Genomic DNA, 230,686 nt, shown 5'->3' with positions numbered 1-230,686 from the left:
TCAATGGTATTGCCGCCTTTATCTTCAATCATCATGGTAAAGCCACCAACGGTGCCAATACCTGGTAAGGAAGGAGCATTAAAGGAAACAACCCTAGCTTCAGGAATATGAGAACCATTCATCAAAACCTTCATAACCTGTTGCTCTACCCCTAATCCTGGAGCGGTTCTTTCATCCCAATCAGCAAGTTTCGTAAAAATAATCGCTGAATTTGCTTTTTGAGCACCAGCTAAAATATCATAACCTTGCACTACAATTGTATCCGCTACCCCCGGTTGAGCACGCATATCTTCGGCTATTTTACTAGCAACAGTAGCGGTACGACTCGCGCTTGCCGCCTCTGGTAAGGTAATACTTGAAATAAAGTACCCTTGATCTTCACTAGGAACAAAGGAAGATGGAACGAGTTGAAATAGTTTACCAGTGACTAATAAAAGTACCACTAAGAATACAACACCCAAAGCGGCTCTTTTGATTAATTTAGCCAAACCTTTACCATATCGCTCTACGGTAGCCTCAAACACATCATTAAATTTGTTAAAAAATCTTTCTAGGAGCCCAGAGTGGGCATTCGGATCATGAGGCTTAAGTATTAACGCACAAAGGGCCGGTGTTAAAGATAAAGCCACGATGGCGGACAAGGCCATGGAAACTGCGATTGTTAAGGCGAACTGTTTGTATAAAACACCTGTTGTCCCGCCAAAAAAGGCAACGGGAATAAATACAGATGCTAACACAAAGGCAATCGCAACAACAGGACCAGATACTTCACTCATGGCCAATTTAGTTGCGTCTTTAGGGCTCATACCATTATATCTCATATGATGCTCAACTGCTTCAATTACAATAATTGCATCATCTACTACGAGCCCTATGGCCAGTACCATAGCAAAAAGAGTGAGCGTATTAATCGAAAAGCCCATTACCATAAATGCACCAAAGGTTCCAATCAAGGAAACTGGAATTGCGAGCATTGGAATGAGTGTTGCACGCCAGCTTTGCAAAAACAAAAATACTACTAACAGCACTAACAGCAGTGCTTCTGCAAAAGTTTTCGCAACTTCCTTCATGGATTCGCGTACAAATTTTGTATTATCTACAACCGAATAGTAGGCAACATCCGAAGGAAACTTCTTAGATGCTTCTTCTAATTTTGCTTGAACCTGCGTAATGGTTTCTAATGCGTTTGCATCAGTCGTAAGTTGGACAGCAAAAGCTACTGCGTCATGTCCATTAAGAAAAGCCTGGAAGCCATAATCTTTGCCTCCCATTTCAACTTTGGCTATATCTTTTATACGAGTAAGGTTGCCATTCTGAGAACTAACAATAATATTTTCAAATTCTTTTGGCTCAGTCAAACGCCCTTGTACTCTTGCCGTAAATTGAAATTCTTGCTGAGAAGACGTTGGTCTTTGACCAATGGTTCCCGCTGGTGCCTGGACATTCTGAGTACTAATCGCACTGGCGATATCACTACCCGTCAGTTTTAACTGCGCCATTTTATCAGGCTGCAGCCAAATTCTCATGCCATAATCGGCACCATATTCCATAATATTCCCTACACCCTTGATTCTTTTCAAATCTTCGACAAGGTAAATACTGCCAAAGTTTTTTAAGAAAGTACTATCATAGCTTCCCTTAGGAGACCATAATGTAAAGATGAGAGAATTATCGGGAGAAACCTTACGGGTTGTAAGACCTGCCGTTGTTACTTCCGCAGGAAGCGACGCATTGGCTTGGGCTACCCGATTTTGGGTTTGTACAGTTGCCATATCCGGATTCTTACTCAAATCAAATTTTGCCGTCAAGGAGTAAGAACCAGAATCGGAACTAGTGGATTGCATAGAAACCATATCTTCTGTCCCATTGACCTGTAATTCAATCAACTGGGCCATCGTTTGTTCTACAACTTCAGCATTTGCCCCTGTATAACTACCACTAACACTAACCTGTGGTGGTGTAATTTGCGGATATTGAGCGATCGGCAAATTAAAGGCTGAAATTGAACCAATTAAAACAATAACAATCGATAATACGATCGCAAAAATGGGACGATCAATAAAAAACTTTGCCACCAGATTACCTCCTATTGCTTCGCCGGAGCGTTTAAATCATCCGGGCCAATCATTATTACCGTTACAGGTGTTCCTGGCGGAGTCTTCGCAAACCCTTCTACAACAATACGGTCATTTTCTGTTACACCTTCATCTACTACCCACATATTGCCGACTTTTGTGCCCATTTTAACTGCCCTTGTTTCTGTTTTCTCGCCTTCGCCAATAACAGTAACCAGAGTTTTATCTAACATCTGTTGTACAGCCCTTTGTGGAATTAATAAAGCTCCTTGGCGAACCTCGCTTTGGACTGCAACACGAGCAAACATACCTGGTACTAGAAGCTTATTAGGGTTGCCAAAAGCTGCTTTAAAACTGAGTGTACCTGTACCAGTCGCTAACCCCTTATCAACCTGTTCTATCTGACCCGCTAAAGGATATGTAGAACCATCGCTAAGAATGAGCTTTAAGTCCCGCCCCCATTCTGTTGGAGACGCACCCTTACCATTTTTAGCAAACTGTAAGTATTCATTTTCACTCATACTAAACTTCACCATAACTGGATCAACAGAAGAAATAGTAGCCATAGTTGTTGACCCTGCCGTAACAAAACTGCCAATACTTAAGTCATTCACATCAATACGACCATCTAAAGGAGAGACAATGAGAGTATCTTCAATATCTTCCTGTGCCTGCTGCACCTTAGCCCAGTTGGCTTTAACTGCTGCTGCATTTTGTTGTTCTTCTGATAAAGCATTATCTAAGGTCTGCTGGGAAATTGCACCTTGAGATGCAAGCTGATTATACCTTCCTACATCTTGGCGAGTCCTCGCTAAAACAGCTTCCGACTGTGCTGCTGTCGCTTGGTTTGTTAATAATGCAGAATTGTACTGACGGCTGTCAATGCGAAATAAAGGCTGCCCTTTAGAAACCACTGCTCCACCTGTCACCATTTTCTCCACTATATTCCCAGAAACTTTGGCTCTGACTTGAACCTCATTCTTGGCCTCAACTGTGCCAACGAATTCATATGCGATCGGAGTATCTTTCCGAACTACCTGCATAACCTTTACCTCTGGAGCCTGGGGTGCTGGCGCTCCCTGCTTACTGCAACCACTTACAAGCACCATACTAAGAATGATTAATACCATATAATTGCGCCATCTTACTTTTGAACTTATATGAACCAATGCACTTACCTCCTTAACTCTACTGAAATTAACCCTAACCTCGACCTATTGTGACCTTGTATTCTCGTACCACAACTTTTTTATGGAACATACCTTAGAAAAGGTATAGAATCATGCTCACACTTATCCAAATCACTCCTTTATCCAATGACTAACTAGTCAAGTTAAACCATTTCGACAAACTTATTACAAATCCTTCCTCCAAGAAAAGAATTTTCAACTTTATTTTATATGCTAATATTTTTATAAAAATATCACTTATTTGAATTTAGAGAAATAAGAAAAGACTTGGCTTAGGCCAAGTCCCCAGACGCAGGCAGAAGCCTTAGTCGTTCTTTATCATTATTTTTCAGTTATAATTTTCTCATGTATTTTGAGTATCATTTGTCCATATGTATTCCCAGGAACAGCCCATTTCCCATTTAGATTTGTCCAAGTAAGAGACTGTCCAAATTTTTCCGATCGTTTTACCAGTTCATAGCGAGGATCAACAACTGACATCACAGGTGGGCGCGTTGCTGTATAAGCTAGCAAATGTTGAATTTGTGCCCTTACACCAATTTCTGCCGATGGGAACCAAGCACCTTTGACACCGTTACCAGTAGTCCCTAATCCGGAATAATTATTTTGCATAGGACTCACATCTCCGCCGTAACGGAAGTTGCCCGTCTCATGTAATGCTTGTGCAAATGCCAGATCTGGTCGAATCCCCTCAATGCCCCCTTCTAAGTAGTAATAGTCAACCAACTGTTTCGGAGTTGTCGTGATTAGAGGAAAGGGATTATGCCGGAGCAAATAACTAACACATTGCTCCTTCGTGGCGATTGGATCCCCCATGATCGTTAGATCAAATACCATTCCCGATTTTAACAAATCTTTATTTACAACTGTAGGCTTTTGGGTAAGCATTGGATTAAAATTACCACCAAAAGCAAATGTACTAGAAACTTGCAACACAAAAAACATTATCACTAAAATACTAATTCTAAAAAAAATGAACTTCTTCAACTTTACCTCCCAAAAGTACAATACTTGTATTATACGACGACATTACTCAATCTACCAATTCCTTCGATTTCAACAGTTACAGTATCACCTGCTTGCATCGGGCCCACCCCAGAAGGAGTACCTGTCAAAATTACATCACCTGGATACAAGGTCATGACTTCCGAAACACGAGCCACGATTTCAGGAACTTTGAAGATTAAATCACTTGTATTCGAGCTTTGCTTTAATTGGTCATTTAAGTATAGTTTAATATTTATATTACTAGCATCGATTTCCGTTTCAATACACGGCCCCAAAGGCAAAAAGGTATCGAATGATTTCGCCCTTGTCCATTGTCCATCCATTTTTTGAATATCTCTAGCCGTTACATCATTTGCGCAAGTATATCCCAAAATATACTTCTCAGCTTCCTCTGCCTTAACCTTCTTTGCTAATTTTTTAATCACGATAGCAAGTTCAGCTTCATAATGTACATCTTGACTAATGGAAGGATACTCAATATTTCCTCCTGGATGATTTAAAGCAGAAGAAGGTTTTAAAAAGAATAAGGGCTGAGCTGGAAGTTCTAAATTCATTTCTTTAGCATGTCCATGATAATTAAGACCTACACAAACAGCCTTAGAAATAACGCAAGGGCTCAGCAGTTTCACATTTGCTAACGAAAGTATTTCCTTTGTAATTTGGTACTCGCTAAAAACATCACCATTTAGTACATTAATATGCTTACCCTGCAATACACCAAACTTAATGTTCCCCTCATGTTCGTACCTAACGATTTTCATTTTTCTCCTCCATTCGCTTCATGCTATGGTCTATATAACTTATTTAGAAACTATTTTACAAAAATTCCTAAAGTCCTGCCATGTTTACCTTTTTTCCATTCATTTCTAGAAATAGATCGGTTCACGACTCCCTACTTCGAATCACCAAGGAATCGTGTTCTATATCTTGGGCCCGTTTCCCCATGATGGAAAAAGCCCATTGGATGGAGGGCCCAAGAGTAAATGCGATAATGATTGTACCGATCCCCACTGGTCCCCCTAGAAAATAGCCAAGTGCAGCTACACTCGTTTCTATAACTGTTCTTACCTTCCACACAGGCCAACCTGTTTTCTCAATGGAACCAACCATAAAACTATCCCTTGGACCTGCCCCAAAAGCAGCGGAAAGGTAAAAGAAACTTGCCCAACCGATAATCCAAATACCAACTAATAACATTCCTAATTGGGATAACCAAGAGGTAGGAACGAAAAGCCAAGAACTTGCCATGAAATAATCTATAAAAATACCAATGAAATACATATTCGCAACCGTTCCCCAACCAGGTTTAATTCCCAAAAAGTAACTGATTAGGATAACAAGAATTCCTGTTAATTGGGATACCTGCCCTAAAGTCAAAGGAAAGTAAAGAATTAATCCTAGATGAAAAGCATCCCAAGGTGCCGCCCCCAAGTTACTCTTAATCGTCAGTACAATGCCAAGACCAAAAAGTAGTAACCCCCAAAATAAATAAAAGATTCTTTTTACCATCTACCCATTTCCTCCCACTAAAACTAAAATGAATCCATGTTACCCTATTTGCTTATCTTACTTCATAGCTTATTTCATATCAAGAAAATAGTTCTTACACTTGTTTGAATAATAAATATTAATTACTAGGTAATTTCATGAAGGAATTCCTGTCTATCTGTCGAAGTAATTTAGAAAATAACATAACCCTGATTTGACTAATAAAATAAGGAGTGAGTACCTTGACTAAACATGATGTTTTCCAACTAGAAATCGGCAATACAGAGCGAAGTATTGAAGAAATTATCGGCAGTATTCGTAAATCCGATTTACCGTTTGTCCATATTAAGCAAGTCTCTGCTTCTTCTAATAAAACAGGCAGCACAGCTACGATTGCTATCGAAACAGCCGCCGAAACAATCAGCGCAGCAGAGTTAAAGCAGCAATTGAACGAATATGGCGGTTGTATGTACCAAGTTGTATCGATTGTTAAATCCTAGAATACATATACATAACGTAACCTGCGTCTAAGAAAAACGGCTACCCCTTGTGGAGTAGCCGTTTTTTAAACAAGCAGATCACTATTCTACCTAAAATGCAAAATCGCCATTTTTAAATACAGCAATTTCTTTTCCTTCTGCTGTAATTCCGATGATTTCAAGATCCTTTGTCCCTATCATAAAATCTACATGCGTTAAAGAATCATTTACACCTAAGGCTTTTAGTTCTTCATTACTCATATTTTCTCCGTCTTTGATACATACAGGATAGGCTTTGCCTATGGCTAAATGACAAGAAGCATTTTCATCAAAGAGAGTATTGTAATATAGTATATTTGAATTTGAAATTGGCGAGTTGTAAGGTACTAATGCCACCTCACCAAGAAAATGAGACCCCTCGTCAGTCTCAACCAGTCCTTTTAAAATTTCGTAGCCTTGTTTCGCTGTAAAATCAACAACTTTTCCTTCCTTAAAAGTAAGAGAAAAATCATCAATTAGATTCCCATTGTAGTTAAGCGGTTTTGAGCTGAATACCGTTCCATTCGCCCCAGTCTTCTTTGGCATAGTAAAAACTTCTTCTGTAGGCATATTCGCAAGAAACTCTAAGCCCTCTGGAGTAAACTCTGAGCCGCCAAGCCATACATGATTTTTTGGAAGCTCAATTCTTAAATCCGTACCTAAGGAATTTTTGTACTGAAGGAATTGAAATTGATGCGTATTTAAAAACTCTGCATGTTTTTTCAAATTTCGTTTATGTTCTTCCCAGGCAGCGACAGGATCTGTGGTATCTACTCTTACCGTCTTTAAAATCGCTTCCCATAAGGCTTCAACCGCTTGTTCCTCTGATAGTTTTGGGAACACCTTTTTAGCCCAAGCCGTTGTTGGAATAGACACAACACACCAAGAGTTTTTATTACTCATGATTCTTTCCCGATATTCCTTAAGTGCCGTATTACTAGCCTTTTGGACTTTAACTAATCTGCCAGGATTGACATCCTTAAATAATTCTGGATCCGATGCTGCAATACTGACAAAAGCAGCTCCTTGTTTTACATAGGATAAATAAAATTCCTTTTGCCATTCAGGAAATTCTTCAAATACTTCTTCGGGAGCCTGCATGAAGCGAATTTTTGCCAATAATTCATCTTTCCAATTTAGAACAACATCCCTTGCGCCTTCTTCGTAGGCAAACTGCGCTACCATTCTAGCAAAAGAGGCACATTCAATCGGAGACGTAATCACCATTGTCTGCCCCTTTTGAATATTTACCCCTGTTTTTACAATTAGACGTGCATATTTTTCTAACATTTTAGTATCCATTTTTATCCCTAGTCAATTTCTATCCGCTGATAGAAATCACTACGTTTCACTCCTCTCGTATTTACTATTGCCATTAAGTGTATTCATACCAATGCTATATTTTACCCTATAGGAAAATTTTTCTTTTTCTCTTTCCTTATTGTAACATTCAATATAAAATGCTACAACTATTCCCTTAAAGGAGCTTAATCGATCCTATCAAAATCCTTTTCCTCATAAGGAGGCAGCTCTAACAATTCGGGAATTGTAACAAAACTGTAGCCTTGTTTTTTCAATTCATCAATTATCACAGGTAAAGCTTCCACACTTCCCCCTAAATGAGGATTGACTCCATCATGCTGTAACACAATGTAGCCATTTTTCATCTTTGGGATTACTCGATCTTTCACAGTTGCCGAATCGAACCCCTTCCAATCGTCTGTATCTACTGACCAAAGAATAATAAACTGGTTTTTGGAATAAATAACAGAGTCCACATTCTCATTATGAAAACCAAAAGGGGGCCTAACTAATTTGGGCGTCTTTCCTGTTATGCTATGTATTATGGATGAACATTCTTCTAATTCTTTTGCGATTGCCTGTTTATCCAGCGTGATTAAACTAGTATGATCTAAGGTGTGGTTGCCAATCACATGCCCTTCGGCATCAATTTTCTGTAACATTTCGGGATATGCTTGCGCTTGTTTACCAATAACAAAAAAAGTAGCTTTTACATTTTTTTCTTTTAATATCGCCAGAATTTTAGGAGTCCAATGATCCTCTGGACCATCATCGAAAGTTAACGCAACTTTTTTATCCTCAGCACTACCAGCCCAATATAGTTTCCCTGGAATGTTCTGGCCTCTTTTGTATTTATCATGTATTGGCGAGGGTACATCTTCTTTAGGCGACGGATCTACCGAATTCTCCGGCTTCTTTAGTGGAGAACAAGCAGTGACTAATAAAATTAGGATAAGCAAACTATATAGAATAGTAACATGATTTCTTTTCATATCATTCCCCCTCGATTAGCTTAACACTTGATTAACTCTTTTATACGCCACAATTCACAAGCACGCTGTAAGAACACTGAATAAGAAAACCTTTTTAAACCACAAAGACACAAAGGTCACAAAGGGGTTCTATCTATTTCATTCCCATCTTCTTTGTGTGCCGCGATAGCGGCATTGTGTCTTTGTGGTTCAATCTTTTTAACTAGAAACTTATAAATTCTGATACCATAAAAAAGGAAGCGGCATCTAAAGATGCCGCTTCCTTTTTGACTACACTAACCCTAACCATTTCCAATAAGTCGCTCCAAGAATTAGAATCAAAGCGTAAGCAATGATTGTTAATGGAATGCCTGTTTTTATAAAGTCTTTTACTTCAAAAGTATCCGTACCATAGGCTACCATGTTTTGCGGCGCATTTACTGGTAAAATAAAACCAAAGCTAACTACATATTGCAGAATCATGGTCATGCCTACTACATTAACGCCAGGAGTCTGCACTCCTTGCAGCATGGATATTATAATTGGTATCATCGCTGCTGCCAATGCAGTAGCACTGGCAAAACCAAGATGAATAATAATGAGAAATGCTGCAAGAATAGCGAGAACCATTAGTATCGGCATCGTCTGCAAGCCAAAAGCAGAAACAATCATCTTTGCAAGCCAGGTAGCAGCCTTTGTTGATAGAAGAGCCGAACCAAGGCTAATACCCACACCAAATAAGAGCAATGTCCCCCAAGGTATCTTAGCTTGTGCTTCCTTCCATGTCATAATACCAATACCAGGTAATAACATAATTGCAATTGCAGCAATGGTAGTCGAAGAGGTATCAAAAGGATGAACAATCTTTTCCGTAGCCCACAAAAAGAGTAGTATTACTGATAGTATCATTAACTTTTTCTCATTTGTTTTCATAGGGCCAAGTTCGATCAGTGCCTTAGCAACCGCTTCTTTCCCACCAGAAATTTCATCTGTTTCTGGAGGCATAAGCTTCATTAATACATAGTACAAAGCTACAGACATAAACACTGCAAAGGGCACTGCAGCGATGAACCAATCAAGCCAGCTAATATAAATGCCAAGTTGTTTCTCAATAAAACCTAAAGCAATCATATTTTGCGCAGCTGCTGTTTTAATCCCTACATTCCAAATGCTATCTGCTTGTGCAACCGCAATCATCATCATACCCGCGAACTTACTTTTAAAATCTACACCAAAGGCCCCGATAATCCCCATAACAATAGGTACCATACAAGACACACGAGCTGTAGTACTTGGAACAAAAAAGCTAAGGATAAATCCTACCAAAATTACGCCAATTAATACTCGATTGGTTTTTGCACCGATTTTTGATAGGACAACCAAAGCAATCCGTTTATCTAACCCCGTTTGCATCATAGCAGCGGCAATAAAAAGTGCCCCACCGACTAGGGCCAATGCGGTATTACTAAAACCGTCTAAGGCCATAGTTAAGCCCTTTGTTGTTCCAATAACTGTTTTCGCATCGGCCACATTTGGTGAGGTGCCAATCAAAAATGCCATTAATGCCATAATGACAGCAGCGCTGGCTGGATAGGAAATAGTATCTGTCATCCAAACAATAACGGAAAATACTAATATAGCGAGCATTCGCTGCCCTGCTATCGGTAGCCCTTCAGGAGTCGGCATGAGTACAATACCAAGCAATATCAATACACCTATAATCAAACCAAAACGTTTAAAAAAGGATTGTTCTACAGGCTGAATACCCAACTTAGTTACTGTCTGCATACTAAAGCCTCCTTGTTATTGACTAACTAAGGATATACCAAGTTGAAGAGCACGTTTATTGATATCTTCTGTTCCTTTAGGAACCCTATGAAGAATCGCTGCTGTTATGGATTCAACACTTACTGCTTTTGTTGTTGCAACAATCGCGCCCAAAGCAACGATATTGGCAAATAATGATTTTCCCAATTCTTCTGTTACTTTTTCCGTGATTGGCAGCTGGTACACATTTTTTAAATGCTCCGGTACCGTCTTTACAAAAGTAGTATCAATCATCAATATTCCATCCGCAGGCAAATCCTTCGAATATTTGTCAACAGCTTCCTGTGTCATTGCTAATACAAGATTTGGATTTGTTACTTTTGGATAGTGAATGGCTTTATCAGAAATAATGACTTCTGACTTACTAGCACCACCTCTAGCTTCTGGGCCGTAAGATTGGGATTGGATCGCCATCTTACCATCAAGCAATGCTGCTTCTGCTAAAATTATGCCTGCCAAAATTAATCCTTGTCCGCCAGAGCCAGATAAACGCATCTCAATCATATTATTTAGCTCCTTTCTGTGCTCTATCGATTACACCTTGGTATTGTTTTGTATATTCTGGCGCCTCACTCTTATGTAATACACCAATAGTAAACTTGCCTTCCAACTGCTCAGCACTTAATTTCTTAGCAGCTTCGACAGTCACTGCATTGTCACGTTGTGTTTTAAGCATAGTAGAAGCATCACCCTTCTTGTTTTGGCGACCATAATAAATTGGACATTGGGTCACTGCTTCAATCAAGGAGAATCCATCATGGCTAATACCTTGGGCGATTACATCCACTAACATCTGGCTATGAAAAGCAGTTCCACGTCCGACAAATGTAGCGCCTGCTGCTTTTGCTAATTCAGCAACGTCAAAAGCACGTTCTAAAGTACCGTAAGGAGCTGTCGTAGCTTTACTATCCGTCGGTGTTAGTGGTGAATATTGACCACCTGTCATGCCATAAATATTGTTATTAAATAATATGACAGTTAGATTAATATTGCGGCGTGCTGTATGAATGAAATGATTACCACCGATAGCAGTACCATCTCCATCACCCGTTATAACAATAACATTTAAATCAGGATCAGCTAATTTTATCCCTGTAGCCAAAGGCAGTGCACGACCATGAAGAGAATGAACCGTATCAAAATCAAGGTAGCCTGAGGCTCTTGAGGAACAGCCAATTCCTGAAACAATGACAGTTTTGTCTTGATCAAGACCTAATTTATCAATGGCTTTTATAATGGAGCTGGTAACAATCCCGTTACCACAGCCCGGACACCAAATATGTGGCAAACGAGGACGATAATACTTTTTAATTAATTTTTCCATCTATTGTACCCCCCTAAATTAAAGATTTTTCACAAACTCTAGTAATTCTTTTGGTGAGATAGGTTCAGAGTCATATTTAGACATTGGCTTCACTGGAACTTTTCCTGCTACTGATTTCTTAACTTCACCAACCATTTGGCCATAGTTAAGTTCTGGAACAACAATTACTTTCACTTTTTCAGCCAATTTTGCAATTTCTTTTTCAGGGAATGGCCATACTGAAATCAGTCGGAACATCCCGACTTTAATGCCTTGTTCACGGGCCATATCAATCGCGGCATAGGCAGAACGTGCTGTTCCACCATAAGTTACAATGGCAATATCAGCATCTTCTAACTTATATTCTTCATACATAGTAATTTCATCAATTGCATTGTCTACTTTATCATGCAGCCTCTTGATTAAGGTTTCTGTCGCTTTAGGCGATCCATTCGGGAAGCCGGTTTCATCATGAACCAAACCTGTTACATGACAGCGGTAACCTTTACCAAAATCAGCCATAGGTGGTACACCATCGCTATCAGCTTGATATGGTTTAAACTCACTAGGTGCTACCCTTGGTCCTTTGCGAACTGGTTTTGCAACCGTATCGTAATCAGGAACTTCAATTTTTTCACGCATATGCCCAATAATCTCATCTAGCATTAATAGAACTGGCATACGAAACTTTTCGGAAAGTTCATAGGCTTTAATCGTTAATGTAAAGCATTCAGGTACACTCGCTGGCGTTAAGGCGATTACAGGATGATCACCATGGGTTCCCCATCTTGCTTGCATCATATCTCCTTGCGCAGGAGATGTCGGTTGCCCTGTACTTGGACCCACACGTTGTACATTCGCTATAACAATGGGTACTTCTGCAATCGTAGCGTACCCAATAAATTCCTGTTTCAATGAAAAACCAGGCCCACTTGTGGCCGTCAACACTTTTTTACCTGTTAAAGAAGCTCCAATGACCGCTCCAATTCCAGCGATCTCATCTTCCATTTGAATAAACTTTCCACCAACCTCTGGTAGACGTTTTGCCATTATTTCAGCAATTTCCGTTGATGGTGTAATTGGATAACCTGCAAAAAATGTAACACCTGCAGCTATCGCACCTTCAGCGCAAGCTTGATTACCTTGCAAGAGCAGTACTTTTCCCACTATTAAATCACTCCTCTATTTTTCTACAAATATTGCATAATCAGGACAACGTGTTTCACATTGTTTACACTTAATACATTTGCTCTCGTCATTAATAGCAATTTTACCAAGAGCATCTAACCCCAGTACTTGTTTAGGACAGAATGTAACACAAACTCCACAGCCTTTACAATGTTTTCCTATTGTTTTAATAGCCATGCCTTTCACCTCCATTATCCTTCCCATATTCTATGTACTTTTCTATATGTAATTATATATGGTATAAGAGATAATATAATATAAATACACAAAACTGTAAAGGAAAGCAGCCTTTAAAAAAGCGAATGTCTTTATCCAATTTGCAAATTATTACCATATATTAAAGAGATTCGCCTGTTCCCTTTATAAGGAACCTACTATCCCTCATCCGCTGGAAACCGAAGACCAATCTGCCTTCTGCACTCATCCATAATTTCAATTACATCTAACGATAGTTGAAAAGAATTAATTGTTGATTCAAATTTATTATTTTTAATTAAACTAATAAATTCTTGTACTTCATAAAACATAAAATCATTTGATTGGTCTTGCTGTAATTCTTCACTCGAGCCATCTCTATAAATAATTTTTACCTGTTTAGGCGTTGACATTTTATTAATGACAATGACTCCCGTTTCCCCCTGTATTTCATTGATCGCTGCTGAGTTTGTTATTTTCGAATGAGATATGATGACTTCCATTTCAGAATAATGAAGAATAATGCTACCTGCACCATCAATTCCAGAATCAAGCATAATTGCATTTGCCGAGACCCTTTCAGGCTTGCCAAAAAGATAAACTGCTGGATAAATACAGTAAACACCAATATCCATAATAGAACCATTGGATAAAGCCGGATTAAAGGCATTCAGTATTTTACCCGCCTTATACTCATCATATCGAGAGGAATATTGACAAAAGTTCGAAAAGAACTTCCTCACTGTTCCTATTTTGTGGATGTTTTGTTTTATAGCTTGAAAATTAGGCAAAAAAGTCGTCTTTAATGCTTCCATCAATAATACTTGATATTTTTTAGCAGCTTCTACCATAAGGGAAACTTCTTTTAAATTGGATGCCAACGGTTTCTCACAAAGTACATGCTTGCCATGAGACATAAATAATATTGCTTGGCTGGCGTGCAGGGAATTGGGACTAGCAATATAGATGGCATCAATAAGATTGCTTTGAGCCATCTCCTCTAGATTGGTAAAAACATTCTTGGCCCCATGCTTATCAGCAAAAACTCTTCCCTGGTCTTCTGTTCTAGAATAAACTGCTTGTAAAAAGAATTCGCCATGTAAACTAGCACATCGAATAAATTCCTCGGTAATCGAACTCGTACCTATAACACCAAAACGAATCATAATCTCCCCCCTAAAAATAATATTTTTTATTTATATAATGGATAAGAAACACGCTAATAAAACCACACACCAAGGTGGAGCCTTCCAATACTGTAATAAACCAAAGCAAAGTAATCCAATGGCAAAATCTTTAGAATTCCCTATAGAGTTTATCCAAACTGGATTGTATAAGGCGGCAAGTAATATACCAACAACAGCAGCATTAACAGCCCACAATATCTTTTGAAATTGGCTCTGCTTACGAATTTGATTCCAAAATGGCATTACGCCCCAAACCAACAGGAAAGAAGGTAGAAAAATAGCTATGGTTGCTACCATTGCACCCATCCAGCCATGAATTACAGCACCCAGGTAAGCAGCAAAAGTAAATAAGGGACCCGGCACTGCTTGAGCAAGACCGTAACCCACAAGAAATTGACTGCTATCAACCCAGCCCGTAGGTACCATCTCTTTTTCAAGCATAGGCAGTACCACATGCCCACCACCAAATACTAAGGAACCAATACGAAAAAAAACGTCAATTACCTGAATCCACTTGCCGCCAAAAGTTTGGCGCAGTATTGGTAAGCCTAATAATAAAATAAATAGCAATAAAAGTAACCACATGCCAACCTGACGTTTTACCGAAAATGCTACCGCCTGGCCTTGACTTATCTTTACCGAATCTGCAAAAAACAATCCTAGGATTCCTGCTGCTACTATCACTATAATCTGAATATAAGCAGCAGGCCATAATAAAGTAACCATAGCCGCAGCCAAGGCAATGGTCGCACGTTTCTTGTCAGGAGCTAATTTTCTTCCCATGCCCCATACCGCTTGCGAAATAACCGCAACAGCCACAATTTTTAGACCATGTATAAAGGTTATTTGCCCCTCTCCTATTTCTCGCAAACCATAATAGGCATAAACAATAAGCAACACGGAGGGTAACGTAAAACCAATCCAAGCTAAAATCCCGCCAAGATAACCACCCCGATAAGTTCCAATCGCAATTCCAATTTGGCTGCTGGCTGGGCCAGGAAGGAATTGGCATAAAGCTACAATATCCGCATAAAGAGCTTCATCAATCCATTTTCTCTTCTTCACGTACTCCTTATGAAAATATCCTACGTGCGCTAAAGGCCCGCCGAAAGAAACCACACCAAGATAGGTAGCTACTGCGAGGATTTCCCATAAGCGCCTTACATGAGACTCTTCTTTGTATTGCATTATCTCCCCCCTGGAAACAAAATATCGTTATGAATAAAGCATTCTTCTTCTACTTGTAATCCCCTGCATATCTATTAAAAGATCGCACAATAAAATACAAATACAAAGGGAATTGCATCTTTATTTGCCACTATAAATAATTGTCCAAAATTAGTAATGCATAAATTACTAGTAAAAGGTCAATCTATATCTTAAGGAATATAAAACTGTGCATAAATACGTAAAAAAGTTTTGCTACGACAAAAGGAGGCTCTTATGAAGACCACACATAACCAAAAATGGCTCAGTATTTTCCTCGGATTAGCATTGACAGCAATGTTACTACTAGGTGGATGTACAAATATTACCCCTACGGATCCTACTCCCACCCCCAGTCCAACTTCCCCTTCATCTCCTACTTCCCCTTCTCCCACTTCTCCAGCTAAACCAGTAACGGATGTAACAGATGTTCGAGTTACCTATAGTTATGGTGCTACAGACAAAGTCCAGCTCTCTAACAATAATCTTGTCTTAAAAGTTGGACAAACATTAATTTTAGAGCCTGCACCAGGCCTTACTACAAATACACGTTTCACCTCTTCAGGGGAAAACTTCTTTGGTAATGTTATGAAACAAGATACAACTGGACAAGATAACACCAAAGCAAGCTTTACCGCAATTGCTCCAGGGAAAGGTAAACTTACCATCATTCCAAATACTAATGATACCGCTAGGGCCACCGACCTTTGGGTCACTGTTCAATAAGAAAAACAAAGCCGCTCTAAGACTTCTCTTTTAAAAAGAGAGCCCTTAGAGCGGTTTCATCATGTAACTTTATAAAATTAGTTATTTTTCTTGGTAATACGCTGGTTAGTCCTTAGGCTCCATTGCTTTAAATACTTATTTGTACTATATCAATTAGGATTGTTTTGTCACATATATTATGACATCACTCCCTGATCCCAAAACCATTGTTGCTGTGTAATATCCACTAATTTTGTTTCATTCTTTTCATTATTTAAAGTCTTTTCTTCCGAAATTTCCCCTTCATTCTTATCAGCTACTCCCTGATCTAGAACGTTAGTATACCCGCTCATGAATGACTCCTCCTAATCTTTCTTTGTCTACTTTAATCTACTTATAACCTTTACTATTGCCTTAATTGTATATCTCTTATAAATTTAAGTGAAATATCAATTCAGTATATATCGCATTTAGATTATGAATAAGTAGATTAAAAATAGCCAAAAGGGCATAGGATTTGTGCTAATCTATATGTATACGCTTTTAAAATATATTTATTGCTAAAACATAAATAATACTTTTTTTATGAAGGCGTAGCATTATCCCAAAACCATTGGTTCTGTGTAATATCAAACTCTTTATTATTGAAATCCATCCTAGTTTTTACAAATTGCAGCCATTCTTCAGTCGCATGAGAAATATACCTCTCTTTTTTCCATGCCATGGCTAACTGCAAATATACTTGAGGGTTGCCCATAGGGATAGAAATTAACGCCTTACAATCTAGGTGCTGACAAACCGTACTTGGCAAAAGAGCTATGCCAAAATGATCAGCTACAAGTTGTGTCATAAGTTCAAGCTGCAACGTTTCGAAAATAACTTTAGGACGAAACCCTGCCTGCATGCACCGCTCAATAATTACATCATTTAGACTAAAATCACTGCTATAAAGCACAAAGGATTCATTAATAAGGCTAGCATAATCAATAACTTCGCATTTAGCGAAAGGGTGTCCAGGATACACTACAAGTCGTAGTGGATCTTGGATACTGCAAATCATTTCATAAAGTTCTTTCTCTCTAGGGGGAATACATATTATACCTACATCGAGTGTCCCATCTAGTATACCGATTTCAATTTTTTTAGATCCAAACTCAAACAAATCCAAGTGGATGTTCGGATATGCCTTTCTAAAAGGTCCAAATAAACGAGCAAAGGTTGTAAGGCCAGTAATCGGCGGAATACCGATCCTTATCTTTCCTGACTTTAATTTTGATCCCCCAATTAGATTAACATTTATATTTTGAAAAGATGAAACGATTTTAACTGCCTGTTCTAAAATGATTCCACCTGCATCAGTCAATTCAACATACTTTGTGCTACGGTAAAAAAGAGTAACGCCAAACTGATTTTCAATATCTTTGATTACTTTACTGATAGATGGTTGAGAAATATGCATTTCTTCAGCCGCCTTACTGAAACTCTTTTGTCGTGCTACTTCTATGAAATATTCCAAATGCCGTATCTCCATGTCGACCTCCTTTCAGACAACGGTGATAACATTTATCCGTCCATTTTATACTATCAAGGCAATTATATTTAAAATTCAATTTAATTACAACTATAGAAAAATTTAACATCATTATTCTACAATAGAAGTTTCCGCTCAAAGAAAGTTAAAGCAAAACCTCAGCCTTAACTGAAAAAAGAAAAAAGTAGGAGTGTTTATCTCCTACTTTTTTTCTACGCTTATCTCTTTTTCTTACTGTAATTCAAATATAGTAACATGATATCATTTATTTTTTATTTAACATGATTTTACAATTCGAGCCATACAAAAATGCTATAGATAATTATTTCTCCACATCCGCCTCGCTTAAATGCTCATCAATATGCTCTTCGACAAGATGTAATATATTAAATAGTGCTTTCCGCTGCTCTTGGGTCAGACTTTGAAGTTCCCTTGTAACGTCCTGTGACAGTTTTTCAAAATGCGCTTCTTTTTCATTAAAAATAGTAATACCTACTGCAGTTAATGACAAGAGTACTTCTTTCTCGTTTTCTTGTGTTCTCGACTTTTTTACTAAATTTTTTTGCACTAGTTTCTTAACCATTTTAGAAACAGCACCCTTAGTCGCACCATATTTTAATGCCAATTCGGTAACATTTATATTCTCAAAGTCTCCAATTAAAGTCATCAGACTTAGCTCTGAAAAACTGAGTTTACCAATTGATGTTATGTCACTAGCATGCCTGCCCAGCTCTCCCATCTTAATCGTAAGGCGTTTTAACGTATTCAAAAAATCTTTCATATCATTTTTTTTCATAATCTTATTATTCACTAAATTCTTTATAAAATCAAGCAGATTTAGCCTTGACTACTTTGTTTACTTGTATTATAGTTTCCTTAGTAAACAAAATCAAGGAGTGATATTCATGTTAATCGATTTAACTCTTCCTATTGATGAACAAGACAAAAACAATCCCTTTTTCAACGATAAAACCGGCGTAAGCGTGGCTCGCTTGGGACATCTAGGTACTCATCTCGATATCATGGACGTAGAAAATTTAGAACTAGACAGATTTATCAGCCCAGCTAAAATTGTTCATGTAGAGAATATGTTCAATCACCAAGTTGAACCTTCTGATTTCGTAAACAAAGTTGATATTCAAAAAGGTGATTTTGTAATCTTCAAAACAGACTGGTTCAAAACCTATTACAGAACAGATTTCTATTTAGGACATCCTGAAATAGGTCATCCCGAATTATCCGATAAAACCCTTGAATTATTAATACAAAAAGAAGTCAATTTCATTGGTATAGACGCAGCTGGTGTGAAAAGAAAAGAGGATCATCGTAAAGCAGATCAATTCTGCGCAGACCACAATATTTTTGTCATCGAAAATATTGTCAACCTTGAAAAACTAAAGCAAGATGACTTCAGAATTTATTGTTTCCCCCTTCATTTAAAAAACTCCAGCGGCTTACCCGTCCGCCTCATTGCTGAAATTTGATTCATTAGCAGGTAAATTTAAGAGAAACATCTATATTGAGGGAATACCGACAATGTCCAAAAGCTCTCTTGGATGACTTAACTTTATCTTCGCATTTAAATTCGGATCTTTTGTTCCCCATAATGCAAGTGCAAAATCAACACTTGCATTATGGGCACTTAGCATATCATAACTAGTATCACCGATGTAAATCGCTTCAGCTGGAGATACTTTAGCAATTTCTAGACATTTTAATATCGGCTCTGGATCAGGCTTATGTTTAATGGTGTCATCAGCACAAACTATATAATCAAAATAATCATGTAAGCCAAAAGGGTAAAAATCGTCAGTTAGTTCTTGCTTTGTTTTTGATGTTACAATACCTGTTTTAATCTTTAATTGATGCAAATGCTTTATGATTTCTTCTAAATCGGGGAAAACTCGTATAGAGTTGTAAAATTCCTTTAAATACTCATTCCATTTTTCACATGCTTTTTCAGTATCTTGAATGTTTAACTGCTTTAATGCATCCACTCCCGGAATGCCTAATACGAAAGACAATTCATCCGATGGGTAATCAATGCCCGTCTCTACTTTTAATAATTTTTGTAATGAACTGATAACCGCTTTTTCTGTATCAATAATTGTTCCATCGATATCAAATATCAGATATTTGTACATGATTTATCCTCCATCCAATTATTAGCTTTGTAAATAGCCTAATACTAGATGATTTACCTTTATGAGACAAAACCCCTGCCTGCAAGTTAAATTTTAAGTGAGATATCATTTTGGGTACTAGATATTCAATAAAAAAGACCGGGATTCCTTGTTATAAGGTGCCCCGGTCTTTCTACAATAAATTACACATGAGCCTAGACTGCAAAAAACTAATTACCTTTGCTTCAACTACTTGGTCTCATTTGTAAATTGCTTTTGCTTATCTTTGCCATATTCAACGATTTGATTCGCTTCTACCCACTTAACTGGCACGGGGTAGTTATCTTGTATTTTTTCTTTTTTAATAATTTTGTCCATTACATCAATAATTGTTTTGCCGATAGCATAGGAATCTTGGTCAACGATACCTGTAATTAGTCCTTCTTTAATTCCATTCTCCCAAGTAGGGGTATAATCGAAACCAAAATGATATATTTTACCAGATTTTCCCTGGGATTTGATTGCTTCCATAACCCCAGTGTCAGGCCCCTCTGAACCTAGAGAGAATACCGCAATCATATCTGGATTTGAAGTTATTTGCCCTTCCATTTGTCTTTTAGATTCAGAAGCTTGATCATTATCTTGAATTGGCTCTAACCAGGTGAAACCTTGGGCATCCGCTCCCATGACACTCTCAAAACCTTTCTTTATGCCATCCTGTCGATATGTCATAGTTGTTTGCGTAAGATTTACAGCTGCTAAAGCGATTTTGCCGTTTTTAATTCCTTTTCCTTTTAAATATTCTGCAGCTTTTTTCCCCAATTCTTCACCAGCCAGTTTATTATCAGTACCCACATAAGCGGCTCTGTTTTCCTTTGTTTTAACATCTGCATCAAAAGTAACAATTGGCAATCCTGCATCCTTTGCTTCTTTAACCTTACGATCAAACATATCTGGATCCATCGGTGCAATCGCAATCCCTACAGCACCACTCGATATCGCTTCCTGGAGAAAGCCAATATGTTTTTCGTTCTTTTGTGATTCACTAGGAGGTGAAGTTTTAAATACTAAATTATAGCCAAGTTCCTTAGCTCGCTCCTCTGCCGCTTTTTTCATCGGCGACCAGTACGCGCCCGTATCCACTATCGGAATAAAATATAATGTTTTTTTATCTGAGCTGGATGTATTATTTGTAGCCTTAGAATCGGAGCCCGTACAACCAGTCACTAACCCAATCACAATTCCAATGAGTAGTAATGCTAGTATTTTCTTTTTCATCCATATCTCCCCCAACATTTTACTTATGATAAACCACCCTCCCCCTGCTGTTCGAAAAAACTTTGCTAGCACTTACACCTCCTACTGAATTTGATTGTAGTTATATGTTATCTTTATCTAGTGCGGCGATAGTAGTCTACAACAACTGCGATAACAATAATACCACCGGTAACAGCCTGCTGGATAAACGAATTCAAACCTAAAATCGCGAGTCCATTGCGGAATACTTCAAGAGTAAAAATACCGACAACTGCTCCGGGGATATTGCCAACACCACCACTGAAAGCGGCCCCCCCAATAATTGCCGCAGCCATTGCAAATAGGCCAACACCAGCAGCTTCGCTTGGCGCTCCAACATTAAGATTAGACATTAGTAATACTCCCGCTAAGGCCGCGAGAGCGCCTTCCAGCATAAATACTTTAATTAGGTGCTTTTGAATATTAATCCCAGATAATCTCGCAGCTTCCTGGTTAGATCCTACCGCATAGCAATAGCGTCCAAACCGAGTATGTTTCATAACATAGGTTAAAGCCACTACCACAAATGCAAAAATCAAGGTATTTGTAAAAATAAAGTTAACACCCACTTTAGTGTTGGATAACGAATAGAACCAATCCGGAACACCTTTCACATAGATACCATTGGTTAAAAATAAAATGATGCCACGGATCATATAATCAGTACCTAACGTCAAGATAAAAGAGTCTAACTTAAATTTCACAATAAAAAAACCGTTGATAAACCCCCAAAATACTCCTATGCCAATCGCTGCTAACATAACCACAGGAGGGGAAAAACCTTTTATCGCTAGAAAAACTGCAGCCGTTCCTGCAAAAGCAGCGATACTCCCTGCTGACAAATCAACTCTTCCAGTTATCAGCAGCATTGTTATCCCAACAGTCGCAATTCCAACAGTGGGGACTTGCCGAAAAAAATTGCCGATATTAGCTTGGCTTAAAAAGAGTGGACTAATCAGTGAAAAAACAATCACCAGAACTACCAAAACAATATACACCGAATATTTCAGAAATAAATCTTTACTATCTATTTTTCTAGACATGGCTGAGTTTTCACTGAGCCTTGGGTTCAACATGATGCCCCCCCTACGGTTGCAAACGCCATGATTTTCCCTTGCGTTGCATCCTGTTTCGGTATTTCTCCCGTTAACCTGCCTTCGCACATTACATAAATTCTATCTGCCATCCCCAAAAGTTCGGGAAGTTCAGAGGATATCATAATTACCGTCTTTTCCTCTTTTACTAATTGATTCATCATCTGATATATTTCCGCCTTAGCGCCCACATCAATACCTTTTGTAGGCTCATCAAAAATGAAAATTTCTGAGGCGGTATTCAGCCATTTAGCTAAAACTACCTTTTGCTGATTTCCGCCTGACAAATTACCAACTGGCGTGTCTACAGATGCCGTTTTAATTCGCAGGTTTTCCCTAAATTTTTCAGCAATTGCCCTTAGCTTGTTATGCTTTAAAATAGCATCTTGCAAATTGGTCATACTGATGTTTTCCGTTACAGACATAATCAATGATAACCCTTGATTCTTTCTATCTTCTGTAAGTAAACAAATCCCTTGGTTTATCGCATCTTTAGGCGTATTTATCGTAACCTTTTTTCCTCTTACTTTGACAATCCCTTGAGACATGGGGTCTGCACCAAATAACATGCGAACGATCTCCGTTCTGCCTGATCCCACCAAACCTGCAAAACCGACAATCTCACCACGCTTCGCATAGAAAGATACATTTTTGACCTTTCCTGCATAATCTGATAACTCTTGTATCTCCAGTATGGTTTCCCCAATTTGTCCATATTCCTTAGGAAATAATTCTGTGATATCACGACCAATCATCATGGAGATTAAGGTATTCTGCGAAACATTTTCCACATCCACTGTACCAATATACTGACCGTCTCTCAGTACCGTAGCACGATCGCATATCTCAAATATTTCTTTCAATCGATGTGATATATAAATGATCGCAACACCATCTTGTTTCAGAGTATTAATAATTTTAAACAGAGCAGCTACGTCATCATTCCCCAAAGAAGTAGTAGGCTCATCAAATATTACAATTTGCGCATCTAAGCTAATCGCCCTACCAATCTCTAACAGTTGTTTTTGTGCTGTGGGCAGATTTTCTACTATATCCGTAGGTTTTACTTTGGAACCAAGCTTATTTAAAATTTCTTCCGTTCGTTGGTACAACGTCTGATAGTCAATAATTCCTAGCAGCTTATTTTTGTAAGGCAGCCTTCCCATAAATATATTCTCAGCTACATTCAAGGCTTCCGCAAGATTCAGCTCTTGATGGACAAAACCTACTCCTAGTGTTTGTGCTCCTTCTGGAGACATAGCGGTACAATCAACACCATTAACGAATATCGCACCTTTATCCTGAGGATAGATTCCACCTAAAATTTTCATAAGTGTTGACTTTCCTGCACCATTTTCACCTAACAGTCCGTGTACCTCTCCAGCATTAACTTCAAGATTTACACCCTTCAGAGCATATACACCTGGAAAACGTTTTTCAATGTCAGTCATTTTTAGGATCTCTTTCATTCAACGTTATCCCCCTTATTCCTCTGTATCCCTATTGAGGTTAAGGATTTTTCAAAAGAACTACTGATTAATACTCCAATTCTATCGCTTCGCCGATAACCTCTAATGTTATTTTTTCCATCACCTTGCCAGTCAATAACTGAAGACTCCTAGTATCAGGCTGACATCCGCCCACGTATATTTCAAATTCACCAGGCTCTAATATACACTTACCTTCATAATTAATCAGCGCTAACTGTCTTGGAGTTAAGGAAAAGGTTACTCTTTTTATTATTCCTGGCAGTAAATGGACCTTTTTTATGCCTCGCAATTCCCAGATAGGGACTTCTACGCTTGCTTTAACATCTTTTATATACAGCTGCACTGTCTCATCCGATGCAAAAAGTCCCGTATTTTTTACGAGTATAGAACATTCAACGTTTTCCCCAACAGAAATTTTTTTATTCGTTAATGTTAATTGGTGATATGTAAAGGTAGTATAACTAAGTCCATAACCAAAGGGGTATAAAGCTTCATTTTTCATATATCGGTAGGTTCGATTTCTCATGGAATAATCCGTAAACTCAGGTAGTTCCTCAGTGGTTCGATAAAAGGTAATTGGTAACTTTCCTACGGGACTACATTCACCAAAAATTACCGAAGCCAAAGCTTTGCCCCCTTCTGCTCCCGGATACCAAGCCTGAATGATGCCAGGTATTTTTTCTGCCGCCCAGGTCACAGCCAAAGCACTTCCCGAAAGAAGTATCAGAATAATTGGTTTCCCTGTCTTATAAATAACTTCAAGTAACTCTTGCTGCAAACCTGGTAACTGTAAGCCTAATTTATCCCCACTCGCGTATTCATTGGAAACATCGCCCTCTTCCCCTTCGATACTCGCGTCCAACCCCATACACATGATGACAACATCCGCTCTTTCTGCCGTAGAAACGGCTTCAGCAAATCGATCTTGCACCTCTCCCAAATTTTCCACCTTTTCTCTATACAAATGGCAGCCTTGGGCGTAAGAGACCGCCATATTATTTCCTACTGCTCCGCGGATTCCTTCCAGTACTGTAACGTAGTTAGAAGCTGTACCGAAATAATTGCCACTTAGTGCCTCCCTGCTGTTAGCATTGGGCCCGATAACCGCAATGGATCTTATTGTATTACGATCCAAAGGCAGTAAATTATTTTCATTTTTCAAAAGCACCAGTGTTTTCTTTGCTACTTCCAAGGCGAAATCCCGATGCTCTTGACAATCATTTTGCTCAAAACCAATCGTCGTATAAGGAACCTTTTCAGCAGCATCAAACAAACCTAGTTTCATTCTTGTAATCATTAATCTTGTTACCGCAGTGTCTATGTCTTCCTCGGAAACTAAACCTTCTTGGTACGCAATCAATAAATTAAGATACATATTGCCGCAGTTTAAGTCACAACCATTATTTAGAGCCAAGGCTACTGATTCGGGAGCACTACTAGTCACTCTATGGTTCTCATGAAAATCTTTTATTGCCCAACAATCAGATACCACATGCCCAGTAAATCCCCATTCTTGTCGTAGTGTCTCGTGCAAAAGCATTTTACTGCCACAACAGGGCTCACCGTTAACTCTGTTATACGCCCCCATTACCGCTTCCACTTTCGCTTCCTTGACACATTCTTTAAATGCAGGTAAATAGGTTTCCCGCAAGTCTTTTGGTGAAACCACAGCATCAAAACTATGCCTCTCACCTTCTGGACCACTATGGACGGCAAAATGCTTTGCACAGGCGGCAGTTCTTAAATACTTTGCATCTTGCCCTTGTAGCCCTTTGACAAAGGACACACCAAGCCGCCCTGTCAAATATGGGTCTTCCCCAAAAGTCTCGTGCCCACGTCCCCATCTAGGGTCTCTAAAAATATTGATATTGGGAGACCAGAATGTCAAACCCTTATATATCCCATGATCTCCTTTTTTTTGAAATTCGTGAAATTTAGCTCTTGCTTCAATTGAGATAACTTCAGCCACATCGTAAATCAACTTCTCATCAAAAGTAGCTGCCAGACCGATTGCCTGTGGAAATACGGTAGCAACACCTGCCCGCGCCACACCATGTAGCGCCTCACTCCACCAATTGTAAGCTGGGACGCCCAATCGGGGAATCGCTGGTGAATTGTATACCATTTGGGTTACTTTTTCTTCTAAGGTCATCTTTGCGACTAAATCTTGGGCTCGTTTTTCAAAACTCAATGTTTCATTTCGATAATCAATCTTTTCCATTTACATCATCCTTTATCAGCCATTCCTTCGACAACCAAACCATTCCGTAATTCACATCATCATCCAAAAAATAATAATTCGCCGATATATAATTAAATGCTCACTTATGGAAACTTTTAGTTTATAATCTAATTATAAGACCTGGACTTTTTTTAATATTCTCATTTCTTGCTACAACATCATCAATTCTTGCTTGATGTTGTTTTTTAAAAAAGGAGTGCATATATGTTCATAGAAGGCATTCATGAAAAAGATATCTATACGGAGGCATACCCCTTTCGGATTGAACTAAATACATTCGAGAACTTTGATTGGCCTCTACATTGGCATCATGCTGCAGAATTGGTATATCCAATTGAAAACGGCTATCATACTACAGTAAATGGCCAAGAATATGTGATGTGTGAAAAAGATATTTTATTTATCGCCGGTGGCGATACCCACAGTTTTAATACCCGCAACAATAAAGGCAATCGTTTTTTTATTCAATTTGATATCTCCACGATGGATGTTTTTGGTCAAGCCCATCAGCTCACTCCTTTTTTATCAATAACTAAACTTATTTCTGCCAAAGATGACCCCCTCCTACATACAGAATTAGAGCGAAATATTGTTGGACTAATTCATGAATACCAACATCGGGCATTAGGATACACTTTATTTTTAAATGCTCGTATATTTGATATTCTGGTTTTGTTATCCCGCAGTGTTTACAGCAATGTAGATTTTGAAAGTTCCAGCTGTAATAGCAAGAAATTCCATATTTTAGAAAAACTCAATTTAGCATTTCAATATATTGAAGAACAATATCAAAATGACATCTCTTTAAAAGATGTATCTTTTGCCGCAGGTTTTAGCGAATATCATTTTTCAAGACTCTTTAAAGAAATAACCGGAAAACATTTTTTGAGCTATTTAAATGAACGCCGTATAAAAAAAGCAATTCAATTATTAATTGCTCATAATATGTCCATTACTGAGGTTGCCCTCTCCTCTGGTTTTAACAGCATCGCTACCTTTAACCGCACTTTTAAGAAACTCAAAGGCTGTACACCTGTTGAGTACAAAAAAATGCAGTTTTAAATTTACTCAAAAAAACTCCCACGTTCTAGAACGTGGGAGTTCTTCTCTATATGGATATTTAGCGCAATCCACACTCTTTAATACATTCTTGATAAGCATCATATGCAGCTTGCTTTTGTTCAGGAGTATTGGCAGTTTGCAAAGCCCGATCGTATAACATTTTACATCGATCTAGACATATATTTACCTGTACATATATAGCTTGACTATACGGGAATGACAATAATCGTTTTAATGTATCGTAGTGGTAATAAAATTCATCCATAGTTAATGCAAATTGATGGTCATACAATCGATTTATACTGTCTGTCTTATCATAATTCCGCATTAAAAAACACTCCTTTTATCACTTTGTAACATCTTATGAAAAATAGCAGTACGATGTTCTAGGATACTATAACGGTACTTACCAAAGGTCCGTAGGAGATGTATTTAGCTGATGGCAGTATCATAAGAAAAACGTTAACACGCCTTGTGCCTAAAAAGCATTTAAAACGAAGACATGAAGAAAACATTGGATACGGAGGGCGTAAAGGATTTGAACCACAGAGGCGCAGAGGACGCAGAGAAGGGGAGGTGTTTTTATAGCAAACCTATTATGCTACTCTGCGCCCTCTGTGGTGCTCTGTGTTCTCTGTGGTTCGTTTACCAAATCAGCAAGAAAACTCTACGTGTCCTTTTTGAACTACAAAGACACAAAGGGTTCTACCCATTTCATTCCCATCCTCTTTGTGTGCCGCGATAGCGGCATTGTGTCTTTGTGGTTCAATTTTTTAACTAGAAACTTATAAATTCTGATACCACAAAAAAGAAGTATTTGCCTTAAGCAAATACTTCTTTTTACTATATTAGTCTGCCTTAGTATTTTTCGTGCCTTTCTAAAACTATTCTAATTCAACAGTTACTTGAACGGTAGCTCCGATGGTTACTTTACCGGCTTGAATATTCGGTGCAGCTCCGTCCATACTTGCTGCTTTTAGCATTCTGCTTTCCATCATGACTGGGTGATAAAACACACCAGACTCATTCACAAGGGTGACTCTAGCAACTCTTTTATTCAACGTATTAGCAATTATTTCGGCTTTTTTCATCGCATCTGCAACAGCATCTTTTAATGCTTCGTTTTTACTGTCTGTTTCATTTGCTGTTTCAAAACGAATCGAATTTATCTCATTAGCACCTGCGTTAGTAACTTCATTAACTAAAATTCCTACTTTATCAATAGAAGTACGGATTTCTAGCCCATTAGTTACACGGTACCCTTCCAGCTTAGGTAACTTATCTTTTTCATAGTTGTAAATTGGATCCACCTGGTATGTATTTGTTTTGATTTGTTCGTTTGTTACTCCCTGATCATTTAGACTTGCAAATATGCGATTTACGATTTGAGTATTTTCATTCTTTGCTTTGTCTAGACTGGCATTAACCGAGTTCACGGAAAGCGTAATTTTGGCTACGTCAGGAATAACTTCCTTTTGACTATTTCCAGTTACCTGTACCACTGTTTTCGGAGCCTCACTCGCAAAGGCTGGAACAGCTAACAGCAAACTCATGGCCACTAATAGAATTGTTTTCTTAAACATTTTATATACCTCCAAATGATTTGATTTTGAACTAACAACATTGTTTGTTGTACCCTTCTACTCCTTTAAACGTTTGCTTTTGAAAAAGGTAACGGCTTATTAACTTTTTTTCCAGCAAATTTTTAGGGAAGGACAGGAAGTAACCTGTCCTTCTACTCTTCTATTCTAAATCAAGTAGTATTATCCCTTAATTGTTAGCTTATTTTTACTTAACACCTTGCCCTTTTGATCCACAAAAGTAATATTCATAGTGCCACGTTCCCGCAGGATACTGGAATCAATCGTAACATAGTCATCAGGATAAATGATATTCATTGTAATGATTTCATCCGGTCGTGGACTTTTGGTATGAACATATACTGTCATATTATTGCCATGTAAAGTTACTTTTTCAATACCAATATCCGATTGAGCAGAAGAAGCTCCCATATTTGCAAACAGGATTAGTTTATTATTAAACTCTGGTCTTTTGAACTTATTGATTGTATTTTCTGAAACACGATTGTCATAGGCTAATTCTCCATCAGAATTAACGATAGTAGCAAAAAGCATATCTTGAGGATACTCGGATTTATAGAATTTCCAATCTTCATACTTACTTGTCTCAAACAATATTTTCGTTTTCGCTGGTTGCTCAGGTACATTATCGATTAATTGTGCTTTATAGGTTGTCCAAATTGCATCTGGACCGCCAAAAGGTTTAACTAAGATCATTGTATATTTTTTCCCCTGATGAATTACCTCAAAATCGATTTGTCCATGACGAGAAATGGCACTGCTGCTTTGCTTTTTGACGATCGTAAAAGTATCTAGCTCGGTAAAGCCATAATTTTCCCCTTCAATTTTCGCAACTTGCATAGGGTCAAGGCGCCAAAGTTCTCTGCCTTCATCTACATTTTGTTGCCACCTGATTACTTTATCATAATTAAGACCCTCCACCCCTAATCCTACGTCTGGTCCATGATGAGTATGAGTAGCCGTTGCTCTAACCTCTCGAATGGATACAATCTGCCAAATTTTATTACCAGATGATCCTGTTGGCTGCATTAATTCTACTACATAATATTTTGTGCCGTGACTTACAAGTACCTTTTTTCTGCCTGCAGTTTGTTCCAATGGTGATACCAGAGTAATGGAGTCATTCTGTGCATCAAAGCCGTATTTTTCTGCATCATTGCGTACTACTTCTACTGGATCTAATAACCAAGTTTGCTCCCCAGCATCCACAGCTTGTTGCCTTTTTGCCACTAATTCTTTATCAACAGCAACAGCTACTGCCTTTTCATTTTCTTTCTCTTCTATAATGATTCTTTTGGATTCTCCATCTTTGTTAAGTAATGCAACTCCACCAACTGTTTCCTCCTCTATAGGAGTTGTTATCTCTACATCATTAGAAATATCGTTTGTTTCTACCTTTGTTTCGGTAGGAACAGAAGGTCTCAAATTAACCCATTTTGCTGCTGCAGCAACCCGCTCTGGCATGAACACTGGCATTGTAGCTGCTGTCAATATCGCTGCGCCTGCTGCGAAGGATGCGATTTTTTTCATCTTACTGTTCATCTTATCTTTCTTCCTTTCATTGACTGATTAGTCATTCATAGTGATAAACGTAATACAATCCAAAAAGTAACGGATTGTATTACGTTTTTTTTACTTACTGCTCCATATCTTTTTCAACCAACGATTCTGTTATATGTTTCAGATCTTCCGATGTTTTTGCACCTTCGATTGTAATATCATACTTGTTAACCTTCGTAGTTAACCTGTTCATTGTCTCTTTTGTCTTTTCTGTCTCTTTTGCATTTTTAGCGAGAGGTCCTATTACTGTACTTTTAACTCCCCTCTGCTCTTTCTCTGATTTAAAAGCTTGCCTACTCTTCACGTTACTCTCATCTTGTAGTTTTTGAGTAATAATGATTTCATCGTGATTACCCAAACTATAAACCTGCCTGATTATCCCGGTAGTATTATCAATGGTTGTCGATGTTGCTGTTTGGTTAGGCATTGCCATGATCTTAGTAGATTTTCTTTCGGGTTGAATCGTTCTTTCTTCTTGCTCGGAATTAGTGAATGTTTTCGCCATAGATACATTCTTTCGCATAGTTATATCCTTAGGCGTTTCTTCTTGAAGTAAAGCTACTGATTTTTGCTCTATTTCTGGTGATTCAGCCACATTTACGATTTCAGCAAGTACCTTAGAAACAGATGCAGTATCTTTTTCTTCAACTGGTACAACCGCAGGTGGAGTTTCTGTCTTATCCTTAGATTGTACCTGCCGAGTCACTACAGTATCCATTGCGTTTTTACTATTTGTTTCATCAGATTGTTTTACATTAGCTACCATTTTAGGTGCTTCTATAGTACCATCCATTTGCTGGGCAATATTTTGATCAACTGACTGAGGCAATACAAATTGGACAAATGCCGCAATTACTACAGCGGCAGCTGTTCCTAGAAAGCCGCCATACATCCAATGTGTACGACGTTTCTGTTTTTTTGCCTGCAATTCAGCTGCGATATTATCAACGACTTCATCAATCAAAACACGTGGTAGTTCCTCCTGACCATAAGACTGATTAATCAAAACAGCTAGGTCAGTTAATTGTTTTAGTTCTTCATCCTCCACACTAGGATGCCTGCCTGCATTTATGCTATCCAAATACTGATTTAGTTCTTCTGCCTCGAACTCTTTTTTGCTCATCTCCCCCACCTCCTATCTCAATATGCCTACATCAAGACACATTTTACGTAAATTCTTTAATGCTCGCTGCTGAAGCATCTTGATTGCAGACTCCGTTTTATTCATCTGCATGGCAACATCGCGAATCGATAAACCTAAAATTACTCTTAATTTTACTGTTTCACGCTGCTCCTCAGGTAAACTTTCTACTAAATTAGCGATTTGTTCTTGCCCTTCAAGGCGAAGAGTATGTTCTTCTGGGTTTTCCCTTTTATCAAGAATTGATTCCTGATATTCGGTAATATTGACACTCTGTGGTGTGCGGCCTTTCTTCCGCCAAAAATCCGTCACTGAATTTATGGCGATTCGCCCTAAATAACTTTTAAATGATACATCTTGAATTTTATATTGTGGTAGTGAACGAAATGCCTTCATAAAAGTGTCCTGAGTAATTTCCTTCGCATCATCTTCATTACCAAGTTTGCTATAAATAAACCGATAAATCGGTTGCCAATAACTGGAAACCAAGGTATCCAGTGCTTCCCTATCTCCCTCTTGCGCTTTTGTAATAAGTATTTTTTCATCAGTCACCGCCCTGGTCACCCACCTTCTATCAGAAAACATCTGACATCTATTATAAACGCTACACATTGAAAAAAGTAACGTTATCTTCTACTTTATTTATCAATATTACTTTTTAAATAAAAAAACTCGTTTTCTCCGCAATAGAGAGATGTAATATACCTTTAATCAATGTAACCAAGTTACATTTAAATAACATTTACGTGCTTTCCAATTTGACAAAAGTGTTAATAAAATAGTACAATCATTTTTATGGTAATATTTTGGTTAAAATAAATCAGAATATCCTAATGAAGAAGCAAAATATGTACTAGAAGTTACACTATTAAGGAGGGTCTATATTGAGTATTTTAAAAGATTGGAAAATTCATGTTGCTGCTTTCATCATTGTTGTTATCTGCGAGTTAATTGGAGCACATAAAGTGCAGATGGGTCCTGGTGTATTGTTATTTTTACCTATGTTATACGCCATGGTATTAGGGGGCATCGTAAGCTGGCCAAGGCTTAAGATTATTAATCTGCAAGAAATGAATACTGCTTCCACTGTCTTGAGTTTGACTACCTTTATTTTAGTTGCCAAATTAGGATTAATTATCGGTCCATCCCTGGTTAAAGTGGTTCAATCTGGCTTAGCTCTATCACTGCAAGAGTTAGGACATTTCTTGGGTACTGTAATTTTAGGCTTACCTTTGGCAATCTTCCTAGGACTGGGTCGTGAAGCGATCGGAGCAACTTTCTCCATTGACCGTGAACCGAACATTGCTATTATTGCTGAAAAGTACGGAATGGATTCACCAGAAGGACGAGGTGTTATGTCCGTATATATTTGTGGCACCTTGTTTGGTGCCGTGTGGCTTGGATTATTAGCAGGATATTTAGCAGCTCTCAATCTGTTTCATCCTTACGCATTAGCCATGGGGGCAGGGGTTGGCTCGGGAAGTATGATGGCGGCTGCATCAGGTGCTATCATAGCGGTATTCCCTGAGAATAAAAACGAAATCTTAATGTATGCTGGGGCAAGTAATTTGTTAACAACAATTATCGGAATTTATTTCTGTTTATTTGTTTCATTACCTCTAACCGAACGGTTATATAAGATTCTTACACCAATTATTGGTAAGAGTCAAGTTAAGGGAGGTGTGGCAAAATGAAAACTGGTGAAACAGTCTTAGTCTTACTACTTATGGGAGTTATGATCGTTGTGGGCAATACCATTGGCTATCATTACCCAATCACAGATGCGATTATCGGTTATTTAATGATCATGGTCGTTACACTTCTAGGTATGGGCTTTGCTAAAATTATGCCCATTAAATTACCAATGGTATTTTGGATTTCCCTTATTGCGTTGTTAGCAACATCACCTATATCGCCCTATGCTGGATTGATTACCGCTTATACCAATAAGGTTGATTTCTTGGCATTGATTACACCCATATTGGCTTATGCCGGTCTATCCGTTGGTAAAGATTTAGTTATGTTTAAGAAAATGTCTTGGCGTATTGTCATCGTAGCATTGACCGTATATACAGGAACATTTGTATGCGCAACTGCCATCGCTCAACTAATGTTAAAATTAGAAGGTATCATATAATACACCTACATAGTACTAAAAGCAAGCAAAATACTCTTTGCTTGCTTTATTTATATAGCACAGTCGTTCTTCTAACAATTAAATTTTTTATCTCTTTCTCTAATTATTGCTATAGTTTCAGGTTAAACTAACTGTAAATATTGGAGGTGTTTTACTTGGAAAATTCCATTACGAATGATATTCTCACTGCCTATAATAAAGAGCAATCGGAAAATGAACCTCAATATATGACAGCGCAAAATGGTGTTCAAGAAAATCCCGATGCACCACCTCAGCAGAAAGAAATGCATACCATAGAACCGCCCAAAGTTACTACGCAACATTACTAGAATGAGACCTAAATAATATTTTCATAGAATGTGTCTTAATTAGAAATTGCAAAAAAAAGTATTTGCATCAGACAAATACTTTTTTTATTTTCTGCAAAGAAAATAAAACACATTGAAGGCTTTTGGATCATTAAAAAACCTAAATTCTAAGATAACTGATGGGCATCATTACCATTTATTATAAATTCTAAGACAGTTCTACGAACACTTTTTCAAACATAAAAATCCCTGTAAGAGGTGCTTATATTTCATTTCATTAACCAGCTATCTTTCTACGCAAATCATCTAAGGCACATTTACTGAAAACTGGATACATAATTACTTCATCAAGAAGGAGTGCACCATGAAATTATGTAAGGGATTGTTATGCGCATTTATTTTTTCTTTAATAATTTCCATGAAGGTTGAAGACCATTTAGTCGATATATCTCCAGTTATTTCCCGAGTTTCTACTTCTCAAAAAGTAGTCGCCTTAACTTTTGATGATGGTCCTCTAGGCGAAAGTACAGCCGAAATTCTAGGCATTTTAAGAGAAAAAAATGCGAAGGCCACTTTTTTTGTCGTTGGGGAACAAGTTGAAAAGTATCCAAAGCTTGTAGAGCAAGAGATTGCAGAAGGACATGAAGTTGGTAACCACAGCTATAGTCATCCAGAATTAACCAAACTGCGCAAAGGTAAAATTAAAGAAGAACTGGTTAAAGCAGAAAAAGCGATTTTGAAAGTAGCCCCTAAACCTACTCTTTTTCGCCCACCGGGCGGTTTCTATAATGATACAATCTTAAAGCTGAATAGAGACAATGAGTACATTACAATTTTATGGTCAATTGATCCCTTCGATTGGCGATCTCCTTCTGTCGGAGAAATCGTCGATACAATTTTAAAAGATATTAAACCAGGAAGTATTATTCTTTTACATGATGGAAAATACCCATCAGCGACACCCGAAGCAGTCGAATTCATTATTGATAGTCTTCAATCACGTGGTTATCAATTCGTTACAGTTAGCGAATTATTACAATATTACGAAAAAAAACCTTAAATCTAGATCCTCCCAGCATCTAGCTATAAAAAAACGCGCAACCCTTTTAAAGGGATACGCGTAATTGCTTGCTACAATATGTAATTGTATAAAGAGAGCCCGTAATGATCTACGCTACAGCCAATACCGATCATTACATACCTATACGCAATCTTTCGACTACCCACAAGCATTACACAACCGATACTGACCTTTGCTCGACTGCCACAGATACCTACCGAACCGGTCGCAATCTCCCGACAACGGCCGACCCCTATATCTTCAGCACCCATGACAGTCTTAGCTCGACCGTTATACATCCCTTTTGACCACACGACAACAGTTGGGCTGCCGTACAGCCTTACAAGACATATAACGATCTGCCCGCCGACTACTGCCGAACCTTTCGACCCGACAATAATCTTTGGCCGACCAATACCGAACCCTATTAAGATCCGGCACCAGTCTTGGCTCAACCATTACGAACCCTCTACATTAAATAGTATGGCTATTAAACAGAACTCAATACCTGGTAAATTTCTCTTATTCGTTCTTAATGCAATGGAATAGGAAAACAACTTGCTAAAGAAAGTACTGGAAAATTATATAAAGGATTTTTCTTTATTTCATGGAAGTTATATCCTAAATGATGAAAAATAGAAGAAGGTGTCGCAATATGCAAATAGGGCAACAAGCTGGACAACCTATACAAGCTATTTCCCCACTTGCTCGGAATAGATGGGGCATCTGGTGGAAACTACTTCGACCACACACGCTAACAGCATCCTTTATCCCAGTGGCAATCGGTACAGTTTTAGCATTGCCTTCTCAGCATTTTCGTCTCGATTTATTTATTATTATGCTTTTAGCTAGTATTTTGATTCAAGTTGCTACGAATATCTTCAATGAGTATTATGACTACAAACGCGGTTTGGATCATGAACATTCTGTTGGGATTGGGGGGGCCATTGTTCGGTATGGCGTTCCCCCCAGCAAGATATTATCAGTTGCCCAATATACCACGGCTACCGCTATCCTATTAGGTCTATACCTTTGCCATGAGAGTACTTGGTATCTGCTGCCGATTGGTCTTTCCTGCGCTGCTGTAGGCTATCTCTATTCCGGCGGCCCTTTTCCCATTTCTGCAACACCTTTTGGTGAGTTAGTTTCAGGGCTTTGTATGGGCCTTGTAATTATTGTTATTTCCTTCTTTCTTCAAACTGGTACTGTTACGAATATAGCTATTATGGGTTCTATATCTACCTCTGTTCTTATTGGTGCCATCTTAATGTCTAACAATTTGCGTGATTTAGAAGACGATAAAAGCCATGGTCGACAAACTCTCGCGATTCTCTTAAAACGATCTAAAGCAACCTACTGTTTAATGGGAATGTTTATTTTTTCCTACCTATGGATTATCTTCTTGGCGGCAATCAATATATTACCTTATTGGTCTCTTTTATCTTTTATCAGTATACCTAAAGCGATCCAAGCTTCTCGAGGGTTTCAAAAAAATAGTACGCCAGAATCCCTAGCACCTGCCATGGTGGCAACAGCGCAAACCAACACTCTTTTTGGTTTCTCCTTGATTCTCGGCTTACTTTTTCATTATTGGTAAAAACAATAGAAAGTATGAAACAGCAACAAAGTTCTATATCAGCAATATAGACTTTATTGCTGTCTTTTTACTTATTACTCCCCTAATCACTAATTTGTGCATATTATGTATTGATATTCGGAAAAAGGGGGTAAGCCAATATGATCAAGAAATCCGATTGGGACGAATCCTTTACCTGTGAAGATGACTATGACGATATGGATTCTTATCAAGAGTGCTTTAGTAAAGCGGAGATTGATTTAAGAGATTGTATGCGTCTGCTTTGGGAACAACATGTGTATTGGACAAGAATGACAATCATAAGCATTGTAAATGAATTACCTGATGAAGAAGCAACTACCAAGCGGCTCCTGCGTAATGCCAAGGATTTTGGAATGGTTTTTAAGCACTTTTATGGTCATAGAGCAGCCTATGAATTTTGTAGTTTAATTACGGACCATCTGGTTATCGCGGCTGAACTCGTCAAAGCTGCTAAAGCGGGTCAAAGCCAAGCAGCAGAAGATGCCGAGAAACGATGGTATGCCAATGCTGATAACATTGTTTGCTTTCTAGCTCACATCAATCCCTATTGGACTAAGAAATGTATGAGACAAATGTGGTATAAACATTTGTCATTAACCAAATCAGAAGCCGTTGCAATGATTGACAAAGATTATACAAAGAGTATCGCAATCTTTGATCAAATTGAAGAAGAGGCTTTACTTATGGCAGACATCTTCGCCAATGGCATTGTAAAACAATTCCCGGATCGATTTTTATAAAGAAAACTAAGATTTAGGTGGAGCGAAATTCTACCTAAATCTTAGTTTTTATTTTACGAAATCAGAAAGTATACACTTTCTTGATTCCAAGTAAGAACGACTAAAGCTTCTGCTTGCGTCCGAGGACTTGGCACAAGCCAAGTCTTTTCTTATCTTTTTTTAAAAGAGCCGAAGGCTCTCACAATTTTTTTATTTATTACGTACAAAATGTAGTATGGAGCATTTTGAATCACTTTTCCTTTCGGATGGATCATTAGAACCAACTACTACAAGACCACATTTAGAACATCGAGTAAAAAATCGTTTGTCCTCCATGCCAAATGGCGTAATATCTACCGTCTCAAAGATAGTACTACCACAACGGCACTTACTTTTACTCATAGTAATACCCTCCTTATATTTAAGCGCTAGCCCGCAAAGAAACTAGCGTAAATCCATTATTTTTACATCTTTAATTTGGGAGTCAAGCTCCAGTGACGTTTCAATAATCAATTTCAAATTTCCATTTTGTGTATTAATCGTTAACTCAGGATATGCCGTTATTAATGCCTTATGCACCGATTCTTTGCTTGGTTTACCTTCTACTGTAATCGTCATTTTATCGCCAAGCCCTTCTTTAGCCACTGTCAATTTAATTCGACCAGTAGCATCAGAGACCTTACTTATCGCATCAGCGATTACACGTCCATAAAGGTTCATATCGCCTGCAACTATCATGTCGTCAGTACGTCCTTTAATCTTAATAGCCCTAAGCGGCAGCCAGCATTTACATTCCGCCCAGCTTGCCTTATCTCCAGATCGATAACGAATTAATGGCATACCCTCCCTGCGGATGGTGGTAAACACTAATTCCCCTTCCTCCGCGGGTAAACCAGTGATCGGATCAATTATTTCTGTGATAAGATGCAGATCATTCAGGTGAAAGGCACTGCATTCTGGCAGAGCAATGGTTTGGGCACTGCCAATTTCCGTCGAACCGTAACTATCAAAAACAGCTGCACCCCAATATCCAGTAAATAATTCTTTATGCGCTGAAGTCAATAATTCACCAACGAGTATAATTTTATCAAGGGGGTAGTGATAACCTATTTCTTGCGCCTCACGAGTCAAGGCTGTCATATAGGACGGAGAAGAAAAAATAAAGTTAGGTGAAAAGCGCTGCATCCATTTAATGGTTTCCTTCGGGTTGTCAGCACCAACATTTAATGGTAACCCACCTGCACGTTCCACCGCACGCTGTACACTGGCACCGCCAATCCACAGACCATGCCCGATAGGCAGAGCAATCAAAGCAACAAGTCTTCCTGTATGCACAACACGAATTGCCGCGCCATAAAGATTGGATAATGTCTGCATTTCACGGTAGGTATAATACATTCTTTTTGGTTCACCGGTTGTACCTGAAGTAGTAAACACAGCAGACATTTTTTCTTCTGGCACACAAAGAAAATCCTGCCATTGCCTTATATCATTTGCAGTGGTAAAGGCAAGCTTATGTAAATCACCAGCTGTCCTTATATCTTCAGGACGTACCTTACATTGTTTAAACATACGCTGATAAAAGGGTGAATGTGCATACACATATTCTATAACATTGCGCAGTCGCCGCTCTTGAATGGCAACAATTAACTCTGGCTTTAGTCCATGTTCCATCATATTACGCAAAAAATTACCGGCCCTTTTGACCACTGCCGGCTGACAGTTACGTTCTTCAAAACGCCGTAGTGTTTTGTCAATAACTTCTGCAATCATAAATCTTCTCCTAATTATAGCCTGGATAAAATCTCATTTTATCGTCTTTTTTTCATTATGTCCGAACCGTTAGCCCTTATGCATTCTAAAAGTATATCTGCAAGGCTTTTTGCCGACACTGATAGTAGATTATTTTATAGGAGAAGGTATATGAATTCTATTCTTCTTATTAAATGTATCATTAGTGGTTTTCTACTTGCCGCTCCTATTGGACCGGTCAATTTAATTTGCATCCGCTACACCTTAAATGAAGGGCGTATATCTGGACTTGCTATCGGAATGGGAGCCGCATTAGCCGATGTAGTATATGGTTCTGCTGCGGCGGCAGGACTCAGTGTTCTAACTGCCTTTATTCATCAGTACGATGTAGCCTTTCGCTGGGGAGGAGGACTATTCATTATTTACCTTGGATTTCTAACATTTCGTGCTGCCCCCACGCCTGACGACAAAAATAAGAGATGCAATCGTAACCTTTACAATCAATTTGCAGCAGCTTACCTCCTTACACTAACCAATCCTGTTACTATCTTTACTTTTATCGCTGCTTTTTCATCCTTTGGCATTGCAGTTCTTGTGACAGATCTATTTACAACATTTCTAGCGGCTTTAGGGGTTTTTATTGGCTCATCTCTTTGGTGGATTGCTCTCACTAGTATTGTATGTCATTTTCGCAGCAAAGTAACCCCACCCATCATAGTCCTCATTAACAAATCAGCAGGTATTATTATAGCCTTACTGGGCATGGCTTCTATCATAGGATTATAATTTTAACAAACTACTTTTTAAGTGGCAAACATTGAATCTTTTCTTTATAAATGGAATGGTACACCCATAAAGCATTTATCAAAAATAATGCACCTGTAAAGAAAAATACATACCGAATGCCAAAAGCGGCAGCTATTTGACCACCGAGAATGGAACCTAAAAACATACCTAAAAACTGGGCAGACTGGTTATAGCCAAAAGCGCGACCAGCAATTGCATCTGATGTACTTTGTTTAATAAGACTATTAATGGAGGGCAACAGCCCTGCTGTAGCGATTCCTAGCAAAAACCGCAGTATCCCCAGCTGCCAAGAGTACTGTACAAACGCTTGCGGGATAAAAAGTATTCCCGCCATAATCAATGCTGCTAATAGTACCTTTTGCGGTCCAATTTTATCCGAAAGTTTTCCCAACCTGGAAGCCGCTAGTATACTCGCAAGTCCTGAAGCAGCAAAGACTGCGCCTGAAATAAGAGCAATATGAGACATATCTGAAGTTAACTGGGTAATATAAACGGTTATAATCGGTTGTATTGACATAAGGCCTAACTGCAACACAAGGGTGGTTATGAACAAACATATCATTACTTTCGGATTAGGAAGGCAGTTCCAAACTTGATTGAAATTCAGGACTTCTTGCTTTTCAATCGATTTTTCTTCTTTAACCAAGAAGAAAGATGCAATAAAGGCAATCAAGCACATTACCCCTATGAATATAAATTCTTCTCGAAACCCAATTACCTCTGCTAAGTATCCTCCGAATAATGGTCCTAGCAAAGTACCACCCACTTGTCCACTGAAAATAACGCCCAAAGCCCATCCAACTCGTTCTTTTGGCGTTTGCGTAGCAACTAGAGTAACAACTGCCGATTGAAAACCGGAAAGGGCACCTTGCAGCATACGCAATCCTGTCAGTTGATATACATTTTCCGCAAATCCCATACTTGTCATGATAATGGATAACCAAAGACTCGCTCGTAGAATCATAGATTTTCGTCCATACTTATCTGCGAATTTCCCCCAAATAGGAGAAAATATAGCTAAACTAATAAAATTACTGCCATAAACAATTCCGGACCACTTGGCAATTGACGCCGCATCATGGATACCAAGGTGATCAATATAAAGAGGCAATATGGGGGCCATCTGGCTCATTCCCGATGACACAATAAAGACGGCAAACCAACAAGCCCATAAATTTTTTCTCCAAATTTCCATGTAACACCTGCATATCTTTAATTTTCTTCTATCCTAACTCACAACAAATTAATATTACATATGCCCATTTCATTATAGTATCACCATTCGTAGACTGTGACAAATAGAACCTAACACCCTATATGATTTTCTTTAGCAATGCTCCTATCTCACCAACTATATCGAACTTTTAAAACAGCTAAAAATATACCCGCCTTGTTAGCAAGACGGGTATATTTTTAGCTGTTTTAAGCGTAAGACTTAGTCGCTCAAGACTCCTATCTTCTAATCGTCTGTTAACCCTATACCACTCTTACTAACGTCATCCAGCTATGATGTTAGTAAGAGTTCGTCTTAAAGGTAACTATAAACATTGTTCCGATTCCTTCCCTCGATTCGACTGTTATTTCACCCTGATGCCGTTCTATTATACTTTTACAAACAGAAAGCCCTAGTCCCGTTGCGTTATCTTTAGTAGTAAAAAAAGGGTCAAAAATATTTTCTAAATGCTCTTTACATATGCCACTGCCAGTATCAGAAATATACAGTTGAACCTTTTCTAATTGGCTAACTGTTGTAATTGTAACAATGCCATTACAGCCCATGGATTGTATGGCATTTTGCATAAGATTGAATATGAGTTGCTTTATTTCTTTTTGATCCAAGGTAAGCTCTGGTAATTTTCGATCTAATTTCAAATTTATATTTATTCCTTTTATGAATGCTATAGGGTTAATCAGCAAAAGGCTGTCGTGTATTATATCATTGAGTTGGACTACCTCTTTTTCCACTCGCTTATCACGAGCTAAAAATAAAAAATCCGTTATTAGCTTATTTATATGATCGAGCTCCTCTAATAGTACAGAAAATTGATCTTTCTTTTTTTCTTCGGCTTTTGAAGACATAAATTGTAAATAGCCCATAACAACCTGTAGTGGGTTACGGATTTCATGTGCCACTCCACACGCTATCTTCGAGATCAGATTAAGACGCTCTAATCTGATATTTTTTTCTTTAATTTTTTCATTTTCCCATAAATTCCTTGCTTCTTTTTCTCTTAATTCGTCTATGATTTTAATTATTGGTATTAATCGAGGAAAATTGCGAAGTTTTTGCGGGTTACTTTCTCCTGCTTCAATTTGTTCTACTAGTATTTTCAATCCACTATCCATTTTTATAAAAACCCACTTCATTATCCCTGCTACAATTATAAAAAAAAGTAATACAACAACTACGCTTTTAAAAACAGAAACTATAATTTCTGTTTCAATATCCTCGGCCTTAGCATTTGCCCAAACATGGCCTATTAATTCTTTGTCATAAAAAAGCGGATAGCATACTGATAACATAGAATTACTACTATCATAAAAGTCAATTACCATCTCTTTTGTATTATACAACGTTAATGCCTTAGCATTTGCTTCTTTACCTAATGATTCAGAATTAAAGGGATGTAGCGCAATTATATTTAAATCCGGCGAATAGTAACCTATACTATATCCTGGATATTGTTGGGCAACCTCATCAATAACTGGCTGAAGATATTGATTTAATATTCTTCTTTTTTCTTCCGCTGTTGCGCCTAGAGCATTCTTGCTTTTTAATATTTTTTCATAAGACAAGGGCAACTTTTGTTCCAATACAGTTGTTATTGTCAGTAATTTCAATTTTTCCTTGCTTATTAATGTATTTTTAGTGTTTGAAGCAACAAAGTATGCAAAGAGGACTGTAACTATAGAACCTATAATAATAAAAATTAGATAAAGCCGCTTAATCATTGTTGTCGGTAACAATCTAATCATTGTTGTCGGTAACAATTTATTTCCCCCTCAAACAGCCCTTAGTAGCCGTCAATTATCTATTTTTACAAATTGTGCGGAAAACCTTCTTTTTTTTTATAAATTATGCTTGTTTATTCACACGGAAATTCTTTGAAATTAATCCTTATTATTCAAAAAATCTGTACCTCCGTATAGCGCGTGGCTTTCAATGCACAAAAAAACCTAAAACTATAACTAGTTTTAGGTTTAATATTTAAATCAACGTAAAGAGCCCGTAATGATCTACGCTACAGCCAATACCGATCATTACATACCTATACGCAATCTTTCGACTACCCACAAGCATTACACAACCGATACTGACCTTTGCTCGACTGCCACAGATACCTACCGAACCGGTCGCAATCTCTCGACAACGGCCGCCCCCTATAGCTTCAGCACCCATGACAGTCTTAGCTCGACCGTTATACATCTCTTTTGACCATACGACAACAGTTGGGCTGCCGCACAGCCTTACAAGACATATAACGATCTGCCCGCCGACTACTGCCGAACCTTTCGACCCGACAATAATCTTTGGCCGACCAATACCGAACCTTGTAAGATCCGGCACCAGTCTTGGCTCAACCATTACGAACCCTCTACAATAAATAGTATGGCCTGAATGCAAAATGCAATGCGTGGTAAATTTTAGATAGTTCTAATCTATCATTTCCTTAACTTTTGACGTTAACCCTGCCTCACCTTGAGTGACAAGCACTTGATAAGACCGCATAGCCGAAAATTGAGAAAACACATAATTACGAAAGTAATTAAATTTTTTACTGTTTAACTCTTGGTCACTCATTTTATATTCCTGCTTCGCAATATTTTTTAAAGCTGGTAATGTCCATTTAACGGCTGGTCCACTCAAAACCCAGTCATGGTCACCTAGATGGGTAACGAAATTCTCTTGGCGACGAGGAATCGGTAATGTGCTACCATCTGCTGACAAAAGACCTTCTCGTATAGGATCTTTATCGGCGATTATACTAGCCGCTTTGATCCACTCAACTACTTCTGCCTCGTCTTTATCTGAACCAGGATGATTGTGGGCACAAGCTTGGGCTACAACTACTTCTGGTGAAAAACCGCGATAAATAGACTCCGCAATGCCTAATACGTGGTGAGCCCCCTGTCCAGCAAGGGTAATCTCCTTTAGACAAGTTCCATCCTCCTGCCATTGAAAGACCCATGGCTTATGCAAATCATGCAGAGCTTGGGCTGCAATAACAATATCTCGATCAAGTTTATAGTCAAAAGTTTCAAAATATGCTTGATACACATTAAGAGACGATCGTATGTTGAATGCAGTGTGTGTTGCCAAGCCACCTGGATAGGCATGATGGCTCATATATCCGCTCCCAGGAGCAGCAAAAAAAGGTTGAGAAGCTTTTTTGATATTTTCACTAGGTGGTAAAAAATCCGTTACTCCAATCGTATCACTTACATAATTAGCAGCAACCAATTTTCCCCACAACATCCTTCGTGCATCACTAGTAGTATATCTTTCCATAAATGTAGGGGCAGGATTATGAATGACTTGTAATACTTGATCATGTAATGCCTGTTTTTTTATTTCGCCACAAATTCCAGTAATATAACTATAAGCAGATTGAACCAAATTCGATTTTTTAGCCATTTCTAACGGAGTTAGATTCAAACATTGATCAAGACCAACCTTTTCCGTTTTTAAAACTTGGGCCCAGGAAAGATTAGGTAGTGTAGCAACCATCATCGCCGTTGCTGTGCCCGCAGAAACTTGCAAAAATCTGCGCCTTGAAAGACCAGCCTTGTCATTAAACTCTAGTCCCATAACATACACCTCCCATTAATTATCTAACCTAATTCTAATATGTTCCTTTCCTCCTATTGTTACTTATTGGTAAAGATTTCGTTAACTCTCAGATACTAAAAATGTCCTGCAGGGTTCTAACACCCTGCAGGACTTAATCCTGTTTATTTACTTTAAACTAATTTTTGGTCCTAAGCTTACCTACCAGCAATACTATAGCTGTAATTACAAGAGGAACTATGAAGTTAGTCAACTCAGAAAGATGTCTTAGATAAGTCCCAACAATCTGATCATTCATGATCATCCCTCCCGCTGTCCAAGCTAGAATAGCGGCTCCAGCGTAGACAAGTATAGGGTAGGTCACCATCCAGGCCGAAATCCATTTACTACCCCAAATTACAATGGGAACACTAATTAATAATCCGAGTATGACCAAAAGCATGTTGCCATGGGATGCACCGGCAACAGCAATCACATTATCAATCCCCATAATTGCATCTGCTACAATAATTGTCTGAATCGCCCCTGCAAGGCTGGTAGAAGCACTGATATTCTCATGGGAATCCTCTTGCTTAACTAGTTTAATTGCTACAGGAATCAATAAAATACCACCAAGGGCTTGTAAATAGGGAATACGAAGCAACCATAAGGCAACTATCGTCATTAGTGCACGAATGATAATGGCACCGAAAGTCCCCCAGTAAATTGCTTTGTTTCGCTGCTCCTCTGGCAATTTCCGCGATGCTAGCGCAATTACGACTGCATTATCACCAGCTAATACAATATCAATGGCTATAATTGACAAAAGAGCAGTAAAAAACTCAGCTCCAAACATATTAGTAAACATTATAAAGACCTCCTCTAAAACTATATACAAAACAGACCTTGTCTCCTAAGAGACAAGGTCTTGCATCAATAATATTATTGACAGTACAGCCGGAGATAATACCCGTAATGACGACATGTACCGTAAAGCTACTCCCCTTGCAGGAAATAAGAAATATTTTGTTATAGTTCATTATAACACAAAAGATTAACTTGGCAAATCTTTATCGTCTGTGCCTCCAAAGAAAGAATATTTATTCTTTAAATTTTCCAATACTAATATTACCTTCTTTGTTATACTATTCCTAATTCTAAAGAAAGTCTACTCTCTTCTGAAAATATTTTATAGATCTATAACTAACAGTCTCCAAGAATACATCAAATTTATAAAATGTTTACGCAAAACTTTCTCTGCCTAGGCCCATCAAACTCACAAAAATAGATTCCCTGCCAAGTGCCCAAGTACAAAGTTCCATTCATAATAGGGATACTGACGGATGATCCAATTAGAGAAGCTTTCACATGGGCTGGCGAATTTCCTTCACCATGCTGATAAGCTAGATCTGGAACCATGTGATTTAGAGCAAGCAACATATCCTTTACCACATCTGGATCAGCATTTTCATTTATCGTTACCCCGGCTGTTGTATGAGGAACAAACACATGACATAGACTTTTCTCTCCATGACACTGCTCTACAATCTGGGCCACCTGCTTAGTAATAGTAACAAAACCTTCAGAAGGAGTTTGGATGCTAAACTCTTTCAACATAACTAGCCTCCTATAAATAAGAATTCCCTACTAGCCTGCTCCGTTCTTTATTATTACAACTCAATCGTAGTTTGAAAAAGAATGACTGCTCTGCCGCCAATTTTAACCTCTACTGGTTCGCCGTCTTTCATCTTTACCTGGACTTCTACGATTCCACTACGACCAATTGCCGTGCCTTGTTCCCCTTTAAACGAAAAAGAACGATGATTATGCTTTACCAAATCATGCTTTATTAGGTATGCCCCAAGAGGTCCGTTAGCGTTACCCGTCACAGGATCTTCAACAATACCAATTGCTGGAGCAAACATTCTTCCATGAGTTAAAACATCTGGCATTTGGGTATCTAAGGTAAAAACAAAATATCCATTGCAGCCAATTAATGCACTTAGCTTGCTTAATGAAGCCATATCTGGTACTAAGGAATCTAATTTTTTTCTTGAGTTAATCCCAATCATAACTTTAGAGTGCCCCGTCGATACAATTTGGATGGGGCAGCGCTGGTCAAGATCTTCTTGCGTTAATCCTAAAGCTGCCACTATATCCTTCTTCTCTTGTCCCACTATAGGCTCAGAAAATTCAATCTTGCCTTGCGTCATTACGATTAAATACCCCTGGTCTTCCTTAATAATTTCAACTGGCAATATACCAATACCTATTTTGTGAGATATCATTGAAGAAGCAATCTGATTTACAGTAGCACGAACAAAGTGAGCAGCAATCGTAGCATGCCCACAAACTGGCACCTCCGTCGTGGGGGTAAAGTATCGAATTTTAAGATCATGGTCTGAAGCGTCTGGCGAGAAAATAAATGCAGTCTCTGAATTGTTCAGCTCCCGAGCAATTGCTAGCATTTGTTTTTCAGAAAGCCCATCTGCATTTAATACAACTCCAGCAGGATTTCCTGTAAATTTTTCCCTAGTGAATGAGTCAACCTGATAGACTTGATATGTTTTCATACTATATCCTTCCCTCCATAAACATATAATAGTTATGTATTCATGCACTAATTCTTCTTAATCAACAAGTATTTTATTATTATTTATTTACCATTCCATTACAAACTCCTGCAAATCTCTTTATTATATATACAAACTCCAGCAAGTAATTCTTGCTGGAGTTTGTGTGTTTTCTTTGCAGTAGTAAAATAATTTTTACCAATAAAGGTATTGACATTTTCTCAACAAGTTAGTATTATATGTAAGTGATTAAAAGTAATAATTATTAACAAGGAGAGATTATCAATGAAGAAATTTATCTGTGCAATCTGTGGTTATGCTCACGAAGGAGAGAATGCTCCAGCGTCCTGTCCTCAGTGTAAGGCTCCTGCTGAAAAATTTATTGAAAAATCAACTGCTGGTTTAAACTGGGCAGATGAACATAGAATTGGCGTCGCTGTTGGTGTTGATCCTGAAATCGTTGAAGGTCTTAGAATGAACTTCGTAGGTGAATGTACAGAAATTGGTATGTATTTAGCAATGAGCCGCCAAGCTGACAGAGAAGGCTTTCCTGAAGTAGCGGAAGCTTACAAAAGAATTGCCTTTGAAGAAGCCGAACATGCTGCAAAATTTGCAGAACTGCTAGGTGAAGTCGTACATCCTTCCACTAAGAAAAATCTTGAACTTCGCGTTGAAGCTGAATATGGTGCTTGCGAAGGAAAATTAGGCTTAGCAAAAAAAGCGAAACAATTGAACCTAGATGCGATCCATGACACTGTACATGAAATGTGTAAGGATGAAGCTCGTCATGGCGCTGCTTTTAAAGGTCTTTTAGACAGATACTTCAGTAAATAAGAAAAACGCTACGCGTCCTTTAAAACATATAAAACAGAATCGGAACCACAGATGCGCAGAGAACACAGAGAAAAGATAGATCGGATAAAAACACTCTCTCAGTGCACTCTGTGTTCTCTGTGGTTCAACGTTCTCCTTAAAAAACTTATACTTTCTGATATAGTAAAATAAAAAAAAGCATTGGATTTTTCCAGTGCTTTTTTTGTTGAAACTCGTATCCTAAAAATAAATAGGTTACTATTATCATAAATATATTCTTACATTTATTGGTACTTGCATATACTATATCATCACACTCCCCAGTCACTCGTAATAGGAGGTAAGCAAAAATGTTCGATTTAAGAAACGTATTTTCCTTAGGCATGAATCATACCGTACAAAAATTGGTTAATGAATCAGACACCGCTACGCATTATGGCAGAGGTTCACTGGGAACATTAATTGCAACTCCCGCATTTGTATCCTTAATGATCGATGCATCAATCGCGACAGTGGAAAATCGTCTACCAGAAGGCTATGTAACAGTAGGAACCTCCTTTGAATTTACTCATGATGCTCCTACGTGCATGGGTATGACATTACGATTAAAATCAACTCTCGTTGAAGTCAATGGTGAAAACCTCATTTTTGATATTGTCGCCTCTGACGATTATGGTGATGTTGGTCGCGGACGGCACCAACGTGCCGTTGTCAATCGTCAGCGTCTATTTGAAAAAGCAGATCAGCGGATTAGTAACTCTTAACCTCGCTATTGATACTAGTTATTACGTAAAAAATCCGTCTCTGAGCAATAAGCTTGGAGGCGGATTTTCTCTTGCGTTATTATGGTTACCTTGCTTCATATTATTTAATAGAGAGTATTGGTTGTCCGGTTTGAACTGATTCATTTACTTTAACAAATAATTTACTTATCATACCATCAGAAGCTGCAAGAATCGGATTATGCATTTTCATAGCCTCCATAATTACTAGTTCCTGTCCTTTTTTAACGCCATCACCCACTCGCACCCTAATTTCAATGATTTTGCCGGGCATCGGCGCTGCCACGTCCTCACCCCCGCCCCCTGCTTTCGAAACGGATTTAATGATAGGCATAGGTGCAGGTGCAGATACTGGAGCTGCATTGGTAGTATTCCCTGTATTTACCTTCTTTTTTTCTACAAAAACATCGTAGGATTTTCCATTTACAATAACAGTATAGTTTGTCATAATAGACCTCCTTATCTTATATGCTTCTTCTATTTAAGTAAATTTTGCCGCCCAATGAGTGTCCAATTTTGGGCATGCTGTTTGATTTGAACTACTTCAAAATCTCCACTTCCCGTAAACTCCTGAATAGCGGCAGTAATCACCGCAATTAGATACTCCTCTTCGGAACCATCTATTAGTAGCGGTACCAAGGGAGCGTATTCGGATTCGTCACCTTCTTCTATACTTAAATTCTCACTGGATCTTTTTTTTACCACTACAAGTAAGCAGATGACACCAAGTACCAAGAATAGCCACATCATACCTATCGCCTCTTCCCCTATTTATCATTTTTAGCTTTCCACTTACGGGTGGAAAAGAAATAATATACAAGAGTCACCACCAATGCACATACAAATGCGGTCGTATTCATTGCTTTCACCTACCTTTATTAATCAACCTACAACAAATTACACTTTATTTAACTCCGATAAGCGCTAACATGATACCACCTGATATAGCGGTACCAAAAACACCTGCAAGATTAGGGCCCATAGCATGCATAATCAAAAAATTATAAGGATTCTCTTTCAAACCTACCACGTGAGAAACGCGTGCTGCAATCGGCACAGATGCAATCCCAGCTGAGCCAATTAATGGATTAATTTTTCCACCGCTAATCCAGTTCATTACCTTAGCACCAATCACGCCTGAAGCAGTTCCGCCGATAAAGGCAATCAATCCAAGAAGGATAATTTGTAATGTTTTTATGTTGAGAAATTGATCGGCTCCCATGGTTGAGCCAACAGCTACCGTTAAAGTGATGGTAATTACGTTCATCAAGTCATTCGCTGCCGTACTTGCCAAGCGGTCAACCATTAACACTTCTCTTAGCATATTGCCAAGCATCAGCATAGTAATCAAAGGAGCAACTGGTGGCAGCAAAAGATTTACAATGATGGCAATTACGAAAGGAAAACAAATTTTTTCTAGACGGCTAACTGTCCGACCTTGTTTCATAACTATTTTTCGTTCTGCAGGAGAAGTCAAAAGTTTCATGATTGGCGGCTGAATCAAGGGCATCAAAGCCATATAAGAGTATGCTGCCACCGCAATCTGCGGCAATAAATGAGGGGCAAGTTTCATCGTAACAAATATAGCCATTGGTCCATCAGCCCCGCCAATAATACCAATTGCACCAGCCTCAGCTAATGTAAATCCTAGTGCTTTGGCCCCGATAAGTGCAATAAATATACCTAAATGAGCTGCCGCACCAAGGATCATCAAACTAGGGTTGGCTATCATCGGACCAAAATCTGTCATAGCGCCCACTCCTAAAAAGATGAGGGGTGGAATAATAACCATTTCAACTCCCTTATAGGCGTAGTAGAAAAGTCCACCTGGTTGGGTAAGGTCAGATCCTGGTACATTGGCAACAATACAGGAAAATCCAATACCAAGCAGCAAAAAGGGCTCATATCTGCGGGATAATGCAAGATACACAAGCACTGCCCCTACGAATATCATAAAAATATTGCCCCACCATATTTGAGCCAGTCCAGTTTGTTCTGCAAGACTTACCATAAGAGATGATATTTGCTCGAACATTTGCTTTCCTCCTAATGTTACATTTATAAAGAAGACTTGATTTAGATGAGTTTTAACTCCATCAGAATCTCAGTCGCACTTATTCAGAGACTTCGCCGCTCTTAACTCCCACTTATATTAGTGAGCCTTGGATTCGAAAATCCTTAGAGCGAACTTACTTCGAGTTTTACAGGCTGTTAACGAGATGAAACTGGGAGTCTTAGAGCAGTTTAGTCATCGGATAATTCCTTTTAGTGTCCACCTCTTAACTGACTGTCGTCAAGATGTCCAAGTTTGTTCAAGTAAGGAAAGATGTATAACACGAGACTAATACCCCAAATAATGACAAAACTCAAGAAGAAATCAATTACACTAAGAACATAAGCACCTTCCATAGTATCTGGTATTGTCATGAACATTCACTCCTTTCTATAAGTAATGGTTGCTAACATACAACGGCATTTGTTCGCTTAATAATACTACTTACAAATATAGGAAAATATGATTAGTAATTACTATTTTTAAGCCCAAATTATTCCTTTCTGTAAATAAGAAAAGACTTGGCTTGTGCCAAGTCATCAGACGCAGGCAGAAGCCTTAGTCGTTCTTACTTGGAATCAAGAAAGTGTTATACTTTCTGATTCCGCAAAAAAAACTATCCACGATAAACGTGAATAGTTTTTTATTATGTGTTGTCTTTGTTGACTCCTGAATTATTGCACCAATCTAAACTTATGGGATTGTGGATGCCATCCACTATCACTAATATAGATTTCCCTACGAGGAATAGGATGACCATCTACAAATAGATCAAAATCAATAAAACTAGCATCTTCAACTCGGAAGTTTATCCCATCTGATCCACCAGTAGTAGCGAATCTAAACTGAATCTTATCATTTTCGGAGTTTATTTCACGTCCACCGAATAGGAAATGCCGACCTCTCTCATCTGAGGATCCAACCCAAGCTCTTCCTTCCTCGTCTGATACTCTAAAAGCATCTCCTCTTTCTAAGCTTTGCGGCCTAACGTGATGAAACTTTCCATTTGTTCGAATGACCCCAGTGAAAGTATGCTCTTCACTGCGAGTTGTTGTCCAAAGATGAAAACCATATTCGTCTTGCCAAATATAATATCCCTTTGCACCGCTCAATTGAAATTGATCTGGTTTACCTTCTATGTTTGCAGACCCCGACCATGCAAAAGCACTTCCTGTAAAGGACATCATTAGCACCAATGTCATTACCAACCATTTTTTCATATCAATCTACCTCCCTTTATGAACGATGAAACCATGAAAAGTAAAAGGAATCATGATTTTCATAGCTTTCATGATTTTCTCGGAAATTAATAAATACACCATCAGCCATATAACCAACACTCACTATTTCATCATTTGTATTAAAGAAGAATACTGCATCTTTTACGTAATGCCCATGATGCCAGAATCCTTCATGACCTGACCATCTATAAGCACGTAATCCAGGGAATCTATCATCCATGTCTCGATCATAAACCCGTTCAAGGTGATGATTTCCTCTTATTGAATCGTAATGTTCATGCCATGCAAAAGGTAGATCTCTCTCAGCTTCCACGTCATTATGGTGGGTACGATGCCATCTATTATCATGATTTCCCCAGTCCTTAGGCCCATGAGCTGCACTTGCCGTAACAGACATCATCATAAGAACGGATATGGTTAAAATAAGCGTTACTATTCTTTTCATTTTAATAGCCCCCTCTTGTCTTGTGTAATCTCATAAAACAATCTTTTAGCTTAACAATGTGTTCCTATCACACCCTTTCCAGACTAATCAGTCATACGTGATGAAAAAAAACTACAACGAGCTCAACTTCTATTGCTATAAACAAGCACTAGACATTATTTTCATCTAATCTCTCATATTGGAGTTATTTCTATTATGAGGAAAATGTATGACAAACATGTGACAACATCACACCTCTAAACCTGGAAATTGTATCCAATTTTTTCTCATCACTATTCCCCTAACCGTTCACAGGGACGGTTCTTTTTAGTGGTTTTCATTTTTTCATATTCTATCGGCTCAAAATAAAGATCCTGCAATGTTTACTCACATGCAGGACCTTATTGCTATAGCTTATTAATAATAATCATCGATTATTATACAAAAAACAATCTTTAAATAATTCTAACCTTACTACAGTCTTATTCTGGACCACGTTCAGCCAACAGTAATGGTAACTCCCCTCGCATTGCCAATATGAGACGGTTTTCAACCTCACACCAATTAATTAAACATAACCATTTTTTAACATATTGCTCACGATCGTATTGATAATCAAGATAGTATGCATGCTCCCAAACATCAATTACCAATATAGGAATTGTTCCCCACTGGGTAAGATTTTGGTGTTTCTCTGCAGTCAGAATCTCCAAATGCATAAAAGCTGGATTCCAGACAAGTATCCCCCAGCCAGACGCTTCTACTTTTATAGTCGCCGACACAAGCTGATCAAGAAATGCATCAAAACTACCAAAGTATTTATTAATTTCTCTCATTGTACATCGACCAGGCTCACTGTCAAATTCTACGGGTGCCATAATTGTCCAATAAATACTATGCAGTATATGCCCTGACCCATTAAACGCTAATTCATTTTCCCAATATTTTATGAAGGTAAAATTATTTTGCCGCCTAGCTTCTACTAGTGCTAACTCAGCCTTATTTAACCCCTCCACATAAGACTTATGGTGATGATCGTGATGAAACCTAAGGGTGTCAGAGCTAATAATTGGTTCAAGTGCATCATAAGGATAAGGCAATGGCGGTAATCTATGTCTACCTGGTGGAATATAATCACTGATTACGTTGTTAGCCAATCTTGTTAACCTCCTTTTTTTTATTTAAATGCTTCTATTTTTTATTATATTTCATCAGTAAATGAGTGGTGACAAAATAAGAAAAGCCTTAGTCGTTCTTACTTGGAATCAAGAAAGTGTTATACTTTCTGATTCCGTAAAAAAGACATAAGAAAAGACTTGGCTTAGGCCAAGTCCTCAGACGCAGGCAGAAGCCTTAGTCGTTCTTACTTGAAATCAAGGAAGTGTTATACTTTCTGATTCCGTAAATGAAGGCCTATTCTTAGAACCTTCTTTCATGTCTTTTTACCTATTAATATGCTGTATCTTTATGATTAAACTCTGCTGCTTCTACCCAATCATTCACATGGTTCAACATGTCAATAATATTATCAATCACTTCTACATGTTTTTCCTCTTCATGCATAAGTTTTTCAAAAACTGCTTTCTCCTCTGGCCTCTTGGAATTTTCCTGTAGTCTTTTATATAGCTCCACACTCTCTTTTTCTTTTACTAGTGCTGCCCTATATACATCAAATTGTTCGTCTTTTAGTTTAGCAATAAACTCGTTATCCTCCGGAAGAAACTCTTTATATTTATTAAGAGCAAAAACATTTTGCATTTTGCTTAAAGACGGATCAGCCTCAATATGATGCAAAGTTTGATTTTGCGCTAATTGGATAATTTTATAGTGTCGTTGCTCATCTTCTGCAAGACCCTCTAAGACTTTTTTTAGATCATCATGTGTTACTTTTTCAGCGAGATCTCTATAATATTTCTCACCATCTAACTCCATTTTCAAAGCAAATTCAAAAACATTCATAAAGAGAAACCTCCTACTTTTATGTTTATCAACTACATTATAGTCCTACCAGATTTTTAGATCAATAAAATCTAACTAATCGACAGATATATAACAAAAAGACAAATCAATAAAAGCTATTCGAACTCACTCAATTGCTTAAGGGAGCAAAGGTTAAAGTAAAGCGTTACTTAATATTATAAAGTGCTTTTTGGTTTACTTTAACTGAATTTCATTTGTACCACTTCATAATACTTGAAGCCCAGGTTAATCCTCCTCCAAAACCGACTAATGCAATAATATCACCTGGCTTAATTACTCCCGATTTTACAGCTTCATCAAGGGCTATGGGGACAGAAGCCGCCGATGTATTCCCATATTTATCAACGTTTACCACAACTTTTTCCATTGGTAATCCCAGCCTTTTCGCTGCTGATTTAATAATACGAATATTAGCTTGATGAGGCACAAGATAGGTTACGTCAACAGGAGTAAGATTTGCATTCTGCAAAGCTTTGCTTGTAGTTTCTCCCATTATCTTAACTGCAAACTTAAATACCTCGTTGCCATCCATCTGAATATAATGTTGCCTTTGTAATACAGTTTCAGCCGTCGCAGGGTTACGCGAACCGCCAGCCGGCACCTTCAGAAGCTCTGCACCACTACCATTTGACCCTAGATCCACTCCTAAAATCCCATAACCCTCCGGTGTTTCACCTAAAACAGCAGCTCCAGCGCCATCACCAAATAACATTCCAGTCTTACGATCACTCCAATCTGTAATTCTCGAAAGGGTCTCTGCTCCGATTACTAATACTTTACGATAAACTCCTGCTTTGATAAATTGACTACCGGTTACAAGGGCGTAGATAAACCCGGAGCAAGCTGCAGAAACATCAAAAGCAGCGGCATTTATTGCTTTTAGGTTATCTTGCACTAAACATGCTGTTGCAGGGAATGCCATATCGGCGGTACCTGTTGCAACAATAATCAAATCTATTTCTGCAGCAGTAATATTAGCATCTTCTAATGCCTTTTGAGCCGCTTTAGTGGCTAAGTCTGACGTAGCTTCATTTTCTGCTGCGACATGCCGTTCGCGAATACCCGTACGCTCAACAATCCATTCATCAGAGGTATCCATTACTTGTTCTAGGTCCTTATTCGTCATAATCTTCTCAGGCACATAAGCCCCTAACCCAATAATACCAACGTATTTATTATTCACGCTATAGCCCTCCCCTGTTTATGTCCGTTAATTATTTCAACATTACTAGTATTTTTATTATATCACCTGGTACTAATACCAGGCAATAAAACTTTAGTATAATCCAAACATTTCCGCAAATTAGAGTAACTCTTCTTCAAAAAAAAGCGAAGAAATCGTTTTACGACTTCTCCGCTTTTTTTAATTCAGATTCTTTTCTTTTTCTTGTCATTCAGAAGCACTATGTCAACGATTATCTAAAGACCTAATAATTCAAGATTCTTTTGATCCACTATGCCAGTGCTCTTGATCCCATTGTCATATTGGAACCGCTTCACGGCCTCTTCTGTATCTTTGTTAAAAAAACCATCCGCTCTGCCTTCCAAATAACCTAACTTTTTCAACTTAGCTTGTAGTAGAACCACATCTGCACCAATCGTCTCAATCTTAAGCACACGTTGTATAGGAAATTTCTTGCCCTCAATACGTACAGGTGTACCTACTGGTACCCATTCAAAAAGCTCTTCAATGTCTTGGTTGCGTAGGCGAATACAACCCTGACTGATAAAATGACCGACACTCCACGGCCGGTTGGTGCCGTGAATACCATAGCCACCCCACGGTACGTCAATGCCTAGAAAGCGTGTTCCTAGGATATCAGCTGACCGATAGGCTTTCCAAGTTACTATCCACTCACCAATCGGTGTTGGCGTACTACTTTTACCAACCGCTATACGATACTTTTTATGCAATTGCCCATCACTATATACTTCCAGAATGCGTTCTGAGATTTTCACAACAATAGTTACTTTTCCTGTAGGTGCTGTCGATGTTTGATTAGAAATAGATGCTAATTCCTGTTCATCCCAGTATTCAATTCCTAGTATACCCACAAACAAACTAAATAGCAGCAACGAAGCAATCGTGAAATAGGTGCGGCGCCAATTACCTTTTATCGAATATAAATTAACCATATCATTCCTCCTGACAGCTATCATTACAATGTATATGCAGAAGGCAGGAATATAATCATTTAAATTAATGGGATAAATCTCTACCATATTTTACATGCCTGTAAAGCCTTTCTATTAAGACAACTCTACCAGCATTAATTTCCTATAATTTTTCTAACAACCATCTCTTTGCAAGAACATATGTTCTGTATTATAATAAAGATAAATAAGGAGCTGATTTTACGTGGATGTTTTTGAGAAGCTGAAGATTTTGACCGATGCAGCTAAATATGATGTGGCCTGCACTTCCAGCGGCGTGAATAAAAAGACTGCCCCCGGAGGAATTGGCAGTGCAGCCGCAGCCGGTATCTGTCACAGCTTCGCAGGGGACGGACGGTGTATTTCACTACTAAAAGTGTTGATGACTAATGTTTGCGCCTATGACTGTAAGTACTGCGTTAATCGTAAATCAAACGATACACCCCGGGCCTCCTTCACGCCACGTGAACTAGCAGAATTGACCATTAATTTTTATCGACGCAATTACATTGAAGGCCTTTTCTTGAGCTCCGGTGTACTGAAAAACCCGGACTATACAACAGAGCAAATGATTGAGGCATTGCGTATCTTACGAGAAGAATATCGCTTCTCCGGATACATCCATGCCAAAGCCATTCCTGGAACAGACAGTACTCTCATTTCCCACCTTGGCATGCTGGCAGACCGTATGAGTGTAAATATTGAGCTGCCCTCTCAGAGCAGCTTGCAAACATTAGCACCAGATAAGTCAAAACATTCTATTTTGGCACCTATGGGATACATTAAAAATCGGATACAAGAAAACTCTACAGATATCATAAAGTATCGGCATGCACCTAAGTTTGTTCCTGCTGGGCAGAGCACGCAGATGATTATCGGTGCTACGCCAGATACTGATTTTCAAATTTTAAATTTAACGGAAGGCCTTTATAAAAAATATAAGCTAAAACGCGTCTTTTTTTCTGCCTATATGCCTGTGGCCGAAAATACTCTGCTTCCTACTATAGATACAAAACCACCACTTTGGCGTGAGCATAGGCTTTACCAGGCCGACTGGTTACTTCGGTTTTACGGCTTCGCAGCAAACGAGCTACTCGATCAAAATCACCAAAGTTTTAATCCTTATGTAGACCCAAAATGCAATTGGGCTCTCAATCATATGGAATTTTTTCCTATGAATGTAAACCGTGCACCTTATAGTGACTTACTACGGGTGCCCGGCATCGGTGTAAATAGCGCAATGCGAATTGTTAAGGCCCGGCGCACGGCTACCCTCAACTTTGATGGTCTTAAGAAACTGGGAGTTGTACTTAAAAGGGCCCAATATTTTATCACTTGCGGCGGTAAAGCCCTAGAAGGTTTAAAAATCACACAAGATGCCGTATTACGCTCTTTAATGTCGGAAAAAACGTATCTTGAAAATTTTCCTCACCAGCCTAAGTCAGAGCAGTTATCTCTTTTTGAACAGCCACCGACAATCCAGTCTTCATTAACACAGGAGGACATACTAAAATGTTTGACCAGTCCAACTTGATATATCGCTATGATGGAAGCTTTGACGGGCTGCTATGCTGCGTGTTTGAAAGCTATGATCAAAAAGAAATTCCTGTAGATATTGTGCTGCCAGTCTCGCCCGAAACCATGCTTTTTTCTATGAAAGAAATAAGGACTGATTCCCCAAAAGCAAATCGCGTACTAGCTTCCATTCCGAAGAAAATGGGCATCGATGCCCTTGATTTTGTACGGCGGGCCTTTTTAACCTGCCTGCCTAAAAAGGAGCTATACATCCTTTTATTCCTGCGTTTAGGCTATCAACATGGCCCATCCGTGATGAATATGCTAACTGACGACGTAGTAGATAAGCTGGTTAAAGCCGTTAAACATTTGGATAAAGAAAGTCACCTATTAAAAGGCTTCCTCCGCTTTTCTATTTTTAGCAATGTCCTCGTGGGTGAAATAGAACCAAAAAATTACGTACTCCCTCTAATGTCCCAGCATTTCTCTGAACGCTATCCTGAAGAGCGATTTTTAATCTACGATAAAACCCATGGTATGGCACTGGTATATCAGCCTTACCAATCTGCTGTTATTCCCATTGAAGATCTTGAGCTGCCGGAGCCAGATGAAACGGAACAATCTTATCGAGAACTGTGGCGCCTTTTCTATGATACGATCGAAGTAGAGGGTCGCCATAATCCGAAATGCCGAATGAGTCAAATGCCGAAGCGTTATTGGAAATATATGACGGAGTTCGGCAGTTCGCAAAAAACTTTTCCATTAAAACTAGAAAATACCACCAAACTCCTTATACCATGACTTTGGCCTTCCAGGCACCGCTTTTCCAACGCCATAACATACATAACCCACGAAGCCACTCATCTACCAGCATAAGAGCCCAAATAGCTGGCAAACCAAATCCTAGAACTACCCCTAGATAATATCCTAGTCCAATGGTAACAGACCACATGGAAAGTATAGCAATGATAACAGGAAAATTGACATCTCCTGCTCCCCTTAAACCATAAATAAAGACAATGTTAAAAGTTCTCCCTGGTTCTAATAAAGCATCAATTGCAAAAATCATCGTGCCAAGGGTAATAATCGCAGTATCTTTCGTAAAGATCCCGATAAATTGATACCTAAATAAAAACAACAGTAAACCAATTACCCAGGCAGAGCCAAAAGCGATCAAGAAATTATGCATCCCAGCTTTTTCTGCCTCTGCAAACTTTTTGGCACCTACTAATTGTCCGATCATGATAACATTAGCCTGTCCTATAGCTAAGGAAAATAAAAAAGCCATTTTAATAATAGACCATGCATAAGTTCGCGTTATATAAGCATCTGCGCCCAAATGAACAATAATAATTGTCATTAGCACTGTTTGACTCATATTGTAAGACATGTTCTCCATAGCAGAAGGGAAACCGATCTTTAACAGTTGTTTCAATTGTGCCTTAGGAAATTGAAGTAAATGACGCAGAATATCAAATTTGAGGAGTTTGTCAAACAAGTATACCAATGCAGAACATACAGCAATCCCCTTACTTACTACAGCCGCAATAGCAACGCCTTGAACTCCCATCGCTGGAATCCCTGCTACTCCGAGGCCCAGTACTACAGATAGTATCAAGTTTAAAACATTCATAAACGACGTAATGGCAAGGCATTGCCTCGTTTTGCCAAATCCCTTGAGAATTGCATCAACCGACGATAACAATGCATCAAAAAAAATAAAACCACCTGCCAAGCGCAGATAGGTATGAGCGTAAGATAATAAATTATCAGCGATCCCCATAAACATCAAGATCTTTTTCCCACCAAATAATAGGGTCATACTGGCCACCATACCCAAGATCGCAGTAAAAAATAGGGATACGGCTGCTACCTTATCAATTTCTTCTGGCCTTTTAGCGCCTACATTCTGTGCCACTAACACCGAGGTTCCTATAGAAATAATTGCAAATACCAAAAGGAAATTCCATAAAATTTGAATGGTCGCTTCCACAGCGGCCGCCGCAACGCTGTCATACTTGCTTAATATAAATACATTGACAAACCCCACCAATGTAATCAGAAACAATTCTAAAAATATTGGCCAGGCTAGTTTAAATAACGACAATTGGTTCAAAGTCATCTCCCCCAAATTCCCAGAAAAACCATGTAAGGTATAATTTATTTATCCTATCAAGAAATGATGATATTGTCAAAGATAATTAAATTGTTTAATCAAGACCATTCAAAGTTTATAGTTCTGTTATTAGTACTTTTCATTGAAAATTATATGTGATTATGTGATATTGTTCTATGAGATCGGTAACTATAATCGTTAAAGACCCAGTAAGAATATAAGGGGTGCTATAATGATTACCGAGAATGATAAAATTGCAGACGTATTAACTAAGTATCCTCACTTGAAAGAAAAGCTGATACAACGATCACCTAAATTCTCCAACCTAAGCAATCCCATTGTCTTTAAAGTAGTAGGTAAATTTGCTCAGATTAAAGATGTAGCCAAAAATACAGGCGAAGATTTAGAGGAACTATTATCTTTCTTGAATCAGCATCGAAGTGAATAATGGTCAAGTAGCAAATTGCAAAGTCCTGCAAATCCTCTTTCGAGTTCTCGCAGGACTTTTTCTATTAATCCCACCATAATCTAATTGTGCGTTAACCAATTTATTTTATATGGTTGACTACATGATCAGATTAATTTATACTTTTTCTTAGTTATTGTGAATTTTAACACGAAAAATATTATTTGCTGTAGTATGGAGGAAAATAATGACTAAAAGAAATCAAGTAACTGACTATGTTTATGCAGCACTTTTCGCAGCTTTAATCGCTGTGCTTGGACTGGTTGCCATCCCACTACCAATCAGCCCTGTTCCCATAACAGGCCAATCGTTGGCAATTATGCTGACAGGCAGCATCTTAAACGCTAGACAAGCCGCTTTTAGTGTCCTGACCTTTCTACTAATAGGTGCTGTAGGAGTACCTGTTTTTGCAGGTATGACAGGAGGCATTGGAATCCTTGTTGGCCCTAGAGGTGGTTATTTGCTTGGATATTTGGTAGGTGCGGTTGTCATTGCCTTACTAAAAAAAGAAAATAGCAAATGGCGGCTGGCTTTAGCTAATGTAGTCGGCGGCATTCTTGTTGTTTATGCTTTCGGTGTCCCCTGGCTGCATTTTGTTACAGGTATGGGATTAGAAAAAGCATTTATGGTCGGTGCCCTTCCTTTTATACCAGGAGATTTATTCAAAGCATTTGCAGCTACCCTCATCGCAGTTGCCGTAAATAGACAATTACAGAAAACCAGGCTACGCTAATGAGCCAAGTATATATGATCGGCGGTCTGAGAACACCAATCGGGAAAACTGGTGGATTTTTGAAGGATATACTGCCTGAACAGCTAGCTGCTTCTGTATTAAATGAAGTACTCGACAAATACAAATTATTACCGAATCATATCGACCAAGTTATACTGGGAAATGCGGTAGGCCCTGGTGGCAATATTGCCCGGGTTTCTGTACTGGAGGCTGGTTGGCCTTACAGCACCCCGGCATTAACCGTAGATACGCAATGCGGTTCAGGGTTAAGTGCTGTCAACTTAGCCTACGGTCAAATTTTGTCAGGCCAAGCAGAATTGCTTCTTGCAGGAGGCGTGGAAAGTACCAGCATGTCTCCTAGGCGCCAGTTCAATCCTGCTGACCCTCGTTTTCAAGGAGAAAATGTATACTACGAAAGAGCCCCTTTTTCTACCCCTGCAGTGGGAGATCCTGATATCGGTGAAACAGCAGAATATCTAGCTAAGAATATGGCTATCACTAGAGAAGCAATGGATTTATTAGCCCTTGAAAGTCATAAACGAGCAACTCTCACCCAAGAACAAGGGCTTTTTAACGATATCATTACCCCTGTCAAAGCAGCAGGTAAAATAATCAGCTCCGATGAATGTATTAGAAGCCGTATAACCCTTAAACTACTAGAAAGAATGAAACCAGTTTTTGTAGATGGAGGCAAAATCACAGCAGGAAATACCTGTTTGAAACATGATGGGGCTGCGGTCGTTTTACTTGCCTCTCCTACTGCTGTAAAAAAATATAATTTGAAACCACAAGCCATGATTACAGGAGCATCAACCTGCGGTTGTGACCCCAATGTCTTTCCTTTAGGGCCTGTTCCTTCCATTCAAAAACTATTGTTACAAAGCAATCTTAACATGGATGATGTGGATGCTCTTGAAATAAACGAGGCCTTTGCCGTTAAGATATTGGCTTGTTGTGAACAGCTAGGATTTAGCCTGCAGAAGACAAATATTCTAGGAGGCGCATTAGCCTATGGACATCCTTATGGCGCCTCGGGAGCCATCATCTTATTGCATTTATTGAAAGCATTGCAACAAGTGAATGGCAGAAGAGGTATCGCTGCCATCGGAGCAGTAGGAGGCCAGGGAATTGCAACGCTAATCGAAAGGTGTTGAACAATGTGCTGATTCAAAACTCTATCAATGAAAGCTTTGGAAATAAAATTTGCCTTATACAAGGCAATGTACAGCTTACCTACCAGGAATTCACACAACAAATAAATGACCTAGCTTATCGTCTGGCAACCCAGTTAAAAAAAGGTGACAAGGTCTTACTTAAGCTTTCAAACCCTCTCGACCAGCTGCTCTATTTCTTTGGAATCTTAAAAGCAGGAGCTTCCTGCGTCTTCGTAGATTCAGCGACTCCAGAGGAAATTTGTAAGAATCTAATGGCTACCCATAACATCAACATATATATGGATAAGAACTTTCCACTTCCGAGTTCCAAAGTGTCTTCTCTGCCTGAGTGTAACGAAGAGGACCTCTTTTTAGGAGCGTTAAGTTCAGGAAGCACCGGCACCCCTAAGTTGATATGGCGCAATCACGAAAGCTGGGTTCGAGCCTTTCCTAGCCAAAGTATCATTTTTCACCTATCAAATGCAGATACTTTGTATTTAGTAAGTTCCCTTTCTTATACAGCGAATCTAAATGCTTGCCTGCATATTCTTTACGAAGGCGGTACCGTAATCTTTTCAGCGAATAGCATGCCCCGCACCTGGATACAAGAGATCATCGACAACCAGGTAACTGCCATCTTTATGGTTCCCGCTAACTACAAGATTTTGCTTAAGAATAGTAAGGCACCTCTTGCCCAGGTAACATCACTTGTAACTTGTGGCGCAAAAATGGATTTACCTACAGTTAAGGCTCTAGTAGAGTACTTTCCTGTTGCAGAAATCTGTGAATATTATGGAGCCAGCGAACTTGGACACGTGAGTTACTCCATGAGGGAAGACCTTTTAGAGCGGCCTAATTCTGTAGGTAGAGCCTTCCCCCATGTAACTATCTCGATTGAGGATGAAACAATATGGGTAGAGAGCCCCTATTTAGCCCCAAGTTATAGACCCAAAGCAACAGTCGGGGATTTGGGGAAATTAGATACGAAAGGTTATTTGTATTTATTGGGACGAAAACATGGTATGATTAATACAAGTGGTGTGAAAGTCATCCCTGAACAGGTAGAGACAGTTCTACTTCAGTGTCCTGGCATCATTGAAGCTGTTGTGGGCGGCATCGACGACCCCATCAGGGGACAAAAGGTATGTGCATGGATTGTTAAGAGCAAGGCTGCTTTAACTGCTGCAGACATCTACGATTTTTGTAAAACAAAAATGCGTCCCCATCATTGTCCCCAAAAAATTATTTTTATTGACGAAATTCCATTGAATCAAAATGGAAAGATTGATAGAATCAAATTAAAAGATTCCATAATCAAGAAGACTTGATTTAAGAAAAGACTTGGCTTGTGCCAAGTCTTCAGACGCAGGCAGAAGCCTTAGTCGTTCTTACTTAGAATCAAGAAAGTGTTATACTTTCTGATTCGCAAAAAAGGCCAGACTCTCTAATGCTTGAGAATCTGGCCTTTTGCTCCTTTGGAGCCCGTTCGCCTTATAATCCATTATTATGATCGGAGGTTTCTTAAGTGACAGATATTGAAACACTACTTCCCCAACGATATCCCTTTTTATTTGTTGATAAAATTATTTCAGCTGATATGGACGAGATAATCGGGACAAAAACCTATGAAACATCTTTTTTGTATCTCCAAGAGCATGGAGAGCATCAAAAAATCGTCCCTAGTACAATACTGATTGAATCTATCGTACAATGCGGTGGTGCAGGAATCAACAAAATAGGTCTCTGCAGAAAGTCTTTATGGGGATTAGCTTCTATTGAAAATGTACGTATTTTGGGTTTTGTCCAACCTAACACAATGGTTAAAATGATTGTGAAAAACTGTAAAGTATCCAACAAAATACTAAAGCAAACGGGAACAGCTTACTGTAAAGGCAAGGCCGTTCTAGAAGCAACTTGGATGTGTCTAACGCTATAGGTTCAATGGGCCCTTTTCCAGCAGCCTATATATCATATGTGCCACGCCCATTTCATCATTCGAAAGGGACACATATTTAGATACTTTCTTTACTTCTTCTTCCGCATTCCCTACTGCTACACTCACGCCGACTTTTTTAAGCATAGAAATGTCATTATAGTTATCACCAAATGCCATTACATCTTGCAAGGAAACGTCCAAATGTGCAATCAAGTGTTCCAATGCATTGCCTTTTGAAACGGAGGGATGAATCATTTCAAAAATATTATTACCTGCTATAGTCATGGACATCCCCTCATAACTACTGAAATACTCTCGTCCCAAACTTAATTTATCATGATCAAGGGTAATCGCTGAAATATTGCCAAAGGTGAGATCTTGCTCCAGAATTTCATTAAAGTCGTTGATAAACACTGCACTATCTAATTTTAGAAATATATCAATTCCTTCTTTAAGCTCTTCTGGCGTCATTTTCCTAACATGGTTTGTCGCATTATCATAATCACTAGTAAGGATTTCATTTGCATTATCCGGCATGTAAACAACATGATCCGTACACAAGGTGTAGAAATAGTTGCGATATGCCAGCCAATCAAGAGCACCCTTTATATAGCTTTTTTCTAAGCCAATCCCTTTGATCAATTTACCATCCTTGTTATAAACAAAGGCACCATTGTTTGATATTACATGAGGTTTTAGCCCCGCACGCAAGCACAAGGCCAAAACGTTACCATAATTGCGCCCTGTTGCAATTGCAATTTCCATTCCTTTATCTTGAGCTGCTTTAAGAGCTTTTACATTTTCTTCAATGACTTCGTGCTTCGAATTCAAAAAGGTACCATCCAAATCAGATATGATAAGTTTCATAATACTTTACCTCACAAAAAAATAAATCATTAACTAGCTGATCTCCCCTTCTGAAGCCTCTTCCATTACCGTACTTTCTAAACTATCAATTTGCCGACGCCAGAAATGTAATGAAGCTTGCATAATAGGACCCACTAGAAATACAGCGATGAATGTTCCCATAGAAATGGGCCCGCCAGCAATCCAACCACAAAATAATGCAGTTACTTCCAGAAACGTACGTACTAAACGCACAGATTTCCCCGACATAGTAGCTAATACCAAAGTCAAGCCATCCCTTGGTCCGGCACCAAGCTCAGTAGCCACATACATACCTGATCCCCAGCCCATCAAAGAGACGCCGCCTAAGAGCAGTAGAATGCTCTTCCATAACGCATTTGCCGCAGGCAGTATATGACTGCCTAATATCCAATTGAGAGAAAAACCGATCAAAAGAATATTGACCGCACTACCAACTTGAGGCTGCTTACGTTCTAAAAGTGCTGTTAATAAAACCATGCCTATACCAATGATTTGCACCCAGGTCCCAATCGATAGTACCCCCTGTTTTGCGAGTCCAATATGCAGAACGTCCCAAGATGCCACGCCTAAATTCGCCGTAATTAACGCGGCCGCTCCCAATGTCAGAAAAAATATACCTAAAATAAATATAACTACCTTTGCAGTCAATAGGATAATATTTGACCGTAGGGAGGTTTTTTCCGTGTTATCCTCTTGTTTCATTTTCTTCCTTCTTTACCTTTACTATTCATTTATTCTTGAAGATTGTCCTTCATTTGCTGTAACACCCGAGTAAACACTTCTAAATCTGCCTTATCGATAGAAGTAAGAGCTTTGATTTCCAATTGATCTGAGATCTGATCCCAAAGGGAAAACTGCTCATAAGCACGAGGTGACAAACGCACTTTGCGTTCTCGTCGATCGCTGCCTTCCTCCTTGATAACCCAGCCAGCCTCTTCCATACGGGCTAAGGTTCTTGTGACAGTCGGCGGTTCAATGCTTAGATATTCACTTAATTCCTTCTGTGTACTGGAACCTTTTTCATACAAATATAAAATAAAGCCCCATTGGGAACTAAAAAGCCCCGTGTTCACCAAATCCTCATTAAATCGCTTCATGAACAACCGGGCTAACTGATTGACTCTATGACCATATAAAAACATAGCTTACCTTCCACCCTCAGCAATTAATTACCTAGGTAATTATACGACAGAGATAATATTACGTCAACCTCCCAAAGCACCATAAGGATGTAATCATGAGAATCACGGGGACGGTTCCAGTGAGTCAAGGCAAACGCCTGCAAAATCTCATTTGATTTTTGCAGGCGTTTCCTTTTGAAATCGTGTTATTTTTTTATATTGTTAGGCACTTATAAAAATTTCTTCTGTACTTACTTCAATCCCACTTTCCTTGAGAAGCTTCGAAAAGACGCCCTCTCCTTGCACTAATTTCCCGGAAAATGTTCCATCATAAATCCGTCCGCATCCACAGGTAGGTGAATTTGATTTCAAAATAGCCTTCTTGCAGTGACTTAATAATGCGATCTCTAGTCCTATTTTTGCTCCTGCTATATAATCTTCCGTCTGATCTTCCCCAGCTTCCGAAACAATTTTCCCACTCACTTGTTCCACTGGTGGACGTGGTGTTGGTAAGCCTGCAAGTACTTCTGGACAAATTGGGATAGCTTCTCCCTTTATCACCAGATCTACCACTTTAGGAATGGTAGCGGAAGATCCATTATATCTGCACTCTACTCCAGCTAAACAAGCACTTACTATGATCATAACACTCAGCCCTTTCATTGTTACTGCCTTTTCACTTATCCATTTACTTAATAAGTAGAACATCTCATTACAACACTATTTTACACCATGAAAATGTAAAACTCCTGCAAAGGCTTTTCCAAGAACTTATTATACTATGAAAAATACCTTGCTTTCTTTTACCATATGATGTAACTTTAACATATGGCATTTCATAAACCAAGTTTATTATAATAAACCAAAAAGGAATTAATACGTTATGGAGCAAAAATATTGGGTTCCTGCTCTCGAACGCGGGACAGCTATCCTAACCTTAATTGGCGAGAAGCCTGGTCAACTTAGGCTAATTGATATCTCAAAAACATTGGATATTAATAAAAGCTCATTATTTTCTTTACTAAATACCTTATCTTGCTTAGGTTTGATTTGTAAAAACAAAAGCGATACCTACTCCCTTGGTGCAAAGTTAGGTTCTTTAGGTACTTTGTATTTTAGACAGTTTGATCTCCTAGAGCAATTCAATATAGAATCCCAATCGTCAGTAGATAAAATTAATGAAACCATCCAGCTTTCCATTTTAGACGGCACTGACATTATCTACTTAGGCAGAAGGGATGCGAATAAACCGATACGCATTTCCACCTTTCCTGGAACACGTTTTTCCGCCCATACAACTGCCATGGGAAAAATCCTCTTATCCCAGTTTTCCTACGAACAACTTCGTGTTTTATTTCCTGAAGCTCAACTAGAGTCCAAAACACCTTACACTGTCAAAACCCTTGCTGATTTGTGGCAGCAAATCCAGTTCATTCATCAAACAGGGTATATTATGGAATACCAAGAATCTACGATGGGCTTTTCTTGCGTAGCAGCCCCTATTTATAATAGGGAACGAAAAATCATTGCTGCTATTTCTGCAACCTTACTCGAAAGCCACCAAACCGAAAACCATGAAAAAGCACTTACTGAAGTTTTACATTTAAGCCACCGTTTATCAGCACTCGCTGGATACATTGGGTGAATTAAATAAATTCAACTTACAGAGGAAAAGAAAGTCATATTACGAGAAATATTACAGCGTAGTCAGGTCATTAATTAATATATTTAGTTATGAAAAGACAAACTACTGAAAGGTTTACTTCCAGGGTATTTGTCTTTTCATTTTTTATTTCTAAATGGGATTAAATTCACGTATTCATAATACATGGTTTTCTAACCCCAAAACCTATTGCCTAAGACTAACTTATTCTCATATAATGAAAAAAACTGGAAGGAGCGATACATAGAATGGATTTTAAAATTATGAATGATACAACCTTGCAAGAATACTATTCCTCATTGTCCAATCGATACGAGGACTTCCGAGCTCAAAAATTAAATTTAGATATGTCACGAGGCAAACCCTGTACAGATCAACTAGATCTTTCTAGTGATCTTTTGGAGAGCCTTAGCAAAACTGACTACAAAACTGCAGCAGGCGTTGACTGTCGAAACTATGGCGGCGTGGATGGTATTCCAGAAGCAAAAGAACTATTTTCCTGGATGTTAGATGCTAACCCCCAAGAAATTATGATTGGGGGAAATTCGAGCTTAACCATGATGCATGATCTTCTTTCTCGTGCTATGCTGCACGGTTTTTTAGAAAGCGAAACACCTTGGGCCAAATTACCAACCGTTAAATTTCTCTGCCCAAGTCCAGGCTATGATCGGCATTTTGCCATTTGCGAGCACTTGGGAATTGAAATGATACCTGTTGATTATCAAGCAGATGGACCAGATATGGAACAAGTGGAAAAACTAGTTGCAGCAGACCCAGCGATTAAAGGAATTTGGTGTGTGCCCAAATATAGTAATCCTACTGGCGTTACCTACTCTGATTCAGTCGTAAGGCGATTGGCCGCAATGCCGACGAAAGCACCTGATTTTCGGATTTTCTGGGATAATGCCTATTCCGTACACCATCTTACAAACACTCCCGATCAATTACTAGATATTTTAAAGACTTGTACACAAGCAGGTCACCCAGATCGGGTCTTCGAATTTGCCTCCACCTCCAAAATTAGCTTTCCTGGTGCCGGTATTGCGATGCTCGTTAGCAGCGCTAATAATATCAATTGGCTTAAAAAGCATCTCAATATTCAAACCATTGGACCTGATAAACTAAATCAGTTGCGCCATGTTCGCTTCTTTAAAGATCAAGCAGGAATAGAAACACATATGCACAAGCATGCAGCAATCATTAAACCTAAATTTGATATCGTGCTGGAGATTTTAGAATCTGAGTTAGGCGATAAAAATCTCGCTTCTTGGAGTAAGCCACAAGGTGGATACTTTATCAGTTTAGATACATTGCCAGGATGTGCTCAAAAGATAGTTGCAACGGCCGCCGCTGCTGGAGTGCTGCTCACACCTGCGGGAGCTACCTTTCCCTATGGCAATGACCCTGAAGATAAAAACATTCGTCTCTCTCCTACCTTTCCCCCAATATCAGAGCTAAAACAAGCGATGGAGCTTGTCGTTCTGTGTGTTCAACTAGTAAGTGCCGAGCAAGAATTGGCAAAAAGAAAATTACTCTCCTAGAATTATTAAAAAATAACTATTATTTATTAGGAAAAGTGGTATAATATAGGTAATAAATTAAAACTATGGATGAGGTGTTGATAATGTCCAAAGATTTTTACTCAGCTTTACAAGGAAGACGTTCGGTATATGGTCTTAGCAAAGAATCAGTTATCTCCGATGAAAAAATACAGGAAGTAATTGAAGCTGCTGTTAAACATACTCCCTCTGCCTTCAACTCACAAAGTGGGAGAGTGCTTCTTTTATTAGGAGGACAACATGATAAATTGTGGGATATTACAAAAGAAGCCCTCCGAAAGATCGTTCCCGCAGATGCTTTTGCCCCTACTGAAGAAAAAATAAATTCCTTTAAGAGCGGCTATGGAACCGTATTATTCTTTGAGGATGAAACTGTTATAAAAGAACTACAGAGCAAATTCGCTCTCTATAAAGATAATTTCCCCATTTGGTCACATCACGCTTCTGGAATGTTACAGTTTGTTGTTTGGACAGGATTAGAAGCAGAAGGATTGGGTGCCTCCTTACAACATTATGGGGCTCTCATCGAGGATCAAGTCAGCCAGCAGTGGAATGTTCCATCTACTTGGAAACTGATTGCTCAAATGCCTTTTGGCAAAACGACTGCCCAACCTGGTGATAAGGAATTTAAACCACTAGAAGAACGAATTAAAGTTTTTAAATAAGTAACTCAAAAAGCAGCTCCAAACCAATTGGTTTGGAACTGCTTTTCCTTATTTGAATACACTAAGTATGTAATCCCCCATTAAACATCTATTCAATTACGAAAGAACATTGGAGGTGTTTCAGAATACAAGTTCATATGATTTTGGCCTTTGTTGCCCTACTATGGGGCATCAATCCACCGGCAATGAAGATTGGTCTCTTATACGTAGATCCCATGGCCTATAATGCCACACGTATGTTGGTGGCATTAGTTATTGGTTGGGTAGTATTAAAACGCATGGGAAACTGGCATCCTCTGAGGCGAGAAGACTGGAAAGTATTACTGATTTCTAGTTTAGGTTTTTTCTTCTTTCAAATTTTCTTTACCGCCGGTGTACAAATTACAACCGCAGGGAATGCATCCCTCATTCTTGGCTGTTTACCAGTAAGTGTGGCTATTATTAATCACTTTCATCGACTGGAGAGGATTCATTCAGCAGCAATCATCGGTATTTTTGTTTCACTTACAGGGGTAGCTATTATGGTCGCTGGGACTGGCAAAGAAATCAGCCTTACAGGCGAGCACCTTATTGGGGCCATTATGCTGCTTGCCGCCCAAATGAGCTATGGTTATTATACCGTTTTTTCTAAGAGACTCCTCAGTACCTATTCAGCTTATCAAGTCACCGCTTATATCCTCTTATATTCTACAATACTTTTCCTACTAGTATCACTGCCTTCTATGCTCAAAATGGATTGGCAGTCTGTGCCTTGGCCTGGCTGGGCCAGCATCTTCTATTCTGGACTTTTTCCCCTTTGTTTAGGCAATTGCCTCTGGATTTGGGGAACGGGAATCTTAGGCAGTACAACAGCATCCTTGTATAATAATCTGCCCCCCGTCTTTGCCGTCACAATTGGTTATCTATTTCTTGGCGAAAGTTTTGGTTGGCTGCAATTTACTGGTGCCGCCACTATATTTGCCGGTTTGTATATCACGAAAGGCATTAGAGTAAAACCAGTTAGAGAAGTTATTCCTAGTAAAGAACTATAGTAACCTAGATCAACTAATAAATACCCAAAAGGACGCAATCTCTGCGTCCTTTTGGGTATTTATTAATAATTCATTTTAAATTTCTAAAATAAGTCCTTAGAAGCTATGAGTGAATGTTGCTTCCACTTTCGTATTATGCTGTCCATTACTGATTTGTTTTTGGTCTTTGTAAACAAGCTCTAGTTCTTGGTTTTCACTTAACTTATGGGTTACACCATAGTAAAAACCTTTGTTGTCATTATCAAAATCACTCTGTCCGCCCATATCGCCATTAGTTTCTACCCTAAAGTTAGTGATATAGGCTGCCGTTTTATCATTGAAGCCATAGTTGAAGCTTGCTGCGTAGGCTTTGTTATCTACATTGCTGCTTGATTTTGCAAACTCTGCCGTTACGCTGTTTTTCCCAAATTTATAGGTTCCATCAGCTGCCCAATGATTAGTGCTTTCGCCACCATTATATTGGTATCGTCCTAATGTAACTCCCCAGCTTAGATCTTCGTTTGCCTTAAAGCCAGTCCGAATTGCATATATTTTATTGTCCTCTGACCCTATGTTATCTTCCTTGGCAAAAAGGGCTGATACATCAACAACACCCACTTTACCAGAAGCACTCAAGCCATCAACAAAAACATTTTTGCCAATATTAGAATCCGATCTACTATATAAAAGAGCCATTGCCCCCACTGTTGCATCTTGGCGCCCAAGCTTGTAGACAACTTGGTCTTTCTTATAATTCACCCCAAATTGATCAAAGGCAATCACGCCTTTCTTTTCTGCTCCATATGTATCTCCATTAAAATCTCCAAGGGAAGGTTTCGATGCGTATTGGCCACCAAGACGTCCATACAATGACCAACCAGCCCCTAAATCGGTTTCTCCTTTCAGCTTGAAAGTATAGATACCACCAGAAATATTAGGACTGCCTTCCGCTGTCTCCCTCGCTAGTTTAACTGATACATCACCAGATAACTCAGCTGGCGCGGCAAAAGCCACTGAAGTTAAAGATACGCTTAAACTAGCTAACGTCACTGCTATAACTTTTTTCATTTCATCCACCCTTTGTGATATTTTATGATATTGATAATCATTATCATTTTATATAATAAATTAATCCTCTTAGATTGTCAACCTAAGAGGATTAATTTTAGTACTGTAAATCTTTTTCACTACAATAAGGACTCTTTTTGAAAACGATCTAACATGCTAATCGTATTAATTAGGTGATTATTAAAAATTTGACGTGCTATTTTTAATAATTCTTCTATCATTGGATCTTGCAGGGAATAAAGTACTCTTGTTCCTTCTTTCCGAGTTGTAACAATATTTTTATTGCGTAGAATCGCCAATTGCTGGGAAACCGCTGCTCCCTCGACTCCGCATAATGACTGTAGTTCATTGACATTCTTATCTCCATCGCACAAAAACTCTAAGATTCTAACGCGCAATGGATGAGATAATGCTTTAAAAAAGTCAGCCTTAAACTGTTGAACCTCTCTATTCATAAACTTCTCCTTTGTTATCCCAACGCATATCCTACATATTCAAATATAGGGATATAACATTATTTGAATATATAGTACTATGTATTAATGAAAATATCAATATATTATTATTGCACATTTTTTTTATATGGGTGTATAATAATGGTCTATCAGTTGTTGTTAAAGAGAAAGGGGACTTTACCATGACACGCGCTATTAGAATACCACTAAAGCGTTATTTTACTAGTTTTTTCAAAAAGGATCTACTAGCAGGTCTTACTGTTGGCGTCATTTCACTACCACTTGCCATGGCCTTTGCCATTGCCTCTGGTGCAAATCCCGAAAACGGAATCTACACTACCATTATTGCAGCTTGCATTGTCGCTCTTTTTGGTGGCAGCAAATATCAGGTAGCTGGCCCTACTGGTGCCTTTATTCCTATCCTACTATCTATCGTATTGACATACGGGTATGAAAACCTGCTCATTGCTGGATTCTTGTCTGGAATACTCCTTATTATTATGGGACTCTTCGATATGGGCTCACTGATTAAATTTATCCCTCGTTCAGTAACCATAGGCTTTACAGCGGGCATTGCCGTCAACATCTTTACAGGGCAAATCGCTAATTTTCTTGGTCTTACAGGCCTAGAACGCCATGAGAGCTTTCTTGCTACTATGGAGGATATTCTTAACCACCTTAATACAATAAATCCTTATAGCACGCTTACGGCTGTCATCTGTTTGGCAATTATTTTAATTACACCTCGATTTTTACCTAAGGTCCCCGGTTCTCTTCTCGGACTTATCACTTCAACAGTCATCTCTTCCGTATTTTTCCCCAATGATGTCACTACCATAGCTTCTGCTTTCGGTGGAATCCCTGGAAATTTACCCCATATGAGGTTTCCTGATTTTACCCTAGATAAATTACAGTTACTTCTGCAACCAGCTCTTACCATTGCATTATTAGGCGCCATTGAATCCTTACTGTCCGCTGTTGTTGCAGATGGTATGACAGGCACCAAACATAATAGTAATAAAGAATTAATGGGACAAGGTTTGGCGAATATGATTATTCCATTGTTCGGAGGCATTCCTGCAACTGGTGCTATCGCCCGCACTGCGACCAATATCAAATCAGGAGCTGCTACTCGTTATTCCATCGTCATCTCCGCCCTTTTTGTCTTAGTGGCCATGTTAGTTCTTGCACCCTATGCCGGTCTGATCCCCCTTGCGAGTATGGCCCCAGTACTGATGATTGTTGCTTACAACATGAGTCAACATCAAGCTTTTGTTGGTATCCTAAAAGTCCGAACTTTTAGTGCTGGCGTATTACTGATTACATTTTTTCTCACCGTCCTGACTAATTTAACAATTGCAGTTGAAATCGGCTTGCTACTAGCCATGGTACTTTTTGTTAAACGAATGAGTCAGGCTATGGTAGTAACGCAAGTTATCCCTGACCAGGAACACAACCTAGTCGAAGTTTTGGATCAAGACATGCCCAACTCCCAGGATTGCTCACAAATTAGTATTTACAGTATTGAAGGTCCATTATTTTTCGGAGCAGCGCAAATGTTTTCGGAAAGCATCATGAATACCATTCACTATGATCCTAAAATTGTTATTCTACGTATGAGTAAAGTTCCTTTGATTGATATTACAGGTGAAAATCATTTGCGCACCATTGTTGAAACTCTGCAAAAGAAAGGTACTATGGTATTAGTGTGCGGCTTAAATCAACAACCGGAGAAAAAGTTGAAAAGCACAGGACTTTATAAAAGAATTGGCGCGCACCATTTCTTCCCTCATACAAATCATGCAATAACTTACGCGCTAGAAAATGTCAATCAAAGTTACTGCCGAAACTGCCAGGGGGATGTTTTCAAGCAATGTGTATTGGTTCGAGAGCAGACTTCCTAATAAAACTCTGGCAAAGTTCTGGAACAGAACCTTCTTTGCAGGATTTTGCCGTTGTTTTATGACAGTGTTAATCATAAGAAAAGACTTGGCTTGTATACTTTCTGCTTCCGCAAAAAAGAGACTTGATACAATTGTATCAAGTCTCTTTTGCCTTTTTATCCATTAGACAAGGTAATAACTCCTGCCTGCACGTTAAGTTTTACAGTGCTGCCTTCCATAACTTCTCCCCGGACAATTTTTTTACTCAATTCCGTTTCAATTGCCCTGCTAATTTGCCTACGAAGTGGTCGAGCACCAAATGCTGGATCATAACCATCTTTCGCCAAGAGTGCTAATACGGACTGGTCCCAATCTAAGGTAATATTCATCTGTTTTTGTAAACGTTTGTTTAGCCCTTTCAATAGGATGTCAGCTATGTTGCCTACTTGTTCTTTTGTCAGAGCACTAAAGACAATGACATCATCGATACGATTTAAAAATTCCGGTCTAAAGTGTGTTTTCAGCATACTAAGTACTCTTTCTTTTGCCACTTCAAACTCATGCTGCAAGATTTCAGCTGAACCAAGATTGGATGTCATGATAACAACTGTATTTTTAAAGTTTACGGTCCGCCCCTTCCCATCTGTCAGACGACCATCATCTAACACCTGCAACAAAATATTAAATACATCACTATGGGCTTTTTCAATTTCATCTAGCAAGATCACACTGTAAGGACGACGACGTACTGCTTCCGTCAACTGCCCACCTTCATCATGACCTATATACCCAGGAGGTGCACCAACCAAACGCGCTACTGTATGTTTTTCCATATATTCGCTCATGTCCAAACGAATCATGCTGCGTTCATCATCAAACAATACTTCCGCCAATGTTTTCGCTAATTCTGTTTTACCAACCCCTGTTGGACCAAGAAAAATGAAGGAACCAATCGGACGGTTTGGATCTTTAATCCCTGCTCTTGCCCTAATGATAGCCTCACTTACGGCCTGCACAGCATCATCTTGTCCAATTACCCGCTCATGGAGAATGGTTTCTAAATTCGCCAATTTTTCTCGTTCGCCAGCTAACATACGACTGACAGGTATCCCTGTCCAACGGCTAACAATCTTAGCAATATCATCTTCGCCTACTTCTTCTTTTAACATAACCTTATGATCATGTTTTTGATTCAAAAGCTCGTCTTCCTTCTTCAGACGCTCTTCCAATGCTGGTAACTTACCGTACTTTAGCTCCGCTAAATGATTGAGATCATAAGCTCGCTCTGCCATCTCCATTTCTTTCTTGACGGCTTCAATTTCCTTTTTAAGACTTCGCAAACGTAAAATCGCTTGTTTTTCCCCTTCCCACTGGGCTTTTAAGACATCAGTTTCCTGACGATGTTTTTTCAATTCTTCCTCAATACCAGCCAATTTTTCAACGGAAGAAGCATCACTTTCTTTTTTAAGGGCTTGTTCTTCAATTTCCAGCTGCATTACTCGTCGCAAAATTTCATCCAATTCGCTAGGCATAGAATCAATTTCAGTACGCAGCTTAGCAGCTGCTTCATCCATTAAATCGATTGCCTTATCAGGTAAAAACCGGTCAGAGATATAACGATCAGATAATACAGCTGCAGCAACAAGTGCCGAATCTTTAATTCGAACGCCATGATGAATCTCATAACGTTCTTTCAAACCGCGTAAAATAGAAATCGTATCTTCAACTGTCGGCTGATCAACAATAACTGGCTGAAAACGCCGTTCTAAGGCAGCATCTTTTTCAATGTATTTGCGATATTCATTTAAGGTCGTAGCACCGATGCAGCGCAGTTCCCCTCTAGCCAGCATAGGTTTTAAGATATTGCCAGCATCCATCGAACCCTCAGAAGCTCCAGCACCCACTACGGTATGAAGTTCATCAATAAACAGTAGGATTTTCCCTTCCGATTTAACAATTTCATTTAAGACATTTTTTAGACGTTCTTCAAATTCTCCTCTGTATTTGGCGCCAGCTACCAAGGAACTAAGATCCAAGGAATATAAACTTTTATTCTTCAGAGTTTCTGGTACATCTCCAGCTACAATACGACGAGCTAATCCTTCGGCAATCGCTGTTTTCCCCACACCAGGCTCACCAATGAGCACTGGATTGTTCTTGGTACGGCGAGACAAAATTTCTACCGTCCTGCGAATTTCCTCATCCCGCCCAATGACCGGATCTAGTTTTCCCTGTTTAGCCATCTCTGTCAAATCCCGTCCATATTTGGACAAGGCCTGGTAACCCTCTTCTGGGTTGTCACTCGTTATCCGTTGCCCCTTACGGTAGTTTGCTATAATCTGCTGAATACGGCTGCGATGCAGTCCAAATTCCCGGCAAACCTCCACTACATCACTATCACCATCATCCACAACAGCCAGTAATAAATGTTCAGTGCTGACATATTCGTCCTTCATACTAGCAGCTATTTTCTCAGCTAACCCTAATACCCGGATCATAGCTGTATTCATCCGCAGACCACCTTCTTGTCCACGGACAGAAGGCTGATTGCTGATGATTTTTTCTAATTTAGCTTTGAGAAGTTTTTCATCAATCTTGCATTCGGCAAGAATCTGCCCAATCATCCCGTCCTCTTCTTTTACTAATGCCAACAATAAATGACGTGTAGTCATCTCTTGGTGATAATGTAAAGCAGTTAACTGCTGTGCCTCTGAAATAGCAGCCATTGCCCTTTGTGTATATTTTTCTTGTCCCATAATAAATCCCCTCCAATAATCTTTCTATATAAGTGATAAATATCGATAAGGCCAATCGCCAGGAATGGGATATGCCCTATATCCCATTTCTGGCAGACTAACAATAAGTGATTCTATATAAGCCCTACTTGATCTTATTTTTGCCTTAATGCAGAGATCTTTTTATAAAGTTCAATTTCCTCAGGAGTTTGATTACCTGGTATATCGATATAAACCTTTATATACAAATCACCTAAGGTACCATCCTTCCCTTTAAACCCTCTATCTTTAAGGCGCAGTTTTTGACCGGAACGAATTCCTGGTTGTATCTTTATTTCTAGAGTGCCATCAGGTGTAGGTATGGATACAGTGTCCCCTAAAACGGCTTGTTCAGGATAGATAAACAACTCACCTTCCATACTAATCTGATCTACGATTTGCCATTTTGGATGAGACTTAGCCTGCACATGAAGATACAAGTCACCTGTCAGTCCTCCTCTGAGTCCCTTCCCGCCTAGGCCTTTTAAGCGTAATACAGTACCGGGATAGGTCTTGTTCGGAATCTTGACCTTTAATTTTTTAGTTTCTTCAATCACTCCCATGCCGCCGCAAGCAGGGCATATGCCATTTCCAGCAAAACGACGGCCTTCGCAGGTACTACAGACAGTTGGTAAACCAACCTGAATCTCTTTCTCAATTCCTGCAATCAACTCTTCTATCGTTAGGCTAATTTCGACTTCCACATCTTCCCCTTGCTGTTGTCCTGGCTGCCTTGTCTGGTATCTGCCAGCATTTCCTGCCCGCTGCTGGGAAAACCCTTGCCCAAAAATAGAAGAAAAGAAATCGCTAAAGCCAAAGTCGTCCATTCCATCCATATGATACGTCTGATAGCTAGTTCCGCCAGGTGGTGGTTGAAACTCCTGACCACCCCGCCAATTCTGCCCTAACATATCATATTTTTTGCGGTTTTCACTATCGCCTAATACCTCATAAGCTTCGTTTATCTTTTTAAACTTCTCTTCCGCCTCTTTCCGATCGCCGCCTTGATGCAAATCAGGATGATGCTGCCGAGCTAATTTACGATATGCGTTTTTTATTTCTTTATCAGTAGCGCTTTTGGTTACACCTAGCACTTCATAATAGTCAATAAACTTCATGTCCTTCACCCACTTTCAAAGTAGTCATAATGAAAGAAAGTATCTTTGAACTCATTCCAATTAACCCCTACATCTAGTTTACCAAAATTCCGCATTAATAGTCAATGTTTTTAATTTGACTATTTGACTTTTAATTTCAAAAAAAAAGAACGACCAGGTTCTTTAAAGCTTTTATTTTCACCAAACATTATGATTACCTAACGCTAAAAGCATCCAACTCTTTGAATTGACTTATTCGTTTCTTCATTACTAGTATATTATCGAGTATTAAAATGGTCACACCCCCAGCGAAAAAAGGCAATAAAAGTCCTAGATAATAAAAATGTAATATTAAGGGTGTAAAAAGTAGTGAACCACGTCCAATTTAAATACTCAATTAGATCGGTATATAATTCAAGAGGATATTCGATGGCCGTAATACCCGCACTAAATAATACCGAGTAACCAATGATTGGCCAAAAGCCCCGTTCCCTGGTAACTTGGTTATATAACACACACAAAGTAGGAAATACCCAAATTTCAAATAGTATGCTGGTATTATAGAATTCAGGTAGTAACCTAATGGGGTAATCTAACATCTTCAGATTTACAACAGGACTCCCCCAAAGAAAGTCAAGACAAGATTTAAATAAAAATACGACGATCCAATCGCGAAAATACCGCCAATCTACCACAAAGATCAATAATAATAACGTAATCACAATGGATACTATCGTAATAATAGTTTCTAAACTCAAATTCATTTTTTCCTCCAAACGAGGTTTATTGCTTATTTAACTATTATTTTGCACCAAACTATATGATTTATTCTGCATTTTAAAATTACCTAAATGATTTATTATTCACCAGTACTGAATAGTTTCTCTTTATTTAGTAATAATTGTATAATTAAAATTCTTGAATAAAAATTACCTCCGATTGTAGAGTCTATCCACAATCGGAGGTAATCTTTACTCAAGAAACTTCGTTAATGCTTCTGAGGTAATGTCTGCGGAAAACCAAGGCAAGAGGACTATATTTCCTCGGGCTATATCATACACCTTATTGATCCAAACCTTTTCAGATTTAGCTTTTGCTTGTAGCAACTTATTTTCTGTATTCACAATGCTGAAACTAGAGTTAATAATCCACCAGTTTGTGTAGATACCAGCTCTTGTAAGATCTTCTTCTAACCTTTTGGCTTCAAAGACTGGAGTGGCTTCCGGTAATGTGATAATTACTACTTCAGTTTCTTCTGCATTTCTAAGTCTAGGCAGCAGTTTTATAACGGATTCAGGCATAATACCTTGTACTCTTTCAATTTCTTTATGATAATTTTCCGTAGCATCTAACAATAAAAGTGTATGACCTGTTGGCGCTGTATCAATGACTACTACCTCTTCGTCACACTTATCTACGATGCTCGCAAACACATGAAAAATCGCAATCTCTTGGGTGCAAGGAGACCGCAAATCTTCTTCAATATAAGCCAAATCTTCTTCACTCATTGTTTTTTTTGCTTTACTTAGGATTTCTTCTTTGTATTTTTCTAAAGCTTCTTCTGGATTAATGCTACTCAAAGTGTATCCGTCCATGGAAGTTGCTAACAAACTTAAGTGATTAGCAGGATCCGTTGTTGTAAGATGCACCTTTTTCCCTTTCTTCACTAAACCTAATGCAATGCTGGCAGCTAACGTGGTTTTTCCTACCCCACCCTTTCCCATGGTGAATATAACTTTTTTATTGTTATCTGCTAAGTATGCTACTAATTCACTCAGCTTATGATATCCCTTCATCTCGGCAACTTCTTCGTTCGAAAGAGCAGCTTTTGAGGTAAGCATTCGCCTGATACTTTCTATACCCGTAACGTTATAATCACGCAGAGGAATCTTATAGATTGGCAGATTGCCAATTCCCTTTGGGATATTTTCAAGAGCCTTTGTTTGCTTTGCTAGAAGACTGCTCGATATATCACAGGAACTAACATCCCCTTCAAAGATGCCATTGATAATCAGTAGCTGGTTATCAATTCCCAGTTCTCTTAGTTCAAGGGAGGTCTTATCGGCTTCGATAAGTGGGGAGTATTCTGGTCTAGCAACCAGCACTAAGGTAGTTAACCGGGCATCTGCCAGGGTATTCACTGCATTTTTGTACATATCTTTCTTATCTTCAAGTCCTGCTAGTTGTCCTAAACAGCTAGCACCATGCTCATTTTTATTAATAAAGTTAGACCAAGCCGATGGCAATTGCAACATTCTTAGTGTATGCCCTGTAGGTGCTGTATCGAAAATAATATAGTCATACTTTACTTCTAATTCCTTATTCGTAAGGAAATTAGAAAACTCATTAAATGCAGCAATTTCTACAGTACAGGCCCCTGATAATTGTTCTTCCATATTTTTAATAACTGATTCAGGTAATTTCCCTTTATAAGGCCCTACTACTGATTCTTTGTACTCTTGAGCAGCTTCTATGGGATCTAAGTTTAAAACTATCAAATTAGGGACATCTTTAATGAGTACCCCTTTATTATCGAGCTTAGTTTCAAAAACATCTTGCAAATTAGATGCTGGATCTGTACTAATGAGAAGTACTTTACTGCCAAGATCCGCAAGTGTTACCGCAGTGGCACAGGCGGCAGAAGTCTTGCCAACGCCACCTTTACCAGTGAAGAATAGGTATTTTTTCAAGTCCAGTGCGGTAGGGTCATATAGTGGTAACATGATTCCTTCACCTCTTATCATTCTTTGCAGCAGCACTCATCTTCCTCAGAGCAACTCCCGTCTATCGGGCAGCTCTGATCGATGGGGCAACATTCTGAGGAATCACAGCAACAACAATTACTACCTGCTGCTGCTTCATAAGGTAAATCAAGTCCACTCCAATCTGCTAATTCACTATTGGAAGGATAGCTTCCCGTTTTAGCAACTTCTCCATCTACTAATGTAATCGGAAGAATACTTTCCCCTTCTTTCATCAGTAGTTCATTAACAACTCTATTTTTAATATACATTTCAGGATCACTGTTTAAATTGTATCGTACAGCCTTTCCTCCATCGGCATTTATTTTATTAACTACAGCCGTTATTCTGAGTAAATCCTCATTGACAACTGGGCCACAAACACCAGTAGAGCAGCATAGTGCTACCTCAAACACTTCAATTTTTTTCATTATAAAAAATCCTCTCCCTTTCTTTGATTATATATAACTATATACTCATGTAATCATATTCCACATTACAATATATTATCCATACTTCTTATTTGTGATGATTTGGGAATTTTTTTACTTTCTATTAGACTTTTCACCCTAAGCTTAGTATTATATAAAAATAGATTTATCTAGGGACTGGGTTCTTTGTTGTCCTTATCAAATTAGTTAGGATGTGACATTATGAATTGGGATAATCTTCCCTTATTAGTCATTTTAGTTTTATCGGTTATTGGCAATAACCATTCCGTATCCATAGCCGCCCTACTACTACTGTTGATAAAAATGTTAGGTTTCGAAACTTGGTTTCCTTACATAGAAAACAATGGCATAACAGTGGGTATTACCATTCTAACCTTAGCTGTGCTAACCCCCATAGCCCAAGGTCGCATATCGATGGAGGGTATCTTTGAATCCTTCAAGACACCAATTGGTCTAGTGGCCGTTTTTATCGGTATTCTCGTCGCTTGGGTTGCGGCCCAAGGTGTGTTCTTTATGAAAGGATCACCGGAAGCAGTAACGTCTTTGGTCGTTGGTACGATAATTGGTGTCTGTTTCTTCCACGGGTTAGCCGTTGGCCCCCTCATTGCGGGTGGTATGGTATCTTTAATCGTAAGCGCGATGGGAATATTCAAAGGTTAATACGAAAAGGATTTTTAACCACAGAGACACAGAGGACGCAGAGAGGATTATTTCCCCCTTTGCGTCCTCTGTGTTCTCTGTGTCCTCTGCGGTTAAAATCCCCAAATCTCCCCCATAATCTGAATCTACATCTCTTTTGCGGGAACTGGCCCACGAGAAACGGCAATTCGTCCTGTACGAACAATCTCAATAATCCCAAAGTCTACTAATACCTCGCATAGAGCATCAATCTTAGCTTCTTCACCCGTAAGTTCAATGACTAGTGTTTCCCGATTTACATCAACAATCTTGGCGCGAAAAATCTCTACAATATCAACAAGATCGGATCGATTTGCTTTATTGGCTCGAACCTTAATCAGTGCCAACTCTCGTTGAATTGAATCTACGTAAGTAAGGTTAATAATTTTTATCACGTTAATTAGTTTTGACAGCTGATTTACCACCTGATCTAATTCAAATTCATCCTCAACCTCTACACCAATCGTAATTCTTGTTGTATCCGCTTCCTCGGTAGGCCCAGCTGCAATACTTTCAATATTAAAAGCCCGACGGCTAATCAATCCCGATATATGTGTCAGTACACCTGGTCGATTCTCTACTAAAACAGCTAATGTATATTTCATTAGAAGACCCCTCCCAATACCATTTGATCTAGACGGCCACCTGGAGGAACCATAGGCAATACATCCTCTGTTGCCGGCAAGAGTACCTCAACGAGAACCGGCCCTTCCATTTTCAATGCTTTTTCTAATATGGCATCTAGCTTTTCTGGTTCTGTCACACATAGACCTGTAACTCCCATAGCCTCAGCAAGTTTTACAAAATCCGTACAGCCCTTAGTACTGGAATGAGAGTAACGCTTACCATAGAACATTCTTTGCCACTGATTGACCATACCTAGAACCTGATTATTCATAACAATAATCTTTACTGGCAGCCCATTATCAGCCATGGTCGCAAGCTCTTGACAGTTCATCATAATACTACCGTCACCAGTAAATAATACGACGGTTTTTTCTGGCAAGGTGATCTGTGCGCCAATTGCCGCTGGCAAGCCATAACCCATCGTTCCTAAACCACCAGACGTTAAGAAAGATCGTTGCTTTTTAAAAGTGTAAGATTGTGCCGTCCACATTTGATGCTGTCCAACATCTGTTACAATAATGGCATCACCCTTGGTAAGTTCACTAACTTTTTCAATAACGGCTTGTGGTTTAATTCCTGCGGCTTCTAATTCAGAGGCTGGAGGTTTTTCCTTTTTCCATTCCTGCACCAATTTGTTCCATTCCCCAGTTTCCTGCTGCCATTTCTGAAGTCCTTGCATGGAAGCTTTCTCAGCTAGGAGAGGCAAAGACCATCTTAAATCCCCAATCACTCTAAAATCGGAGCGGACATTTTTATTGACCTCTGCTGGATCAATGTCAAAGTGGACTATTTTTGCTTTTGGGGCAAAGTTTTTCACCAAACTGGTTACACGGTCATCAAATCGGACTCCTACTCCTAGTAAAAGATCACATTCCATCGTTGCCATATTCGCAGCGTAGGTGCCGTGCATACCAACCATTCCTAAATGCTGGGCTGAGTCACAAGGAATGCAGCCTAGCCCCATTAAACTAGTAATGACTGGTATTCCCGTACTCTCTACGAACTTTCTTAGCTCCTCGGAAGTTCCTGAAATATTAACCCCGCCACCGATAAATAGTAATGGTTTTTTCGCTTTTTCTAACTCAGTAACAACCAAATCGATCTTGGATGCATCACCAGAAAATATCGGTTTATAGCCCCGAAGTTCCACAGAATCAGGATACTCAAAATCCAATGTATCATTAAAAACATCTTTTGAAATATCAATAACTACAGGTCCTGGTCTTCCCGTACGTGCAATATAAAAAGCTTCTTTGATTACTCGGGGCAAATCTTGCACTTTTTTTACTAAATAATTGTGTTTGGTAATGGGGGTCGTAATACCACAGATGTCTGCTTCTTGAAAAGAGTCTTTGCCGATCAAGGAGACTCCTACTTGACCTGTAATGGCTACCAAGGGGATTGAATCCATATAAGCAGTAGCAATTCCCGTAACTAGATTTGTTCCTCCTGGACCTGATGTAGCAAAACAAACACCTGTTTTTCCTGTTGCCCGTGCATAGCCGTCGGCGGCATGAACGGCACCTTGTTCATGTCGAGTTAACACATGAGGGAAATTTGTTTTAAACAAGGCATCATAAAGGGTTAACACCGCACCTCCTGGATAACCAAAAACAATTTCAACCTCTTCCGCCTTTAAACATTCAATTACCGCCTCAGCTCCCAGCATTCTCAAGTCAATCGCCTCCTCTTCCTTTTCCCAGCATTTTAACAAACAATTGTGACGTAAAAAAAGATCATAATAAGAAAAACACTTTGGGTCCTTTTAGTCTGCGGATCAAGCGACGGGTCCATGTTATTATAAGCGTAAGTCAAGTAACACGGTGAAGCGTTAATAATATGGACTCGAAGCGACCTACAAACAACAACAAAACTTATAAATTCTGATACTAAAATAAAGACCTCCGTCCCTTGTATTAAGGGACGGAGGTTAATCCGCGATACCACCCAACTTACTATGGTTACAGGCCATAGCATCTCATAGGTACGAAGCAAAATGCTCTATACCTCACCGCAATAACGGGCGGCATTTCCTCAAAGAGGCCCGGCGCAGCTTACTAAAACTTCAGCCCGCAACTCGTGGATGATTTTCATTATGCTCCCTATTACTGGCTCACACCATACCCAGCTCGCTGTAAATAGTAGAAAAATAATTACTCTTCCATTCATCGTCTTTATAGTATTCCTTTTGCTTATAATACTGAAAATTCCACTCTCTGTCAACAACATTCTTTGTCAAATAGACAGACATTACAACATAGGCAAGGTATCTCACCTTGCCTATGTGTTTTATTATGGAATTGGAAAGCAAATTTTATCCGATGACTAAGTCGCTCTAAGGATTTTCGAATCCAAGGCTCACTTATATAAGTGGGAGTTAATAGCGGCTAAGTCCCTGGATAAGTATGACTAAGATTCAGATGGAGTTAAAACTCCATCTGAATCAAGTCTTCTTTATAACATTTGTTCGTGCTCATATACTTTTCGCAAGAAAGTGAGAGGCATATTTCCGGATTTTAGATACAGTTCGTGAAATACTTTATCCAAGGCCAATCCCTCTAGTTTGCCTTTTTGAGCCTTAGCCATATTTTCTTTTAATTCCCAGACCAACTTATTGCCTGTTAAATAACAAAGAGGATAGGATCGTTCCTGGGAATACCAATTAAGCTCTGCTTGCACCCTGCCAGCTACGAAACCTGTGACCTTTTGAAGTAACTTACCCGCATTGACAAAAGGATCTTCCGATGTCAACTCCACATCAATACCTACATCTAGATATTTTTTATCTCCTGTCATGAAATATAAATCAATTGCTACCCGGGCACCAATTCTTGAAATATCCCGTTTGGCACAAAACCGTGCTTCCTCGACCAAATCTCCCATATAACCAATATCCAGCATATAATCTTCTAACATGGTCGTCCAACCTTCTGCATGTTCCATAGCATCAAAATGCCGCCGAACAACAGAAGGATGAGTACAAGCAGTTGCCAGTTGCAAATGATGCCCCGGAATCCCCTCATGAATCATCATAGAAGGAATGGAAAGTTCAGTATGCTCATCTAATAATTCTTCACTTAATGTAAGATAAACCATACTTGTTTTTACTCCCTCTCTAAAGGGTGGCGGTGAGACCATCGCGCCAGCAGGGATGGAAGGAGCCATAAAAGCGGGGGTTTGGATAATCTGCATATCTTGCTCTTTGAAAATAGGAAATAGGTCATTTTCGAGTAAATATTGGGTAATTTTATCTCTTTCTTTTTTATAGCGAACAATAACACTAGATAGCGAATTAGCAGGATCTAATTTGACTTTATATTTTTGATTTAAGAAATCGTGTAATTCTTCCAATGTCATAGCAGATGATACCTTATACTTATCTACTAACTTAACCCGTAATGTTTCAAGTTCTTCTGCTGTTTCCTGCAAAAAGTCAGCCGCCATCTTATGTAGTTCTTCTATGGATTTATCAATCCCACGCAGCCTAATAAACTCTTTTGCCTGCTCCTTACCAATAAAAAACTGTTCTGTAGTAGGCATAGCTTTGATTTGTTCTATATACTGATCTAGAGCTGCTTCTGCTTCTTTTTTCGCCTTTGCCAATCTTTCTAGCTGGGGATATTTCTCATCTTTTGCCCAACTATAGAGATTGGCAAAAAAGTCAGGTAAACCCTCTACCTTTTCTATATCCATACTCACCCACCGTTTTACAGGTGTGTCCAAACGTTTAATCAATTGTTCTAAGTACTGAGGTACTTTTTCTAATCGCGCCGTGATATTATCTAGTCGTTCCTTAGCCGGACGAGGATCATTCACAAACATCAAAAATAGTCCATTACTGATGTCATCACCAGCAGTCGGTTTTTGTTCTAACTCTGTCTTTTCATTAAAGGTATAGCTATGTTTAAATACTGCAAACTCTACGGCCAAAGCAGCTAAATCCAAATCTAGAATATGTTCAAAATCTAAAACTCCACGAGGAAAACTCGCAATATCTGCCAACAATTTTTGTCCGTCATCCACTATTGACTTACTACTCTCCAAACTAGGGTCAGGTAAATTATCTAAGTTTTTATCGACCCCCAGACTTACACAAGCATTCGCATCTTGTGTAAAATAGTCATGAAATTTTTCAATTAAGAGTTCATATTCTTTCATTACAATTCGCCCCCTACTTATCAAATCTAACTATATCCGATGACTAAACCGCTCTAAAACTCAGCTTCTATAAGGAGTTAAGAGCGGCTAAGTCCCTGGATAAGTGCGACTAAGATTCAGATGGAGTTAAAACTCCATCTGAATCAAGTCTTCTTTATCCCTAACTTACAACCTGAGTATCTTTACCTTATGCAAAAAATAGGAACAATATCCACTTTATATTAAAAACTATTACTATATCAGCTTTCCCCAGTAAAGAAAAGAATCCTGCATACTGCCCTAAAAATAAAAACACGCACCTCACTTGTAAGTGAAGTACGTGTTTTACCTAAATACCACGCTCGCAGCAATTATTTTCTAGTTGCCACTGTTTCCAAATATTCATCATACGTCATGCGTTTATCAATAATGCCATCTTCTGTAATCTCGATAATACGATTCGCAATGGTTTGTACGAATTCATGATCGTGAGCAACAAATAACATAGTACCTTCAAAGCTAATCAACCCATTATTCAATGAAGTGATTGACTCCAAATCCAAGTGATTGGTAGGCTCATCAAAGATCAGTACATTGGCACCGCTGAGCATCATTTTGGACAGCATACAACGTACTTTTTCACCACCGGATAGTACATTGGCTTCCTTCTGACTTTCCTCGCCGGAGAACAGCATGCGACCTAAGAATCCGCGAACAAAAGTTTCATCCGGATCTTTTGAGAACTGTCTAAGCCAATCGACAAGATTAAGGTTCGTGTCAAAATACTCCGCATTATCTCTAGGGAAATAGGCTTGTGAAGTGGTTACACCCCATTTAAATTCCCCACTATCTGCTTCCATTTCACCCATTAAAATTTTAAAGAGTGTAGTTTTAGCCAAGCTGCTCGCACCAACAAAAGCAATCTTATCTGCTTTTGTCACTACAAAACTAACATTGTTTAATACCTTTTCACCATCGATGGTTTTGCAAAGGTTTTCAACAGTCAACAGTTGATCCCCAGCTTCTCGATCTGGTTTAAAAGCAATATAAGGATATTTACGGGAAGATGGTTTAATATCTTCTAATGTCAACTTATCCAACTGTTTCCTACGAGATGTTGCTTGCTTCGATTTGGAAGCATTGGCACTAAATCGTTGAATAAAAGTTTGTAAGTCTTTCATTTTTTCTTCTGTCTTCTTATTAGCTTCCTTAGCCATTTTTAAGGCCAATTCACTAGACTGCTGCCAAAAATCATAGTTACCGACAAACAGTTTAATTTGACTAAAATCAATGTCTGCTATATGAGTACAAACTTTATTCAAGAAATGACGGTCATGGGATACAACAATAACCGTATTATCAAAATTGTATAAGAACTCTTCCAACCAGCGAATGGATTCCACGTCAAGATGATTTGTCGGTTCATCCAAAAGTAAGATATCAGGGCTGCCAAATAAAGCTTGCGCTAATAGTACTCTGACCTTTTCATTACCGCTTAGATCTTTCATTAATTTATAATGAAACTCTTCGCCAATTCCTAAACCAGTTAACATTCTAGCAGCTTCAGTTTCCGCATCCCAACCATTTAGTTCAGCAAATTCGCCTTCTAGTTCACCGACTTTAATACCATCTTCATCTGTAAAATCAGCTTTTGCATACAATTCTTCTTTTGCTTCCATAATCTCAAACAGTCTTGCATGTCCCATGATAACTGTCTTTAAAACATCAAACTCATCAAATTCATAATGATTTTGTTTTAATACAGCTAAGCGTTCACCTGCTGAAATAATAACTTCACCAGAATTTGGCTCAATTTCACCAGATAAGATTTTTAAGAAAGTCGATTTTCCTGTACCATTCGCACCAATTAGGCCATAACAATTACCTGGAGTGAATTTTATATTGACATCCTCAAATAATGCCCTTTTTCCATACCGCAACGTTAAACCACTTGTACTAATCATGTTTTTATCAGCCTTCCTTTTTTAAAATGGCACATAGAATTTGCTTGATCCTTAAATTAACAGAAATAAAGAGCCCAAAAGGCTCTTTATTTACTTACTATATGCAAGTGAAAAGTTATGTGCTAACTTTTCATAGTCTTCTAAGACATTTACTAGCTTAAGCTTGTCAGCATTGTTTGCTGCGTCTATATTACTGCTTCCAATAGCAAATTGCATAATGCTTTTCACCTGGAAAGGGTAATAGCCTAAGTTCAGCAACTTCTTGCAAAGTTGTTGAATACGTTGTTCCATTTTCATCTTGAAATCCTCCTACTAACCTATAATTGATAGCGGTAATTAATATACAACACACCTTGTAAATTTCACACACTATGTACTTAATCAACATTACCACCACTCTATAGGATATGCAGAGACAGGATTTATGATTACTCTTTTTTAAAGAACAACTCTAATCTACCAATCATTCACTTACAATTGACTCTTTGTATTGTTCAGCCACCAACATGCTGAGTAACTATTGTAATTCTACCATATAAATATAGGCCGTCAAATATGACGGCCTTTAGCTTTCGATATTGATCTCTGTCATTATAGCACTATATTATGGATGTGTCAACGTTTTGTTACGAAATTATTTTCTAACTACTTAATATTATACTTTTGCAACTTTTGATAAAAACCAGATCGATGAATACCTAAGATTTTAGCTGCTTTGCTCTTATTGCCACCAGCTTCCTCTAATGCCTTTAAAATTGCTTGTTTTTCTGTATCACCTAACATGTCCGCTAAATTATCGGCATTCTCCATTTGCTCTTTCACTTTACCAATTTTCTTGACGATAGGTGGCAAATGCTCTGGTTTAATCAAAATCTCATCTTCATCGATTAAATTTACTGCTCGCTCTAGAATGTTTTCCAACTCCCGAACATTACCCGGCCATCTATAATCCATTAGCAATCCTAAAGCTGCCTCAGAAACTCCCTCAACGCAATGCTGTACTTGCTTATTGATTTTTTTGAGCAGCAAATCACATAACGCTGGTATATCTCCCACTCTTTCCCTTAGAGGAGGAATGGCTAAAGATATAATATCTAAGCGATAGTACAAATCCTGACGGAAAGCACCTTGCTCAATCATCTTCGTCAAATCCCGATTGGTGGCAGCGATCACTCGTAGGTCTAAGGAAATTGTTTTCGTCCCTCCGACCCGTTCGAATTCTCTTTCCTGCAATACCCTAAGCAGCTTAACCTGCATAGAAATTGGCATATCACCAATCTCATCAAGAAAAATAGTACCTCCATTTGCCAATTCGAATTTCCCAGGTTTCCCGCCCTTTTTAGCTCCCGTAAAGGCACCTTCATCATAACCAAACAATTCTGTTTCTAGAAGGTTTTCTGGTAAGGCAGCACAATTCACCTTAATAAAAGCACCTTTATTTCTTCTGCTTTCATTGTGAATGGCCTGAGCAAATACCTCTTTACCAGTGCCGCTTTCCCCTAAAATGAGTACCGTGGAATTGCCTTTTGCTGCTTTTACTGCGATGGATTTAAGCCACTGCATCTTTTCGTTTTCACCAATAATGCTTTCAAAAGTGTATTTCCCACCGTACACTTTTCGTAACTCTTCCTTATAATACTCTACCTCAAGTTCTAACTTATTTAATTTATTCGATAATATTTTAAGATCCTTAACATCTTTAAAAACAACTTTCCCTACTGCCCCGACTGTTTCACCATCTTTTACAATAGGAATACGGGTAACAACACAATTATGCTGGTTGATGCGTTGAATATCCGTAATTTCAGCCTTACCATCTTGGGCAACAACGTGCATACGAGTATTAGGGATAATATCGACAACTGGTTTTCCAATTACTTTTGCCCGGTCAACACCTAAAAAATCACAATAGGCTTGATTAATCATTGTGATTTTACCAGTGCGATTGACGATTACAATTCCCTCAAAAATACTTTCAATAGCAGATTCTAATGTACTTTTTAAACTTTTAACATTTTCTAGTTCCGCAGCTACGTTTTGCAGTTCCGTTATATCTTGAAACACGGCTACAGATCCAATCACCTTGTTATGACTGAGAATCGGAGACCGGTTGGTAATTATTTTACAGTTACCGATATTTTGCTGCTGATTGATTTCCGCTAAACGAGTCTCTAAAACCCTGCTAAGACCTGTATTGGGTAATACATCATCAACATGATGCCCAATGACAACCTCTGCATTTAGCCCTGTAATGGTTTCCGCAGCGGCATTAAATAAGGTAACAATTCCTTCGGAATTAACAGCCGTTACTCCATTATAAAGAGAGTCGACAATGGCATGCAGCTCTTCTGCCAAAAATTGTGACTGCTCTGATAAATAGGTAACTACATCTGTCCGCCACAAGATTCCTAATGGACGATTCAGTGCATCAACGACTGGAAATGAGTTGCACTGATGCACCGAAAACTGTTCTTCCAAATCATTATTTATACGCCTAGTAGGGGACAAGGAAACAACATTATTGGTTATAATATCCTGGACAGACTTCTTCATTGTATCCCTATTCGCTAACGCCTTGATAAATCCCATCTGGTTAATTAAACCAACGAATTGCCCTTCATTATTCACAACAAAGGCCTGATCTGCACCAGCAGCGCTAAGAACAACTGCAGCTTGGTGTAATGTCATCGTAGGTAACACCGTTACTATATGTTTTTTCATTAATTCTTTTACGCGCATACCCACCTCCAGAAATCCTCTTAATAAGCTCATTAGACATTTGTTCTATTATTCCTGCTATTTTATGTACTCATTCATAGACATAATTAATAAAGCAACACTTTTTTACGATACAATCTATGCTACAGGATTCTCTATACTGCAAATTTCAGAGATTCCAAAGGATAATGTATTGTTTTTAAGTTTGCCTTTTTTTTAATGTATGTCTCTTTTTTTATACATATTGTCTATCTTTATGTACATTTATATATTTGAATTCTTCTTATTATTAGCAATTCAGAGTAATTTTCGCCATAATTTGAATTGGCATAAAATTTGCATATATCTAATTATAACGAAAGGAGGCTTATCTATATAGCTAACTTTTAAAAATTAGAGCAAAATAATTGAGGAGGTCATTGTTGTGGAAGTAGTAGGTATTATCTTAAGTTTATTTCTATTAATGTTTTTTGCGTATAGAGGTTTTTCCGTTATCCTATTTGCTCCTGTATTTGCATTATTAGCAGCATCTCTATCTGGACTACCATTAATGCCAGCTTATACGGAACTATTTATGGCAAAAGCAGTCACGTATATTAAATCCTTTTTCCCGGTTTTCTTATTAGGTGCCGTTTTCGGTAAAATTATGGAAGACACGGGCCTTGCAAAAGGGATTGCTCACTCAATTATGAAAACCTTAGGAAAAGAACGAGCTATCTTAGCCGTTGTTCTTGCTGGAGCAGCACTTACTTACGGCGGCGTAAGCTTATTCGTAGTAGTATTCGCAGTATATCCTTTTGCTTCTGCATTATTCAAAGAAGCTGATATTCCGAAAAGATTATTGCCAGCTACCATTGCCTTAGGAGCATTTACTGCAACTATGGACTGCATACCTGGTACCCCACAAATTCAAAATCTAATCCCAACTAACTTTTTTGGTACTAACATTTATGCAGCACCAATCTTAGGTCTTATCGGCGGTTCCCTGATCTTTGCTTTGGGCGTTACATGGCTTGAGCGTCGTCGCAAACAAGCTGCAGACCGTGGTGAAGGATATGGCGCACATACCTTAAACGAGCCTGAAGTATCAGCTTCGTCTAAATTACCATCCTTACAAATTGCCATTCTGCCTTTGTTAACAGTACTCGTTGTAAACTATGTTATGACACAAATCTTCACATGGGATCCTAATATGCTTGCACCTTTCCAAGCAATGAAACTTCCTTTAACTGCACCAGCGATTAAAAATGTTATTAGTATCTGGTCACTCATTATTGCCCTAGTGTCTGGTATCTTATTAGCAATTGCTCTTGGTTGGAACAACTTGGGTAAAGGCATTTTAGCAAAATCTTTAAATGCTGGAGCAATCGGTTCCTTGTTAGCAATTATGAACACTGCATCCGAAGTTGGTTATGGCAACGTAATTTCTTCCCTTTCCGGTTTCAAAAACATTTCCAGCGCTTTAATGAGTATTAAAGTAGGCGGCTCACCTTTAGTATCAGAAGCAGTAACGGTAAATATTTTGGCAGGTGTTACTGGTTCCGCCTCTGGTGGTATGTCCATCGCTTTAGACTTAATGGCTAAAGATTGGTTAGCTTGGGCAAACTCCATTGGTATGTCTCCTGAGATTCTGCACAGAGTAGCTTCCATGGCCTCTGGCGGTATGGATACATTACCTCATAATGGTGCAGTAATCACATTGCTTGCTGTTTGCGGAATGACTCATAAAGACTCCTATGGCGATATTTTTGTACTGACTATGTTAAAAACTTTCATGGTATTTGTGATCATCTTACTTCACACTACCACGGGAATCCTATAAAAAAAATAAGAGAGGGTGTTTTCCATGATACAAGATGTAAAGTTTGTAGATATTCAAGTTGGCGACAAAGCCAGCATGTCTAAAACCGTATCGGAGTATGATGTATATACTTTCGCTGGTCTTACTGGAGATTTCAATCCTGTGCACGTGAATGCAGAATTTGCTAAAAGTAGCATGTTTAAAGAGCGTATTGCCCATGGTATGTTATCTGCAGGCTTTATATCCGCTGTACTTGGTACTACCCTACCTGGCGCAAATACAATTTACATGGGACAAGAACTCGCTTTCAAAGCTCCTGTAAAAATCGGTGATACAGTAACTGCTACCGTTGAAGTGATTGAAAAAATCGAAGCAAAAAATCGCTTGATTCTCAGAACCTTCGTTACCAATCAAGATGGAACCATCGTGATTGACGGTAAAGCGACTGTCATGAAGAAATAAAGACTTATATGATTAGAAAAGGACCTCTACTATCCAAGGATGGTAAGAGGTCCTTTATTATTCTACTATCTAGATTTTAAACTTATATGCTGCCGCTTGGAGTTCTTCAGCCATCGTAGTAAGACTACGGCTAGTGGCTGCAATCTCTTCCATAGAAGCCGTCTGCTCTTGAGTGGCTGCAGAAACGGTTTGGGTTTGAGCCCCAGTATCCTGTGTTACTTCATGGATACCCCGGACGGCGCCAACAATATTCTGACTATCCGCTAATACTTGTTCCCCAGCGTGGGATATTTCCGTCACCTGTACCGAAACATCTTTTACTAGTTTAATAATATTTTGAAAGGCAATTCCCGCATCACCTACTACACTGGCACCTAATTTTACTTCCTCGGTACCGTTCTGCATCGATATCACTGCTTGCTGTGTTTCTGACTGAATTTCACCAATTAATAAGGCAATTTGTTTTGCTGCCTCTTCCGATTGCTCAGCCAGCTTTCGTACTTCTTCTGCAACTACCGCAAAACCTCTCCCTTGGTCTCCAGCACGAGCCGCTTCAATCGCCGCATTCAAGGCAAGAAGATTTGTTTGACCAGCGATTCCTGTAATCGTATCGACAATCTGGCCAATATACTTAGAGCGCTCACCTAACTTACTTACTACGCTAGCCGAACTGCCTACCGTGTTTTCGATACTAGACATTTGCTGCTGAGCGGAGTTAATCAGTTTTTCCCCTTCAACGGCTGCTAGTGTGGCGCTATTCGATGTATCCAAAGCCTGTTTCGCATTGCTGGCTACAAATCGAAGGTCTTTTGATGTTTTTTCAACTACTGATAAGGTTATCTCCACTGATTTTGCCTGTTTCTCTGTACCTGAAACCACATTCATAATCGAATCAGCAACCTGCATCGATGCTTGCGCTGATTGTTCAGCACTCGTATGTAGTTCCTCCGAATAATTTGAAAGTGACCTAGTTTTCTCTTGAACATTAAAAATAAGGCCTTTCAAATTTCCTTTCATTGTGGAAATAGCAGTTGCAACATGTCCAAATTCATCCGTCTTTCCATTGAGAACTGGATCTTCTTTCCCTGTAAAATCACCTTCTGCCATTTTATCTATCTCTAAAGTAATCTTACGAACGGGTGAAGTCACTTGCTTGGTTAAGTAGATGCTAAGAATTACACCAAAAACAAGGGCAACTAGACTCAATAGTATTGCTGTCGATACAGTACTAGCTACTTTATTATTAACCTTGTTCACTTCCAAAATCGCTATATTGGAGTTCTCATCAACACTTGTATGCAGCGTTTTTTGTATTGACTGGGCAAAAGGAGTGAGTTCACGAGTAATAGCACCACTCGTTTGGGCATATTGATTGGCTTTTTCTTGATTACCCGCTGTCTTTTCCTTATATTGTTCACGCAATACGGGGATTAACCTTGAAACTACGCCACTTTTATATTTTTCCGTATCATCCAGAAGCTTTTCTACCTCTTCCCGTTTATCCTGTGGGGTTATGGCAATCAGCTGCTTTTCCAGTTCAATGACTGAATCTAATTTATCAGCGAAATTTTTACTATACTTTTCATCCCCATCGGCTATATAACGCCTAATCTCTAACACCGCACCTGTGTATTCATTTTCCGCCTTAGCGGAAATAATGGCTTTGGCATTACTGGACTGAATATCATCTACACCATTTTTAATGTTTTGAGCTGACCAGAAGGAATAGGCACCCATAATTAGTATGAAAATCAACATTACAGACAATGATAAAGAAATCTTTTTACCTATTTTCATATTTCCCCTCCTACCCTTATACAAATACCTCTTTAAGTAAAACTACATGAATTTTTCCCCATGTAACGAACTTAAAGAGGTTTTTTTCTTTTTTTTAAAAAGGACTAAGGCTTATACCGCACTTTTAAAAGCATAGTATAAGCCTACTTTCATTTTATTTTAAGCTAAGCTGTAGTCATAAAAACCTTTACCAGATTTACGTCCCAAATAACCTGCTTGCACCATCTTTTTGAGTAAAGGACATGGACGATACTTAGGGTCACCATACCCCTCATGCAAGACTTCCATGATATAAAGTACCGTATCATTACCAATTAAATCGGAAAGGGCTAATGGTCCCATGGGATGATTAAAGCCCATTTTCGCTACATTATCAATGTCTTCGGCACTGGCTACCCCTTCCATTAAAGCAAATATAGCTTCATTAATCATCGGAATCACGATCCGGTTGCCAATGAAACCAGGGAAATCAGCAACCTTTACTGGGGTTTTTCCTAATTGTTCGGCAAGAGCCTTAACCGCAGCAAAGGTTGCTTCACTCGTCGCCAAACCATTAATGACTTCTACTAATTTCATGACAGGCGCTGGATTAAAGAAATGCATACCAATTACTTTATCCGCACGTTTCGTGGTGGCACCGACAGCGGTAACAGGTAATGAGGAAGTATTCGTTCCTAAAATAGTATGAGCTGGACACAAACGATCTAATGTCTGAAATATATCCCGTTTAATATCCATATTTTCTACTGCCGCTTCAATGACAAGATCTACATTACAAGACGCTTCGTCTAGATCCACAACCCCACAAATACGCTTTAAAATTGCATCTTTATCTTCAACCGTCAGTTTGTTTTTTTCAACGGCTCTCGTTAAGTTTTTTTCGATACCCTTAATGCCTTTTTGTACAAATTCTTCTTTAATATCCCGTAATATAACGTCCAAACCACCTTGCGCCATAACCTGCGCAATACCGCTTCCCATTTGCCCTGCCCCAATGACTAATACACGTTTAATTTCCATCAGAAAAACCTCCTTTGATTAAATACAATAAATATAATAAATATACCCTATCTGCTCCTTGGGATATAGAATTTTGAACCGCAGAGACGCAGAGGACGCTAAGAGGCAATTAAAATCCCCTCTGTGTTCTCTGCGCCTCTGCGGTTCAATCACTTTTCAAACCAAGTCTCGTTGACAATCTAACCAGCTGCTTTACTCTTTTTGATTTCGTCAATTAGGGCAGGAATGACTTCCATTACGTCACCAACAATACCGTAATTCGCTATTTTGAAAATCGGTGCTTCTGGATCTTTATTAATTGCAATGACAATATCAGAAGATGACATTCCAGCTACGTGCTGGATAGCACCAGAAATACCACAGGCAAAATACACTTTAGGACCTACTGTTTTCCCAGTTTGCCCAACCTGGTGTAGTGCAGGCTTCCAACCAGCATCAACGACTGCCCGAGAAGCACCAACAGCGCCGCCTAATACATGGGCTAACTCTTCAATTAAAGCAAAGCTTTCAGGTTTCGTCATGCCTCGGCCACCTGAAACGATAATTTCAGCTTCTTCCAGATTGGCTGACTCTGTTCCCACACGGATGATATCAAGTAACTTCGTACGGATATCCGTATCTTTTACCTTACTGGCTACCTTGATGATCTCACCTAAGCGAGAGTAATCTGGCTCTGCCCGTTTAAAGACGTTAGGACGTATCGTACCCATCTGTGGACGATGATCAGGACATAAAATCGTTGCCATAATATTACCGCCAAAAGCAGGACGAGTCCAAGCTACCAAACCGCTGGCTTCATCAATCCCAAGATTTGTACAGTCAGCAGTCAAACCAGTGCCTACCCTGCAAGCTACTCTTGGACCTAAATCTCTCCCATCATTGGTTGCCCCCATGAGGATAACAGCAGGCTTATAGGTATGAATGAGATCCGTAAGGGTAATCGTATAAGCATCTGTACTATAATGGGCAAATTCTTTGCCTTCTACCAAATAAACCTTGTCAGCACCGCGAGCAAATACTTCTTTCGTAAGTCCCGCTACATTGCCACCAATAAGAACTGCCGCTACCTCTTGCCCCATAGCGTCTGCAAGCTTACGCGCCTCATTTAGTAATTCATAGCCTACATTTCGCGCCTGTCCGTCCACTTGCTCAATATAAACCCAAACACCCTTAAATTCATCCTTATTCATCGCAACGTTTTTCTCTTCTACTTCACGATGAATGGCCCCAACTGGACAAACATCAAGACAAGCTCCGCAGGCAGTACAAGCATCCGTAATCAAGGCTTTACCGTCTTCCATTACAATGGCCCCGAATGGGCAAGTACTTACGCAAACACTACAACCAATGCATTCTTCTTGCGTTACTTTTACAGCCATTTCTTTCACCTCTGCCTATATAATCTTTATCCCGACGAGTCGTTTAACAAGAGTAGCAGCTGCTTCTCTCGCTGAATCTGCCTGAATGATCTCACCCTGCACACGACGCTCAGGAGTAAAAATACGACGTACTTGTGTCGGCGAACCTTTAAGCCCAAGAGCATTGTGATCCACTTCTACATCCTGTACCGTCCATATAGTTATTTCTTTACGGTTGGCTTTCATCGTACCTTTTACTGTAGGGTAGCGTGGTTCATTAATCGACTTAACAACAGTTAGTAATACTGGCATTTGTGCCTCGATGACTTCATAACCCTCTTCATGTTCCCGCTCTACGTTTATCTTTTGCTCATCTAGGTCATTGATCTTTGATACGTAGGTCACTTGGTTGATGCCTAAATGTTCTGCAATTTCGGGCCCAACCTGAGCAGTATCGCCATCAATGGCTTGTTTACCACAGAGAATGATATCCACCTTACCCATTTTTCGAATGCCAGATGCCAAAGCATGGCTGGTAGCTAAGGTATCAGAACCGCCAAAGGCGCGATCACTCATGAGAATCGCTTCATCAGCCCCCATGGCCAAACACTCTTTTAGCGCTTCCTTAGCCTGTGGGGGGCCCATAGAAAGAACAGTAACCTTACCCCCATGTTTTTCTTTCAGCTGCAACGCCGCTTCTAATGCATTCTTATCAAATGGATTTACAATACTTGGTACACCTTGGCGAATCAGTGTATTTGTCTCTGGGTCAATCCTTACTTCCGTAGTATCAGGCACTTGCTTTACACAAACTACTATTTCCATAATGTAAGTCCCCCTGTTTTATCCACTTATTACCGTAAAATAGCTCCAGAAATAACCATGCGCTGCACTTGGTTTGTACCTTCATAGATTTGTGTAATCTTTGCATTACGCATTAAACGTTCTACTGGATATTCTCGGCTGTATCCATACCCACCAAAAACCTGTACTGCATCCGTAGTCACTTCCATAGCGATATCCGATGCATATAATTTTGCCATGGCAGCTTCCTTGGAATAAGGTAACCCTTGGTCTTTTAGATAGGCTGCGCGATAGACCAATAAACGAGCCGCATCAATTTTAGTAGCCATATCAGCCATCATAAATGCCAATGCTTGATTTTGAGCAATGGGTTTGCCAAACTGCACTCTTTCTTTTGAATATTTAATAGCGTGATCAAGAGCGCCTTGGGCAATGCCTAAAGCCTGAGCTGCAACGCCGATACGACCGCCATCTAGGGTACTCATGGCAATCTTAAAACCTTCCCCTATTTTGCCTAGCATATTTTCTTTTGGTAAACGTACATTTTGAAATACCAATTCATTTGTTAAAGAAGTATGAATCCCCATTTTGTGTTCTTTTTTACCGAAACTAAAACCTGGCATTCCCTTCTCAACGATAAACGCAGTAATCCCTTTTGTACCTTTGGATTTATCCGTCATGGCGAATACTACATAGGTTTCTGCTTCGCCGCCATTGGTTATAAATATTTTGCTGCCATTTAAGATATAGTCATCCCCATCAGCCACTGCCACTGTCTGCTGAGCAGCAGCGTCAGTTCCAGCGTTCGGCTCTGTTAAACCAAAGGCACCTAGTTTTTCACCCTCTACTAATGGCACCAAGTATTTTTGTTTTTGCTCTTCCGTACCGTAGGCATAAATAGGCCATGCGCACAAGGATACAGTAGCAGACAAGGTAATACCTATGCCGTCATCAACCTTTGATAACTCTTCCACTGCTAATATATAACTTAAAACATCGCCTTCGGCTCCGCCGTAGCTTTCTGGAAAACAAATGCTAGTTAAGCCCATTGCTCCCATTTCATCAAACAATTCACGAGAAAATTCTTCCTTGGCATCACGTTCTGCTACAGTTGGTGCTAGTTTTTTTTCGGCAAAATCCCGGGCCAATTTTTGTACCATTTTCTGATCTTCTGTAAGTTGAAATTGCATAATAATAAGCCTCCCCTATTTTTGTGAAAAACATCACTTATATCATCAAATATAGGTCAGTAGCTTATCTACTGACTCTATATTGGGACACAATTTTAAAGGGTATTAAATACGTTCAACAATCGTTGCTACACCTTGTCCGCCGCCGATACACAAGGTAGCCAGGCCAACCTTAGCATCTCTTGCTTCCATCGCATGCAATAAGGTAACGAGAATTCTTGCGCCGCTTGCACCGATTGGGTGGCCGATGGCAATAGCGCCACCATTCACGTTTACTTTTTCTTGATCAAAACCAAGTTCTTTGCCTACTGCCAAGAATTGTGATGCAAAAGCTTCATTAGCTTCAATAAGATCAAGGTCAGCAACTGTCAAGCCAGCTTTAGCCAATGCCTTTTGCGCCGCCGCTACTGGACCAATACCCATGATACTTGGGTCAACACCTGCTGCAGCATAACTGCGAATACGAGCCATCGGTTTAAGTCCTAATTCTTTTGCTTTGTCAGCAGACATTAATACGAGAGCAGCTGCCCCGTCATTAATACCAGAAGCATTACCTGCAGTAACTGTACCATCCTTTTTGAAGGCAGTGCGAAGTCCTTGTAATTTTTCAAGCATCGCATCGCTTTTTGGATATTCATCTGTAGCAAAAATAGTATCCCCTTTTCTGCCTTTGATGGTAACTGGCAATATTTCTTTCTTAAATGCGCCGCTTTCAATGGCTGCGATTGCTTTTTGCTGAGAAGAGAAAGCAAGTCTATCTTGTTCATCACGAGTAATTCCGAATTGCTCTGCAACATTTTCTGCTGTAATACCCATATGGTAATCATTAAATGCACACCACAAACCATCTTGGATCATAACGTCTTTTACTTCAGAATGTCCCATACGTAAACCTTGACGTACTTTGCTATCTAAAACGTAAGGAGCATTTGTCATGCTTTCCATACCACCAGCAATTACGATCTCAGCATCACCAGCCATAATGGCTTGGGCTGCTAAGTTCACTGTCTTTAAGCCTGAACCACATACTTTATTTACAGTATAAGAAGGCACTTCCTGAGGAACACCCGCTTTTACTGCCGCTTGTCGAGCTGGATTTTGTCCTAAGCCTGCTTGCAGTACGTTACCAAAAATAACTTCATCAATATTTTCTTTTTCTACGCCAGCTCTAGCGATGGCTTCTTTAATTACCATGCTGCCTAATTCTACTGCGGAAAAAGGGGATAAGGATCCATTAAAACTACCTACTGCGGTTCTTACTGCACTTACGATTACTACTTCTTTCATTAAAAAACACCATCCTCAATTTTTGAATAAATTATTTTAAACCCATCAATTCTTTATGAAAAATACGCTCATCCATCATTCTAAGATTTGGCGAAATAATTGGCGTGAAATCCATTAAAGCCAAAATATCCTTTTCCAAATCAACGCCTGGTGCGATTTCCGTCAACATCATGCCTTCATTCGTCAACTTAAATACGGCACGTTCTGTAATATACATAACAGGTTGTTTTACCTCTTGGGCATATTGGCCACTAAAGGTGATTTGCTCTACGTGATCAATGAATTTTTTAGCTCTTCCTTCATTGACAATCGTTAATTTTCCATCGGCCACCGCTACTTTTAAACCACCAGCTGTAAATGTGCCGCAAAAAATGACTTGCTTCGCATTTTGTGTAATGTTAATAAAACCGCCACAACCAGCTACCCGGCCTTTAAATTTACTGACATTAATATTGCCGTGTTTATCTGTCTCTGCCAGACCAAGGTACGCTAAATCCAGGCCACCACCGTCGTAAAAGTCAAACTGATAAGGTTGATCTAAAATAGCCTCGGCATTTGTTGCGGCGCCAAAACTTAACCCGCCTGCAGGTACACCACCTATTGGGCCCGCTTCAACGGTTAAGGTCATTTTATTACCAATTCCCTCTTCGTTCGCTACAAGAGCTACCCCCTCAGGAACGCCAATACCAAGATTAACTTTCGAATCCGATGTCAATTCCATCACTGCCCGGCGTGCAATAATTTTGCGCTCATCAAGGTTCATAGGAGCAAGGGCTGACAAAGATACGCGAATTTCACCAGAATAAGCAGGATTATATTGCTCACCAAAAGTTTGCTTATGCTGCGTTATATCTTCCGCCACGACAACGTAATCCACAACAATGCCTGGAATCTTCACACTCATCGGAGGCATGCTGCCATTGGCTACCAGTCTTTCCACCTGTACGATAACAATACCGCCAGACGCTTTCGCGGCCTGAGCCAAGGATAATATTTCTAAAGAAACTGCCTCATGCTCAATTGTGATATTGCCTCGCTCATCAGCACTCGTACCACGTAATAGAGCTACAGTAATAGGAAAAGGCTTATACCATAACCACTCTTCACCACCAAGCTCTATGACTTCTACTAATTCTTCCTTAGTAACATCATTAATTTTGCCACCTTCAACCCGCGGATCTACGAAAGTGTGCAAACCAACTTTTGTGATTACACCAGGTTTTCTGCCTGCTATATTACGAGCTAACTGGGCTAACGTACCTTGGGGGAAATTATAGGCTTCTATTTTATTTTCTACAGCTAACTTACCTAGCTTCGGTGCTAAATTCCAATGACCGCCAACGGCTCGTTTCACCATACCTTCATTACCAAAGTGATTAAGACCAAGATCTTTACCATCTCCCTGGCCAGCACAGTAAAACAAGGTTAAATCCCGGGGAGCACTCTCTGCTAAAAAACGTTCTTCCATCGCAGCACTTAAGGCTTCGGGATGCCCGTTACCAACAAATCCACTAACGCCAATCGTATCACCATTTTTTATTAGCTTTGCAGCTTCTAATGCACTTATTACCTTGGCCATAAAATCCCACTCTCCTCAGTAAGCTATCTTTAACTTACTGATAATGCAATTACTATGCCAAGAGATAAGAAGACAGCATTCTCTGCAAAAGAGTCCCGTAAACACTGCATTTTCAATTTTCAGATAGACAGTTTATTAAGAAAAATCCGTCTATGTACCTATACATAGTTGTCTAAAAATATATACACATTTTCATAGACCCTATTCATCTAGTAACGTCATTGCAAAATCCTCACTTAGACATAGAAAAAGCAGCCTTCCCTACTGGGAAGGCTGCCGACCTCTAGCTCCTTGTTAACTTTTCACTTCTATTTCTAGAATAACACCGTTTAGATCGTCCAACTTTTTCTCTACACTCTTTACTTTCTGATCCATATTCGTAATGACAACCGGTGTAATCAGGTCTTTGCCTTGCTTAGTAATATACTCTCGATCAAAACTAATTAGTTTGTCGCCCTTAGTGATTGTATCCCCTACATCAACATGAGCAGTGAATCCTTCTCCCCCTAAGGTTACCGTGTCCATACCAATATGAATTAGGATTTCTACCCCTTGAGCCTCAATTGCTACAGCATGTAAGGTCTTGGCTACCAAAATCACTTTGCCATCACATGGCGCGGTGATAACATTGCCTGCCGGTTCAATTCCGACACCATCGCCCATCATCTTACCAGCAAAAACACTGTCAGGAACGGCAGTAATATCAATTACTTTTCCCTGTACTGGTGCAAAAATAGTGAGTTTCTCTTTTTTTCGACTCCAAAAATTAAACATGCTCTTACCACCCTAAATTATATTCCTGTTCTTTGTAAATCCTGCAGTTTCGGTTTTAACAGCTTGGCTGCACTTTCTTCCACAATCACCGTAACATCCTGATGAAGCTGCAAGATAGAAGCTGGTACCTCTGGTGTTATGCCATTAAAGAGAGCCTGATGAATGACTTCTGCTTTATTCTCCCCACTTGCCAGTAATAATATTTTTTTCGCATGCATAATGGTCTTGATCCCCATGCTAATAGCAAATCTCGGTACTTCTTCCATGGTGTTAAAAAAGCGGGAATTCGCCTGAATGGTCTCTTCATCAAGCTTTACCTTATGAGTCGTAGCTTCAAATTTAATATCCGGTTCATTAAAGCCAATATGTCCATTATTGCCAATTCCTAAGACCTGTAAGTCAATGCCGCCCTTTTTCTGAATCTGGCGATCATAAGATTTGCATTCTAATTCAATATCCTTGGTCATGCCATCTGGGATATAGATATTCTCTTTTTTTATATTAATCTGATTAAAAAAATGATGAAACATATAGTAATTATAACTTTGCTCATCTTCTTTTGGTAATCCTAAATACTCGTCTAAATTAAAGGTTGTGACCTCCGTAAAGTCTAAACCGACTTCCTGATGTACCCTGATTAGCTCTTTATACAGCATGAGCGGAGTACTGCCTGTCGCCATTCCTAGTACACTATTCGGTTTCAAATAAATTTGACCAGCTACTATTCTAGCTGCCCTTGCACTCATATCTTCATAATCTTTTGCTATTACGATACGCACATCATTACCCCCTGTATAATAGGCTACCTCCCACAAAGGTAGCAAAAATATTTAATTCATCATCAAAAACTACTAAATCTGCGTCTTTTCCGACTTCGATACTGCCCTTACGATCCAGGACACCGAGCTCTCTGGCAGGATTGAGGGTGACCAATGAAATAGCACTCACCAAATCAATGCCTGTGTTTTCCATGAAATTTCGCACCCCGCGATTGAGAGTTAATACACTTCCCGCTATCACACCATCCTCTAACCGGGCTTCCCCTTGTTTCACAATGACATTCTGACCACCCAAATCATATTGCCCTTCGCCTAAAAGACTAGCCCGCATGGCATCGGTAATTAAGATGATATTCTTAAGGCCTTTCACTTTTAACAAGACGCGCTGCATGGCTGGATGTACATGGAGATTATCAACAATCAATTCACATACAATATCACTATCCATTGCCGCTCCTATAGCACCAGGAAAACGATGATGCAGCGGTGGTAATGCATTGAAGATATGAGTCATGTGTGATACTCCTGCATCAATGGCTTTCATCGTTTGTTCATAAGTAGCACTACTATGCCCAATTGACACAACCAACCCCCGTTTAGTGCAAGCTTCGATAAAATCACCACTCTCTCCGATTTCTGGAGCAATGGTAATAATCTTAATACAATCCAAATAGGATTCGATTTTCTCAATATCAGGTGCCAAAATAAACCGTTTATCTTGGGCTCCCTTATAATTCTCATTAATGAAAGGACCTTCCATATGGCAGCCTAGCACCTGGGCACCCGAGCTTTCTTTCATTGCCTGCCGGATACGCTCCATCGACTGCTCGATTCTTGCAAAGGGCATCGTCATCGTTGTTGGCATAAAGGAGGTAACTCCCGTTTGTAAAACTCCTTTACTAATGGCGGCTAAGGCTTTCTCCTCCTCATCCATGGTATCAAAACCATTACAGCCATGTACATGAACATCAATAAACCCAGGGGATACATACCTGCCACCTGCATCTAACAGTTCATCAATTGTATATTGACTTAACTGCTCTTCGGGAACAATGCCAATAATTTTCTCCTCAAAGATGACTACCTGATTATGCAAGATTCCTTGCAGTGTGATGATTTTCCCATTTCTAATTGCTTTCAAAATGAATCATCCTTTACTGCTTTTTTTAAATATCCATTATGCTTTTTGAGTAATGCATAGGCGACTGTCGCATTTAGATTCATCACCAACATAAGAATGGCAACTTTCACATTGCCTTTTGCCTTCTCTAGTGCCTGAGTGGCAAACTTCTCACCTTTGCCCGTTGCAAGGGTAATGATATCGATTACCCGTTTTTTTAGTTTCGCATTAATTGGCCTTACATCTACCATTAAATTATTATAAGTCTTGCCCATCTTAATCATGGAACAAGAAGATAACATATTGAGAACCATCTTTTGGGCAGTGCCTGCTTTAAGACGGGTAGAGCCCATAATAACCTCTGGTCCTACATCAATGACAATGCATAAATCGGTGATACTTTCCAGGTTTCCTGACAAAGAACAACAGAGCCCGATTGTCTTACTATTTAGTGTTTTGGCGTAACGCACAGCGGATAAGACATAAGGAGTGTTGCCGCTGGCACTAATGGCGACTAGCACATCACGAGAGCCAAAATTTCTCTTCTTTAAATCCTGTAACGCCAATTCCTCATCATCTTCTGTATCTTCCCGCCAGCCTGATATAGCTTCATCGCCTCCAGATATCAGGCCAATGACGATATTATCATCCGTACCAAAAGTAGGTGGACATTCTGTAGCATCAAGTACCCCTAGCTTCCCACCTGTACCGCTGCCGATATAAAAAAGACGCCCCCCGGCTTGTAAACCTTCCACAATCATCTCAATGGCTGCACTAATTTCTCCCTGACATCTTCCCACAGCAGTCGCCACTTTTTGATCTTCTCGGTTAAACATTTGTACCATTTCAAGGGTAGATACCTCATCAATCAAAATGGTATCCTTATTCCATTGCTCCATCAGAAACCTCCTAAAAAAGGAATTGAAAACCGGAGACAGGGAACCCTCCACCATCTCCAACTTTCAATTCCACCTTCAAATTAATTTTTTAAACGTGAGGCGCCGACGTATTATTGTTATCTGTTCTAGCTGTTGTTCCCTGTAATAGGATTTTCTTCATTTCATCGGCAATTATTTCAGCCTTTGTACCAACAATAACTTGCACACTATTCCCCTTCTGGATAACACCAGCTGCGCCCAATGCCTTGATTTCATTTTCTTTAACCAGGGCAGTATTACGAATTGTTAAACGTAAGCGAGTAATACAAGAGTCTACTGCTTCAATATTTTGGTTTCCGCCAAGTTTTTCTACCATACTAAGAGAAAATACACTAATATCGGCAGTATCTAACCTTGCATTATCTCCTTCGTCATCAAAACGGCCAGGAGTAGGAATGTCGAATTTTTTGATTGCCCAGACAAATACTACATAATACAAAGCAGCAAATCCTAAGCCTAGTGGAATCAACATACCTGGTTTCGTTGCTAATCCCCAGTTTAATAAGTAATCGATTAGACCAGCGGAGAAACCAAAACCGTGTAAAATTCCCATCGAACTTGCAAGGGCCAATGCGAGCCCAGTCATAATTGCATGTAAGAGATATAACATAGGAGCTAAGAACATAAACATAAACTCAAGTGGCTCTGTAATACCTGTTAAGAAAGCAGTAAATGCTACTGATAACAAGGCACCGCCAATTTTCTTACGATTTTCTGGTTTGGCACAAGTGTAAATCGCCAGTGCCGCACCTGGTAAAGCAAACATAAAGATCAAGTAGAAGCCAGCCATGAAACCACCTGCGGTAGGATCTCCAGCAAAGAAGCGGTTCAAATCACCAGTTACCACTTTACCCGTTGCATCCGTATAATTGCCAAAGACAAACCAAACAAAGCTATTCAAAATATGATGAAGACCAAAAGGAATTAAGAGTCGATTGAATATCCCAAAGATAAATAAACCAAACGCGCCTGCGCCAATAATCCACTCACCAATCATATGAATACCGCTTTGGATTGGCCCCCAAATTACTCCAAAGATCCCTGCCATCACAATCGCAGATGCTGCCGTTGCAATGGGGACAAAACGTCTCCCGGCAAAGAATCCTAAAAAGTCGGGAAGTTTAACATTATAAAATTTATTATACATATACCCAGCGACTAGTCCACTTAAGATACCGCCTAATACACTCATGTTCAAATCTGGATTGATGGTTTTGAGACCATTCGTTAACACTAAGTACCCAACAGCTCCTGATAATCCAGATGCACCGCCATTATCGTGAGATATACCAATGGCGATACCCATTGCAAATAATAATGCCAAGTTGTCAAAAATCGCCGCACCAGCCTTCATAACAAAAGGAATGTTAAGAACATCTGGAGCACCAAACCGCAGCAACAAAGCCGCAGCTGGTAATACTGCCACTGGCAGCATGAGTGCCTTGCCTATCTTTTGTAATTTTCCAAACCAATTTCCCATAGTTAGAACCTCCTATTCGTTTTTTATATCTTACAAACTAGAAAATGACCTGATATAACGTCCCGCCTCGCTGCAATAAATAAAAGAGTGCTTTCTAATAGAAATAAATCAAATCTGTCATTTTAAAATTTGTACCATATACATATACTGATTCGTAACAATTATCGATTCAAAGTAATTTCAAATTTATATCGATCGCTCCGATAAATGGACTTGGTCACTTCAATAGGAATGTTCTTTTTGGCATAAGTCAACCGTGAAAACATTAATGCCAAGGTTTTCTGCTTTACCTGTAACATTTGGCTCTCATAATCATTGACCAATACAGGCTCAATGGTTTGATTGGCATATTCCACTTGTAAACCAAATTCCTTCTCCAAGATGGTATACAAAGAGTTGTTTTCCAGTAATTCAGCCGTCAAGCCTTCGCAAAGCATGGTTGGCAAATGAGCCGTTTCAATGGCATAGGGTTCCTCATTGACAGATCGTAGCCTAGTGATTTCAAACACTTCCTGCTGTTCACCGATTTGTAAATCGTGCTGCAGTTTTTTGGTCGCTGGCTTACGTTGAAAGGAAATGATCTTGGTACTAATGCTCATACCACGTCGTTGCATATCTTCCGTAAAACCTAACAAGTTATGCAAAGGATGTTTTTCCTTGTTCTTGACAACAAAGGTCCCTTTACCTCGTTCTCGATACAGAAGTCCTTCGTTGACCAAACTTGCGATTGCCTTATTGGCCGTCATGCGGCTAATGCCGTGGGTTTCACATAACTCCCTTTCTGTTGGCACCACTTCATCTGCTTTTAATTCTTCATTTTCTATCATTTCAGAAATGATATTTTTCAATTGATAATATAATGGTATTGGCGAATCCTTATCAACTTTCTTCATAGTTTCCCACCTTTTGCTGCCACTATTTGAAACGTCACCTAGTTGACATGTTGTATATACATCTATACCTGTATTATACCATCCTCTTGAAATGTTGCAAGAGATTTTATTTACCAACTAAAAAGACGAACCTTTGTCAGGTTCGTCCAAACACTCTATTCGAATAATACAACGGAGCCTTGCCGTAAGCTCTCTTGCACATCAATAACACGCTGATTAGCTGATCCCTTGAACACTAAATCGTAACTCTTCAATGCCAAATCAAACTTACCATCAATCAATACATCAATGTACTGCAAAAATTGTAAACAGTCTGGTTTCTTGATTAATTCCTCAAAGGTAAAGCCAGTATAACACCAGATATTGACACCTCTCACTTTTAACTGTTCTGCCACTGCGGCGCAGCTAGCTGGCTGCATCATAGGCTCGCCACCGGAGAAGGTGACCCCTGATTGGAGCTGTACCTTGACAATCGACTCAACCAATTCATCGACCTCTTGCTCAAAACCACTCGTAAAATTCTGGGTATCAGGATTATGGCAGCCTTCGCAGTTATGTGGACATCCCTGACACCAAATGACCGTTCTCAAACCCTTGCCATCCACAACCGAATCTATGGTTATGGGCGACGCCAATCGAATTTTCATTGTTATTACCTCGATTCAACCCTATAAATTCTTAGTTATATAAGTATAAAGCCTTCTTCTTACTACTCATTTTACAATAGTTCTTTCAACTTCGCCATTTCTTCTTTGGACAAGGTAATGCCTTTCCCCATTTTTTCATGATCGGGTGACCACTCCCGAAGATCATATTTGGGTGGTTTGTCATTCCAACTTACAAGGTTCAGTTCCTTCGTCCAGCCCTTAGCTGATTCCGATAACACTCCGATGTGTTCCGTGATTTCAAACTTAATTTCTGCCATGAAAATTCCTCCTACCGATTCTTTCCCGATTCGATTTTCTATTGTACCCCTATTTACGTTTTTTCCTATATTCGCTTGCCCCTATCGTAATTCCAATCGAAATGATCCAAAATAATATGCTCCACGGCGAATTCATCAACTCCGTAGTTTCTCTTGGCATCCACATGTTAGGACCTCCAAAAAGCTTACTTTTACTTTATTTAGTTCCCTTACAATGCAAAAAGTCCTGCTACATTCATACAGAATGTAGCAGGACTTTTGCTAGTGTTACCTGAGTTTGCGCATCAGGCGCATGCCGTTTAGGGTTACCAGTATGGAAGAACCCATATCGGCAAATACGGCAAGCCATAGGTTGACATACCCGGCAAAAGTGAGGATGACGAAGACAATTTTGATTAAGATGGCAAAGCTAATGTTTTGCTTAATAATCCCTACTGTCTTGCGGCTCAGTTTGATAAGATAAGCAAGTTTTCCAAGGTCATCCGACATGAGGGCAATATCGGCTGTCTCAAGGGCAGTATCCGAACCTGCCACCCCCATGGCAATCCCAATATTGGCTACAGCTAAAGCAGGGGCGTCGTTGACGCCATCACCGACCATGGCTACACTGCCATACTCACTAATGATCTTTTTGACTGCCGTTACTTTATCTTCTGGCAGAAGTTCACTGTAGAAGGAGTCAAGATTTAACTTTTCGGCGATAGAACCAGCTACATTCTTGTTATCGCCTGTCAGCATAGCAACATGTTTAATTCCCGCTTTGCGCAATTCGCTAATGGCATTGGCACTATTATCCCGCAGCGTATCGGCAACAGCGATCATACCTAGGATCCCTTCCTTGGTTCCCATCAGCATCACTGTTTTACCTTCTTGCTGAAGCGCTATGACAGCTTGTTCATACTGGGATTGTTCTAAACCTAATTCTTCAAACAAACGCTGGTTCCCAATATACACCGTTTTTCCATCCACATCCGCTTGTGCGCCAAGACCAACTAATGCCGTGAAATTCGCAATTGGCTTTAAGGTAAGACCTTTTGCCTTTTCTACGATAGCGGCTGCTAAAGGATGTTCCGACAATTTTTCAATCGAGGCAGCGGTAGCTAAGAAGTCGTCCTCGGTAATGCCATCTGCTGGCATAATCTCAGTGACAACCGGGCGTCCATAGGTTAACGTACCCGTCTTATCAAAAGCGATGGACTGAATCGCACCCATCTCCTCAAGATAGGCCCCCCCTTTAATCAATACACCGTTTCTGGATGAATTCCCAATGGCGGACACGATAGAAACAGGGGTTGAAATAACCAAAGCACAAGGGCAAGAAATGACGAGAAGAACAAGCCCTTTATAAAACCAGGGAGCAAATGCCTGACTAAAGAACAGCCAAGGAATCACCATAATCCCGACAGCAACAATCAGAACGATAGGCGTGTAATATTTGGAGAAAACATCAATGAATTGCTGGGATGGAGCTTTCTGAGCCTGTGCCTCTTCCACCAAGTGCATGATTTTGGCAAGGGTAGAATCGGAGGCTATTTTCGTAACTTCAATTTCTAGCGCTCCATGCTCATTGACAGTACCTGCATATACGGTGTCGCCAGCCGTTTTCTCAACAGGTATGGATTCCCCCGTAATGGTAGCTTGGTTTACTGCCGAAATCCCTTCTCGAACAATACCATCCATCGGGATTCTTTCACCAGGTTTTACAATACAAAGATCACCGACCACAATCTCCTCAATGGGTAACCTTAGCTCTTCATTGTCCCTAAGAACGATCGCTTCCGGTGGAGCCAGTTCCATCAAAGCACGAATGGACTGACGAGTTTTATCCATGGTATAGGTTTGCAGCGTATTACCAAAGGAGAACAGAAAGGCTACTGTAGCACCTTCGGCCCATTCACCAATCACCGATGCACCGATGATCGCTACCGTCATTAGAAAATTCATATCAAATGTCAACGAACGGAGACCATAAAAACCACTTTTCGCTGTATGATAACCACCAATGATGGCTGTCACAATATACAAAGGAACAATTACACTATCATTGACACCAAACCATTCCATCACTGTCGCTGCTACAAGGAATATACCAGATACAACCGTTGTTTGGGTCCGCCTGTTGGTCCACCAGGTAGCCTTATTGTCTAGGGATTGATTCCCCTTACCTTCCCGCTTTGCACTATACCCTGCTTGCTCAACGGTCTTAATAATCTCTGCTTCACTGATTGTATGTTCTATGATAAGTTTGCTCGTGGCAAAATTAATCTGTGCAGAATGAACCCCTGACAGTGAAAGAAGTCTTTTTTCTAAGGTTGCGGCACAGTCGGCGCAATCAAGACCCGATACGATAAAGACCGTCTTACGAACTCCTGATCCTGCCGCAGCAAGTGTTGCCGAATAGCCAAACCCACTAACGGCTTTCGTGATTTTATCTGTATCCACCAGACTGCCATCATAGGTAACTTTCATTTTGGCAGATGCAAAAATCACTTGGACATTGACTACACCCTTGATTTTCTTAATACCCTTCTCCAGTTTGGCAGCGCAATCTCCGCAGTCGAGCCCCTCAATCGCATAATTGTTCGTTACCATATTCCCGCCCTCTACAGAGGAGCAACAATTACAACCTTCATCAGTCTCGTTTTTTGCTTGTGGTAAGCTCTCATCATTAGTACAACAACCACAACTAGTTGCTGCAATTTGTTCAACCGTTTCCGTCTTTTCCGTACAGCATCCGCAACTAGGAGCTGCAACGGATTCTATCACTTCATCAGAGCAGCACCCACTCTGACAACCACTTTCTTTCTTCGCCATCACACGGCCTCCTATCTATGCTTAATATGTTCAATACATTGAGAGAGTAATAGGCCAATATGCCCATCATCCAGGGAATACCAAGCCATCTTGCCCTCTTTACGATACTTTACTAGACGGGCACTTCTTAATAAACGCAGTTGATGAGAAACAGCAGACTGCCCCATTTCAACAACCGCCGCTAAGTCGCAGACACAAAGTTCTCTTTTGGACAATGCATGCAGCATCTTCACTCTCGTTGTATCTCCTAGTAATTTAAAAGATTCAGCGACCTGCTGAGCTTCTGTATCTGGAATTGCATCCTTCTTTGCTAAGCATATTACTTGCGGATGTTCACATAGTTGTTCACACGTATCCATCGTACAATTAGCATCAGACATTAGATTATACCTCCAACATATGAATATCTGTTCATATGTTATTATATGTCATGTTGCTTAAAAAGTACATAGTAAATATTTTATCTTTTCCGAGATAAATTCTAACGCTACTCTACATGTGCATCGAGCGGAACCTCCCGCTGTTTGCTACGTATACCTAGAGAAATATCCTCTGGTGCCAAATCACAAATTTCCATTGTGCGTAAGCCGGTGTGAAACACGAAAAAGCACCTCACTATGAGATGCTTTTTGCTTTATATATGTTGTTGTTCTTGTGGACAGTGTTCATCGGTAATATTAATTGTTAAATAAGAAACTCTTTAGGAAATTCCACAACACCTTCAACTTTAGATAATGAATTATCGGTAAGTTGATATGCCATAAACGCCTCATCTGGAACCTCAATTGGTAAAGTTATGCCAAAGTTACTTGCCCGGATGTAGCCAAAGCGAGGGTAATATCCTGGGTGTCCGACCAAAATCACCGATGTAAAACCTAATGCTTGCGCAATTTTATGCCCTGCTAAAATTAGTTTCTCACCAATATTTTTACCCTGCATTTCTGGCAAAACTGAAACGGGAGCAAGCATAAGAGAAGTAAACGTCTCTTTCCCAGCTTTGATTACTATTTTTGTAAACATTATATGCCCGACAATTTTACCATCAACTACTGCTACAAGAGATAACTCTGGAACAAAAACTGTACTATTTCTAAGCCTTACCACTAAATTCTGTTCATCATGGTTTGTATGTGCTGCATTTAGAAAAGCTGCCTCAACTACTTTATACACACTATCGAAATCTGCGCCGGTTTCTTGTCTGATTATAATCTCCATACTAATAACCTCGCCTTCTTTTATTTTTCTCTTTGATAAACTCTCGTGCATTTTTCATCCCGCCCATTCCCGCGAACATAGCAGTAATCTTTTCAGTCTCAATCTGCTTTGCATTTAAACCCTCATACTTAGCTTCTTTTTTCAGCTTTAAATAATTGGCAAGCCGATCCGTAGACAGCACGCCATCGTTGATAGCTTTTTGTACTGCACAGTTTGGCTCACTAGTATGAGTGCAATCATGAAATTTGCACTTTGTTGATAGTTCATCAATATCGGCAAAGGCTTTTGTAAGGTCAGCGCTTTCGATCCCGAGTTCCCTCATTCCTGGAGTATCAATAACAACGCCGCCACTCGGAATAACAATTAGCTCTCGCCTGGTCGTAGTATGCCTACCTCTATCATCGTTTCTTATATCGTTGGTTTGAAGAGCGTTTTTACCGATGAGTGTATTTATCAAGGTCGACTTACCAACGCCAGATGAACCGATAAATGCGACAGTTTTACCACTACCAAGATATCTTTGGACAGATACGCATCCATTCGCAGTCAAACTCGAAGTAACAAGCACATCAACCCCACAGGCGACAGTATCAAGTTCTAACAACTTTTGAGGAAGCTTATCGCATAAGTCAGCTTTCGTAAGCACGAGAACTGGAACGGCCCCACTATCCCAGGCAATTCCAAGATAACGTTCTACTCTGCGAAGATTATAATCGTTATTAAGCGACATACAGATAAACACCGTGTCAATGTTTGAAGCTACAACCTGTTCATCATTCGATGTTCCCGCCGCCTTTCTAATAAAGGCACTTTTCCTTGTCAGAACATGATGAATGATTGCATTTCCACCGGTATCCTCATTTCGGTCAAGCATAACGAAGTCGCCCGCTGCCGGATAATCAGATAAAGTTTTTGCATCGAAACGGAACTTTCCGGAAATTTCTGCTGTTAATTCGCCATTCTCTGTTACCACCTTGTATAGGTCTTTGTATTGGGAAATAACACGCCCGATATAAAAACTCGAATATAAAGTAGACTCAGTAATAAATCTTTGGCTGAGTCCTATATTTTCCATATCTATTTTACTCAATTTTATATCCTCCAAAAGTTTTTAAAGGTAACTTCTGGGAGGTATATACATTAATTTATTTTGTATGCACCTCCCGTATTGCTACAATCCCCACTGTACTATTATTAAACATAAAACAACAACTCCTTTTCAATGCCAGATTATATATTACGGTTTGATTATATCACAAAAAACATTGAATCTTAAACATCAGTACCCCTTTCAAATCATATAAAAAATCACCACAGAGTTTCTCTTTGTATCTGCCAGCATCCCTATTTATGTACTATGCCTTTTGTCAACACTACCATCTAAAACTCTGATTCAATTGCTCCTACTGGACACATTGCAGCACAGGGCCCTATTCCTACACATATTTCGGCATTGATTTCATATTGGGTATCTCCTTCAAAAACCGCATTGTAAGGGCAAACCTTTGCACATTTACCACACTTGACACATTTGTCATTAATCTTACGAGCAACAGGTAGCCCCGCTAGTTTTCTTTTTACGCTTTTCCAGCCATCTCCATATTCCATTAATTCGGAAACTTTGAAAAATGCTTCTTTTCCAGACAACTTATAAACAATGTATAATGCTGCATCAATCCCAGCTGATACCCCTGCAGCCGTAATAATGCTACCATTATCAATAAATCGCTCCTCCTTATTTAAATGAATAGAAGGATCGATGGCAAGCAGTTCTGAAAAACACATATGATGCGTTGTTGCAGACAACCCGCTCAGTAATCCAGCTTTGGCGACAAACATCGATCCATTGCAAACAGAGAAAACGATCGCTGCATTCTTATGTTGTGACTGTATCCAATGAATTACATTGGAATTTTCCAAAAGCTCCGGTGTGATTCTCCCACCAGGGATGACTATCATGTCGGCCTGTGGGCAATCATTGAAATCATAGTCTGCTTTTACAACTAAACCAGCAGAAGATTTCACGTCAGCTTTATTTTCACTAACTGTAAACACTTCATACTTGACATGAGGCTCACCAAAATTTACAGCAGAAAACACCTCATATGGGCCGACGAAATCCAAGGGCTCCACAGCATTAAACAACAACACTGCTACTTTTTGTGGTAATTTGGTATTATTCATTTCTTGAATCCTCCACTAGTTATATACACCCGTGCACGAGATAGCTATATTACATCATATAAACTGCTATTGAAAAAGTGCCAGATTTCAAAGAGTGAACGATACCAGTTTACCAATCTTGTTGCTAAGCTCTACAATTTAGAATTGACCTTCCTATCGCCCACAAAATAAGGCACATAGAACCATTTCGGTTCTAGGAGATAAAAGAAAAAATCACCACAGAGCTACTACTCCATAGTGATTCAAGGCTTCTATACACTTAGTACTTCCCTAGCTCTTTTCCAAAATATCTTGCACAAAATCATACAAGTTGCCACCAGAAAACAGATAGCCGGGTATCCCAGCTCCCTTGGCTGCGTCAAGATCCCGCTGCATATCACCAATCAGAAAAGATGCACTAAGATCAACAGGCCATTCCTGGCAAGCTTGCCCAATGAGTCCTGGTAAAGGCTTACGGCAATTGCAAACTGTAGAGAACTCTTCTACAATCCCTTCTGGATGATGAGGGCAAAAGTAAAAAGAATGAATGACAGCATCCTGGTTTTCCACTTCTTCTTCCATAAGGCTATGGAGTTCATACACATCTTCTTCCTTAAAATAGCCTCTGGCAATACCGCTTTGATTGGTAACGACAAAGACATAATAGCCCTTATCATTCAGCAGCTTGATAGCTTCTATCGCCCCAGGCATCCATATTAATTCTGCCCGTTTCGAAATAGGCCCTTTGTCGACATTCAGTACCCCATCACGATCAAAAAATACGGCTGGCTGTTTCTTCACACCCTCACCCTCCCATTCTTAAAACTGGATATTTTTAGCAATATATCAATTCTAATTCAGTAATTTGCTAGTTAAACCCTGCAAATTGAAACATTGCACATAGCGATCAATGGAGTTTTTGATCTTATCTAAAACGTAACGATTGCCATCAATTCCTAAAACTGCCATGTTCGCATATAGTATTGTTATTTCTCGTTTCACATCTTTATGCTCATAAGTGTAATGACCACAGATTTCACATACCTTATCTCTCAGCTTGGCATCCTCTAGAATGTCTGTTACCGACAGGTGAATATTCTCGCCAACCAGCCATTTTTTCCACCGACCACTATTCGCGGCTTCTCGAGACATAACAGCCTTTAGGTTAGACTTGTCCTTCAATCTGCCATTATCATATTCCTTTTCTTCTAAGCGAACCAGTTCTAAATAGGCTTTCGTCTCAATATAGCCAAACTCTGGGGCCACGTTCATGGCAGTAATACTTAAAGATGGATGATCAAGGATAATATAGTCCTCTAAATAATCCCCGTTATGCTCTTTCAAACCAACGCCATATTTCTTGGCCGTATCCGCCAGCATTTTTGAGCTATGATAGCTAAACTCACCTACATTTTCCGTCAATCTGGTTAAGGTCCCTGTCTGCCCCACGATGAATACGGGTATGGGAAGTCCTTTTACTAGCAGTTCCTTGGTTAACTGCTGAATGAAGATTTCATAACTCTCTTGGCTGGTTAGCCCTCCATTGGTTTCTTCCGTACCCACTTCATAACCAATCTCCGGTAAGTTACGCCACTTTCTTTCCATTTCCACATATTCAATCAGCTGGATGGTCCTCTGAATGACAACTTCCATGTCAATGGATTTTCCCATGATATAAGGATCTTTGGTAGGATCAATGTGCAATAAGTCAAAGTGATTGACCAAATCTTCAATATAGGACCGTTTCGCCAATTCCATGGCAATGGCTTCGGGTAAATGACTACTCCGCTCGTTATCCCGCTGCCAAGGCCCTCCATGATCACGGCAGAGATAATATAGACCTGTAAAATCAACCTCTTTGGCAATCTGAGCAATATCCTCTTGAAACCCTCGCTGATCCCAGTTGCATACATAACCGCCACCCAACTCTTTGGCATCCACTTGGTTGCGGCTGGCGATAAATAGGATGGGAAAATCCTTTTCCTTCGCCAATTCTAAGGAAGCGATAATCAGATTCTTAGACATGGGTCCGATACCAAGTAAGGTTGTCTGGAAACCTGTCTTTTCTAATATAAACATTTTATCAATGACTTCTCGCAGATTCATTTTTTGCATTCTATAAAATTCTCCTCTACATTAACAGTATATAACTACATAATATGTTGCTAAGGGAAAAGAAGTTCTCTCTCCCTCTACTGGGCAATCTTTACCCGTTTCTCTGACTCCTTAACAATGTCTACTTTTAATAAATTCACTAGGAGCGCTGTGACGACGGTACCAACAACAATCCCCAATATATAAGATACAGGATTATCCACCACTGGCAATACAATCGGCCCACCATGAGGAGCATGATCCCCGACCCGCCCTAAGGCTCCAATAACCGCACCAACAGCAGATCCCGTCATGATGGAAGGTAATACCCGCAAAGGATCCGCAGCCGCAAAGGGAATCGCGCCTTCCGTGATGCCAATCATGCCCATGGCTAAGGCTGCTTTGCCTGCTTCAATTTCCTCCTCACTGTATTTTCGCCTTGCTAGTAAAGTCGCCAGCCCCATCCCTAAGGGAGGCGTACATATGGCAATGCCGATAGGTCCCATAACCGTATATACCCCTTCCGCCATCAGTCCAAAGGCAAACATGCAAGCGGTTTTGTTGACAGGTCCACCCATATCAAAAGCAATCATCAGACCAGTAATAATGGCGATCACCACAGCCCCTTGCTGGCTGATACTTTTTAAACCATCCGTAATCCCGCCCATCACAGAGGCAATGGGTTGTCCCAGTAAATAAATATAAGTAAGACCAACAACTAAGGAACTCAAAATAGGAATGACAAAGATAGGCATGACAGGACGTAAGTAACTGGGAACCTTCCAGCCTTTGATCCATTTTACGATATACCCGGCAAACAGCCCCATAACCAAGGCACCGAGAAAACCTGCTTTATAGGGACTATCAGCAATGGGCTGGTTTGCCAGATACCCACCAATCATGCCAGGAACAACCCCTGGCTTGCCTGCAAGACTGTAGGCAATATAACCCGCTAAGATGGGAATCATTAATGTAAAACCTGCTACACCAATGTTCAAGATATGATTGGCTAAAGCACTATGTATCTCCATCCCTTTGGCTCCCGGTGTCCCTGTTGCCAAAGCGCCAGCAATACAAATACCCCCCACTACTACGGAGGGAATCATATAGGAAACTCCTGTCATTAGATGGTTTTTCACTTTTTTAAACTCTTCCATCAATACTTCACTCATAACACTGCCCCCTTACTTTCTGCCTTTTCAATGACACCAAATGGATTCTCAATGGCTTTGCCCACTTCCACCGTGATATATGGTTTCCCAGCAAACCGTTCTTCCCCCTCCACATTGACGCCCACAGCAAAGATGACAACAGCAGCATCCCCAATCTCCCTAGCCGATAGCTCATTCTCAATCCCCATGGCTCCTTGGGTTTCAATCTTGATCTCATGTCCCCTTGCCTTTGCCGCTTTCTCCAAAGCAGCCTGGGCCATATAGGTATGAGCAATCCCCGTCGGACACGCACATACAGCAATGATTTTCAAAGTACTCCCTCCTTTTTACTAATTCCCCTCTTGAGATATGTGAGACTCGAAACAGTATTTTTTGTTTCGTTAGTCGAACTATGCAGAGCTGGGTGCCCGCAGGCGGGGTGTGTCGTCCCCCCATACCTACAACCCCATTTCCCCGAATATTGCGACTATTTCAGCTACACTTGTAGCTTGTAACAGCCTTTCCCGATAAGAGTCATTCATCAACCCTCTACTAATATTGGCTAGGATCTTTAAGTGTAGATCACTAGCTTGCTCTTCTGGTACGCCAATCAGAAAGATAAGACTAACCCTATGCTCCGATCTAGTATCCCAGAGAAATTCTTCTTGGCTTCTAGCAAAGGCAATAAAGGGAACCTCTACAAAGCTGCTTTTACCATGAGGAATGGCGATACCATAGCCAATAGCAGTAGAAAATAACTCTTCCCGGGCAAACACGGCCTGCATATACCCTTTCACACTACGAATTCGACCAAGCTTCCTCGCCTTTCGGGCTAAGGCTTCAATGATTTCGACCTTGTTTGTCGACGGTAAGTTTAATGCGATAAGTGACTCATGAATGATCATGCTTCCTATCCCCAGTCATCTTATTTCTTCTAATACAATGGTGTAAGAAGATCTATAAAGATTGTCTACAAAAATGGATTTCGTGTTTTCTTTTCGATATACTATAGGTAACCAACCTAGGGCGTAAAATTTACTTATACACTCCTTTCACTTGCAAGATTACTCCTGCAAATAAAATTTTATATTTCTTTAAGTTCTCCTAGACTAATTTGGTTGAATTGTAAGGATTGTCTATTGGAAATTCTTCATCACCTCTTTAAGTTGTTTTTGGCTTTTCCTTGTCATTACGCGCTCGTAAATCAGTAACTAAAAAAAATAGATCATTAAACTTTAAACCCGGAAAGGCTGTTAACGCACCTGCTATAAATTCTCCCCCTGGGTCATTATGACGTGGATCATCATCCGGTAACCGCACTCGCCATATTTGAGTTGTTGAAACCCCCATTTTTATTGCTAGCTCTCCATCACTCCATTTTTCCTGTTTAACTACCTCATTAAACTTAGCAAGTTTCAATTTAATTTTATTAGCCAATTCTATCACCCTCTTTACGCCCTCGTAAATATAGTAACACACTTATTACGAGCTTGCAATAGATTCTTGATAATATTTACGTTCTCGTAATATTACGTAGACGCAATATTATTGTTATAATAAAAAGGGAGGTGTATCATGTCTGAAATTGGAAAAACAATTGACAAACTTCGCTTAGAAGCTGGATATGAAAGTTTAGGACAACTATACAAAGCCTCAGGCGTGACTATTGCCACTCTATCTAGAATAATTAATAACATTCAAAAACCAGGACCAGCGACATTGAAGAAGCTTGCCCCCTGTCTCGGTGTCTCACATGAATTTCTCTTAAATATAGCTGGACATATAGAATCCAATTCCCAGTTCACTCAACCACAAGAAGAAAAAATACCTAAAGATTTAATTAACTTCCTTGAACAATCTGAAGTCCTATTTGATGGTATACTGCTGACTAAAGAAGATAAAGCAAAAATCAAAGCAGCACTCGAAATTATCTTTTGGGATGCGAAGCAAGAAAAGAAGCGGGAAAAATCGTAAAACGATTTTTTTCGCTTCTTTATTACTAAATAAAACCAAATTGTTTTAAAAATTAAACTAAAGTGGACGATTTTATGGAAAAGACACAGCACTATCCCTAATGTGCAGGCTTTGTCTTTTTCTTTATAAGTATATAGGAATGCTAGATTCCATGCTTCATTTAGATAATTTAGTAAAAGGTTTCTTTAGTCACGTTCAGTTAACAAAATTCATTCATCTTTATATTTTGTTGAATGAATTTTGTTAATGATTATTTAAAACCTTTTACATAGTACTTTCAGCCATCCCCTCAGTTAACATTAGTCGGCTTTTTAAAGCACCACTCACATGAAAATCCTTTTTTAAATCTATAGTCATACGTAAATTACCACAGTAATATTCCCAGTTTGCATTTATTTTTTGACCTACAATAGAATTATAGAATAGGAATGTCAGTGTGTCTTCAATTTTAGTTTTATCTGAACCCGGGAAAACCTCACAATAAGCTTTTGCAAAAGAGGCATAGTTGAAATTTTGGTAACCAATATTTTGCAGAACTGAGAGGAGACCTCTTATTTCAGGTTTTTGGCTCGACCATTCATCAATTAATTCATTATACATGCTTATAGAGAAATCTTTTTCAGCTGAATATAAATCATCTGAAGAAAAAAGCCCAGACTTAGTTTTGGTATGAATTTCAGTAACTTTATTCATATAAACAATGATGTCTCTAGGACGCAAAAAGGATCTTCGGATCATATGTTTTAATGGCGTCGCACCGTGACGAACAAAATTAATTTCAAAAACACAGCCTGTTTTCTTAGAATAATCTAATGATACATCTGCTGGATTATATTTTTTGATACGTTCAAAGAACATATCATCTAGCGTAGCTTCATCCCAATGTATTTCAGTAGCACTATCTTGATAAATTTTGTTTTTATCATTGAAAACAAGTGTTTCATAAATATCTGTCCGTATAAATGGAACAACTTTTAGCTTATTTACATATTTATTTGTTGTATTTATATCTCGACAAACATTTATTAAATTAATTAAAATCTTGCTATATTCAGGAATCTCCGAAGGTAGCCAAGACTCATCTAGTTGATCTAGAATTATAAGTATTTTTTCATTTTGCATATTGTTAATTAAAACTTTTTCCAAGTAGTCTAATAGATTAAAAGCATTAGACTTTAACTTATTTTTTAATGTAATATCTTCAGCCACCTGTTCGAAGGAAATTTCCCCTAAAGATGCACCTAAATCTAAAGTTTCTATATCAATACCTGGAAGGCTTAACCCGGAGATCCTTGCAATTTTCGATTTTATTACCTCCATTGCAGTAGGTGATGGTGTGCCATATATATAATTTAATAATTTTTCTACTTTCTCCAATTCTGAGCTCAAAGTTCCAGTAGTTTTTTTTATAGAAATTAACTTAGAAATCGCTTGGATAATAAATAAGTAATGCCAACTCTTCTGATATGCAGTAAGTTCACTTTCCATTTTTTCTTTATAGAGCCCATGAATGGGCCAAGGATAATCTTTAAAATTTAGGGTTATTGTATAATATCCATTTGCATCGCTGGGAATAACATTTTTTAAGTATTCAAATATTGCCGTTTTCCCAGTACCTTTTCTACCTAATAGCAACCATCTATCTGAGCCTATTATTGCGTTTACATATTCAGTTTTTACAAAATACCCCATAAGATCTCTATCTGATTCTGCTGAAACTTTAAAAACGGGCAGCCATTCTTTAATATCCTTAATATCCTTATTTTCCAATGCTACATCATTCCTTTCATTCATTTAGAAACAAAAATTACTTATAATAATCTAGATTCTGACAATAATTCAATTCCCCTGCTATTTCCAAATTCAATACCTACATTTTGCAAAACTATAGGGAAATATGAGTAAGTTAATGCTCATTTAGGATCTGAGGATCTGAAATCTTCCATGTTTTTGTAATAATGTCAAGGGGACAGGTCCCTTGACACTTGCACCTTTCTTACCATTTCACGGTTTAGTTCCAATTTCTCCGCAATCCCTCTTAGGGACAAGTTGGATTTTTCCATCAGAAGCTTTATCAGTTCCTCTCTTAGCGATTTATTTCCTACACTTTTCAAATCATTGATTCCTATTCCTTTTTCAGCCAAATACCTATTTACAGATTCGCGGGGACGGTTCTTTTGATTCACTCCATCTTCTTGTCTCATATATATTATACGTAAATAGAAGCTTTTCTTTGAAACCATATCCCATAGTTCTATCCTATTTACCATTAAAATACAAAACTCCTGCAAGGCTAGGCTGCTTTGAAGGAGTTTGTCGTAAATATTATTTTTTTGATTAGCTCTAACTATTGTCTATTGTCTTTACTCATTGTATGGACAGGATTCACATCATTCTCTTGCTTGTCGCGGCACTCGCTCTCACCTCATGCACTAAACAACCCCTTCTCTTGACATCAAGTGAAATCTTCCCCCTCTTGAAAAATTAACCAAAACATCCGATGAATGATGATATAATGTAGATATTACTTTATGGTGAATTTTATTATTCTAGAATAACTTTAGACTAAACAGTTAATTTCTTCGATGTTCAGAAGTGATAGTATTGGAAGCAATGCATCTTTTCTAAAATCAAGAGGGAATATATTTGGAGGTTATTTTGATGGAATCTAACATTCAAGCAGTAGAGAAATTACCCTATTGGCGTAAACTTCTAGGTTTTAGAACTAAAACATGGTGGAAAATGATTCTAGCTACACTAACTTATGTAAGTATGTTGGCTTTGGCTCTAATTGTATTTAAAGTAACTATAGTAGCACCGCTTATATATATCATTATAAGAGTAATAAAATCGTCTATACATACTCACTAGCGGAACTCAATGGGACGGTTCTTTTGAGTCATCCCTTCTTTTTGTCTCATGTCAGAAAACTCAAAGGGACGGTTCTTTTGAGTCATCCCTTCTTTTTGTCTCATGTCAGAAAACTCAAAGGGACGGTTCTTTTGAGTCACTCACATTTTTTCATCTCACATCATCAATATATAATCATAAGCTTTTCTTTGAAAAGCAGTATCCCCTATTTCTACTCTATTTACCATTAAAATACAAAACTCCTGCAAGGCTAAGCCGCTTTGCAGGAGTTTGCCGTATAGTGGGTGTCAAGGGGACGGGGTTATCGACACCTTTTTCAGAGTAGAAATAGTGACAGAGGGGACGTTCCTTTTTGTCAACAAAAAATCAAAGGAACGGTTTTACTAAGCAAATTTTGTTTCCCATATAATTAAAAGCTTCTCTTCGAAAAACAGTATCCCATATTAGATAAATGTTCATTAAAGTTTAAAGCATCTTTCATCCTTTGTCTTTATGAATTCGTTTCCCTCCAAAAGCATGAATTGTTCTCGTTCCCGCAATACACTTTCCCCCTTGTACTGTTCCTTTCGGAATAAAGAGTTCATCACCTGCATTTAGAACAAATTCTTGTCCATTCATAGTAACAGTATATTGTCCACAAACACAAACCATATACTCATCAAATTCATGTTTATGTTCTTTAGAGATTTTATCAGAATAGCATGTCCAGAAAGCCATTTGACTACCATCTTCACCTTCAAAAAAATACCCGTCAATATCCTTTGTATTTTGTTGATTACTACTAATATGATTTTTCTCATTTTTCATAAACTCTGGGAAATCTTTCATTGCTACTACCTCCTATCTCTTTCTATGAAAATTTATCTACGGATCTCTCCGTTAATCACAGTATGGGACAAGGAGACAGGTTCCCTGGCCCACTATATGATTCAAAACAACTCCAAACCATGAATAGCAACGACAGAATGTCAAGGGGACAGGCCCTTTGACTGTTTTAGTTAGTTATTTATCATATCAAAAAAATTCAAAAGACTTAGTTATTCTAAAAGAATACCTGCTCCGGTGTAGTAATAAGAGGAAGCCCTCTCTAATGAAAGTCTATTATCATCTTCAACAACAAAATTTTCCCAGACTACTTGATTCATACCGAAAGAATCAATAAATTTAAATGTAGTATGATCCATGTTATAGAGTGAATCCAATAATTTAAATGTGTTACTCTCATATTTGACCAGCATATAATGGATGGCTTGTGTCAAATATCCTACCGTACATATAATAATCGCGTATTTATTATCACCAGTCTTTATTTTATCAAGAACATTTATATTCTCTGTAGATATATTAAGGGCTTTTGCAAGTGACATAAGCGCGCTATTGGTTGACATACAAGCATAGGCATGTGAATCCCAATTGTTACTTAATTCATTAGACATTTTTTCTGGACTTGAATAAATTTCAGGAATGCCTATGTTATTTGCTCCAACTTGTATTTTTTTATGTATATTATCAACAAAGGCTTTATCATTTAGAGAATGCGCTTTATTGGTTTCCCATAAATAATACGCAATAGAAAATGCACCACAATTATTACTTGCTATTGGATTTTGAGAAATATATGATTTCATAGGAATATCCCCCCCTTTAATTATCCCGATATCACTTACTAATATTTGCCAGTAAAATGATAGCATAAACAGTAAAATATCTCAATTGAATACATACAATTTTTCAAAAACTCGAGGGGACGGTTCTTTTGAGTCACTCCCCTCTTTTTCTCTCATGTCATAAATATATGATCATAATCTTCTCTTCGAAAAGCAGTATCCCATATTTCTATCCTATTTACCATTAAAATACAAAACTCCTGCAAGGCTAGGCCGCTTTGCAGGAGTTTGTCATTATATATTGTTTTTTTGATCAGCTCTTCTTATTCGGAGTCTACAACGGCTCATTATCAAGACAAAGGAACCGTCAGATCCTTTATTATCGAGCTTTATATTAACAATTGCGATTATCCATCTCTAAACAAATATTAGTTCCATGACATGCCATCAATGGCATTAAAAAAAAATGTTTGTACCTTTTAAAAGGATCAATACAACCAAATCAAGCTTAGACAACTATATCGGAGGTTCCCTACTGTCAATATTGGGCGTCATATCACTTGGTTTTACAGCGGATTCCTAGTAAAATGGTTATAACTTTCGCAAACATATTTTTTGAACGGAATGCTCATCCCCCTTCTTAATAATCAAACGCGCACGTCGCATCGTCGGATGAATATTTTCCTCTAAATTAACTCCATTTATTTCATCCCATATTTTTTCTGCCAATAATTCTGTCTCTTTCTCTGACATCTGAGCATAACGATGAAAATATGAAGTTTTATCTTGAAAGGCAGTACGACGCAATATCTGAAATCGTTCAATATACCATTGCTTAATATTTTTTGAATCTGCATGAACGTAAATGGAAAAATCAAGAAAATCAGAAATATATAAATGGGATTTAGAAATCATATAATCTACCTTGGGTGTCTGTAAAACGTTTAGTCCTTCAATAATTAAGATGTCTGGAGTACTTATGCCTTTAAATTTGTTAGGAATAATGTCATAAAATGAATGAGAATATATCGGAACTTTAACATCTGAGCAACCTGATTTGACATCTCTTAAAAAATCCATTAATTGCTGAACATCATAACTTTCTGGAAACCCTTTTTTCTTCATAATACCTCGGTCTTCCAATACTGAGTTAGGATATAAAAAACTATCTGTTGTAACTAAATCAACTCTTGGCTTGGTTGGCCAACTTTTCAATAACTCTTGAATTATACGCCCCGTTGTACTTTTCCCAACAGCAACACTACCAGCAATACCAATGATGTACGGAACTTTTTTTGCTAAAGTACCAAGAAATGTATTAGTTACATTATAAAGCTTATGTGTATCTAATACATATAAATTTAAAAGTCTAGATATTGGAAGATAAACTTGTGATATTTCGTCTAGAGAAATTTTCTCATTAATTCCATGAATTCGAATTAAATCATCTTCGGATAATGGGAGCGGCGTAGCCATTCGTAAATTTTCCCATTCCGTGCGGTTAAAAAACATATAAGGAGAATTAATTGATTTATCCATTAGTAGAGCCTCTCTTCAGTATCCTAAAGTACATAATAATATTTTTTATTAATAAAACTATTTATCATATTCCTCAAAAAAGTACAGAACCCTGCCAAATAAGGAATTATTTAATACAAATAATTCCATCCAAAAGCTTTTAAAAATCGGCAAGCAATTAAAACAAGACGCGGGGACGGTGGTTCTGTCTTATTAACTACTTTCAAAAATCCCTTTATTTGCTCCAGTTACCCTAATTATCGGACTGTCAAGGGGACAGGTCCTTTGACACTTCAGATTGAGGCTTTTCACCGTATTTGATTAAAGATTCTACCAAAGCATTATTATTGTTCCTTCATACATTCACTATATTTTCTCAGTATACTTTTGGGCGCATTCTTATCTGAAGATGAATAAAAGCTTTGTAATTAACAATTTCAATCAAGATTTAGTCGTATTGTCAGCTAAATCTTGATTGTTTAGTTTTTGATTCTCTTGTTTCCAATTTTTTATGAAAAGAAGTTTGTCTTTTGAAAGCTGTAATACTTTGTATGATTCAATCAGTTGCGCAGTATTTTTACTATATGAATTCAATTTGTCTATAGCGATAAAAATTTGCTTTTTACTCCTGCTATAAATATCTACAATGTTTTCTAGCGCAGAATTTTCGATATTTTTAAGTAGCGGAAGATCATGAGCAATTGCTGGCAAACAAGTTAATTCTAACAACGATAGATCAAAAGTGAGTAAATTAGCAAAAGCAGTGCCGGTTCCAGTATCTCCATAAGTATTAAAAGTATATTTATTACCATGAATATTCAGTGTGGGTGCACGTCGTCCATCAATATAGATTTGCTTATTGAGCTCATACATCTTGATATTAATTTGACTACACATTTCATCGAGAACTTTTTCTTTTAAAGCATCCATATTTTCAATTGCGCTTTTAATAGAATCATCTAAATTTTCCTTCTTAGTAAAATATCCATTTTCATCACTTAACTGTTTAATTTGCGCTGCTAACTCAACAATTTTATCAACAGCAAATTTAGGTGCATTTTTTATTGTCAATTTAGAATTGATCGTATCATCCAAGCTTAGAATTTGTTCTTCAATCTCTAAGATTTGAGCCTTAACTTCTTTTTCTGCTCCTAGCAATTCTTCTTTAAGAATCTTAGTAAGAGATGCATGAAATGCATCTACCCTTTCTATTTGTTCAACATTAAAATTTGGAAAATAGTTAAGCAATTGTTCAAGTTCAGGTTGAATATTGATATTCTTATTTTTGAGATTGGTCTGAGTGCGAATTAATCTACTTCTTAGCACATTTTCCCGAATAAGTAATGTACTTTTCTCTTTCCGAAGAGATAATACTTCTTTTGATATAAGAGCTTCAATGTTAGCGGATACGCTAACGATATCAACCTTTAAGGATTCTAATTGCTGATTTAATTCCTCTATCTTTTTTTCGTTTTTATTAAAAAGAGTTTTTGTTACTCGCGGAATGAATTCTTTTTTTGCTGCATTTACTAAGAAATTACGTTCATCAATTAACTTTTTAATTTGTTCCTCAAACACTTTTATAATTCTAAATTTATCAAAGAGTTTGAGTAGTGCAATAATTGACTCTGCCGCTTTTTCTTTCTCAAAATATTGTATTGGCTTTCGTTCATTGAGATTTTCTTTCCCATATACTCTGAAATATCGACCAACCATATTACGGAAAGATAAATCCTCAAGTTGACATGCATACTTTTCTTGTAAAAAACTAGTAAATTCTCCAACTTTAATACTTTCTTGTATTTCAAAAGTTTCATTGCAAACAGCTACAGATTTATATTCATTGGTATTTCTTATAAAATAGAATTTTTCTTCACTGAATTCAAATAAAAACTTGAATTCATGCTGACCTAAATGATCGATTGCATCATGATTTTTCTTTATATAATCGTCTCCACCAAAGACGAAATCAATAATCATCAATATCGTTGATTTGCCAATAGAATTTGATGCATTATCATCGCCTACAATGGCGTTTAACCCGTTGTGAAATATTATCTCTTTTTGAACAAATTTATCACAAATTATCTTTAGTAACATATGTAAGTACCTGCGCTTTTTCATCAATTTTTATTTTCTCAAGGGCAAAAAGCACATCTAATGCTAAAATGTACTGATTTAAATCTTCGAAATTATTATTCACTTTATCATAAAGACTATTAATACTCTGATGCTCTAAGCTCACTTCATCAAGGATACAAACGGTTTTTGCAATAATACTATCTTGAAATCGTATCAACTTATTAGGTAATATCATGAGAACACCTCACAATTCTGGATGAAATAGGCAACAATAATTTCACATGCTTTTCTGGAGTAGGATGCAGTCTTTTCATTAATCCAATCAATCAGTGAATTATATACATATTCTTGATTTTGATTTATCTGCATACATTTGCAGTAAAATCCTTTGATTTGGGCCGCCAATGTATCAAATTTATATGGGGTTATCTTATCTATCTCGATGAACAGTCTTCTAATGTAATCAAAGTAGTCAACTACATCCCTCTTTATTGCTCGTTTAACAGCATAAGGAAGAGTATCATTTGCTTTCTGATCGACTTTTAATGAATCATAACTCAGCTGAACCAACTCTGATTCAAGCGATTGCGTGTTAAGCTTTTCCAATACCACTCTGATTTCAGCTTCAATATTGAAAATTGTATAAGTGTTTTTAACTTCTGCATCTTGAGTCAATTTTTGTTTGAGCCGAAACCATCTCTGATATTCTTCAATAGTACGTGGAGTGTCAAAAATCTTATGACATTTGCGACATACAGCGAGTACATTTTTAAAATCATTTACATCAGAGCTTAATCGTTGTTCCTTAACCAACAGCATGACCTCTTCTGGGCGAGGGTTAGCTGGGTAAATATGAGCTACTTCAAATGTCTTATGAATTTGATTATTCTTTTTTCTATGTGTTAAAACATCCCCACAAATGGGGCATCTGCCGTTCACTTCGTTATAAAGAAGCATTTTTTCATTATCTGAAAATTCTCTTCGATTATCTTGCATAATTTCCCCCCACATTCCCAATCTTAAGACTCACTAAGGACGTTGTCACTTCAGACTATATTATGCGATTTTTAAACTATAATTTCCCCACAAAGCACAAAACTCCTGCCAAATTCATACAAATTTTAGCAGGAGTTTCCTATTATTTTAAAATATAGAAAAATTTACGGGGACGGTTCTTTTGAGTCACTTCACTCTTCTTGGCGTGCCGTACATTTTTTTTGCTCTGACGCTCAGGCTCTAACATGTTTGGTTTTATTAAAACTTTATCTCCAGGCTTAATAAAGCTCTCGATTCCGCCCAAGAGTTCAAGAACTTCATTAATAGCCTTTTCTACATCTCCATAGTTATAATCAAAACTACCGACCTTGGCGACTGCTACTTTTGTCATAAGTATGTCCTCACAATCTATCTACTACCAAGACTTTTCCATAACTCTTTAACTGAGTGAGCTGTTACGACCTTATCTTTTAATACATCCTCTGCCAATGAAATCTCTGATTTATCATAAAAGTAGAAATTGATCGAAAGAAGCAAAGGGACGGTTCTTCTGCTTCCAATATTATATATGCGTTAACGCCTCAGAATGTCAAGGGGACAGGTCCTTTGACATTACTGCGGTTTTAACAAAAAAAATGTCATATGTGAGTCAGGTGACGGTTTTAAGTCTATAAACTTCCTCCAATAGTAACACCATTGTTGACGTCAGATTAGGGTACATAAGACAAGGGGACGGTGGTTCTGTCTTAAAGTTTCTTTCAACAATTCCCCTTTTCGTCAGACACTACCTCCGTCCCCTTGTCCTTCATCTTATTAAAACAGCGGGGCAGGTGTGATGTTTTTAAACGTCACACCTGTCCCGCTATTTTTCTCGATGAATCAAATGATAGGGTAACGCTTTGAAGGGTTCATTTTGAGCGTTCGATGTGCATGGATACGGATCGCGAGAAATGCGAAAAGCATAACTCCTTTTGTCTGGTTAGAATTTTATAAGCACTTAAGATTCACCATAGTCACTTTGACAATAGCGTATTTCAATTACATAGAGAATAAAAGATATTATCAACGCTATAATTGTCCACTGTGGATCATAATTTAGCTTATATAGTTTCCATGCATTATCACCATGATTTCCCAACCATACTAAATTAGGATTGTTCTTCTCGTACACAACCGAAACTTTGCTGTTAGTAGGATGATCCATTCCCCATAAAACAACGTCCCCTGTGTAACCGTCATACGAAATCTTATAGTTATTAACTTTTGATGATCTGTTCAATAGCGCTTTATAAGGGGCGTAACACAACACCTTTCCATCAGTAAAAATACCGTTGTTCGCTAAATTAAATGAGTCAACTATAGAGTAGCCATTAAATATGATTAAGAGTAAAACAACTACTACAATTCGAATGATAACACGCATTGTATACACACCTCCCATGTCTATAGTGGAATATCTTTTAACAGCATAAAGGATTCTCAAGTATTATTATTTGCCATTCCATACAAGATGCGGGGACGGTGGTAATGTCTTAAAGCTTCTTTCAACAATTCTTTTTTCTTCTAAAAAACTCAAGGGGAGGGTTCTTTTGAGTTACTCCCTCTATTTTTGTCTCATGTCATAAATTACGGCAAGACACTTCCACCATCCCCACGTCTTGCCTCCATATTGCTGAAAGGAATGGGATTAAGTAAAACGGACTCTTTTGCTCATCCAATACGATGTATCAATTCTCTAATTCCGTACATCTGCAAATAATCTTCCTCATATTCAGTAAAAGCTAACTTGCCCTTACTATCACCGATTTCATCTAACCCTTTGTTGATTATAGACTTTGAAATAGCCTTTGCGGGCGCAATTACCTTTTCCTGAGCTAAAACTTTTTTTGCTATCTGAACTGCATTTTCAACTTCTCCTGATACAAACTTTAAAAGTGCAATAAATGCTAGTTTTTTTTGTTCAAACCTACCTTCTTTATCCGGTAAGGATTGGACATCATTCTCCGCAGTTTTATAATTTTCTAAATGCAAAGAGGCTATTAAATTGTCCTCAAAAAAACGGCGTCTCCGCCAATCTGTAGCAATTTCAATACCCTTTTCACTAAATTCTTTAAGGATTACCCAATTCTTGCGATTTATTTGAATATCACATAATGCTTGAAGTGCGTCCATATTTGACGAAGCGATTTTCAAACATTTCTTAGCAATTATTTCTGCTTCATCATATTTATTTAAATGAATTAATGTATCAGCCTTAATCCCCAGCGCTTCAGTATCTTTAGGATCTCTAGTTAATATCGCTTCAAGTGCTTCCATACACAGATCATAATGGTCTCCAATATGAAGATCATGTGCAAATCCAAGCATTATCTCTCGACTTGACTCGCCCTTAATCGCATTTCTAATCATTTCATCTACAGCAGCGTCAATAGTAAATCCTAACCTATAAAAGTTTCCTATACGTCCGCTGTATTCCCCTATTAGTCTCTTTAGAGAGATATCTACACCGCCCATTACTCTTATCCAAGACATTAACCGATCATACTCGTCAGGGTAAGTCTCCAAAAGATACGGAATAACAATCGTTTCTGCCCATAAAGTTTCTTGTGCCTCAGCATAATTTTCACATCTGTTTTCATTTAGCCCAAAACAATGTCCCCGTTCACTACGTCTCATATTATCATCATGATGTGCAACTTCATGGATAAACGTCCTAAGCATTTTAAGTCGAAAAAAGGGCTCCACTACATCAAGTTCTAACTTGTGTCTGTCATAAACATAGGCAAAGAGAAATATCCTGTTGTTACTCCACCGATAGACCCCAAGAATCGGCGGAGTATAGATTGGCCCATCTGCGGAATATATCCGTCCAGTATAGGGGTCGTAACTTTTTTCTCCGAATCCCTCGAACTCTTCTTCCTGATATTCCTTACCCAAGGATAGCGTAATAGATTCTATGCCAGCGATTGCATTCATAGGCAATCGCTTTGCGACTTCCACAAGATCATTTTTGCTAACAGGATAATGAATATACTCGCCTTCATCCATCACTTTAATTAAAAGCCCTTCGGGATCAATTGGCTCCAAATTCTTAATGTTAACCTTTTCGACTTTTCGAGTAAGCCTCTTTTCTCTCTTAATAGTCCTCTTCGTATCCAGTTGATCTTGAAGCTTATTAATACGAGCTTCTTTAATCTCATCGTTACTTAATTGATATTTACGTTCCAAATCAAATTCTTTCCGTGTTGTATGGATACTTCTCGACATTCTTCCTCCTAAGTATTAATCAATTAAATGAAAATCTCAATTGGTCTTTTCTTTGAACATTATTATGGACGCGATGGCATAAAGTATCGCGGGGACGGTCCTTTTGAATCAATTCATGGGGTTTATTGTAGGATGTTTTGTGCTGAATCAGAAAGATTTTCGTTGCGTGTTCTTAAGATTCGATTGGACGTATTTTATATTGTCCTTTTCCCCTTGTCACCCACTTATATCCCCATTAATCAAAAATGATTCATCTCATTATTCTATATCCATTCCTTACACGTCTCCCAATGACCATTTAAACGAGAATGAATTTTAGCCTGATCTTTATTTGGAAAATCAGATACTCCTAGTTTTAATGCCTCCTGATAATTCACAACAGCAAGCTCTTGTTCACCTGTCAATTCATAAGCTTGGGCTAAATTAAAATACACCATGGCATCTTTGCTATTTAATTGTATGGCTTTTTTAAAATCTTTAATTGCTTCTTCATATTTTCCTATGCATCCATATCCATTTCCACGCCAATCATAATATCGATAAATATTTGGGTTTAATTCAATGGCTTTTGAATGATCATCAATTGATCGATAAAATAAATTGTTTTTATACTCTGCATGCCCACGCTCTGAAAAATATAAACTGTTATTAGGTTCTAATTTAATAGCTATGCTACAATCGTTAATCGCAAAATCATATTTTTTCAACATATAATAGGCAACTGCACGCAGATAATAAAACACAGAATCATCAGGTTGTAATTCTATTGCTTTGGTATAATCAGTGACTGCAAGTTCAAACTGATCTCTTTGAACATACTCAACCCCACGATAAAAATATAAATCGGCAGAGTTGGGATTTAATTCTATTTGTTTAGTAAGAGCCTCAACTCTATCTGCCTCCTGTGCATACCCTATTGAAGTACCAAACATAAAGGTACTTAAACTAATTAGACAAATAACAAGTAATACCACTTTTAAAAAACTAAAAGGCATTAATATCCTTTTCAATTTAATCACTCCTTATAAAACTCAAAGGGACGGTTCTTTTGAGTCATTTTATTTCTTGTTTCGCATACATCATTATTAAGGAACAAGGGGACAGGTTCTCTCTCCCAATAGGTCCTATCAATCACACTTTTAGATATTATTGTCATCCTACTTTATTCATTGGGAAGAAGCAAGGGGACGGTTCCTTTGCTTCTCTTAAAGATATTAGCCTTAGAAATAAAAGAAGCAATAAAACCGTCCCACTGCTTTTTCGATATAGGGATTAAATAATCTCATATTAGAAAGCCCATTTATGGTCAGAAGGTAAGCACTCATCACATAGCAACTTACCATCAACCGTCGCACCATTACAAATACCTTTAATAGCATTTATCTTTTCTCTATCAGTAGTCCACTGCCCACATTTTGAACACTTATCACTATTTAAACTTTTTGACTCTAACACTAAAGATGACGTGCTATTCCATTGTAGTATTCTTTCTCTACCCTCTATTTCTAAAATCCTAGGTTCACTTAATTTACTTGTAATTTTATCAAGTATGTCATCGTCTGAGTTAATTCCCGCTTCTGGTAACTCAACTAAGTAGGCAACTTTAATTAGCACTGTCTTTTTACTCTCCATATTTCATTCACCACCTAAAGAATCAAGGGGACGGTTCTTTTGAGTCATTCCATCTTATATCCCATATTTCTATCCTATTTACTATTAAAATACAAAACTCCTGCACGGCTAAGCTGTTTTGCAGGAGTTTGTCGTATATATTGTTTTTTGATCAACTCTACCTATTGTCTATTCCTATTATCATTGCATGGACAGGGGTTCGGCGCGGTGAGCCGTGACCTTGCAAATCCACCCATTTTTGAAATAAATATGGGACACGGGGACAGGGACTGCGTTTCATTGTTGAAAACAACATCCCTGTCCCCGTGTTTCTGTAGGAAAACCACACGCAGAAGTAGCCTTATCTACTGGCTTCTGTGATCAAAGTCACTTTTGTAAAGCATTTAAGAAAAAATATGGTTTTACTCCTGGTCAATATGAATGACAAGTCTCTACCCAAATACAACCTCTGACAAAACTTTGTCAGAAGTTGTATTTGGGTAGAGTATCAGAAGAAATGTAAAAAAACGCGATAGACCGGATTGATGGCAACAGTCGGTTTGAAAGCTATTGCTAGTTATATCAGGTAATTTACAGAACAAGGGATATCCTGAAGTTGCCATCGTCAATCTTGCGAGTTATCAACAGTGTCCAAGATCCTTTTGAGAAAATTACGTATCAATTCACTGATTTCCGCAACATGTGTTTCAAGAGCAAAATGCCCAGTATCAAGCAAATGCACTTCTGCTGAAGGGATATCACGCTGATAAGCCTTGGCTCCGGCAGGAATAAATGCAGGATCGTTTTTACCCCAAACTGCCAAGAAAGGAGGCTGATGCTCGCGAAAATAGGATTGAAATGCAGGATAGCGTTCAATATTTGTTTTGTAATCAAGAATTAGATCGAGTTGAATTTCTTCTGCTTCAGGGCGAGACATGTAGGCTGTATCCAATGTATATCCGTCTGGAGAAACCAAGCTGGTTTCAGTTCCATGAAGGTACTGAAAGTTGCGAATCGTTTCCGGAGCCAGGGAATCACGGCATGCTTCCCGATTGTCAGGCGTTGGTAAATGCCAATAGGTTTCCCAAGCCCCCCATGCATCGCTAAAACCTTCCGTATATGCATTGCCGTTTTGACTGATAATTGCCTGCACGCGCTCTGGATGAGCTATGGCTAACCGATAGCCTGTCGGTGCGCCATAATCAAAAACATAAAGTATATATCGGTCAAAGGCAAGTACTTCGGTAAATTCCTCGATCACTTTGGCCAGGTTGTCGAACGTATAATCAAATTCACCACGCAGCGGAGCCACTGTATTTCCAAAGCCCGGAAGATCAGGAGCGATCACATGATAGCGATCCGCGATCCTTGGGATTAAGTCACGGAACATATGACTTGAAGTTGGAAATCCGTGCAAAAGCAGTATAACGGGAGCGTCTTTGGGACCAGCTTCCCTGTAAAAAACTTCAACATTTCCAACCTTCTGCGTACGATAGTTAATATTCATTTTTTTCATCCTCTCATATTATTTTTGTAACTTTTTCAAAACATAAGTAATGCTCCTATAATTTGGCTAGCAATGTACAAGCGTTTATCGTATTATTCTCCTTCCTAACATGTCATTGCTATTAAAGTTGCATTTGATGTGCTATGTTGTTACAATATCATAAGTATATGTATTTGGCCAACAAATGAATCAAATGATAGATATTTCAAATTGCAATACCAAGGAGTAAAATGATATGATTGATCCATTAGAAGGACGATTTTTTCAAACATTCATAGCGGTGCTGGAGGAAAAAAATTTTAGCCGTGCGGCTGAAAAGTTAGGCTATGTTCAATCGACTATAACTACCCACATTCAGTTATTAGAAAAAATCTGTGGTCAAAGATTATTTCATCGACTTCCTCGTGAGGTTAAGCCCACAGAGGCAGGAATAACATTCTCTAAATTTGCTTACCAATACATCCATTTGAGCAGCTGTATTCAGGAAAGCATGGATGCACTGGATCAACCACATGGAACTGTTCGAGTCAAAATGCAGGAATCTTTTTTTCTCACCCGCATGCTGCCGTTTATGCAGCGATACATCAAGGAATGCCCTGAAGTGAAGCTACGTGTGGAAGCAGGTTTTTATCAAGATATTCTGGATGGAGTATTAGATTTTGCCGTCGACTTTGGAATCGTTCCTCAAAATCCAGATCGTCATGACATTCTTTTTTATCCGCTAATAGAGGAAAACATTGTATTTACTGCATCACCAGAATTAGCCCAGGAGGTTAAAGTTTTAGGTGTTCAAGCTCTAAACGGGGAGATCTCTATCAGTGGCGGAATATCTTGCTTGTATCATACTAAAGCAAGTGAAGTTTTAAAAAAATCTGGAGTGCAAGTTAAAGATGCATTAGAACTAGCAAGTCTTGAAATGATTAAACAGGTTGTACGCTGTGGTAAAAGCTTTGCTCTTATTCCTGAAATAGCTATAAAAAAAGAACTGCAACTCGGAGAACTTAAGGTTTTACCGTTCAGCCCTAAGATGAATTTTACGCATGGTCTAATTGTTCACAAGGACCGGGAGTTGACTTTTACTGCCAAATGTTTTCAATCACAACTTATTGATTTTTTTAGCAACGAAGAAAAATGTTAGGTACTTACGATGAAAAAGGAACACACATCGATAAAATCAACTGTAACAAAAAAGACTTAAGCCTCCAATACAAGAGCTTAAGTCTTACTAATTATCTATTTCTATTTTTCACCAATACCTTGTTTCCTTATTTTTCTCTCAAAAATATTAAGATTAGTCGGGGGAGAACCATATCATTGGTAATGGTAATAATGGCCTGTATATTTATGAAATGAAGATCAGGAAAGGCTTCTAATATATCCTATGGATTCTCTCCATTTGACTTTTTCCTCACTAAATCAATAATGTCTTCTTCTTTCAATACCCGTATGTCAAGGGGACAGGTCCCTTGACACTTGTACCTTTCTTACCATTTCACGGTTTAGTTCCAATTTCTCCGCAATCCCTCTTAGGGACAAGTTGGATTTTTCCATCAGATGCTTTATCAGTTCCTCTCTTAGCGATTTATTTCCTACACTTTTCAAATCATTGATTCCTATTCCTTTTTCAGCCAAATACCTATTTATATATTCAGTCACATTTAACTGATCTATTTCCTTTTCTTCACGGACATCTAGCAAAGTTCCTTCAATAAACTCATTATTGAACCTGAATGTCAAGGGGACAGGTCCTTTGACATTACTGCGGTTTTAACAAAAAAAATGTCATATGTGAGTCAGGTGACGGTTTTAAGTCTATAAACTTCCTCCAATAGAGTAAGACAAGGGGACGGTGGTTCTGTCTTAAAGTTTCTTTCAACAATTCCCCTTTTCGTCAGACACTACCTCCGTCCCCTTATCCTTCATCTTATTAAAACAGCGGGGCAGGTGTGATGTTTTTAAACGTCACACCTGTCCCGCTATTTTTCTCGATGAATCAAATGATAGGGTAACGCTTTGAAGGGTTCATTTTAAGCGTCCGATGTGTATGGATACGGATCGGGAGAAATGCGAAAAGCATAACTCCTTTTGTTTGGTTAGAATTTTATAACATAGTCACTTTGACAATAGCGTATTTCAATTCCATAGAGAATAAAAGATATTATCAACGCTATAATTGTCCACTGTGGATCATAATTTAGCTTATATAGTTTCCATGCATTATCATCATGATTTCCCAACCATACTAAATTAGGATTGTTCTTGTCGTACACAACCGAAACTTTGCTGTTAGTAGGATGATCCATTCCCCATAAAACAACGTCCCCTGTGTAACCGTCATACGAAATCTTATAGTTATTAACTTTTGATGATCTGTTCAATAGCGCTTTATAAGGGGCGTAACACAACACCTTTCCATCAGTAAAAATACCATTGTTCGCTAAATTAAATGAGTCAACTATAGAGTAGCCATTAAATATGATTAAGAGTAAAACAACTACTACAATTCGAATGATAACACGCATTGTATACACACCTCCCATGTCTATAGTGGAATATCTTTTAACAGCAGAGAAAACACAGGGACAGGGACTATGTTTCGTTATTGAAAACAACATCACTGTCCCTGCGACACTCCTTTTATGCTAGTTAAGCTGATCTAAAGTCTTTCTACTCGTATCCGTTTTAGTATCGAACTTCTTAGGTGAACTATTATTTGCGGGTTGCTGATCATCTCCGTAATGGTCAGTTTTTCTGCTCGTATCTGTCTCAGTGTTAAATTTCTTAGGTGTGCTTTGTGTCTGTTGAGTTTGTTGAACAGCTGGCTGTGTTTCTGGAGTTTTTTTATCATTAGAAGCCATTCCACAACCTGTTAAACTTATTAAACTAATAATTCCTACAAAAATTAATATTTTCATTTAATTAAACATCCTTTCCATTATTATAGATTTCTTAACTTATTACAATTGTATAATTTTAACACAAAAATCAAGGGAACGGTTCTTCTGAGTACCTGTCTTCTTCTCTCATTTATATAGTTAGAATTTCTTTAAAATCCCATATTTCTATCCTATTTACCATTAAAATACAAAATTCCTGCAAAGCTAAAATGTCAAGGGGACAGGACCTTTGACATTACTGCGGTTTTAACAAAAAAAATGTCATATGTGAGTCAGGTGACAGTTTTAAGTCTATAAAACTCAAAGGGACGGTTCTTTTGAGTCACTCCCTTCTTTCTTCTCATGTCATAAACATGGGACATGGGGACAGGGACACTGTCCCATTAAGCTCTATCAATCACACCTTTACATATGCCCGTAATTCTGGCTAGCTGACACGAGGTTGCTGTCACCTCTTACAGCTTCGTATATTGCTGGTAGAGACAAGAATCCTGTCCCACTTCACCAAATTCATCAGATACATTCCTGATTAGACACTCTCACTCGAATAAAAGTAGTGACCAATCCCTTAGGGACACGGGGACAGGTTCTCTGTCCCAATAGATCCTATCAATCACAGATACCTTAATAACCTCGCAATATTAAGCCAAAATCATAAATAGAACTCTGATTTATTATCCATTATTTAGATATCATTTTTTCACCCTCATCAACTTTAAAAAGCCCAAGTCGCTCCACCTTGCAGATCCTCGTTGCAAAACTTTCATACCACAACTCCTGACCTAGTTTTTGAGCTATTTTGTGACGAGCGTTATCCTTCCAATTTTCAATAGCTTCTAATGATTCCCAATATGATACAGTTATACCTACGCCAGCAGCATCTCTGACACTTTCCGCCCCTAAAAAACCTGCCTGACTAAATCCCAGTTCAACCATTTCATTAGCCGTTTTATCGTACCCATTATCACCTTCAGTTCTTACCGAAGTAAATATTACCGCATAGTAAGGAGGCTGAGGAGTTTTAGATATTGCACTCATAGAATCACTCCTGTCATTGTTATATGATCAACTTCTTAAGAAGAACTCAAAGGGACGGTTCTTTTGAGTACCTATCTTCTTCTCTCATTTACATAGTTAGAATTTCTTTAAAATCCCATATTTCTATCCTATTTACCATTAAAATACAAAACTCCTGCAAGGCTAGGCTGCTTTGCAGGAGTTTGTCATATATATTGCTTTTTTGATCAGCTCTTTTTATTCGGAGTTTACAACGGCTCATTATCAAGACAAAGGAACCGTCAGATCCTTTATTATCGAGCTTTATATTAACAATTGCGCTTATCCCTCTAAACAAATATTAGTTCCATTGCCATCAATGGCATGTAAATCAAGGTAACATTTTCATTTATTTTAAACACAGCTACGAATAGCCCACGGACAAAAATACAGGCCGATTCTCACTGTGCTTTCCGAACGCTTCTGCTCCCCATGGATACCAATCTAGTGGATTATTGGTATATTGGAGTAAGTACGGACCGTGAACTAAACGATTGGATTTATTAGTATTGCGACTATTAACGTCGTAATTTTTAGTCCTAGGATCATAATAGGTCATTGTCATCCCCCCATTAATCTCAATCTTGGGTAATAGAACCCCAGATAGATTAGCACTATAATTATGTCAAAAAATTAATGGTATTAAAGCCCAAGTTCTTTTTTTATATTCTACATACTCATTTCCAAATGTATCTACTAAAAAATTCTCTTCCTTAATTATTTTTAATATGTAAATCGCTACACTAAGTAACATTCCTATGAATGAAGCTAAAGTGCCAATTGTAATAAATGTTCCGATAAATCCCCCAATAATTCCAGTATATATTGGATTTCGAATATATTTATAGGGACCTTTCGTTACAAGACGCTGCCCTTGTACCTTCTGTATTGCCCCACTCCAATTTCTACCTAATATTATTCTGGCCCAAATTGAAAATGCAAGGAATAAAGTCAGAAGTAACAAACCAATGACTTTTATATGCTGTCCTTGAATAATAATTATTTTCCACAATATTAGATTATTATAATTTGATAATGATAGCCAAAATGCTAGTACCACAAAAAACAAGTGCAAAAATCTCGAAATACCTTTTTGCCCTGCATTTTCACTTTTTACACTCCATCGAATCCTTATTCCGGCAATTATCCAATAGACCCAAAAAATTCCCCATAAACAACCAACATAGAAAATTTCTTTCAACTAGAAACGCCTCTCATAGTTAATTTTATAATGGTTAAAAGCTCTGCTCCCACGGATGCCAATCGACTACTGAAGTAAATATGGACTCTTTTCGTGAATTAATAGGTTGAGTTTATTGGTGTTTTGGCTGTGTATATTGTGATTTTTTGTTTTGGGGTCGTAATAGGTTTTGTTTTCCATGAATAACGCCTCCCGATAATTTATATGGTTAGATTGTCCATTAGTGGAATGGTTTACTCAGTATAAAGTAAAATCTACTAATTTATATAAATATTTACCATTGTTAAAAATGCTTCAATTAATAATTAACTATACCTTGCACAATTCGCCAAATAGTATTTATATTTTCCTTTAAATTCATTTTTTTGTAAAATGCGGCCATTTTTTTTTGCAGAATACCAACGTGGTACACCTGTCCCGCAACTGGCAAATAAGATTTACCTCTACCAAAAAATAGAGTTGTCCCAAACACCGTCTATATAAACTCAAGGGGACGGTTCGTTTTAGTATATCTTACAAGGGATAGTGCTCCTGTCTTGGATTTACCGTTAATATACAAAACTCCTGCAAGGCTAGCTGCTTTGCAGGAGTTTGTCGTTATATATATTTTTGATCAGCTCTTCTTATTCGGAAATTTGGGGATAAACGTAAAAATCTGAAAAGCTTTCGATATCCTTATTATATCTGTTCATTCTATCAAACCTCTTTGTTGCAACAATTCTTTCGTAACATTCCACAGTTTATTTTGCATGGTGATATCTCCGCCAGGGTATACAGGCACAATAGGTGCGCCTGTGCCAACGTTGAAATACCCACCAGTCACCCCCTGGTATTCTGGATCAACAACCAAACGAGTAATAATGTTAGCCCCTTTACGTGGATCTCCGATATGCAAAAAGTTCAAGATGCATTCAAGCATAGATGCAAACCAGAGCTCACGTCCGAGACCCGTTACGTTAAAACCTGGATTTAGTGCATTAACAGTGACTCCAGTCCCAGAAAGTCGACGTGCCATTTCCCCAGTAAACATAATTTCAAATAGTTTAGTTTTTCCATAAAGCGCAGACGAACCTCTAGCAGTAAAAGTAGATGTATTGGTCAAGTCCTCGGGCAACTTAAGTTCACCATGGTTGTGTGATGCTTCTGAAGCAACATTGACAATCCTTGCATTTTCTGAATTCAGTAAAGATTCCTGTAATGTATGCGTCAATAACCATGGTGCCAAATAATTCACGGCTATCATTTCTGCAAATCCCTCGGATGTGATCCGCTGCTCGAATGCATGCAGTCCCGCATTATTCACTAGTGCATCAATCTTTGAATATGCGGCTTTAATCTCATTTCCAATCCTTCTGACATCTTCCATTAATGACAAGTCGCCGAAAAAAAAGTCTACTTCTGCTTTTGGCGCAAAATCTTTTATCATTTTTCTAGCCATCTCAGCCCGATTCTTGCTCCTAGCTGTTAATACAATATGATTACCACGCTTTGCTAGTTCAATTGCCACCAATTGTCCAAGACCACTAGTGGCACCAGTAATTACAACAATTGGATAAGCTGACATAACAATAATCCTCCTTAATATTTGTTTAATTATTGATTGTCAACTCATATTATTTATCGACAATCAACTTTTGTTAGATATAATAAAGTCTCATTGCTTGACATATGCAAGACGAAAAAATATACTTGACATATATCAAATATACTTAAATATTTGATATATGTCAAGTATATTTGAATACCTACAACTAACATTGAAATGAGGTAAACCATGGAGAATAATACTCAAAACAAAAACACTAGGAGAGCACAGTTGGAACTGAAGCTCGGCGAACAGTTAAATGCACTGATTAGTGCCTCACATGCACTCAACGTCAGAACTGCAGAGCGTTTCGATTCATCGTTACAACCAGCGGCTTTTCTTATTGTGCGTTGGCTTTTCTCATTTGGTCCAACAAGTGCCACAGTTTTAGCAGAATCAACAGCTATGGATCGTAGCTCTGTCAGTCGTCTTGTCACTCAACTCAAGTGTCTAGGTTACGTAAAGAGTGAACCATCTCCTAGTGACCGTCGAGGTATACTGTTATCTTTGACTGAGCTTGGACTACAAAAGGCTACAGATGCTTTAAAAGAGAAAGAATTCATATTCTATGAACGCATTTCAAAATGGGATGATTACCAACTTGAAAAGTTTGTTGAAATGCTCAGACATTTTAATGATCACGAGTAAAAATAACTATACTTTTTTTAACCTCATCGCAGAAAACAACGTTGAACTTCGTCGATAAAATGTCTTCCCGCAGGCGGCTCGGTTCAGATGGAGACTCAAAGGGACGGTTCTTTTGAGTCATTCCCCTCTTTTTGTCATATGTCATAAATATATGATCATAAACTTCTTTTCGAAAAATCGTGTCCCATATTTCTATCCTATTTACCATTAAAATACAAAACTTCTGCAAGGCTAAGCTGCTTTGCAGGAGTTCGTCGTAACATGGGACAAAGGGACGGTGGTCCTGTCTTGCAACGTCTTTCAATAATTCCCTTATTGACAACTGCCACTACTTCCCCTTGCCTTTTTATGTTATCTACTCAAGAGCATCTACCATGTTAGGTTTGATCAAAACCTTATCTCCAGGCTTAATAAATTGAAATATACCTCCCAATTCATCAAGCAATTCTTTTATAGCTAATTCAACTACTTGTTCATCATAAGTATCTGCTTTGGCAACAACTACTTTAACCATTCGAATATCCCCTCACCTAATTATAATGAATTTCTCTTTAAATTCTAATACATGTTGAATATGTACAAAAAAAGTATCAGCATTACGCTAATACTTAATCACAGTAATATCTAATCGTTTTTCAAATCTTCTTGCAAGATAGTGACAGAAATATAGATTTACTACAATAATAAAAATTACTATTGGAGATAACCACCATATATATATCCAATTTAATAATCCTAAGCAGTTTAGATAGTATAAAGTATAGACACTAAAAACTCCTGTAATTATACCCGTGCCAGCACCAGGAATATACCTTTGCAAAGCAATAAGTTGAACTAAATGCACAATAACATGGAATAAGTAGCCAATCGTTATCACCGCAAAAAAAGAATATTGACTATATTCCACACAGATAAGCGTTAACACAGATAACAATATAAACTCTTCCAATACTGCCAATGAAAAAGAAGCCGTAGATAAGTTTTCTATTTTAGGAAAAAAACGCTTAGCCACTTGAGGAAATTTCTCGTATATATATGCTTTATTTTTCTTAATCCATGAGTTGATAAATATAATTTCCTCAAAATCATGAACCATAAAATTAATTGGAAGTAACCACATTAGAGATTCTAAATGCATTTTATGTCCTCACTTCTGGGAATATTTAAGGTTTCACCTTTAACTGAAATTACCTTGCCTTTTATATCGGAACAAGACGCGGGGACGGTGGTTGTGTCTTAGAACCTCGTGTAAAAATCCCTTAAGTCAGACACTACCTCCGTCCCCTTGTCCTTTCTTCAAAATCCAAATCAAATTCCCGAGTATTCCTTAAAATCACAAAATCGGATTTTTCTTCAATGTGTCTCATTCTTTCCCCATGGGATTTACCATCAAACCCGGAATAATCACACATGTCAAGGGGACAGGTCCTTTGACATTACTGCGGTTTTAACAAAAAAAATGTCATATGTGAGTCAGGTGACGGTTTTAAGTCTATAAACTTCCTCCAATAGTAACACCATTGTTAACGTCAGAATAGGGTATACTTCATTTTGACCCAGAAGTCCACAGGAAAAGGCATGTTTTAGGAAGGTCAATGCTGACGAGTATTTGCAAGGAACCAGTCATACAGGTCACGATTTTCGTACGCTTCTTTGCCGATGTAGTGTCCTTTTCCAGGTAAGATGGTAAAACGTGGTGTCGCTCCATGTGCACGAAGTGCGTTAATCATTGCCTCATCATTTTTTAGAGGGCATATTGTATCTTGGTCACCATGGAAAGCCCAGATAGGCATAGATATAAACCGTTTATTCCAAATGTCTGGAATTTCCGGACTAGCGGCCATAGGGGCGACTGCTGCAAAGTATTCGGGATGCCGGGCGACCATATGCCACGTACCATTACCGCCCATGCTTGTCCCTGTAAGATAAACCCGGTCTGGGTCTATTTTGTATTCTTTTATAATATGGTCCAATAGCGCAGCTAACATGTCTGCTTTAGTCGTCCAGTATTCACCATCAGGACACTGAGGAGCCAGAACAACATAAGGGAAATCCTCCTGCTCTTCTGCAAGCAATGGAGGCCCATAGCTTTTAACTAAGTCAAGGTTCTGTCCTCGTGCCGTAGCTCCATGAAGAAAAAGAATCATTGGCCACGGGCGGTCTATTCGGGAGTAGTCGGCAGGAAGAACTACCATATACTGTAATGTCACTCCGTTATATGAAAAAGTATCTCTTTGTTCAATATAGTTTTTTCCAGCGCTTTCCTCCGACTTCATGTCCTGTGCATTGGTATTGATTAGTCCTAAGTTAATGACAATACACAACAATGCAAGAAATATGTATTTCATACAAAATCCTCCTTTAGGAAAACTCAAGGGAACGGTTCTTTTGAATTTGTCTCTCTATACTAAAACAATGTTCATTAACTACCCTGAATTTTTTTTAATAACCAAGCCATGTTTTCTCCAATATTTTTCATGTTGACCATCCCTTCTTGGTCTTGCTTCACTTCGCCTATATTATTGCCATAAGCCATATTCCAGTAAGTTGAGCCTACGAGAAACATTTCTTTACTATGTAAAAAATGATTTAACGTATCAAAAGCGCTAGTCGCACCGCCACGTCGAGCAGCAATTACTGAGGCTCCAACCTTATATTTTAATAGCCCCTTATTCGCGGCTAGCACAATACTAGACCGATCAATTAATGCCTTTATCTGTGAAGTTACTCCTGCGGAGTATACGGGTGAACCGAGAATAATGCCATCTGCGGCGATCATTTTTCCCAAACAAACATTGAAAAAGTCGTCTGTCATAATGCATTGTTTATTCTTTAGTTTCATACAAGCTCCACAAGCGGTACAGCCCTTTATGTTTTGACCAGATAATGAAATCAGTTCAGTATCAATTCCTTTTTGATTTAGTTCATTAAACACGGTTTGAATTAATAGAGCTGTATTCCCTTCTTTACGAGGACTTCCATTAATGCCAACAACTTTCATCATTTACCATCTCCAACGTTTCATCTTAACCCATTAAATAATCACAGGGACGGTTCTATTGAGTCATCCCCCTCTTTATCCCATATTTCTATCCTATTTACCATTAAAATACAAAACTCCTGCAAGACTAAGCTGTTTTGCAGGAGTTTGTAGCATACATGTCAGAAAACACGGGGACAGGGACTATGTTTCTTTCATTATTGAAAACAGCATCCCAGTCCCGTGTTTCTGTATGCTTTGAATAACTTCAATGACTTTTTGAAATAAACCTATTAACGCGGTAGTTATATGGTTTTTATGCTTTTAGTAAATAATTAGCTTCATAATCCATAGCCACGCCATATTCGTTCAATACCTTGCCTTGGTAATGCTTTCCATTAGTTAAAAGGTCAACAATGATCTTGCCACCTTGCGGAAGAGTCTTCATGAATGGTCCTGTCGTATTTCCGTTCAAGTCAGTAGTAATCCCGCCCGGCATCACACCAAATATTTCAACTGAGATATTATTTTTTGTATAGTACGCGCCAAAAGCCGCAATCATTGAGTTTAATGACGCTTTACTAGTCATATAAGCGAAAGGTGCAAAGAAATCATTGGCAACTGTTGGGATGCTCAAATTCAAGATACGCCCATTATTAGCCGCTAATATGGGTGTAAAGGCTTTAATCATTTCAAAGTTTCCAAAGAAATTCACATCAAAAACTTCCCGTAATTCAACGGAAGTGAAATCTAAAGCACCCTTATGCATGTCACCGGGGATACCGGCATTGTTAATCAAAACATTCAAGTCAGCATGATTGGCTTTAATATATTTCGCAGCAGCATGAATAGTTGACACATCATTCAAATCTACTTTGATCCATTCCGCATTGACACCACCTGCTTTGAGCTCCTCCACGGCTGCTAAGCCACGTTCTTCACTACGTGCTCCCAATAAGATTGACCAACCTTGTTGACCTAATTGGCGGGCAGTTTCAAAACCAATCCCTTTATTCGCACCGGAAATTAATACTTTATTTGTCATAATAACTCTCCTTTAAGATTTATTAATCACACTTGAATATAACTAGAAAACTCAAAGGGACGGTTCTTTTGAGTACCTAGCTTCTCCTCTCATATACGCTACATCAATATAAATAGTTGAGAACAACTCAAAAGAACCGTCCCCTTAATTTCTACATAAAAAAATGAAGAATACGAAGTTATTTGGAAAATAATCCTTTATCAATAATAAGTTGAAGATTGCGTTGGTGGAAAATTCTTTCTGGCTCAGTTATATTAACTTTAGGTTTAACACAGTCTTCAATCTTGATATTTAAAATTAACTGCTCAGAATTATGGACACGAGCCTCCTTTACATACCTTTCTAATCTTTCTAAGTATCCTAAACCATCATTTATCTTATCCATAGACGCTATACCATTATGCCCTGTTATGACAATACTTCGCTTTGTCATATGAATTCTATTTAATGCTTCTCTTATCATTTCTGGGGTAGAATAACATAGATAAGCTAAATTACCAAAGACATGATCACCAGTAATAATTAAATCAGCCGCTTCTATATCTATAGCTACAGTGCTTAGTGTATGACCAGGATTATGGAAAATATTAAGTAGATAGATTCCCCATTTAAGTTGTAAACAACTATCAAAAACTATACTTGGTTCTACAAAACGAGCTCTTTCTTCTTCACTTCTAAAAAGTTCAGAAGTAAAAGTGTGCAAATAATTTTTATGGGCAATGATCTTACTTTCTGGAAAAAGAGAAAATGCTGCCATATGGTCACTGAAATAATGTGTACTTATAATATAGGTCACTTTTGTCTTGAAAGTTTTTGAAATGATTTCTCTAAGTTCAATAGCATCTGCACGGCTTGCTAACCCATCAACCAGCACAGCCTCATCGTTATTTAAAATTAAAATAGCATTTGCGTTGAATTCCGATCCAGTAAAAATCCATATATCCTGTTTAACCATTTTAAATTCCATAAAATAATCCTGCCTTTCTATTATGTTTCGCAGTATATTACAGAGCCGTTATGAGAAGAATGCGTATTAAACATTAAATAGTGTTATATGAGATTATCTTCTGACGGAACTCAAGGGGACGGTTCTTTTGACCCACTCCCCTCTTCTCGCCTCACATCGTCAATATATTAGCATAAGCTTTTCCTTGAAAACGGTATCCCATATTTCTATCCTATTTACCATTAAAATACAAAACTCCTGCAAGGCTAAGCTGCTTTGCAGGAGTTTGTCATTGTCAAAAGAAGCAAGGGGACGGTTCTCTTGAGTCAGTAGATTTCCCGGTTAGCCCTGACGAACAGTTTCTTATTCATGTTTGCTGCGGCAACATTAGCACGCATTCTTAAGGGAGCAATCACAAGGGACGTCAGACCGTGTGAAAAATAACCTCATTTTTCACACGGCCTGACGGTTCTTTATCTCATGAAAGAAGACAGGGATGGGATGGTTTTATAACTGGTGAATGCCTTTAAGTTTATTTGCATACTCAATTGCATAGGGAAAAAAACTTTTAAAATCAAGTTCTAAACTTTCATAATTCCTAATCAACTCATCTACTGGGTTCAATAGAGGATGCTTTGATTTAGAAAATCTCCATGAAATTCGCTCTAATGATTTTTTTATACCATTTATCTCCCTATACGAAACAAGCCAGTTTTCCTCTATCATTAAAGGCATCCTTGTTGTTAACTTATCTGGTAAACAATAAGAAAATCTTTTAAGTATACTATAAAAATTATCAGCATATTCTTCTAAGGATATTGAAGAATACTCAGACCAGTTCTTAGCTAAGAAGTGATCATAGAACATATCAATTAATACCCCTGCAAATCTCCTATTCAAGCTTGAAATTCTTTTTTTGCTCTCTAGAAAAACCGGATTTGAGTCGGTAAAACTATCAAGTTTTCTATGCATAAAAATACCACTTTTTATAGAATACTCAAAGTTATTTTCCAAAGATTTATTTACAAAATCACCAAGAAAATTACCAAGCATACTTTCATTATTGTTGTCTGAGAGATATATATGCGCTAAATAATTCATTTTTTCTCCTCACTATAAAACTCAAGGGAACGGTTCTTTTGAGTACTATCTTCTGTCCCATGCCCGCGCTACGTAATGAAGGCCTATCTTTGAAAAGCAAACCCCATATTTCTACTCTATTTACCATCAAAATACAAAACTCCTGCTAAGCTAGGCTGATTTTCAGTGCAGGGACATGGGGACAGGGACACTGTCCCATTAAGCTCTATCAATCACGCTTTTACATATGCCTGTAATTTTAGCTAACTGGCGTATCGTAACTCCTTCTCGTTCTTTTAACCTGCGCAGCACATCATTTCTACCCAAATTCACTGAAAACCTCTTTTATTTTGCTTACTTCTTATAATTTTGTTCTTATTACTGCCTATTCCGCTCTTGCACACTCTCGGATAACCCAATTACAATTAGCTTTTTGTGTCTACATTCTTGTAACATTATACCATTTATAATCAGCAGTTGACACTTAGAACTCTAACTGTTAGAATATGTTCATAAATTAATTTAGATTATAATCCACATTTGAAAGGAACTAAAAAAATGGCTGAAAACAAGTCTTGGGCGAACCAACCTTTTTCTTATCTATTCAGAGTGATAAGCATTAAAATGAAAAATAAAGCTGACAAGAGTCTTGCAGAATTCGGTTTAAATTCTCAACAAGGACATACCCTCGGTTACATTAATTCCAATGAAGGAATTATACAGAAGGAGTTAGCCGATTTTTTTAAGAAACGAGACGCCAGTATAACTAGCATGCTTCAAGGCCTTGAAAAAAAAGATTTTATTGAAAGAAGAATTCCTAAGGATAATGAAAGAGAAAAAAGAGTTTACCTCTTGCCAAAAGGAAAAGAATTAATTGAAGACTTCGATAAAAAATTTCAAGAAATAGAAAATGATATTACAAAATGTCTAACTGATGATGAGATTCAAACCTTGCTTCGCCTTTTAACAAAAATTAACAGCAACCTAAAGTAAAATTTTCCTTACAATGTTCATGTAATTTTTTAACCTTATTATTAGAATTCTAACTATTAGCTACTAATCTTTTAGAAAACTAAGGATTTTTGTTATCATTCAACAAATTTTCATTTTTTAGGAGGAATAAAGATGAGGAATAATAGATGGCTGGCTCTGTCGGTCATTATATTAGGTACTTTTATGACGATGCTGGATACAAGTATTGTGAATATAGCAATCCCAAAACTCATGGATATATTCAACGTTGACCTAAGAAAGGTAAAGTGGGTATTAAGCGCTTATTCCCTAGCACTAGCAGCAGTAATTCCCTTGACGGGATTTTTGATCGACACTTTTGGAACGAAAAGAGTATTCATTTTCGCTTTATCCATGTTTACATTGGGATCGATGTTATGCGGATTATCTTGGAGTAATAGTTCGTTGGTAATGTTTAGAATCATTCAGGCAATCGGTGGCGGTATGATTATGCCGGTTGCAGTCACCATTATCTTTACTGTATTCCCCCATGAAGAACGGGGCGTAGCGATGGGATATTGGGGAATTGTAGGAATGTTTGGTCCGGCTCTGGGGCCAACTATCGGTGGATATATTATTGCAAACATGGATTGGGGGATGATGTTTCTTGTAAACGTTCCGCTTGGCATCTTAGGCATAACAATAGCAAGCTATTCATTGGAAAATTCTCCGACCAAGCCATTTAAACGTTTTGACATAGTCGGATTTATTTCTTCAGTGATCGGTATTGTGAGCTTACTCTATGTTCTTAGCGAAGGCGCCTCGATGGACTTAGGAAGTATATCAAACTTGATACTGCTTTCTGTTGGAAGCATCAGTACAGTGATTTTCATCATAAATGAACTGACCATTAAAGAGCCCTTACTTGATTTACGCGTTTTTAAAATATACAACTATACAGTGAGCCAGATCGTTCAGACTTTACACGGACTTGCCTTTATGGGTGGTGTGCTTATCCTTCCTTTATACTTGCAGGAAGTAAGAGGTTTTAGTGCGCTAGACGCAGGTTTATTACTTTTTCCTTCAGCAATAGCCGCGGGGGTTACGTCAGCCATAAGCGGCAGATTGCTAGTCAAGGTTGGACTCAGAATATTGACCGTACCCGGTCTTTTCATTGTCGCAGTTACCACTTATCAACTATGTTTTCTGGATATGAATAGTTCTGTTCAAACCATTTTGTTGTTATCCACATTGAGAGGACTTGGTATGGGATTTTGTATGCAGCCGGTTGGAACTGCCGGGATATACGCGGTTCCCAGCCATCTCGTAGGCAGAGCCTCGGCACTGCAAAATACCATTAAACAGATCAATCAGGCACTATGTATAACCATTTTAACAACACAGATTCAAAATCACCGCTTGCAGTTTGCTGATCAAATCACTGAGCAAGCAAGTGGCATTTTGCAGCAGCAAGCTTATAATGCTGCCTTGAATTACGCGATGATGTTAACTCTAATTACAAGTCTCTTATCCATCATCGCAGTCATGTTTATGAAAGATCAAAAAATAATAAAAGCTCAAAAAGCATAATATGAGGAGTGAGTTATATGTTAAAATATACAATCAATTTAAAGGGACTAAATAAAGAATCTTTATCAATTGCAGGCGGTAAGGGTGCAAATCTAGGTGTGTTAATCCAAGCGAGGCTTCCCGTTCCTCCTGGATTCGTAATCACAGTAGCAGCTTATCGAAAGCACCTGGAAGCTGCAAATCTGAAAGAGTCGATAAAAGCTAAACTGGACAAAATCGCTGAGAATGATATTTCTGCTATAACTGAGGCTAGTCAATGCATTTCCACCTGGATTGAAGAGTCTCCCATGCCTAATGAGGTGCAGGAAGAGGTAAAAAGGGCATATGCTAGTTTTACTCAAGAACTGAGCAGCCATTCTGATGTATTGGTTGCAGTTCGTTCAAGCGCTACTGCCGAAGATTTGCCCTCTGCATCCTTTGCGGGACAGCATGAAACGTATCTCGGCATTTGCGGGATCGATGAGATCCTTAGAAATATAAAAAAGTGCTGGGCCAGTCTCTGGTCGTCGCAGGCCATATCCTATCGCATTAGTATGGGATTTGAACATCTCAAGGTAGACTTGGCTGTTGTTGTCCAATTAATGATCGATGCTGAGACTGCTGGGGTCATGTTCACGGCAAATCCGGTCAATGGCCGACGGGATGAAGTGCTTATTAGCGCTGGGTACGGTCTGGGAGAATCGATTGTAAGCGGACAAATAACGCCAGATACTTTCATCTTATCAAAATCCGGAAGCGTCAAAGAACAAATTTTAGGTTCCAAAGGAATAAGAATTTTGCTACGCAAAAACGGCACGGTGCTAGAAGAAGTTCCAATGAAAAAGCGGCAAGAATTCTGCCTTGGCAACCGTGATTTTCAGCAATTGACAGACCTTGCTAAAGCGGTCGAACAGCATTACGGATGCCCGATGGACACAGAGTGGGCTCTTTCACAAGGGAAAATCTATATGCTGCAAGCCAGACCAATCACCACTGAGTTATCCGCCCCTGAAGATACGGATATTTTAGGCCCTGATGATCAAATCATTTTCCAGGGTAAAAAAGCTCCTTGGGGCTTGCAAAGCGCTATGGAACATTGTTCGGAACCTCCGACACCGTTGGATTTCGCTTACATTTGTTCCTGTTATCAAGGCTTTGATAGTTATTTGTACAACGAGGTGGGCTTTAGTCTGCCTAAGAGTCCGATGAGACCTATCGAAAGAGAGAGTGGCTGTGTTGCTATTGATCTTAAACAAGCGGAATTCTCCCCTGCTATGCTATGGAAAATACCAAAATTACTCATTAGAGAATACACCATGGACATTCGACTTTTTTGGCAATCCTTGTCTAACGAAATAGATTTGTGGATTAAAAGAATGAATGAAGAAGGAGAGAATACAACGGATGCAGTAAAACTAGCAAAGTTGATTGATCAGGCAGTAGCCGAAATGGGAGTTCTTTTTCAGAAAAGGATATCTGATTTCGTACCTAATATCGTTATCGACTTAAAGTTTGACTATTTAATCAAAAAAGCGGTAGGAAAAAAACGGAAAGAAGAGGTGAAAGAAAATCTCCTTAAAGCATTGCCCTTCAGAACGGCTCTGCAGAATAAATCATTGGTAAAAGTTGCACATGCAGCAGCTTTGTATGGAAAAGACAGCTCTGAATTTAAAAATGAATTTGATGCATTTTTAGCAGAATACGGCGATAGACCTTCGGCAAGTATGGCTCCTACCCTATCAGCCTATACATGGCGAGAAAAGCCGGAAGTCATTTATAACCTCATTGATTCATTAGTGAGTGACAACGAGCTGTTCAATTCTGAGGCAAGCTTTAAAAAGCAAGAAATTGCCCTTGAAGAGGCAAAGGATGAAATCAAAAAAGTGCTAAATAAAAAACAATATGACAACTTCCTTACAATACTTGATCTAGCCAGAGAAGGAGTGATCATTCGAGAAGAAGGTTTGTTTTATATAGAAAAACTCACATCTTGTGTGCGCAGATTAAGTTTAAAACTTGGAACTATGCTCGAAGAAAAAGGTGTCCTATGCGAAGCAAGTGATATATTCTTTCTTTTCTTGGAAGAATTAGGGCCTGTCGCAGCGGGACAATTAGATCTTAAAGGAAAGATTGCCAAAAGGCAAAGTGCTTATAAAAAGGTCTATGCTGCCCATGAAAAGGGTATTCACTGGATGATATCTACCGGATCGTTTCCTGTATTTAATAAAAAAGAAAAGCAAGCTAAAAACATTGATAATCCAAACGAATTTAAGGGAATTTCTGCAAGTCGTGGAATGTATGAAGGTCCAGTCTGCATAGTAAGAGGACCATCTGAATTCCATAAATTAAAAAAGGGAGATATTCTTGTGTCACCCTATACTGCTCCAGTTTGGACGCCACTTTTTAGGTTAGCATCCGCGGTGGTCACTGAAATCGGAAGTGCAGGTTCCCATGCTGCAATTGTCTCGCGGGAATATGGCCTACCCTGCGTGGTAGATATACCGAGCATCACAACTATATTAAAAGATGGACAAATAGTACGTGTAGATGGCACAAAAGGAATAATAACTGTCTAGTATGGGCCAATAATCAGATATTCCCGTGCCGCTTCGCTTCCTACTTGCTTGTGTGAAAGCTGTCCGCCTATCTCCTGCTATACAAGATTGCTTTTCTCCTTTAAGGCAGTTGCAGAAGCAATTCGCCCTTAATCAGCACATCGCGCTTTCGAAAGAGTCAGGTCGAGTAGTATCAAGAGGACAGGTCCCTTGACACTTGCACCTTCCTAAAAACTCAAAGGGACGGCTCCTCTGATTCATTCCCTCTTTTTGTCTCATCCCATAAATTTACGATCAGAACTCAAGGGGACGGTTCTTTTGATCCACTCCCCTCTTCTCGCCTCACATCGTCAATATATTAGCATAAGCTTTTCCTTGAAAACGGTATCCCATATTTCTATCCTATTTACCATTAAAATACAAAACTCCTGCAAAGCTAGTCTAAGATATGACCTAAAAGTATGCTTATTTTAAAAGGTCAACTCTTCCGTATTATTTTCCCTTGTCCGAATAATAACCTCCAATACCTTTATTCCCTTTTCGCACTCGTTACAACCTATTTCTCTTTAAACTATTCTATCATTTGAATCTCAAAGATACAAAAAAACAATCCTTTGAGTCTACTCTTCTTCGGGCAGCTCCAAAAAAAAAATTCGAAAAAATATTGCTACTAAAAAAGAAGCATGCTATACTTATCGTAGCATGCTACAATAAATATATAGGAGGTGCGATTATGCCAGTAATTACAGTGAAAATGGGAAAAACTTCGGCTGAAAAGAAAAAGGAGTTGATTGAGAAATTAACTTCTGCAGCAACTGAGGTTACCAATATTCCTGCAAGCTCTTATACTGTCTTTATTGATGAGTTTGAGTATGACAGTATTGGTGTCGGCGGTCAGACGTTAGCTGAAAAATTCGCGACTAAGTAAGATATCTAAAACCCCCCCTCTTCTATTACGAGGGAGGGTTTTAGATATCTTACCTTATATTGAGAAAAGCTGTATAATATATATTACTGTTTATACATTAAGGAGGAGTCAATATGTCAATTCCACGTCCAGGTAAACCGGTTAGAGGATCACAATCGGGGTCTCCAATTATGGCTCTTTTTGATCTTTTGGGTAGGAGTTGGGCTATGGGTGTCATCTGGAATTTGCAAAATGGCCCATCAACCTTCAGAGAGCTCCAGGAACGGTGCGAGTCGATCTCACCTTCTATACTGAACGACCGTATTAAGGATCTGAGGGAAGCTGACATTGTAGAACGTACGCTTGAAGGTTACCAGTTGACTCAACGAGGTAAGGCACTCATTGAGTTGCTTCTCCCGTTTAAGGACTGGTCACTAGTCTGGTCAGAAGAAGTCTTCAACTTTACAAAACACGCTATGTTTAAGAAAGAAGTTAAATGATGCTTTCCCTTTGTAGAAATCACAGTCATCCAATGTTCAATAAAGTGACAGAGGGGACGTCAGACTGTGCGAAAACGATAGAACGATATTAGTGGTTACAATGTAATAATGGGATTGTAAGAGTCAAGGGACGGTTCTACGAATCACTAAAGTCTTTTGACTATATTTCTACCAATACCTAATAAAACATTCTCCCATATTTCTATCCTATTTACCATTAAAAATACAAAACTCCTGCAAGGCTAGGCTGCTTTGCAGGAGTTTGTCGTTATATTGATTTTTTGATCAGCTCTAACTTTTGTCTATTCTCTATGATCACTGCATAGACAGGAGTTCGGCACCGCGATCCGTCACCCTGCATTCCGCCCTTATCAAGATGGACCCGCGGGTTCATACCCCAAACTCCAACGCCTTATAATGCTTGTACTCCGTACCGTCAAAATGGCTGATAAGACTTCTTGAAGGGAAATTATCATCCATAATCCACCCGCTCTCACACTGGCTATACCGGTCTCTAGCAAGGCAAAAACAGCTGTGCAGAAGTCCGAAAATCAGCCCTGATCCTCGATATTTAGGCAATACACCGATCTCTGCGATCTTAAGGGAGTATCACGTAACTGCTCTATGCATACTGTTGCACGGCTGTGCGGGGCTAGGGGGCGTTATCATTATCGCTGTCATTAGTAGGTTTTAAGACAGGTTCGGCTATAAGGCTTGATAGGGAAGTTTTTGAAGCCATGTTTCCTTGTTTAAATTGCAAACTCAAAAGAGTTATTAAAAGTCCTCTTGCAATTGTTCCAATAATTATTAAGAACACAAAATCAATATATGGGCCAAATGGGGTTAGGTAGATAAAAGCATTTAATCTGACCAGTATTGAATTGAATCCAAAAGCAAACAGCCCAGCCCAAATTACAGTTGCCACAACGAATGACTTCCAAGAATTCGAATACTGGTAAAGAAGCATGGCAGATAAAGGTAGTATTGTAAGGTCACTCATGAAAAAATTTTGTTGTAGAGGAACTAACCTGAACAATGTTGCCCAAAAACCAAATAATTGACCAACTGAAGAGTATACCGAAAACGCTACTGCCACTAATGAGCCAAAAAGCAATAACTCTACAATCCGTTTCTTGTCGGCAAAATAGAAAAATATAGCGTAGCTAAAAAGAACGGCAAGCACAAACCCAATCCATAATGGGGAAAGAAACTGATCCGATAACCATTTGCTAAGGATTATATTATTTAAGTATTTCGATGTTTGAAGAAGTTGTTCATTTGTGACCATAGGTATAAGCCTCCATTCTATTCTATCCATATCTTTCCCAGTCGGATTTCTTTTATTCTGAGACGCGGGGACGGTGGTTCTGTCCTGCAATTTCTTTCAACAATTCCCCTTATTAGCAGACACTACCTCCGTCCCCTTGTCCCTTTTATTACCCTCCTGCCATTTTTATACACACTCCGGCAAAAGGTAATATTATCCTGCAAAATTTACATATAAGAAAAAGCGCCCCTAAGGACGCCTCTAATAAATATAAATTTTAAATTGGATATTTTTTTACAATATCCTCTAGAGGTTGAATACAACCAACCATATACGTGCGTATTGTTGGTAATGGAATTGGGTTATCGGCTGTTTTCCCTCTTTCTAATTCCGTGATCGACTCCCAACGTTTTAGAGCTATTATCACACTATCGCAGTCATTTTTCTCAAAACCAGCTAATATTAAATCATCAAACCAGTTCCTAGCAAGAATCATACATCCTGCAACGACGTATATTGCATGGGAGAAAGACAGCCTCTGACAAGCATTCCGCGCCAGGCTACCGCTGATAAAAAACTGCATGATTATCTGGTTTGCGATGAAAAAACGGAATATACATTATCAGACATTTAGTTAAAGATTTTTCGTATGGTACAAGTATTTTGCTGTACGCCATTACTTACTTTCTATACTATGTACAACATAAAATAAAACCGAAAATAGAGCTATCCACGCAAAAACGCCGCCTTAGTGGGACTATGGGCGGCGTTTTTGCGCGGATAGCAGTACTTCGGGTCAACTTGGCTCGGAGTACATAAATCCGCCTGACAGGGCAGCCTATTTATTTTGATTCCTTGCTCCCCATTCGCATAATCCTTCCAAAACAGGCAAGAGCGTTTCTGCTTTAGCTGTCAAACGGTACTCAACTTTAGGAGGAATTTGAGGATACTCTTTTCGTTCTATCAAACCATCTGATTCCAGTTCTTTCAATTGTGAACTCAATATCTTAAAGGTAATCGAGCCAATTTGTCTTTTTAGGTCATTAAAGCGGACTGGCTGGTTTTCTGCCAAAAGGTATATGATAACCATTTTCCATTTACCGCCAATCACTGACAAGGTGTATCCAAAAGGTGTATCCTGGATATTTTTTACCTGACCCTTATATGCAGCCATTCCCATAATTGACACTATCCTTTCTGATAGTACATATCAATAAAGTGCGTACTGTATTTTTATTTGCTGTCTTGTTATACTAAATTTACTTTAAAGTAAAGGAGAGAGAAAATGGCTAATATTAAAACTTATAATCATAATCTTTGGGATCATGGCATTTCCCAAGCCTACAGCGTGAATGGCACGATTTATATTTCTGGGCAATTTTCCCATGATTCGGAGGGCGCATTTATTGGCGAAGGTGACATTGAAACGCAAACTCGCCAGACACTTAAAAATCTTGACCATGTGTTAGCGGAGTTTGGTGTCACGAAATCCAACCTCGCTTATGTGGAAATTTATCTGGCAGATGCTGGGGAGCATTCGGATTCCGTCATTAGGCTGTTCAAGGGATACTTAGGAAAGCACCGTCCAGCGGGAACTCTTGTAGGAGTGCCGTATTTTGCTTTTCCGGCACAATTAATTGAAATAAGTGCTGTCGCATATACAGACTAATATATAAAACAATCTCTATCTGGATGTCAGGTAGGGATTGTTTTATATAGGAATATTGAAAAATTCCCTGTTTATATAGAGAAATTATACTTTAAAACAGTTGAAAAAACAATATGGGACATGGGGACAGGGACACCGTCCCATTAAGCTCTATCAATCACGCTTTTAGATATGCCCGTAATTCTGGCTAGCTGACGTATCGTAACTCCTTCTCGTTCTGTAACTGAACCCTCAACCTCAAAGCTTTTGCCTTTTGTCAATCGGACAAAGAACTTAGCCTTTTACCTAAAGAAGTAAAGTAACCGTCCCTTTGCTTCTTCCTGAGCATAACTTTACTCTTGAACTTCTTATTTCTCTTGCAGCTCTGAAGGCTCTTGCTTTGCCCAACTACTACACACAAACTCACTAACTACCGCCGCAACAAATGCTGCGATGAATAACGCACCTATCCAAGTACAGAACTGCAAACAAGACGCGGGGACGGTGTTGTGTCTTATTAACTAAATCCCTTTATTTGCTCCAGTTACCCTAATTATCGTATAGACTAACCTTCTTATCATACGGCAGACACTACCACCGTCCCTGTAATATGTAGTTGAAGGGTTATTCATTTTTGGCAATAGAAAAATCTTCCCTGGGACGGTCTCATTACAGTGCAGCTTAAGATTAATCGGGGGTCTGCGTATCACCTATAACGACGAATTTTTCAATAACATTTTGAGTCGAATAACCGTCACCTGACTCGTTATCAGAATGTCATCTCATGCTTTAATTTCATAATAATCCATTATCGATGTCTCCACGAAGCCGCAGGACTTATAAAGATTGAGGGCATTAGCGTTTTCAGTAGCCACTTGAAGCATAACTTCACTTGCATTCATTTCTTTTAACTTTTCTATAGCCATCATTAGAATTGCTCGTCCAATCCCCTTCCCACGATGCTCAGGTAATACGCCTAAGCCATAGATTCCACCAATTCTAGAGGTTAATTGAATATGGACTTTTCCAATGATCTGTTGATCTTTCTCTACAAGATACATCGTCATCCCCCTCTTTTCTTCCTCTTCAGGTAGTACTATGTCTTCATTTGGTATGATCGTTTCTGCTTCTGCTGAAACGATACCGGGTTCATTAGCATTCGAAGTATTTTTAAAATCCCGAAATTCGTCGCTAAAATAAATCGTATTTTGTCGGGCAATCTCGCCGGCATCGGCATTGGTGGCTTTCCTAAAAGTAATTCCACACAATTGTCTTTGAAGTGGTTCTAAGTTATCTTCTTTGAGATACATCTCATATTCTGAGTGTTTGTACTGTGCACCAGTTCTCTTGATAAATTTCTGTCCAGAGTTTGATTTTCGGTCACTCAATAGAAGCATACTACCTGAATTTCTTTTCTTCCACTCTGCTATGACCAGTTCAATTAGTGTCTTAAAAACACCTTGTCGCCTGTAGTCAGGCTGCACCATGCCATTTACTTCTATCGGTGACCCAGTGCCTCCAAAGCTACAAATCCCAATATAGCCAATAATCTGTTGTCCCTCAAAATACATAAATTCATTTACGTTTTTAATACCGGAGATCTTATCATTTTCAGAAGTGACTCCGTTTTTATAATCAAGCTCGAGTTTTAGGGCCGTTTTATCTTCATAGATACATTGATCTTGAAGCTTCTTGATCAAATCATAATCATCATGATCAATGGTCTCCTTGAGTTTGATCCAAGGCTTCTGTATATTTGTCACCGACAAAACCTCCTCATATTAATAAATACCGTTATTTATCTTAGTAATCAAACCAACGTTCCACGTCAAATCATTGGCATTGATTAGGAGCAAAAAGGAACAGTAGGCCATGCGAAAGCATCTCTATTTTTTATGTAAATCCTCTTAACTCTACCCTGTACCAAGTGGTTTTCTGCTAACTTCAAAAGTCGCAAAGTATTTACTTGAAATATTTACCACAAAATATAAAATCCCTGCCAACTACTAAAAAATTATTTGAATACTACTTTTTGGTGATTTCAAACATATTTGTTCTACCACTATGAAAAAGAACTCCTACCAAATACACCAAAATTTTGCAGGTCGAAAATCTTGTTTTAGGCCATAATATTATTACAAGGGTTCGCACGGGGACACGGGGACACCGTCCCATTAAGCTCTATCAATCACGCTTTTAGATATGCCAGTAATTCTGCATAGCTGACGCATCGTAACTCCTTCTCGTTCTTTTAACCTGCGCAGCACATCATCTCTCTGTTTTTTGCCGAGCTGCTGAAAGCTCACAAGGGACGGTTCTTTTGAGTTGCTCCTATCTTTTTGCCTCATGTCATATATAAGCATGAGCTTTTCTTCGAAAACAGTCTCCCATATTTCTATCCTATTTACCATTAAAATGCAAAATTCCTCAGGGCTAGGCTGCTTTACAGGAGTTTGTCGTTATATTGGATTTTTTGATCAGATCTAACTATTGTCTATTGTCTCTGCCCATTGCATGGATAGGGGTTCGACACAGTGAGCCGTAACCTTGTAAATCCACCCACTGTAGCTTTGCTGGAACATATTAATTTTCAATTCTTAGTCTTTGCTACACAATAATGAAAAGGTCAGCCTCTCGAATAAGAAGCTGACCTGTATATTCCTGCTTTCATTGGATTTTGATGGATATATCTTCGCCACACTTCAGAATTTTAACCATTTTTTGATTTTCCTGGTAATCTATACCTTTTTATAGAGGTACTGAATTACAAAATGCTTTATTATAAGGGGAGTACTATCATAAGTAAAGGGTATAGAAGCCGTCCCAAAGTTCTAAACGATCAGATGAATCAAAGGAATAGAACAACTTCGATTGCTAGAGTAACGGGAATCAAAGTATTGGTTTAAACTATGAGTACGAGAGAAGCATAAAGAGCGTCCCTTTACTTCTCCCATGTTGTATAACGATGGATGAATTAGAAAATGTAAAAAATTTAAGGAGTGTTTTGAATGGGATTTACATTATCAGTTAAAGGCAAAAATACAGAAATTAGCTTGGGTGATGACATCATTAGTTCTGCATACGTTGACGTAAGTACGCCTAATACCTCAATGGCTAAGTCAACTCATGTTGCAGCTACATTATTTGTAACTGGAAAACTCACTCATAACAACATGCAAGGAATATCAGATAAAGAAAGCACGAAATTATTTAAATGGTCGTTAGTTGAAGCGAAAGACGCAGACGCCTATCGCGACGTAACGGTTACAGTAGTTTCCGCTAGTCATGTTTTTCGGACAATCCATTTTCCAAATGCCTTTATAATTGATTATAATGAGAGATACTCCGATAATGCAGGTATGGGCGAATTTTCCATGGTCCTACGGCAGAAAGCTGATAAGTTTAGTGATGTAAAAGCTGACTAGCATAAGAAAATAAAAAAATTTGATTGGTGGGGATAGATTGGTCACTTGGGATGATGCAAAGAAATCCTGGGAGCAGGGCAAGGAAGAAGCTAAACGTGATTTGTTTCATGCTAGACATTCGTTTGATCCTCAACCTGCAACATTTGCTTTTTGTCGAAACGATGCTGTATACTATGCACGTAAATATTATCTCAATCGAAATCCGCAATATCCCTATTATGATGGTCATGACTGCACAAATTTCGTATCGCAATGCTGGACATATGCCGGAATTCCGGCAAAAGAAGATTGGTTTTGCGATGGGTATGCAGTAACACATTCTTGGACATGGGTATCGGAATTCGCAAACTACATGGTGAATCAAGGTTACGCACGTATATCATATAGCAGTCTTGATGCTAATCTTGGAGATGTAGTTCAGCTCTATCACCCTGACCTTGGTGGATGGCACCATTCAGCAATAATTACAAAGATAGATGAAGATGGGAGTTTATATTATACCGCACACAGCAATTCTTATATTGATAAAAAACTATCTTTGATATATCCTGATTCTGGTGATGAACTTAGGTTTCTTTGTCCTTATAACGCCTACTAATATATGAGTATCTGGGGTTGAATTTTAAAAATCAACCTCATTTTTCTTACTACATTGGCAATGGAAGGAAGTTGTTTCAAAGGTGAACAGAAAAAAATTTTTAAAAACAATTGCATCAATTGTAATTGTTTTAGTTTTATGTGTATTCGGGCTATTATTTTTAATTATTAGGGATAACTACAGAGAAGCTAGAGGTACAGATACACAAAATATTAACTATGGAGAATATACGAAATATGTCGACATATATGATGTAGTCAAAGAAGCTTATGTGACTGACAATGGGTATACTAAATTTTCTAAACATATGACGGAAGATGTTTTTAAATATATAAATCATACAAGTTATAAAGAAAAGGCTAATAAACGTGCACAGCCATTAAAAATTAATTTTGAACTTAGAGAAATTTATCAAACTAAGGACAAAGAGAATAATTTAATATACGTTGATATGATTTATTCATTAGTGATAGCAGACGCAAATGGTGAGATTATAACCGGTGCAGGAAACGCACACATAACTTTTACTGTTAGGGTAGATGAAAATGGATGGTATATTCTTAATAAGTACGAAAAACCATAGTCGCTTAAATTAATAGAATAAAAAAAAATCCCCTACCTTGAGCTATGAACTGAACCAGCTTTAACGGACAATGACAAATACCCCCATTTGTAGGAAAATAGAACTACGAATAGGGGTATTGCTATAATGTATAATAAAAGGTATACGCATAAAAACTCAAAGGGACGGTTCTTTTGAGTCACTCCCTCTTTTTATCTCATGTCATAAATATATGTTCATAAGCTCTTCGAAAAACAGTATTCCATATTTCTATCCTATTTACCATTAAAATACAAAACTCCTGCAAGGCTAGGCTGCTTTGCAGGAGTTGATCGTTATATATTAGTTTTTGATCAGCTCTAAATACTATCTATTCCTCTATTCTCATTGCATGGACAGGGGTTCGGCATGGCGGTCTGAACCAGTCCAAATCCACCCATTTTATCTTTACATCTGCATATTCATCGTTTACGCGAATTATTAATTAATCCAATGCCGTTTAAGATTAATCGGGGGACTCCGTATCATTGGTAACGGCGAATTATTAGAACCATATTTTAAGAAAGGAAAAAGGCCAGCATAGATTTAATAATAAAATAATGTGAATCATATTAAGAATATGATTTATAATACGTTATGGGTGGATTTTGGGATGAAACTGGGATAAACTAAATAAAAGCATATGGCAAGGAAGAGACTTTATGAGATATATTCGTACTTTACATTTTCTATGTAAACGCATAAAAATGAATTTTGAAGAAAATAATGACAGACGTCCGCGACGGCAGATACCCGTGATTACAACGGATTTAACTGATTTTTTGCAGGGTGAATATAAAGCCGTTTGGTTTGGTCATTCTACCGTTCTTATGCAAGTGGAAGGCAAGATTATTCTTTGTGATCCGGTGTTATCCGAACTTTTTTGGCTCTTTACGCCATTCACCGGAAAACGATTTACTTCTGAACTGCCGATATCTCTTAAGAATATGCCCCAGATTGATATTCTGCTATTATCCCACGATCATTATGATCATATGGACTATAAAACGATTATGGCACTTAAAAATAAAGTAAATCATTATTGCGTACCGAGCGGCCTTGGCGAACGCCTCAAAAAATGGGGAGTTGATGAAAATAAAATAACTGAATGTACTTATGGGGAATCATTGAATATTTCAGACCTGACTATTTCTTGCACACCTAGTAAACACTTTTCCGGCAGGGGGTTAAAAGATCGGAATAAAACCCTGTGGTGTTCCTGGGTGATTACAGGTAAAAAGATAAATATATTTTTTAGCGGTGATGGTGGTTATGGATCCCACTTCAAATTAATTGGCGAACAATATGGGCCTTTTGACATTACTTTTTTAGAATGCGGGCAAGCCGTCTTGTTTAGGGATATTCATATGGTTCCGGAGCAGACGGTGCAGACACAGATCGATCTTATGGGACAACTTATGATACCCATTCATTGGGGAATGTTCAACCAGTCTAATCCCAACTGGACCCATCAGGTAGAAAGATTAATTACGGAAGCACAAAAAAAAGATGTACCGGTGGCTTTGCCAAGGATTGGCGAAATCATGACCATTAGGGATAACTGCTATCCTAGCCGTCCATGGTGGAGAGAGTATAAATAAGGAAGGAATAAATGAACATTAGAGAGGTTGTTAGTTAATATTGACAATAAATGAATGATCATTTAATATTGAATTATGAGATATAAAGATAGTACTAAAAAAGAAAAAATTATTATATCGGCAATACAGCTTATCAATGAGGTTGGTTTAGCAGAAACGTCTATGTCTAAGATTGCTAAGAAGGCAGGAGTTTCTGCGGGAACGATTTATGTCTATTTTGAAAATAAAGAAGATATGATAAAAAAGCTCTATCTGGAAGTCAAAAAAGAGATGCAACAGAAACTTTTATATGGCGTTAACACATCATTGCCAACAGAAGCGGAGTTTAAACAGCTATTAAAAAATTACATTAGTTTCTGTGTAAACCATAAAGACTATTTTCTCTTTTTTGAGCAGTATATCAACTCACCTCTTATTCAAAGACTTTGTGAAGAAGAAGCGCAAATCATCGCTAAGCCTCTGATCGAATTTTTTGAAAAGGGTAAGGAAAATGGTGTTTTTAAAGACATCAATATTGAGTTAATATTTATATATGCTTTTAGCCCATTAATGAAAATTGCTAAAAAGCATCTTAACGGAGAATTTGCATTTACGGGACAAAATATTGAGGAAATTATTCAAATGAGCTGGGATTCTATAAAAGCTTAAATTTTTTCTTCTTCTATTCTTAAATGAATGAATGTTTAATTATTAATAAAAATTAACGGCATGGAATAGGGAAGAATTTAAAATATAATAACATGATTACTAGGATAATAGGAGGAACGAAAATGAAAGTCATGGCATTTGTAGGGAGTCCAAGAAGAGATGGAAATACGGAAAAACTAGTAAAGGCTATTTGTAAAGGCGCAAAAGAACGCGGTCATGAGGTTGATATGTATCATTTGTCTGAAATGAATAATAAAGGATGTATTGCCTGCGATGCATGTCAGCGGCAAAAGGTTGATTTTTGTTCTATTGATGACAAGTTAACCACTCTTTTACCCGAAATAGCAAAAGCCGACTGCCTTATTGTAGGAACACCGATATATATGCTGCATGTAAGCGGAGAAACTAAAAACTTTCTGGATAGAATGCGTGCATTTTTAAATCCTGATCTTACTACAAATCACTTACCGGGGAAAAAGTACATAACCGTTACCTGCAGCGGTGCGCCTGCTGCGCAATTTAGCAACGTGACGGACTATTTGAATTATCTGCTTGATTTCTACAAGATGGAGAATGCTGGCAACATAATTGCCGGCCACTTACGTGAAAAAGATGATATTATATGGCAGACTAAGATGTTAGAAGAAGCAGAAGCTCTGGGAAGAAAATTAAGCTAAAAGAAAAGAGGTGCAGTATAATGCGTGTATTTGTAACAGGAGCTACAGGTTTTATCGGTTCCGCTGTTGTAAAGGAATTAATGAATGCCGGCTATGAGGTGCTTGGTCTTGCTCGCTCAGAAGTCGGGGTTAAGTCCCTTATTGAAATGGGTGCGCAAGTTCATCGGGGAGATATTGAAGACTTAGATAGTTTGCGCAGGGGAGCGGCTATGTCAGATGGTGTGATTCACCTAGCTTTTAACCATGATTTCTCTAAATTTCAGGAAAATTGTGAGACAGATAGACGTGTCATTGAGACCCTCAGTTCTACCCTCATGGGTACCGACCGTCCCTTGGTTGTTACCTCTGGCGTTGCGCTTCTTCCCCCTGGTCAACTTGGGACGGAAGATACCTTAACGGCTTCCGGGGCTGCTGCCCACCCTCGTACTGCTTCGGAAGAAGCCGCAGATTTAGCAGCAGAGCGTGGCGTACATGTATCGGTAGTACGCCTTGCTCCTTCCGTTCATGGAGATGGCAGGTATGGTTTTGTTTCCCTGCTCATTGACATTGCACGGAATCAAGGGGTTTCTGCCTTTGTTGGTGAAGGGCTTAACCGCTGGCCGGCTGTGCATCGGCTTGACGCAGCCCGCTTATTTAGACTTGCTTTTGAAAAAGGGGTGGCAGGAGCTCGGTATCATGGGGTAGATGAAGAGGGAGTACCTCTTAGAGAGATTGCTGAAGTAATCGGTCATCGATTAAACGTTCCCATCGTCAGTAAAACCCCCGAGGAAGCAAACCATCATTTTGGCTGGTTCTCACATTTTGCCATGATGGATATTCCTTCTTCAAGTCAAAAGACACGGTATCAGCTGGGATGGCAGCCGATACAGGCCGGACTCATCCAGGATTTGGGCCAGCCACTTTATTAAATTGATGCAAAATAAATGACAGATGGGACGGTTCTTTTGAGTACCTATCTTTAAAAAGCAAATCCCATATTGCTATCCTAGTTACAATTAAAATACAAAACTCCTGCAAGGCTAGGTGCTTTGCAGGAGTTTTGCATGTCAAGGGGACAGGTCCCTTGACACTTGCACCTTTCTTACCATTTCGCGGTTTAGTTCCAATGTCTTACCATCTTATTATTTTGTGCCAATGTACCTGTCCCCTTGACATTATAGAACGTTTAGCTTATAAGTACATATTTACCATTTAAAATTTAGCCTAATAACATTTTAATTCCATGTGCAAGATAGGATAAGGTTTCCCTGCCCCATCAAATTCAGAACGATTTACGACATGAAATCCCATATGCTTATAAAAGCCAATAGCCTGAGCATTCTGCTCATTAACATCTACCCGTTTCACTTTTTGTTGCTCTATCGCATAAATAAGCAATTCTTTGCCTATCCCCTTGCCCCGCGATACAGGATTAATAAACAGCATTTCAAGGTTATTATCCGCTATGCCCATAAATCCAGTAATCTCAAGGTTACTATCTTTGTGACAAAATAAATTCACCTGGTAGAAATATTCGTTCAAGATTAATGGCTTATAAAATTGAAGGTCTTCTTCCTTGAGGAAGTCATGCGTTGCCCGAACCGAGTTTTCCCAAATATTAATCAGCGTTTCATAATTATTTATAGACGGTTGAACAATCATATTATCATCCGCTCCTTATTCAAAAAATACCCAACCATTTTTTCTTGTAGAATGGCTGAAAGTCTTTGGTTACGCTTAGTGCTATATTTGACGAGTCTGCTCTGATCATATCAACATATTCGCCTGGTGCCACAATTGCATTCACTACCATCCCTGCTTTACCACTAATGTCTGAATAAGCTTCTTCAGCGCATTCAATTACGATCAGGGGGTGAGCACGATCATCACTTTCCGGATTGTAAAACTGAGCCAGATAAGCTTTTTTTACTCTTGTATCTCTCTTAAAATAAGAGGTTAGTCTATCCACTATTTCTTGCGGATAGACTGCTGGTTGCCCAATCATGACTTGTGTTTTCTTGTTGGCTACCATTTGCCTACCTGTTACAAAAATCGTACCGTTCACAATCGCTTCAATCTCCTCAGGAGGAAACTCTTTCATATATTCTGTATTGGGATCTAAAACTACATAACTACCCTTAATAATTGAAAACAACTCTTTACACGGTAGTTGCAAATAAATAACCTTTTCTTGAATGGACTTTTGCAATTGTTCAAGGCTCGAATAAACTGGAATTACCGGATTATCATCAGGATTTTTTAATGTTTTGATGCCCACTGTCGCTCCAGGCTGTAATACTCCCTTTTCAATCGGCATTTCTCGTCCATCAGTGATAACAAACACATCTGATTTAATCAACTGCTCATAAAATTGTGGTCTCATACTAGGATCGCTTATTGCTTTTTTAAGAGTTTCTCGTAAATCACTCATACGCCCTCCGCATAATACTTAATCATGGAAAACTCAAGGGGACAGTTCTTCTGAGTCACTATCCTCTTTTTGTCTTATGTCATAAATATATGATCATAAATTTATCTTCGAAAAACGGTGTCCCATATTTCTATCCTATTTACCATTAAAATACAAAACCCCTGCAAGGCTAAGCCACTTTGCAGGAGTTATATCATAAGACGTAAAAGAAATACCTTAGTGCCACTCTATAAATATTAATAAAATATTTTGCTAATAGACCCAATACCAGCAAACGTGTCATGAAGTGCAAAGTAACATTAAAAAGCCAGCAAAATAGCCATTTTGAAGAGTTTTTATTATTACATTTTTTCAATATTTTTAGAAGTGCATATCTATATCAAATCGTTGATATTACTACGTTTTAAACTTTACTTTGCACCTAGTGACAGCTGTTGTTGGCTTCTACGTAGCAGTCCGAAGCGCTGTGATTGTTCAACCAGCAGACCAAATTGAATGCGGTGGTGGTAACGTACAAGATTGTTAATTTCGTTTATTTTGTATCTTTTTTATTCTATATTGAGTATAGCAAATCGAGACAATAATAGTGAATCGATTGAAATTAAAATTAGGGAGGAACTAAAAATGTTTAAAGTGATGTCTTTTCTTACGAAAAAAGAAGGGTTGAATACAAAAGAATTTATTGACTATTACGAGAATAATCACGTACCTTTAATTGTAAGTATTGCTCCTGTTCCGGATGGATATAAAAGAAACTATATTATTGGGGGTACAGAAGAAGATTTTGATGTAATAACCGAAATGTCTTTTCAGAATCGAGAGGCTTATGAAGCTTGGGTAGCTAAAATGTATGCACCAGATACTGGGGTAATTGAAGATGAGACAAGATTTCTTGATAGGGTAAAAACAAGACCACATTTTATTGAAGAACATAAGACGGATAAATAATTTTTTTGTTCTGGGTTTAGGTTTTTATATAATAATTTGATTAGAGTCATTACCAACGACATCCTCTAGGGTGGAAGCCGAGATACGTGCAAAAGCTGGTAACTTGATGTAAGATGACAGAAGGGACGTTCTTTTCTGTCATCTTACAAGATACTCTTTGGCGCAAATGGGCATCTTTTAATAGCAATTGCTATAAAGAGTCCTATTAATACAAGAAATCCCCCAATTATATGGTGCATGGCAAATGATTCATTTAAAATTATCACGGCAAATATTGCTGTAAGTATTGGTTGAACCAGTGTGAATATCGAAACTTTTGACGAGTCGATATAGCCAAGAGAAAAATTAATAAAAAAGTATCCTCCAACTTGGGTAATTAAACCTAGACATAATAGGTAAACCCAGGATATAGACGAAAATCCATACAATTCACTTTTTGTAATAATACAGCAAATGAATAATGTTACGACAGAACCTAAAAAAGTAAAAAATACAACCTGCAGAGTACTATTTTTAAGTCGTACTTGTTTCACTGATAAAACATACAAAGCTAAAAATATACTTGCAATAATGGAAAATATAAAACCTCTGTCGACTTTCATTTCAACAATATTACTAATTCCAATTAACACGGCTATTCCAAACATGGCTATACCATTGCCGATCCAGTGGAAATGATTTAGTTTTTCCTTGAATAAGATCATAGCCCCTATACCCACCCATATAGAGGAAAGATTTACAATCAATGTAGGAAATGTAGCATTAGAAATTATAACTGCTATGTTCCAAAAGACCAGTTCAAAAGCAAAAAACATTCCGCCTAATAAACAAATACAAATTCCTTTATAACTCATATTTTTATTCTTTGTTCTAATATAAAAAGGCAGTATAAATAGTATGGCAAAAAATATTCTATAAAAAGCTGAAGAGATTCCATTGACATGAGCTTCTTTTACGAAAATTGCAGATACTGATATACATACTATTCCCAAGAATAATATTATCCAAGGGGCTTTCCTAACCGGTTCAACGTTCATATTCACCCAACCATTTTCTATAAATTTCCTGTACAGAATAATAACGAGTCAGGGGACGGTTATTCGACTCATTAAAGACGATATCCCATATTTCTATCCTATTTACCATTAAAATCCAAAACTCCTGCAAGGCTAAGCCGCTTTGCAGGAGTTTATCGTATATATTAATTTTTTTATCAGCTCTAACTCGGGTATAGCCGACATACATGTAAAAATGAGCCACATTCTGGATATTAATTCCAATAAGTGGCTTTTCTTGTTTCGATTATTATTTTTAGTAGTTGGTGAACAATCTATGGGTACAGCGATCTAAATTCAATACACGGAAACCGCTTTTTTCTATCTTTTATTAGCTACTAAAACACCTACAAGGGCATGTAATCGATGTACTTCAATGCTATAATCTAATTCTGAAAAACATTTAATCAACTCTTCAACCATTGATGGTTGGTCACCTCCTGGCCCATAGCCAATTGTATCATATTCATCTTCGTATTTATCTGGATTTTCAAAAAACATTAAATCACCAATAACAATAGTTTGTAAGCTTTGTCCTCCTATGTAAACCATCTTTTCAATTGCATTCTTCTTTTCATGTAAATTCAAGTGATGTAGTGCATAATTTGAAATAATTTTTGTAATTTGCTTTTTCTTCAAATCAACGTTTCCATCTGGTTCATCAAAGGTTCCAATAAAAAATTCAACATTTTTTCTATTTTCGTTACTAGCATTTTCAATTGATTGTTTAATCATTCCTTCGCTTATATCAATTCCTATGCCAAGTTTTATAGCATTAGAAAGCTCAACAATTTGTTTACCCGTACCACACCCCATATCTAAAATAATATCATTTAAATTTGGATTTACTAATTTACTTACCAATTGACCTGCTCTATATCTCCAAATATATCTATCAGTCACATACTCTTTGCTTGCATTATCAAATCTTTCTTTCACATTTTTATCCATTTTATTTCCTCCTATAACCTTAATGTCAAGGGGATAATGTCAAGGGGACAGGTCCCTTGACACATATCTTTTCTCGATTATTACCTCTTAGCATTATGTGGTAAACCTGCGTATGGCTTTTTATTCGAGCACATCTTGGCATACTGCTCCCCCCCTAATATACAAAGTTCACCATCTTATATATTTTAGGTCAATGTACCTGCCCCTGACACTTTTCAATTACCATCCTATCTTATAACTTACAAGGGTTCTTATTTTCTTTCTCCCAAATCTTTAGCAAATCTTAGTAGATAACCATCTGGGTCCATAACTAAAAATTCTTTTTGACCTGTTAATTTATTATTTACTCTATACCAATTCTCTTGTATTTCTATCTTAATTGGATAGTCCTGTTTTTTTATGTTTTGATATAACTCATCAATATTTTCTATTTCTATTTGAAAGTTAATTCCTCTTCCAAAAGGATACGATAAAGTTCCCGTTTCCCAACGTCCATTTATCTCTTTAATCATAATTTGAGAATTATTTAATGATACAAAGGCAAACTTATTTTCTTTTCGTTCGTATTCTAAGTTAAATAAGAGAATATTCAAGTAAAAATTCAGGCTTTTATTTATATTTGAAACAGATATTTCTGGTATTAAAGCATTAAACTTAAATATAGTAATCTCCCCTTTTAATAGTCAATGAACCATCTTGCTATGTTGAATAAATTTATTTCAAGCTCTTTTTAAATCCCTCATACTTATCAGGGGTATATCCTGCAGGTTCATAAATTTACAAGCATCTATTCTATTAATTTCTGTAACTAAAAATCATTTGTGTACATCTTTTTGCAGCGGGACATTTGGTCGAACCTGTCATGGGGACGGCGTTATTGACACTAACCTTAATCGTTTGTATTGTCGCCTGCGACACCCTTTTAATATGTGGATTGTTGCGCGCGTGTTTAGGGGATCTCACCAGCCAAATGCCCAAAACGTACGCTAATAATAGAGATCTGATTGCGTCGGATAATAAAGGCTTATGTTACTTTACTGCTTTTAACCAATCTATCGCAGGGTCTTTTCCTAAAACAATGTTATTTCGAGTATACGGGATATACACATCGGGTTTAAGGGTAGTTGTAGAAACGTTGTGAGGATTGGGTCTAACAAATGTTGTGCATGAAACATAAAAACGTATCTTTGATTTAGGCAATCTAAATCGTAGTAGTTCCCCATAGTGTGAAGGAGCACCACCAGTTGGCTCGCCAATTACAGTGCCTATGTTGTTATCTTTAAGTTTCACAGCAACCATAGTTGCTGAGCTAAATGTATTTTTAGATGTAATGACATATATTTTTCCCTTAAATAGGTTATTCGTTTTATGGATTATCTTTTGAGTAAACTTACCTTTACGATTATAAGCACTATAATCAATCATGTCCTCTAATCCCCCTTGTTGAATTGCTTGTTCAGACCAATGTATCAACTTTGAATAGTTTTTATACTCGTCTACCATTGTATAGGCCAAAAATTCATCAAGTACACTTGAGCTTCCACCGTAATTATTTCTAATATCAATAGCAACCTTAGAAATCTTTTTTGCTTGAACCTCATCAAAAAAAGCCTCAAGCATCTTCCGATAACCAGAATTGTTTATACACTCATCTAAATAAATTATTCCTAAATTACTTTCTGGGATAATTTGATATGAATACGAAACATCATTGGGCGAAACTGGGCTTGGCAAAACATCAAGTTTTTTTACCTTTGTAATATTGTTTGCTGTTTTAACTTTTATTCGTACTTTTCCATCATTGTCTATAAGACTCAGCTTTCTTAAAAAAGCTTCTTGTTTTAGCCTTCGTTCTAAATTGCTCATAACCCAATAATCATTCTCGGCCGGAATCATTGTCTTAAATTCATTTATGATTTCATGTACTGATTTATTGCCTATTGTTTCAACTTTATCACCTATTTGAAAAAAATTATTTTTTGTAATAAACAACCCATCCTTTGAACAGTACCAATCTATAGGTAACTCTCTTTGCTTTTTACTATAGTATGCAGTTGTATGAGAGTCTTTTGTTAGACCAATTGCTTCGAGAACAATAAAATAAAATTCATCATAAGTAAGTGGCTTATCAATTTTATTAAATAATTCCCCCATCTTCTTTTCGAATATAACTTGAGATGTAAAATGATATGGATTAGGATGAACCTCTTTTATTGTCTTCTCTAAAAATAATAAATCCTCTCTCATGTCCTGAGGATTAAATTTAGTTTCATAATTATACTCATCTTTTGCTGTTGCAAATGAAAAAAAATAATTTATTATAAATAACGATAAAACTAAAAATATGATTTTCTTCAAAATTCCGCCTCCTCGTCTTGGAAATAATTACCAATAATATAATATCTTCATTAACAATAAATGTCTACTTAAAAAGCACTAACGTCCGATAAAAAACCTTCTGTAAACATAAACTGACAGAGGGGACGTTCCTTTTGTCAACAAAAAATCAAAGGAACGGTTTTATTAAGCAAATTTTGTGTCCCATATTTCTATCCTATTTACCTTTAAAATACAAAACACCTGCTAGGCTAGGCCAAATTGCAGGTGTTTGTCGTTATATATTGATTGTTGGTCGTTCTTCTATTCTATGCATAGACAGGAGTTCGACACCGTGAGGTGTGACATATGATTTCGTTCGAGGTTTTATTCTTTCAGTCCTGTCGGCAATTATACTTATTTAGCTATTTTAGCAAACATCTTGCAAATTACTTTCCAAAAAGCATTGAATAATGAATCTACAATTTTATATATGACTACACCTAAAACAATTTCAATGATAATATTCCAATCTAAATTCATAATATGGTTTCCTCCCAATTCCTTAAAATGGGATAACATTACAATCATACTATGTATAAAGTTGTAAGACTATGCTAGATTTTGAAAGGCTTGGACCCTTTCTACTGATTGCTTAGGAGATAGATCATGAAATCAAAGGGACAGTTCGTTTGAGTCCCTGTCTTTTTTTTCTCTTATGTCATAAATATATGATCATAAACTTCTCTTCGAAAAACGCTATCCCATATTTCTATCCTATTTACCATCAAAATATAACCTTTAGCATGGAAAAAGCAACTCCAACAAATGGATGCCCTGTTTTCCTCCCATCGTAATTGCTTCTCTACAGAATTTACAATAACATGCCACTTTTTCTGTCTGGATTTGTGTACAGTGCTTTTGAAAATATGCTATCTGCTCCTCTGGGGGACAGGGGGTAAACATATGCGCACCTTCCGCTACATAGCGTTTGGGAGCCAGTTTGGCATTGCTCGGTGTACAGGGAGCTAATAGATTCACACCACAGAATTTGGTCTTTCCAAAGTTTTCATCCAGTTCTACATACTTAATATTCATTTTCTTCAAAAGAGAACGTACAGTATCTTGAAGATGTCGTTTTTCAAAAGCAACCCAGCAATCCTGAATCGTTATTATCTCGCTATGATAATCTGGAAATGGAAAATCAACATCATTGTCGATCAAATCCCAGACAAACTCAATATTTCCAGCCTGTGAGCTTTCTTCCATTATAGCGGCACAATTATTACAGACAACAATCGCGCTATCCTGAGCAGTTAGCTTTTGATGCTCCGCACGACAACACCCGACTGAATCGATATTATATCTATCCCTCATGTAGATACGCAGTTTTTCACTTGCTTGTGTATAAGTAGCTTTTGCCTTACAGCTTGGAAAAAAGAATTTTGCCATATCAATCACCTCTTAATATTCTACGATTTTATTACAACATTCCTAAAAAATTACAAGGGACGGTTCTTTTGAGTCACTCCCATTTTCTTGTCTCATGAAAAGAAAACTGGAAAGGGATGAAATGTCATATAGCCTCGCTATATAACAAATACCATATTATATATTCTTAATAATGCTTACCATTCTCGTAATACTTACTTTCCTCTAGAACTAGAAAAAACACATCAATTTGTGGATATCCTACCCGGCGAATGCATTCGTCAATAGCCATTGCCGCCTTATCCTGCACCTCCTGCCCCCTGTCAAACCAATTCACCTGCACAAAAGGCGTACCCGCTACTTCTTCCCCATCCAAAATAAAAGCGGACTCAACAGCCTCAATGGTAAAATAATCCCGCGGACAGCCAATAATTTGCTGCAATTCATCAACCAAACCTTTACTTATCGTTTTAATATCCTGCTTCTTCATCCCTTTAATTATAATCTGCGGCATAATAACCCTCCATCATATTCAATATTTCCCTCTGAAAATCTTCACAACTCAACCATCAATCAAAGAAAACTCACAGGGACGGTTCTTTCGAGTACCTATCTTCTTGTCTTATACACCCTGTCCCCTTATCCCATTATCTAGTTTAAGACTACTAAGAATTCACCATTTTAGCTCATACTTTTCTATTCTGCCTTCACCTGAGATAATTTATCTGCTCTCTGTTTTAGCTATCCCTTATATAGAATTTATTTAAGGTAAACGCCATCCCAAACCAACCGCTAGATCCCAGCCATAGTCGGCCTTTTCACCAGCATATTGGATAGATAGTGTGTAGTCACCTTTACGAAAATTAATTGTTTTTCCGCCTACGTCTTTTCCCCAATCTCCCACCGTATCCTCACTTATAAATGTCCATCCTTTTTTAGTAGCCTCGGCAACATAGTATGAATGAATCTCACTATAGCTCTTGTTTGACCGATAGTATGCACTAACACCGGCCTGCATTACCTTATTATGTGAATATATTTTACTCTCAATTGCATCTGGTAACGGTTGAAGTAAACTAAATTCATTCATTAATGCCTCTTTTTTAACAGCACCCTCTATTGTTAAATCTTTGGTATTGTAAAATATAAACCCAGTAAATATTATTAATAAAGTAAAGCCAATAATATATATTGCTTTTTTTGAAATGACTTGATCATCACGCTGTCTTTTATTCAAAAAAATCCCCCTTATTTCAACCATCAGAATACTACCATATTAAAATTCAAAGGGACGGTTCTTTTGAGTTGCTATCACCGTTTAACTTGATGTAGCATATATAAAACATGACACCAAGTTCACTTAAAACACTGCTTGTTTACAAATTTTTAAAAGCCAATGGGTGTAGTCAGCTGACGGAACCTCTTTATACCTTTTAACATAATATATAGCAAATCGCATATTTGGAGGGAATAAAAATGTGGCACTGGGATTCCGATGACTTTCATCAAAAAGACGTTAGTAATTGCCACTGCGGCTCCGTCAAAGTAGCAAAAGCATTGTTGAATAAAATTATTGTCCTAGACCCTGGTCATGGAGGTATTTATTCGGGAGGCATACACTATGGGTTTCGGGAATCTGATATTAATCTATCGGTCGCTCTTAAACTACGCAAAAAGCTAACCAGGTTAGGCGCTACAGTTATTATGACGCGAACACGTGACGTTAGCCTAGCCCCAGCTGGCTCGAATCTTGACGCTGATCTCCAAGCCCGAGTGGATGTTGTAAAAAACTCTAACGCTGATATTTTCGTAAGCGTGCATGTTGACGATGTTCCAAATATCAATCTTGTAGGTCCTGCCAGTTATTTCCCGGAAGGACGCTCTTATGCCCTTGCCTGTGCTATCCAAACTTCTTTAGTAAATGAAACCTGCGCAGTTGATAATGGTGTTAGCCCAGCCAATTTCTATGTACTCGTTCATAATGACGTGCCGGCAGCATTAATTGAAATAGGTTATTTGTCCAATCCTGCGGAAGCATTATGTCTTGTGGATAAGACCTATCAAAATCAAATAGCTGACGGCATTGCAAAGGGCATCATTAATTACTTTCAATGTCAATAATCCTATCTAAATAGTCAGATGGAAAAATACCGCAAGAGTGTCAAGGAGACAGGCCCTTTGACACTTGCGCCTTTCTTACCATTTCACGGTTGAGTTCCAATGTCTCCGCAATCCCGCTTAAACTCAAGGGGGACGGTTCTTTTGAGTTAGGAATTGATTAATTTCAAATTATAAAATGTAATATAAGTAAATTTATTGATAAGTCGCTAAAATCCCTATCCAAGAGATTGCATTAGTTTATAAAAGTACTGAGGATCTTGTACTTTGTGAAGCTGATACCAGCAATCTAAGGTCTCATCTGAAAATACATCAAGTCGCTTAAAAACTTGATAAGCTAGCTCTATCGGTGCTATACCACTGGCAGTAATAAGATCACCATCGGTAACTGCACTTTGAAATTGGAAGTTCTCTTCCCCATGATAATTTGGGCATTCTTTTTTGAGATATGCAAAATCATTACTAGTGTGCCGATATGCGTCTAAAATTCCGACTGACGCGAGTGCCATAGTAGCACCACAAATGGCAGCAACAGGAATACCACTATCTAAACAATCTTTTGCCTTCTTCAATATTGAAACATGCTGGGAATCCATCCACGTTTCACCGCCAGGCAATAGCAGAAGAGCACAATCCTGATTATTAATTTCATCGATGCTCAAATCGGGTATGATTCGAAGCCCACCCATGGTTGTAATCGGTTCCTTATTTAAACTAACTGTTTTAATCATAAATGCTGGTATTCCTTTTTTAAAAAACCGTCCGGTTTTCAATTCAGCGGTTATATAGCCCCATTCCCAATCCGCCATTGTATTGAGAACATACATAAATATAGTATTTTTACTCATTGTATTACCTCCCAAAACTACTACCCCACCCTAAAAATTCAAGGGGACGATATTTCTATCCTATTTACCATTAAAATACAAAACTCCTGCAAGGCTAGGCTGCTTTGCAGGAGTTTGTCGTATATATTGTTTTTTTTGATCAGCTCTAACTATTATCTATTCCTCTATTCTCATTACATGGATAGGGGTCCGGAGCAGCGATCCCGTGACGCTATCCGGTACCGTCCTATTTTATAAGAGAATTGTGAATTTCAGGCTTGAGCAAGTTTATGGTTTATTGCTTTATATTTTTATATAATATGTCAATTAAGGTTCCATCCATATCTTTACTTAACTCCCACAGCATAACACCACCAAGCTTATGATCGCGAACAAACTTTACTTTATATTCCAGTGCCAGCGGGTCGTCATAGGTAATAAAAACTTTGGTTTTAGGATTGAATAAGTAGGCCGCTTTGGCTGTCTCATCCCAGTAGCGGGTGAACCCTGTTTGTTTAGTATAGGCGGAAACTATTTCTTTGTAGGAAATATCACGAGCATTTTTGGTGGAGGCTTTTTGATACAAACCGTTGTTCTTTGCCTCTACTTGTTCCCAGAGGCGTCCGTAAAACGCAGTACCTAGTACAATTTTGCCGGAAGGGACACCGGCGGATATATAACGAAGCACCGCATCAGCCGCTCCGCCGATGCCCAAGGTATCCAATTTGTTGGCATAGAGAGCGGTATGGTGTCCAGTCTGGGCTTCCCAGCCGCCATGATAATCATAGGCCATAAGATTGATGTGATCAACTAGTGGTATTACTTTTTCAATTTCAATATTGTCAATAGCCCATTGATTCACATTAGCGGCGTAGGTTAGCAGATAATCCTTTTTGGTGCTTGTGCTCAAATTGTCCAATTCAGTACGAATGGCTTGAAGGAGTAAGGTAAAGTTTTGCTTGTCCTCCGGCCTGGCTTTAATAGCGCCCCAGCCGCCTTGAACCGGAAACTCCCAATCAATGTCGATTCCATCCAGATCATGTTCGCTCAAATAGTCAGAAACACTTTTAGCAAATATATCGCGGGATTCCGGTGTCAGCGCGGCGTCAGAAAAGCCGTCGCCGCCCCAGCCGCCAACCGCAATTAATACTTTTAAGTCGGGGTTTTCCAGTTTGGCTTTTCTCAATTCTTGAAAGTGAACAGCTTCAATCCCTTTTCCATCAATTTTTACGTTGGCAATTTTTCCATCTTCAATTCGCGCAAACGCTAAATTGATATGCGTTAATTTCTTAGCTGGAATGTCTTGTGCCGACCAGTTTTCCCAAGCAGCCAGATAAGCAATAATTTTGTGGTCTGTAATAGCATTGCCCTGAGCAAAAACGGGTGTGATGACAAGCGCACAGAAAATTAAAATTAATACCAGAACTGTCCCAAATGCCCTCTTAATCATTCGTAAAGATCCTCCCTCAAAATTTTGTAGGTCTGTCACCGGTAATTGTTATCCGTCTCGACCTACTTTTTGATTATGCAAATAGTATGCCAGCTGGATCCCATTTTAAAAATTTTTGAAGTGCAAGTTAAAATAAGATAATTACTTAACGGATTTTAATTTTGATAGATTTTCAAGACATCTATTAATAAAGAAAAACAGTGTAAATGTATTACACACTGTTTCTTTTTGTTCTACACGCTAGGTTTGAGTTTTACACACCTGTGGCTGGCTTCTGGGGAATGTTAGTATGGCTAGCTTTTCTTCAAAAACAAGTCTCCATTTTTCTTTATCCTCAATAACTATAAGAGATCATTTATTTAAACGACTATGGGAAATAAACCAGTCATAAAGTTCAGGATTTTTATACACACCTGCAATATTGTGTCCCTGATTTGGTAAAATCGTAAACCGCGGTGAACCGCCTTGATTACGTAGTGCACCAATTATCGCTTCATCATTTTTTAATGGAGCAATAGTATCTTTTTCACCATGGAAAGCCCATATTGGCATAGAAATCATTTGTTTATTCCAAGTAGTTGGTATTATTGGATTAACAGCAGCTATAGGAGCAATTGCTGCAAAATATTCTGGATGTTGACAAGCTAAAGACCATGTCCCTCTTCCTCCTATACTTGTTCCCGTCAGATAAATTCTATCTTGATCTATACGATATTTCTTTAAAACTTCATCAAGTAGTGCTGCCAAAATATCTGGTTTATTCTCCCAATTTTCATTTTCAGGGCATTGAGGAGCGAGAACAATAAAGGGAAAATCATTGCGCTGTTCTGCAAACCATGTTGGACCATACTCCTTTACTAATTCTAAATTTTGTCCACGAAGTGAACTCCCATGTAAAAACAAAATCATTGGCCATTGATTTGTTGTTTTAGTATACTCAGATGAAAAAATAAGCAGATAATGTATTGTCTGATTATTTTGTGTAATGGTACCTCTTTTTTCTACAAAAGTATTTGATGGCTCAATCGTTTCAATTATGCGTGACGCAGGTGTAGATGATAATTCAGCTTTTCCATTTTTTTTTTCATTTGTATCGAAAACTTTTTGAATAAAATAACATGATACTATTACAATTACAAGAAAAATAATGATACCTAAATTTTTTTTCAAATTAATACCTTCTTCCGTACCTTAGTTCACTTAATCTTACACGCTTGGGTGTGTCAAGGGAACGGCATTTACCATTAAAATACAAAACTCCTGCACGGCTAGACTGCTTTACAGGAGTTTATCGTCTATATTGCTTTTTTGATCATCTCTAGCTATTGTCTATTCTCTATGCTCATTGCATGGACAGGGATTCGGCATAGCGAACCTTACCAAATCGAAAGATGTCATGGGAACAAAGTTATTGACACTAACCTTCAAAAACTAATTGAATTAGACACCCCGTTCCTACGGCATCTCATATTAATCGTATCCTCTTACTCACCCTGCAAAAACGGCTCTGACATATTTTTATGCAAAAATAAAGCTCTGTCAAATCATTGAAAAAGGTTGAATTCATATCTCATAATAATGTCTTGTGTTAAAAACCATCTAAAAATTAGTAGATGGCTTTTGAGATTGCTAAACCAGTACAACAGACCTATTGAGTACGCAATTTAGGGGAATTTAACCAGAATCCCGAAATGTATTCTTTATCTCCTTGCTCTGTGAAAACAACTTTAACAATTACATCCTCGGTCTCTTGTGTAAATTTAGCTTTATACCTGACAATCACTCTTTCATTTTTTACTTCATAGCCTAGAAATTCTTTAGTATTAGTTATATAATTCCCAATTTTTTCGTGTATTGGAGTGACCTTCTCTTTATATTTTTCTTCAGACAACGCAATTTTCATCTCGTCATTAAAGTCCCTAGAAAAGTTTGGATAATTGTCTTCATTCATTGCCATTAATATGTTTTCTGTCATTGGATCTGCAAATGGTATCACATCTGTCGAACTTGGCTGCTTTGCGCTACAGGCAGAAAAAATCATTAGACACATCAAAAACACAACCAAGTAGGAAGTTAAGCGCCACCTCATTTTTACCATCTCCCTGAAACAAATTTATTTAACAACAAGAAATTATATTCAATACTGAACCTTATATTCCTTTTTACAACATTAAGTATAACTCGAGGGGACGCTTCTTGAGTCACTCCCATCTTTTTGCCTCATGTCATAACTACATAGTCATAATTAAATTAACAATTGCGCTTACAAATATTCATTCCATGACATGGCACTAAGGTCACTTAAAACACTGTTTACAAGTTTTAAAAACCAACAAAATCATGCCTTACCGTCTATTCTATGACATGTCATAGAATTTCCATTACATGCTATTGAAAAAGCAATATCTTCTTGACCGAAAGGGTCCTTTATCTACCTTTACATGGTCTTTAATTTACTTCCATAACATGCCACTCTGCTTATTCGGAAATTAAATAGGCATTAGTCAACAATTTGACCAATGCCTATTTCCATTACCACAATAAGAAACTAAACGATCTCGCCATCTTGCTGGACCTCACCCTACGTTTGCTATTCTACTCAGGACTTAAGAACGATTCGCCCCGTGACCTCTTTCGCATCCATGCGTCGATGCGCCTCTGCCACATCTGCGAGCGGGAGTGTAGTGACAGGTAATTCAAGCTTTCCTTCAGCAAGGATTTTAAGGACAGCTTTCGCTGCAGGGCGGCCCGCTGACGGATTCGCTTGTAGATACGGACCAACCGAAAATCCGAGAACGGCTATGCTCTTACCCCACAACATGTTACTGCCGATACTCGCTTCCTTCTCACTCGCATTGCCAACAAGGAGAGCACGACCAAGCGGCGCCATTACCCCGAAGCTGGCGGTGAGAATGTCTCCCCCTACCGGATCGATGACAACATTAAACCGTTCATCGCCGACTACAGCAGGGAAATCATCAGCCACAAAGACATCATCGTACGCCAGTTCACGCGCGGCATCCAGCTTCGCCGCAGTCCTGACGGTTCCAACGACTCGAGAAGCTCCAAGAGAACGCGCAACCACAGGGAACATGGAAGCCAGGCCTCCTATCGCGCCATGGATTAACACGCTTTCGCCCTTTTGAAGATGAGCTATTTGAGTCAGTGCCAAATAAGCTGTAACAGCGTTGGGAAGCGCAGCTACAGCCTGCGCTGGATCAACAATCACCCCATCGAGGGAAATGGTGAGCAAAGCATCGGCGATCGTCACTGTAGCATATCCACCCAGACTCATTAGGGATAGTGTAACAACTGACTCGCCAATCCGGAAATCAGTTACACCTTCTCCTAGCTCGCGCACAGTACCCGCGACCTCCAGCCCAGTAACAAATGGAGGCTGGAGCATAGGGATCATGCCACGCCGGAAGAACGCATCGACCAACCCGACGGAAGAGTGAGTAACATTGATGCTTACCTGCCCCGGCCCCGGATGCGGGTCCGGCATTTCCACTTCAGAGAAGACCTCAGGACCGCCAAATTTTGTGATAACCATTGCTTTCATAGTAATTTCCTCCGTTTATTTCTTTTTTCTCATCTATCTACTCTAAGTACATCCATCTTATTAAAATTCGATAACTTTCGAATTAATCATAATGTATTTTAATATCCCTGTCAATATTAACATATTACTTTTACGAATGTGCCACCAATGGCATGTAAATTTAATAGGACAACATTCCTATCTTAGTGAACTTTACCGAATCCATATGTACAACTTCCATCGAAAAATATAGTAGAAGGCCCATAATGATTCCAAAATGAGGAGATGGCATGTTCGTAATAGACACTACACTCAAATTTAGTATTTAAGTTCAATTAGGGGGAATCGTATCATGGTAACGGCGAAAAAGATAGAGAGCAAGGGTTATCATAGGGAGTGTTTCCACTCAAATCAGTTATAACTTAAGGGATACTCTGAACATTTCCTTTTAGCGCGTCAAATTGCTTCAAAAAGTCCATTATCTCTTTGAGTGGTTTTTGTTGTCCATCAAGTAACCATTTTCGCCAAATCGCGTAAACACCAGCTGACATGAAAGTTGTCCAGTATCCATCGCTATCTGCGTTATAAAATTTCTTTATTTCTTCTACAAAAATCTGATAAATAATTGGCTCAAATCCACTGTCAATAGACGAGCGTATAGCATCACCAAACGTGTTAAAAAAATTCAACTGGCAATCGAATTTGACAGAGAATTCAGGATTTTGACGAATCGTATCAAAGATATCCGCAATCTTTGGCTGGTAATACTCATATAAAATCTGTTCAAGTTCGCAATAATTACGGTAAAAAGCCATACGGCTTACGCCTGCTCGTTTACAAATTTGAGAAACTGTCAGCTATTATCTCGACTGGTCAGATCCTTGTATTCCAAATATATCTTGCAGATAGGAATCAAGAATACGAAGGCTATCGAGTAAAGCCTGGTTGGGGAACTTGTGAGTTACCTTATAGCATATCCTTGGAGGCACCGGTACCGATAATTTCTGAAGAACAAAATCCCCAATCCGCATCATATGTGCGCCAATAGAGGCGGGAACTATAGTCCATTGTCGTGCGTCCTTCAAAAAAGTAGTGATGAGTCCCGCCGTGTCCAGATGAACACGGGAAGGACAAAGCGGATCCCACCACTGGTCATGTCTGAATTGAAACTCTCTATTCCAATTTATGAAGACTTCGTGCTCTGCCGCCAATTCTCCCATTTCAACAGTATCTCCAGCTTGCCGCCCCGGCACAGCCAGGCGCAACAACACCATTTTTTCAGAAAAAAACGGTTTAATCGTGACACTAGGCGACATTATTTCTCGCACCACAAATGCCACATCCATCTCGCGCCTTTCTATACTATCAAATGCTTCCTGAGTATGTTGAGTACGAATTTGCAGTCGGATCGGCGGGGTATGCTGATTTAGCATTCTATATACAGGAGGCAAAACAAATTGACTTATACTTTCGGCAGCGCTAATTGCCAGACTTAACTGCGAACCGCTGGCTTGTAAGATTTGTGTTTCCCTCCAGAGAGCATCCCATCTTTCGGCAATGCTAAAAAAGTTCTCCCCTTTTGGTGTCAGACGGATTTTGGATGCCCCTTTTCTTCTCTCAACCAAAAGGCCACCCATTTCCTGCTCTAAGGTCTTTAACCGATAGCTTACAGTAGCTTGTGACAAGTGCAGCAATTCAGCTGCCTTGCTTATATTCTCGGTCCGTACGATAGCTAAAAACGCTTCAATCCCAGGAAAATACATAAAACACCCCTCAATATATAGAAATATTTAATATAGTTAACAAAATATTTGAGTTTTACAACATTATTCTTTATGTTTAAAATTATCATTAATAGAGATGATGGTCAAACGTTTTTTCACTGGAGGGTTATTTGATCGGATTGTCTAAATAATATCCAATACGTAAAATATGGAGGTACATAACATGTTTGAAAGTATGATCGAAAACTTAAAAACCAAACAGCACAAGTTAGTATTTACCGAAGGTTCCGATCCAAGGATTCTTGAGGCGGCAAGCCGTTTAAAAAAAGAGAAGATCCTTGAGCCGATACTGTTAGGTAATCCAGAAGAAATACATAGGGTATCGCAACAGTATGGTTTTCTTACAAATGAAATTGAAATTGTAGATCCTAGAACATATCCAGCTATCAAATTCATGATTGAAATGATGGTTGAACTTAGAAAAGGAAAAATGGATGAGGCCACCTGCCGCGAGTCTTTGCTGAAAACGAATTATTTCGGTACGATGCTTGTAAAAATGGGGTATGCAGACGGCCTTTTAGGTGGCGCAACTTATTCTACTGCCGATACCGTTCGTCCAGCACTTCAACTTATTAAAACATCACCTGGAAATAAAATTGTTTCAAGCAGCTTTATTCTCTATCGCAAAATAGAGAATGTTGAGGAAAAATACGCGATGGCTGATTGTGCTATCAACTTGAATCCCAGTGAGGATGAACTTGTGGAGATTGCTATTGAAACGGCAAGAACAGCAAAAGTCTTTTCCATTGATCCAAAAGTTGCATTATTATCTTATAGTACGTTAGGCTCAGGCACAGGAGAATCAGTTGATAAAATGCAAAATACAGCCACAAAATTAAAGAGTATGGATCTTGATTTTCCAATTGACGGTGAACTACAGTTTGATGCCGCATTTTCCAAAGATGTTGCCAAAATCAAGGCATCACACTCTCCAGTCGCCGGGGACGCGAACACCTTCATATTCCCAGATATTAATGCCGGTAATATTGGTTATAAGATAGCTCAGCGTTTAGGAAACTTTGAGGCATATGGTCCGATCCTCCAGGGACTAAATGCACCGATCAATGACCTTTCAAGAGGCTGTAATGCCGATGAAGTTTATCATATGGCAATTATTACTGCTTCTTTAAAAAGGTAAACTAGACTTGATTCAGACGGCGTTTTTACGCCACCTGAATCTTAGTCGACGTTATCCAGGGACTTAGCCGTTCTTTACTCGCCGCCAATAGTGGCGGGAGTATTAGAACGGATTAGTCATCGGATAAAAGGGCAAACATCAACCAGGTTTTCTTTAAAGCGTAGTATAAAGCACGAAAGGTGGTTTAACAATGAAAATTCTCATCGTTGGCTATTTTAACGAGACCGCAAAATCAAATATTACAAGGCATTTTCCAAAAGAGTGGGATATTGTAATTGTCCCGCCCGGAAAAGAAATGCTGCATCACATGGAAGATTGCCAAGTAATCATACCTGAACATATTAAAGTGGACCATAGCCTGCTTGCTACCGCCAAAAAATTAAAATTAGTCCAGACGGGTGCAGGATTTGATAATGTAGATATCGATGCCTGTACGCAACACGGCATTTGGGTGGCAAATGCTGCAGGCGTCAATGCACAGGCTGTGGCCGAGCACGTAATGGCACTGATATTGTCTTATTATAAAAACGTACCGTTTCTTGATGCTTTCATGAAAAACAAGCTGGATGAAAGTCAATTGGACTATACAGGAAGTGAATTAGCGGGCAAAACGATTGGGATTATCGGCCTAGGCGCCATCGGTAAAAAAGTAGCTGCGTTTTGCAGGGTTTTTGATATGAATGTGCTGGCTTATGCTAGGAATGCGGTCGTACAACCTGACGGTTTTGTGAAAATAACGGATTTTGATACTCTTGTAAGCACCTCAGACATCATAAGTATACATTTACCGCTAAATCAGCAAACCAAACAGCTGATCAACAAAGCGGTATTTAAGAAAATGAAAAATACTGCACTTTTTATCAATACAGCCCGCGGCGGGATTGTCAATCAAAGCGATTTGATTGATGCTTTAAAAAATAGAGACATATTAGGCGCATGCCTGGATGTATTTGAATCTGAACCGCTGCCAATTGACAGTGAGCTCCGTGATCTGGATAATGTGATCCTTACTCCCCATACAGCAGGCCTGCCAGACGGTCGCAAATTCCATAAAAAAAGATATGATTTCTTTGTGAATAATATAAAACGTGTAGCGAATGGTGAAGAGCCTAAAAGCAAGCTCAATCAGTTAGGATAGTTTTGCTGCAAGTCAAATGACGATTAGCCTTGGAGGGATTATATGACAGGATCGGCTATTGTTCTTATCCTAATTGCCGCCTTCGGTCATGCTACCTGGAATTATTTAGCAAAAAAAGCATGCGGTGGTACAGCCTTTATTTGGCTATTCGCCACGCTTTCCACATTGCTTTATTTCCCCTTAGCGTTATGGATCATCGTCGTCCAAAAGCCGTTGATTGGCTGGCATCAATTAGGGTTTATGCTAGGCAGCGCCATATTGCACTCTTTATATTATATCTTGCTAGACAAAGGCTACCGGATTGGTGATCTTTCGGTCATCTATCCTCTGGCGCGCGGTACGGGTCCTATGCTTTCGACGATTGCAGCCATTGTGGTTTTAGGCGAGCATCCTTCCGCTGTAGCGCTTGTCGGAACAGTATTGATTGGCTTAGGGATTGTTATAATCACGGGGAATCCCTTTAAGCTCACGGAACCTGCCGCCCGCAAACCTATGATATTTGCGATTCTCTGCGGCACGATGATTGCTGGATATACGCTCTCAGACAAATTGGCTGTCAGTACTTTCCTGATACCGCCTTTACTTCTTGATTGGTCGGCAAACTTAGGACGAGTATTTCTCTTAACTCCATATGCGTTAAACAATTGGGACAAAATAAAAGACCAATGGACCAGTCACAAAATCGAAGCTATTAGTGTGGCTGTTTTATGCCCATTGGCGTACATTTTGGTTTTAACGGCTATGGTATTTAGTCCCGTAAGTTATATCGCACCAGCGAGGGAAATCAGCATTCTAATCGGCACTGTAATGGGAGCCCGACTGCTATCAGAAGGAAATATAAAGATTCGTGTCATCGGTGCAAGCGCGATGGTCATTGGATTGGGAGCGTTGTCCATCGGATAGTTATGCAATAATAACGCATAGGAGGAGATAATATGATAGAAGGCATCAGTCACGTTACTTTTATTGTTAGAGACCTTGAACTCGCGACTACATTTTTCAAACAAATATTTGAAGCAGAAGAAGTTTACTCTAGCGGAGATAATACATTTTCGATATCGAGAGAGAAATTCTTCATGATTGGCGAGCAATGGATCGCAATTATGGAAGGAGAGTCCCTTCCTACTCGTACATACAACCACATCGCATTTAAAATATCAGAAGCAGATTTTGAAACATATCACTCACGCATTCGGCAACTGGGCGTAGATTTTAAACCACCCCGTCCACGCGTAGAAGGCGAAGGCAGATCATTGTATTTTTATGACTTCGACAATCATTTGTTTGAAATACATACCGGAACACTTTCTCAGCGCTTAGAAAGATATAAAACAAAGTGACAAAGTGCCATTTACCATTAAAATACAAAACTCCTGCAAGGCTAGGCCGCTTTGCAGGAGTTTTAACCGTCTCCTAACTCTTACACTGTCTGGAATCCAGCGCAGAATATCGGAAATAATGGGTATTAACGCCACTTTGCTGCAAACGTTTAATTAGTATATTTACCATGATCGCCATACAGGGAATCAAAATGACTTGGGCTACGACTCTACCAGGCATAGTCACTATCACAGGGATACCAAAATGTAACTGTAATAAGAATGGGGTTAGTATTAAACTGGTAATTATATTGTTAAGCCCAATTACTATGACTAATTTTTTCAAAGATATCATCCCATTGCAAAACCATCCTATCATAAAAGGAGCGATCATTCCGTTCAAACCCGCTACTAGGGTAAATGTAGGGAGGTAAAATCCACTTGGATTAAGTTGAAATCCAATAAGATCTCCTATAACCCCTGTAATAAATCCTTGCTTACCCCCAAGTAACACTCCAGCCAAAATTACAGGAAGAGTACCAAAGCCAATTCTGATTCCTTCAATTCCCTCAAAAGAGATTCTTATACTAAATATCCTAGTTAAAATAATGTTAAGAGCAACTAACATGGCAATACAACATATATTCTGTACAGTTAATTTCATTATCCTATAATCGCCTCTCTTCATTGACGTAATTCAGCCTTCCATCTAACAATTACACTATTGTTACTATAAATTGTAATATATCTAAAGAGATGAACTTAAATATAATGTAAGTCCATCTCCTCATAAAACTCAGGGGGACGGTTCTTTCGAGTCACTCCATATTTTTATCCGATTTACCATTAAAATGCAAAACTCCTGCAAGGCTAGGCTTCTTTGTAGGCGTTCGTCGAAGGACAAAAGGGACTTTCCCTTTTGTCCCCTTTTGCTATTATGCTTTGCGATATTCCTGCTCTTTTTTAATATTAATGAGAGCTAGGCATTTGCTAGGAGGTAAGTACATGCCCAAATGGTTAAAACCAGTTGGGATCTGCGCTAAGTCCCCATAAGGCTTGCATTTTTTCTCGGACTAGTTGCTCTTTCCGATTAACATACATAACCTATAACATAAGATTATCTAAATTTCTCCATCATTGAAAAGGAGGATAGGAGATACACATGTTAATATCATTAATTTATTTATCATTTTTTGGGTTAACTGGTGCAGGATTATACTCTTTCATTAAACCTAAGTCACTATCCAGTTGTAATCAAATGTTAATAGAAATGGAAATGAGAGAACAAGAAAATGACTGACATAACACTAGCTTTAACTATTTTTCTGGCAACCGTAGTATTCTTATTATGGAGACCAAAAGGAATAAATGAGGCAATCCCGCCAGCCATTGGAGCGTTATTGCTATATTTTTTTGGAATTGTTGGTATGGCTGATGTAGAATATGTTTTGGGCACCGTTTCAGGAGCATCAATTACGATAATTTCAACTATGGCAATGTCGATTGTCTTGGAGAGCATGGGGTTTTTCCGCTGGGTTGCTTTTAATTTGGTCGCAAAATGCGATGGATCAGGCACACGTTTATACTGGTCCGTTATTCTACTGTGTTTTTTTATGACGGTACTCTTTAATAATGATGGTAGTATTGTAATCACTACACCAATTATTATAGAAATCGTTAAACTTTTAGAATTAAAACCACGTCAGCAATTCGCCTATTTATTGAGCGGGGCCATCATCGCGACGGCTTCCAGTGCGCCAATCGGTGTAAGTAATTTAGCAAATTTAATAGCCCTTAAAATTGTAGGTGTAGATTTAGTTACTCATACCAAATATATGTTTGTCCCGTCCATGATGGGACTTTCTGTAATCAGCCTACTGCTGTATCTCCACTTTAGACAGGATATCCCTCAAAGCATCCCTGGCCTATCCAGAGTCTGTATGCAATTATACAGAAAAACAATCGGTAATGACTATCGTCCACCTCATCATAAGCATCCATCCCATCATGGGCACCCACCTCTTCATGGGCATCCATCCCATCATGGGCACCCCCCCCTTCATGAGCATCCACCCCAGCATCAGTATCCACCCCAGCAAGCTGAAACCCAAGTAGACTCAGGGACAATTAATTGGGTGATGTTCAGAATGTACATGACAATTATTGTTTTGGTTAGAGTAAGCCTTTTTATTTTCTCTTATTATGGCATTCCTATTGGATGGGCCGCCTCTGTAGGTGCTCTGATTATAATCATGCTAAGATGGTTCACTCAGGGTACTGGGATTGGTGATGTGCTTCGAAAAACACCATGGCATGTTTTTATTTTCGCTTTCGGCATGTATCTTGTGGTATATGGGCTATACAATGTGAGATTTACGACTACTATCGTTGACCTGATTAAAGAACCTGTTAGCGCTAACCTATTTAACTCCATTTTAATAATTGGTGTGTTAACATCAATTATGGCTAGTTTATTTAACAACCATCCTTCTCTTATGCTTGCGACCACCATCATTACCCACATGGGACTTGAGCTACAATATGTCCAAGTTACTTATCTCGCAATTATTTTGGGGAGTGATATCGGTTCCCTTACACTGCCATCAGGTACTCTTGCCTCGTTAATTTGGATGTATATCCTCAGGAATAATGGGATTATTGTTACTTGGAAGGAATATATCTCCACTACAATACGGATAATACCAATTGGTTTAGTGGTAAGTTTACTCAGTCTATATTTGTGGGTACTAGTATTATCCTAAGCAATCCGTTTTAGGCCCGCCTTGCAGCAACCTTTTCTTTCATTTATAAAACCTTGATTTTTTCAGGGTTTTATTTTTCTTTATTGACTGATTCAACACCGCTATTTTACTACGAAGCGACTCTTTTTCAAAAAGAATCACGAGGACGGTTCTTTGAGTCACTCCCATCGTCTTGCCTCACGTCAGCAATATGTATGTCTGCCATGGGGACGGGGTTATTGACACCACCTTAAAACTGGTTGAATTGTCGACACCCCCTATTACCCATTAGTTCTTTTACTCTTCCATTTTTCGAGCAAATTATCCAGTTACTATATCGCTATTCATTCCAGTATTTTTTCTTATCATCCTCCGTTATTTTACGAATCACCTTACAAGGATTTCCCGCTGCGATTACTCCTGAAGGAATATCTTTATTTACTACACTGCCAGCTCCAATTACAACATTATCACCAATAGTAACTCCTGGCAAAACTGCTACATGTGCACCAATCCATACATTACTTCCTATGATGATTGGATATGCATATTCTAATCCTTGATTTCTCTGTTCACTATCAAGTGGATGCCCTGCTGTATAAAAACCACAATTAGGAGCTATAAATACGTTGTCTCCAAAAGTTACTTTTGCTCCATCTAAGATTATACAGTTATGATTAGCATAAAAATTTTCACCAATTTCAACATTATACCCGTAATCACACCAGAAAGGTTGTTCAATTAAGAACCTTCCTTTTGTCTTTCCTATTATTTTTTTTATTAGTGCTATACGTGTTTCTATCATAGAAGGGCGTAACCCATTATATTGAAAACACAAGTCTTGGCATAAAGTTCTTTCTTCAATTAAAGATGTATCATTGTTTGCATCATACAAATAACCTTTTTGTGCCTTTTCTTTCTCTTTCATAACTATCTCCTTTAACTACTAAATACGGGGACAAGGGGAAAGGTTCTCTGACCCCAACGTTACAAAATTATCTGTTAAAGAACCATTTCTTTATAATCTATTCGTTCTTTATATTTCCCACAAGCTTTAAGGGTTTTAGCCAAAATCCAGAAACATATTTTTTACCTTCTTCTTGGGTAAAAACACTTCTAATCAATACTGGTTCTTGTTCTTGCGAAAACTTACCTTTATAGAAAAACAAGTCATCTAATGAGTAGCATAAGCTTTTCTTTGAAAACGATATCCCATATTCTATCCTATTTACCATTAAAATACAAAACTCCTGCAAGGCTAGGCTGCTTTGCAGGAGTTTGTCATATATATTGCTTTTTTGATCAACTCTTCTTATTCGTAGTCTACAATAGCTCATTTAGTAAGAAGAATCACATTGGTATACCATACATATTTTTTTGCTCTGACGTTCACTTGTCTTTTTATTGCATTGTAGTAACAACGCGGATGAGTCAGATACTGCCAAATTTATTGCACTAACTTATATTTTTTAAGAATGTTAATTGTAAGCTCTTTTGCTTTATAGCCGGCAAAATCCGCCTGCGAATCAATGTTTGTGGCAAACACATAAGGATGGCCTTTTACAACAACAAATCCTACGTACCACCCCAGGGAAATATTATTCTGCAATCCACTACTACCGGTTTTCCCATAAAGCGTATAGTCGTCGCCTTCTTGTTGAATCATGATTCGTTTAACAGTTTTCATTACCTCTTTATCAAAAGGCAGTTCTTCTATGTAAAGTTTTTCCAGAAAATTGACTTGTTCCATGGGGGAAATCATAAGCGTACTACTAAGCCAAAATCTATCAATTCCTCCACTAATGTCTTGATTGCCATAGGAACATTTATCAATCCATTCCTGCATTCGTTGCTCTCCAATATCACGAGCCATAGCCTGATAATACCAAACTGCCGAATATTTATAAGCTGATCCAAGTGCAAGATCCTGATTCCAGACATCCAAGGCACGATGAACGCCATCCCACCGTTTAATGTCATATTCATCCTTTACCGCTTTCACTTGCAGCCCAGCCAAAGAGTTCATGATTTTGAATGTAGACATCGGAGTTCTCCGTTCCTGAGCCCGATTTTTATTATAAATAAACGTCTTCCCTAACTCTGCATCTTTTAGAATAAAAGTTCCTTCAGTACTCTGAAAAAATTCGTCAACATTCATATTTGTAACTTCAAATGCTTCATCTTGCTGTATTGATTGATTAGCATTGCTAGGGGACTGTTCAACGCCTCTTTTTGCTTCTAAAATTGCCACCCCGCAAGTGACGAGAATTACTGTTATGAATACTAAAAACCATCTTCTCATTTGAATCTCCCTTCTTTATAAAAGATTTTACTTTTGTAGATTACAAATGTAATCTACATTAATATATTACATTTGTAATCTTTCAATGTCAATATGAAAAAAAGCAGCGCGGCAAATACCGCACGTTTTCTACAAATTCCCCCCCTTTCCAACTGCTCCTGCCTTGGTGTTTTTTTTGTATATAAGATACTAACGGAATAAATTATTCTTGACTCTTTGAGCAATGGGCTTTGGATTGGAGCGGCTTACAAGCATATAAATAGGATAACAAATAGGTCAATATGCTGGCCTATTAAACCTTTAAACTGTTTTATTTTAGCATATTATTCCAATTTATTTTTAATTAAATGGCTGCTTGAAGTATGTAAGCATAAAATTTTTGTATAGAACAGCAGATAATCAGGGGATTGTTTATTAAAAATATAAAACAAATCCCCCCATCAGTTCAATTGGTATAAAATTTGCATATGTTACCAATTATGGAGTGTATTTGCATTTTCATTATGAAAGAAATGCATTTTACAAAATGATATTTTAATATCATTTTGATGGAGGTGATCTAAAGAATTATGTAATTCTGAGATATCGTCGAATTTTTTATAAAGAAAATGATCACCGGAAAAACATTGACAGTATCTAAAGGAGGATTTTTATGTCTGAAAATCAAAACAATCCGGCTCCGTTAGAACCACCCATGTCGCCTCATAAAGAATACCAGGAAATCAATTCTTATGTTGTGTTTTGGGGCTTATTTTATGCCGCGATCTTCGCGTTAGCAATTGGTTATCTTTGTTTAAAGATAGGGCAAACTGTTGATGCGTTCGCTCCTGTATCAGTAATGGCCATGGGAATGGCCACCATGTTAAAACGTAAAAATGCCTTTCCTGAAAATGTCCATATTCAGGCCATTGCTAGTGCTGGTACTAACAGTATTGGTGGCGCCATGTTTATTCTACCTGCCTTTTACATTTTAGGAAATACCAGTCTTAGTTATTTTCAAATGGCAGTGCCGATTATCCTTGGTGGTATGCTTGGTGTATTTATTGCCGCCATTTTTCGTCGTTATTTTTGTGAAGAAATGCATCATGCCTATCCATTCCCTGCAGGACGAGCAGCCGCTGGGGTATTAACTTCTGGGGAAGGTAGCCAAGCTAAACTCATGATCTTTACTGGCGCAATTGCCCTAGTGTATGATTTTGTCCTCAATAGCCTTGGTTGGTGGCAGGAAGTTATCTCCAGCACCACTTTTAGCTGGGGACAGCAATTATCTGATAAGTTTAAATTAAACTTTAGCTTAGATAATGAGTCAGCATTACTTGGTATCGGTTACTTTACGGGACTCCGTTATGCAGCCATTATTACCGCTGGTTCTTTCTTTTCATGGTTTGTTTGTATTCCTATTATTTATTACTTGGCAGGCGATCATCATATGATCGTGAAGGGCAAAGACATCTTGTTAGCGAATGCTCCTGTTACTTCCGTATTTCGTGAGTATGTACGCCACATCGGTATTGGCATGCTCGCGATGGCTGGAATTATTAGTCTTTTAACCATGTCTAATGTTGTAAAAGACGTAGTAAAAACAGTTATTGCTACGTTACGTAATAAAACGGATGCTACACAAACATTTTCATTGCGTACCCAGCAAGATATTCCAATGCCACTTATTGTGATTGGCATCATTATTGTAACCTTATTATTCACAGCGTTTTTCCATGTATTTTTTGCTCAAACGATCTTGCAAACAGTACTGGCGCTCATCATTGTTTCTGTTTTTGCATTTTTATTTTCAGTGGTTGGCATTAGTTCTATCGCTTTTACTGGGTCCGAGCCAGTATCTGGTATGAGTATTTTTATGATTATTGTTTCTGCATTTGTCTTAGGTAGTGTTGGCATGTACGGCGATATGGGGATTGCCGCAATTTTAATAATGGCAGCTTTTCTTTGCACCGCGCTAGGGGTCTCTGGTAATTTCATGTCAGAACTGAAAGTTGCTCACCTACTCGGTGCCACGCCACGCAAAATGCAACAGTGGCAATTGGTTGCCATCGCTTTAACAGGTGCTTTATCCATTGGGGTTATCTTACTCATTAATCAAGCCTATGGTTTCGTCGGAGCAACTGCGTTACCTGCACCACAGGCTAATGCCATGGCAGTCATTATCAAACCTTTGATGAACGGTCAAGCCGCTCACTGGCCCCTTTATATGGCAGGTGCCTTCGGTGCAATTATTCTTTGGATGATTAAAGTTCCACCATTGGCTTTTGCCCTTGGCGCTTATCTACCAATGGAGATTAATCTACCTCTTTTAGTTGGTGGACTGATTTCTCACTTTGTTTCTCATAGTAGTAAAGATGAACTATTAAATGCTTTACGTCTCAGTAAAGGTGAAACCATAGCCTCTGGTTTAATCGCAGGTGGTTCCATTGGTAGCCTAATCAGCGCTGTACTCCGTATATGCGGCGTCGATTATTTTCAAGAAGCCTGGGTGGAAACACCAGCGGCTACTTATCTTGGCGTACTTGCCTATTTAGCGCTTTGTGCTTTCCTGTACAAAAAAGCTATGAGCGCTAAATCTGTCAACTTTATAACTAATCAAATTACCAATACATGAGTGTCTTAATTAACTTCCTTGAACAGTCAAAGGTCTTATTTGATGGTAGACTACTGACTAAATAAGATAAAGCAAAATTAAGGTGGCTCTCGAAATTATCTTTTGGGATGCGAAGCAAGAAAAGAAGCGAAAAAAATCGTAAAACGATTTTCTCCGCTTCTTTTTCATTTAGCCTCCGTTAAAGAATCATGTTAATATACGTTTGTGATCTATTCATATTATCAGGAAGCATCGGTATCACCCTCCTCTGCATTATGTCAAAAATTAAAGCGCTTCCCATAAGTCCCGACCACGTATGGGTTCTCCATGAGCGGGGCATATCCATTCAAAATCGAAGGATTTAATTTGCTGCAAAGATATTTCCGATATTGCTTTGTTCCAGGTAGAAAATGACGGAAATCTTTTTATCTTACCTTTTTTTGTCCTTACCAAATCTCCAACAAACAGAACATCTTCATATAAAAAAGATACATGACCGGGAGTATGTCCTGGTGTAGGTATAATTTCAACAGACCCAATCTTCTGCCCTGCCGTAAAAGTAGAGTCTACTCGCGGGGTATCCACTCTAATAATTGCTTGAACAATTCTTTTTATACCTTCCCTGTTACGTTCACCTTGTATATATGGCAGATCATCCTTTGACGCCCATAATTGTGCTCCCGTTTCCAATTGTAATACCTTTGCGTTTCCAATATGGTCTACATCGTGATGTGTTAACAATATATGAGCAATATCACGATGTTTAATTCCTAATCGTGATATTTCCTCGATGATTTTTTTACTTCTTCCTGGATAGCCTGTATCAATCAAAATTGGCTCTTCCCCTACTATCAGATAAGCATAACTTCCTGTTGTTGAATCCAATAAATATACGTTTTCCTTTATTTTCAAGTTACCATCCTTTCTACTAAATAGTATTTTGGGGGTTCAATACTACTTGTATCTCATTTTATCTTAATGATAAGGCGACTTCTTCACTTGTCCGAATTTTACCTATCCTAGGAAAAATGTATTTACAAACATAATCATGCTCTTCTTTTGTAGAAGCTGTCATTGCATCTTCTACAAAAATTTGATGATAACCATGTTGATAAGCTTCTCTTGCCGTAGTGTCCACGCCAATTCCAGTAGAAACACCACATAGAACAATCGTATCAATTCCACGACGTCTTAACTGTAAGTCAAGGTCAGTACCATAGAAGGCTCCCCATTGCCTCTTAGTAATAAGATGAGCTTTTTCCATATTTCCTAGTTCAGGCACAAAACTATCCCAGCCTTCTGGTAATTGTACTGGATTAATCGGGGAATCTATCTTGGGCTTTAACATGTCTTTTCCATCTACAAATGAAACTCTTACAAGAACTACAAAGGCTCCCTTTTCCGTGAATGCATTCATTAATCTGCTAGCATTCTGAACAACTTGCGCAGCAGTATAAGGTGAAACCTCCCTGTTTACAATTCCTTTTTGCAAATCTATCACTATTAGCGCCGTTTTTTCTGCTTTCATTAATTCATCTTCTGCTGATTTTGAATCTTTCATTTTCTTCTCTCCTTTTCATTTTATTTTTTGTATAATGCTAATTCATTTATGCTAAGTTTTTTATACACCTTAAAATAAACCCATACTGTATTTATCAGTAATAATGTACTTGTAATATAAAATACATATTTTATACCAAACCAGGCTGCCACTTGCCCACCTAAAACGGAACCTCCAAATACACCTAAGTACCCTGCCGACATTGTAAAGCCAAAAACTCTGCCTGTAAGAGCGTCTGGTGTAATTTTCTTGATTATAATATTTACAGAAGGAATCAACCCTGCCGTTGCTAATCCTAATACAAAGCGAAGACCCATCAACTGCCAAGGATTTTTTACAAAAGCTTGTGGTATAAAAATGAGTCCTGCCACTACAAGGGCGACTAACATAACCTTCTGCGCTCCTATTTTATCAGAAAGTTTCCCCAGTCTTGGAGCGGCAATGATACTTGCTAGTCCTGAGGATGAAAATGTCATTCCGGCCAGCAGAGCAACATGACTGGTATTACTGGCTAGCTGGGTAACATATACTGTTATGATTGGTTCTACAGAATATAATGCCACTGTTAATACAAAAAAGGTCACAAACATGGTAATCGTCAAGCTTTTTTCAGGAACAGTATTCCATACCTCCTTGAAAGTAAGTGCCTTTTTATCTTCACGAATAAAAGACTCTTTTACAAATAAAGCGGTGGTAATGAATGTAAGCAGCAGCAGTGCACCGGTTATAAAAAATACCTTTTGTAAACCAAAATTCTCTGCTATAAAACCGCCAATCATTGGCCCAAGCAAAGAACCTGCAATATTTGCCGTTGAAAGTGTACCTAAAGCCCATCCCGCGTGTTCCTTATCTGTCTGAATTGCGATCAATGTAGTACAAGCTGTACTATAACCTGCTATAACACCCATCAATAATCGTAATCCTATCAGTTCATATACATTTTGTGCAAAACCCATGCTGCCTATAACTACCGACATACCAAGGCTTGCCCTAAGCAGCATTGGTTTTCGTCCAAATTTGTCAGCGGCATGACCCCAAATTGGTGAGAAAACAGCTGAAATGATATAGGTAATGCCGAAAGCAATTCCTGAAAATTGTACAATGGAAGCTGTATTGTGAACTCCAAGATGTTCTATATACAGCGGCAATACGGGGGCAATCTGGCTCATTCCTACACTTGTTACAAATATCCCAAACCAGCAAACGATTAAATTTCTTTTCCAAATTGGCATGAATATAAGCCTTCCTTCTGCTATACATTAATCATTGTACAAGAATGCTGAACAATAATATCCTCATTTTAACCTACAGATTGGGCTTTATACCATGCATTATATCAAACTCCATGGACATTTTTGCTGTAATATTCCGTGGGGCTTATCCCTTCCATTTTTTTAAAAATCCTGCTAAAATAAAATTCATCAGTAAATCCAAGTGCTTGTGCTACTTCTTTTACCTTTTTATCACTTTCGGCAATAAGTTCTTTGGCTTTATCAATTTTCATCTTATTAAAAAACTCAATGATAGAATATCCCGTAGTCTCTTTGAAAGCTCTTGATAGATAAGTAGAGGACAGCTGCACCAGATCTGACAATTCAGTCAAGGTCACTCTATTATTTATATTCTGATGCATGTATTGAATGATTTTTTCCACCTTTAAGGAGGTTGAGTAATTCTGTTTTTGCTTTCTTATGTTTTGATAAATTGCAATTACTAATTGCTGAAACAAAGTCTTCGTAATAAACTCATATCCTGGTAGTTTCGCATTCCAGCTATCAACTAATTTTTTAAATATATCCTCAATATGATAATAATCCTTTAATTCAAGTGCAGATTGCAGTGGAATCATTTCCACTTCGCCCTTAATAGCCCATTTACTGTCATTAAAGCTCACATAGGCATAGCTAAAATGTACTGATAGAAAACATATGGGTTCTTCAGTATCTATCTCTACAGAATGTAGTACGTCAGGAGAAATGTAGAATAGCATACCTTCTTTAACTGAATATCTTTTTTTTTCAATTATAACACTGCCCTTCCCCCCCGTAACAAAAACAAGCTTATGATGTTGAATTGTTCTGGTGCTTTTACTTAGATATCTTACAGGTTCATTAAATCGCCTGCAATTGCAGTAATGAATGTGAAAAAAATAATTTTTTATATTCATGTTTTCCTCCATAATTCTGACTTTCGATTTGCCGAATCCCGTCCCCATGACAAATCATACAGGAGTGGTATCCTACAAATTGTTCATATCCTATGTGCTACATCCCAATATATTTCACATAATCCAGTATCGACTCCTGCAAGTCTAGGCTGCCTTGCAGGAGTTTTTCGTATATAGGTGTTTTTCCTATTTAGGACTATAAATTTTATTTGATTTCAAAAAAAGTATTTCTTTAAGAAAACTTCAATTTTATTATTGGTAGGAGCTACTGATACCGTCTACAATGAAATGTTTTTTTCTGTTGGTTTATTCGGCAGGCTTAGCAGTGCTTGGTTTGCAAGTTTTACTTTTTAACGTAGAAAGGAAAGATGATATTGAAAAAGAAATGGATAATCATTTTATTGATTGGATTAGTTGGATTTGGAATCTATAATATGAAGAGAGAAGGGGCTGACCAAACAGAGGTGCCGGATGAATTAACTTATGCATTATGTGCCCGACTTGAGGGGGGATAAGACAGAGGAATGGGATTTAGATTTGAAGTATTTCAGACATTAATGTTTGTTCATGGATTAGCTATAGCTTCTTTACAGATACAAATTAAAATATAATGATTAGGAGATATAATGGAAAAACTAAAAACATTATTACATATTGATGAGCTTGGTAAATGGCGGTTAACTTTAACAAACGCAAAAAATCTCATAGAAGATGTAGGTTTTGAAAATGTTATTTTAGAGATTGTGGCCAATGCTACCGCTGTACAAATATTTGATTCCGTGGATAAAAGCATTGATCACGAAATGCCAGGTCTGTTGAAACAAATGAAAGAACTATCCGAAAATCATGTTACAATTATTGCCTGCCGAAATGCTTTAAAAGCAAATTTAATTAATGAAGAATTATTACCGGAGTTTGTAACAGTCGTACCTGCGGGAATAACAAGAATTATTGTCAAACAAACTGAGGGGTATTCCTATGTAAAACCATGATAAGATAGCTTTAAGAAACCTATAGTGGATACCTTTGACTAAAGCCAGGTATCCACTACGGGTTTCTTTTCTTTGGAAATCTATTAATGTGAGTCAATGGACTTTCAGAAACCTTACCATTTAAAATAAAAAATTTTGCAAGGCCAGGCTGCTCTACAGGAGTTTGGCGTTATATTGGGTTGCTTTGATCAGTTCTTTTAGAAGGGGACAGGGACAAGGGGACAGGTTCTCTGTCCCACTAGATCCTATCAATCACACTTTATCATTTCAGCGAAACCGTGAATAACCACTGATCAAAAATATACCCAAAGCAATAATTACAGGAATATAAGCAATACAAACCCCTAGTATATCTCGCTTGTTGGTGTAACATCTCCACGAATATCGTATGCAAGAGATAATACCTGTAGGGTAAATACTTAAAATAAGTAATGCGGGAAGTGTTGTATTTATAAAATTGGAGTTTGGAGAGTCATGAGCCATAGCAAACATAAACAGAGCACCAAAGGCATAGGGAATAAGTGTTAAGCCAGAAATAATGTTGGCCAGCAATAATAGATATTTCGTAATTTCCATTAATACACCCCTATCATAGCTTTTTGCTAATGTTGTCATTAAAGAGTCTCTCTTACATCAAACAAAATACCCTTTTTCGCCATCACCCATTTAGAATTACATTAATTGTGTGGGAGAAAAAGATAGGATCTCTGTCCCATCACTAAAAGGATTATAAGGGGTTACCTTATAATCCTTTATTACTAAGGGCATACTAAGTTCGTCAAATGGATTTTTAAACGTTCCCAATAAAGCCAAAATTCTACAATCTAACTTTCCGAGACTTACGCAATTACTAACCACCTACGTATAAAAGGAAGTGCATATATTGATTACTATTGAAATGATTAATCAGGCAAATTACACACTTCATAATCTTATGGTGACGAAATGGAGTACACAAGACTTATTCTCTATTAAATGGTGGGGAGAAATAGGATTCGTAATTATCTCTTATATTTTTTGTTTTTCGCTATTGGATAAGACGAGACTAACCAAAACAATTTTATTCGGGTCCCTCATATCTGTATTTTCCGTTGTAATTGAGATAGTCGGTTGTAACTCCAATCTATGGGCGTATTCTTTACCTATTTACCCTATGATCCCCAATATTTTCCTCCTAGATATTACCGTAATCCCCCTGTATTATATGCTTATATATCAACGGGCTTACTCATGGAAAAGTTATGCAGTGTGGAATATAGGGGCATCTGCATTTCTAGGATTTGTTTTTTCACCATTAGTGGTATCACTGGGGCTTGTTCAGCTAATTCAGTGGAATTATGTAAATACCTTTTTGATTATTGCCTTTGTTGGTTTTTTGGCTAAAGCTGTAATATCCCTCATCATATCATTTGAAGAACAATATCAAACAAAACAACAAGTTTGGCAAACTTCAGTTTTATTTCAACCAGCCGTTAAACCGCTTGATGAGGAATCCGATAAAAAAAATAAAAATTAGTTTACCTCAATACAAGCAACTACGTCCGATAATTTTCCATTCCGTAAACTGGATTTTTTTATAGGCAGATATAGGTTTATGCCATAGAAATGGAAATGTATTGATTTTATACAAAACACTTCATCATTTCCAAAAAACTCAAAGGGGGGCTCTTTTGAGTCCCTCTCATCTTTTTGCCATTTTCAGAGATTGTTATTATGTCCACATTAACTTTCTCCTTCAATTTATACAAGCTTTACATTTAAATCATTTATCAACAATTGGAACCCATAACTCATGTCTTGGTTTGTGTTTTGGCCCGTAAAAACATTCAATACATGGTAAATTAGCTAATTCATAACCTGAAGTCGGAAGCCATTCTGAATATAAACGTTTCCACGCTTCTACGATATTGGGAAAAACTGCCCACGAACTCGCTGAAATTATTAGATTTTCCATATTGTTTGGAACGTCTCCATCATATCTGACCCCCATAAAGTAATCAAATGTATCGTCCGTAATGGCCGCTTCCTTTCCGCAAGCGCCTAAGAGGCCTTCAAGTTTGCATTTGGGATTTTCCCATGACATATCAATGAGTGTTTGCATAAATCCATCTTTTCTAGCTTCTCCCCAAAGTGTAGGGATCGTTTTAAAGGCTTTGTCTGTTTTTATAGTTTTTATTTTCCCTACAATTTTTAATTCAAAGTCAAGATTTTCGATTCTGTATTCCATTTCCGTATCTCCCTTAATTGAAATTTATCACGAGCACCAGATGGGTTTATCCCGTGTTACCTTTTGGAAAGCTCGGCGAAAGAGTCGGCTGACTTATATCCATATTTAAGCGCAACATGATGATACGAATATCACTTCTTTGAAGGTCAAAAGCATACTTTTTAAGTGTAAATATATACCGTTCTGTCACATCATTGTCACATATTTAGATGTATAATTAGATAAAAGGAAGGTGTATTTTATGATATCAACCATTGCAACTATAGCTATTTTTATATTCGTTTTAGGATTATTGGACTTTAGATATTAAACCGACAATCAAGGCATTTCGCAACCATCATTATAGTAACACCCACAGAAGCACAGGGATGATTCTTTTAAAGACCTATCTTCTTGTCCCATGTACACGATACATAATGAGGGGCCTATCTTTGAAATCCTATATTTCTTTTTTATTTACCATTAAAATACAAAACTCCTGCAAAGTTAGGCTGCTTTTCAGGAGTTTGCCGTATATATTGATTTTTAAATTAGCTTTTCTTATTTGGAGTCTACAACGGCTCTGTATCAAGAACAGAGGAACCGCCAGATCCTTTATTATCATACCTTTTACGTCATCATCACTTCCTAAGAAATAACCTAGAAGGAAAAGAAGAAGTCGCCAAAGCACTGGAAAATGTCAAAGGGACATGCACTTTAAAATTAAGCGCGTGTCCCTTTTGTATGTTTTGCCAATCCAATTGCTCATATCCTATGTGCTACATCCCGATGTATTTCACATAATCAGGTATCGACATGAGCTGCATTTCAAGTTTTGATTTTGTTTCTTCTGATACGTAATTTTGCGTTGCCATTTCATATCCTGCCTGCTCAACAACTTGCAAATACTCATTTACGGTTGCTTTGATTTTCTCGTCCTTGCTTTTTAAGAGTTTGCCGCAGTTGCGATAAATCTCAAGGATAGGATTGCAGGAAGCAAACACCACTTTCATGGTTTCAAAATTGTTATTGCCCGGAAAGCCGCAGTTAGAAATCACCACAAATTGCTGCGTTTTAGGCTTGGAATCCGCAAGGTCAAAATTTTCACCCGAATTTACAATCAGAGGACTTTTCAGCGGGACGAGCCTGTCAGCAAAGTTCTTGAGAGCTGCTGTCATATTCCATGTGTAAACAGGCGAAGCAAAGCACACCACATCAGCCGCATTATATTTGTCCAAAAGCCCTGTCATATCATCCTGCATCACGCATTTTCCTGGTGTTTTAAACCAGCAGGTAAAGCATCCTTTGCAGTGTCCAATATTCTTATCAATTAAAAACACATTTTCAGTGTCGGCATCGGCTCTTTTTGCACCGCTCAAAAACGCTTCTGCAATCACATTTGTGCTGCTGTTTACCCCGGCAGGGCTTCCGTTAAATACTATAAATTTCATTTTATTCTCCTTTTTCATCACAGATGGCGCTTACCTCTTTTAAATAGCGGAGCGTGACAACTCTGAAATTTCGCCATTTCGTTTTTCAATCCAAAGTTCTAGCAAAGTATTTACATCATCTGAAAACTCACTTGTTGTTTGCGTTTCTTTCTTTTCTATTTTTTCCAATATTTCAAAAGAAAATGTAGCTGCTCCAAACTGTTTCCATGCCTCAATCATACACATTTCAGGGCAAAAATTAGTTGATACTGAAAATGCAAAACGATTTTTCGAACCTTGCATATCTGTTGTTGCTCGAAGCCAAAGATGATCAGTGCCACTGGATTTCACGCAGTATACCCCGCCAATTATCACTCTATTTTTATATTGCTCTTTCAAATCTTTTTTTGATGGTTTATCCATTGATGATCACCATCCTTTCTAGAATTTATTTGCTTTTCATAACCCGCTAGCAGCTCTTGAACCCCGTAGAATAACTATAGCGAATCTTGAGTTATGGTTCAATAAACTCTCCGTAGAGTCAATATTATGCTTACTGTTAGACTCTCTCTCCTTTGAGCTAAAAAAGACTACGCTTTTTGTCAGGCAGACAAAAGCGTAGTCTTTTATAAGAAGCAAGCGGATTTGCGTTGCCTCTATTTATGATAATTCTATATAAAAATAGAGGTATAGGAAAGCGCACCATGAGGAAGAGAACCTCTTCCCCATTATATGATTTCTACATACCCTTCTGTTCCATGTACGCGAATTCGTTGCCCATCTTTTATTAGTTTGGTAGCATTTTCTACTCCTACAACTGCTGGTAAGCCATATTCACGTGCGATGACTGCTCCATGGGTCATCAGTCCACCAACTTCGGTGACTAGGCCTTTTATTGATACAAACAAGGGTGTCCAGCTAGGGTCGGTAAAGGAGGTTACTAATATATCTCCTTCTTCTAGATCAGCATCTTCCATGCTTAAGATGACACGTGCTCGTCCCTCTATAACTCCAGAAGAAACAGCTAGACCTACAATAGCGCCCACTGGGAGATTTTCTCGTTTGTACTGACCTGCAATGATTTCACCATCAGAAGTGATAACCCGTGGGGGAGTTAGTTTTTCATAGTATTTGTACTCATCCTTTCGTTTGCTGATGACTTTGTAATCCAGTTTATTCGTGCGTACGACTTCGCGAAGTTCTTCAAAAGTGAGATAGTAACTATCTTCTTTTTCATGAAGTACGCCTGCGTGTACGAGTTGCTCGAATTCTTTCATTAAAGCTTGTTTATAAACGAAGTAGCGAGTGATCATGCCGTATTTTGGATATTCACGATAACCGATGAAAGTCCGGATTATGTCGATCATTCTTTTTGTCTCTTTGGCTTTTTCTTCACCATCTGGTAATTGCTTCAATCGCTCTAATAACTCTTGTTCTTTTTGCAAAGCCTCCTGTCGCCCTTGCTCAAATTTCCGATTGCCAGCATTAGGCTCAAAATTTTTGATATTACTGAGAATCATGGGAATAAGTGTAGTTGGTTTTTCGCTCCAACGGGTTTTCGTAATGTCGATTTCACCGACACATCGCATTCCGTATTTATTAAGGTAAGCATAGATAGCGTCTTTGGCTTCCTTTCCACCTTCAAACTTAACCAGTTCATCCAAAAGGTGATCCGCTTTACCATGTTGTAAATAATCAATGATTTCCGGATAAGGACGAATCACATCTGCCACATCCAATAGCGCCAGACCCATTTCTGAAGTTATGTTATTTGGTACAGATTGAGAAAGCGTATCTGCTGCGTTTTTTTCACCTAGCCACTTGTTCATATTTTCATTGATCCATGTTGAAGCATTGATAGCAGCCATATACACAGCTGAACCTTGTGGATCAGATCGAATGTTCTTTAACTCCTTAATATCCTCCAGAATAAAATCAAATAAATCTGAACCTGATTTTGTTTCGATGTTTTGTTTTAACGCTTCTATCGATGTTTGACATTTCTGAATCAAATCACAAACGAGTGTCGGATCATTTTCTATTTGTACTGGAGCTCCCCAATTCGGCAACCCTTTATTGCTTTTATTGGGATCCTGTTCCTTTTTATCATTTGGCAGCACTTTTATAAAATCTCGATTTATGAGGGTCATCAGTGCGTCCTTGGTAAGTGGATCGCCATGTCCAAAGATATTTAATAACATTTCCCTGCTGTCAGGAGAAGCCAGCATGGGTGTAACATCAACAAACAGCCTTCCACCCGCTTTAAGCATGGGGCCAGCAGCTGCAAGCAGAAAAAAAGACAATCCCAATGGTTTCATGGGATCGGTCATCATTTGGTTATGACCGACAGATAGGTAAACGTGATTTTCTTCATCATTTGCTTCAGGTATGGGGTATAAAGTCGTGATTGGGCGACTCTGGACAATATAAAAGGTATCATTAGCCAAACACCATTCGATGTCCTGAGGACTGCCGAAATGTTCTTCGATCTTTCTGCCCATGCGGGTGAGGCTCAAAATCTGCTCATCCGTCAACGCTTGCCTATTCTGCATTTTAGACTCAATCTGATGCTTTTTCGTACCGCCATCTTTTAAGGCATAAATAGCCAGCTTCTTGGTGGATATCTTCTTATCGACAACCTTGCCGTTACGCACTTTATAGTTATCAGCATTCACCAGGCCGGAGACCAAAGCCTCACCAAGCCCAAAGCTGGCATCAATGGATACCACATTCCTATTAGAAGTGACGGGGTCAGCAGTAAACAAAATTCCTGCAGCCTGCGGGAAGACCATCTTCTGAACAACCACAGACAGGTGGACATTACGGTGGTCAAATCCATTTTGAAGACGATAAATTACTGCCCTCTCGGTAAATAGCGATGCCCAGCACTTGCTGATATGTTTTAGGATTGCCTCTATTCCAATAATGTTTAAATACGTATCCTGCTGACCTGCAAAGGAGGCTGTCGGTAAATCCTCTGCAGTTGCGCTGGATCGTACTGCGTAGGCATTTTTTTCTCCAAGCTTTAAAAGGTGGCGGGTGATCTCTTCGTTAATGTCTTGAGGAATAGATATTCCTTCGATACCCCTCCGAATCTTACCGCTAAGTTCACCGATTTTATCCCGGTCTTCCACCTTTAAAAGCGATAACTGATTCAGTAATTCGCTAATCGACGAAGTTTCCCTTATGATTCTTTTAAAGGCTTCAGTAGAAATGCAAAAGCCATCCGGTACGCGTATTCCTGGAATCTTGAAAAGTTCCCCTAGGTTCGCGCCTTTCCCCCCAGCAACCATGAGTTTTGTTTTATCAATTTCCTGGAAATCAAGCACAAAGTAACTCATACATTACCCTCCTTCGGCATGCCCTTCAAAAAATCGTACTAACGTGCTATTGCATTATAGCAGTAGCAAAAGGGAACAACTAGTCTACTTTTACAATTTTTTATATGTTATAATTAAAGTGGGAAGAATTCAATTTTCAAAGAAATAAACCTTAAAGACACTAATCCGATGTTGCCAATTTCACCAAAATAATGATTTAGCTGTTAACTTAAGGAAGGGACAAGTTCTCTATCCCACTAAATTAACGGACAATGACAAAATACCCCCATTCGTAGGAAAATAAAACTACAAATGGGGGTATCGTTATCAAAATGCCATGGGGACAGGTTTCTAACCTGTCCCTTGTCCTATGAAGAGCAATATCAGCTTAGGTTTCCGCGGAGCTTAACATTTTGCAAATATAATATTTTTCATCCTCAGTCAATGATATGTTGACTGCTTTCTTAAAAATTTCACATGTGCTATCTACCGAACGAACAAGTTCTGTACTGATAGGTTCTTTATCTGCCTCACACTTTAACCCATCATTAGCTACTATTCTCTCAAGTGCATAACCTACATGAAGAATGATTCTAATTTTCATTGAATTATCAAAGGCTATATGTAGTTCTTTTTCTAATTCATCTACAAAGTTTAACAATATCCCAATGATTTTGTGAGGATTTAGATAGGTAAGGAATTGTTTTAAATTATCTTCACATAAATCTTTAATGACAACACTTTCTTTTTCTGGTAACACCATAAACTGATTGCCCACAATGATTTCTCTTAGTATCTTTTCACCATTACCATCAATGAGCTTTTCTAGGGGGATAAAAGGAATATTGTCTTTTGGTTTTTTCACACCAACCACTGCTAAAATATCATATTTTTTTTGCAACGTCTTAATTTTTTTATCCAATTCTCTGACTTCTACAGGTATAACATCAATATTTTCTTGTGTTAAATTTAATAATACATTTTCCACAATTTCTTTTAGCTTAACAGCTGTCCCTTTTCCAGAAGTACATACCGTGATAATCACTTTGTCGCTAAAACTTTTTTCTCCATTTAATTCATTATTGTAGCCTCTAAATTCCCTAAGTGAATTAAATATATCCTCAAGTTCCATACCAAGAATACTTGATTTTCTTACTGCCTCAAGCAGTAAAGGCGTAGAAACCATATCAATGGTCTTGACTTTAACTCCTGTCTTTTCTACAATAGTTGCTTCAAAATTAAACAAAGATCCCATATCAACAAGTAGTAGCACACCTTTTCCTTTATTTATGCTTTTTACCTTTTCAATCATAACTTCTAATATTTCTTTAGGACTTACATCTAATGGCATATCAACTGCACCTACGGAGGAAACATCACCCAATAAACCTCGCACAGCACTAAGCATACTACTAGCTGTGTTACTCCCATGGGCTGCAACAATAATACCAACCTGCTCTTGTGTTTCTTCTTCGACTGATTTTAATAAAATCGCGATGTAGGTAATTTCCACCTCTGGCACTTCAACTTGAAAAGTTTGGCTCATGATAGCCGTTATTTTCAAGGCAACCTTATATTCTTCATCATTATCCTGGATCGAATGATATGTATATTTATTCGTATCATATTTTTTTTCTTTCATTCGTTTGAAAAAGGCACTTAAATGAAAGCTTAACGCATAAACAAATCGATCACTATATTTTCTTGTTAAATCAGTTTCAGCTAGATCCTTCATTTGTTCTGCGAATTCCAAAATTTCTTTATCTATTATCTTTGAAATTCGCTCTTTATGTTCCTTATTTTTATTAAATTTATTATAAAATATTTTGAATTTGATATTTAAATCAGTAATGATAAATTTATTAATATCATTATCATCCATTCCTTCTTCTTTTAATAAGCTTATTTTGTCTTCTATAAGCTTATATAAATTAAAAGGTAGTTCCTCTGCATCTTCTATCATTACTTTATAGCCATCAGGACTTATTAATAATGGAGCTTCTAAAATACTACTAACTTCTTTAAAATCCTTATAATCTCTGCCAAATTCAAACAATCCACTTTTTATATTCGAAGAAAGCATTTTAAAATCTAACTCTATGTATTCTTTGCCATTATTTATATTATTTAAAAAACCTTTGGCACACGTAAGCTGAATATTGGATTTTAGTTGACCAATATTTCCGTAAGAAACACTGCCAATCAACGCTTTCACTACTTCAGTCGATATTTTTATACTTTTATTTACTCGATGTGCTTCATTAACAAATAAGTACTTAATGATATCTATTTTTTCCTCAACTGTTCGCTCTTGCAATGGTGGGATACTGATGATAATCGGTATCCGTCGCATAAAAGTTTTAAGCATATGTGAACTAGGATCCTCAGTAGTGGCTCCTATAATTAATATACTAGCTTTGCGTTTTCGTTCTGTTTCCCCTAGTTTATTATATGTGCCTGTATCCATGAAATAAAATATCATTTCTTGCCCTTCTGGAGGCAACCTATGTATTTCATCTAGAAATAATATTCCTCCATGAGCCTTCTCAACCAGCCCTTCTTTTTCATGATCAGCACCTGTAAAAGCACCTTTTATATAGCCAAAGATATGGGCTAATAATAATTGAGGATTATTATAATAGTCCGCACAGTTAAAAATTATAAATGGCGATTTGTCAGTAAATTTTTTTATATATTTACCATAGTTATACATCATTTTTGCAAATAAAGTTTTTCCTACCCCTGTCTGTCCAAAAATTAATGTATGTAATCCTACGGGTGGATATATAATAGCAGCTTTTGCCTGTTCGACTTGATTCTTTAAACTCTTTTCTGCCCCTATCAAATTTTGGAAAGGATCTTCGCTTTCCCTTTTAAAAAGAAGCTCTTTGATACTTCCTACTTCTATTGATTTCTCTTTGATTTCAATATTTAATATTTTTTCAACACAAGTTTTATGTAGAAATTTTACGGGCCTGCCCTTTATTTTTATAATTTTATCCAATCTTAATAATTCATGAAGTTCTTTGCTGACATTATTTCTTAAGATATTGAGTTGTTCAGATATCTCACCTGTTTCAAATCCATTATCTTGTAACAGTTCTTCCATTGAAAATTTTTGTGTGTTTTCATCTAAATAGCAATAAATTTTTTCAATTCTCTTCATTTTAAACTCAACTTTCATAAATTTTCAAGGCAAGACCTTATTCTTTAAAGGGCAAGTCAAGAGTCATTAAATCAATCTTACTATCACTTGCTACCTTTCTAATTTCTAATTCTATACCTCTGTCATGTAGCTTTCTGAAAGATTCTACGTCTTGTTTATCAACAGATATAGCACCTGTAATGAGAACCTTTCCATGTTTGTAGCACATTCCACCAACGTTTACAGATTTGATATCTACGCCCTCTTCTACCATTCTTAAAACATCTGTTGGATTGGTCAATAAAAATAATGTTTTAAAATCACTATTCTTTGGATTCTTATATACCTCTATGGCTTTATCAACAGGCAAAACATAGGATTTTATCCCTGGAGGTGTCACCTGCAATAATAAGGCTTTCCTTAATGGATCAGCAGCCGCTTCATCGCTACAAGCAATAATTCTATTACATCCTACAGCCTTCACCCAAACAGTGGCCACTTGACCATGGATTAATCGATCATCAATCCTAACTAAGCAAATTTTCATGGCATACCTCTTCTCCTAATATTATAAACAACTTATCCCAACATGTATTTATAAATTGCACATGCCACACCTTCTTCGTCATTAGATGTGGTAATACTATCAGCACAACATTTCACTGCATCTGGAGCATTTCCCATTGCAATTCCAAGTCCTGCGTATTCAATCATATTAATATCATTATAATTGTCACCTATCGCTATCAACTCAGTCTTATTTGCGTTATATTTTTCTAATAAAACTGCAATTGCTGCTGTTTTAGACGAATGTTTCGGCATTATTTCTAGATAGGTAGGTTTCGAGAGGTAAATAGTTAAATCCTCTTGGAACATAGCCAGTAGTTCTTTTTTTAAAGAGAGGATTTCTTCTTCATCACCCATACACAAAATCTTATTACATCCTTCATTTCCCCAATCAGTGAGCAACGCCCGATAATCACGAATAGTAGAAGTAAGATTCGTAATACCTTCTTCTTGTTCAACCCACTCATCTTTCTCTTCATTATACCATTCGTCGTCTTTATATAAACTTATACATATACTATACTTTTTCACAATGGAATACACTTTTCTTATATAAGGTACTTCAATATAGTTATTAAGTACAATATTGTTGTTATAGTCTATTATCAAAGCACCGTTATAACAAATAATAGGTGCACAGATTTCTAATTCTTTTGCCAGAAAATAAATTCCCTGAGGCATTCTTGCGGAAACCAATATGACTGGTATCTTCTGTTCTTTTGCCACTTTACGAATAGCTATCTTCGTTCGTTCGGTAATTTGATGTTTGGAATTTAAAAGCGTTCCATCTATATCTAAACATAGCATTTTATACCTATTGATATAAATCCTCCTCCTCTTAATTCCGTCCTAATCCACATTAACGACGCCTTCCATTTGTGTCTAATCCTTTATTACATAAAACATGCTAAAGAATTCATTATATGCCTAATTATTAATAAAGCGCATCGTTATCATTTAACCTCAGCTCTTAAAAATAACCTAACATAAAATTCTTTAGCATGTAACATTAATACAGATAATACCACTACTAGGAGCATAAGGAGAAAATCATCTATACCTCTTTAATTATTTAAGTAGACCACATGCATAACCTATAATTCCTAATGCAAAGAGTCCAAAGATTATCCCTATTGCATTGACCTTCTTTTTCAATAGGTACATGCATAAGAACGTTAAGCCTAATGGCAGCATCCCTGGCATTAACTGATCTAAGATAGTTTGCACTGTGGTAACTACTACTTTTCCATCTGCCCCAGTAACCGTAGAAACTACTAATGGTACATTCATACTGGTCCACCTTGAAACTAAGCAACCCATTACGAACAATCCTAATATGGATGCTCCCTCAGTTAATTTCTGTAATCTATTTCCTGACATGTCAGAGACAATACCAGTCCCTGTTGTATATCCATACTGTAAACCATAGTATTTTGTCGCTAATCGTATTACATTAAATGATAAGAAAAACAAGATTGGTCCTAATATACTGCCACTCAATGCCAATGATGCACCCAAAGCTGCAGTAACAGGTCTGATCGTTCCCCAAAATATAGGGTCTCCCACACCAGCAAGTGGTCCCATAAGGCCTACTTTTACACCACTAATTGATGCATCATCAATAGGAGCTCCATTGGCGCGTTGTTCTTCCATAGCTGCTGTGATTCCCATAATAGGGGCAGAAATGAATGGTTGTGTATTGAAAAACTCCAAATGCCGTTTTAATGCTTTTTTAAGTTCTTCCCCTTGATACAATTTTTTTAATGCAGGAATCATTGTGACACAAAAACCCATTGATTGCATTCTTTCAAAGTTAAAGGATGCTAAGAGAAAGTTAGAGCGAATAAACATACTAAAGAGATCACCTTTGGTTAATTTCTTTTCATTCATTTTTACATCTCCCTTTATAGATCTAGTTCATCAACGATTGCCGTTGACTCATTATATTTGGGATTGAGTTGGATATAAAGAATAGCTAATACTGTGCCAACCACACCAAATGCAACAAGATTTAAGCTAGTGAATGCAGCAACTACGAAACCTAAAAAGAAAAATGGCATTAAATATTTGGCTTCCATCATGTTAATAACCATTGCATAACCAACAACTACGATAAATCCACCAGCGATCTGCAAGCCTCTTGTGATTACATCTGGGATGGATGCAAGTAAAACAGTAACGGTATCTGTTCCAGCGATGGCAGCAACTAATGCAGTTGGAACAGCAACACGCAGTGCTTGTAATGTCCAAGCAAGAAAATGGCACATTTCTATTCCTCTGCAGCTACCTTTTTCTGCATACTTATCAGCAAGATGTTGGAAAAACGTTGTCGCTGATCGAACAAAAATAGTAAGTACTTGACCTGCCGCTGCAATTGGTATTGCTACAGCGATACCGGCCCCTATTGATTGTTTACCGACAATTATCAATATGGCAGCGATTACACTAGCCAGAGCCGAATCTGGAGCCATAGATGCCCCAACGTTCATCCAACCTAAGGCCATGAGTTCTAACGTACCACCTAGAATAATACCTGTTGTAACATCTCCTAGAACAAGCCCTACTAGTGTACATGCAATTAGTGGTCTATGACCTTGTCCCTCATCAACTACACTTTCCATACCTGCAATAGCCGCAACAATTATTAGTAAAACCATTTGCAATTCACTCATTGTTATCCCCCCATTTTTTTAATAACCTATTTTTAAATACATTTCTGTATTTAAAACGGTAAGTTGAGACTCATTAAGTCAACTTTACTATCACGGGCCACTTTTCTTATTTCTAATTCAATTCCTTTTTCATTTAGCTTTCTGAAAGCATCTACATCTGTTTTGTCAACTGCAACTGCTCCCGTAATTAAAACTTTTCCCTCTTTATAACACATTCCACCAACGTTTACAGATTTAATATCTACGCCACCTTCTACCAATCGCACAACATCTGTTGGATTGGTACATAAAAACAGTGTTTTAAAATCACTATATTTGGGGTTCTTGTATGCTTCAATAACCCTATCAATTGGTAACACATAGGCTTTTATCCCTGGTGGTGTTACTTGTAATAATAAAGTTTTTCTTAATTGGTCAGCGGCGACTTCATCACTACAGGCAATGATTTTATCGCATCCGGATTCCTTTACCCAAACCGTTGCCACCTGCCCGTGGATTAAGCGATCATCAATTCTAGTTAAACAAATTTTCATATCATAATTCCTCCTCAACCACAGTCGCAAAATTATCTCTAAAGGATTTTACAGCATTACGTCCTGCATGTATTGCAACATCAACTAATTCAGGTAAACTTGAATAAGTTCTTTGCATATAAATTTCTAACAGCATTGGTAAATTTACCCCTGCTATAATATCCATATTTTCATGATCTGCAACAATTCTGCTGGCAGCATTGTATGGACTTCCACCAAATAGGTCAACAATGAAAAGAATTTCGTCTTTTTCACCCAACTGTTCTATGGCTCTCTCATATTTTCCGACTAATTCATCTGCACTTTCACCCGGTTCAAATGTTATAGTTCTTACATCCTCTTGTTTTCCAAATATCATTTCTGATGCTTTTACTAATTCATCTGAAAACTTTCCATGTGTGCATATTACTAAACCTACCACATTTATCACCTTCTTCTCTAACTTTATTGCTTATTTACAGTGCAAATTCCATGCCAAGCTATGTATCAACAAAATTTATTTTAGCTTTTTTCTTTCAAAATGTTCTACGGTTAACCTGGCTAATGTATAAGTAACTATTAGAACAACTATCTTCCAAATTATCATCTCCCCTCCCTTAACATTGTGTTCTAATTAAGATTTTGATACTTATTATACCTTTTTTGATACACTAGTTAAGTAATTACTACTATATTGATACATCAAAGCTAGAATTTTGCAAATTCGATGCTTTTCATCTGTAGTCAGTGATATGTTTGAGGATGTATACTTTACAACATGAAAAAAGAACGTTAAAACATACTCCAGTGTTTTAACGTTCTTTGCTTTGTTTCATAATCTTTGGGCATATACGACTTCTCCATGGGAATAATAATTGAATAAATTCCTTGTATTTTGAACATCTCGCCTATGCAAGCACCATAAATAAACTGGGGGCTATGAGCATGACAGACTCTACATTGATTGGATTTTGGGTAAGTACAATCTTAACGTGCCTTGTAGGTGTTGTACTGTTAATTGGAAAGCATGTGCAAGCTGGTAGTAGCTTTATTTTTTTAGGATTTGCCGTTGGTTCTTTCTCAAGTTTAGTTTTATGGAAGGTGAAAGGAATAGATATAGTTAGCCCTGTAACATCAATAATAGCATTATTATCGTCAATGCTACTCCTAGCCTATTTTATTATGAACCCGCTCAACTAAAGCTGAACATCCTCCTCCACATTCACACCTACGAAAAAGATCACAACAGCAGCTCTTCACTCTCCTTGGCGATAGCTCATTCTCAATTCCCATGGCTTTGTCGTATATATTAGTTATGGTTCTTATTTCAATATGCTTTTGAATAGCTTCAATGACTTTTTAAAAGAGATAGTAGGGACGTCAGGCTGTGGCGGAGTAGCTTCTTAGTTTATTGTAAGACCTCCGTCAACAGGAAAAATCCCTCCCGTAACCCATTTTGCCTGATCTGATGCCAGAAAAACAGCCATATTGGCTATATCTTTCGGTTCCCCTATTGTTTGCAACGGATAAATTGATTTAATCATTGAGTTGAAACGGTCTTTTGCTTTCCTATCAAGACACTCCAAGTTGCTCTCAACTTGAGGTGTAGCGACAGTACCGGGTGCAATCGCATTAACCCGAACGCCATGTGGGCCTAATTCAAATGCAAGGGCTTTGGTGAAAGATTCTATAGCCCCTTTTGTCATAGAGTATGCTGTTGAGGGTCTATCCGGCAGCATTCTTCTGGAAAAATAAGACGAAATATTAATCACATTTCCCCGGGATTCAATTAGATCATCCAGGAAAGCTTGCGTCAACAAATAAGGAGCTTTCACGTTTAAATTTAGATGATAATCCAATGTCGGGATATCTGTATTCACAAAAGGTATAAAGCGTGCGATGCCTGCATTATTTACTATAATGTCGATTTTTATGTTTTTTGTACGAACCTGTTCGACTATTTCAGAGAATGAATCTTTGTTACTAATATCGGCTGGAATAGAGAGAACAGTTATATCATATTGTTTTAATAATTTTTCCCTACAACCTAATTTTTCTTTGTCTCTTCCAATAAGTATCAGATTTGCTCCTTGCTCGGCAAAAGCTATGGCAGTTGCAAAACCAATTCCATCACTTCCTCCTGTAATAAGAGCTGTTTTATTAATTAACAAATTCATTTACTATCTACCTCCTAAAATCATCAAAAAAATTTCTTCTTTAGTAGGTAGTATAATATACGGATGAAAAACGCTCATTAACATAAGTTAAAATTAATAGATTTTTTTATTCTTGATAGCGTAACATTGGTAATACCAAGATACGAAGCCAGATGGTAATCAGGTATTCTTCTGACAAGTTCGGGATATTCATTGCAGAAATGCCTAAACCTCTCTGTCGCCGAATTTATAAGAAATTCAGATTCTCTACGGAACTTATCCTCTACAAATAATTCAGCATAGAACAAAGCAAACTTTTCCCAATAACCATGACAAGTTAACCAGGAATGAAAAGATAAAAAATCACAAACGGAGACTGTAACATCTTCTAAAGCAGATATGTTGAAAAGACTGTCATTTTTACGGGCCGAAGGAGCAATTGGCCATAACAATTGGTTTTTCCCAAAAAATCCTTTATTATACTCTTGTCCTTCTAAATTCATATAAAAAAGTCGAATAATGCCTTTATGGATAAAGAAAACCTTGTCCCATTTTTCCCCTTCTTTGACAAGAACTTCATTATGAACATATTCCCTTTTAATAAATAAATCCGAAAGCTCAATTAAATCCTTTTCATCTATATTGATAATATTATCAAAAATGTTTTCTTTTAATAATTCTCCCAAAGTTTTTTTCCCATGCTCTATCAAAATTATTTTCTCCATTCTTAAAAAATAATGATAATAAGTTTTCTCACTTTAAATAATTTCGTGATATCATAAACTTCTTTTCGAAAAGCGGTGTCTCATATTTCTACCCTATTTATCATTAAAATACAAAACTCCTGCAGACTAGGTTGCTTTGCAGGAGTTTTGATTCAAAGAACCGTCAGGATCATGCATTTTTTCGAATTCAAAACATCTACATACTATCTTCCCATTGATATCTTTTTGACGACAAATGGAGACACAAGCAAAAGTAATAATGGAATAGCAACTCCCATGATAAGATTAAGCGGAACATAGGTATTGAAAAGAAAATCTGTTAATTCCTGATAATTTTTCACAAACAAAATAGCTCCTACCCCAATCAGCCAAGCAAGGGGAATTACAATAGGCCGATAAGATTTTAATTTAAACGCTTGTGCTGTACCCAGGCTCAAGCCGTAAAAAAACATGGCGGTACGAATCGTTAGACCAGTTGTCCAGAACAGGATCGCAATAGTATCAAATCGATACAATACACTCCCGGCAGTAATATACCGAACTTCAGAAAATGTTGGAAGTTCCATCTTAGCCGCTTCCACTGGTCCAAACATGGCAATGGGGCCAGTGACAGGTCCTAAGAAGAAAACCAGTGTAATGAGTGCCGCATATATACCGGTTTTTACAAGTTTTCTTGGATTTTGAACATATGGGAAAATCATACCCATTATCACGAATTCACCAAACCATCCCATTACCGATAAAGATCCAAGGGCCACTGGAGAAAAACCGTTCCCCAATATAGGTAGTAAATTACTGTAATCTTTATTTTTCCCAAGAGTTAATACTACAACAACAAACGCAATAATGACCACTACAGGTAATATAATTTGATTGATGCGCCCCACCGTTTCTATGCCCGAATAAACAATATAGGCGGTAAGAAATAGAATGACAGCAGCAAATGCAACCATCGGTGTTTCTTCCATAATCTTTTTACATACTTCAACGAATAATCTTACAGCTAAAACCGTCATTATATAAAAGTAAATAAGATAAAGCACTCCTATCAATTTACCTACCCAAGAAAAATGCGAACAAAGTATTTCGATTAAGGTTAATCCAGGAAATTTTTGAGACAATCTAACTAAACTTATTATCCCAATCAATCCTAGAATAGTTCCTATTACAGCTGCAATCCATCCATCTTGATGACTCTCGCCGATGACCACAGTTAGCAAAATTAAATGCCCTATAATGGTTAAAGACATGACTGCTAACATTGCAGCCTGAATATTGCTGATCCTACCCGATTCAATCACTGGCTATCCCTCCTAATTTACTCGTGGGATCACGATTCCTAATATTTTAGCAATTGAAGGATCCGGAACACGATAAATGGAAAAAATCCCTCCCGCAATTACCAGACCCAATAGCCCTATTTGAATACAAAGCATTTTTGTTTCTTTTCCCTTTATAGCCACATAAACATAGCTGCCAGAAGAAGCCAAAACAAGAAGGGTCAAAAGCAAACTGATAAAAATTTTCATACTATCTACCTCGATTCATTTGCTTTAATAGGATTTTTAATCAGACCTGATCGAGAAACATTGGCTACAATAGAGATGTCCACTTTCATCCCAGATAAACCTCCATTTCTCCATTGATTGGCTATCTGATTCCATTCATTCGGATAATGGTGGTAAATCGTGTCTCCGAAGCCAAAAACATCGGTTTGCCACTGTTTTTGCGTTTTATCCAATACTATCATTATTTCCTGTCTGATTTCTTCTTCGAATGCGGCATTCAGTTGGTTAATCTGACCCACTGTTAACTTGAAATCAGGACAATTAATATCTAGAATATCTCCATCAACCTTAATGTTAACGTCCATTACAGGTTGTCCGTCAATGAAACGAGGAGACAATTGGCAACTAGACTTATTTATCATTATACTTATCGACCCATTATCTTCTTGGGGACAATTTACAACAATAATATCTTGCGTCAGTTCACCTCTTAGCAAAAGAAGCCCTCGAGTTTCCTGGTCATTAAGCCAACCAATGTATTGTTTATCCTTAAATACGGCCGAACCTTGAAGGCTTAGTGTTCCCGCATTTTGCTCAATTCCTTTTGTATCTTTTTGAGTGACATCTATTTCTGACAACTTCGTCTTTTCGGCTATGTTTATGCCGCTCTTTGCTGCCAACCGAATTTCACCTGTGAAAGAATCTTTTGTATCACTGGAGAAATCCTTTAAAAATTGGCTCAAATCTTTAACGATTGCCGTATGCCTATAGCGCCTATTGGTTACCATGCTTTGGATTTCTGATCCTAAATCACTTCTCAACAGCGGTTCGGTTTTTATAATATCTATGATCCTCTCCCTCGTGATAAGTAACTGTACATAGGGACGAATATGATTATCTCTTTTTAAGAAATCTAAAACAGACTCCATTTTATTCCGTGCTGCTTTCTCACCCACCACAACAACCCCTAGATTTCCAAAATAAATTTCTTTCGAAAAAGTACTCGATAACTTTCCGATGGCTTCATAAAGAGTTTTACCAGTAGCTGTTTCGACAACAGTTGTTAATTGAATTTTTCCTGTTCCAGTTACCTTAGGAGCAGGGCTAACTATGGAGACCGTCAATTCAAACTGACCGGAATCATCTTGATCAATCCCCATAATGTCGATAAGAGCCAGATTATCTATTTCATGACTGCTCCAACAACCGGTTAGGGAAACAGAGAGTAGCACAAGAAGAACCACTGAAAAAAATATTCGAATAGTTATATATTTATTCGTTTTCATCTCGATTCTCCTTCGGCGGATGGATCGGAGGTTTAGGGAAATTGTCATCCCCGCTCCGCCTTACATTAGAAACTCCTACCCCTGGATCGCGTATCCCCATTGCCCACCTTGGAGCCCGTAAAAACACATCCTTCCAGCCTTCTTTACGTGCAGGGGAGATAGGCGATAAATAAGGCACACCAAACGATCGCAAATTAATTACATGGGTTAATATCACCATCAAACCAATTAGGATGCCCATATAACCAAAAAGGCCTGCTAATAATAACATAGGTAAGCTCAAATACCTTATCACTTGTTGAAAAGCATAATTCGGCAAAATGAAAGCAGTTAAGCTGGCAACTGCAATGACGATTACCGTTAACGGTGCGACTAAACCGGCTTGTATGGTCATTTGACCAACAATTAGAATCCCTAAAAGAGTAATCAACGAACCGTGAAATGGTTTGGGCATTCTTTGTCCTGCTTCCCGCAGCAACTCAAAAGCAATAATTGCAAATATAGATTCAATCAACACTGGATAAGGCAAGTCAGCCCTATTACTTGCTATGCGTATTAGAAAAGGCGGCTGTAATAACTCTTGATGTATCGTTAAAGTCGCAATAAAAAATGCAGGCAGTATCAGGGCTATCAGAAGCCCTAGAGCGCGAATCAAGCGTACAATGGAAGATGGGAACGACCCATTATAATAATCATCATTCGACTGGAGGAATTCGACAAATGCAGCAGGCATAGTCAAAGCAAAAGGTGTACCGTCTGTCAGTATGGCAATTTTCCCTTCCAATAAACCTGCGCACAGCCGATCTGGACGTTCTGTATTGAAAATCGTTGGAAATGGAGATAAGGGAGCATCTTCAATCATCGATTCTATAAAACTGCTTTCTAAAATGCCGTCAATCTCGATACGAGATAATCGGTTATGAGCTTCACTAACCAAGGCATCATCTGCAACTCCCTTAAGATAAACAACCGCTAGCTTAGTCTGCGTCTGCTTTCCTATCGTTAGGTATTCAATTTTTAAAGAGGTCGTTTTGATTTTTCTACGAATCAACATTACATTAGTATCGATGGATTCAACAAATCCCTCTCTCGGCCCCCGAATCACTTGCTCAGTTTCTGATTCTTCTATTGCTCTCCCTGCTGAATATTTCGAGGGTAGCAAAAATGCGGTGTTGATTTCTTCGACCATTAAAACTGTTTGTCCAGATAAAATTTGATTGATCATAAACGCCGTATCATTGATTTCAATTTTCTCACTAAAAATCAGGTGCTGCCCAATTTGTGTGATGAAAGAATCCTTTGCCTGTAAATTCATCCTAGAGGTGCAATTCCACTCAGTATTGCCTATTAAAAATGTTGCAAGATCTTGTTCAATCTCAACAGTCCTTTGTTTGTTTACCAAGTTAGATGAATAAATAAGATAACTATTCATGTTGCCTATTAAAAACCTCTTAAAGGTCACATCATCACATGATTTAAATGCATCCTGTAAAAAAGATAGTTGCTCACTCAAAACTGTTGCACCTCCCTGTATTAATATACACTTCCCAAAAAAAGGATAAAATATGCTATCCACTTTCCCCACAAAACCCACCTAAATAAAAACACCTCCACCTTATATAATAGCTTACAAGCCTATTATATAAGGTGGAGGTAAACTGTACTTTTGGTGGAGGCTAGCCGCGATAAGCTTTTCTTCAGCATCGAGGTGGGGTACGCGGCCCGAACAAAAAATCATAAAATAGTATTTGAAATTTCCTCAAATCTTTCATCAGTTACACCAAGTTTTTTCTTAAATCTTTCATCTTCCATTCTTGCCATAATTATCTTGCTAGGAGATATTTCCTTAATAATATTTTTTATCTTCTGAATTGATTCGTCATCATCGTTATAGCCCTTAATAATAGTAACTTCAAATATAAACTTCCCTTTATATTGTTTATTAAAGGAAACCATATTTGAAATATATTCTACTAACGTATACCCTTTAATCGGTCTTTGGACTTTTTGAAAATCTTCTTCTGTTATTACTTTTATCTCTCCAACAACCTCATCACATTTATTAGCAATTTTTATATATTCATCTCTACCTAGTAAATATCCATTAGAAAGCAGCCTTACAGGTAAGCCTTTGCCTTTGATAAAGTCAACAATATCACCAATTTTATCATTTATTAAGGCTTCTCCTTTTGAGTTAATAAAAACTAATTCTGCTTTTGTATTTTCTATCATGCGTTCTAGTTCAATCAATGAACTATCCATTTTACCAAATGACTTTTGGGTATCTACCTTATTTTGCGACCTTCCAATAGGACAAAATATGCAATCAAAGTTACAATACTTCTCTAGAAGTATATTAACTTCCAGTACCCTTGTTCCATCTTCAATATAAATATCTTTATAACTGAAACCACCCATCACCTTATCCTCCTCAAGAATAAAATAAAAAAAAGCCCAAAAGATATTATTAAATATCTCCCAGGCTTTTATCCTTCCGTGTACACAGTTAACTGTGTGTTTTCTCTCGGACCTGCCAGTTACAAACTGCGGAACCCTAGAAAACTTAAATATATAATTAAATTACGATCTACAAATCTAAAATCGTAACTCAATTCTAGCATAACGTTAAGATTAAATCAACCATATGCCTTTCCTTCGCCAAATTTTTCATACTGAAATGTCAAGGAGACAGTTCTTTTGAGTCACTCCCATTTTCTCATCTCACGTCAACAAACTCAAACCTGACAAATATATAATAGCAGTATGAACTTTTAATGCAAAATTAATTTATTTTTTTATTTAAACCAGCAGGAATCACACTACATATAGTATAATACTACATGTTACAAGCACTATATGTAGTATTATTCCATCCTAGCTCACTATGTGCGTTGAGATAAAGAATATATTTAAAGGAGTTCAGATATGGGAAAGTATGATCAACAACGAAGTTTTTTAAAGTCGAATTTTACAGAATTTAAGACAATAACAACTGATGCAAAGAAGGGAATTTCTCAACCGCCAAAGTCGAAATCCTACGGAATCAATTCAAGATTAGTTGATCTCCCAATGGTAAGTGAAAGAACTCTGACGAATGGAAATATCTACACTTGTATAAAGGAAAGAAGAAGTACGAGATTTTACAGTGATCAAGCTATAAGCCTTAACGAGCTATCTTATCTCCTGTGGGCAACCCAAGGTATTACCAATACCAATAAAGCTGGAATCACGTTTAGAACAGTTCCTTGCAGTGGCGCCACACATTCTTTTGAAAGCTACTTACTGATACGGAATGTAAAAGAACTTCAAAAAGGAGTCTATCGCTACCTTCCAGTAGAACATAAGCTTTTATTCATGTTTGAATTGGATGAAATAGAGAACAAAATAGACGAAATTACATTGGATCAGCCTTTTGTACCTAATTTTGCTAATAAAGCAGCAATACTATTTATTTGGAGTACCATACCTTACCGATCTGAGTGGAAATATGATATTACTGCCCACAAAAAAATTCTGATCGATATTGGGCATGTATGCCAGAACTTATATTTAGCTAGCGAATCAATCGGCGCTGGAACTTGTGCTATCGGTATTTATGATCAGAACCGCGTAGACCAGCTATTGGGGTTAAATGGAGAAGAAGAATTTACAATATATCTTGCTGCGGTTGGGAAAAAATAATCATCCCCCTATCTTTGCTACTGAAGTGTCAAGGAACAGGTGCAGCGTTTTAATAAACGTTGTGCTGTGCCTCTGATTTTCTTTATATTTATATAAATACAGTAGTTTTTTTTTTGCACCTTTTCCTGGTTCTTTATCAACCAGGAAAAGGTGCTTTTATTTATCTCACCAACGAAAAAAATAGACAGATATTCAAAGAAGCAGCGGAACCGTCCCACTGCTTCTTCTAATACACTAATATCCTATTTATTACGCCATAATTGATCCGCAAAGCCAGACAAAGAAGCTTTTGTATCTTCAGTCAACGCCGTCAATGGTGCTTTGCAGTTTTCTTGCATACCCATGCCTAACTCTGCCATAGCCCATTTCATCACAGGATTAAATGGTGTATAGACTTCGTAAAAACGCATTCTTTCATCAATCGATCGCTGAGCCTTTACAATTTGACTCAAATCTTCCTTGCGAAGAGATTCTATAACCTCAGCACATAGAGACGGGTATACATTAGATAACGCACCAATGCAACCGTCGCCACCGGAAATAACCGTTGGGATGCAATTATTATCATATCCAGTATAAACAATGAAATTTGGATACTTAGATTTTACGAGTTGAATATACTTTTGAGTATGTCGAAGCACGGCATGCGTATCTTTCATGCCCTCTAGATGGTCATGCTTAGCTAGTAGGCGCAAAAAGGTGTCCACTGTTACATCATAACCGGTACGGTCTTCGTAATTATAGATATAAAGCGGTCCTTTTACATCTGTTAAAAGATTATCATAATAGTTAAATACATCCTCCTGGTTGCAAGCACTATAATATGGACCTACTACAAGTACTGAGGTTGCACCTGCCTTTAAAGCCAAATTCGACAAATCTACAGTTTCCTTGTATACCATCCGTCCTGTACCTGCCATCACAATTGCGCGATTACCAATATATGAAATCGCATCCAAGATAAATTCCTTAATCTCTTCATACGTAAAGGCATAGAACTCTCCCGAACTGCCTCCAACCAAAATTCCATCAATTCCTGCATCAATCAATGTGTCGTACAGCTTATGCATCGTTTCATAATCTACCGTACCATCTGCATTGATCGATGTTAAAATCGGACTAATATATTTACAATTCATTTTAAAATCCTCCTATATCCTACAATTTAATTTCTACCTTGTTGGTTACCAAATAAAATCCTTAAAATATCCATTCGGATAACTATTTAATTATTTCATCTAACGCCAAAATAAATATCAGCCCTACAACAGAAGTAATTGTCGATAACAATGTCCAGGTAGCAAACGTTTCTTTCAAAGTTAAGCCGAAATATTCCTTAACCATCCAAAATCCAGCATCATTAACATGTGATGCAATGGCACTGCCGCAACCTGTTGCGAGGGTGACCAATGCCAAATTAGCATTATATTGAGCTAACATCGGAATAACTAAACCAGCCGTAGATATCGCCGCAACAGTTGCTGAACCTAAAGAAATACGCAATATCGCTGCAACAATCCATGCTAAAAGAATTGGAGACATAGATGTCCCAGCAAATATAACTGCTATATACTTGCCGACTCCACCATTAATAAGCACTTGCTTGAAAGCTCCACCGCCACCAATAATCAATAACATCATACCGATAGAGGCTGCTGCAGACGAACAGGATCTGGTAATTTCTTTAATAGAAATATTTCTATTAATTCCCATAGTATACACTGCAATCACTAAAGAAATTAGCATTGCCACGGATGGATCGCCGACAAATGCAATCACTCTAAAAACAACATTTGTATCAACCCCAGCGTTGCCGATTACCATTTTTACACCAGTAGCGATCAGCATTAGAATCACCGGAAACATGGCTGTTAATAAACTAATATTAAAACTTGGTGTGTCATCGAGATTAAATTCTTTTTGATCACCCAAAGAATCAATACTTCCTCTCTTCTCAAATGCCGAAGGAACTATCTTTTTTGCGAGTCGAGTAAAGATTGGACCCGCTATAAGAACGGAGGGGATCGCCACAATAATACCATATAGCAAGACTTTCCCAATATCAGCTCCATACTCCCCAGCGATTACCGTAGGACCTGGATGTGGCGGAAGAAAACTATGCGTGGCCAATAATGCTGCCAGCATTGGGATACCCAAAGATAATAATGATACCTTCATTTCCCTTGCAATCGAGAAAACAATAGGAATCAACAATACTAATCCGACTTCAAAAAACATTGCGATTCCAACAATAAATGAGGAAACTACAACGGCCCACTCTATTTTAGTCTCTCCAAATTTATTAATTAAGGTCATTGCAATTCGCTGTGCACCACCAGCATCAGCCACTAGTCGGCCTAACATTGCACCCAAACCAAATATGAGTGCAATATGCCCTAACGTTCCGCCAATACCAGTTTCTATCGTGGAAACAACTTTTTCCATAGGAATACCCAGTGTAAGTGCTACACAAAATGATACTATCAGGAGTGCAACAAATGTATTTAATTTAAATTTAGAAATTAAAACAATTAATAGAATTACGCCTATTGCTACAATTAATAATGGCATAGGTTTACCTCCTACATTTTACCACATTTATTATTTACTTTGTTTACAGAATAGAAAATATAACCATTTTCTTGATTAAGAGCGACTAAGGCTTCTGTCAGAGTCTAGGTAATTGTCAGAAGCCAAGTCTTTTCTTATCTGCTAAAACTTTTTTTCCAGCTTCAATAACCTCGATGATTTTATCCACATCATAGACACAGCCTTTCCATATTCCACCACTAATGGACTGAAGTTCTGCCCACAATTTAGTATCATCAGGCAAATCTAGATCTGGCTGCACTCCTGGATGCATCTCTCGTTTTTTCAATACTTCAGCGGCCTCATTATAAGAAAGCCGATTTTCTTCTGTTCCGATGAAATTAAGTGAGCCTTCAAACTGATTTCCATCAACAATAATCTCTATCAAATCCCCATCTCGCAATTTACCCAGTGGCCCGCCAACCAATGCTTCAGGCCCTACATGTCCAAAGCAAGCTCCTGTAGAAACACCAGAAAATCTAGCATCCGTAATTAGAGAAACATGTTTGCCAAAAGGTAGTTTTTTCAATGCTGAAGTTAGCTGGTACGTTTCCTCCATACCGGTTCCCTTCGGACCTCCCCCCATAACAATCATAATATCGCCAGCTTGTATTTTTTTATCTTTTATTGCTTTAATTGCTGACTTTTCGGATGTAAATACTTTCGCCTTGCCAGTGTGTCTGAATACGCCATCTTCATCAATCACCGTCGGGTCAATGGCTGCAGATTTAACAACAGATCCCTCAGGCGCAATGTTTCCAACAGGAAATGTAACGGTAGATCTTAATCCCCTCTCTCTAGCTTTGGCAGGATTCATAATTACATCGTCAGGATTTACCCCATCTAATACTTCTAAACGTTCTCTACACTTTTTACGTCTTTCCGATTTTTCCCACCAATCCAAGTTAGCTCCTAACGTCTCACCTGTAACTGTCATTACATCTTCATGCAGCAGACCAAGTTCTCTTAAGCGAAGCATAACCTCTGGAACTCCACCAGCTAAAAAGACGCTTACGGTTGGATAGTTAACGGGACCAATTGGCATAACACTTACTAAACGAGGAACCTTTTTATTAATAGCGGCCCAATCATTTACTGTAGGCACTTTACAATTTGCTGCAAAAGCAATCGCTGGCAAATGAAGAAGTAAATTTGTCGATCCACCAAATGCCGCGTGTAGAACCATTGCATTCTCAATTGCCTTATCAGTAATAATATCGCTTGTATTGATACCCTTTTCCTTTAATTCCATCACTGCTCTAGCAGACTGTCTTGCAACTTCTTCCCAAATAGGCTGCCCGGAAGGCGCTAAAGCAGAATGTGTAATTGCGAGTCCGAGTGATTCCGCTATTACTTGAGAGGTCCCTGCCGTTCCAAAAAATTGACACCCACCACCGGCAGATGCACAGGCTCTGCACCCCACTTGTGCCGCTTCATCAAAAGAAATTTCATCACTAGCGAATCGAACACCTATTGTCTGAACCGTCCCAGCATCTTCACCTTTTACGGGTTGAAGCGTTGCTCCTCCTGGAACAAGAACAGTCGGCAAATCGTGCATCGATGCCAACGCCATCATCATCGCCGGCAACCCCTTATCACAAGTAGCAATACCCATTACCGCTTTTCTTGTTGGGAGAGACCGCGCTAATCGTCTAAACACGATTGCAGCATCATTACGATAAGGCAATGAGTCAAACATCCCTGTGGTTCCTTGGCTTCTCCCATCACACGGATCTGTAACATAGGCCGCATATGGTATACCACCATGGTTTGCCAATTCATCTGCGGCTGCACGCATCTGCAAACCTAGTTCGTAGTGGCCTGTATGCAACCCCACAGCTACAGTTCTGCCATCTTCACCACGAATTCCCCCTTGAGTACTTAAAATAAGTACATCGTCATCATTCAGTCTTTCTGGATTCCAGCCCATACCAGCATTTAGAGTCATTCCAAAAATATGTCCACTTGGCGATTCTCTTAAGTACTCTTCACTAAAAGGCAACTTTCCCTTTGGCCCCTCAGCATGAGTGTAAATGTTATATAAAGATACATCTTTTACATCATAAATTGATTTCATTGACATAAACAATTCCCTCCTTACAATTTCATTACATTCTAAGACTACGACCTATACGATGGGGTTCTTTCTCTGTTAACCACTCCTTTCATAATTCTTATATACGAACCAAATTTGTTTATGAGAACTATTAACTAGATAATAGCACATTTATGCAATTATTCGCAATAGTATTTTAACTTTTCATTCCACCTGATTATGCTAGCGAGTAATTACAATTCATATTTAAGTAGACATTTTTTTTAAAAATCAATAAAATGGTAGTAATACAAATTTTATTGATCTAAGGAGTATTTATGTCTCATAAGCCTACAGAACGAGTATTAAATATATTAAATCTTTTATCTGTTAATGCAGATGGATTAACTCTTACCGAAATATCTAAAGCTATCTCGGTTCCCAAGAGCACCCTTTACCCTATTTTGCAAACTATGACTGATATGAATTACATCCAACTAGGTAAGGATTCGTTTCGTTATAAACTAGGCATTTCCACCTTCTGTATTGGTTCTTCTTATTCTCAAGATGAATACATGCTTGAATTCGCTAAGTCTATAATGAAAAATGTCGTTGCCGAAATTAAAGAAATCTGCCAAATGGGAGTTTTAGAAGGAAACAATGTTTTATACGTGCTAAAAGAGGAACCCGAAGTAGGC

General features: G+C 38.2%; 228 protein-coding genes, 1 pseudogene, 1 riboswitch and 1 other annotated feature (2 of these 231 cut by a window edge). Of the genes and pseudogenes, 60 read left to right on the top strand and 169 right to left on the bottom strand.

What is annotated here, in order from left to right; genetic code table 11:
- The 5 genes from QSJ81_RS05930 to QSJ81_RS05910 all read right to left on the bottom strand — a co-directional run.
- On the bottom strand, positions 1-2,075 hold the 5' portion of the coding sequence (locus QSJ81_RS05930) for an efflux RND transporter permease subunit (protein ID WP_285716496.1). Its footprint begins 1,093 nt before the window's first position; the window shows 2,075 of its 3,168 coding nt (coding positions 1-2,075); its start codon is at positions 2,073-2,075; its stop codon lies beyond the left edge, outside the window.
- An 11-nt stretch (positions 2,076-2,086) separates the two neighbouring features.
- The gene (locus tag QSJ81_RS05925; protein WP_502929641.1) at positions 2,087-3,205 is read right to left on the bottom strand and encodes an efflux RND transporter periplasmic adaptor subunit; all 1,119 of its coding nucleotides are present in this window, start codon (positions 3,203-3,205) and stop codon (positions 2,087-2,089) included.
- A 381-nt stretch (positions 3,206-3,586) separates the two neighbouring features.
- Positions 3,587-4,252 (bottom strand): glucosaminidase domain-containing protein, encoded by a 666-nt coding sequence (locus tag QSJ81_RS05920; RefSeq protein WP_285716494.1) that lies wholly within the window; start codon positions 4,250-4,252, stop codon positions 3,587-3,589.
- Between the two features lie 29 nt (positions 4,253-4,281).
- A complete protein-coding gene (locus QSJ81_RS05915) occupies positions 4,282-5,034 on the bottom strand; it encodes a fumarylacetoacetate hydrolase family protein (RefSeq protein WP_285716493.1) in 753 nt (250 codons plus the stop codon).
- Between the two features lie 121 nt (positions 5,035-5,155).
- A complete protein-coding gene (locus QSJ81_RS05910) occupies positions 5,156-5,782 on the bottom strand; it encodes a YczE/YyaS/YitT family protein (protein WP_285716492.1) in 627 nt (208 codons plus the stop codon).
- 221 nt (positions 5,783-6,003) lie between these two features.
- On the opposite strand from QSJ81_RS05910, the gene QSJ81_RS05905 reads away from it, so the two are divergent.
- Positions 6,004-6,261, top strand: a complete 258-nt coding sequence (locus QSJ81_RS05905) for a hypothetical protein (RefSeq protein WP_285716491.1) — start codon at positions 6,004-6,006, stop codon at positions 6,259-6,261.
- 90 nt (positions 6,262-6,351) lie between these two features.
- On the opposite strand, the gene QSJ81_RS05900 is transcribed toward QSJ81_RS05905, so the two are convergent.
- The 9 genes from QSJ81_RS05900 to chrA form a co-directional block, all read right to left on the bottom strand.
- Complete coding sequence (locus QSJ81_RS05900; RefSeq protein ID WP_285716490.1) at positions 6,352-7,581, bottom strand: aminopeptidase; 1,230 nt, start codon at positions 7,579-7,581, stop codon at positions 6,352-6,354.
- A gap of 185 nt (positions 7,582-7,766) precedes the next feature.
- The gene (locus QSJ81_RS05895) at positions 7,767-8,573 is read right to left on the bottom strand and encodes a polysaccharide deacetylase family protein (protein ID WP_285716489.1); all 807 of its coding nucleotides are present in this window, start codon (positions 8,571-8,573) and stop codon (positions 7,767-7,769) included.
- 270 nt (positions 8,574-8,843) lie between these two features.
- Complete coding sequence (locus QSJ81_RS05890) at positions 8,844-10,340, bottom strand: DASS family sodium-coupled anion symporter (protein WP_285716488.1); 1,497 nt, start codon at positions 10,338-10,340, stop codon at positions 8,844-8,846.
- A 15-nt stretch (positions 10,341-10,355) separates the two neighbouring features.
- The gene (locus QSJ81_RS05885) at positions 10,356-10,883 is read right to left on the bottom strand and encodes a 2-oxoacid:acceptor oxidoreductase family protein (RefSeq protein WP_038672469.1); all 528 of its coding nucleotides are present in this window, start codon (positions 10,881-10,883) and stop codon (positions 10,356-10,358) included.
- A gap of 1 nt (position 10,884) precedes the next feature.
- Positions 10,885-11,703 carry a 2-oxoacid:ferredoxin oxidoreductase subunit beta gene (locus QSJ81_RS05880; RefSeq protein WP_285716487.1) on the bottom strand — a complete coding sequence of 273 codons (819 nt, stop codon included), beginning with the start codon at positions 11,701-11,703 and terminating at the stop codon, positions 10,885-10,887.
- Between the two features lie 18 nt (positions 11,704-11,721).
- The gene (locus tag QSJ81_RS05875) at positions 11,722-12,849 is read right to left on the bottom strand and encodes a 2-oxoacid:acceptor oxidoreductase subunit alpha (protein ID WP_285716486.1); all 1,128 of its coding nucleotides are present in this window, start codon (positions 12,847-12,849) and stop codon (positions 11,722-11,724) included.
- A 15-nt stretch (positions 12,850-12,864) separates the two neighbouring features.
- A complete protein-coding gene (locus QSJ81_RS05870; RefSeq protein ID WP_285716485.1) occupies positions 12,865-13,047 on the bottom strand; it encodes a 4Fe-4S binding protein in 183 nt (60 codons plus the stop codon).
- A gap of 197 nt (positions 13,048-13,244) precedes the next feature.
- On the bottom strand, positions 13,245-14,231 hold the full coding sequence (locus QSJ81_RS05865) for a Gfo/Idh/MocA family protein (protein ID WP_285716484.1): 987 nt from the start codon (positions 14,229-14,231) through the stop codon (positions 13,245-13,247).
- A 30-nt stretch (positions 14,232-14,261) separates the two neighbouring features.
- The gene (gene chrA / locus QSJ81_RS05860) at positions 14,262-15,440 is read right to left on the bottom strand and encodes a chromate efflux transporter (protein ID WP_285716483.1); all 1,179 of its coding nucleotides are present in this window, start codon (positions 15,438-15,440) and stop codon (positions 14,262-14,264) included.
- A 255-nt stretch (positions 15,441-15,695) separates the two neighbouring features.
- On the opposite strand from chrA, the gene QSJ81_RS05855 reads away from it, so the two are divergent.
- Positions 15,696-16,184, top strand: coding sequence for a hypothetical protein (locus QSJ81_RS05855; protein WP_285716482.1), 489 nt, complete (start codon positions 15,696-15,698; stop codon positions 16,182-16,184).
- Between the two features lie 176 nt (positions 16,185-16,360).
- Here QSJ81_RS05855 and QSJ81_RS05850 read toward each other — a convergent pair whose 3' ends face one another.
- The 3 genes from QSJ81_RS05850 to QSJ81_RS05840 form a co-directional block, all read right to left on the bottom strand.
- Entirely contained in the window at positions 16,361-16,516 is a 156-nt protein-coding gene (locus tag QSJ81_RS05850) for a hypothetical protein (protein ID WP_285716481.1), read from the bottom strand.
- A gap of 230 nt (positions 16,517-16,746) precedes the next feature.
- Positions 16,747-17,694 carry a LysR family transcriptional regulator gene (locus tag QSJ81_RS05845; RefSeq protein ID WP_285716480.1) on the bottom strand — a complete coding sequence of 316 codons (948 nt, stop codon included), beginning with the start codon at positions 17,692-17,694 and terminating at the stop codon, positions 16,747-16,749.
- 322 nt (positions 17,695-18,016) lie between these two features.
- Positions 18,017-18,490, bottom strand: coding sequence for a MarR family winged helix-turn-helix transcriptional regulator (locus tag QSJ81_RS05840; RefSeq protein ID WP_285716479.1), 474 nt, complete (start codon positions 18,488-18,490; stop codon positions 18,017-18,019).
- Between the two features lie 109 nt (positions 18,491-18,599).
- Here QSJ81_RS05840 and QSJ81_RS05835 point away from each other — a divergent pair, with 109 nt between their 5' ends.
- Complete coding sequence (locus QSJ81_RS05835; protein WP_285716478.1) at positions 18,600-19,178, top strand: cyclase family protein; 579 nt, start codon at positions 18,600-18,602, stop codon at positions 19,176-19,178.
- Positions 19,179-19,208: 30 nt separating this feature from the next.
- Here the strand turns inward: QSJ81_RS05835 and QSJ81_RS05830 are convergent, their stop codons facing one another.
- From QSJ81_RS05830 to QSJ81_RS05810, 5 genes are all read right to left on the bottom strand, one after another.
- Entirely contained in the window at positions 19,209-19,838 is a 630-nt protein-coding gene (locus QSJ81_RS05830; RefSeq protein ID WP_285716477.1) for an HAD family hydrolase, read from the bottom strand.
- Positions 19,839-20,066: 228 nt separating this feature from the next.
- Complete coding sequence (locus QSJ81_RS05825) at positions 20,067-21,095, bottom strand: sugar ABC transporter substrate-binding protein (protein ID WP_285716476.1); 1,029 nt, start codon at positions 21,093-21,095, stop codon at positions 20,067-20,069.
- 113 nt (positions 21,096-21,208) lie between these two features.
- Positions 21,209-22,189 carry an ABC transporter permease gene (locus QSJ81_RS05820; RefSeq protein ID WP_285716475.1) on the bottom strand — a complete coding sequence of 327 codons (981 nt, stop codon included), beginning with the start codon at positions 22,187-22,189 and terminating at the stop codon, positions 21,209-21,211.
- Complete coding sequence (locus tag QSJ81_RS05815; RefSeq protein ID WP_285716474.1) at positions 22,183-23,676, bottom strand: sugar ABC transporter ATP-binding protein; 1,494 nt, start codon at positions 23,674-23,676, stop codon at positions 22,183-22,185. The genes QSJ81_RS05820 and QSJ81_RS05815 overlap by 7 nt, the downstream gene beginning before the upstream one ends.
- A gap of 67 nt (positions 23,677-23,743) precedes the next feature.
- Positions 23,744-25,918 carry a glycoside hydrolase family 3 C-terminal domain-containing protein gene (locus tag QSJ81_RS05810; protein ID WP_285716473.1) on the bottom strand — a complete coding sequence of 725 codons (2,175 nt, stop codon included), beginning with the start codon at positions 25,916-25,918 and terminating at the stop codon, positions 23,744-23,746.
- Positions 25,919-26,143: 225 nt separating this feature from the next.
- Here QSJ81_RS05810 and QSJ81_RS05805 point away from each other — a divergent pair, with 225 nt between their 5' ends.
- Complete coding sequence (locus QSJ81_RS05805; protein ID WP_285716472.1) at positions 26,144-27,001, top strand: AraC family transcriptional regulator; 858 nt, start codon at positions 26,144-26,146, stop codon at positions 26,999-27,001.
- Between the two features lie 58 nt (positions 27,002-27,059).
- Here the strand turns inward: QSJ81_RS05805 and QSJ81_RS05800 are convergent, their stop codons facing one another.
- The 5 genes from QSJ81_RS05800 to QSJ81_RS05780 form a co-directional block, all read right to left on the bottom strand.
- Positions 27,060-27,329 carry a hypothetical protein gene (locus tag QSJ81_RS05800; protein ID WP_285716471.1) on the bottom strand — a complete coding sequence of 90 codons (270 nt, stop codon included), beginning with the start codon at positions 27,327-27,329 and terminating at the stop codon, positions 27,060-27,062.
- 556 nt (positions 27,330-27,885) lie between these two features.
- Entirely contained in the window at positions 27,886-28,584 is a 699-nt protein-coding gene (locus tag QSJ81_RS05795; protein ID WP_285716470.1) for an SIMPL domain-containing protein, read from the bottom strand.
- Positions 28,585-28,764: 180 nt separating this feature from the next.
- The gene (locus QSJ81_RS05790) at positions 28,765-30,144 is read right to left on the bottom strand and encodes a protease complex subunit PrcB family protein (RefSeq protein ID WP_285716469.1); all 1,380 of its coding nucleotides are present in this window, start codon (positions 30,142-30,144) and stop codon (positions 28,765-28,767) included.
- Between the two features lie 94 nt (positions 30,145-30,238).
- Positions 30,239-31,285: a hypothetical protein gene (locus tag QSJ81_RS05785; protein WP_285716468.1), complete on the bottom strand. Its 1,047-nt coding sequence runs from the start codon at positions 31,283-31,285 to the stop codon at positions 30,239-30,241.
- Between the two features lie 12 nt (positions 31,286-31,297).
- Positions 31,298-31,855 carry an RNA polymerase sigma factor gene (locus QSJ81_RS05780; protein ID WP_285716467.1) on the bottom strand — a complete coding sequence of 186 codons (558 nt, stop codon included), beginning with the start codon at positions 31,853-31,855 and terminating at the stop codon, positions 31,298-31,300.
- Positions 31,856-32,187: 332 nt separating this feature from the next.
- Between QSJ81_RS05780 and QSJ81_RS05775 the strand changes: the two genes are divergently transcribed.
- The 4 genes from QSJ81_RS05775 to QSJ81_RS05760 all read left to right on the top strand — a co-directional run bounded on the left by QSJ81_RS05775 (position 32,188) and on the right by QSJ81_RS05760 (position 34,808).
- On the top strand, positions 32,188-32,997 hold the full coding sequence (locus tag QSJ81_RS05775) for a DUF3100 domain-containing protein (protein ID WP_285716466.1): 810 nt from the start codon (positions 32,188-32,190) through the stop codon (positions 32,995-32,997).
- Positions 32,994-33,440 (top strand): hypothetical protein, encoded by a 447-nt coding sequence (locus tag QSJ81_RS05770; protein WP_285716465.1) that lies wholly within the window; start codon positions 32,994-32,996, stop codon positions 33,438-33,440. The genes QSJ81_RS05775 and QSJ81_RS05770 overlap by 4 nt, the downstream gene beginning before the upstream one ends.
- 155 nt (positions 33,441-33,595) lie before the next feature.
- Positions 33,596-33,769, top strand: coding sequence for a hypothetical protein (locus tag QSJ81_RS05765; protein ID WP_285716464.1), 174 nt, complete (start codon positions 33,596-33,598; stop codon positions 33,767-33,769).
- 343 nt (positions 33,770-34,112) lie between these two features.
- On the top strand, positions 34,113-34,808 hold the full coding sequence (locus QSJ81_RS05760; RefSeq protein WP_285716463.1) for a polysaccharide deacetylase family protein: 696 nt from the start codon (positions 34,113-34,115) through the stop codon (positions 34,806-34,808).
- 71 nt (positions 34,809-34,879) lie between these two features.
- Here QSJ81_RS05760 and QSJ81_RS05755 read toward each other — a convergent pair whose 3' ends face one another.
- A complete protein-coding gene (locus QSJ81_RS05755) occupies positions 34,880-35,263 on the bottom strand; it encodes a hypothetical protein (protein WP_285716462.1) in 384 nt (127 codons plus the stop codon).
- A 200-nt stretch (positions 35,264-35,463) separates the two neighbouring features.
- On the opposite strand from QSJ81_RS05755, the gene QSJ81_RS05750 reads away from it, so the two are divergent.
- Entirely contained in the window at positions 35,464-36,405 is a 942-nt protein-coding gene (locus tag QSJ81_RS05750) for a 1,4-dihydroxy-2-naphthoate polyprenyltransferase (RefSeq protein WP_285716461.1), read from the top strand.
- Between the two features lie 140 nt (positions 36,406-36,545).
- Positions 36,546-37,166 (top strand): hypothetical protein, encoded by a 621-nt coding sequence (locus tag QSJ81_RS05745; RefSeq protein WP_285716460.1) that lies wholly within the window; start codon positions 36,546-36,548, stop codon positions 37,164-37,166.
- A 189-nt stretch (positions 37,167-37,355) separates the two neighbouring features.
- Here QSJ81_RS05745 and QSJ81_RS05740 read toward each other — a convergent pair whose 3' ends face one another.
- Positions 37,356-37,547, bottom strand: a complete 192-nt coding sequence (locus tag QSJ81_RS05740) for a hypothetical protein (protein WP_285716459.1) — start codon at positions 37,545-37,547, stop codon at positions 37,356-37,358.
- A 42-nt stretch (positions 37,548-37,589) separates the two neighbouring features.
- Positions 37,590-38,918, bottom strand: a complete 1,329-nt coding sequence (locus QSJ81_RS05735; protein WP_285716458.1) for a phenylacetate--CoA ligase family protein — start codon at positions 38,916-38,918, stop codon at positions 37,590-37,592.
- A gap of 150 nt (positions 38,919-39,068) precedes the next feature.
- On the opposite strand from QSJ81_RS05735, the gene QSJ81_RS05730 reads away from it, so the two are divergent.
- The gene (locus tag QSJ81_RS05730; RefSeq protein ID WP_285716457.1) at positions 39,069-39,683 is read left to right on the top strand and encodes a LysE family translocator; all 615 of its coding nucleotides are present in this window, start codon (positions 39,069-39,071) and stop codon (positions 39,681-39,683) included.
- A 10-nt stretch (positions 39,684-39,693) separates the two neighbouring features.
- On the opposite strand, the gene QSJ81_RS05725 is transcribed toward QSJ81_RS05730, so the two are convergent.
- The 7 genes from QSJ81_RS05725 to QSJ81_RS05695 all read right to left on the bottom strand — a co-directional run bounded on the left by QSJ81_RS05725 (position 39,694) and on the right by QSJ81_RS05695 (position 47,045).
- A complete protein-coding gene (locus QSJ81_RS05725) occupies positions 39,694-40,899 on the bottom strand; it encodes a multidrug efflux MFS transporter (protein ID WP_285716456.1) in 1,206 nt (401 codons plus the stop codon).
- A gap of 317 nt (positions 40,900-41,216) precedes the next feature.
- Positions 41,217-42,695 (bottom strand): ATP-binding protein, encoded by a 1,479-nt coding sequence (locus QSJ81_RS05720; protein ID WP_285716455.1) that lies wholly within the window; start codon positions 42,693-42,695, stop codon positions 41,217-41,219.
- Between the two features lie 217 nt (positions 42,696-42,912).
- On the bottom strand, positions 42,913-43,290 hold the full coding sequence (locus tag QSJ81_RS05715) for a hypothetical protein (protein WP_285716454.1): 378 nt from the start codon (positions 43,288-43,290) through the stop codon (positions 42,913-42,915).
- Between the two features lie 69 nt (positions 43,291-43,359).
- Entirely contained in the window at positions 43,360-44,514 is a 1,155-nt protein-coding gene (locus QSJ81_RS05710; protein WP_285716453.1) for a twin-arginine translocation signal domain-containing protein, read from the bottom strand.
- A gap of 157 nt (positions 44,515-44,671) precedes the next feature.
- Positions 44,672-45,340: a TerC family protein gene (locus QSJ81_RS05705; protein WP_285716452.1), complete on the bottom strand. Its 669-nt coding sequence runs from the start codon at positions 45,338-45,340 to the stop codon at positions 44,672-44,674.
- Between the two features lie 362 nt (positions 45,341-45,702).
- Positions 45,703-46,089: a secondary thiamine-phosphate synthase enzyme YjbQ gene (locus QSJ81_RS05700; RefSeq protein WP_285716451.1), complete on the bottom strand. Its 387-nt coding sequence runs from the start codon at positions 46,087-46,089 to the stop codon at positions 45,703-45,705.
- Between the two features lie 53 nt (positions 46,090-46,142).
- Positions 46,143-47,045 (bottom strand): PhzF family isomerase, encoded by a 903-nt coding sequence (locus tag QSJ81_RS05695; RefSeq protein WP_285716450.1) that lies wholly within the window; start codon positions 47,043-47,045, stop codon positions 46,143-46,145.
- Positions 47,046-47,330: 285 nt separating this feature from the next.
- Here QSJ81_RS05695 and QSJ81_RS05690 point away from each other — a divergent pair, with 285 nt between their 5' ends.
- Positions 47,331-47,879 carry an NADH peroxidase gene (locus tag QSJ81_RS05690; protein WP_285716449.1) on the top strand — a complete coding sequence of 183 codons (549 nt, stop codon included), beginning with the start codon at positions 47,331-47,333 and terminating at the stop codon, positions 47,877-47,879.
- Between the two features lie 329 nt (positions 47,880-48,208).
- Positions 48,209-48,622, top strand: a complete 414-nt coding sequence (locus QSJ81_RS05685; RefSeq protein ID WP_285716448.1) for a thioesterase family protein — start codon at positions 48,209-48,211, stop codon at positions 48,620-48,622.
- 100 nt (positions 48,623-48,722) lie between these two features.
- Here QSJ81_RS05685 and QSJ81_RS05680 read toward each other — a convergent pair whose 3' ends face one another.
- The 10 genes from QSJ81_RS05680 to QSJ81_RS05635 all read right to left on the bottom strand — a co-directional run bounded on the left by QSJ81_RS05680 (position 48,723) and on the right by QSJ81_RS05635 (position 56,474).
- Positions 48,723-49,088 (bottom strand): biotin/lipoyl-containing protein, encoded by a 366-nt coding sequence (locus QSJ81_RS05680; RefSeq protein WP_285716447.1) that lies wholly within the window; start codon positions 49,086-49,088, stop codon positions 48,723-48,725.
- Between the two features lie 29 nt (positions 49,089-49,117).
- Entirely contained in the window at positions 49,118-49,390 is a 273-nt protein-coding gene (locus QSJ81_RS05675) for a hypothetical protein (RefSeq protein ID WP_285716446.1), read from the bottom strand.
- 154 nt (positions 49,391-49,544) lie between these two features.
- A complete protein-coding gene (locus QSJ81_RS05670) occupies positions 49,545-50,675 on the bottom strand; it encodes a sodium ion-translocating decarboxylase subunit beta (protein WP_285716445.1) in 1,131 nt (376 codons plus the stop codon).
- A 230-nt stretch (positions 50,676-50,905) separates the two neighbouring features.
- The gene (locus QSJ81_RS05665; protein ID WP_173406226.1) at positions 50,906-51,067 is read right to left on the bottom strand and encodes a hypothetical protein; all 162 of its coding nucleotides are present in this window, start codon (positions 51,065-51,067) and stop codon (positions 50,906-50,908) included.
- Between the two features lie 300 nt (positions 51,068-51,367).
- Positions 51,368-51,913: a hypothetical protein gene (locus QSJ81_RS05660; RefSeq protein WP_285716444.1), complete on the bottom strand. Its 546-nt coding sequence runs from the start codon at positions 51,911-51,913 to the stop codon at positions 51,368-51,370.
- A gap of 16 nt (positions 51,914-51,929) precedes the next feature.
- Positions 51,930-52,379 carry a hypothetical protein gene (locus QSJ81_RS05655; RefSeq protein ID WP_285716443.1) on the bottom strand — a complete coding sequence of 150 codons (450 nt, stop codon included), beginning with the start codon at positions 52,377-52,379 and terminating at the stop codon, positions 51,930-51,932.
- A 461-nt stretch (positions 52,380-52,840) separates the two neighbouring features.
- A complete protein-coding gene (locus tag QSJ81_RS05650; RefSeq protein ID WP_285716442.1) occupies positions 52,841-53,515 on the bottom strand; it encodes a superoxide dismutase in 675 nt (224 codons plus the stop codon).
- Positions 53,516-53,807: 292 nt separating this feature from the next.
- A complete protein-coding gene (locus QSJ81_RS05645; RefSeq protein WP_285716441.1) occupies positions 53,808-54,317 on the bottom strand; it encodes a ferritin family protein in 510 nt (169 codons plus the stop codon).
- A 211-nt stretch (positions 54,318-54,528) separates the two neighbouring features.
- Positions 54,529-55,521 (bottom strand): beta-ketoacyl-ACP synthase III, encoded by a 993-nt coding sequence (locus QSJ81_RS05640; RefSeq protein ID WP_285716440.1) that lies wholly within the window; start codon positions 55,519-55,521, stop codon positions 54,529-54,531.
- Positions 55,522-55,757: 236 nt separating this feature from the next.
- On the bottom strand, positions 55,758-56,474 hold the full coding sequence (locus QSJ81_RS05635; protein ID WP_285716439.1) for a L,D-transpeptidase family protein: 717 nt from the start codon (positions 56,472-56,474) through the stop codon (positions 55,758-55,760).
- A 223-nt stretch (positions 56,475-56,697) separates the two neighbouring features.
- Between QSJ81_RS05635 and QSJ81_RS05630 the strand changes: the two genes are divergently transcribed.
- Complete coding sequence (locus QSJ81_RS05630; RefSeq protein ID WP_285716438.1) at positions 56,698-58,026, top strand: putative DNA modification/repair radical SAM protein; 1,329 nt, start codon at positions 56,698-56,700, stop codon at positions 58,024-58,026.
- Positions 58,005-58,808 (top strand): TIGR03915 family putative DNA repair protein, encoded by an 804-nt coding sequence (locus tag QSJ81_RS05625; RefSeq protein WP_285716437.1) that lies wholly within the window; start codon positions 58,005-58,007, stop codon positions 58,806-58,808. Before QSJ81_RS05630 ends, QSJ81_RS05625 begins: the two co-directional genes overlap by 22 nt.
- Here the strand turns inward: QSJ81_RS05625 and QSJ81_RS05620 are convergent.
- Positions 58,798-60,129 carry an MATE family efflux transporter gene (locus tag QSJ81_RS05620; RefSeq protein ID WP_285716436.1) on the bottom strand — a complete coding sequence of 444 codons (1,332 nt, stop codon included), beginning with the start codon at positions 60,127-60,129 and terminating at the stop codon, positions 58,798-58,800. The two genes, QSJ81_RS05625 and QSJ81_RS05620, sit on opposite strands and share 11 nt — an antisense overlap.
- Positions 60,130-60,355: 226 nt before the next feature.
- On the opposite strand from QSJ81_RS05620, the gene QSJ81_RS05615 reads away from it, so the two are divergent.
- From QSJ81_RS05615 to QSJ81_RS05595, 5 genes are all read left to right on the top strand, one after another.
- Entirely contained in the window at positions 60,356-60,571 is a 216-nt protein-coding gene (locus QSJ81_RS05615; protein WP_038672548.1) for a DUF1858 domain-containing protein, read from the top strand.
- 205 nt (positions 60,572-60,776) lie between these two features.
- Positions 60,777-61,322, top strand: a complete 546-nt coding sequence (locus tag QSJ81_RS05610) for a biotin transporter BioY (protein WP_038672549.1) — start codon at positions 60,777-60,779, stop codon at positions 61,320-61,322.
- Entirely contained in the window at positions 61,322-62,476 is a 1,155-nt protein-coding gene (locus QSJ81_RS05605; protein ID WP_285716435.1) for a thiolase family protein, read from the top strand. The genes QSJ81_RS05610 and QSJ81_RS05605 overlap by 1 nt, the downstream gene beginning before the upstream one ends.
- 5 nt (positions 62,477-62,481) lie before the next feature.
- Positions 62,482-63,804, top strand: a complete 1,323-nt coding sequence (locus QSJ81_RS05600) for a class I adenylate-forming enzyme family protein (protein WP_285716434.1) — start codon at positions 62,482-62,484, stop codon at positions 63,802-63,804.
- 197 nt (positions 63,805-64,001) lie between these two features.
- Positions 64,002-64,412, top strand: coding sequence for a 3-hydroxyacyl-ACP dehydratase FabZ family protein (locus QSJ81_RS05595; RefSeq protein WP_285716433.1), 411 nt, complete (start codon positions 64,002-64,004; stop codon positions 64,410-64,412).
- Here the strand turns inward: QSJ81_RS05595 and QSJ81_RS05590 are convergent.
- The 4 genes from QSJ81_RS05590 to QSJ81_RS05575 form a co-directional block, all read right to left on the bottom strand.
- Entirely contained in the window at positions 64,407-65,279 is an 873-nt protein-coding gene (locus QSJ81_RS05590; protein ID WP_285716432.1) for a Cof-type HAD-IIB family hydrolase, read from the bottom strand. The two genes, QSJ81_RS05595 and QSJ81_RS05590, sit on opposite strands and share 6 nt — an antisense overlap.
- A 33-nt stretch (positions 65,280-65,312) precedes the next feature.
- Positions 65,313-66,002: a YczE/YyaS/YitT family protein gene (locus QSJ81_RS05585; protein WP_285716431.1), complete on the bottom strand. Its 690-nt coding sequence runs from the start codon at positions 66,000-66,002 to the stop codon at positions 65,313-65,315.
- 29 nt (positions 66,003-66,031) lie between these two features.
- On the bottom strand, positions 66,032-66,442 hold the full coding sequence (locus tag QSJ81_RS05580; RefSeq protein ID WP_285716430.1) for a MarR family winged helix-turn-helix transcriptional regulator: 411 nt from the start codon (positions 66,440-66,442) through the stop codon (positions 66,032-66,034).
- 201 nt (positions 66,443-66,643) lie between these two features.
- A complete protein-coding gene (locus QSJ81_RS05575; RefSeq protein WP_285716429.1) occupies positions 66,644-67,084 on the bottom strand; it encodes a 2-thiouracil desulfurase family protein in 441 nt (146 codons plus the stop codon).
- Between the two features lie 220 nt (positions 67,085-67,304).
- Between QSJ81_RS05575 and QSJ81_RS05570 the strand changes: the two genes are divergently transcribed.
- From QSJ81_RS05570 to QSJ81_RS05555, 4 genes are all read left to right on the top strand, one after another.
- Positions 67,305-68,066 carry an IclR family transcriptional regulator gene (locus QSJ81_RS05570; RefSeq protein WP_285716428.1) on the top strand — a complete coding sequence of 254 codons (762 nt, stop codon included), beginning with the start codon at positions 67,305-67,307 and terminating at the stop codon, positions 68,064-68,066.
- Positions 68,067-68,332: 266 nt separating this feature from the next.
- On the top strand, positions 68,333-69,625 hold the full coding sequence (locus QSJ81_RS05565) for an aspartate aminotransferase type Ic (protein WP_285716427.1): 1,293 nt from the start codon (positions 68,333-68,335) through the stop codon (positions 69,623-69,625).
- 83 nt (positions 69,626-69,708) lie between these two features.
- Positions 69,709-70,308, top strand: a complete 600-nt coding sequence (locus QSJ81_RS05560) for a nitroreductase family protein (protein ID WP_285716426.1) — start codon at positions 69,709-69,711, stop codon at positions 70,306-70,308.
- A gap of 137 nt (positions 70,309-70,445) precedes the next feature.
- Positions 70,446-71,339, top strand: coding sequence for a DMT family transporter (locus QSJ81_RS05555; protein WP_285716425.1), 894 nt, complete (start codon positions 70,446-70,448; stop codon positions 71,337-71,339).
- A gap of 96 nt (positions 71,340-71,435) precedes the next feature.
- Here QSJ81_RS05555 and QSJ81_RS05550 read toward each other — a convergent pair whose 3' ends face one another.
- Positions 71,436-72,386 carry a hypothetical protein gene (locus QSJ81_RS05550; RefSeq protein ID WP_285716424.1) on the bottom strand — a complete coding sequence of 317 codons (951 nt, stop codon included), beginning with the start codon at positions 72,384-72,386 and terminating at the stop codon, positions 71,436-71,438.
- Positions 72,387-72,505: 119 nt separating this feature from the next.
- The gene (locus QSJ81_RS05545) at positions 72,506-72,841 is read right to left on the bottom strand and encodes an ArsR/SmtB family transcription factor (protein ID WP_038672568.1); all 336 of its coding nucleotides are present in this window, start codon (positions 72,839-72,841) and stop codon (positions 72,506-72,508) included.
- 182 nt (positions 72,842-73,023) lie between these two features.
- On the opposite strand from QSJ81_RS05545, the gene QSJ81_RS05540 reads away from it, so the two are divergent.
- Positions 73,024-74,745 (top strand): SulP family inorganic anion transporter, encoded by a 1,722-nt coding sequence (locus tag QSJ81_RS05540; protein ID WP_285716423.1) that lies wholly within the window; start codon positions 73,024-73,026, stop codon positions 74,743-74,745.
- A gap of 155 nt (positions 74,746-74,900) precedes the next feature.
- Here the strand turns inward: QSJ81_RS05540 and clpB are convergent, their stop codons facing one another.
- The 5 genes from clpB to arsD all read right to left on the bottom strand — a co-directional run bounded on the left by clpB (position 74,901) and on the right by arsD (position 81,767).
- Positions 74,901-77,480, bottom strand: a complete 2,580-nt coding sequence (gene clpB, locus QSJ81_RS05535) for an ATP-dependent chaperone ClpB (protein WP_285716422.1) — start codon at positions 77,478-77,480, stop codon at positions 74,901-74,903.
- A 134-nt stretch (positions 77,481-77,614) separates the two neighbouring features.
- The gene (locus QSJ81_RS05530; RefSeq protein WP_285716421.1) at positions 77,615-78,616 is read right to left on the bottom strand and encodes a DnaJ C-terminal domain-containing protein; all 1,002 of its coding nucleotides are present in this window, start codon (positions 78,614-78,616) and stop codon (positions 77,615-77,617) included.
- A 257-nt stretch (positions 78,617-78,873) separates the two neighbouring features.
- The gene (locus tag QSJ81_RS05525; protein WP_285716420.1) at positions 78,874-79,359 is read right to left on the bottom strand and encodes a CBO0543 family protein; all 486 of its coding nucleotides are present in this window, start codon (positions 79,357-79,359) and stop codon (positions 78,874-78,876) included.
- 207 nt (positions 79,360-79,566) lie between these two features.
- Positions 79,567-81,318: an arsenical pump-driving ATPase gene (gene arsA, locus QSJ81_RS05520; RefSeq protein WP_285716419.1), complete on the bottom strand. Its 1,752-nt coding sequence runs from the start codon at positions 81,316-81,318 to the stop codon at positions 79,567-79,569.
- A gap of 17 nt (positions 81,319-81,335) precedes the next feature.
- A complete protein-coding gene (arsD, locus tag QSJ81_RS05515; RefSeq protein WP_285716418.1) occupies positions 81,336-81,767 on the bottom strand; it encodes an arsenite efflux transporter metallochaperone ArsD in 432 nt (143 codons plus the stop codon).
- A 222-nt stretch (positions 81,768-81,989) separates the two neighbouring features.
- Here arsD and QSJ81_RS05510 point away from each other — a divergent pair, with 222 nt between their 5' ends.
- Positions 81,990-82,448 carry a DUF441 domain-containing protein gene (locus QSJ81_RS05510; RefSeq protein ID WP_285716417.1) on the top strand — a complete coding sequence of 153 codons (459 nt, stop codon included), beginning with the start codon at positions 81,990-81,992 and terminating at the stop codon, positions 82,446-82,448.
- 125 nt (positions 82,449-82,573) lie between these two features.
- On the opposite strand, the gene ilvN is transcribed toward QSJ81_RS05510, so the two are convergent.
- From ilvN to QSJ81_RS05480, 6 genes are all read right to left on the bottom strand, one after another.
- A complete protein-coding gene (gene ilvN, locus QSJ81_RS05505; RefSeq protein ID WP_285716416.1) occupies positions 82,574-83,071 on the bottom strand; it encodes an acetolactate synthase small subunit in 498 nt (165 codons plus the stop codon).
- Entirely contained in the window at positions 83,071-84,768 is a 1,698-nt protein-coding gene (gene ilvB, locus QSJ81_RS05500) for a biosynthetic-type acetolactate synthase large subunit (protein WP_285716415.1), read from the bottom strand. Before ilvB ends, ilvN begins: the two co-directional genes overlap by 1 nt.
- 241 nt (positions 84,769-85,009) lie before the next feature.
- Positions 85,010-85,271 (bottom strand) — a binding site (T-box leader).
- Between the two features lie 276 nt (positions 85,272-85,547).
- Positions 85,548-87,251, bottom strand: a complete 1,704-nt coding sequence (locus tag QSJ81_RS05495; protein WP_285716414.1) for a DUF885 family protein — start codon at positions 87,249-87,251, stop codon at positions 85,548-85,550.
- A gap of 350 nt (positions 87,252-87,601) precedes the next feature.
- On the bottom strand, positions 87,602-89,194 hold the full coding sequence (locus tag QSJ81_RS05490) for an ABC-F family ATP-binding cassette domain-containing protein (protein ID WP_285716413.1): 1,593 nt from the start codon (positions 89,192-89,194) through the stop codon (positions 87,602-87,604).
- A gap of 190 nt (positions 89,195-89,384) precedes the next feature.
- Positions 89,385-89,582 (bottom strand): hypothetical protein, encoded by a 198-nt coding sequence (locus QSJ81_RS25695; RefSeq protein WP_352230866.1) that lies wholly within the window; start codon positions 89,580-89,582, stop codon positions 89,385-89,387.
- A gap of 257 nt (positions 89,583-89,839) precedes the next feature.
- Entirely contained in the window at positions 89,840-91,933 is a 2,094-nt protein-coding gene (locus tag QSJ81_RS05480) for a sigma 54-interacting transcriptional regulator (protein ID WP_285716411.1), read from the bottom strand.
- Between the two features lie 403 nt (positions 91,934-92,336).
- Between QSJ81_RS05480 and QSJ81_RS05475 the strand changes: the two genes are divergently transcribed.
- Both QSJ81_RS05475 and QSJ81_RS05470 read left to right on the top strand, forming a co-directional pair.
- A complete protein-coding gene (locus QSJ81_RS05475) occupies positions 92,337-93,734 on the top strand; it encodes a GntP family permease (protein ID WP_285716410.1) in 1,398 nt (465 codons plus the stop codon).
- Between the two features lie 24 nt (positions 93,735-93,758).
- Positions 93,759-94,175, top strand: coding sequence for a MaoC family dehydratase (locus QSJ81_RS05470; protein ID WP_285716409.1), 417 nt, complete (start codon positions 93,759-93,761; stop codon positions 94,173-94,175).
- Between the two features lie 69 nt (positions 94,176-94,244).
- Here the strand turns inward: QSJ81_RS05470 and QSJ81_RS05465 are convergent, their stop codons facing one another.
- The 26 genes from QSJ81_RS05465 to QSJ81_RS05335 form a co-directional block, all read right to left on the bottom strand.
- Positions 94,245-95,972 (bottom strand): methyl-accepting chemotaxis protein, encoded by a 1,728-nt coding sequence (locus QSJ81_RS05465; protein ID WP_285716408.1) that lies wholly within the window; start codon positions 95,970-95,972, stop codon positions 94,245-94,247.
- 159 nt (positions 95,973-96,131) lie between these two features.
- Positions 96,132-96,992 (bottom strand): 3-hydroxybutyryl-CoA dehydrogenase, encoded by an 861-nt coding sequence (locus QSJ81_RS05460; protein ID WP_285716407.1) that lies wholly within the window; start codon positions 96,990-96,992, stop codon positions 96,132-96,134.
- 179 nt (positions 96,993-97,171) lie between these two features.
- The gene (locus QSJ81_RS05455; RefSeq protein WP_285716406.1) at positions 97,172-98,371 is read right to left on the bottom strand and encodes an FAD-binding protein; all 1,200 of its coding nucleotides are present in this window, start codon (positions 98,369-98,371) and stop codon (positions 97,172-97,174) included.
- Positions 98,372-98,386: 15 nt separating this feature from the next.
- The gene (locus QSJ81_RS05450) at positions 98,387-99,175 is read right to left on the bottom strand and encodes an electron transfer flavoprotein subunit beta/FixA family protein (RefSeq protein WP_285716405.1); all 789 of its coding nucleotides are present in this window, start codon (positions 99,173-99,175) and stop codon (positions 98,387-98,389) included.
- 29 nt (positions 99,176-99,204) lie between these two features.
- A complete protein-coding gene (locus QSJ81_RS05445; protein ID WP_285716404.1) occupies positions 99,205-100,344 on the bottom strand; it encodes an acyl-CoA dehydrogenase in 1,140 nt (379 codons plus the stop codon).
- Between the two features lie 105 nt (positions 100,345-100,449).
- Positions 100,450-101,631, bottom strand: coding sequence for an acetyl-CoA C-acetyltransferase (locus QSJ81_RS05440; protein WP_285716403.1), 1,182 nt, complete (start codon positions 101,629-101,631; stop codon positions 100,450-100,452).
- A 31-nt stretch (positions 101,632-101,662) separates the two neighbouring features.
- A complete protein-coding gene (locus QSJ81_RS05435) occupies positions 101,663-103,210 on the bottom strand; it encodes an acyl CoA:acetate/3-ketoacid CoA transferase (RefSeq protein ID WP_285716402.1) in 1,548 nt (515 codons plus the stop codon).
- A 294-nt stretch (positions 103,211-103,504) separates the two neighbouring features.
- The gene (locus QSJ81_RS05430; protein ID WP_285716401.1) at positions 103,505-103,984 is read right to left on the bottom strand and encodes a PTS sugar transporter subunit IIA; all 480 of its coding nucleotides are present in this window, start codon (positions 103,982-103,984) and stop codon (positions 103,505-103,507) included.
- Positions 103,985-104,001: 17 nt separating this feature from the next.
- Positions 104,002-104,763, bottom strand: a complete 762-nt coding sequence (gene nagB, locus QSJ81_RS05425; RefSeq protein ID WP_285716400.1) for a glucosamine-6-phosphate deaminase — start codon at positions 104,761-104,763, stop codon at positions 104,002-104,004.
- Positions 104,764-104,767: 4 nt separating this feature from the next.
- Positions 104,768-105,907, bottom strand: a complete 1,140-nt coding sequence (nagA, locus tag QSJ81_RS05420) for an N-acetylglucosamine-6-phosphate deacetylase (RefSeq protein ID WP_502929640.1) — start codon at positions 105,905-105,907, stop codon at positions 104,768-104,770.
- Positions 105,901-106,782, bottom strand: a complete 882-nt coding sequence (murQ, locus tag QSJ81_RS05415; RefSeq protein ID WP_285716398.1) for an N-acetylmuramic acid 6-phosphate etherase — start codon at positions 106,780-106,782, stop codon at positions 105,901-105,903. The genes nagA and murQ overlap by 7 nt, the downstream gene beginning before the upstream one ends.
- Positions 106,783-106,870: 88 nt before the next feature.
- A complete protein-coding gene (gene nagE / locus QSJ81_RS05410) occupies positions 106,871-108,301 on the bottom strand; it encodes an N-acetylglucosamine-specific PTS transporter subunit IIBC (RefSeq protein WP_285716397.1) in 1,431 nt (476 codons plus the stop codon).
- A gap of 161 nt (positions 108,302-108,462) precedes the next feature.
- On the bottom strand, positions 108,463-109,194 hold the full coding sequence (locus QSJ81_RS05405) for a GntR family transcriptional regulator (protein WP_285716396.1): 732 nt from the start codon (positions 109,192-109,194) through the stop codon (positions 108,463-108,465).
- 155 nt (positions 109,195-109,349) lie between these two features.
- A complete protein-coding gene (gene nrdG / locus QSJ81_RS05400) occupies positions 109,350-109,841 on the bottom strand; it encodes an anaerobic ribonucleoside-triphosphate reductase activating protein (RefSeq protein ID WP_285716395.1) in 492 nt (163 codons plus the stop codon).
- Positions 109,842-109,912: 71 nt separating this feature from the next.
- Complete coding sequence (locus QSJ81_RS05395) at positions 109,913-110,119, bottom strand: YdbC family protein (protein WP_285716394.1); 207 nt, start codon at positions 110,117-110,119, stop codon at positions 109,913-109,915.
- 267 nt (positions 110,120-110,386) lie between these two features.
- Complete coding sequence (locus QSJ81_RS05390) at positions 110,387-112,933, bottom strand: heavy metal translocating P-type ATPase (RefSeq protein WP_285716393.1); 2,547 nt, start codon at positions 112,931-112,933, stop codon at positions 110,387-110,389.
- A gap of 11 nt (positions 112,934-112,944) precedes the next feature.
- Positions 112,945-113,313, bottom strand: a complete 369-nt coding sequence (locus QSJ81_RS05385) for an ArsR/SmtB family transcription factor (RefSeq protein WP_285716392.1) — start codon at positions 113,311-113,313, stop codon at positions 112,945-112,947.
- 304 nt (positions 113,314-113,617) lie between these two features.
- A complete protein-coding gene (locus tag QSJ81_RS05380; RefSeq protein WP_285716391.1) occupies positions 113,618-114,148 on the bottom strand; it encodes a GNAT family N-acetyltransferase in 531 nt (176 codons plus the stop codon).
- Between the two features lies 1 nt (position 114,149).
- Positions 114,150-115,238 carry a ribosome small subunit-dependent GTPase A gene (rsgA, locus tag QSJ81_RS05375; protein ID WP_285716390.1) on the bottom strand — a complete coding sequence of 363 codons (1,089 nt, stop codon included), beginning with the start codon at positions 115,236-115,238 and terminating at the stop codon, positions 114,150-114,152.
- A gap of 290 nt (positions 115,239-115,528) precedes the next feature.
- Positions 115,529-116,332, bottom strand: a complete 804-nt coding sequence (locus QSJ81_RS25790; RefSeq protein WP_502929638.1) for a DJ-1/PfpI family protein — start codon at positions 116,330-116,332, stop codon at positions 115,529-115,531.
- A 270-nt stretch (positions 116,333-116,602) separates the two neighbouring features.
- Positions 116,603-117,112 (bottom strand): D-glycero-alpha-D-manno-heptose-1,7-bisphosphate 7-phosphatase, encoded by a 510-nt coding sequence (locus tag QSJ81_RS05360; RefSeq protein WP_285716389.1) that lies wholly within the window; start codon positions 117,110-117,112, stop codon positions 116,603-116,605.
- A 51-nt stretch (positions 117,113-117,163) separates the two neighbouring features.
- A complete protein-coding gene (locus QSJ81_RS05355; protein ID WP_285716388.1) occupies positions 117,164-118,426 on the bottom strand; it encodes a class II D-tagatose-bisphosphate aldolase non-catalytic subunit in 1,263 nt (420 codons plus the stop codon).
- A gap of 77 nt (positions 118,427-118,503) precedes the next feature.
- Entirely contained in the window at positions 118,504-119,577 is a 1,074-nt protein-coding gene (locus QSJ81_RS05350) for a PTS fructose transporter subunit IIC (protein ID WP_285716387.1), read from the bottom strand.
- Positions 119,574-119,888 (bottom strand): PTS fructose transporter subunit IIB, encoded by a 315-nt coding sequence (locus QSJ81_RS05345; protein ID WP_285716386.1) that lies wholly within the window; start codon positions 119,886-119,888, stop codon positions 119,574-119,576. The genes QSJ81_RS05350 and QSJ81_RS05345 overlap by 4 nt, the downstream gene beginning before the upstream one ends.
- Positions 119,889-120,014: 126 nt before the next feature.
- Entirely contained in the window at positions 120,015-120,461 is a 447-nt protein-coding gene (locus QSJ81_RS05340; RefSeq protein WP_285716385.1) for a PTS sugar transporter subunit IIA, read from the bottom strand.
- Between the two features lie 256 nt (positions 120,462-120,717).
- Positions 120,718-120,993: a hypothetical protein gene (locus QSJ81_RS05335; RefSeq protein WP_285716384.1), complete on the bottom strand. Its 276-nt coding sequence runs from the start codon at positions 120,991-120,993 to the stop codon at positions 120,718-120,720.
- Between the two features lie 138 nt (positions 120,994-121,131).
- Between QSJ81_RS05335 and QSJ81_RS05330 the strand changes: the two genes are divergently transcribed.
- The gene (locus QSJ81_RS05330) at positions 121,132-121,530 is read left to right on the top strand and encodes a helix-turn-helix domain-containing protein (protein WP_285716383.1); all 399 of its coding nucleotides are present in this window, start codon (positions 121,132-121,134) and stop codon (positions 121,528-121,530) included.
- Positions 121,531-121,794: 264 nt separating this feature from the next.
- On the opposite strand, the gene QSJ81_RS05325 is transcribed toward QSJ81_RS05330, so the two are convergent.
- Positions 121,795-123,300 carry a P-loop ATPase, Sll1717 family gene (locus tag QSJ81_RS05325; protein ID WP_285716382.1) on the bottom strand — a complete coding sequence of 502 codons (1,506 nt, stop codon included), beginning with the start codon at positions 123,298-123,300 and terminating at the stop codon, positions 121,795-121,797.
- An 888-nt stretch (positions 123,301-124,188) separates the two neighbouring features.
- Between QSJ81_RS05325 and QSJ81_RS05320 the strand changes: the two genes are divergently transcribed.
- On the top strand, positions 124,189-124,401 hold the full coding sequence (locus tag QSJ81_RS05320) for a hypothetical protein (RefSeq protein WP_285716381.1): 213 nt from the start codon (positions 124,189-124,191) through the stop codon (positions 124,399-124,401).
- A gap of 477 nt (positions 124,402-124,878) precedes the next feature.
- On the opposite strand, the gene QSJ81_RS05315 is transcribed toward QSJ81_RS05320, so the two are convergent.
- The 11 genes from QSJ81_RS05315 to QSJ81_RS05265 all read right to left on the bottom strand — a co-directional run bounded on the left by QSJ81_RS05315 (position 124,879) and on the right by QSJ81_RS05265 (position 135,503).
- Entirely contained in the window at positions 124,879-125,229 is a 351-nt protein-coding gene (locus tag QSJ81_RS05315; protein ID WP_038672707.1) for a cupin domain-containing protein, read from the bottom strand.
- Positions 125,230-125,438: 209 nt separating this feature from the next.
- Positions 125,439-126,029: a hypothetical protein gene (locus QSJ81_RS05310; protein ID WP_285716380.1), complete on the bottom strand. Its 591-nt coding sequence runs from the start codon at positions 126,027-126,029 to the stop codon at positions 125,439-125,441.
- A gap of 570 nt (positions 126,030-126,599) precedes the next feature.
- Positions 126,600-127,547 (bottom strand): type I pantothenate kinase, encoded by a 948-nt coding sequence (gene coaA, locus QSJ81_RS05305; protein ID WP_285716379.1) that lies wholly within the window; start codon positions 127,545-127,547, stop codon positions 126,600-126,602.
- A gap of 420 nt (positions 127,548-127,967) precedes the next feature.
- A complete protein-coding gene (locus tag QSJ81_RS05300; RefSeq protein ID WP_285716378.1) occupies positions 127,968-129,626 on the bottom strand; it encodes a DUF2326 domain-containing protein in 1,659 nt (552 codons plus the stop codon).
- On the bottom strand, positions 129,604-129,843 hold the full coding sequence (locus QSJ81_RS05295; RefSeq protein ID WP_285716377.1) for an ABC-three component system middle component 7: 240 nt from the start codon (positions 129,841-129,843) through the stop codon (positions 129,604-129,606). The genes QSJ81_RS05300 and QSJ81_RS05295 overlap by 23 nt, the downstream gene beginning before the upstream one ends.
- The gene (locus QSJ81_RS05290; RefSeq protein WP_285716376.1) at positions 129,840-130,604 is read right to left on the bottom strand and encodes an ABC-three component system protein; all 765 of its coding nucleotides are present in this window, start codon (positions 130,602-130,604) and stop codon (positions 129,840-129,842) included. Before QSJ81_RS05290 ends, QSJ81_RS05295 begins: the two co-directional genes overlap by 4 nt.
- 142 nt (positions 130,605-130,746) lie before the next feature.
- Positions 130,747-130,995, bottom strand: a complete 249-nt coding sequence (locus QSJ81_RS05285; RefSeq protein WP_285716375.1) for a hypothetical protein — start codon at positions 130,993-130,995, stop codon at positions 130,747-130,749.
- Between the two features lie 606 nt (positions 130,996-131,601).
- Positions 131,602-132,027, bottom strand: coding sequence for a hypothetical protein (locus QSJ81_RS05280; RefSeq protein ID WP_285716374.1), 426 nt, complete (start codon positions 132,025-132,027; stop codon positions 131,602-131,604).
- 287 nt (positions 132,028-132,314) lie between these two features.
- A complete protein-coding gene (locus QSJ81_RS05275) occupies positions 132,315-133,871 on the bottom strand; it encodes a tetratricopeptide repeat protein (RefSeq protein WP_285716373.1) in 1,557 nt (518 codons plus the stop codon).
- A 263-nt stretch (positions 133,872-134,134) separates the two neighbouring features.
- Entirely contained in the window at positions 134,135-134,881 is a 747-nt protein-coding gene (locus QSJ81_RS05270; RefSeq protein WP_285716372.1) for a tetratricopeptide repeat protein, read from the bottom strand.
- 277 nt (positions 134,882-135,158) lie between these two features.
- Complete coding sequence (locus tag QSJ81_RS05265) at positions 135,159-135,503, bottom strand: hypothetical protein (RefSeq protein WP_285716371.1); 345 nt, start codon at positions 135,501-135,503, stop codon at positions 135,159-135,161.
- Between the two features lie 328 nt (positions 135,504-135,831).
- Between QSJ81_RS05265 and QSJ81_RS25690 the strand changes: the two are divergent.
- A pseudogene (locus QSJ81_RS25690) lies at positions 135,832-135,927 on the top strand (helix-turn-helix domain-containing protein); the annotation flags it as partial.
- 180 nt (positions 135,928-136,107) lie between these two features.
- On the opposite strand, the gene QSJ81_RS05260 reads toward QSJ81_RS25690, so the two are convergent.
- A complete protein-coding gene (locus tag QSJ81_RS05260; protein ID WP_285716370.1) occupies positions 136,108-136,989 on the bottom strand; it encodes an alpha/beta fold hydrolase in 882 nt (293 codons plus the stop codon).
- Between the two features lie 235 nt (positions 136,990-137,224).
- On the opposite strand from QSJ81_RS05260, the gene QSJ81_RS05255 reads away from it, so the two are divergent.
- Positions 137,225-138,127, top strand: coding sequence for a LysR family transcriptional regulator (locus QSJ81_RS05255; RefSeq protein ID WP_285716369.1), 903 nt, complete (start codon positions 137,225-137,227; stop codon positions 138,125-138,127).
- 955 nt (positions 138,128-139,082) lie between these two features.
- Here the strand turns inward: QSJ81_RS05255 and QSJ81_RS05250 are convergent.
- The 6 genes from QSJ81_RS05250 to QSJ81_RS05225 all read right to left on the bottom strand — a co-directional run bounded on the left by QSJ81_RS05250 (position 139,083) and on the right by QSJ81_RS05225 (position 143,707).
- Positions 139,083-139,511, bottom strand: a complete 429-nt coding sequence (locus QSJ81_RS05250) for a hypothetical protein (protein ID WP_285716368.1) — start codon at positions 139,509-139,511, stop codon at positions 139,083-139,085.
- Between the two features lie 120 nt (positions 139,512-139,631).
- Complete coding sequence (locus QSJ81_RS05245) at positions 139,632-139,904, bottom strand: hypothetical protein (RefSeq protein WP_285716367.1); 273 nt, start codon at positions 139,902-139,904, stop codon at positions 139,632-139,634.
- A gap of 663 nt (positions 139,905-140,567) precedes the next feature.
- Positions 140,568-140,924, bottom strand: a complete 357-nt coding sequence (locus QSJ81_RS05240; protein WP_285716366.1) for an antibiotic biosynthesis monooxygenase family protein — start codon at positions 140,922-140,924, stop codon at positions 140,568-140,570.
- 382 nt (positions 140,925-141,306) lie between these two features.
- The gene (locus QSJ81_RS05235; RefSeq protein WP_285716365.1) at positions 141,307-141,501 is read right to left on the bottom strand and encodes a DUF255 domain-containing protein; all 195 of its coding nucleotides are present in this window, start codon (positions 141,499-141,501) and stop codon (positions 141,307-141,309) included.
- A gap of 66 nt (positions 141,502-141,567) precedes the next feature.
- Positions 141,568-142,143, bottom strand: a complete 576-nt coding sequence (locus tag QSJ81_RS05230) for a methyltransferase family protein (protein WP_285716364.1) — start codon at positions 142,141-142,143, stop codon at positions 141,568-141,570.
- 688 nt (positions 142,144-142,831) lie between these two features.
- Positions 142,832-143,707: an SDR family NAD(P)-dependent oxidoreductase gene (locus tag QSJ81_RS05225; RefSeq protein WP_285716363.1), complete on the bottom strand. Its 876-nt coding sequence runs from the start codon at positions 143,705-143,707 to the stop codon at positions 142,832-142,834.
- Between the two features lie 210 nt (positions 143,708-143,917).
- Here QSJ81_RS05225 and QSJ81_RS05220 point away from each other — a divergent pair, with 210 nt between their 5' ends.
- On the top strand, positions 143,918-144,376 hold the full coding sequence (locus QSJ81_RS05220) for a MarR family winged helix-turn-helix transcriptional regulator (protein ID WP_285716362.1): 459 nt from the start codon (positions 143,918-143,920) through the stop codon (positions 144,374-144,376).
- A gap of 197 nt (positions 144,377-144,573) precedes the next feature.
- Here the strand turns inward: QSJ81_RS05220 and QSJ81_RS05215 are convergent, their stop codons facing one another.
- The 8 genes from QSJ81_RS05215 to QSJ81_RS05180 form a co-directional block, all read right to left on the bottom strand.
- The gene (locus QSJ81_RS05215; protein WP_285716361.1) at positions 144,574-144,705 is read right to left on the bottom strand and encodes a hypothetical protein; all 132 of its coding nucleotides are present in this window, start codon (positions 144,703-144,705) and stop codon (positions 144,574-144,576) included.
- A 26-nt stretch (positions 144,706-144,731) separates the two neighbouring features.
- Positions 144,732-144,890 (bottom strand): hypothetical protein, encoded by a 159-nt coding sequence (locus QSJ81_RS05210; protein ID WP_285716360.1) that lies wholly within the window; start codon positions 144,888-144,890, stop codon positions 144,732-144,734.
- 87 nt (positions 144,891-144,977) lie between these two features.
- Positions 144,978-145,514: an HXXEE domain-containing protein gene (locus tag QSJ81_RS05205; protein WP_285716359.1), complete on the bottom strand. Its 537-nt coding sequence runs from the start codon at positions 145,512-145,514 to the stop codon at positions 144,978-144,980.
- A gap of 454 nt (positions 145,515-145,968) precedes the next feature.
- Positions 145,969-146,724 carry a carboxylesterase family protein gene (locus QSJ81_RS05200; RefSeq protein ID WP_285716358.1) on the bottom strand — a complete coding sequence of 252 codons (756 nt, stop codon included), beginning with the start codon at positions 146,722-146,724 and terminating at the stop codon, positions 145,969-145,971.
- A gap of 74 nt (positions 146,725-146,798) precedes the next feature.
- Entirely contained in the window at positions 146,799-147,380 is a 582-nt protein-coding gene (locus QSJ81_RS05195) for a flavodoxin family protein (protein WP_285716357.1), read from the bottom strand.
- A 292-nt stretch (positions 147,381-147,672) separates the two neighbouring features.
- On the bottom strand, positions 147,673-148,401 hold the full coding sequence (locus QSJ81_RS05190; protein ID WP_285716356.1) for an SDR family NAD(P)-dependent oxidoreductase: 729 nt from the start codon (positions 148,399-148,401) through the stop codon (positions 147,673-147,675).
- Between the two features lie 178 nt (positions 148,402-148,579).
- Positions 148,580-149,368 carry an MBL fold metallo-hydrolase gene (locus QSJ81_RS05185; RefSeq protein ID WP_285716355.1) on the bottom strand — a complete coding sequence of 263 codons (789 nt, stop codon included), beginning with the start codon at positions 149,366-149,368 and terminating at the stop codon, positions 148,580-148,582.
- A 486-nt stretch (positions 149,369-149,854) separates the two neighbouring features.
- Positions 149,855-150,448, bottom strand: coding sequence for an acyl carrier protein phosphodiesterase (locus QSJ81_RS05180; protein ID WP_038672654.1), 594 nt, complete (start codon positions 150,446-150,448; stop codon positions 149,855-149,857).
- Between the two features lie 537 nt (positions 150,449-150,985).
- Here QSJ81_RS05180 and QSJ81_RS05175 point away from each other — a divergent pair.
- The 5 genes from QSJ81_RS05175 (at position 150,986) to QSJ81_RS05155 (ending at position 156,909) form a co-directional block, all read left to right on the top strand.
- Entirely contained in the window at positions 150,986-151,420 is a 435-nt protein-coding gene (locus QSJ81_RS05175; RefSeq protein ID WP_285716354.1) for a MarR family winged helix-turn-helix transcriptional regulator, read from the top strand.
- 132 nt (positions 151,421-151,552) lie between these two features.
- A complete protein-coding gene (locus tag QSJ81_RS05170) occupies positions 151,553-152,968 on the top strand; it encodes a DHA2 family efflux MFS transporter permease subunit (RefSeq protein ID WP_285716353.1) in 1,416 nt (471 codons plus the stop codon).
- A gap of 17 nt (positions 152,969-152,985) precedes the next feature.
- The gene (locus QSJ81_RS05165) at positions 152,986-155,523 is read left to right on the top strand and encodes a PEP/pyruvate-binding domain-containing protein (protein WP_285716352.1); all 2,538 of its coding nucleotides are present in this window, start codon (positions 152,986-152,988) and stop codon (positions 155,521-155,523) included.
- A 712-nt stretch (positions 155,524-156,235) separates the two neighbouring features.
- A complete protein-coding gene (dmpI, locus tag QSJ81_RS05160) occupies positions 156,236-156,430 on the top strand; it encodes a 4-oxalocrotonate tautomerase DmpI (RefSeq protein ID WP_285716351.1) in 195 nt (64 codons plus the stop codon).
- A gap of 113 nt (positions 156,431-156,543) precedes the next feature.
- On the top strand, positions 156,544-156,909 hold the full coding sequence (locus QSJ81_RS05155) for a winged helix-turn-helix transcriptional regulator (RefSeq protein ID WP_285716350.1): 366 nt from the start codon (positions 156,544-156,546) through the stop codon (positions 156,907-156,909).
- A 652-nt stretch (positions 156,910-157,561) separates the two neighbouring features.
- Here QSJ81_RS05155 and QSJ81_RS05150 read toward each other — a convergent pair.
- The 3 genes from QSJ81_RS05150 to QSJ81_RS05140 form a co-directional block, all read right to left on the bottom strand.
- On the bottom strand, positions 157,562-158,197 hold the full coding sequence (locus tag QSJ81_RS05150) for a hypothetical protein (RefSeq protein WP_285716349.1): 636 nt from the start codon (positions 158,195-158,197) through the stop codon (positions 157,562-157,564).
- 256 nt (positions 158,198-158,453) lie between these two features.
- Positions 158,454-158,672 carry a hypothetical protein gene (locus tag QSJ81_RS05145; protein WP_285716348.1) on the bottom strand — a complete coding sequence of 73 codons (219 nt, stop codon included), beginning with the start codon at positions 158,670-158,672 and terminating at the stop codon, positions 158,454-158,456.
- 342 nt (positions 158,673-159,014) lie between these two features.
- Positions 159,015-159,356, bottom strand: a complete 342-nt coding sequence (locus QSJ81_RS05140; protein ID WP_285716347.1) for a winged helix-turn-helix transcriptional regulator — start codon at positions 159,354-159,356, stop codon at positions 159,015-159,017.
- A 105-nt stretch (positions 159,357-159,461) separates the two neighbouring features.
- Here QSJ81_RS05140 and QSJ81_RS05135 point away from each other — a divergent pair, with 105 nt between their 5' ends.
- On the top strand, positions 159,462-159,845 hold the full coding sequence (locus QSJ81_RS05135) for a RidA family protein (protein ID WP_285716346.1): 384 nt from the start codon (positions 159,462-159,464) through the stop codon (positions 159,843-159,845).
- Positions 159,846-160,606: 761 nt separating this feature from the next.
- On the opposite strand, the gene QSJ81_RS05130 is transcribed toward QSJ81_RS05135, so the two are convergent.
- The gene (locus tag QSJ81_RS05130) at positions 160,607-161,587 is read right to left on the bottom strand and encodes a GNAT family N-acetyltransferase (protein ID WP_285716345.1); all 981 of its coding nucleotides are present in this window, start codon (positions 161,585-161,587) and stop codon (positions 160,607-160,609) included.
- Between the two features lie 1,245 nt (positions 161,588-162,832).
- Between QSJ81_RS05130 and QSJ81_RS05125 the strand changes: the two genes are divergently transcribed.
- From QSJ81_RS05125 to QSJ81_RS05095, 7 genes are all read left to right on the top strand, one after another.
- Complete coding sequence (locus QSJ81_RS05125; protein ID WP_285716344.1) at positions 162,833-163,249, top strand: membrane-associated protease 1; 417 nt, start codon at positions 162,833-162,835, stop codon at positions 163,247-163,249.
- A 37-nt stretch (positions 163,250-163,286) separates the two neighbouring features.
- Positions 163,287-163,847 carry an amidase domain-containing protein gene (locus tag QSJ81_RS05120; protein WP_285716343.1) on the top strand — a complete coding sequence of 187 codons (561 nt, stop codon included), beginning with the start codon at positions 163,287-163,289 and terminating at the stop codon, positions 163,845-163,847.
- Positions 163,848-163,929: 82 nt separating this feature from the next.
- Complete coding sequence (locus QSJ81_RS05115) at positions 163,930-164,430, top strand: hypothetical protein (RefSeq protein WP_285716342.1); 501 nt, start codon at positions 163,930-163,932, stop codon at positions 164,428-164,430.
- Between the two features lie 680 nt (positions 164,431-165,110).
- Entirely contained in the window at positions 165,111-166,049 is a 939-nt protein-coding gene (locus QSJ81_RS05110) for an MBL fold metallo-hydrolase (protein WP_285716341.1), read from the top strand.
- 75 nt (positions 166,050-166,124) lie between these two features.
- Positions 166,125-166,697, top strand: coding sequence for a TetR/AcrR family transcriptional regulator (locus QSJ81_RS05105; protein ID WP_285716340.1), 573 nt, complete (start codon positions 166,125-166,127; stop codon positions 166,695-166,697).
- 122 nt (positions 166,698-166,819) lie between these two features.
- Complete coding sequence (locus QSJ81_RS05100) at positions 166,820-167,374, top strand: flavodoxin family protein (RefSeq protein WP_285716339.1); 555 nt, start codon at positions 166,820-166,822, stop codon at positions 167,372-167,374.
- A gap of 20 nt (positions 167,375-167,394) precedes the next feature.
- Positions 167,395-168,282, top strand: a complete 888-nt coding sequence (locus QSJ81_RS05095) for an SDR family oxidoreductase (RefSeq protein WP_285716338.1) — start codon at positions 167,395-167,397, stop codon at positions 168,280-168,282.
- Positions 168,283-168,577: 295 nt separating this feature from the next.
- On the opposite strand, the gene QSJ81_RS05090 is transcribed toward QSJ81_RS05095, so the two are convergent.
- Positions 168,578-169,015 (bottom strand): GNAT family N-acetyltransferase, encoded by a 438-nt coding sequence (locus QSJ81_RS05090; protein ID WP_285716337.1) that lies wholly within the window; start codon positions 169,013-169,015, stop codon positions 168,578-168,580.
- 19 nt (positions 169,016-169,034) lie between these two features.
- Entirely contained in the window at positions 169,035-169,784 is a 750-nt protein-coding gene (locus QSJ81_RS05085; protein WP_285716336.1) for an enhanced serine sensitivity protein SseB C-terminal domain-containing protein, read from the bottom strand.
- A 624-nt stretch (positions 169,785-170,408) separates the two neighbouring features.
- Here QSJ81_RS05085 and QSJ81_RS05080 point away from each other — a divergent pair.
- Complete coding sequence (locus tag QSJ81_RS05080) at positions 170,409-170,732, top strand: EthD domain-containing protein (RefSeq protein ID WP_285716335.1); 324 nt, start codon at positions 170,409-170,411, stop codon at positions 170,730-170,732.
- A 143-nt stretch (positions 170,733-170,875) separates the two neighbouring features.
- Here the strand turns inward: QSJ81_RS05080 and QSJ81_RS05075 are convergent, their stop codons facing one another.
- The 8 genes from QSJ81_RS05075 to QSJ81_RS05040 form a co-directional block, all read right to left on the bottom strand.
- Positions 170,876-171,769, bottom strand: coding sequence for a DMT family transporter (locus QSJ81_RS05075; protein WP_285716334.1), 894 nt, complete (start codon positions 171,767-171,769; stop codon positions 170,876-170,878).
- Between the two features lie 339 nt (positions 171,770-172,108).
- Complete coding sequence (locus QSJ81_RS05070) at positions 172,109-172,738, bottom strand: class I SAM-dependent methyltransferase (protein WP_285716333.1); 630 nt, start codon at positions 172,736-172,738, stop codon at positions 172,109-172,111.
- 251 nt (positions 172,739-172,989) lie between these two features.
- Entirely contained in the window at positions 172,990-173,370 is a 381-nt protein-coding gene (locus tag QSJ81_RS05065; protein WP_352230870.1) for a bleomycin resistance protein, read from the bottom strand.
- A 397-nt stretch (positions 173,371-173,767) separates the two neighbouring features.
- The gene (locus tag QSJ81_RS05060; RefSeq protein ID WP_285716331.1) at positions 173,768-175,096 is read right to left on the bottom strand and encodes a S41 family peptidase; all 1,329 of its coding nucleotides are present in this window, start codon (positions 175,094-175,096) and stop codon (positions 173,768-173,770) included.
- A gap of 375 nt (positions 175,097-175,471) precedes the next feature.
- Positions 175,472-175,597: a hypothetical protein gene (locus QSJ81_RS05055; protein WP_285716330.1), complete on the bottom strand. Its 126-nt coding sequence runs from the start codon at positions 175,595-175,597 to the stop codon at positions 175,472-175,474.
- 258 nt (positions 175,598-175,855) lie between these two features.
- Positions 175,856-176,506, bottom strand: coding sequence for a hypothetical protein (locus QSJ81_RS05050; RefSeq protein WP_285716329.1), 651 nt, complete (start codon positions 176,504-176,506; stop codon positions 175,856-175,858).
- A gap of 166 nt (positions 176,507-176,672) precedes the next feature.
- On the bottom strand, positions 176,673-176,999 hold the full coding sequence (locus QSJ81_RS05045) for a DUF1904 family protein (protein ID WP_038672716.1): 327 nt from the start codon (positions 176,997-176,999) through the stop codon (positions 176,673-176,675).
- Positions 177,000-177,248: 249 nt separating this feature from the next.
- The gene (locus tag QSJ81_RS05040) at positions 177,249-177,722 is read right to left on the bottom strand and encodes a hypothetical protein (protein ID WP_285716328.1); all 474 of its coding nucleotides are present in this window, start codon (positions 177,720-177,722) and stop codon (positions 177,249-177,251) included.
- A 239-nt stretch (positions 177,723-177,961) separates the two neighbouring features.
- On the opposite strand from QSJ81_RS05040, the gene QSJ81_RS05035 reads away from it, so the two are divergent.
- The gene (locus tag QSJ81_RS05035; protein WP_285716327.1) at positions 177,962-178,606 is read left to right on the top strand and encodes an N-acetylmuramoyl-L-alanine amidase family protein; all 645 of its coding nucleotides are present in this window, start codon (positions 177,962-177,964) and stop codon (positions 178,604-178,606) included.
- 215 nt (positions 178,607-178,821) lie between these two features.
- Here the strand turns inward: QSJ81_RS05035 and QSJ81_RS05030 are convergent, their stop codons facing one another.
- The 7 genes from QSJ81_RS05030 to QSJ81_RS05000 form a co-directional block, all read right to left on the bottom strand.
- Positions 178,822-179,451, bottom strand: a complete 630-nt coding sequence (locus QSJ81_RS05030) for a type 1 glutamine amidotransferase family protein (RefSeq protein ID WP_285716326.1) — start codon at positions 179,449-179,451, stop codon at positions 178,822-178,824.
- Positions 179,452-179,725: 274 nt separating this feature from the next.
- A complete protein-coding gene (locus tag QSJ81_RS05025; protein WP_285716325.1) occupies positions 179,726-180,880 on the bottom strand; it encodes a glycoside hydrolase family 18 protein in 1,155 nt (384 codons plus the stop codon).
- 351 nt (positions 180,881-181,231) lie between these two features.
- The gene (locus QSJ81_RS05020) at positions 181,232-182,050 is read right to left on the bottom strand and encodes a carboxylesterase family protein (RefSeq protein WP_285716324.1); all 819 of its coding nucleotides are present in this window, start codon (positions 182,048-182,050) and stop codon (positions 181,232-181,234) included.
- A 478-nt stretch (positions 182,051-182,528) separates the two neighbouring features.
- Positions 182,529-182,969 (bottom strand): DUF3887 domain-containing protein, encoded by a 441-nt coding sequence (locus QSJ81_RS05015; protein WP_285716323.1) that lies wholly within the window; start codon positions 182,967-182,969, stop codon positions 182,529-182,531.
- 510 nt (positions 182,970-183,479) lie between these two features.
- A complete protein-coding gene (locus QSJ81_RS05010; RefSeq protein WP_285716322.1) occupies positions 183,480-184,442 on the bottom strand; it encodes a quinone oxidoreductase family protein in 963 nt (320 codons plus the stop codon).
- A 401-nt stretch (positions 184,443-184,843) separates the two neighbouring features.
- Positions 184,844-185,236, bottom strand: coding sequence for a TetR-like C-terminal domain-containing protein (locus tag QSJ81_RS05005; RefSeq protein ID WP_285716321.1), 393 nt, complete (start codon positions 185,234-185,236; stop codon positions 184,844-184,846).
- 45 nt (positions 185,237-185,281) lie between these two features.
- Positions 185,282-186,184 (bottom strand): LysR family transcriptional regulator, encoded by a 903-nt coding sequence (locus QSJ81_RS05000; RefSeq protein ID WP_285716320.1) that lies wholly within the window; start codon positions 186,182-186,184, stop codon positions 185,282-185,284.
- 184 nt (positions 186,185-186,368) lie between these two features.
- On the opposite strand from QSJ81_RS05000, the gene pta reads away from it, so the two are divergent.
- From pta to fosX, 4 genes are all read left to right on the top strand, one after another.
- Entirely contained in the window at positions 186,369-187,343 is a 975-nt protein-coding gene (pta, locus tag QSJ81_RS04995) for a phosphate acetyltransferase (RefSeq protein WP_285716319.1), read from the top strand.
- 190 nt (positions 187,344-187,533) lie between these two features.
- A complete protein-coding gene (locus QSJ81_RS04990) occupies positions 187,534-188,481 on the top strand; it encodes an NAD(P)-dependent oxidoreductase (RefSeq protein ID WP_285716318.1) in 948 nt (315 codons plus the stop codon).
- Between the two features lie 42 nt (positions 188,482-188,523).
- Positions 188,524-189,384, top strand: coding sequence for an EamA family transporter (locus QSJ81_RS04985; protein WP_285716317.1), 861 nt, complete (start codon positions 188,524-188,526; stop codon positions 189,382-189,384).
- 32 nt (positions 189,385-189,416) lie between these two features.
- Positions 189,417-189,821: a FosX/FosE/FosI family fosfomycin resistance hydrolase gene (gene fosX / locus QSJ81_RS04980; RefSeq protein ID WP_285716316.1), complete on the top strand. Its 405-nt coding sequence runs from the start codon at positions 189,417-189,419 to the stop codon at positions 189,819-189,821.
- Between the two features lie 73 nt (positions 189,822-189,894).
- On the opposite strand, the gene QSJ81_RS04975 is transcribed toward fosX, so the two are convergent.
- Complete coding sequence (locus QSJ81_RS04975) at positions 189,895-190,464, bottom strand: folate family ECF transporter S component (protein ID WP_285716315.1); 570 nt, start codon at positions 190,462-190,464, stop codon at positions 189,895-189,897.
- Between the two features lie 628 nt (positions 190,465-191,092).
- On the opposite strand from QSJ81_RS04975, the gene QSJ81_RS04970 reads away from it, so the two are divergent.
- A complete protein-coding gene (locus tag QSJ81_RS04970) occupies positions 191,093-192,562 on the top strand; it encodes an ArsB/NhaD family transporter (protein WP_285716314.1) in 1,470 nt (489 codons plus the stop codon).
- 319 nt (positions 192,563-192,881) lie between these two features.
- Here the strand turns inward: QSJ81_RS04970 and QSJ81_RS04965 are convergent, their stop codons facing one another.
- The 3 genes from QSJ81_RS04965 to blaOXA form a co-directional block, all read right to left on the bottom strand.
- Entirely contained in the window at positions 192,882-193,469 is a 588-nt protein-coding gene (locus tag QSJ81_RS04965) for a sugar O-acetyltransferase (RefSeq protein ID WP_285716313.1), read from the bottom strand.
- A gap of 97 nt (positions 193,470-193,566) precedes the next feature.
- A complete protein-coding gene (locus tag QSJ81_RS04960; RefSeq protein ID WP_285716312.1) occupies positions 193,567-193,776 on the bottom strand; it encodes a hypothetical protein in 210 nt (69 codons plus the stop codon).
- 212 nt (positions 193,777-193,988) lie between these two features.
- On the bottom strand, positions 193,989-194,843 hold the full coding sequence (gene blaOXA, locus QSJ81_RS04955) for a class D beta-lactamase (RefSeq protein ID WP_285716311.1): 855 nt from the start codon (positions 194,841-194,843) through the stop codon (positions 193,989-193,991).
- A gap of 652 nt (positions 194,844-195,495) precedes the next feature.
- Here blaOXA and QSJ81_RS04950 point away from each other — a divergent pair.
- Positions 195,496-197,457: an OPT family oligopeptide transporter gene (locus QSJ81_RS04950; protein ID WP_285716310.1), complete on the top strand. Its 1,962-nt coding sequence runs from the start codon at positions 195,496-195,498 to the stop codon at positions 197,455-197,457.
- A gap of 264 nt (positions 197,458-197,721) precedes the next feature.
- Here QSJ81_RS04950 and QSJ81_RS04945 read toward each other — a convergent pair whose 3' ends face one another.
- The 4 genes from QSJ81_RS04945 to QSJ81_RS04930 all read right to left on the bottom strand — a co-directional run bounded on the left by QSJ81_RS04945 (position 197,722) and on the right by QSJ81_RS04930 (position 201,164).
- Positions 197,722-198,348, bottom strand: coding sequence for an MBL fold metallo-hydrolase (locus tag QSJ81_RS04945; protein ID WP_285716309.1), 627 nt, complete (start codon positions 198,346-198,348; stop codon positions 197,722-197,724).
- Between the two features lie 58 nt (positions 198,349-198,406).
- A complete protein-coding gene (locus tag QSJ81_RS04940; protein ID WP_285716308.1) occupies positions 198,407-198,997 on the bottom strand; it encodes a hydrolase in 591 nt (196 codons plus the stop codon).
- A gap of 20 nt (positions 198,998-199,017) precedes the next feature.
- Complete coding sequence (locus QSJ81_RS04935; protein WP_285716307.1) at positions 199,018-200,229, bottom strand: multidrug efflux MFS transporter; 1,212 nt, start codon at positions 200,227-200,229, stop codon at positions 199,018-199,020.
- 104 nt (positions 200,230-200,333) lie between these two features.
- Positions 200,334-201,164, bottom strand: coding sequence for an AraC family transcriptional regulator (locus QSJ81_RS04930; protein WP_285716306.1), 831 nt, complete (start codon positions 201,162-201,164; stop codon positions 200,334-200,336).
- A 374-nt stretch (positions 201,165-201,538) separates the two neighbouring features.
- Here QSJ81_RS04930 and QSJ81_RS04925 point away from each other — a divergent pair, with 374 nt between their 5' ends.
- On the top strand, positions 201,539-201,679 hold the full coding sequence (locus tag QSJ81_RS04925) for a hypothetical protein (RefSeq protein ID WP_285716305.1): 141 nt from the start codon (positions 201,539-201,541) through the stop codon (positions 201,677-201,679).
- A gap of 111 nt (positions 201,680-201,790) precedes the next feature.
- On the top strand, positions 201,791-202,156 hold the full coding sequence (locus QSJ81_RS04920; RefSeq protein ID WP_285716304.1) for a DsrE family protein: 366 nt from the start codon (positions 201,791-201,793) through the stop codon (positions 202,154-202,156).
- 267 nt (positions 202,157-202,423) lie between these two features.
- Here the strand turns inward: QSJ81_RS04920 and QSJ81_RS04915 are convergent, their stop codons facing one another.
- The gene (locus tag QSJ81_RS04915) at positions 202,424-202,771 is read right to left on the bottom strand and encodes a hypothetical protein (RefSeq protein ID WP_285716303.1); all 348 of its coding nucleotides are present in this window, start codon (positions 202,769-202,771) and stop codon (positions 202,424-202,426) included.
- A gap of 268 nt (positions 202,772-203,039) precedes the next feature.
- Here QSJ81_RS04915 and QSJ81_RS04910 point away from each other — a divergent pair, with 268 nt between their 5' ends.
- Positions 203,040-203,672, top strand: coding sequence for a hypothetical protein (locus QSJ81_RS04910; RefSeq protein ID WP_502929637.1), 633 nt, complete (start codon positions 203,040-203,042; stop codon positions 203,670-203,672).
- Positions 203,673-203,918: 246 nt separating this feature from the next.
- On the opposite strand, the gene QSJ81_RS04905 is transcribed toward QSJ81_RS04910, so the two are convergent.
- From QSJ81_RS04905 to QSJ81_RS04855, 11 genes are all read right to left on the bottom strand, one after another.
- Positions 203,919-204,383 (bottom strand): GyrI-like domain-containing protein, encoded by a 465-nt coding sequence (locus tag QSJ81_RS04905; RefSeq protein WP_285716301.1) that lies wholly within the window; start codon positions 204,381-204,383, stop codon positions 203,919-203,921.
- 758 nt (positions 204,384-205,141) lie between these two features.
- Positions 205,142-205,813, bottom strand: a complete 672-nt coding sequence (locus tag QSJ81_RS04900; protein ID WP_285716300.1) for a flavodoxin family protein — start codon at positions 205,811-205,813, stop codon at positions 205,142-205,144.
- Between the two features lie 39 nt (positions 205,814-205,852).
- Entirely contained in the window at positions 205,853-206,215 is a 363-nt protein-coding gene (locus QSJ81_RS04895) for a GIY-YIG nuclease family protein (protein ID WP_285716299.1), read from the bottom strand.
- A gap of 305 nt (positions 206,216-206,520) precedes the next feature.
- The gene (ppsA, locus tag QSJ81_RS04890; RefSeq protein ID WP_285716298.1) at positions 206,521-209,133 is read right to left on the bottom strand and encodes a phosphoenolpyruvate synthase; all 2,613 of its coding nucleotides are present in this window, start codon (positions 209,131-209,133) and stop codon (positions 206,521-206,523) included.
- A gap of 367 nt (positions 209,134-209,500) precedes the next feature.
- Positions 209,501-212,278: a sigma-54-dependent transcriptional regulator gene (locus QSJ81_RS04885; RefSeq protein ID WP_285716297.1), complete on the bottom strand. Its 2,778-nt coding sequence runs from the start codon at positions 212,276-212,278 to the stop codon at positions 209,501-209,503.
- A 37-nt stretch (positions 212,279-212,315) separates the two neighbouring features.
- Positions 212,316-212,804 (bottom strand): mannose/fructose/sorbose PTS transporter subunit IIB, encoded by a 489-nt coding sequence (locus QSJ81_RS04880; protein WP_285716296.1) that lies wholly within the window; start codon positions 212,802-212,804, stop codon positions 212,316-212,318.
- Between the two features lie 32 nt (positions 212,805-212,836).
- On the bottom strand, positions 212,837-213,631 hold the full coding sequence (locus tag QSJ81_RS04875; protein WP_285716295.1) for a Cof-type HAD-IIB family hydrolase: 795 nt from the start codon (positions 213,629-213,631) through the stop codon (positions 212,837-212,839).
- A gap of 261 nt (positions 213,632-213,892) precedes the next feature.
- Positions 213,893-214,714 (bottom strand): PTS mannose transporter subunit IID, encoded by an 822-nt coding sequence (gene manZ, locus QSJ81_RS04870; RefSeq protein WP_285716294.1) that lies wholly within the window; start codon positions 214,712-214,714, stop codon positions 213,893-213,895.
- Positions 214,715-214,728: 14 nt separating this feature from the next.
- Positions 214,729-215,496, bottom strand: coding sequence for a PTS mannose/fructose/sorbose transporter subunit IIC (locus QSJ81_RS04865; RefSeq protein WP_285716293.1), 768 nt, complete (start codon positions 215,494-215,496; stop codon positions 214,729-214,731).
- Between the two features lie 50 nt (positions 215,497-215,546).
- On the bottom strand, positions 215,547-216,029 hold the full coding sequence (locus QSJ81_RS04860; protein WP_038672669.1) for a mannose/fructose/sorbose PTS transporter subunit IIB: 483 nt from the start codon (positions 216,027-216,029) through the stop codon (positions 215,547-215,549).
- 1 nt (position 216,030) lies between these two features.
- Complete coding sequence (locus QSJ81_RS04855) at positions 216,031-216,450, bottom strand: PTS sugar transporter subunit IIA (protein WP_285716292.1); 420 nt, start codon at positions 216,448-216,450, stop codon at positions 216,031-216,033.
- 503 nt (positions 216,451-216,953) lie between these two features.
- Here QSJ81_RS04855 and QSJ81_RS04850 point away from each other — a divergent pair.
- Positions 216,954-217,208 (top strand): hypothetical protein, encoded by a 255-nt coding sequence (locus tag QSJ81_RS04850; RefSeq protein ID WP_285716291.1) that lies wholly within the window; start codon positions 216,954-216,956, stop codon positions 217,206-217,208.
- A 203-nt stretch (positions 217,209-217,411) separates the two neighbouring features.
- Here QSJ81_RS04850 and QSJ81_RS04845 read toward each other — a convergent pair whose 3' ends face one another.
- From QSJ81_RS04845 to QSJ81_RS04815, 7 genes are all read right to left on the bottom strand, one after another.
- Complete coding sequence (locus QSJ81_RS04845; protein WP_285716290.1) at positions 217,412-218,185, bottom strand: SDR family NAD(P)-dependent oxidoreductase; 774 nt, start codon at positions 218,183-218,185, stop codon at positions 217,412-217,414.
- A gap of 77 nt (positions 218,186-218,262) precedes the next feature.
- Positions 218,263-218,874 (bottom strand): Crp/Fnr family transcriptional regulator, encoded by a 612-nt coding sequence (locus tag QSJ81_RS04840; protein WP_285716289.1) that lies wholly within the window; start codon positions 218,872-218,874, stop codon positions 218,263-218,265.
- A 218-nt stretch (positions 218,875-219,092) separates the two neighbouring features.
- Positions 219,093-220,190 carry a GerAB/ArcD/ProY family transporter gene (locus QSJ81_RS04835; RefSeq protein ID WP_285716288.1) on the bottom strand — a complete coding sequence of 366 codons (1,098 nt, stop codon included), beginning with the start codon at positions 220,188-220,190 and terminating at the stop codon, positions 219,093-219,095.
- Between the two features lie 12 nt (positions 220,191-220,202).
- On the bottom strand, positions 220,203-220,418 hold the full coding sequence (locus QSJ81_RS04830; protein ID WP_285716287.1) for a hypothetical protein: 216 nt from the start codon (positions 220,416-220,418) through the stop codon (positions 220,203-220,205).
- Positions 220,419-220,423: 5 nt separating this feature from the next.
- Positions 220,424-221,683, bottom strand: a complete 1,260-nt coding sequence (locus QSJ81_RS04825) for a Ger(x)C family spore germination protein (protein WP_285716286.1) — start codon at positions 221,681-221,683, stop codon at positions 220,424-220,426.
- Positions 221,670-223,196 carry a spore germination protein gene (locus QSJ81_RS04820; protein ID WP_285716285.1) on the bottom strand — a complete coding sequence of 509 codons (1,527 nt, stop codon included), beginning with the start codon at positions 223,194-223,196 and terminating at the stop codon, positions 221,670-221,672. The genes QSJ81_RS04825 and QSJ81_RS04820 overlap by 14 nt, the downstream gene beginning before the upstream one ends.
- A 221-nt stretch (positions 223,197-223,417) precedes the next feature.
- On the bottom strand, positions 223,418-224,101 hold the full coding sequence (locus QSJ81_RS04815) for a radical SAM protein (protein WP_285716284.1): 684 nt from the start codon (positions 224,099-224,101) through the stop codon (positions 223,418-223,420).
- Between the two features lie 55 nt (positions 224,102-224,156).
- A riboswitch (guanidine-I (ykkC/yxkD leader) is annotated at positions 224,157-224,252 on the bottom strand.
- A gap of 356 nt (positions 224,253-224,608) precedes the next feature.
- Between QSJ81_RS04815 and QSJ81_RS04810 the strand changes: the two genes are divergently transcribed.
- Positions 224,609-225,364: a SagB/ThcOx family dehydrogenase gene (locus tag QSJ81_RS04810; RefSeq protein ID WP_285716283.1), complete on the top strand. Its 756-nt coding sequence runs from the start codon at positions 224,609-224,611 to the stop codon at positions 225,362-225,364.
- 242 nt (positions 225,365-225,606) lie between these two features.
- On the opposite strand, the gene QSJ81_RS04805 is transcribed toward QSJ81_RS04810, so the two are convergent.
- From QSJ81_RS04805 to QSJ81_RS04795, 3 genes are all read right to left on the bottom strand, one after another.
- Positions 225,607-226,503, bottom strand: a complete 897-nt coding sequence (locus QSJ81_RS04805; RefSeq protein WP_285716282.1) for a dihydrodipicolinate synthase family protein — start codon at positions 226,501-226,503, stop codon at positions 225,607-225,609.
- 82 nt (positions 226,504-226,585) lie between these two features.
- On the bottom strand, positions 226,586-227,935 hold the full coding sequence (locus QSJ81_RS04800; protein WP_285716281.1) for a GntP family permease: 1,350 nt from the start codon (positions 227,933-227,935) through the stop codon (positions 226,586-226,588).
- 115 nt (positions 227,936-228,050) lie between these two features.
- The gene (locus QSJ81_RS04795) at positions 228,051-230,036 is read right to left on the bottom strand and encodes a YjhG/YagF family D-xylonate dehydratase (protein WP_285716280.1); all 1,986 of its coding nucleotides are present in this window, start codon (positions 230,034-230,036) and stop codon (positions 228,051-228,053) included.
- Positions 230,037-230,326: 290 nt separating this feature from the next.
- Here QSJ81_RS04795 and QSJ81_RS04790 point away from each other — a divergent pair, with 290 nt between their 5' ends.
- Positions 230,327-230,686 carry the start of an IclR family transcriptional regulator gene (locus tag QSJ81_RS04790; protein WP_285716279.1) on the top strand. 390 nt of this gene lie beyond the right edge of the window, so 360 of the gene's 750 nt are visible here — the first part of the coding sequence; the start codon lies at positions 230,327-230,329; its stop codon lies beyond the right edge, outside the window.

It is taken from the genome of Pelosinus sp. IPA-1 (assembly GCF_030269905.1).
GTDB lineage: Bacteria > Bacillota > Negativicutes > DSM-13327 > DSM-13327 > Pelosinus.
Note: the sequence above shows the minus strand (reverse complement) of the source record. Positions and strands in the feature narration are given on the sequence as shown.

Bases quoted from the DNA above. Each gene is read 5' to 3' on its own strand.
- QSJ81_RS05180 (WP_038672654.1), bottom strand. From the start codon at position 150,448: ATGAATTATTTAGCGCATATATATCTCTCAGACAACAATAATGAAAGT.
- QSJ81_RS05880 (WP_285716487.1), bottom strand. From the start codon at position 11,703: ATGGAAAAATTAATTAAAAAGTATTATCGTCCTCGTTTGCCACATATT.
- QSJ81_RS05560 (WP_285716426.1), top strand. From the start codon at position 69,709: ATGTCCAAAGATTTTTACTCAGCTTTACAAGGAAGACGTTCGGTATAT.
- QSJ81_RS05750 (WP_285716461.1), top strand. From the start codon at position 35,464: ATGCAAATAGGGCAACAAGCTGGACAACCTATACAAGCTATTTCCCCA.
- QSJ81_RS05155 (WP_285716350.1), top strand. From the start codon at position 156,544: ATGTCAATTCCACGTCCAGGTAAACCGGTTAGAGGATCACAATCGGGG.
- QSJ81_RS05495 (WP_285716414.1), bottom strand. From the start codon at position 87,251: ATGAAAGAATATGAACTCTTAATTGAAAAATTTCATGACTATTTTACA.
- QSJ81_RS05715 (WP_285716454.1), bottom strand. From the start codon at position 43,290: ATGGTTGAGCCAAGACTGGTGCCGGATCTTACAAGGTTCGGTATTGGT.
- QSJ81_RS05225 (WP_285716363.1), bottom strand. From the start codon at position 143,707: ATGTCAGCTTATCCAATTGTTGTAATTACTGGTGCCACTAGTGGTCTT.
- QSJ81_RS04815 (WP_285716284.1), bottom strand. From the start codon at position 224,101: ATGGGTGGTTTCAGTTATAAAGATATTTATATTGAAGATGGAACAAGG.
- QSJ81_RS04950 (WP_285716310.1), top strand. From the start codon at position 195,496: ATGTCTGAAAATCAAAACAATCCGGCTCCGTTAGAACCACCCATGTCG.
- QSJ81_RS05280 (WP_285716374.1), bottom strand. From the start codon at position 132,027: ATGCGTGTTATCATTCGAATTGTAGTAGTTGTTTTACTCTTAATCATA.
- QSJ81_RS05900 (WP_285716490.1), bottom strand. From the start codon at position 7,581: ATGGATACTAAAATGTTAGAAAAATATGCACGTCTAATTGTAAAAACA.
- QSJ81_RS05540 (WP_285716423.1), top strand. From the start codon at position 73,024: ATGACACGCGCTATTAGAATACCACTAAAGCGTTATTTTACTAGTTTT.
- QSJ81_RS05550 (WP_285716424.1), bottom strand. From the start codon at position 72,386: ATGAAAAAAGTTATAGCAGTGACGTTAGCTAGTTTAAGCGTATCTTTA.
- QSJ81_RS05295 (WP_285716377.1), bottom strand. From the start codon at position 129,843: ATGATATTACCTAATAAGTTGATACGATTTCAAGATAGTATTATTGCA.
- QSJ81_RS05050 (WP_285716329.1), bottom strand. From the start codon at position 176,506: ATGGCAAAATTCTTTTTTCCAAGCTGTAAGGCAAAAGCTACTTATACA.
- nrdG (WP_285716395.1), bottom strand. From the start codon at position 109,841: ATGAAAATTCGATTGGCGTCGCCCATAACCATAGATTCGGTTGTGGAT.
- QSJ81_RS05080 (WP_285716335.1), top strand. From the start codon at position 170,409: ATGTTTAAAGTGATGTCTTTTCTTACGAAAAAAGAAGGGTTGAATACA.
- QSJ81_RS05290 (WP_285716376.1), bottom strand. From the start codon at position 130,604: ATGCAAGATAATCGAAGAGAATTTTCAGATAATGAAAAAATGCTTCTT.
- QSJ81_RS04865 (WP_285716293.1), bottom strand. From the start codon at position 215,496: ATGAGTGAATTGCAAATGGTTTTACTAATAATTGTTGCGGCTATTGCA.
- QSJ81_RS05210 (WP_285716360.1), bottom strand. From the start codon at position 144,890: ATGGTTAAAGTAGTTGTTGCCAAAGCAGATACTTATGATGAACAAGTA.
- QSJ81_RS05870 (WP_285716485.1), bottom strand. From the start codon at position 13,047: ATGGCTATTAAAACAATAGGAAAACATTGTAAAGGCTGTGGAGTTTGT.
- QSJ81_RS05590 (WP_285716432.1), bottom strand. From the start codon at position 65,279: ATGAAACTTATCATATCTGATTTGGATGGTACCTTTTTGAATTCGAAG.
- QSJ81_RS05855 (WP_285716482.1), top strand. From the start codon at position 15,696: ATGAAGACCACACATAACCAAAAATGGCTCAGTATTTTCCTCGGATTA.
- QSJ81_RS05575 (WP_285716429.1), bottom strand. From the start codon at position 67,084: ATGAAAGGGCTGAGTGTTATGATCATAGTAAGTGCTTGTTTAGCTGGA.
- QSJ81_RS05835 (WP_285716478.1), top strand. From the start codon at position 18,600: ATGTTAATCGATTTAACTCTTCCTATTGATGAACAAGACAAAAACAAT.
- QSJ81_RS05795 (WP_285716470.1), bottom strand. From the start codon at position 28,584: ATGTTTAAGAAAACAATTCTATTAGTGGCCATGAGTTTGCTGTTAGCT.
- QSJ81_RS05205 (WP_285716359.1), bottom strand. From the start codon at position 145,514: ATGCATTTAGAATCTCTAATGTGGTTACTTCCAATTAATTTTATGGTT.
- arsD (WP_285716418.1), bottom strand. From the start codon at position 81,767: ATGAAAAAAATTGAAGTGTTTGAGGTAGCACTATGCTGCTCTACTGGT.
- QSJ81_RS04985 (WP_285716317.1), top strand. From the start codon at position 188,524: ATGACAGGATCGGCTATTGTTCTTATCCTAATTGCCGCCTTCGGTCAT.
- QSJ81_RS04960 (WP_285716312.1), bottom strand. From the start codon at position 193,776: ATGGTAAATAGGATAGAATATGGGATATCGTTTTCAAAGAAAAGCTTA.
- dmpI (WP_285716351.1), top strand. From the start codon at position 156,236: ATGCCAGTAATTACAGTGAAAATGGGAAAAACTTCGGCTGAAAAGAAA.
- QSJ81_RS05675 (WP_285716446.1), bottom strand. From the start codon at position 49,390: ATGATGTGGCTATTCTTGGTACTTGGTGTCATCTGCTTACTTGTAGTG.
- QSJ81_RS05385 (WP_285716392.1), bottom strand. From the start codon at position 113,313: ATGTCTGATGCTAATTGTACGATGGATACGTGTGAACAACTATGTGAA.
- QSJ81_RS05620 (WP_285716436.1), bottom strand. From the start codon at position 60,129: ATGACTTTGAACCAATTGTCGTTATTTAAACTAGCCTGGCCAATATTT.
- QSJ81_RS05605 (WP_285716435.1), top strand. From the start codon at position 61,322: ATGAGCCAAGTATATATGATCGGCGGTCTGAGAACACCAATCGGGAAA.
- QSJ81_RS05095 (WP_285716338.1), top strand. From the start codon at position 167,395: ATGCGTGTATTTGTAACAGGAGCTACAGGTTTTATCGGTTCCGCTGTT.
- QSJ81_RS05460 (WP_285716407.1), bottom strand. From the start codon at position 96,992: ATGGAAATTAAACGTGTATTAGTCATTGGGGCAGGGCAAATGGGAAGC.
- QSJ81_RS05815 (WP_285716474.1), bottom strand. From the start codon at position 23,676: ATGAAAGAGATCCTAAAAATGACTGACATTGAAAAACGTTTTCCAGGT.
- QSJ81_RS05705 (WP_285716452.1), bottom strand. From the start codon at position 45,340: ATGTTTACTAATATGTTTGGAGCTGAGTTTTTTACTGCTCTTTTGTCA.
- QSJ81_RS05010 (WP_285716322.1), bottom strand. From the start codon at position 184,442: ATGAAAGCAATGGTTATCACAAAATTTGGCGGTCCTGAGGTCTTCTCT.
- QSJ81_RS04850 (WP_285716291.1), top strand. From the start codon at position 216,954: ATGACAGACTCTACATTGATTGGATTTTGGGTAAGTACAATCTTAACG.
- QSJ81_RS05570 (WP_285716428.1), top strand. From the start codon at position 67,305: ATGGAGCAAAAATATTGGGTTCCTGCTCTCGAACGCGGGACAGCTATC.
- QSJ81_RS05350 (WP_285716387.1), bottom strand. From the start codon at position 119,577: ATGAGTGAAGTATTGATGGAAGAGTTTAAAAAAGTGAAAAACCATCTA.
- coaA (WP_285716379.1), bottom strand. From the start codon at position 127,547: ATGGATAAATCAATTAATTCTCCTTATATGTTTTTTAACCGCACGGAA.
- QSJ81_RS04845 (WP_285716290.1), bottom strand. From the start codon at position 218,185: ATGAATTTGTTAATTAATAAAACAGCTCTTATTACAGGAGGAAGTGAT.
- QSJ81_RS05730 (WP_285716457.1), top strand. From the start codon at position 39,069: ATGAATTCTATTCTTCTTATTAAATGTATCATTAGTGGTTTTCTACTT.
- QSJ81_RS05390 (WP_285716393.1), bottom strand. From the start codon at position 112,933: ATGGCGAAGAAAGAAAGTGGTTGTCAGAGTGGGTGCTGCTCTGATGAA.
- QSJ81_RS05195 (WP_285716357.1), bottom strand. From the start codon at position 147,380: ATGATGAAAGTTGTTGGCATTAATGGAAGTCCTCGTAAAGAAGGGAAT.
- QSJ81_RS05075 (WP_285716334.1), bottom strand. From the start codon at position 171,769: ATGAACGTTGAACCGGTTAGGAAAGCCCCTTGGATAATATTATTCTTG.
- QSJ81_RS05145 (WP_285716348.1), bottom strand. From the start codon at position 158,672: ATGATTCTTGCTAGGAACTGGTTTGATGATTTAATATTAGCTGGTTTT.
- pta (WP_285716319.1), top strand. From the start codon at position 186,369: ATGTTTGAAAGTATGATCGAAAACTTAAAAACCAAACAGCACAAGTTA.
- QSJ81_RS05785 (WP_285716468.1), bottom strand. From the start codon at position 31,285: ATGAGCAAAAAAGAGTTCGAGGCAGAAGAACTAAATCAGTATTTGGAT.
- QSJ81_RS04900 (WP_285716300.1), bottom strand. From the start codon at position 205,813: ATGAAATTTATAGTATTTAACGGAAGCCCTGCCGGGGTAAACAGCAGC.
- QSJ81_RS05025 (WP_285716325.1), bottom strand. From the start codon at position 180,880: ATGATTAAGAGGGCATTTGGGACAGTTCTGGTATTAATTTTAATTTTC.
- QSJ81_RS04805 (WP_285716282.1), bottom strand. From the start codon at position 226,503: ATGAATTGTAAATATATTAGTCCGATTTTAACATCGATCAATGCAGAT.
- QSJ81_RS05110 (WP_285716341.1), top strand. From the start codon at position 165,111: ATGAGATATATTCGTACTTTACATTTTCTATGTAAACGCATAAAAATG.
- QSJ81_RS05035 (WP_285716327.1), top strand. From the start codon at position 177,962: ATGTGGCACTGGGATTCCGATGACTTTCATCAAAAAGACGTTAGTAAT.
- QSJ81_RS05810 (WP_285716473.1), bottom strand. From the start codon at position 25,918: ATGGAAAAGATTGATTATCGAAATGAAACATTGAGTTTTGAAAAACGA.
- QSJ81_RS05405 (WP_285716396.1), bottom strand. From the start codon at position 109,194: ATGAAGAAAGTTGATAAGGATTCGCCAATACCATTATATTATCAATTG.
- QSJ81_RS04860 (WP_038672669.1), bottom strand. From the start codon at position 216,029: ATGAAAATTTGTTTAACTAGAATTGATGATCGCTTAATCCACGGGCAG.
- QSJ81_RS05090 (WP_285716337.1), bottom strand. From the start codon at position 169,015: ATGATTGTTCAACCGTCTATAAATAATTATGAAACGCTGATTAATATT.
- QSJ81_RS05830 (WP_285716477.1), bottom strand. From the start codon at position 19,838: ATGTACAAATATCTGATATTTGATATCGATGGAACAATTATTGATACA.
- QSJ81_RS05710 (WP_285716453.1), bottom strand. From the start codon at position 44,514: ATGGGACTAGAGTTTAATGACAAGGCTGGTCTTTCAAGGCGCAGATTT.
- QSJ81_RS05670 (WP_285716445.1), bottom strand. From the start codon at position 50,675: ATGTTCGAGCAAATATCATCTCTTATGGTAAGTCTTGCAGAACAAACT.
- QSJ81_RS05580 (WP_285716430.1), bottom strand. From the start codon at position 66,442: ATGTTTTTATATGGTCATAGAGTCAATCAGTTAGCCCGGTTGTTCATG.
- QSJ81_RS04895 (WP_285716299.1), bottom strand. From the start codon at position 206,215: ATGGATAAACCATCAAAAAAAGATTTGAAAGAGCAATATAAAAATAGA.
- blaOXA (WP_285716311.1), bottom strand. From the start codon at position 194,843: ATGAGAAGATGGTTTTTAGTATTCATAACAGTAATTCTCGTCACTTGC.
- QSJ81_RS05445 (WP_285716404.1), bottom strand. From the start codon at position 100,344: ATGCAATTTCAACTTACAGAAGATCAGAAAATGGTACAAAAATTGGCC.
- QSJ81_RS05465 (WP_285716408.1), bottom strand. From the start codon at position 95,972: ATGAAAATAGGTAAAAAGATTTCTTTATCATTGTCTGTAATGTTGATT.
- QSJ81_RS05250 (WP_285716368.1), bottom strand. From the start codon at position 139,511: ATGCGTGTTATCATTCGAATTGTAGTAGTTGTTTTACTCTTAATCATA.
- QSJ81_RS05910 (WP_285716492.1), bottom strand. From the start codon at position 5,782: ATGGTAAAAAGAATCTTTTATTTATTTTGGGGGTTACTACTTTTTGGT.
- QSJ81_RS05455 (WP_285716406.1), bottom strand. From the start codon at position 98,371: ATGGCTGTAAAAGTAACGCAAGAAGAATGCATTGGTTGTAGTGTTTGC.
- QSJ81_RS05355 (WP_285716388.1), bottom strand. From the start codon at position 118,426: ATGCAAAAAATGAATCTGCGAGAAGTCATTGATAAAATGTTTATATTA.
- arsA (WP_285716419.1), bottom strand. From the start codon at position 81,318: ATGTTACCACTATATGACCCTACCGCACTGGACTTGAAAAAATACCTA.
- QSJ81_RS05565 (WP_285716427.1), top strand. From the start codon at position 68,333: ATGGATTTTAAAATTATGAATGATACAACCTTGCAAGAATACTATTCC.
- QSJ81_RS05530 (WP_285716421.1), bottom strand. From the start codon at position 78,616: ATGAAGTTTATTGACTATTATGAAGTGCTAGGTGTAACCAAAAGCGCT.
- QSJ81_RS05125 (WP_285716344.1), top strand. From the start codon at position 162,833: ATGGGATTTACATTATCAGTTAAAGGCAAAAATACAGAAATTAGCTTG.
- QSJ81_RS05430 (WP_285716401.1), bottom strand. From the start codon at position 103,984: ATGTTTAATTTTTGGAGTCGAAAAAAAGAGAAACTCACTATTTTTGCA.
- nagE (WP_285716397.1), bottom strand. From the start codon at position 108,301: ATGGGAAATTGGTTTGGAAAATTACAAAAGATAGGCAAGGCACTCATG.
- QSJ81_RS05175 (WP_285716354.1), top strand. From the start codon at position 150,986: ATGGCTGAAAACAAGTCTTGGGCGAACCAACCTTTTTCTTATCTATTC.
- QSJ81_RS05260 (WP_285716370.1), bottom strand. From the start codon at position 136,989: ATGAATATTAACTATCGTACGCAGAAGGTTGGAAATGTTGAAGTTTTT.
- QSJ81_RS05895 (WP_285716489.1), bottom strand. From the start codon at position 8,573: ATGAAAAGAAATCATGTTACTATTCTATATAGTTTGCTTATCCTAATT.
- QSJ81_RS05635 (WP_285716439.1), bottom strand. From the start codon at position 56,474: ATGGTTAATTTATATTCGATAAAAGGTAATTGGCGCCGCACCTATTTC.
- QSJ81_RS05655 (WP_285716443.1), bottom strand. From the start codon at position 52,379: ATGAAAAGAATAGTAACGCTTATTTTAACCATATCCGTTCTTATGATG.
- QSJ81_RS04965 (WP_285716313.1), bottom strand. From the start codon at position 193,469: ATGAAAGAGAAAGAAAAGGCACAAAAAGGTTATTTGTATGATGCAAAC.
- QSJ81_RS05740 (WP_285716459.1), bottom strand. From the start codon at position 37,547: ATGAGTAAAAGTAAGTGCCGTTGTGGTAGTACTATCTTTGAGACGGTA.
- QSJ81_RS05055 (WP_285716330.1), bottom strand. From the start codon at position 175,597: ATGAATTTAGATTGGAATATTATCATTGAAATTGTTTTAGGTGTAGTC.
- QSJ81_RS05615 (WP_038672548.1), top strand. From the start codon at position 60,356: ATGATTACCGAGAATGATAAAATTGCAGACGTATTAACTAAGTATCCT.
- QSJ81_RS05310 (WP_285716380.1), bottom strand. From the start codon at position 126,029: ATGAAATCATATATTTCTCAAAATCCAATAGCAAGTAATAATTGTGGT.
- QSJ81_RS05700 (WP_285716451.1), bottom strand. From the start codon at position 46,089: ATGTTGAAAGAGTTTAGCATCCAAACTCCTTCTGAAGGTTTTGTTACT.
- QSJ81_RS05725 (WP_285716456.1), bottom strand. From the start codon at position 40,899: ATGGAAATTTGGAGAAAAAATTTATGGGCTTGTTGGTTTGCCGTCTTT.
- QSJ81_RS05925 (WP_502929641.1), bottom strand. From the start codon at position 3,205: ATGGTATTAATCATTCTTAGTATGGTGCTTGTAAGTGGTTGCAGTAAG.
- QSJ81_RS05660 (WP_285716444.1), bottom strand. From the start codon at position 51,913: ATGAAAAAATGGTTGGTAATGACATTGGTGCTAATGATGTCCTTTACA.
- clpB (WP_285716422.1), bottom strand. From the start codon at position 77,480: ATGGGACAAGAAAAATATACACAAAGGGCAATGGCTGCTATTTCAGAG.
- QSJ81_RS05165 (WP_285716352.1), top strand. From the start codon at position 152,986: ATGTTAAAATATACAATCAATTTAAAGGGACTAAATAAAGAATCTTTA.
- QSJ81_RS04810 (WP_285716283.1), top strand. From the start codon at position 224,609: ATGGGAAAGTATGATCAACAACGAAGTTTTTTAAAGTCGAATTTTACA.
- QSJ81_RS04795 (WP_285716280.1), bottom strand. From the start codon at position 230,036: ATGTCAATGAAATCAATTTATGATGTAAAAGATGTATCTTTATATAAC.
- QSJ81_RS05890 (WP_285716488.1), bottom strand. From the start codon at position 10,340: ATGCAGACAGTAACTAAGTTGGGTATTCAGCCTGTAGAACAATCCTTT.
- QSJ81_RS25695 (WP_352230866.1), bottom strand. From the start codon at position 89,582: ATGTTGATTAAGTACATAGTGTGTGAAATTTACAAGGTGTGTTGTATA.
- QSJ81_RS05150 (WP_285716349.1), bottom strand. From the start codon at position 158,197: ATGGTCACAAATGAACAACTTCTTCAAACATCGAAATACTTAAATAAT.
- ilvN (WP_285716416.1), bottom strand. From the start codon at position 83,071: ATGAAATATACATTAGCTGTTTTAGTAGAGAATCGACCAGGTGTACTG.
- QSJ81_RS04975 (WP_285716315.1), bottom strand. From the start codon at position 190,464: ATGAAATTAACTGTACAGAATATATGTTGTATTGCCATGTTAGTTGCT.
- QSJ81_RS04905 (WP_285716301.1), bottom strand. From the start codon at position 204,383: ATGGAATACAGAATCGAAAATCTTGACTTTGAATTAAAAATTGTAGGG.
- QSJ81_RS05045 (WP_038672716.1), bottom strand. From the start codon at position 176,999: ATGCCGCAGATTATAATTAAAGGGATGAAGAAGCAGGATATTAAAACG.
- QSJ81_RS05770 (WP_285716465.1), top strand. From the start codon at position 32,994: ATGAAAACTGGTGAAACAGTCTTAGTCTTACTACTTATGGGAGTTATG.
- QSJ81_RS05695 (WP_285716450.1), bottom strand. From the start codon at position 47,045: ATGAAAACATATCAAGTCTATCAGGTTGACTCATTCACTAGGGAAAAA.
- QSJ81_RS05395 (WP_285716394.1), bottom strand. From the start codon at position 110,119: ATGGCAGAAATTAAGTTTGAAATCACGGAACACATCGGAGTGTTATCG.
- QSJ81_RS04800 (WP_285716281.1), bottom strand. From the start codon at position 227,935: ATGCCATTATTAATTGTAGCAATAGGCGTAATTCTATTAATTGTTTTA.
- QSJ81_RS04875 (WP_285716295.1), bottom strand. From the start codon at position 213,631: ATGCTATGTTTAGATATAGATGGAACGCTTTTAAATTCCAAACATCAA.
- QSJ81_RS04940 (WP_285716308.1), bottom strand. From the start codon at position 198,997: ATGAAAGATTCAAAATCAGCAGAAGATGAATTAATGAAAGCAGAAAAA.
- QSJ81_RS05510 (WP_285716417.1), top strand. From the start codon at position 81,990: ATGAATTGGGATAATCTTCCCTTATTAGTCATTTTAGTTTTATCGGTT.
- QSJ81_RS04915 (WP_285716303.1), bottom strand. From the start codon at position 202,771: ATGACAACATTAGCAAAAAGCTATGATAGGGGTGTATTAATGGAAATT.
- QSJ81_RS04935 (WP_285716307.1), bottom strand. From the start codon at position 200,229: ATGCCAATTTGGAAAAGAAATTTAATCGTTTGCTGGTTTGGGATATTT.
- QSJ81_RS05680 (WP_285716447.1), bottom strand. From the start codon at position 49,088: ATGACAAACTATACTGTTATTGTAAATGGAAAATCCTACGATGTTTTT.
- QSJ81_RS25790 (WP_502929638.1), bottom strand. From the start codon at position 116,332: ATGAATAATACCAAATTACCACAAAAAGTAGCAGTGTTGTTGTTTAAT.
- QSJ81_RS05100 (WP_285716339.1), top strand. From the start codon at position 166,820: ATGAAAGTCATGGCATTTGTAGGGAGTCCAAGAAGAGATGGAAATACG.
- QSJ81_RS05330 (WP_285716383.1), top strand. From the start codon at position 121,132: ATGTCTGAAATTGGAAAAACAATTGACAAACTTCGCTTAGAAGCTGGA.
- QSJ81_RS05805 (WP_285716472.1), top strand. From the start codon at position 26,144: ATGTTCATAGAAGGCATTCATGAAAAAGATATCTATACGGAGGCATAC.
- QSJ81_RS05240 (WP_285716366.1), bottom strand. From the start codon at position 140,924: ATGAGTGCAATATCTAAAACTCCTCAGCCTCCTTACTATGCGGTAATA.
- QSJ81_RS05800 (WP_285716471.1), bottom strand. From the start codon at position 27,329: ATGCGGAATTATGATAAGACAGACAGTATAAATCGATTGTATGACCAT.
- QSJ81_RS05845 (WP_285716480.1), bottom strand. From the start codon at position 17,694: ATGGAGATACGGCATTTGGAATATTTCATAGAAGTAGCACGACAAAAG.
- QSJ81_RS05200 (WP_285716358.1), bottom strand. From the start codon at position 146,724: ATGAAATACATATTTCTTGCATTGTTGTGTATTGTCATTAACTTAGGA.
- QSJ81_RS05135 (WP_285716346.1), top strand. From the start codon at position 159,462: ATGGCTAATATTAAAACTTATAATCATAATCTTTGGGATCATGGCATT.
- QSJ81_RS05105 (WP_285716340.1), top strand. From the start codon at position 166,125: ATGAGATATAAAGATAGTACTAAAAAAGAAAAAATTATTATATCGGCA.
- QSJ81_RS05190 (WP_285716356.1), bottom strand. From the start codon at position 148,401: ATGACAAATAAAGTATTAATTTCCGGTGCGAATAAAGGGATTGGTTTT.
- QSJ81_RS05490 (WP_285716413.1), bottom strand. From the start codon at position 89,194: ATGATTAGTACAAGTGGTTTAACGTTGCGGTATGGAAAAAGGGCATTA.
- QSJ81_RS04825 (WP_285716286.1), bottom strand. From the start codon at position 221,683: ATGAAAACGAATAAATATATAACTATTCGAATATTTTTTTCAGTGGTT.
- QSJ81_RS05440 (WP_285716403.1), bottom strand. From the start codon at position 101,631: ATGAAAGAAGTAGTAATCGTAAGTGCAGTAAGAACCGCAGTAGGTAGT.
- QSJ81_RS05865 (WP_285716484.1), bottom strand. From the start codon at position 14,231: ATGATTCGTTTTGGTGTTATAGGTACGAGTTCGATTACCGAGGAATTT.
- QSJ81_RS05245 (WP_285716367.1), bottom strand. From the start codon at position 139,904: ATGAAAATATTAATTTTTGTAGGAATTATTAGTTTAATAAGTTTAACA.
- QSJ81_RS05085 (WP_285716336.1), bottom strand. From the start codon at position 169,784: ATGAGTGATTTACGAGAAACTCTTAAAAAAGCAATAAGCGATCCTAGT.
- QSJ81_RS05840 (WP_285716479.1), bottom strand. From the start codon at position 18,490: ATGAAAAAAAATGATATGAAAGATTTTTTGAATACGTTAAAACGCCTT.
- QSJ81_RS05525 (WP_285716420.1), bottom strand. From the start codon at position 79,359: ATGAATTTGAGTTTAGAAACTATTATTACGATAGTATCCATTGTGATT.
- manZ (WP_285716294.1), bottom strand. From the start codon at position 214,714: ATGAATGAAAAGAAATTAACCAAAGGTGATCTCTTTAGTATGTTTATT.
- QSJ81_RS05625 (WP_285716437.1), top strand. From the start codon at position 58,005: ATGTTTGACCAGTCCAACTTGATATATCGCTATGATGGAAGCTTTGAC.
- QSJ81_RS05185 (WP_285716355.1), bottom strand. From the start codon at position 149,368: ATGGAATTTAAAATGGTTAAACAGGATATATGGATTTTTACTGGATCG.
- QSJ81_RS05015 (WP_285716323.1), bottom strand. From the start codon at position 182,969: ATGAGGTGGCGCTTAACTTCCTACTTGGTTGTGTTTTTGATGTGTCTA.
- QSJ81_RS05585 (WP_285716431.1), bottom strand. From the start codon at position 66,002: ATGAAACAAGAGGATAACACGGAAAAAACCTCCCTACGGTCAAATATT.
- QSJ81_RS04885 (WP_285716297.1), bottom strand. From the start codon at position 212,278: ATGAAGAGAATTGAAAAAATTTATTGCTATTTAGATGAAAACACACAA.
- QSJ81_RS05140 (WP_285716347.1), bottom strand. From the start codon at position 159,356: ATGGGAATGGCTGCATATAAGGGTCAGGTAAAAAATATCCAGGATACA.
- QSJ81_RS04830 (WP_285716287.1), bottom strand. From the start codon at position 220,418: ATGAAAATTTTTATCAGTTTGCTTTTGACCCTTCTTGTTTTGGCTTCT.
- QSJ81_RS05685 (WP_285716448.1), top strand. From the start codon at position 48,209: ATGTTCGATTTAAGAAACGTATTTTCCTTAGGCATGAATCATACCGTA.
- QSJ81_RS05645 (WP_285716441.1), bottom strand. From the start codon at position 54,317: ATGAATGTTTTTGAATTTGCTTTGAAAATGGAGTTAGATGGTGAGAAA.
- QSJ81_RS05220 (WP_285716362.1), top strand. From the start codon at position 143,918: ATGGAGAATAATACTCAAAACAAAAACACTAGGAGAGCACAGTTGGAA.
- QSJ81_RS04920 (WP_285716304.1), top strand. From the start codon at position 201,791: ATGGAAAAACTAAAAACATTATTACATATTGATGAGCTTGGTAAATGG.
- QSJ81_RS05285 (WP_285716375.1), bottom strand. From the start codon at position 130,995: ATGACAAAAGTAGCAGTCGCCAAGGTCGGTAGTTTTGATTATAACTAT.
- QSJ81_RS05760 (WP_285716463.1), top strand. From the start codon at position 34,113: ATGAAATTATGTAAGGGATTGTTATGCGCATTTATTTTTTCTTTAATA.
- QSJ81_RS05690 (WP_285716449.1), top strand. From the start codon at position 47,331: ATGAAGAAATTTATCTGTGCAATCTGTGGTTATGCTCACGAAGGAGAG.
- QSJ81_RS04930 (WP_285716306.1), bottom strand. From the start codon at position 201,164: ATGAATATAAAAAATTATTTTTTTCACATTCATTACTGCAATTGCAGG.
- fosX (WP_285716316.1), top strand. From the start codon at position 189,417: ATGATAGAAGGCATCAGTCACGTTACTTTTATTGTTAGAGACCTTGAA.
- QSJ81_RS05745 (WP_285716460.1), top strand. From the start codon at position 36,546: ATGATCAAGAAATCCGATTGGGACGAATCCTTTACCTGTGAAGATGAC.
- QSJ81_RS05275 (WP_285716373.1), bottom strand. From the start codon at position 133,871: ATGTCGAGAAGTATCCATACAACACGGAAAGAATTTGATTTGGAACGT.
- QSJ81_RS05545 (WP_038672568.1), bottom strand. From the start codon at position 72,841: ATGAATAGAGAGGTTCAACAGTTTAAGGCTGACTTTTTTAAAGCATTA.
- QSJ81_RS04970 (WP_285716314.1), top strand. From the start codon at position 191,093: ATGACTGACATAACACTAGCTTTAACTATTTTTCTGGCAACCGTAGTA.
- QSJ81_RS04990 (WP_285716318.1), top strand. From the start codon at position 187,534: ATGAAAATTCTCATCGTTGGCTATTTTAACGAGACCGCAAAATCAAAT.
- QSJ81_RS05380 (WP_285716391.1), bottom strand. From the start codon at position 114,148: ATGGAGATTATAATCAGACAAGAAACCGGCGCAGATTTCGATAGTGTG.
- chrA (WP_285716483.1), bottom strand. From the start codon at position 15,440: ATGCAATACAAAGAAGAGTCTCATGTAAGGCGCTTATGGGAAATCCTC.
- QSJ81_RS05340 (WP_285716385.1), bottom strand. From the start codon at position 120,461: ATGATCATTCATGAGTCACTTATCGCATTAAACTTACCGTCGACAAAC.
- QSJ81_RS05470 (WP_285716409.1), top strand. From the start codon at position 93,759: ATGATACAAGATGTAAAGTTTGTAGATATTCAAGTTGGCGACAAAGCC.
- QSJ81_RS05315 (WP_038672707.1), bottom strand. From the start codon at position 125,229: ATGAAAGATTTCCCAGAGTTTATGAAAAATGAGAAAAATCATATTAGT.
- QSJ81_RS05915 (WP_285716493.1), bottom strand. From the start codon at position 5,034: ATGAAAATCGTTAGGTACGAACATGAGGGGAACATTAAGTTTGGTGTA.
- QSJ81_RS05735 (WP_285716458.1), bottom strand. From the start codon at position 38,918: ATGATTGCAGAAGTTATTGACAAAACACTACGGCGTTTTGAAGAACGT.
- QSJ81_RS05235 (WP_285716365.1), bottom strand. From the start codon at position 141,501: ATGACCTATTATGATCCTAGGACTAAAAATTACGACGTTAATAGTCGC.
- ppsA (WP_285716298.1), bottom strand. From the start codon at position 209,133: ATGAGTTACTTTGTGCTTGATTTCCAGGAAATTGATAAAACAAAACTC.
- QSJ81_RS05820 (WP_285716475.1), bottom strand. From the start codon at position 22,189: ATGTTGAACCCAAGGCTCAGTGAAAACTCAGCCATGTCTAGAAAAATA.
- QSJ81_RS05255 (WP_285716369.1), top strand. From the start codon at position 137,225: ATGATTGATCCATTAGAAGGACGATTTTTTCAAACATTCATAGCGGTG.
- QSJ81_RS05850 (WP_285716481.1), bottom strand. From the start codon at position 16,516: ATGAGCGGGTATACTAACGTTCTAGATCAGGGAGTAGCTGATAAGAAT.
- QSJ81_RS05790 (WP_285716469.1), bottom strand. From the start codon at position 30,144: ATGAACAGTAAGATGAAAAAAATCGCATCCTTCGCAGCAGGCGCAGCG.
- QSJ81_RS04880 (WP_285716296.1), bottom strand. From the start codon at position 212,804: ATGAAAATTTGCTTAGTTAGGATTGATGATCGATTAATCCATGGTCAA.
- QSJ81_RS05825 (WP_285716476.1), bottom strand. From the start codon at position 21,095: ATGAAAAAGAAAATACTAGCATTACTACTCATTGGAATTGTGATTGGG.
- QSJ81_RS05885 (WP_038672469.1), bottom strand. From the start codon at position 10,883: ATGATTGAGATGCGTTTATCTGGCTCTGGCGGACAAGGATTAATTTTG.
- QSJ81_RS05000 (WP_285716320.1), bottom strand. From the start codon at position 186,184: ATGTATTTTCCTGGGATTGAAGCGTTTTTAGCTATCGTACGGACCGAG.
- QSJ81_RS05070 (WP_285716333.1), bottom strand. From the start codon at position 172,738: ATGGATAAAAATGTGAAAGAAAGATTTGATAATGCAAGCAAAGAGTAT.
- QSJ81_RS05300 (WP_285716378.1), bottom strand. From the start codon at position 129,626: ATGTTACTAAAGATAATTTGTGATAAATTTGTTCAAAAAGAGATAATA.
- QSJ81_RS05265 (WP_285716371.1), bottom strand. From the start codon at position 135,503: ATGGAGAGTAAAAAGACAGTGCTAATTAAAGTTGCCTACTTAGTTGAG.
- QSJ81_RS05480 (WP_285716411.1), bottom strand. From the start codon at position 91,933: ATGCGCGTAAAAGAATTAATGAAAAAACATATAGTAACGGTGTTACCT.
- QSJ81_RS05005 (WP_285716321.1), bottom strand. From the start codon at position 185,236: ATGGCTTTTTACCGTAATTATTGCGAACTTGAACAGATTTTATATGAG.
- QSJ81_RS05170 (WP_285716353.1), top strand. From the start codon at position 151,553: ATGAGGAATAATAGATGGCTGGCTCTGTCGGTCATTATATTAGGTACT.
- QSJ81_RS05610 (WP_038672549.1), top strand. From the start codon at position 60,777: ATGACTAAAAGAAATCAAGTAACTGACTATGTTTATGCAGCACTTTTC.
- QSJ81_RS05435 (WP_285716402.1), bottom strand. From the start codon at position 103,210: ATGGCCAAGGTAATAAGTGCATTAGAAGCTGCAAAGCTAATAAAAAAT.
- QSJ81_RS05030 (WP_285716326.1), bottom strand. From the start codon at position 179,451: ATGAGTAAAAATACTATATTTATGTATGTTCTCAATACAATGGCGGAT.
- QSJ81_RS05450 (WP_285716405.1), bottom strand. From the start codon at position 99,175: ATGGAAATAGTAGTTTGTGTAAAGCAAGTGCCTGATACTACGGAAGTA.
- murQ (WP_285716398.1), bottom strand. From the start codon at position 106,782: ATGGAGCAATGGAATAAGGATACCATTTTGATTGATGAGGTATCTACC.
- QSJ81_RS05665 (WP_173406226.1), bottom strand. From the start codon at position 51,067: ATGACAATACCAGATACTATGGAAGGTGCTTATGTTCTTAGTGTAATT.
- QSJ81_RS05555 (WP_285716425.1), top strand. From the start codon at position 70,446: ATGATTTTGGCCTTTGTTGCCCTACTATGGGGCATCAATCCACCGGCA.